The following is a 192,575-nucleotide window of genomic DNA, read 5'->3' on the forward strand; positions in this document are numbered from 1 at the left end:
ACAAAGCCATGCAACCAGGCTGGCTATTTCCTCGGTATCCCCCGCTCTCCCTAGAGGGATTTCCGGGATTTTGCTCCCCGCACCGTCACCTTCTTTCATGTCGTTCATCGGCGTGGCAACGGCTCCGGGCGCCACGGCATTGACCAGAATTTTATGGTGCACCAGCTCCATAGCCATTGATTTAGTTAACCCACCCAACGCATGTTTTGCCGCCGTGTACGCGCAGGCTTCAGGAAGCGGCGTGTGCTCATGAACAGAGGTGATATTCACGATTCGCCCGCCCTCACCTTGCGAAATCATCGCCCGTGCCACTTTTTGCGAGCAGAGAAATGCGCCGTCTACATCGACAGTAAAAAGCTTACGCCACTCTTCGAGAGTGACATCAAGGAAAGGATTTTTGCTCATCGCACCCGCATTATTAACCAGCGCGTCGACACGTCCGAAACGGCTAATCAGCTCGTCAATACCTGCTGCTCCGTCCGGGAGATTGGCTAAATCAAGCTGCACAGTTTCGGCTCGTCGTCCGAAACCTCTGACCAGGTCTGCTGTTTCTTGCGCACCCTGTTCATCGGAATGCCAGGTAATACCCACGTCATAGCCCTGCTGCGCGAGAAGCAGCGCGCATTTTTTGCCAATTCCTGAATCCGACGCCGTGACGATAACGACTTTATTAGCCCCAGACATCCCCACCTCCAGAGTACATTTTGACCTGTACGTAATTATAGGAGGTGGAGAAAAATCCGTGTTCGTTACGCTTTTCCTGCCCGGTAACCCCCACCTAATGCAGAGACTAACTGCACATCAGCGTTCAGCCACTGGCCGTGGAGCTGAATGGCTTTGGCCTGCTCGGAGAAATCTGGCAGTAGTGCGGCACTCATCTTCGCACCGGAAATAATCCCGGCTTTATAACGAGCTTGGGCAAGCGTCTTGAGTTTTTGCGTGTCTTGCAAAACGGTAACCTGGTGCTGGTTTTCAGCCGCAATAGCATTCAATTGGCTTGCTGCTTTCTCCACATCGTTTACCGCTCCAACAATTGCTTTGTTGTAGCTGGCAATCGACAAATTACTTTCCGCGCGCACGATATCGAGGTTGGCATTGAGTTGGCCGCTGTCGAAGATGGGCAGCGTAAAGCCCCCAATCACGCCCATTTGCTGAGCTGAACCGCGGAACAAATCACTCAAGTGCAGAGCATCATTTTGCAAGAAGGCACTCAGGTTTACATCCGGGTAGAAAGCGGCTTTTGCGGCATCAACACTACTCAGTGAGGATTCGATGTACCAGTGCGCCTCCTGAAGATCTGGGCGACGGGCCAACAGTTCATAACCCATATGATCAGGTACCTGGCTTTTCACGTTCGGCAGCGATACACGTTTAATATTTGATGCGGCATGGGCGTCACCGGTAATTGCGGCGAGCTGCGCTTTCGCCATGTTGATACGCCCATCTATTTCATCAATCTGCTGCTGAGTTTTCACGAAATCGATATTGGGTTCTACGCCGTCCACCGATGAATTAATCCCTTCGGCATAGAGGCTTGTCTCTACATCAACTATCTTCTTCTGCGCAGCAAGCGTTTGTTGTTTCACATCTTTTAATGCCAACAGGGTCTGAACATCCCAATACAAACGCACGACATTTGCCGAAATAACCTGTTTCGCCTGAGCCAGTTCCGCCTGTTTCGCCCTCATGACACCCACTTTAGCTTCCACTTCCGAGCGGTTTTTACCCCACAAATCCAGATCCCAACTGGCGGTCAACCCAAAGTTACCGTTGGTGTAGTACGGGCCTGTAGTACCCGCGGCTGGATCAGTCAGAGCAAATGGCCCCATCACCCCCTCCTGGGACATTTTCTGACGCTCAATATTGGCTGAGAAATCCATCTGCGGCCCGTCGCTTGCCTCCTGCATTTGCGTCTGAGCCTGGGCAAGCTTAATACGCTGTTGCACGACGGCGAGGTCTGGTGAGTCTTTGAGCGAGCGTTCTACCAACCTGTCAATTTGGCTATCGTGGTAACCACGCCACCAATCACTGCCCGGCCAACCGTGTGCCAACTCAGGTGGAAGTTTGGTATCAAGCTGTTGTGTAGGCGTTTTTTGAGCGAGAGGTGCATCGTCATCATGCATTGGCGCGCAGCCAGACAAAACGAGCATTAACGCGACGCCAGTCGCCGCGAGAGGGAAACGTGAGGAAGTCATAATTAGCCACAGAGTAATAGAAAGGGCTCAGGTTACGCATTCCGGGACTGAAAAGTTTAGGTATCAGTGGCAATACACACAAGGTTAATAAGGGATACAATTTGAAATTGATTTACAGTAATTATTATTACTATGCTAAATATAATTATAGTTACTACATCTTCTTTAGGCGCTGTCTTCGGTTTTGACCACCAGGCGTCTGTGGCAGTCTCCGGGCTCGAGTTTTTTCCCCCGAGCGGAACGCAATTCTAGTGGCAAAATGTTTTGTTCAAGCTCGTTATCCAGCAACACAGAGTGCGTCTCTCCTTTTTCGAACATGTAGCGCTCGCCCCACTGGCGCATAGCAACAATGATAGGAAAGACGGAACGTCCGCATTCTGTGAGCACATATTCTTTATAGGCACTACCGTCTGAAGCTGGACGTATCTCAAGCACCCCAAGTTCGACCAACTGCTTCAACCGCGCAGCCAGAATATTTTTTGCCAGACCCAGGTTTTTCTGAAACTCGCTGAACCGGCGAACATCGTCAAATGCCTCGCGAATTATCATCAAACACCATCGCTCGCCAATCGCCTCTAAAGTCCTTGCGACAGGGCATTCGCTGCCTGTGAGTGATTCCTGTTTAGCCATTTGAGCTTCCTTTTAATCGCGTACTTATATTTCGAGAGCATAATCGCATAATAAACTGGTTGCAAAATAAAACCACCACTGATAAAAACAAATAATCCGGTTGCTAAAAGCAACTACAATGTCACTGGAAACTAGTTATGAATGTGAAACCAGTCGTATCAGTCGTTAAAACAGAAATAACAGCCGGCAGTACTGTTTCTAAAACAGAAAATAATAGTCAAAACCACTCGCGGGCTGCACCTTTGTTAACACCAGCTCTAACACTTCTCTTTTCATTGACGTCTGCGCTTGCCGTCGCGAATGTTTACTTTGCGCAGCCTCTCCTCGAATCTATGGCAAAAAGCTTCAGCGTACAGTCTGCTGCGATAGGTATGGTTGTGACAATGACTCAGGTCGGATATGGGGCTGGCCTACTTTTTATCGTTCCCCTTGGCGATATCGTTAATCGTAAATATCTCGTCATTATCCAGATGGTGCTTTTAGCGACAGCATTGTTCATTGCTGGTTTCTCTCAAAACTGGGCAACATTTCTGGGGGCGATGGTTTTTGTCGGACTAATGGCAGTGGTCGTTCAGATTGTGGTGGTCTATACGGCTTCGCTAGCGGCAACACATCAGAGAGGAAAAGCCGTCGGTGCTGTGACAAGTGGCGTGGTACTGGGCATTCTCCTGGCTCGTTTTACATCAGGTGTCATTGCCGACGTTGCGGGGTGGCGTGCCGTGTATTTGAGCTCTGCCTGCCTCATGCTGATGATGGCTGGCGTACTTTACAAAGCAATCCCCTCCTTGCCACAGCCACGGGTTAAGAGTTCTTATTGGGTGCTGATAAAGTCAGTATTTATACTTTTTATAACTGAACCAACGCTAAGAGCCAGAGGGATATTTGCCCTGCTTATTTTTGCCGCTTTCAGCATATTTTGGACATCCATGGTATTACCGCTAAGCGCGCAATCGCTCTCACATACTCAAATAGGTATGTTTGGCCTGGCAGGTATTGCTGGGGCATTGGCTGCGTCAAAAGCCGGGAAGTGGGCCGATCGGGGCATGGGACAATGTACTACGGGGTTATCACTGACCTTATTGCTGCTTTCCTGGTTACCCATTGCATTCGCCGAAAGATCCCTCCTGTTACTAATTGTTGGTGTCATAGTGCTGGATTTCGCCGTACAAGCGGTACACGTGACAAACCAGAGTCTTATATTTTCCGCAATACCTAATGCACACAGCAGCCTGGTCGGGGCCTATATGTGCTTTTATTCTTTGGGCAGCGCACTGGGCGCCATCGCCTCAACCCAGTTTTACTCACTTTGGGGTTGGTACGCAGTGTGCGCGTTAGGTGCAGGAATCAGTGCGGCAGCTTTGCTATTCTGGTTATGGTCACAGAAAGAATGAAATTACAGCCAGAGGCATGGATTTTCTAAAGATATAATTTGAGCAGTTCAATGTCTCACTATCAGCTCAGCAACGCAGATTTCTACCTGCTGATAGCCTGCCAATCACGGCTTTGCGAACAGGAGTTGCAATGACACAAAATATCTACAACAACCCGGCTTTTTTTGAAGGATACGCCACGCTCGACCGCTCAATTAAAGGGTTGGATGGCGCACCTGAATGGGCAGCAATGCAAACACTGTTACCTGAATTGCAGGGCAAATCGGTGGTCGATTTAGGTTGCGGTTACGGCTGGTTTTGCCGTTACGCGCGTGAACAAGGGGCAGCAAATGTATTAGGGCTTGATGTCTCATTAAAGATGCTGGAAAAAGCGCAAGAAATGACGAGTGGCGTAGGGATCGTTTATCGCCGTGAAGATCTCGAACAGTTGCAGCTTGAGCCACAAAGTGTCGATCTGTTTTACAGCTCACTTGCCCTGCATTATCTGGAAAATATAGACGCGCTGTTTGCAACGCTTCATCAGGCGCTGGTGCCCGGTGGCATGCTGGTGTTTTCAGCAGAACATCCAATTTATACCGCACCAATGCAACAGGGTTGGCTGGCTGACCAGACCGGGCAAAAATCCTGGCCGGTGAACCATTATCAACAAGAGGGCGAGCGCATCAGTAACTGGTTTGCCGACGGCGTGAAGAAGCAACACCGCAAACTTTCAAGCTGGATAAACGCACTCATTGCCAGTGGGTTTGTCATCGAGAAACTTGATGAATGGGGCCCGAGCGCCGAGCAAATCGCGCAAAATCCAGCGCTTGATGAAGAAAAAGAACGCCCAATGATTTTCCTGCTGGCGGCGCGTAAACCACTTATCTAATTGCCTTCAACTATTCTCATTTTCCGCTCAAGGGGAGGTCACTCCCCCCGCGTTTTCCATCCTTGCCTATACTCTTTAAACACTAGTCATAAAATAGGAAGCATTGATGAAAATTATTCTATGGGCAGTTTTGATTATCTTTATTATTGGCTTACTGGTCGTGACTGGCGTGTTTAAAATGATTTTCTGATATCTGCGGGTGCCACCATGGTGGCACCCCTTTGCTTATCTCTTCCTTCGATTTAAATCCCCTACACTTGCGAACCCTGGTGGCGAAGCATTATTATCACTCCAATTGATTGGAGAAATAATGACTATCAAAGAAAGTGATTTTCGCAAAATTGACCTCAACCTGCTGATTGCCTTTGCGGTTTTATTTCGCGAACAAAGCGTCTCGCTGGCGGCTGATAAGCTGCACCTGGGGCAGCCTGCGGTGAGCGGCTCACTCGCTCGTCTACGGGAAATGTTTGACGACCCACTATTTATTCGTAGCGGGCATCGTATGCAGCCCACTGCACGGGCCACAGAACTGCACACCGAGCTAATGCCATTGCTGGAGCAATTGCAGAGCGCACTGTTCCAACAGGCAGAGTTCAACCCTGCGCATGCGAAAGCAACCGTTACCATTGGCATGACCGATTGGGTAGAGATGTGGCTGATGCCGCAACTGGTTCCTGCGTTGCGCGAGCATGCCCCGGGTGTGCGCCTTAACGTGGTGGCAAGCGATCCCTTCACTGATGCGCAGCGTCTGGAAGGTGGCGAAGTGGATATGATCATCAGCGTGGCGAATCAGTCAGCGCGCTGGATGGAGCGTGAACAGTTGAGTGCAATGGAGTTTGTCACTCTCTGGAATCCCACTCAGCTACAGCTTGAGGAACCGCTGAGCGCTGAGACATATGCCGCACAGCAACATGTTCTGGTGAGTTACCGTGAAGCCTCCAGTAGCCACATCGACACATTGTTAGCCAGGCAGGGTCTAAAACGTGAGATTAGCTACACCACGCCACATTTCTCCGCATTACCGGGTTTGTTAAGCATGATGCCTGTGCTAGCGACCGTGCCGCAGGGGCTTTGTGAGAGTTGGCAGAAAACATGGGGATTACGCAGCAGCCCAGTTCCGCTGGAGATGGCCCCGTTTGATGTGGCATTGCTATGGCATCAGCGCCATAACAGTGACGCGGCGCTGATGTGGGTTCGTGGGTTTATTAAGCGCCTGGTGGGTTAAGCTTATTTAAAATAAAATGCCATCCGCCAAATGTCGGATGGCGCAAGCTTATCCGACCTACTTCAGACTCGCCCCATTACTGGCAATCACTTCTTTATACCAGTTGAAGCTTTTCTTACGTCGGCGCTCAAGGGTACCGTTGCCCTGGTCGTCGCGATCGACATAGATAAAGCCGTAGCGCTTAGATAACTCAGCTTTCGATGCGCTCACCAGGTCAATTGGCCCCCAGCAGGTGTAGCCCAGCACTTCAACACCATCTTCAATCGCTTCGCGCACCTGCACCAGGTGGTCGTTGAGGTAGCTAATGCGGTAGTCGTCATGCACTGTGCCATCGGCTTCGAGCTTGTCTTTAGCACCAAGGCCGTTTTCAACAATAAACAGCGGCTTTTGATAACGATCCCACAGCTTGTTGAGCAAAATACGCAGGCCTACTGGGTCAATCTGCCAGCCCCACTCAGAACTCGGCAGGTGCGGGTTTGGCACCATATTGAGGATATTGCCACGCGCCTTCTCATTCAGAGCTTCATCAGAAGTGACGCAACCCGTCATGTAATAGCTGAACGAAATAAAGTCGATTGTGGTTTTCAGCGCTTCGCGGTCGCTATCTGAGATCTCAAGCTTAATGCCGTTGTCGCGGAAGTAACGCAGCATATAACCCGGGTACTCGCCCCGGCACTGCACATCACCAAAGAACAACCAGTTGCGGTTTTCCTGCATGGTTTCCAGCACGTCTTCTGGCTTACAGCTCAGCGGATAAACCAGGCCACCAAGCAGCATGTTACCGATACGCGCATCAGGAATGATTTCGTGGCAGGCTTTCACGGCCAACGCACTGGCAACAAGTTGATGGTGAATCGCCTGATAAATTTCTGCTTTGCTGCTGCTCTCACTTAGCCCAACACCCGTCATTGGCGCATGCAGCGACATGTTGATTTCGTTAAACGTCAGCCACAGTTTCACTTTGTTTTTATAACGCGTGAACACGGTGCGGGCGTAACGTTCAAAGAATGTGATGACTTCACGATTGCCCCAACCGCCATAATTTTTCACCAGTCCCCACGGCATTTCGTAGTGGGACAGGGTCACCATTGGCGTGATGTTATGTTTCGCCAATTCATCAAACAAACGGTCGTAATAGGCAAGGCCCGCTTCATTTGGCTGAGTTTCGTCCCCTTGCGGGAAAATACGCGTCCAGGCAATGGAAACGCGCAGGCAGCTAAAGCCCATTTCTGCAAATAGCGCGATATCCTCTGGGTAGCGGTGGTAGAAATCAATGGCGACATCTTTAATGCCAAAATCACCTGGTTTGCGTTCGGCGACATCACCAAATACGCCATGCGGCTGAACGTCGGACGTAGAAATCCCCTTTCCGTCTTCCTGCCACGCGCCTTCTACCTGATTTGCGGCAATCGCGCCGCCCCACAGAAACTTCTCAGGAAATGCTTTCATCTACTTCTCCTTAATGTTGAACCGTCAGGAACGGCATGCCCGAATCAATGGAATGGCTATTAGTCATACGTGTCACTGCTGTGTATTCATCGCTATTGCTGATAATCACCGGTGTTGCCAGGTCGTACCCAGCATCCAGGATGGCCTGTCTGTCGAATTCAATGAGCAGGTCACCTGGCTTAATTTTGTCCCCCACTTTCACATGGGTCGTGAAGTGCTGACCATTCAGTTTTACCGTATCAATACCAATGTGAATCAGTACTTCAATGCCGCTATTGCTAAGTAAACCAATGGCATGGCGTGTCTGGAATAACGACGCTACTTCGCCATTGAAAGGTGCGATAACCTTGCCTGTCAGCGGGATTATCGCCGCCCCTTCGCCAAGCAAACCGCTGGCGAATGTGGAATCTGGAACTTCATTCATAGCCAGAACCGTGCCACTCATTGGCGCAAGGATGTCGTTTTCTGTTGGCTGGACGATAGCGATTTCTGTTGCCACTTCACTACGCGGTAACCCGGCGATATAGGTCATGATACATGCCAGAGAAAACGCCAGCACGGTCCCAAGAATCGCGCCCCATACGGATATATCGACCCCAGTTGGCGGAATAATCTGCGAAAAAGTGAACACGCTAACCAAGCCAAATGAAAATACGCTGGTCTGGCAATACCCGATAATCACACCGCCGACAGCCCCTGCCACACAACCAAAGATAAACGAACGACGGTTTGGCAATGTCACCCCATACACGGCCGGTTCGGTGATACCAAAAATTCCTGCCGTGACCGCCGATCCTGCCAGCACTCTAAGCTTCTTATCGCGGGTGCGAAGTAACACGCCTAGCGTTGCCCCCACCTGCCCCATGACCGCGGGCAATAACAAAGGCACCATTGTGTCGTAGCCAAGTACGCTCAAGTTATTGATCATTAAAGGGACTAATCCCCAGTGCAGGCCAAAGATGACGCAAATCTGCCAGACCGCCCCCATAAATCCGCCCGCCAGCCATGGTGCAAAGGCATAAATCGCCTGATAACCATGGGCCAGAGTCTGGCTCAGCCAGGTCGCCGCCGGGCCAATCAATAAGAATGTCAGCGGCACAGTGATGGCCAGACAAAACAATGGCGTAAAGAAGTTACGCACCGCAGATGGCAGCAGTTTATTGAAGTGTTTTTCAAGCCAGCAACTCACCCATGCGGCAAAAATAATCGGGATCACCGATGAACTGTAGTTAATGAAGGTTATCGGTATGCCAAGAAAATACTCTTGAACACCAGCCGGTTGGCTGGTCACTTCAAACGCTTGAAGCATCAGCGGATGCGTCAGCGCACCGCCAATCGCCATGGTAAGAAACGGGTTGCCACCGAATTTCTTACCAGCGGTGTAACCCAGTGCCAGCGGGAAGAAATAAAACAGCGAGTCGCTTGCAGCAAACCAAAGCTTATAAGTTCCGCTATCGGTGGCAAGCCAGCCACAGACAACTGCCAGCGCCAGCAAACCTTTCAGAATCCCTGAGGCAGCCATCACACCAAGGAACGGCGTAAATATCCCTGAGACAATATCAATCAGCCGCCCTAGTAGATTGACCTTCTGCGCAGATGTTTGCAGCACTTGTTCCTGGTCGTCAGTTATCCCCGCCAGGTCGCGCACCGAGTTGTAGACATCGTGCACATGGTTGCCAATCACCACCTGGAATTGCCCGCCGCTTTCCACCACCATAATCACGCCAGGATTTTTTTTCAGGGCATCTGCATTGGCATTTTTATGGTCTTTAAGCTTAAATCGCAGGCGCGTAGCGCAGTGTACCAGGCTGACTATATTTTCTCGCCCACCGACATGGGTCAGAATATCTCTTGCAACGTCTTGATATCCCATCATTCTTTCCTTTCACCTTTCGGCATATGTGTCTGAGTAAAATTCAAAAAAAACCTGAGACCGACTTCCCGCAAGAAGAAGCCAGTGCTCAGGTTTTGCCTGCCGCAGCAGTAACAATCCGTTTTTGTTTTCGTCGGCCTTTCGGCACGCCGTTATGAAACTTTAAGACTCTCTTTACGCACCCGCTCAATGTGAATCGCGAGGAACATAATTTCTTCTGTGGTTAACTCCCGCTGATATTCCGTCATCAGATGGCGGCTGAGCTTTTCCGCACAACGCCACGCTTGCGGATAATTATCTTTCACCGCCGCATGTAGCGTGACATCGTCATCTGCCACCACTTTACGGCTAAGCATCCGTTGGGCAAAAAACTTCAGATGCGTTACAAAGCGCTGATAACTCAGGCTATCTTCGTCATATTCAAAACGTAACTGGTATTTTACTATCTGCAAGATTTCCTGCATCACGCGTGTAACGTGCATCACTTCAGGCATTTCGCTGTTCAATTGCGCCGTCACCAGATGCAGAGCAATAAACCCCGCTTCGTCTTCCGCTAACTGAACATTCAGACGCTTTTCTATGATGGTCAACGCTTCCTGGCCGAGCAAAAATTCTTTAGGGTAAAGACGCTTAATTTCCCACAGCAATACGTTGCGAATCACCACCCCTTTCTTTTGTCGCTCAATTGCAAAATGGCAATGATCGGTCAGCGTGATGTAGAGGCTTTCTTGCAATTTACCCAACCGCTGACGCGAAAGCTCAATAATGCGATCGCAGGTGGTCATCACTTCCAGCGGGATTTGGCTGAGTAATTCACCCAGGCGCGCAACCAGTTCGTCGCTTTTAAGGGCGAAAACCTTTTCGATTTTCTCCCTTTCCAGCGGCTCTCCAATATGTTTCTGGAAACCCAGACCACGTCCCATGACGACTTGCTCGCGCCCGTGCTCGTCCAGAATCACCACTACGTTGTTATTGAGTATTTTGGCGATTTTCATCCGTACTTTATCCATACTCCAGAAACAAAAAAACCTGACATCCGACCAGAGCCAGAACATCAGGTTTTGCCTGCATACGCAGTAACAATCCAGTCCGGTCACTCTACCAGTTTCGTTCCGCCTCTCAATGCCATAAACCGCAAAGCGTGACGGCTGTCGCGAGCTTACTTGCGTGGATTAACGAACAGCTGCTGCACAAATTCTGCATACGCTGGTCGCCAGACATCCATTTCGTGTCCCAATCCTGGGTAAAGTTTATAACTAAATTTCACTCCTTGCTGTTGAATCTGGCTTTTCAGACCGGCGATATCTTTACCCGTGACGCCATCTTTTTCCCCCACTACAAGGGTGAAGTTCCGCAACTGCTGGTTAATTGCCTTCGGTTGTGCGAACTGACGGGAAACGGCTTCATTTGGCACGGTAGTGGTCGTCACACCGCTAAATGTTGCCAACCAGCCAAAACTATCCAGATGGCTCATTCCAGAAACCAGCGCCTGATAACCGCCTTGTGATAAACCTGCTAACGCCCTGCCTGCCGCATCTTTCCGCGTGGTAAACCGATTGTCAATCAGTGGAATGATGTCCTGCATCAGCTCTTTATCTGCCGCACTCGCGTTAAGAGGATAGAAATCTTTGCGCCGCTCGACGGGCGGGAAGTTTTCTGCCACTGCCTGTTGGATATCAGTTTCGGTATCCGGCACAACAACCAGCATGGGCTTAATTTTGCCTTCTGCCAGTAAGTTATCCATGATTTGCGGAATGCGCCCCTGGGTGATGGCTGACAGACCAGTATCGCCAAAGCCATGATAAAAATAGAGCACCGGCAGTGGCTCACCGCCCGCTTTGTATCCCGGCGGCGTCCAGACATAAACCTGCCGCTCAGCCTGCAACGCACTGGAATGATAGGTTAACGTACGCAGGTCGCCGTGCGGCACGGCGCGCTCATCTAAAATGCTGCCGGGTACAAGGATTAGACTGGTGTTAACCTGGCGTTGAGGCTTGGTGAAGCGACTGCCGGTATCAATGCTCCGAAAGCCGTCTATATCAAAATAGTATTCGTAAAGATTTGGCTTAAGCGCGGTGCTGGTCCAGGACCAGACCCCAGTGTCATCAAGCTTCAGATCCTGAGTCACCTGGTTGTCTGGCGTACTGCCGACGACAACCGAAACTCGTTTTGCCGTGGGTGCAAACAAACGGTACGTCACGGAGTTATCGCTATTCAGACTCGTAATGTATTGGCTAACCGGCACTGTCGCGGCCGGTGTAGCGGGTAGCGCTAATGCCTGAAAGGGTGGCGTACCCAACAGACCCACGACAAATAATGATAAATAATGCAGCTTAATTTTCATCATATTTCCTTATTTCATCCATTATTTTCTACATGAATATCATCCATTTTTACCACCACACTTCAGCCTGAGCTCCGATGGCAATTTGGTCGTTTTTCTCATCCGCAAAACTAAAATTATCCAGTTCATTATTCAGTGAGTGAATATATGTGCCATAGAAACGTATTTCCGGACGTGAAGTTAACATACTGGTGTTAACCTTGAATGCGTGATAGAGCGTGGTTTTATAACCGGATTCAGTAAATTCATCGCCAGATTTATTGGTATTTTGCTGGTTGAAATAACCTAGTTCAATTCCCGTCTGGTTATATTTATCCCAGATATAGGCTGGGCGAATAACTGCACGAACGCTTTCAAAATCAGTATGTGATCCGGTTTCATAGCTATAAACATCTTCACCACGTGAATAAACTAGTGCATTAGCCAGAATAATATCGTCACGTAAATACGTTTCACCCTGTGAGACAAGTCTCAATGCAGTACCACCAGTATGCTTACCGTAATAACGCCCATTAAAGGAAATGTAAGGGCTCGAACCTGAGTAGCGGGCAAAACTACTGGCTAAAGAGTTATTTGCCACCAAGAAGCTAAATTCATTAAACCCGCCATTGTCAAAATGTTGTTTCAGCGCGGTACCGACCATCCAGGTATCTTTCCAGCGATAATAGCCATTCTTGTCTTCGTTATTATTTTGCGTGTCATTCTGATTCGCTATGGCATACCGGCCATTAACCATAAGCTCCGCTTTCTCCCACAATGGAATCGACTTATAACGCGCGTCAATGGTATTCACATTCAGTTTCTGTGATTTACTGAGATCCTGATTATAGCCATCAATATCTTCACGTATTAAGGCGATATCCAGCTTGCCACTTCCCAGCTTCATATCCTGAATACCTAAACCACCGCCACCATCGGTACGCTGAGTTTTCCAGTCCAGCATCTGGATTTCATACATCGGTAACTGGTGCTTACCGACCCAGAAATCGGCTTCTGGCGCGAAAGGTACGAAGCCTTTGGTGTTAACATAAAGATCTGAAAATTGAAGGTAATTTTGATTGTTCGTATTATCACCAAACCAACCCGCGGAATATTGCTGGCCGACATTGCCGTCCAGTTGCACTACCGCATGAACCGTTTTCCCTCCTTCGTTATAAACCCGTTGTGAAAGCTTTAAATCAAACCAGTTGCTATATTCGTTACCCAAACGCCCTAATGAGCCAATAGCCCAAGATTTTGGCGCACCTTCAGTGGTAGTACCCCAGCCCGAGCGAAAATAGCCGTTATAGCTAAAGCCAATATCTTCCTTAACAAACTTGCTCAGGTCGCTCATGGTCATGGCCGCTATTTGTGGCGTGGTTTTATCAGATACCTGTGAAGTTTTAGCCACTAATACCTCATCAGGCCGAGTAGTTTGCTTGGCCAATACATTCATTGAAGAAATATTTTTGCGATTAATTTCCTCCTGTGACTTATAATATTGCAGTTCTTTTTTGGTTTCCTTTAAATCGTTTTCCAACATTTCCAGACGCTGTTCTACGGAAAGTTTCGCACTACTATGCGTATAAAAAGGAAATAATAGTGGTGTCAGAAGCAACGTGGTGAGTGCATATTGTGATTTAATATCCATATAAATCCCCAGAAGCAAGAAAAATGGTAACTTAATTGCAGATCGCCTTCTGACAAAAACAAAAAAACCCGCCCCCCCTTAAATAAGGAGGTTCAGGTTTTGCCTGCTTAAGCAGTAACAATCCAATAATCTATTACGCTGTCGATAATAAACATCAGCAGATTTAAGGCAATGTTTATTTAAATAGTATGTGACCGTTATCTAGCTTTTTATCAATTAGTAGAACCTTTAATTATAAGCTATTAATCGCATTACTAATGGTAGTCGACGTTTTATAGGTTCGGATTTCAGTAAATAATTCTGTTGCTTCAACATATTCTTTACGCAAATACCCCAGCCACTGCTTGATGCGCGCAACGTGATACATACCGGTATCGCCCTGCTTTTCGAGCTGGCTATATTTTTGCAGAAGTTTTACTACATCCGGCCATGGCATACGCGGCTCGTTGTATTTAATTACGCGGCTTAAGTTGGGGATATTGAGCGCGCCACGGCCGATCATCACGGCATCACAGCCCGTTGCCGCCATGCAATCTTGCGCACTTTGCCAGTCCCAGATTTCACCGTTGGCAATCACCGGGATCGATAACCGTTTGCGGATTTCGCCAATCGCCGACCAGTTAATACGTTCGGCTTTGTAGCCATCTTCTTTGGTACGCCCGTGAACGACAAGTTCAGTGGCGCCTGCCTGCTGCACCGCATCGGCAATTTCAAACTGCCGCGCATCGCTGTCCCACCCGAGTCGAATTTTAACGGTTACGGGTAAGTGCGCAGGCACGGCCTCACGCATCGCTTTCGCACCACGGTAAATCAGATCGGGGTCTTTGAGCAGTGTGGCACCGCCGCCGCTACCATTCACAAGTTTGGACGGGCAGCCGCAGTTTAGATCAACACCCCAGGAACCTAGCTCCACCGCACGCGCAGCGTTTTCAGCCAGCCATTGTGGATGTTGCCCCAGGAGTTGAATACGGACTAACGTACCGGACGATGTACGGCTCGCCTGATGAAGTTCCGGGCAAAGTTTATGGAAGGATTTTGCCGGCAAAAGCTGGTCGACCACACGCAAGAACTCGGTGATACACAAGTCGTAGTCATTGACCTCTGTCAGCAGTTCACGAACCAACGAGTCGAGAACCCCTTCCATCGGCGCGAGCAGTACACGCATAGCGTTTTTCCGGTAAAAAAAGAGGCGCTATGTTAGCGCCTCTGTATGAGTTGGCAAAGCCTAATTAATTATGCGGATGCAGGCTTACGAGCTGGACGGCGACGGCCGTTTGCACCAGCAGGTTTAGCGGCACCATCACCCTGTGCGCGTGATGGGCGACGTGGTGCGCTGCTGCGATCTGATGATGCGCCGCCATTGCCGCCACGACGTTGACCCTGGCCTTGACCACCGCCATTGCCACGACCGCCGCCACGTTGCTGCTGGCGACCGTTAACGATAGGCTCAGCTGGAATGGACGGATCTACTTCATAGCCTGGCAGTGCCATACGAGGAACTTCACGCTTAAGGACACGTTCGATGTCGCGCAGCAATTTGTGTTCATCAACACACACCAGAGACAGCGCTTCACCGGTTGCTGCCGCACGGCCAGTACGGCCAATACGGTGCACGTAATCTTCCGGTACGTTTGGCAGTTCGTAGTTCACAACATGTGGCAGTTCTTCGATATCAAGACCACGCGCGGCGATGTCCGTTGCCACCAGCACACGAATGCCACCGTTTTTGAAGTCAGCCAATGCACGAGTACGCGCGCCCTGGCTCTTATTACCGTGAATAGCCGCAGCGGTAATACCGTCTTTGCCCAGCTGTTCTGCCAGGTGGTTTGCGCCATGTTTGGTACGGGTAAACACCAGCACTTGCTGCCAGTTACCTTCACCAATCATCTGAGACAGCAGTTCTCTTTTACGTTTCTTATCAACGAAATGAACGTGTTGAGTCACTTGCTCGGATGCGGTGTTACGACGCGCAACGGACACTTCTTCTGGATTATGCAGCAGCTTTTCAGCAAGGCCCTTAATCTCATCAGAGAAGGTTGCAGAGAACAGCAAGTTCTGGCGACGCGCAGGCAATTTAGCCAGCACACGACGGATATCGTGGATAAAGCCCATGTCCAGCATGCGGTCAGCTTCATCCAGCACCAGGATTTCTACCTGGTCGAGTTTCACAGCGTTCTGGTGTTCCAGATCTAACAGACGGCCAGGTGTTGCCACCAGTACATCTACACCGCTGCGCAGTTTCATCATCTGCGGGTTAATGCTCACGCCGCCGAAAACCACCAGCGAACGGATATCTAAATACTTGCTGTAGTCACTCACGTTTTCGCCAATCTGAGCGGCAAGCTCACGGGTTGGCGTCAGGATGAGCGCACGAACCGGACGACGACCTTTGGCATGCGGCTGATTGTCGACCAGGCGCTGCAACAGCGGCAAGGTAAAGCCAGCTGTTTTACCGGTGCCGGTTTGGGCACTGGCCATCAGGTCACGACCTGCTAAGACGACCGGGATCGCCTGGCGTTGAATAGGGGTAGGCTCACGATAGCCCTGCTCTTCCACTGCACGCAGAATATCGGCGTTCAGGCCGAGAGAATCAAAAGACATTTGGAACTCCAGAATCGCCCTGACCGCGAGGTGCGGTGTAGTTTCCAGGGGTTCATATGACGCCAGTCATTCTGGCGCGAGAGAGGGGCACAAACCACGGTGCCGTAAGCCGCGCAGTGTAACAGGTTTTGTGACTTTGCGCACAAATTCTATTTTTCGACACATTCACAAGATAATTGTTGGGAACTGGACACTTGGGTATCACGCGCCTACTCTTAATCAATCGATTGATTAACTTATTAAGAGGTCGGTATGAATGCAACACCGACGCCTGCAACTTCCCGCGGCGAGCACGCAAAAAATACGCTGATTGCTTCCGCTATCGCCCAGTTTGGTGAGTATGGTCTACACGCCACCACTCGCGATATTGCCGCGCTTGCCGGGCAAAACATTGCCGCCATCACCTACTATTTTGGTTCAAAAGAAGAGCTGTATATGGCATCCGCGCAATGGATAGCCGACTTTATCACGCAAAATTTCAAGCCTCATGTCGAACGCGCCGAGGCGATCCTTGGCCAGCCACAGCCCGATAAATCACAAATTCGCGAGCTCATTCATACCGCTTGTGAACATATGATTGTCCTGCTGACCGCCGATGAAACGCTAAACCTCAGCAAGTTTATTTCCCGCGAACAGCTCTCGCCGACTCCCGCTTATCAACTGATTCACGACCAAGTGATTGCACCAATGCATACGCATCTGACATGCCTGGTCGGGCGATATACCGGGCGCCACCCGGATGATACCGAAACAATTCTCCATACCCATGCGCTGCTCGGACAGATACTGGCTTTTCGACTTGGGCGAGAAACCATTCTGCTGCGCGCCGGGTGGCCGACGTTTGACAAAGAGAACGTGAAACAAATCAGCGATGTGGTACGCAGCCATATCGATTTCATTTTGCAGGGGTTATCAACGGAACGAGGAAATGCCAGCAATGAAAAGTAAAATGCCAATAATTATTGTGGCGCTGGTGGCGCTTATCGCGGCGGGACTTGGCGGTTGGTACTGGTACAAAAGCCAGCAAGACCAAGGCCTGACACTGTATGGAAACGTGGATATTCGCACCGTTAATTTGAGCTTCCGCGTTGGCGGGCGTCTTGCGGCGTTACAGGTTGACGAAGGTGATGCAATCAAAGCCGGGGAAACGCTGGGCGAGTTGGATCAAGGGCCGTATCAAAACTCATTGCTGCAAGCGCAGGCGAATGTCGCAGCAGCGCAGGCAAAATTTGATTTGATCATCGCCGGTTACCGTGACGAAGAAATAGCTCAGGCAGCAGCGCAGGTAAACCAGGCACAGGCCGCTTTTGATTACGCGCAAAACTTTTATCAGCGCCAGCAGGGTTTGTGGGCACGCCGGGTTATTTCTGCCAACGACCTGGAAAATGCCCGCTCATCGAGCGACCAGGCAAAAGCGACGCTGAAAGCCGCGCGCGATAAGTTAAGCCAGTATCGCACCGGTAACCGCCCGCAGGAAATTGCCCAGGCACAAGCCAGCCTGCAACAGGCAAAAGCGCAGCTTGCACAGGCGCAATTGGATCTACAAGACACCACGCTGATCGCACCATCTGACGGCACGCTGCTGACCCGCGCGGTTGAACCAGGCACCATGTTGAACGCCGGAAGCACCGTGTTAACCCTCTCCCTCACCCGCCCGGTTTGGGTGCGTGCTTATGTGAACGAAGTAAGCCTGAATCAAGCAAAACCAGGCACAGAACTGCTGGTTTATACCGATGGACGCCCGGATAAGCCGTATCACGGCAAGATTGGCTTTGTCTCCCCAACCGCTGAATTCACTCCGAAAACTGTCGAAACACCTGATTTACGCACCGACCTGGTTTATCGCCTGCGAATTATCGTCACCGATGCCGACGACGCGCTGCGCCAGGGAATGCCTGTCACCGTGAAATTCAATGACGAGAAAGCGCATGAGTAGCCAGGACGGTATCATTCGCCTGCAAGGGATAATGAAGCAGTTCCCCGGCCAGGAAAAACCTGCTGTGGCACGCCTTGAGTGCGAGATTCATACCGGTTCAGTGACAGGTCTGGTCGGCCCGGATGGCGCGGGGAAAACCACGCTGATGCGCATGCTGGCGGGGCTGTTAAAACCAAGCGAAGGGAGTGCCAGCGTAATCGGGCTCGATCCCATAGAAGATGACCGCGCGTTACATGCGGTTCTGGGATACATGCCGCAAAAGTTTGGCCTGTACGAAGATTTAACCGTGATGGAAAACCTGACGCTGTACGCCGACTTACGTGGCGTAACCGGGGAGGAACGCGAAAAAACATTTAAGCGGCTGCTGGAATTTACTGCCCTTGGCCCTTTTACCACGCGGCTTGCCGGGAAGCTCTCCGGCGGGATGAAGCAAAAGCTCGGCCTCGCCTGCACACTTGTCGGACAGCCAAAAGTGCTATTGCTTGATGAACCCGGCGTTGGCGTCGACCCGATTTCGCGTCGTGAATTATGGCAAATGGTGCATGAACTGGCAGGCGACGGCATGCTGATTCTTTGGAGTACCTCATACCTCGACGAAGCCGAACAGTGCCGCGACGTGCTACTGATGAACGAAGGCGAGCTGTTGTATCACGGTGCCCCTAAAGAACTGACGCAGCAAATGGCTGGACGCTCACTACTTGTAACTCATAGTGATGAGAACAACCGCAAGTTGCTGCAACGCGCGCTGAAATTGCCGCAGGTCAGCGATGGCGTGATTCAGGGCCGTTCGGTGCGTCTGATACTCGCCAAAGACACCTCCGTTGAAGAACTCACCCAGGCGCTGAATGTGCCGCCAGAAAATATCTCACAAACCGAACCACGCTTTGAAGATGCGTTTATCGACCTGCTAGGCGGCGCGGCAACCCAGGAATCTCCGCTGGGGAAAATTCTGCATACAGTGGAAGGAAAGCCTGGGGAAACCGTTATCAAAGCCGAATCGCTCACCAAAAAATTCGGTGATTTTGCTGCCACGGATAACGTTGATTTTACCGTTCAGCGAGGGGATATTTTTGGTCTGTTAGGGCCAAACGGTGCCGGGAAATCCACCACTTTTAAAATGATGTGCGGCCTGCTGGTGCCAACGTCTGGCAAAGCGCTGGTGCTGGATATGGACTTGAAAACCAGCTCTGGAAAAGCTCGCCAGCATCTTGGCTATATGGCACAGAAATTCTCGTTGTACGGCAACCTTACCGTGGAACAAAACCTGCGATTTTTCTCCGGCGTGTATGGCCTGCGCGGCAAAGCTCAGGAGGAGAAAATTAACCGTATGAGTGAAGCTTTCAGTCTAAAACCCATCATGAACAGCTCAACAGATGCGCTACCCCTGGGCTTTAAGCAGCGCCTGGCGCTGGCCTGTTCGCTGATGCACGAGCCAGATATTTTGTTTCTTGATGAACCAACATCGGGCGTTGACCCGATCACCCGCCGTGAGTTCTGGCTGCATATCAATAGCATGGTGGAGAAAGGCGTGACCGTTATGGTGACCACGCACTTTATGGATGAAGCCGAATACTGTGACCGAATCGGGCTGGTGTATCGCGGTAAGTTAATAGCCAGCGGCACACCGGATGACCTGAAAGAACAAGCCGCCGACGACGAGCAAACTGACCCAACTATGGAGCAAGCATTTATTACGCTTATCCATCAATGGGATAAGGAGCACGAAAATGAGCGAGCATAATCAAGCTGTTTCCTGGCGGCGCGTACGCGCTCTTTGCGTGAAAGAAACGCGCCAGATCGTGCGCGACCCAAGCAGTTGGTTGATTGCGGTGGTTATCCCACTGTTGTTACTGTTTATTTTTGGCTATGGCATCAACCTCGACTCCAGCCGTCTGCGAGTTGGCGTGCTGCTGGAGCAGCAAAGCGAAGAAGCGCTGGATTTCGCCCATACCATTACGGCCTCACCCTATATCGACCCGACCATCAGCGATAACCGCCAGCATCTGATTCAACTGATGCAGGCAGGGAAAATTCGCGGGCTGGTGGTTATCCCTACTGATTTTGCGCAGAACATGGCGCGCGCCGGGGCTACCGCACCAGTGCAGGTCATTACCGACGGCAGTGAACCCAATACCGCCAACTTCGTGCAGGGATACATGGAGGGGATTTGGCAAATCTGGCAACAACAGCGGGCGGAAGACCGGGGGGAGAAGTTTGAGCCGTTAATTGACGTGCAACTACGTTATTGGTTTAACCCGGCGGCCATTAGTCAGCATTTTATTATTCCTGGAGCCATTACCATCATCATGACGGTGATTGGTGCGATCCTGACCTCGCTGGTGGTGGCGCGCGAATGGGAACGCGGCACCATGGAAGCGCTTCTGTCCACACAAGTGACGCGCACAGAATTATTGCTGTGCAAACTACTGCCCTATTACGTGTTAGGCATGCTGGCGATGCTGCTGTGTATGTTGGTGTCGGTGTTTATTCTTGGCGTGCCTTATCGCGGTTCGTTACTGATTTTGTTCCTGATAACCAGCCTGTTTTTACTCAGCACACTCGGTATGGGGCTGCTGATTTCCACGATTACCCGCAACCAGTTTAATGCAGCCCAGGTGGCGTTAAACGCCGCGTTTCTACCGTCGATTATGCTGTCGGGCTTTATCTTCCAGATTGACAGTATGCCGGCGATTATCCGCGCGGTGACCTATATCATTCCGGCGCGCTATTTCGTCAGTACGCTGCAAAGCCTGTTTCTGGCGGGTAATATTTCGACCGTTTTGATTATCAACACACTGTTTTTGATTGCCTCGGCGGTGATGTTTATCGGCCTGACGGCACTGAAAACCAAGCGCCGTCTTGATTAGGTACAACTGACTAAAGGCGTAATTGTTGCAGCCAGTTTGGGCGCGGACAGCGCGGAGGAACCGGAGCGTACATGAAGTACGTGAGGATTCCGAGCACTGATCAAACCCAAAATGGCAAATAAAATAGCCTGTTAATGGGGAAAGTGATGCTATATCGACTCTGGACTCTGATTCGCAAAGAATTGCAATCCCTACTGCGCGAACCGCAAACGCGGGCGATCTTGATTTTGCCTGTGGTATTGCAGGTGGTGCTGTTTCCGTTCGCCGCAACGCTCGAAGTGACTAATGCGACCATCGCCATTTATAACGAAGACAACGGCAGCCACTCGGTTGAATTGACTCAGCGTTTTGCGCGCGCTAAAGCGTTTAGCCATGTGTTGTTGCTAAAAAGCCCGCAGGAGATCCAGTCGACTATCGACAACCAAAAAGCGTTGCTGCTGATTCGCTTCCCGGCAGAGTTTTCACGCGATATTGCCAGCCAGCAACCGGCAAAACTGCAAATTATTCTCGATGGGCGTAACTCCAATAGCGCACAGATTGCGGCAAATTATCTGCAACAGATCGTCAAGAATTACCAACAGGAACTGGTCTCCGGGCAGCCAAAACCGAATAACAGCGAACTGGTGGTTCGCAACTGGTACAACCCAAATCTGGATTACAAATGGTTCGTGGTGCCGTCGCTGATTGCGATGATCACTACCATCGGCGTGATGATTGTTACTTCGCTTTCCGTGGCTCGCGAACGTGAACAAGGCACGCTTGACCAACTGCTGGTTTCCCCACTGGCGACCTGGCAAATATTTGTCGGCAAAGCGGTACCTGCGCAAATTGTGGCGATTGGCCAGGCAACCATCGTTCTGGGGGTTGGGATATGGGGTTATCACATTCCGTTTTCCGGCTCGCTGCTTTTGTTTTACTTCACGATGCTGATTTATGGCTTGTCGTTGGTGGGGTTTGGGTTGCTGATCTCATCGCTATGCTCAACACAACAACAAGCGTTTATTGGAGTGTTTGTCTTTATGATGCCAGCGATTTTGCTGTCGGGTTATGTGTCGCCTGTCGAGAATATGCCAGTGTGGCTGCAAAACCTAACATGGGTAAATCCGATACGGCATTTCACCGATATTACTAAGCAGATTTATTTGAAGAACGCGAGTTTTGACATTGTGTGGGGAAGTGTGTGGCCACTATTGGTGATAGCAGCCACAACGGGTTCAGCGGCGTACTGGATGTTTCGGCGCAAAATCGCCTGAGGCCTTATCTTTAACCAGCAGTGAATAAATAATCGGCCCGGCAATCATTGCCAGGCCTGCGCCTGCCAGCAGGAATTTGTTTTCGACCACGCGTGACAACAGCCACAGCACGATCATCGCATTACCGAAATACCAGGTGGTAGTCAGCTCTTCAAGAAAATCACCAATGTCACGTAACCGCCCGGTGCGTACACGCTGGAGGGCGAACATTAAAATTACTGTTGCTGCATACAGCAAACATAAGCCAATCCCGACCGGTATGAGGGAGGCAGTTTTCCAGCCAACGAGCAGTAAACAAAGCACAGAAAGATGCAGCATTATCTGCCAGCAGCTTAGGCCTGTTGTCACTTGTACACGTTGTTGCCATTTCATTATTTCTCTCCTGGCCGCTATTTCCTGTCATTCAGAGTACCGCAGTATGCGGAAAATTCCGTAACCCGGCACCTATTTGTGACAGAGACTACACTTTATTTTCATCAGGATGTTAACAATGCCGGGAGAAGCATGAGTAATAAGGCTCAGCACCTATCCTTTAAAGTGCTCACAATTAATACACACAAAGGCTTCACCGCACTCAACCGGCGTTTTATTTTGCCTGAGTTGCGTGATGCAGTACGTGCAGCTTCTGCTGACATAGTCTGTTTGCAGGAGGTGATGGGTGCTCACGAAGCACACTCACTGCATGTTGATAACTGGCCGGATACCAGCCACTACGAATATCTCGCCGATACAATGTGGAGCGATTTTGCCTACGGCCGCAACGCGGTTTATCCCGAAGGGCATCACGGCAATGCGGTTTTATCTCGCTTCCCCATCAGCCAATATGAAAATCGCGATATTTCGGTAGAAGGCCACGAAAAACGCGGCATGCTGCACTGCCAGATAAACCTACCGGGTGCCAATATTCGTGCGCATGTCATTTGTGTGCATCTCGGTTTGCATGACGCTCACCGCCAGGCTCAGCTCAATATGCTCTGCCAACTGGTTAATGAACTGCCAGAAGGCGAGCCAGTAGTTGTGGCTGGCGATTTTAACGACTGGCAGCAACGCGCTAACCGGCAATTAAAGCAAACCGGATTGGATGAGGTATTTACCCGTGCAACCGGCCGTCCGGCACGCACCTTCCCTGCTCGCTTTCCGCTGCTTCGCCTCGATAGAATTTATGTGAAAAATGCGTCCGCGAGTGCACCAACGGCGCTGCCATTGCGGCAGTGGCGACATCTCTCCGACCATGCGCCATTAGCCGTGGAGATTCATATATGAAAAATAACTGGCGTGACGGGAACCGAATTACATTACTCGAAAACGGTGACCAGTTTTTCCCGGCTGTATTTAAAGCCATAGAACATGCCCGCAGCAAAGTGATTCTCGAGACATTCATCTGGTTTGAAGATGATGTTGGAAAGCAATTACATGAAGTTTTGCTTAATGCTGCCCGTCGCGGCGTGAGCGTCGAAGTCTTGCTTGATGGCTATGGTTCGCCAGATTTAAGCGATGATTTTGTCAGCCAACTGACTACCGCAGGAGTGATGTTCCGCTATTACGATCCGCGCCCGCTGGTATTTGGTATGCGTACTAATTTGTTCCGTCGTATGCACCGCAAAATCGTGGTGGTGGATGGCATCGTTGCATTTGTCGGCGGTATTAACTATTCCGCTGAACAGATGAGTGATTACGGCCCAGAGGCGAAACAAGATTACTCGGTCAAAGTTGAAGGGCCCGTGGTGGATGATATTTACCAGTACGTGATTTCTAACCTGCCCGGTCACGACGATAAACGCCACTGGTGGCGACGCCGCCGTAACCCAGCGCAAGAAAACCTGACGCCCGGTGAAGCACAAGCATTGTTTGTATGGCGAGATAACAACCAGCACCGCGATGATATCGAGCGTTATTACCTGAAAATGCTCAGCAAAGCGAAGCGTGAAGTGATTATTGCCAACGCCTATTTCTTCCCCGGCTACCGGCTGCTCCATGCAATGCGTACTGCATCTCGCCGTGGCGTATCGGTGAAATTGATTGTGCAAGGCGAGCCTGACATGCCGATTGTCAAAGTCGGTGCACGCCTGCTGTACAACTACTTAGTGCGTTCCGGAGTGAAAATCTATGAATATCACCGCCGCCCACTACACGGCAAAGTCGCCATCATGGATGACCATTGGGCAACGGTCGGCTCCAGTAATCTTGACCCGTTGAGTTTGTCGCTAAATCTTGAAGCGAATTTGATTATTCACGACCGCACATTCAATGACACGCTGCGTGGCAATCTAACCGGGTTGATTGCCAAAGATTGCCACCCGGTTGTCGAATCGATGCTGCCAAAACGCACCTGGTGGAATTTGGGTAAGAGCGTGCTGGCATTCCACTTCTTGCGCCACTTCCCGGCGATGGTCGGCTGGTTACCTGCGCATACGCCAAAACTTGCGCAAGTGATGCCACACGCGCAGCCACATATGGAAACGCAGGATCGGGTTGAGACAGATAATCCAGGGGTGAAATACTGATGTCGCACTCGCATCCAAAATGGCGCAAAGCGAAGAAGATACTCACCTGGCTGTTTTTCATCGCCGTTATCGTGCTGCTGACGGTGTATGCAACGAAGGTTGACTGGGAGGAGGTCTGGAAGGTTATTCGTAACTATAACCGTCTGGCACTGTTTAGCGCAGTCGGTCTGGTCATTTTGAGCTACCTGATTTACGGCTGTTACGATTTACTGGCGCGGTCGTATTGCGGACACAAACTGGCAAAGCGCCAGGTGATGTTAGTGTCGTTTATCTGTTATGCATTCAACCTCACGCTAAGTACCTGGGTTGGCGGCATCGGCATGCGTTACCGCCTTTATTCACGGCTTGGGCTGCCGAGTGCGACGATTACGCGCATCTTCTCATTGAGTATTTCCACCAACTGGCTGGGCTACATTTTGCTGGCGGGGGTGATTTTTACCGTCGGCGTAGTGCAATTGCCGGATCACTGGTACATCGACGAAACCACTTTACGGATTTTGGGTGGCGTATTGCTGGCAATCATCGCGGTTTATCTGTGGTTTTGTGCCTTCGCCAAACATCGCCATATGACGATCAAAGGCCAGCGCCTGGTGCTGCCATCGTTTAAATTCGCGCTGATGCAACTGGTGATCTCAAGCAGTAACTGGATGGTGATGGGGGCGATTATCTGGCTGTTGCTCGGCCAGCAGGTGAACTATTTCTTCGTGTTGGGCGTGTTATTAGTGAGCAGTATTGCCGGGGTGATTGTGCATATTCCCGCCGGAATCGGCGTGCTGGAAGCGGTGTTTATTGCTTTGCTGGCAGGCGAGCATGTCACGAACGGCAAGATTATTGCGGCATTGCTGGCGTACCGAATGCTCTATTACATCGCGCCGCTGATACTGGCGATTGTTTGCTATTTAGGGCTTGAGAGTCGGGCGAAGAAGATGCGCGTGAAGAACGAGAAGAATATTCAGGAGAGTTCGTAAGAATTAGGGTGGATGTCGCTTACGCTAATCCACCCTACATAATCATCGAAATTAACGGCGGTTGCCGAAAATACGCAACAACATCAAGAACAAGTTGATGAAGTCGAGATACAGGGTCAATGCGCCAAGAATTGAATATTTGCGCATAGTTTGCGTATCACGGGTATCAATTTGCTCACCGATGTTTTTCAGCTTCTGGGTGTCATAAGCCGTCAGACCCACAAACACAATCACGCCGATATATGTTACAGCCCACATCAGCGCCGTGCTTTTCAGCCACATGTTCACCAGTGAAGCCAACACAATACCGATCAGCGCCATAAACAGCATATTGCCAAAACCGCTGAGATCACGCTTGGTGGTGTAACCGTACAGGCTCATGGCCCCGAACATGCCGCCTGCAACGACGAAGGTGCTGGCGATAGACGAGTAGGTGTAGACGATAAAAATGCTGGAAAGCGTCAGACCCGTTAATGCCGAATAGAGCATAAACAAGCTGGTTGCCATACCTGCGCTGAGCTTATGCACCATGCCCGAGAGCACAAACACTAAACCCAACTGAACGATGATAAGCCCGAAGAAAGTGATTTTACTGGAAAAAACGAATTCCATTACTGCTGGCGTATTCGCAGCATACCAGGCGACAAATGCCGTCAGTAACAGGCCGCAGGTCATCCAGCCATAAACTTGTGCCATATATGCCTGCAAGCCGGTACGGGCCTGCTGCACGATGGTGTCATTGGAACGTGGGAATCGATCCATGATGCTTCCTTAAGTGAATTACGTTGACCGAATTTCAGGCTTGATAGCCTGTACCTTAAGATTAACACAACTGCGCGAAGGCGCCTGTTACCAGCGTTTGGCCGCCTGCTTATCACTTTCGCGTGATTCGACCCAACGGTCGCCTTCAGCAGTGGCTTCGCGCTTCCAGAACGGCGCACGCGTTTTCAGATAATCCATAATGAATTGTGCAGACTCGAATGCCGAACTACGGTGCGCGCCGGTGACCCCGACAAAAACGATTTCATCACCCGGCCATAGCTCACCAATACGGTGAATCACACTGACACGTTGGAGCGGCCAGCGATTACGCGCTTCTTCGATAATTTCCGCCAGCGCTTTTTCGGTCATGCCGGGATAGTGTTCGAGCGTTAAAGCGCTGACGCTATCGCCAAGATTATGGTTGCGCACTTTACCGGTAAAAGTCACCACAGCACCGTCTTCATCGCACTGCGCGAGCCACTGGTACTCATCACCCACGTTGAAGTTTTCATGGCTGACGCGGATTCGGGTGTTCTCCATTTCAGCCTCCGGTAACCGGTGGGAAGAAAGCAACTTCATCACCGTCGGTAAGTGGATGGTCGAAACTAACCAGCGTCTGGTTCACGGCAGCCAGTAATTTCCCGGACTCTAATGCCAGCGCCCAACGATCGCTTTTGGTTGCAAGGCTCTCACGCAACTGTTCAACATCGCTAAAAATGGCGTCTAGTTGCAGTTGGTCACAATCGACCAATTCACGCACCTGGGCAAAAAACAGAACTTTAATCATTGCTCTCAACCTTAAAGTCGCCAGACTTACCGCCACTTTTTTCCAGCAAACGCACCGGGCCAATCACCATGTCTTTTTGCACGGCTTTGCACATATCGTAGATGGTTAACGCGGCGACGGATGCTGCGGTCAACGCTTCCATTTCAACACCCGTTTTGCCCGTCAAACGGCATACAGATTCAATACGCACGCGGTTATGTTCAGGTTCAGCAGCTAAATTGACTTCGACTTTGCTAAGCATTAACGGGTGGCAGAGCGGGATCAAATCCCAGGTGCGCTTCGCAGCCTGAATCCCGGCAATACGCGCCGTGGCAAATACATCACCTTTGTGGTGGCTGCCTTCAATAATCATGGCGAGCGTTGCAGCTTCCATGGTGATAAACGCTTCCGCACGCGCCTCGCGCACGGTTTCTGCCTTGGCGGAAACATCAACCATGTGCGCTTCGCCTTGCGCATTAATATGAGTCAGTTGCGACATAGTTTATTTCTTGAGATGTGGGTGGAAATTACAAGGGCGCACGCGGGCATCCAACTGTGGCTGAATGATATTTTCCCACGCGGTATGACATGCTTTGGTTGAACCTGGCATAGCAAAAATCAGCGTATGGTTCGCGATACCTGCCAGCGCGCGCGATTGCAGCGTTGATGTACCGATTTCTTCAAAAGAGAGCATACGGAACACTTCACCAAAACCTTCGATTTCACGGTCAAACAGCGGCAGAAGCGCTTCCGGGGTCTGGTCGCCATCGGTAAAACCGGTGCCGCCGTTAATCAGCACGACCTGCACTTCTTCATCGGCAATCCATTGGGAAACCTGGGCACGAATTGCGTAGCGGTTTTCTTTCACAATCGCTTTGGCAACAATGTGGTGGCCCGCGTCAGTTGCTGCTTCACGCAGATAATGGCCGGAGGTGTCGTCGTCTTCGCCACGGCGGCTTGAGACGGTCAGAATGGCAATATTTACCGGGACAAATTCGCTACTTATCTGGCTCATTGTTATCTTCCTTTTTATACCCAAAATTATTGGGGTCCAGCGGGTTTTAGCCGCCGATATAAGACAGGTTTTGAGTGATGCCGGTATCACCGTCATGCAGGAAATGGGTCTGTTTTTTGTGCGTTAAGGCTTCAGCAATGCGCGCCTCAAGCTCGTCGATTTGCCCGTCATCAGCTAACAGGTCACGCAGGGAAATGCCCTGTTCACCAAACAAACACAGATGCAGGTTGCCGACTGACGACACGCGCAGGCGGTTGCAACTGGCACAGAAATCTTTTTCATACGGCATGATCAGGCCAATTTCGCCTTGATAATCCGGGTGGCAAAAGACCTGCGCCGGGCCGTCGCTGCGGCTGCGAAGCTGGTGAACCCAGCCGCGAGCCAGAAGTTGGTCGCGAATGGTTTTGCCAGAAATGTGGTGTTTGCGGAACAAATCGCCGCCGTCGCCGGTTTCCATCAGCTCGATAAAGCGTAGTTGGATTGGACGGGGTTTGATCCACGCAAGGAAGGTATCGAGTTCGTGGTGGTTTACGTCGCGCATCAGCACTGTGTTCACTTTTACACGTTCAAAACCTGCGGCAAAAGCGGCATCAATGCCATCCATCACCTGGCGGAATTTATCCTGCCCGGTAATAGCATGGAATTGGCGAGCATCGAGGCTATCGACACTGACATTCACTGCGGTGAGCCCTGCATCGCGCCACTGCTGAATATCACGTGCAAGGCGATAGCCGTTAGTTGTCACGGCAATCTGGCGAATACCAGGGTTTTCACGCACAGCAGCGATAATGTCAGTGAAGTCTTTACGCAAAGAGGGTTCACCACCTGTCAGGCGTACTTTTTCAGTACCCAGGGCGGCAAAAGCGCGCGTTACACGGCGAATTTCATCGACGTTGAGGAAACTTTTGTTTGCCACGCCATGAGGCTTGTAGCCATCCGGCAGGCAATAGTTGCAACGGAAATTGCAAACGTCGGTAATAGACAGACGCAGGTAAAAAAACTTACGAGCGAATGCATCGGTAAGTTGAGTAGCCATGTACACCTTCCAAATACGGGAGATGCAGTCATTTCTTTCTGCACCCTGGTGACTCAAGGTCACGGCCAAAGCACCGTATCTTTCGACTTAGGTCCAGAGGCTTAGTGTGTTTTAGAGCGATAAGCGATAGTAGCGCGTGACGGCGTTAACTGCCATAACAGCTTTCGATATATAAATATATATATAACGAACTAATCGTTCAATTTCGCCACAGACTACGCGAAAAGTGAACTTTTGCTTTGATATACATCATTAACCCTTGAGCCTGAATCGTATTCTGTACTCTTTTGCGCTACCTTATTTCGATAGTTCGTCATAAGGAATAGTTATGCGCAATCGTACGTTTGCGGATTTAGACCGGGTGGTCGCCCTTGGCGGTGGGCACGGTCTGGGCAGGGTTATGTCATCCCTATCCTCTCTTGGTTCACGCTTAACCGGCATTGTTACCACAACCGATAATGGTGGTTCGACAGGTCGTATCAGGCGCTCTGAGGGAGGCATTGCCTGGGGCGATATGCGCAACTGTTTAAATCAGTTAATTACTGAACAAAGCGTTGCTTCTGCTATGTTTGAGTACCGTTTTGGCGGTAATGGCGAACTTTCCGGGCATAACCTCGGAAACTTGATGTTAAAGGCATTGGATCACCTGAGCGTGAGGCCTTTAGAAGCCATCAATTTAATTCGTAACCTGCTAAAAGTGGATGCATTTCTAATCCCGATGTCTGAACACCCCGTGGATTTGATGGCAACAGACGCAGATGGCCATTTTATTTACGGTGAAGTAAATATTGACCAGCTTTCTTCACCGCCCCAGGAGCTATCGCTGTACCCAAAAGCGCATGCTACCCGCGAAGCTGTTCAGGCTATCTCCGAAGCAGATCTTATTCTGATTGGGCCCGGTAGTTTTTACACAAGCTTAATGCCGATACTTTTGCTGGAAGATATGGATCAAGCATTGCGCAGGACTCCTGCTCCAGTAGTGTTTATCGGCAATCTGGGTAAAGAATTAAGTACCGCCGCCGCCAGCCTGTCGCTTGGGCAGACACTGGACATCATGGAACAGCGCGTTGGGAAACGTATTGTTGATGCGGTGGTGGTTGGCCCGCAGACCGACGTTTCTGAAATTAACGACCGTGTAGTCATTCAGGAGCCACTGGAAGCAGTTGATATTCGTTATCGCCACGACCGGCATCTACTACGCCAGGCATTGGAAAAAGCTATTCAACAACTCGGATAAGACAACGCCTTCTTCACGAAGGCGTTATTATTACGACGTTGCGATAAACAACTGCCGAAGCTGATGAAGCTGGTCACGGATCTGCGCGGCCTCTTCAAATTCCAGGTTTTGCGCGTGCTCCAGCATCTTCCCTTCCAACTGGTGAATTTTCTGCTGCAAAGCTTTTGGCGTCAGGATGATTTCATCATCTTCAATCACGCTGCGGGCTTTACTCTTCATTCGGCCTTTGGTTTTCGCCATGCCTTCACCAAGCTGAAGGATATCCACGACTTTTTTGTTCAGCCCTTGCGGCGTAATACCGTTTTCTTCGTTGTAACGCTGCTGTTTTTCACGGCGACGTTCAGTTTCACCGATAGCCTTAGCCATTGATGCTGTAATTTTGTCGCCGTACAGAATCGCTTTACCGTTGATATTACGTGCCGCACGGCCAATGGTCTGAATCAACGAACGTTCAGAACGCAGGAAGCCCTCTTTATCGGCATCCAGAATCGCGACCAGCGACACTTCAGGCATATCCAACCCCTCACGCAGCAAGTTGATACCCACCAGCACGTCGAACTCGCCAAGGCGCAAATCACGGATGATTTCCATACGCTCGACGGTGTCGATATCTGAGTGCAGATAACGCACCTTTTCGCCATGCTCTTCGAGGTATTCGGTTAGATCTTCTGCCATACGCTTGGTCAGTGTGGTGACCAGCACGCGTTCGTTAACTTCCACGCGCTTGCGAATTTCAGAAAGCAGGTCGTCAACCTGAGTGCCAACCGGGCGAACTTCGATAATTGGGTCCAGCAAACCTGTTGGCCTGACAACCTGGTCGACAACATCGCCGCCAGACTTTTCTAGCTCATAGTTGCTAGGCGTTGCCGAAACATAAATGGTTTGCGGTGCCAGCGCTTCAAACTCTTCAAATCTCAGCGGGCGGTTATCAAGTGCTGATGGCAAACGGAAGCCATACTCCACGAGTGTTTCTTTGCGCGAACGGTCACCTTTGTACATGCCGCCGATTTGCGGAATTGTCACGTGGGACTCGTCAACAATTAACAAACCATCTGCTGGCAAGTAATCGAAAAGCGTAGGAGGTGGCTCGCCAGGACCTCGCCCAGAGAGGAATCGCGAGTAGTTTTCTACCCCTGAGCAGTAACCCAATTCATTCATCATCTCTAAGTCGAACTGAGTACGTTGCGTCAGGCGCTGCTCTTCAAGTAGCTTATTGTTTGCCAAGAGAACTTTGCGGCGGTCTGCCAGCTCAACTTTGATCTCTTCCATGGCTTGCAGAATACGTTCACGCGGTGTGACGTAGTGCGATTTTGGGTAGACAGTGAAACGCTGGATAGCCTGGTCAATTTGCCCGGTCAGCGGATCAAACAGCGACAGCCGTTCGACCTCTTCATCGAACAGCTCAACGCGTAATGCGAGATCGTCTGATTCGGCCGGGAAGATATCAACCACTTCGCCGCGCACGCGGAAAGTACCACGCTGGAATGCCTGGTCGTTGCGGGTATATTGCAACTCAGTAAGGCGACGTATTATAGAGCGCTGATCGATGATCATCCCTTTGGTCAGGTGAAGCATCATCTTCAGATATAAATCCGGGTCGCCCAGACCGTAAATTGCCGACACAGACGCCACCACAATCACATCACGTCTTTCAAGCAACGCTTTGGTCGCCGACAAACGCATCTGCTCGATGTGCTCGTTAACCGAAGAGTCTTTCTCGATAAATGTATCGGAACTTGGGACGTAGGCTTCTGGCTGGTAGTAGTCGTAATAAGAGACGAAGAACTCCACCGCGTTATCCGGAAAGAACTCTTTCATCTCACCATACAACTGCGCAGCCAGCGTTTTGTTAGGAGCCAGCACCATAGTGGGGCGTTGTAAATCAGCAATCACATTTGCCACGGTAAAGGTTTTACCAGAGCCCGTCACACCCAATAAAGTCTGATGGGCAAGCCCGTCCTCCAGACCTTCTTTAAGGCGACGAATGGCCTCTGGCTGATCGCCAGAAGGTTTAAAAGCTGAATTTAATTTGAACGCTTTACTCATGAAGAGGCTACCTGATGAAGAAACGAGCGGGCCGGAGGATAATTTTACTCGGCACAGAAAATTTTGCCAGAAAATAATACTGGATGAAAAACCAGTTCCTCACTACCGCGTTTATGATACTTACCCCCTTTACCGTCTGGTTTGCCGGTAAAATACTCTACTCGCAGATATTTCAGCTGACCAAAATGGTTATCCCCAGATTTTTTTACCTTTTAACATTTGTCAAGCAGTGTCATAAAAGCGTAAGGAACATCTGTAGCGCTTTTATTGCAACGATTGATTTTATTCAACTAATTGATTTAAAAAAGTTATTTAAGAAAGTCTGGTTTCGCGCCAATTCATGCGCAACCCGCGCCCGCTCTCGCTTACCGCAAGTTTTCTAACTCTAATGCACATGGTTATCCACAGGAATAGTGGATAACTGCTCTCAGCCCTTTTGCAGCGCACACCGCAAAAAACCATAAATTCTCTGTGCCGGGGCCCAAAAATATTTTTCATCATTATTTTTACCCTTTTTGGACTTACCTGAGGCCAGCCATTTCTTATGATCCTGCTCACGAATTGCACATTTGTATAGAGCAGTGGTCTGATGTTGCACCAAACACATCAAAGACCAGGCACCGACAAAGTGCATTCTGATTTTCGAGTCGTAGAAGACTAAGGTTTATTCAACCATTTTCATGAGGCTTTTCTCAAAGTTGCATTGTTCTGGTCTTTAAACGGGTTAATGGCAAGGTAATTGCAAAGTTTGTAACTCTTGCTTCGTGTTGCACAAGCAGCCTGGGTCGTTAACCCTGCCAGAAGGAAAATGTCGATGTTGAGCCTGCGTGCTGTTAATCAGTTTTATGGTGAAAGCCATATCCTGTGGAATCTGGATCTTGAGCTGGTGCCTGGAGAGTGCACCTGTGTTCTTGGCGCACCAGGGATGGGGAAAACAACGCTGGTAAACTGTATTACTGGTTACTTGCCAGTACAAAGTGGCAGTATGACCTGGCTTGAAGCAGGCCATCCACCACAGGATCTTCTCACCCAACCTCTAGAAGGCCGAGTCGCTCTGGGAATGAGTTATGTCGCGCAGGACCGGCGAATATTCTCCCAACTAAGCGTAGAGGAAAACCTGCAAATAGCGCTATTGGCTGCCCGCGTGCGTTCCCGTAGCGTTCCAGGCATGATCTATGAACTGTTCCCTGAACTGTACAGCTTAAGGCACATGCGCGGTGGTGAGCTATCAAACGATCTTCAGCAGCAACTGGCATTGGCAAGAGCGCTGGTGACAGAACCAAAACTGTTGATTCTTGATGAACCCACTTTTGGCAGCGGACAACGTTTTATCAATGAGCTGGGCAATATTATCCGCCGTCTGAGCCGTGATTTTGGCCTGACAATATTGCTGGTAGAGCAACGCTTATCGTTCATTCGCCGCGTGGCGGACCGTTTCTGCTTGCTACACCGGGGTCGGAATGTTGCTCAGGGAAATGTCGCGCTTCTGGATGATAAGCTGGTATCCAGTTGGATAGATCCATGATGGTGCGCCAAACGACGGCATGAACAGCCTCTCAGGTTCTGCCGTCACAACTTACCAAGTTGCTTCTGCATATTTCTATCGAGACTGGCGAGCTCCCGTTGTAAGTTGCATTGCCGGGTTACAGCAGATAATTCCACCAATGGTAAAGGTACTTTTGAAATACCAGCTTCGCGCATCCAACGCAGCACCGGTTCCAAATGCCAGATAGCGGTTTTACCGTCGTGTATTGGTTGCGGAAAAGCCTCGCGGCTTACCATTACTTTGCGAATATACTGCCGGGAAAACCCAAGCAGCTCAGCAATATCTGTTAGCCCGACCAGATCTGGCATCACTTCAACCAACGCAGTACCTGGAATAATGCGTTTTACATCCTGAATCGCTGAAACAACGGCTAGTTTTGCATCCGATGCTTCGCGGATGAAATTCAGTGCAATTCGCCCTGTGACACCCACACCCACCAGCGCGTCATCGCAACCTTGCGCACCCAAAGCTTCAACCCATTGCTCCGGATTCTGGCCATTTTCTGGCAGGGTGAAAATCAACGTGAAGCTAAATTCTGACATATTCTGCTCCTTGAAAATTAATGTCTGATGGCAGGTGGCGAGCCTTGCTGGCTACAGTTATCGACGACACGACGTATCTGCCTTGCATGGTTATAAGCACTGCGCGGTGTGCTCCAGATGCAGCTAATGCAAAACTCACCGCAGCGGCAGGCTTTGTCGTTCCACGGACAATACATTTTCCCCCAACAATGTGCCCCACCCGGCCGCACTTGCCAGCCCTGACATTCGGCATAACTTAATGCTGCTTCAATATCCTTATTGGGGTGTATACGCCGCTTCATAAAACCTCCTGTTCATACTCGCAAATAAGTTGTCACATGACAACTTGAAATTGAAAAACAATTTACCTGCGAGGTATTTTTCTTCAAGGAGAAGATTTGAAAATTAGCGGTATCTGGAAGAGCGCCCGCAAGATTTATCGGGCGTTACAAAAATGAGCTGTGGATTTGCGAATTACTGTGAAAGAAGGGAGATATCCAGGTGACGGCCGAGCAAAGTTTCATCGTCGATATGCGGATAGAACGGGATCTCACCTAACATGGGGGCTTTTAAAACATCACGTAACGTTGCGAGATACTCAGCATGGCGCTTCCCGGTAGGTTGAACGTCATTAGCAATCCAGCCCGCAAGGCGCAGACCCGCATGTTGCACTGCATGCGCAGTTAACATGGCATGGTTGATACAGCCGAGTTTTACCCCCACAACCAAAATTACAGGCAACTGCTCTTGTATTGCCCAATCTGCAAAAGTTGTTGTTGCTGAAAGTGGTGTAAACCAGCCCCCCGCCCCTTCAACCTGTAACCAGTCGACCTGAGAAGCAAGCGCTTCAAGGCCTGCTGACATCTGCGAAAATTCGATGGGCTGCAATGCTTCCGCACTAACGATATGCGGCGATGTTGGCTCCAAAAACGCAAACGGGTTGACCTGCGCATAGCTTAATTTGACGTTACTGTTGCGCTGTAGGGCAAGCGCATCACCGTTACGAATACCCTGAACAGTCATTTCACTACCAGAGGCCACCGGCTTATATCCTGCAGTACGGTAACCCGCATCTCCTGCGGCCTGAAGCAAAGCACAGCTGGCAATGGTTTTACCCACTTCCGTATCCGTTCCGGTTACAAACCATTTTTTAATCACGTTCAATCACTCCACAAACGAGTTGCCAGGTCAGAGGGAATTGCCCCTGTTTCTGTGGCCAGGCGAGACTTAATTTTTGTAATTGTTGGCGGGTCATCAGCGATGCTTTACGTCCATCATGAAGATGTGTCGCACCAATGCCCTTTAGCGATTGCATGGCACTCAATACGCTATCGTAAGACTGGCTGATTTCATGAATTTCTAAACTGTAGCGCCACCCTTCGCACGCATCCTGAATCTGCTCAAATGTCATAAATCGGTTGGCATGAGACCGTTCATCTACCACCTGCCAGGCGGTATGCAGTTCGCAAAGTGAATCTGCCGCAAGCGTAGTAAATGCCAGGCAACCGCCCGCGCGAGTGACACGGTAAAGCTCACTTAAACCACTGCGCAAATCATTGCACCACTGCACCGCGAGGTTACTCCATGCAAGATCCACCTGCTGGTCGGCAAGGTTGATGGCTTCAATATCGCCTTCGAGATAGTTATCAGCTGAACCTTGAAGTGCAGCATGGTTCAGCATCGCGGGGGAGAGATCCAGCGCCGTAACATGGCAGCCTTTTTCACGCCAGGCGCGGCTATACCAACCCGTACCGCATCCAGCATCCAACACGTTGCTGATTTGACGGCCTTCAAGCATTCCCAGCAGCAAGTCTCCGCTGGTGCGTTGCAATTCGGCGTGGCTGTCGTAGGTGCTTGCAGCACGGCCAAATGCTGCGGCAATAGCCGCTTTATCAACGAGTCGCGTCATACAGCGCCTCCAAAAGCTTGTTGATGTCTTCGCTGGTGTGGCTTGCAGTAAACGTCACACGCAACCGCGCCGTACCAGGTGGCACGGTTGGGGGACGAATCGCTGTTAGCCAGAATCCGCGTTCGCGTAAGGTAGCGGCAAGATTCACCGCAGGCTGATTTTCCCCCACAATCAATGGCTGGATGGCAGTTTGTGAGGCCATTAATTGCAGCGGTAACTGTGCTGCTCCAGCGCGGAAATGGGCAATATTGGCATGTAATTGAGCACGCCGGGAGTCCTCACGGCGGATAACATTCAACGCTGCCGATAACGCACACGCCTGTGCAGGTGGCATAGAGGTGCTGTAAATAAGATGCCGGGCGGATTGCAGCAGATAATCAGCCATCGATTCACTACACAGAACTGCGGCCCCACTCGCACCAAATGCCTTGCCGAACGTTACGACCAGCAAGTCTGGTTTGACGTGTTGCTGATAGCAGCTACCCCGTCCTTCTTCACCTATCAAGCCAATACCATGGGCATCGTCAACCATCAACAAACCCCGTGCTTCCCGGGTAGCTTGCGCAATTCCAGCCAACGGAGCGGCATCTCCGTCCATACTGAAAATACCTTCGGTAATAACCAGTTGTTGACCATCAGTTTGCGAGGCCAACAGCGTTTGCAACGATGCGATATCGTTATGGGCAAAACGCCGTAACTGCGCTGGACTGTGCATTGCGGCTTCCAGAAGTGAAGCATGGCTAAGTTTATCGGCAACAATCCGGTCTGATTTTTCAGTCAGTGCAGCGATAAGCGCCTGGTTAGCCGCGAAACCTGAAATAAACAGTAATGCGCGCGGATAACCCAGCCAGTCAGCTAACTGCTGTTCAAATCGCTGATGGGCTTCGTGATACCCGGTGACATGCCCGGAACCACCACTCCCAATACCGTAAATCTCAGCACCCTGCTGCCAGGCATTAACCACTTCAGCATGGTGACTGATTCCCAGATAATCGTTACTGGAAAAATTTAGATAACGGATATCGTTTTGAACAAGGTAGCGCCCGCTACCTTGTTGGTTGGCCTGCCTGGTGCGAAAACTGTCGCTTTCGCGCCGCCTGGCAAGCGCATTATCGATGCGTTGCTGCCAGGTCATACAGCCGCCGCGTTGTAGTAATTCTCCGTATCCGCGTTGAGCAATTGATCGGTTAGTTGTTGCTGCTGCTCGTTGTCGCCTGCATGAGTGGTTGTTTGCTGCGGATTAAGCCCCAGCTTGCGGAACAGTTGCAGGTCTTTGTCTTCTTCCGGGTTTGGCGTAGTCAGTAGTTTGCAGCCATAGAAAATCGAGTTTGCGCCAGCCATGAAGCACATGGCCTGAGTCTGCTCACTCATCTGTTCGCGCCCGGCAGAAAGCCGTACGAAAGAGGTCGGCATCATGATACGCGCAACAGCAATAGTGCGAATAAAATCAAACGCATCGACATCTTCGTTATCTGCCATCGGGGTGCCTTTTACCTTCACCAGCATATTGATTGGCACGCTTTCTGGTGGGGTTGGTAAATTGGCCAGTTGCAGCAATAATCCCGCTCGGTCAGTGACAGTTTCGCCTAAACCGACAATGCCGCCAGAGCAGACTTTAATCCCGGCATCACGCACTTTATCGAGCGTATCAAGACGTTCCTGATAAGTACGCGTAGTGATGATATTGCCGTAGAATTCTGGCGAGGTGTCGAGGTTATGGTTGTAGTAATCAAGCCCTGCTGCCGCCAGGCGATGTGCCTGCGTATCGGTTAAGGTGCCGAGCGTCATACAGGTTTCAAGTCCCATTTCGCGCACGCCTTGCACCATTTGTTCAAGGTACGGCATATCGCGATCGTTCGGGTTTTTCCAGGCAGCGCCCATGCAGAAACGAGTAGAACCCGCATTTAACGCTTTACGTGCGGAGTCCAACACTTGCTCAACTTCCATCAAGCGCTCGGAAGCCAGCCCGGTTTTGTAGCGCGCACTTTGCGGGCAATATTTGCAGTCTTCCGGGCACGCCCCAGTTTTAATCGACAGCAGCGTACTGACCTGAACGTGGCGGGGATCGAAGTGCTGACGATGCACCGTTTGTGCTTCAAACATCAGTTCGAGGAAAGGTTTTTCAAATAAAGCAGTGACCTGCGACATTGACCAGCGTACGTGGTGAGCCATGGGGCATCTCCAAAAAGGGTGTTGTTAGCCATTGATTGACGTTATACTTGTAAACCTAAATCTTTTTCAAATGGTTTACAAGTCACCCTATGACCCCTGCTGATTTAGCGTTCGACCAACAACATATCTGGCACCCTTACACTTCCATGACTAAACCGTTACCGGTTTATCCGGTTGTGGCGGCAACAGGCTGCGAACTAAAACTTGCTGATGGTAAAGCCCTTGTTGACGGGATGTCGTCCTGGTGGGCGGCAATTCATGGCTACAATCACCCGCGCTTAAATCAGGCAATGAAAGACCAGATTGACCAGATGTCGCACGTCATGTTTGGCGGGATCACGCACGCACCCGCAGTGGCGCTGTGTCGTAAACTGGTCGCCATGACGCCGGAAAATCTCGAATGCGTATTTCTTGCAGACTCCGGTTCTGTCGCCGTAGAAGTCGCAATGAAAATGGCATTGCAGTACTGGCACGCCAAAGGCGAACCTCGCCAGCGCTTCCTCACTTTCCGCAACGGTTATCACGGCGATACTTTTGGTGCTATGTCGGTGTGCGATCCGGATAATTCAATGCACAGCCTGTGGCAAGGTTACCTGCCTGAACACCTGTTTGCTCCCGCGCCAAATTGCCGTTTTGACGATGAATGGGATGAGATGGACATCGTGCCATTCGCACGATTAATGGCTGCTCATCGCCAGGAAATTGCAGCAGTGATCCTTGAGCCGATTGTTCAGGGGGCTGGCGGTATGCGGTTCTATCACCCTGAATGGCTAAAGCGCATTCGCCGCATGTGCGACCGCGAAGGGATTTTGCTGATTGCCGATGAGATTGCGACCGGCTTTGGTCGTACAGGCAAGCTGTTTGCCTGTGAACACGCTGGAATTTCACCGGATATTATGTGCCTCGGCAAAGCGCTGACGGGCGGCACAATGACACTTTCTGCAACTCTCACCACTCGTCTGGTCGCAGAAACTATCAGCGATGGTGAGGCCGGATGCTTTATGCATGGCCCAACGTTTATGGGCAACCCACTGGCGTGTGCTGTTGCGACCGAAAGCCTTGCGTTGCTCGAAGAAGGCCACTGGCAGCAGCAAGTGCAGGCGCTGGAGGAGCAGTTGTCTGCAGGACTGAAACCGTTATTGGAATGTGAGCTAGTGGCAGATGTACGCGTGCTTGGCGCAATTGGCGTTGTCGAAACGCACAAGCCGGTGGATATGGCAGCACTTCAGGCGTTCTTTGTCGGGCAAGGTGTCTGGATTCGCCCGTTTGGCCGGCTGATTTACCTGATGCCGCCGTACGTTATCAGCCCTGAGCAACTGGATAAATTGATTCAAGCCGTGGCGTATGCGGTACAAAATCCGGCATTTTTCAGAAGCTGAGAGCCAGCAAGCCTTACGGGTATGCACTACACTTCGAGGATCTTTTCACGTCCCACACAGGGAGATTCAGATGAAAATCCTCATGGTTTTAACCTCGCACAATCAGCTCGGCAACACCGGCAAACCCACAGGCTTTTGGCTTGAGGAGTTTGCCGCGCCGTATTATGTCTTTCACGATGTCGGGTTGAAAATCACGCTAGCGTCACCAAAAGGCGGGCAGCCGCCGCTCGATCCCGTAAGCGACGAGCCGGACGCGCAAACCGACGATACCCGTCGTTTCCGTGGCGATGCTACCGCGCAAAAGTTATTAGCCAATACCGAAAAACTCGAGGGCATCAAGGCCGATGATTTTGACGCGGTGTTTTACCCAGGCGGCCACGGGCCGTTGTGGGATCTCGCGGAAGACACATACTCCATCAAACTGATTGAGCAATTTTGGGCCGCTGGCAAACCAGTTGCTGCGGTGTGCCATGCCCCCGGTGTTTTGCGCAAAGTGACAAAACCCGACGGCTCACCGTTGGTCAAAGGCAAAAGGGTCACCGGCTTTACCAATAGTGAAGAAGAAGCTGTGGGTTTAACCTCAGTGGTGCCCTTCCTGGTAGAAGATGAGCTGAAAAAAGCAGGTGGCTTGTTTGAGCGCACCAATGACTGGGGCGAGTATGCTGTAGTCGACGGGCACTTAGTTACCGGGCAAAACCCGGCATCTTCAGCGATTGCGGCTGAAGAACTGCTGAAGTTACTGAATCTCTAAGCGCGAGGAGTTGAGATGAAACTGGTCAGTCAGGATTTCAAAGATGGGGATAAACTCCCCTGGCGTCAGGTACTTAATGGAATGGGTTACGATGGCGATAATATTTCGCCTCATCTAGCGTGGGATGATGTTCCTACGGGAACCAAAAGCTTTGTCGTCACCAGCTACGATCCTGACGCACCAACCGGTTCTGGTTGGTGGCATTGGGTGGTAATCAATCTGCCAGCCAATACACGCGTCCTGCCGCAAGGTGCAGGTTCAGGCCTGTCTGAACTGCCAGAACCTGCCGTGGAGACCCTCACCGACTTTGGTAAACCGGGTTATGGTGGTGCAGCACCACCGAAAGGTGAAGTACACCGCTATATTTTCACAGTTCACGCGCTTGATGTTGAAAAGCTAGATGTGACGGAAAATGCATCCGGGGCAATGGTGGGCTACAACGTCCATTTCCATTCTTTAGGCAGCGCTTCAATCACCGCGAAGTTTAATTAACCCTATCTTTTTATACCCAAATAATTCGAGTTGCAGGTGAGCGGCAAGAGAAAGAGTCCCGATGAGCTTACTTGAGTAAGTGATTCGGGCGATTGAGCGTAGCCAACAACCCTGCAACTCGAAGAATGACGGGTATATGAAGCCGATTTGCACAATCGGCTTCCAGTTTCCCCCAACTTAGTATAAAAAAGCAGGCTTTCAGATCCCCTTTTAAATTTGCACTGCAAGGAGCAACCCTTGAACACCTTCTCTGTTTCTCGTCGGGCAGCTGTGCTCGCTTTTGCTGTGGCGCTATCGGCTTGTAGCTCTACACCGCCAGAAGATAAACCGTCCACGCAAGTGGCACCAGGCACCCAATCTCGTCCAGTTTTATCGTCCGATGAAGCCCAGAACTTTGTTCAGGCACGTTACTTCTCATCTAAAAATAAAAATGAAGCCCCTTGGGCTCCGTCATCTATTCGTATTCCGCAGCAGCCTGACTTTGTTGTTGGTGCAGCCGGTGGCGAAGGTGTGACCCACACGTCTGTCCAGGCTGCCGTTGATGCAGCCATCATGAAACATAGCAACACCCGTCAATACATCGCTATTCAGCCAGGTGAGTATGTCGGCACAGTTTATATTCCGGCCGCTTCTGGCAGCGTAACGCTGTACGGCACCACTGATAATGCAAGTGATGTGAAAATCACTATGCCATTGGATTCTGAAATCGACGCGAATACCTGGCGTCGTGCAGTTAACCCAGGTGGTAAATATATGCCGGGTAAACCAGCCTGGTACATGTTTGATAGCTGCCAGAACAAGCGTAATGCCACCGTAGGTATTATGTGTTCTGCTGCTGTCTGGTCGCAGAACAGCGGCTTGCAGATGCAAAACCTGACTATCGCTAACACTCTGGGTGACAGCGTAGATGCCGGTAATCATCAGGCTGTAGCACTGCGCACTGATGGCGATAAAGTACAGTTGAACAATGTTCACCTGCTGGGCCGCCAGAATACCTTCTTCGTCACTAACAGCGATGTGCAAAACCGCCTGTTAAATGACCGCCAGACACGCACATTAGTGACTAACAGTTACATTGAAGGTGATGTGGATATGGTTGCAGGTCGTGGTGCGGTGGTGTTCGAAAATACCGACTTCCGTCTGGTTAACAGCCGCACAAAAGAAGGCACCGTGTTTGCGCCAGCTACACTGCCGAATATTTATTACGGTTTTCTGGCCATCAACAGCCGCTTTACTGCAGCAGGCGATAACGTCGCGCAACTGGGCCGCGCCTGGGATGTTGAAGCAAGTGAAAATGGTTATACCGCAGGCCAGACCTCTAACGGTCAGGTTGTTATCCGTGACAGCGTGATTAACGAAGGTTTTAACGGTGCAAAACCTTGGGGCGATGCCGCTGGTTCTAAGCGTCCATTCGCTGGCAATATCGGTACTAAAGGCGAGAAAGGCGAAATCCAACGCGATTTGAATGATGCGAATGCTAACCGTCTATGGGAGTTCAACAACCGTGGCGTGGGTAGCCCGGTAGTTGCTGAGTAAAATTAAGCATCCGCGTAAAACAAAAACCTCGCCACGGCGAGGTTTTTTTATGTGTGATACCCAAAATAATTCGAGTTGCAGGACAAAAGGCTTCAGCCTTTTGAACAGCGCTTGCGCTGGCCCCAACGGGGGGAGGCTTTGCCGAGTAACGCGGCAATTGAGTGAGTCCCGATGAGCTTACACTAGTAAGTGATTATTCAGCCCATCCATGGGCCTCCCCCCTTCGGGGCGCTGTAAACAGCGTTCAAATCTGCTCCTGCAGATTTGTCGGGTGAGCGAGAGCAGCCAACATACCTGCAACTTGATGTATGACGGGTATTAATGAGCGTTTATTACAACCCACATCGGCCCTTGCCCTACTGCATAACGGCCTTTCTCTTCCAGTAAACCTTGTTCACCGGTAATTTGATAAACCGCGATGTGATGCGATTTCTGGCCTGCTGCAATCAGATATTTACCACTGTGATCAACATTGAAGCCACGCGGTTGCGTTTCAGTCGGCTGATAGCCTTCCACTGCAAGAACGCTACCATCTTCCGACACGCTAAATACCGTGATGATGCTGGCAGTACGGTCGCAGGTGTAGAGATGGCGACCATCAGGAGTAATGTGGATATCGGCGCCCCAGCGAGTATCTGAGAAGCCCGGAGGCATCATGTCCAGCGTCTGCACGCATTCAATTTTGCCGTTAGCATTTTTCAGTTCCCAGACATCAACAGAACCATTGAGCTCGTTCACGCAGTAACCGTATTGTTGATTCGGGTGGAACGCCATGTGGCGCGGGCCTGCGCCCTCAACGGTGGTGACTTCTGCCGGGGTCTGCGCCACCAGATGGCCATCGTCAGACAGGGTAAACTGACAAATGCGATCTTGTTTCAGTGCCGGAACCCAAAGTGTGCGGTTATCCGGGGTGATATTGGCTGAGTGGCAACCTTCCAGCCCTTCCACCACATCAACAACCTCACCTGGCAGGCCATCGTTGGCAAGACTAACAACGCTTACGCTGCCTGAATTATAAGAAGCGCTGAACAGGTAGCGGCCCTGGTGGTCGGTAGAAATGTGCGTTGGGCTGCCAGGAATGGCAGTGACACCCGCCTCGGTGAGCGAGCCGTCATCAGGCGTAATACGATAGGCGATAACGCGAAACTCAGGGCGCACACCCACATACAGGTAACGTTTGTCAGGGCTGATAACCATTGGCTGAACCTGGCCTGGGACATCAACGACCTGCACAAGCGTAAGCTCACCACTTGGGTTAAGCTGCCAGACGTGAATTTGCTGGCTTTCCGGGCTGGCGGTATAGACTGTTTGTTTCATGGAATCTCTCTCCTCCCAACGTATTGAGTTATTGTCACAAGGGTAGTGCGTGTTGCCATTTTGAACAACGCGGCAAGCGGTGTAACATCGGCACAGGCCTTATGATTCTGAATTTGACTGGAACCCTAAATGACTTATCGCGTAATCGCCCTTGATCTTGACGGTACATTGCTGACACCGCAAAAAACCATTCTTCCTGAATCACTGACAGCTTTACAACGCGCACGTGACGCTGGCGTGAAAGTTGTCATCGTGACGGGCCGTCATCACGTTGCCATCCATCCTTTTTATCAGGCACTGACCCTGGATACACCTGCAATTTGCTGTAATGGCACTTATTTGTATGATTATCATGCGAAAAAGGTTCTTGAGTCCGATCCTTTACAACCGCAGCAGGCCAATCAGTTAATTGACTTACTGGATGCCCACAACGTTCATGGGCTGATGTATGTCGATGACGCCATGCTGTATCAAGAGCCTACCGGCCACGTTTTGCGTGCTGAAAACTGGGCAAAATCTTTGCCTGAATCGCAACGTCCTGTGTTCCGCCATGTGAATTCACTGCGTGAAGCGGCTTATGACGTTGATGCAATCTGGAAATTTGCTCTTACCGATGAAGACACGGTGAAACTGCAAAACTTTACCCAGGTCGTTGAGCAGCAGCTTGGACTGACGTGCGAATGGTCATGGCATGATCAAGTCGATGTGGCGCAAAACGGTAACAGTAAAGGTAATCGCCTGGCAAAATGGGTTGAATCACAAGGTTTATCAATGAGCCAGGTGATGGCATTTGGTGACAACTTTAACGACCTGAGCATGCTGGAAAGCGCAGGTCTGGGTGTGGCGATGGGTAATGCTGATGACGCGATTAAAGCACGCGCGGATTTGGTGATTGGTACTAACCTGGAAACAGGCATTGCCGAGACGATTTATAAGCATTTGATTTAGTTTTATGAAAATGGTGGATGACGCTTTCGCTTATCCACCCTACAAAAATCACGCGGTTATCGAAACGCTCTTAATTTGCGCGTACAACCACTGGCCCGGCTTAATCATTAACTCATCCCGCGCCCACGGGCTAATTCGCGCCCAAAGTGTTCTTGAACCCACTTCCAACTGCACTTCAACCTGCCCTTCATCGTCGTAGCACTGTGCAACCCTGGCACGTAACACGTTACGAATACTGCTGTTGACCGGCGGCTGGAGAATCAATGAAACATCTGACGCCTGAATGCGAATACGCAATGTTGACTGCAATGGGCTTTCCAGTTTATTCACCCATAAATGCTGGTCGCCCAGCGCCAACGCGGTCATCGCGTAATGCGGATGATGTTCTAACACAGTCACTTTCAGCACGCTGCTTTGCTGCTCTTTTGGCAACCATGGGTGCATAACGCTGCTACCCCATACCTCCTCCAGATTGCCAAACGCTTTCACTTCACCGCCATCGAGCACCAGCACTTTATCCGCCAGATGTAGGATCTCTTCCAGCGAATGGCTGACATATAGCATCGGAATGTTAATTTCACGCGCCAGACGTTGCAGATACGGTAGCAATTCCCGCTTACGGGGGATATCCAACGAGGCGAGCGGTTCATCGAGCAGCAGCAACTCTGGCGACGTCAGCAGAGCACGGCCAATCGCTACACGCTGTTTTTCCCCACCAGACAAACTCCAGGGAAAGCGCTCAAGTAAAGGTTCAATACCCAGTAAAGCGACTAACTTATCAAACTGCCCGGCAGCGGATCGCGGCATACCGTATTTTAGATTACCGCGCACACGGTAGTGCGGGAACAGGCGTGCATCCTGAAACACATAACCGATACGGCGTTTTTCAGGAGCCAGGAAATGCTTGTTTTCAGCATCGCTCAATACGCGATCGTTCAGTACAATTCGTCCTTGCTGCGGATGCGTCAGGCCACTTATCGCGTTAATCAGCGAGGTCTTTCCTGCACCTGAAACGCCAAATACTGCAGTAATCCCCTGCCCCGGCAAGGTTTCGTTGATCGCCAGGCGATGGTCGCCCAACGTCTGAACAAAATTTAGCTCCAGCATTAAAGTGCCCCTATCCGTTTACGGCTCTGGCGCGCTAACCATTCGGCCACCAGCAAAGACACTAGCGCCAGCACGATAGAAATCACGCACAATCGCGCGGCTGCATTTTCGCCACCAGGGGTTTGAATCAGGGTATACATTGCCGAAGGAATGGTACGGGTTTCACCTGGAATATTGGAAACGAAGGTAATAGTGGCACCGAATTCACCGAGCGAACGCGCAAAAGCCAGCACCGTTCCGGCAATAATGCCAGGTAAAGTCAGAGGGAGCGTAATGGTGCAGAACACTCGCCAGCGCCCGGCACCTAATGTGCGCGCAGCCTGCTCGAGTTTCATATCCACACCTTCGAGCGCAAGGCGAATCGCTCGCACCATCAACGGGAACGACATTACCGCCGCGGCAAGCACCGCACCACGCCAACTAAACGCGAAGGTGATACCGAAAATATCGTAAATCCAGGCGCCAATCACGCCGCGTCGACCCATCGCAATTAGCAATAAGTAACCAACGACTACGGGGGGGAGAACTAATGGGAGATGGATAATACTGTCGAGCAAAGCTTTACCCGGGAACCGGCATCGCACCAGCACCCAGGCAAAGAAGATCCCAAAAGGAAGGCTAAATAGCACCGCAAGGGTGGAGACTTTCAGGCTCAGCAGTACCGCCTGCCATTCGGGATCGGTCAATATCATTTGATAGTCGTAAATCCGTAACGTTGGAAGATAGCGCCCGCTTCCGGTCCTTTCAGATAGGTGTAAAACGCGCTAACTGTTGGGTTGTCGTGGCCTTTTACAATGGCAATTGGGTATTCCACTTTCTTGTGGGAATCTTCCGGGAAAGTGCCCACTACTTTCACGCCTTTGCTGGCAACCGCATCAGAACCATAGACGATACCAAGTGGTGCTTCATCACGTTCAACCAGAGCCAGTGCGCCACGAACATCTTCTGCCGGAGCTAATTTTGGCGATAGGGTATCCCACGCGCCTAACTTTTGCAGCGCTTCTTTAGCGTAAATGCCAGCAGGAACATGGTCAGGATCGCCAACAGCAAGACGGCCACCGTTGAGTAATGAAGCCCAATCGGTTTTTGCATTAATGGCCACATCACCAATTTTACTGGCTTTCGGTGCAACGACCACAAGGCTGTTGCCGAGCAGCGTTTCGCGGGTGTCAGTTTTGATAGCATCTTTGCTTACTGCGTAATCCATCCATTTCTGGTCAGCAGAAATGAATAAATCAGCAGGAGCACCCGCTTCAATCTGGCGCGCAAGCGTTGAAGATGATGCGAAAGAAGATGCGATTTCAACAGTCTTGCCTTTCTGGTATTGCGTAGCAATATCCTGCATCGCGTTAGTTAAGGATGCTGCGGCGAAAACGGTAATTTTGCTGTTATCGGCAAATGCCTGCCCTGCCATTGTGACGCTCAATGCGGCACCTAATGCCAGACGTACCCATTGCTTAGCCATTTGTTACTCCACTTGGTTTCGTTATGTATCGCATAATATAACGATACTGAGCAGGAATTTACAGAACTTATCGGCATGAAATTCGGAAACTTGATCATTGCAGCCAGGAAAGATGAGAAAGTGTTATTAATAAGCCTAAAAAAAATAAAAACACTTCATTAATCACCCCCACAAATACTTAGACGCAATATCCATACATTAAATAAATAAATGTATAAAAGATATTCAATAATAAATTAAAAATATAGAGATCAACTCTATAAAACACAAAAAACAGAATGTAACTTCATGTTTATATTGATATATTGCAAAACCATCAATTAACTCTTAATTGTAAAAAATGTCCGCACAAAAAATCCCACTTGAGCAAGATGTATTACAGGCATCTCTTGAACGTATTAACTGGTGTTTTGATAATTTCAGTCGTATTTGTCTATCATTTTCTGGCGGCAAAGATTCGACTGTAATGTTCCACTTAACCGCCATGATGGCCAGGCAATTGCAGCGAAAAATCAGCATATTATTTGTGGATTGGGAGGCGCAGTTCAGTCACACCATTACCCTCATCGAAAAAATGCGTGAGCAGTATAAAGATGTAGTGGAAAACTTTTATTGGGTCGCCCTTCCTCTGACTACACCGAACGCGGTATCACAGTTTCAGCCAGAATGGGTGTGCTGGGAAGAAGGCGCCAACTGGGTTCGCAAGCCTCCGGATGATGCGATAACCGATATCAACTTTTTCCCATTCTATCGCGCGGCAATGAGCTTTGAAGATTTTGTCATCGGATTTTCTGAGTGGTATTCCGAATCACGCCCGGCAGCAGTGATGATTGGAATTCGTGCTGATGAGTCTTTCAACCGTTTTCTTAGTATCGCCTCCACCAAGAAATTACGTTTTTCCGATGACACTCCCTGGACTACTGCGACGCCAAAAGGGCATGCCTACAATGTCTATCCCCTGTATGACTGGAAGACCGCAGATATCTGGACATGGTTTGCCCAGTCGGGCGAAACCTGCAACGAACTCTACTCTCTGATGTATCAGGCTGGGGTATCAATGCGCCATATGCGTGTTTGCGAACCGTTTGGCCAGGATCAGCGGCAAGGCTTGTGGCTTTACCACGTGCTGGAACCCGACAGATGGGCCTTAATGTGCGAGCGTGTCAGCGGAGCAAATAGTGGCTGTATTTATGCATCAGGAAGCGGTGATTTCTATGCTCGCCGCCAGATTAATAAGCCTATTCATCTCACCTGGCGTGAGTACGCGCTTGCATTACTCGAGAGCATGCCTGAGCCCACCTCCGAACATTATCGCAATAAAATTGCCGTTTATTTGCGCTGGTATCAGCAACGTGACTACCCCATAGATATTCCCGACTCACAAGATAGTGATACAGGAAGCAAAGACATTCCTTCCTGGCGCCGTATATGCAAGGTGTTGTTAAACAACGACTATTGGTGCCGAACCCTATCTTTTAGCCCAAATAAATCAGCTAATTACAAGCGTTACCACCAACGAATACAGGAGAAGCGTCAGCAATGGAAAGTAATCTGAATGTTGAAGAGATTAGTGCATCCATACGAAACCTTTTGAGCACATTAACTCAGGCACAGTGTATCGAAGCAATTAATCACGTGAGGTCTACTCTGCATGAATTCAGCCCTTTCAAAAATGAGCCTGTTGATTGTGTGCTGTGGATGAAAACCGGGCAGTTAATTTCCAATGACTATAACCCTAATAATGTGGCAACTGCGGAGAAATCACTGTTAAAAACCTCATTGATTCAGGATGGTTTTACTCATCCGATTGTTGCGACCCAAGAGCCCCGCACCAACAATTTCATGATTATTGATGGCTTTCATCGCTTTGAATTAAGCAGGAAAAAAGGTGAACTTAACGACAGGCTGCATGGCTATGTTCCTGTCGTTCTGATGCCGCAAGCCAGTAATGACAAAAGCCGCCGGATGGCAGCAACCATCCGTCATAACCGGGCGCGAGGCCGCCATCAAATAAATGCCATGGCGGAAATTGTTCGTGAACTTTCCAATTTGGGTTGGGATGATAAGAAAATCAGTCATGAACTGGGAATGGATGCCGACGAAGTGCTGCGGCTCAAACAAGTTTGCGGCTTGTTCGAATTGTTCGGCAACCGAAAGTTCTCTAAGGCCTGGACCGTTAAATAGCCAGTCTTAAAGTAAAAATATGGTCGCCAACCCCAGAAATATAAAGAAACCGCCGGTGTCGGTGATAGCGGTAATCAACACGCTTGAACCGACAGCCGGGTCTTTGCCCAGACGCATCATGATCATCGGGATCAGCACGCCCATCAGCGATGCCACCAGCAGATTGAGTACCATCGCAAGCGTCATCACGCCGCCCAACGCCATGTCGTCGTAGAGCAGCCATGTCACGCCCCCCATTACACCGCCCCAGATAATCCCGTTAAATAAGGCAACGCCCAGTTCACGCAACACTAAAAAGGAGAAGTTCCCCGGCTGGATATGTTGCAGCGCCAGCGCCCGCACAATCATGGTGATTGTTTGGTTGCCGGTGTTGCCGCCAATCCCGGCCACAATCGGCATTAACGACGCCAAAGCCACCAGTTGCGAGATGGTATGTTCAAACAGGCCAATCACGCGCGAGGCGACAAAGGCGGTGCATAAATTCAACGCCAGCCACGCCCAACGAGCTTTCACCGCTTTGCTGACCGGGGCGAACACATCTTCTTCGGCGCTCAAACCACCCATACGGCGCAAATCGTTGTCGGTTTCTTCGTAAACCACATCAACGATCTCATCAATCGTCAGGCGGCCAATCAGTTTGCCGCTGCTATCGATGACCGCCGCACTGACTAAGTCATCACGTTCAAAGGTACGTGCTGCAACTTCGTCGTTGTCTTCCGGAGCAAAGCAGGTTGGATTGTCGTCCATGACTTCCAGCACCCGCGTTTGCGGCGCGTGTAGCAAAATGGAAGTCAAACCGAGTTCGCCGATCAGCGTTTTATCGCGTGTGGTAACGAACACTTTATCGGTGTTTTGCGGCACTTTACCGCGCAAACGCAGGAAACGTTGCACCACCGCCAGCGTGACATCCGCCCGCACGGTGATGACCTCGAAATCCATAATCGCGCCGACGCTGTGCTTTTCGTAATGCAGCACTTGTCTTACGCGAGCGCGTTGTTCCTGCGGCATGCTCGCCAGCAAACGCCCCATCAAGTCGCGAGGCAGATATTGCGCAAGGTAAATTTGGTCGTCTATATCCAACGGGCGAATGATATTGAGCAGCGCTTTATCGCTCATCCCTTCAATCAGGTCATCCCAAACAGTTTCCGAGGCTTCAATTAATATCTTGCCGCGCTGATCGTCTTTGATCAGTCGCCATAACGCATGGCGCTCTTCCGTCGGTAGAGCTTCCAGGACGTCAGCAAGATCGGCTGCGGGCAGTCTTGCCACAAGCGTGGCTACCTCTGAAATATCCTGTTCGGAAGTATGGGCATCAGGTTGCGGCAACCTGCCCAGAATGCCTGTGGAAACGGCTTTATTGGTTAATAGAATTTGGAGGATGCGGGCTCGGTCTTGCGCACGTTGTTTAGTACTGTACTTTGGAGTGACAGACATCTGGCAGTTTTCCCTGAGAACGACGAGCTAAGTTATAGCCTGTCGGGCCGAAGATAACCAGATTTTGTAGGGTGGATAAGCGGCTAGCCTCATCCACCATTGTGGTCGGTAATGTCGGGGGCGCTGCGCTTGCCCGACCTACGAAGAAGATTAGCTTCCGGTTCTCGCAACGGCATCTCTTGAGGCATGCTCGCGCTCATGGCCGGTTAACTCACTGAGTTGCCCGTGGCGCATTTCCAGTAACCGGTCGGCATGAATAAAGTAGTGATCGTCATGACTGATGGCAAAAATGGTTTTGCCCATTTGCTGCATTAGCGGCAACAGGGTCTGGTAGAACTCGCGGCGGAAATGCGGGTCCTGGTCGGCGGCCCATTCATCTAACAAGATAATGTCGCGCTCTTCCGCTAACGCCAGTAGTAAGGCCACGCGTTTTTTCTGCCCTTTCGACAGTTTCAGATTGAGAATAGTGCCGTTTTCCAACTCCAGCTTGTCGCTCATTTTCAGGCGTTCAAGCCATTGAGCAACCAACTCTGGGTTAGCCTGTTCACCCTGCGGCCCGAGCAGGCGGTCAAACAACCAGACATCGGTAAACACCGCAGAAAACAGCTTGCGATAATCGTCCTGATTGCTGGCATCAATCTTTTTACCATCCAGATAAATTGCGCCAGATACCGGCTGGTAAAGCCCGGTCAGCAGCATCGCCATGGTGGATTTTCCGCTACCGTTGCCGCCAATAAGGAACAGCAATTCGCCACGTTCAATTTTGAGATTCAGCGGCCCAACGGAGAAGCTGTTATCACCGTACTGGAACACCACATCGCGCATTTCGAGGGTTTGCCAGTGGGCAGGTTCAAGGCTTCGTGGAAATTCGGCATCGTACGGTGCAAGATGGAATTTGTTCAGTTTGTTGAACGCCACCTGAGCGGTAAGCAACGTCGGTAATGCGCCAATCGCCGACAACATCGGCGTGCGTAAGAACAATAATGTCAGAGAAAACGTGGCGGCAACGTTGGTATCAGACCAACCGAGGCTATTCGCCATCCAGAACACCAGGCCAATCACGCCGAGCATCATAATATTCGACCAGTTCACCGCGCTCAGGTGGTAGGTATCCGCGCGAATAATATGGCTGCGATAATCGTTAGCATGAGGAATATAAGTGTCTTCATAGACGCGTTCAGCACGTTCGCGGTTTAACGCCAGCTCTTTGCGCCCTTCAATCACGGTCTGGTAATCGTTGTAAAGCTGGTCTTCAATTTCACGCAACTGTGCCAGGTGCTTGTAAACTCGCGCCACCAGCACGTAGCCGCCATAGATGGTTATCGCGACCCAAATCGCCGTCACACCCAGCATTTTTGGCGACAGCCACGCCAGATATGCCGCTGAACCAAAGGTCAGAATAATGCCCTGCACCAATTCCGGCAGGCGCACAAAGGCAATGGTAATGTTGCGCACGTCACTGGTTAAACCCGCCAGCAGTGCCGCATTTCCCAGTTGTTCAACCCGTTCAACGTGCGTATCCATCAGGCGTTTAATAAATTCACTGCGCAGACGGAATACAAAATGGTGGCCGAGTGTGGTCAACGCCAGCTGTGAACCTAATGTCACTGCCATTAATAGCAGCAACAGGCCAAGAAATTCGGGTAGCACCGATAAGGAGAGATCGGGCGTTTCAATCAACCGCAAATTAATAAAGGCAATTAAGCCGATACCTAACGCCGCGCTGAGCAGGCTTAATGCCATTACTGTCAAGAAAGGCCAGCGATACTGCCGGTAAACCACACGCAAAAGTTCCATCACTCACTACCCAAAATCGAAAACAGCGAGCAGTTTAAACGGCTATTACCGTACAGCAAGAATAATTCTTATTTATATTCGTGTTAACGGGTGTGGCGGAAAGTGAGATTGTAGCGAAACTCGTCAGTAGCAGGATGATGGCCAGATTTAAGCGGTAAAATACCATGATAAAACAGCCTTGACGGCCCGCCCCAAACCACGACATCACCATGTTCAAGCATCACTCTTTTCAGCGGGTCATTGCGCTTAAGCCCACCAAACTGAAACACGGCGGGTAACCCAAGTGACACCGAAACAATTGGCTGTTGTAGATTTAGCTCATCTTTGTCCTGATGGAGTGAAAGCTTAGCGCCCGGCGCGTAGCGGTTAATCAGACAGGCATCAGGATTAAAATCAGGATATCCCGCAGCCTTTGAGGCGGCATCGGATAACCGGCGAAAAACGTTCGGTATCGCGGGCCAGTGTTGTGAGGTCAGCGGGTCAATCGGGGAATAGAGGTAGCCGTGAGCGTTAGTGGTCCAGCCGACTTCGCCGCAGTTGGTCATCGCCACCGACATCGTGTAACCGCCTGGCGTGACCATCTGGCGAAATGGGGAAAGTGCGGCAACTTCCTCAATTTGCGCGATAAGCAGCCGTGCATCAGCACAGGCAAAGCGACGCAAAATAACTGCGCCATCAGCCAACGGCTCTAGCCACGGTGCTTCATCGGCAAATAAATCGAGCATCACTCCCCCTGCTGTTGGGCTTCAATCTTAAGAAGTAGGCGCTTACGCTCAACACCCCAACGGTAGCCAGAAAGCGCCCCGTCATTACGCACAACACGGTGGCATGGAATAATGACCGCCAGTTTATTTGCGGCGCATGCTCCGGCCACTGCACGTACTGCCTGCGGCTTGCCGATGCGTTCAGCAATGTCACGATAGCTTGCAGTCTGCCCGGTAGGAATCTCACGCAATGCCTGCCAGACTTGCTGCTGAAATGCGGTGCCCTGAATATCCAACGGCAAATCAAACTGCTGGCCCGGTCTCTCCAGTAAACTCACCACCTGCGCGACATTTTGCGCAAAGAGTTCGTCACCGGCCATTAATGCAGAGTGCGGGAACAGCGTTTCCAATTCGGTAATCAGCGTTTTGGCATCGTTACCTAACAGTATGGCGCAAATACCTCGCTCACTCTGCGCGACCAGAAACATCCCCAAACGGCAGGACCCCACAACAAATTGAATCACGGTGCGTTCCCCTCCCTGCCGGTATTGCTTCGCCGTCATCCCTAAGACTTTATCCGCCTGCTGGTAGTAGTTGCTTCCTGACTGAAAACCGGCGTCGAAAACAGCCCGTGTGACAGGCTCACCCTGAGCCAACTGCGCACGTAACCGTTTTGCCCGCAACGCCTTTTGCCAGGCGTGAGGCGTTAGCCCGGTGACTTGTTTAAACAGACGATGAAAATGGAACGGGCTCATTGCCACTTGCGAAGCCAGGTCGGCAAGAATAATTGATTCGTTGCTGGCTTCAAGAATCCGGCAGGCCAGCGTGATGCGGTCAATACGTTGTTGCTCAGGCGCTTGTTTGTCTGGCTGGCAACGTTTGCACGGGCGAAAACCAGCATCAACGGCGGCGTCAACGTTTTCAAAGAACAGCACATTTTTGCGTAACGGATGGCGCGCGCTGCAAGAAGGACGGCAGCAGATCCCGGTAGTTTTCACCGCAAAGACAAACTGCCCATCAGCGCGACTATCACGGGTTTCCACAGCCTGCCAGCGGCTTTCATCGTTGGCTTTATCAAAAAAATGATTCATGACTGGCTCCTGTATTTTGCTGTCATGATATGACTTTGACAGTTTTAGGACGCTGGGAAACCCGCAATCTTGCTTTCTAATTTTACTCGCTAAGTAAGAAGGTTTTAAACTGAGGCGACATCCAGGTGGTAAAACTATCGCCCTCTTTAGTGATTAAATAAACCGCCAGCCCCTCGTTTTCTGCCACCTGTTTGGCTTTTTCAGTTCCAAGCACCATCAAACCGGTATCCCAGCCATCGGCTTCCATTGCCGTTGGTGAAATCACTGTCGCGGAAACTAATTTATGCTGAATCGGTTGGCCTGTTTGTGGGTCAATCACATGGGACAAACGCTTGCCATCCAGTTCGTAATAATTGCGATAGCTGCCGGAGGTGCTTATCCCGTGCCCATTGAGATCAACCACCGCCTGTACAGCATTTTCACGATCGGTAGGTTTCTGAATCGCCACTCGCCAGGCTTTACCATCAGGATTAGTCCCTCGCGTTACCACTGCTCCACCCACTGAAACTAAATAGCGGCTGATGCCATTTTGTTCCATTAAACGCGCCAGATGATCGGCAGCATAACCCTCACCCATAGTGGAGAGATCAACATACAAACCCACAAGATCTTTCTGTAACCACTGTTTCCCGGCCTGGTTTATCACCGTGAGATGATGCAACCCGGTCAGCGCTTTCGCAGCATCAATTTGTGCCTGATCGGGCGTTTTTATCGGTTGTTTATCTGGGCCAAATCCCCACAGATTCACCAGCGGCCCGACAGTAATATCCATCGCGCCATCGGTCTTCGCGCCAATGCGCAAAGCCATAGTCACAATATCGCTCATTGCTTCAGCGACGGGATAAGGTTCCGTCGTAGAGGACTGATTAAAGCGCGATAAGGCAGAATCTTTTTTATAGGTCGACAACAGGCGGTCGTCACCATCTAGCTGCGCCTGAATTTTTTCCCGCAGTTCAGTCTGTCTTGCATTGTCCACACCCGCGAGACTTGCACGCCAGTATGTCCCCATGGTTTTACCTTCCAGCACCATGCCAGTATTACCTTTTGCTGCTGGGTTATCACAGCCTGCCAAAGCACCCAAAACTATGGCAAACAGGCCATAGCGTAATAATCGTAAGTCCATTGTTTCTCTCTCCTGTTTGAGCGCAAAAGGGTACACCAACTGGCAAAGAATTGGATTAAAAGTGAAGGATTGTTGAGAGTCCAGACGTAAAAAAGGCGCCCTAAGGCGCCTTTTACAACGAATACTGCGAAAGCAGGAATTAGAACTGGTAAACCAGACCAACACCTACGATGTCATCGGTACCGACGCCAGCGTTACGAGTGAATTCGTTTTCGTCCAGCAGGTTGATTTTGTAATCAACGTAGGTAGACATGTTTTTGTTGAAGTAGTAAGTCGCGCCAACATCAACATATTTAACCAGATCCTGGTCGCCGTAACCTTCGATGTCTTTACCTTTGGATTGCAGGTAAGCAACGGAAGGACGCAGACCGAAATCGAACTGGTACTGAGCAACAACTTCGAAGTTCTGTGCTTTGTTAGCAAAGCCCAGATCACCAGCGCGAGTTGCGTTGTAAGTTTGGGTGTACTGAGTTGCCAGGTAAACGTTGTTAGCGTCATATTTCAGACCGCCGGTATAAGTTTCAGCGCGATCGCCTTCACCCAAATATGCAGCGCTGTTCTGCTCAGTAGTACGCTTAGAGCTAGAGATTGCTGAACCCAGGCTGAAACCTTCGCCCAGATCGTAAGTCAGGGAGCCGCCGAAGCCGTCACCATTCTGTTTCAGAGCGCCACGACCGTTCTGAGTAGAACCTTCACCAGAAACGCTGCCGTTTTTGCCCTGGTATTGCAGAGCAAAGTTCAGGCCTTCAACCAGACCGAAGAAGTCGGTGTTACGGTAAGTTGCAACACCGTTTGCACGTGATTGCAGGAAGTTATCAGAACCGTAAGTGTCGCCGCCAAATTCTGGCAGAACGTCGGTCCATGAAGTTACGTCGTAGACAACGCCGTAGTTACGACCGTAGTCGAATGAACCGTAGTCAGCAAAACGCAAACCTGCGAATGCCAGACGAGTCCACGCCTGATCGCTGCTGCCTTCAACGTTGTTAGCTTGAACGTTGTATTCCCACTGGCCATAACCGGTCAGTTGGTCGTTAATCTGAGTTTCGCCTTTGATGCCAAGACGGAAGTAAGTCTGGTCACCGTCAACGCCTTTGTCGTCAGAAAAGTAATGTAAACCATCTACTTTACCGTACAGATCTAATTTATTGCCGTCTTTGTTATAAATTTCGGCCGCATGAGCGGTGCCTGCTACCAGCAATGCTGGAACCAGGAGGGACAGTACTTTAACTTTCATGTTATTAACCCTCTGTTATATGCCTTTTTATATGCCACTGCTTACTGATTAATTCTCTAATCAGTCGGCTAACCCATTGTCCAAAACAAATACAGATTAATCCAATCCGAATATGATACTAAAACCATAGAGATGTTTCATTTGTCCATATACGTGTTTCAAAATGTAAATATGACTGAACTTTTTTCAGCACAAAAAGATAATTATATAAGCACTAATCGTCAAAAAAATTAAAACATCATTTAAAATCATCACGTTACAATAAATGCAATTCAGTAGCACTGAATGATAAAACACGCTCATTATTTATATATAAAATAACTCCCGCTATCATCATTAACTTTATTTATTACCGTCATTCAGCTTTGAATGTCTGTTTACCCCAATTTGGACCGGATGCTTGCATCCGGTTTTTTTTACGTTTCTTTACGTAACTTTAATCATTTTGTGCTACCCCCTTCAAAAAATAACGTCTATTAACAAATTACCGCTTCGCTTACAGATAAATCTCACCTCTCATGCGGGAACTTTCTAAAAAAAGAAAACCTAAATAGACAATCATTTCATATTAAATAATTGTACAAGTGAAACTATTTTGTACAAAAATACCGCGGAAAGTTGATTAAAATACACTCCGTTCAATGGCGTTATTACGGCTAATTATCAACAGCCTGGAAATGTCACGATTTCGAATTATACTCGTTGAGTTTTAAGACACAGACGATGACGCCAACGCCTGTTGCAGGTATTCTTGATCTGGATATGTTGGTTTACTTACTAACAGCTATAACGCCTGCTGGCTTGCCTTGCAGAGCAGTGGATTTTTTTAAGTGGCGAATGCTCGCCGGGTTGCGCGCTAACAATGAGTCAGTCAGACCGTATGATCCCTAATAAATTTTCGCTTATTCCCGGTAATATCACGCGCTTCTTCCTGCTATTGATAGTCGTGCTACTGGTTGCCATGGGTGTCATGGTGCAAAGTGCCGTCAACACTTGGCTCAAGGATAAAAGCTATCAGATTGTCGACATCACCCATGCACTTCACAAAAGGGTTGAGACCTATCGTTACGCAACCTGGCAGATATATGACAACATCGCCGTCTCCACGGCGCCAGCAAGCGACGGTCTGCAAGAAACGCGTCTACGCCAGGATGTGTATTATTTAGAAAAGCCACGTCGTAAAACCGAAGCCCTGATTTTTGGCTCACACGACAGCTCAACACTGGATATGACACAACGTATCTCTACTTATCTTGATACGTTGTGGGGCGCTGAAAACAACCCATGGTCGATGTACTATTTAAATGGCCAGGATAACAGCATGATCCTGGTTTCCACCCTTCCACTTAAAGATCTTTCTTCCGGTCTTAAAGAAAGCGGCGTCAGTTCAATAGTCGATTCACGCCGAGCTGAAATGCTTCAGCAAGCAAACGCACTTGATGAGCGTGAAAGCTTCTCTCAACTACGCCATCTGGCATGGCAAAACGGTTATTACTTTACCCTGCGAACAACCTTTAACCAGCCAGGCCACCTGGCAACGGTCGTAGCGTTTGATTTACCCATCAACGATTTGATCCCACCGGGGATGTCACTTGACAGCTTCCGTCTGGAAAATAACGACGCTCCAATGGCGGCTAACGGCATAGAAAAAGAAGATCCGGATAGCATCTCCATTAATTTTAATGGCGCGAAAATTGAAATAGCGTCCCCGCTTGCTACAACTCATATGCGGCTGGTCTGGCAGGTTCCGCTCGGCACTCTGCTGATGGACACCTTGCAGAATATTATCTTACCTCTGCTACTCAATATTGGCCTGCTGGCACTGGCGCTCTTCGGCTTCACCACTTTCCGCCAACATGCAGCACGTCCTATAGAGGTACAAAACGGCAACGGCGAATTGCAAATTTTACGTGCACTTAACGAAGAGATTGTCTCGCAATTGCCGCTGGGCCTGTTGGTACATGACCTGGATTCAAATCGCACGGTGATCAGCAATAAAATCGCCGATCACCTCCTGCCGCACCTGAATCTACAAAATATTATTGCGATGGCCGATCAGCACCAGGGCGTAATACAAGCCACGATCAATAATGAACTGTATGAAATCCGGCAGTTCCGCAGCCAGATTGCACCACGCACGCAGATATTTGTGATTCGCGACCAGGACCGCGAAATTCTGGTTAACAAAAAGCTCAAGCAAGCTCAGCGTCTATACGAAAAAAACCAGCAGGGACGAATTACGTTCATGCAGCACATTGGGGAAGCGCTACAGCAACCGGTGAAAAATATCGCCGAACACGCCAGCGCACTAGATACTCCAGAGGCGCATGCAGTTGCCAATGAAGCCCAAAACATTGTACGCCTGGTGGATGAGATTCAGTTGCTGAACATGCTGGAAACCGATACATGGAAAACGAATGCAACGTTGTTCGCAATCCAGCCATTGATTGATGAAGTTGCACTTGAGATGTTGCCGATCATCAAACGTAAAGGCTTGCAACTGCTAATCAACAACCATTTGGCGGCAGATGAAGAGCGTCATGGCGACCGGGAAGCGCTTCGCAAAGTGCTCCAGTTATTGCTGCATTATTCAGTAACGACTACCCAAATTGGCAAAATCACCCTGGATATTACTGAAGAAGAGTCCGGGGCTGATCGCTTGTTGTTCCGTATTTTGGATACCGGTGAAGGCATCAGTAGTGGTGAAGTCGATAATCTCCACTTCCCTTTCCTCAACGAAACCAGTGAAGATCGTTACGGGCGTGCTAATGGATTAACATTCTATTTATGCGATCAGCTTTCACGCAAACTCGGCGGGCATCTGAATATCAAGACCCGTGAGGAAATTGGTACGCGCTACAATCTGCACATCAAAATGACAGCCGAACCGCAGCAGGAAGAGCAAGAAGAGAAACTGCTCGATGATGTGGTGGCGATGATTGATATCACCTCCAATGAAGTCCGAAATATTGTCACCCGCCTGCTGGAAAACTGGGGCGCGCAGTGCATCACTCCGGATGAAAGACTGGCAAGTCAAGAGTTTGATATCTTCCTGACAGATAATCCGTCTAATCTTACATCTTCGGGTTTGCTTTTAAGCGATGATGAGAACGGAATGCGGAAGCTAGGCCCAGGCCAGTTCCGAGTTAACTTTAATATCAGTAATGCCATGCAGGATGCGGTGCTGCAGCTGATAGAAGAGCAACTGGCGCAAGAAGGTATTTCGGAATCACCATTGGGTGGCGATGAAAATGCACAACTTCATGCCAGCGGCTATTACGCGCTGTTTGTCGACACAGTACCGGAAGATGTTAGGAGATTGTATACTGAATCAGCGGCGCACGATTTCGCAGCATTAGCGCAAACAGCTCACCGTTTGAAGGGAGTGTTTGCAATGCTCAATCTGGTACCCGGCAAGCAGTTATGTGAAACGTTAGAGCATCACATTCGTGAAAGTGATGCTACCAACATACAAAAATATACCAGCGATATTGACGCTTACGTCAAGAGTTTGCTGTAGCAAGGTAGCCTATTACATGAACACTATGAACGTAATTATTGCCGACGACCATCCGATTGTCCTGTTCGGCATTCGTAAATCACTCGAGCAGATCGAGTGGGTGAATGTTGTCGGTGAGTTTGAAGATTCCACAGCGCTTATCAATAACTTACCTAAATTAGACGCACACGTACTGATTACCGATCTCTCCATGCCTGGAGACAAATACGGCGATGGCATTACGCTTATTAAATACATTAAGCGCCATTTCCCGAATATCTCAATCATCGTTCTGACGATGAACAACAACCCGGCGATTCTGAGCGCGGTATTAGAACTGGATATCGAAGGGATTGTATTGAAGCAAGGCGCGCCAACTGATTTACCAAAAGCGCTGGCCGCATTGCAGAAAGGCAAAAAATTCACGCCAGAGAGCGTTTCTCGCCTGCTGGAAAAAATCAGTGCTGGCGGTTACGGCGACAAACGCTTATCTCCGAAAGAGAGCGAAGTCTTGCGCCTGTTCGCAGAAGGTTTCCTGGTGACTGAAATCGCCCGCAAACTGAACCGTAGTATCAAGACCATCAGCAGCCAGAAGAAATCAGCAATGATGAAACTGGGCGTGGAAAACGATATTGCTCTGCTGAACTATCTTTCGTCAGTGAGCCTGTCCCCGGCTGACAAAGACTAGATCAATGTCGGATGACGCTGCGCTTATCCGACCGACAAGAAAGCAATCGTAGGGTGGATTAGCGTAAGCGACATCCACCATTTTTTTATCTGCCGCTACGCACCCTTGCGGCATACAGATCGACCGTCGTTTTCAGAATATCCAGCGTGACCGGTTTCGACAGGCAGCTATCCATTCCCGACTCAATACACCGTTGTTTCTCTTCTGCCAGCGCATTTGCCGTCACCCCCACCACAGGTAAAGTCAAACCGAGCTGACGAATCCGTTGTGTCAGGCGATAACCATCCATGTTTGGCATGTTCACATCGCTGAGCACAATATCAATGTGATTTTTACTCAACACATTCAGTGCATCGACACCGTCGTTTGCCGTTTTACATTGATAGCCCAACGATCCCAGTTGATCTGCCAGCAAGCGTCGGTTGATAGGGTGATCATCGACAACAAGAATCATCATATCGTCATTTTTTTCATTGCTGTCAGCGGCTACCGGTTGGGTAGAATCAGCCCCCGGCACATTCACCGTAACGCTGTAAATACGGCCCAGCAGCAGCATGAGATCATGAGGTGCCGCAAGGCTATGTAACCAGCAACCCGGTGAGGCTTCAATTGGGATCCCGATATGGCGACGGCAGAAGATAATGGCGGCGCGCCCTTCCCATGCTTTTTCCAGTTCATCATCGGTTATCAAAATATCGTCGTTATCCGGCCTCTGGCCCTGATACTGCCGAACATCGATTTGGTTACGAGCAAGCACGGACTCGAGATATTTACTCAGCGAAGCATTACGCACCGCCAGCCAGCAACGTTTATTAACCAACCCTTCGACCTGTGACTGCTCGGCGTATTTTGCAGCGTATAAAGGAATACGGATCGTAAACTGGCTGCCCATCCCCACTTCGGTATCTACGGCAATATCGCCATCCATCATGCTAATTAGCTTCTCGCAAATGGCCAGCCCAAGCCCTGTACCCTGGAAGTTGTGCTGCACGCCTGTGCCCACCTGGAAGAATGGGTCAAATAAGCGCGTAACTTCTTTTGCCGGAATGCCAACGCCAGTATCACGCACACGCCAGGAGAGGTAATCCCCTTCCACACTAACGTGCAAAACAATGCAGCCAATATCGGTAAATTTGATGGCGTTACTGAGCAAGTTGGAAATGACCTGCTGCAAACGCATCGGGTCACCTTGCAGCGTCAGCGGCACATCCGGTTCGATAAAACAGTACAGTCCGAGTTGTTTACGCACCACCAGCGGCAGGTAGTTTGCGGTGATATGGCTCATCACTTCGCGTGGCGAGAACTCATGCGGCTCTATTTTTAACTGCTCGGATTCAATTTTTGAAAAGTCGAGAATATCGCTGATGATTTTCAGCAACAGGCTCGATGAGTTATTCATCGCCGTCACGAGGCGATCTACCCCTTTCGGCAGGTCTTTAGTCTGCAATAAATCCAGGTTACCGATGATGCCATATAGCGGCGTGCGCAGTTCGTGGCTCACGGTGGCTAAGAACATGGATTTTGACTGGCTCGCCTGCTCAGAGGCTTGTGCCATTTCTTGAAGCGACTCTTCCATCTTGACGCGCGCACTGACATCCACCAGCACACAAATTGCGACGTTTTCATTTCGATAACGCGAATGGACAAAGCTAATCTGCAAGTTGGTATGGCTACTGGTCAGCACATCGACAAAGTTAACCTGCTGACCACAGATAATTTGCGTTAACCGCTGTCGGTCTTCATGAGTCAGCATGTTGAGATAATTGTGCGCCAGTTCATTACTCAGAATGTTTGTCCCGTCCTGGGTGCGCAGAATACAGATACCGACCGGCGCTGAGGCGACAATTTTACGGTTGAACTGCTCGTGTTCTTCGAGGCGCAGGGCATCATTTTCTGCCGGAATAAAGATCCGTTTTTCATACATACGCGCCAGAGTAAACAGTACGACCCCAACCAGTATATTCAGCAGTACCGCATTGAGAATCAACATGCGAATGCGTTCCAGCACCATATCCACAGGTACGGAGTACACCACGCTCATCGATGACGGCGGCAGGTTTTTCTTGAGAATAAATTGCTTATATCCGGCGGTATAGCCAAACCAGGAACGTTCCTGAAGCCACTTTTCATCAGGCTGAATATTTGCTTCCGGGCCGGTAAGTGAAATCAGTGGATGGCTATTTTCATCGAGAATTGTCACGCCAATTGGCATTGAACCCGGTGAAAGGAAGTTCTCCATACGAATGGTTTGCTCAACACCCAACAGAGCCTGCAAGCGGTTAGCCAGATACACCGGCGTGAGGGTATAGAAATACCCGACTCCCGGGCGTGAACCCTGACCAATCCAGTAAATACTATTGCTGCGCTCATCCTGTGGTGCATTGCGATATTTCATGATGCGCTCATGCAACGTTTTCAATGCTTTTTCACGCTCAAGGGGCATTTCACGTAGGCCAAAATCCGCCATGCACAGATTGTCACCGCCAATCAAAAAAACGCGGTTGAGATCGTAGGCCGCCGAGAAATTGTCCCGCCAGTAGCGTAAGAACCATGCCAGGGATTGCAAAGAAGAACGCCAGGTTGAGCTGACAGCTGAACAGTCCGAGTCCGGAAATAAAGGCATGAAACTCGGAGGGTCGACTCTGTTGTCATCATTTTCCACGGACGGCAACACGCCATTCGCGGCGGTCAGACGATTTTCTGCAATGTACTTGAGCTCTTTCACCACATCAGACGTACGCTGGATGTAACGCTGCGCCTGGTCAAAGCTGATATTAAATTCCTGGCGAATTTCTGACTCTTTTTCGTGTAGGGCATTCATGATGTAGAACACCGAAAAGAGCGCAATCAGCAGCCAAAGCAATAAAGCCAGTGCCCGAAACAGGTAGCGGGAGACTTTTAGTGTGGTGCGAAAGGAGACAAGATATTTCAAATTGAGCCTGGTCGTGGAAATAACAAAACTTTAGATGCCGTTAAGGTAGCCGCAAAAATGGCAGCCCGCAACGGCAAAGGGAACGATCACTGTCTGATAGTTTGACCGCCGATCCGGACATACTCCGAACATCGCTTCATAATCCGTCAACAATCAGCCATAGGAAGGCCAATGTTAATGTTACGGTCCCTTTACCAACAATGCATCCCAAGACGACTGCGCAGTAAGCTCATTGTCATCGCGGCATTGATGGTAACAATCCCTATCCTGACGATTGGCTACTTTGTGGAAAGCGAAGGCAGAGCGGCATTACTTCAGGAAAAACAAAATAAGTTATTTGCAGTAACGCACCTGTTGGATAAGCAACTTGGCGATGACTTTGCCCTGTATGCAAACCTGCCCCGGGCAGCAAGAATTCAGGCCTTGAATCAGCACCTTTCATCACGAACCGAGCAGATAGCAACCTCCTTCCCAGGCGTGGGTGCGGGTTACTATCACCGCCAACTTGATGCCATTATTACCTACGCTCCCAAAAATGCTTATCAAAGTAATGTGGGTCTGAGCATTTCCGTAGATCACCCTGGTCGACATGTCATGACCAGCCGACAAAACCAAGTCGTATGGGGTAAGCAAGTACGTGGCAACATTATGAATGTGATGCTGCCAATCAGACGCAACGGGGAAATAATTGGCTATATCTGGGCTAATGAACTTTCTGAAGATATTAGCCAGCAAGCGCTGGCGATGGATTTGCGAGTCATTATCGTACTCGCTGTCGGTTTGCTTATCAGCATTTGCCTGATCATTGTGTTCTCACGCCGTCTGAGTTCAGATATTGAAGTCATTAAACATGGGCTTGCGGCATTGCCGCAAAACCTGGACACCCAACTGCCAACGTTAACAGGCGAAATGGGTGACATAACTTCCAGTGTCAATGCTCTGGCGCGAGCATTGCGTGAAACCAGAACACTTAATGACCTGATTATTGAAAACGCAGCAGATGGTGTGATTGCTGTCGATACTCAAGGGCTTGTTACCCTGATGAACCCTACTGCCGAAACGACGACGGGATACCGCCAGGACGAACTCCTCGGTAAACCCTACTCTACAATGTTTTCTACCTCGCTCTTCCATAGCCCCATTCTGGAAACTCTGGAAAAAGGCATCAGTTTTGTTGCCAGGGAAATCACCTTCCCAGCCCGACATCGCACTATTGAACTGAGTGTCACCACCAGCCAGATTTTCAATGCTAACAACGAACTGATTGGTGCACTGGTGATTCTGTCTGATCTCACCGCCCGCAAAGAAATACAACGCAGAATGGCTCAGGCAGAACGATTAGCCGCCCTTGGCGAACTCATGGCTGGAGTTGCACATGAAGTGCGAAACCCTCTCACCGCGATTAAAGGTTATGCCCAAATTCTCAGAGAGCTGGAAACCCATCCGCAACGCCAGGAATACCTGCGCATTATCCTTAAAGAGATCCAGTCTATTAATGCTGTCATTCAACAGTTACTTGATTTTGCCCGTCCTCAAACGGGGAAATGGCAGGCCGTGAATCTCAATCAAATCCTCAATGATTGCCTGGTGTTAATTAAAACCAAAGGTGTTGAGGCGCGAATTGATTTTCTTACCCGAGTCGATCAATCGCTCACCGATATTGAGGCCGATGGAGAAATGCTAAAACAGGTCATTCTTAATATTCTGATCAATGCCGTACAAGCGATTCCCGCCAGAGGAAAAATCTTCATCCGCACCCGACGACTGGGCGATACCCTTCAAATACTGCGTATTAAGGACACTGGTTGCGGTATTAGCGAACAGATAAAAAGCAAAATATTCGATCCTTTTTACACCACAAAATCCTCAGGTACAGGGCTTGGTCTGGCAATCAGTCAGCGCATTATCAATGCTCACCAGGGTGACATCCGCTTCACCAGCCATCCCAATAAGGGAACTACTTTCACCTTGTTATTACCTGTGAATCAAACTCAAGAGAGCGACCATGAAACAAAGCTGGCAAATACTGATTGTTGATGATGAAGCAAACGTCCGTCGGATGCTCACCACCGCTTTCACGCTAGATGGACATCGTCCACTTTGTGCAGCAAACGGCTATGAAGCACTCGAGCTGTTCCATTCACATCAACCCGATGTGGTGTTAATGGATATACGCATGCCTGTGCTTAATGGTATTGAAGCACTGGAAAAAATGCGTGCTGTTCGCCCGGCAACGCCAGTCATTCTGATGACAGCTTATGCCGCCGTAGAAACCGCTGTAGAAGCGCTCCGTTTTGGTGCCTTTGATTACGTTATTAAACCTTTCGATTTAAGTGAGGTTAAGCTCGTCATCCTGCGTGCTATGCAAATGCAGGACATGAAGCAACAAATTAACCAACTGCATCAGCAATTGTCGAAAAGCTATCAATGGGGCCATATCCTCACCCAAAGCCCAGCCATGATGGAAATATGTCGCGATACCGCCAAAATTGCGCTTAGCCACGCCAGCGTATTGATATCAGGAGAAAGTGGCACGGGTAAGGAGCTTATCGCGAGAGCTATTCATTACAATAGTGGTCGTAGCCAAGGGCCGTTTATCAAAATAAATTGTGCGGCATTACCAGAATCACTGCTGGAAAGTGAGCTTTTCGGTCACGAGAAAGGTGCTTTCACTGGCGCACAACTGCAACGACATGGTTTGTTTGAACGCGCTCACGGAGGCACATTGCTGCTGGATGAAGTCGGTGAAATGCCGCTGAACCTGCAAGTAAAACTTTTGCGCGTTCTCCAGGAAAGAGAATTCGAACGCATTGGCGGTAGCCAGACTGTACGTGTCGATATTCGAATTATCGCTGCAACTAACCGGAATATTCCCGCCATGGTTGAAGCTGGAACATTCCGTAATGACCTTTGGTATCGCCTGAACGTAATCCATTTAACACTTCCACCGCTACGAGAGCGTCTGGAGGATATTTCACTACTGGCAAACCACTTTTTGCAAAAATTTAACCTGGAAAATCAAAGAGAAATTATTGAAATCGACACCACCACGATGGCGTTATTGGAGTCTCACACCTGGCCGGGCAACATTCGAGAGCTTTCCAATATCATCGAGCGAGCCGTCATCATGAGCACTGGTATGGTGATTTTCCCGGAAGATTTACCTCCCCTCTTACAAGCATCTAAACCCATAAGCGAAAAAGAGCCAGATACGACGGGCTCTCTGAAAGAAAACGTTAAGCGCTATGAAAAAGCGCTGATCGTCTCTGCGCTTAACGATAGCTATGGCAATCGAACTCGGGCAGCAATGCTGTTAGGGATCAGCCGTCGGGCATTAATGTATAAATTACAAGAATACAATATCGAGCAAATCGCCGAAGGCTAATCTTTCCCTGACAAGAATTGCGCAACTGTGCAATTTTTGTCAGGTTCACTCCATCCACACCCTTCTACACATCTCATTCAAAAATGAAAATACCCCATTAAATTCAATTAATTAATCTCATTTCTTCGATTTACCGCGAACTGGCATTCCCCTTGCTATGTCATGGACATCTCCATAAGGAGAGTGACTAAGGGAAATAGCATGAAAAACAAAATAATCACTATTGGTAACGCCGCTGAGCACTTCCGAGATGGCATGACCATTATGGTCGGTGGCTTTATGGGCGTAGGAACCCCACCCCGCCTGATTGAAGCGTTACTGGCTTCGGGTGTTAAAAACCTGACGATAATTGCCAACGATACCGCCTTCGTTGATACCGGTATCGGCCCGTTAATTGGCAACCGACGAGTTAAGAAAGTCATTGCTTCGCACATTGGCACCAACCCAGAAACTGGGCGGCAAATGATTGATGGCGAACTTGAAGTAGAACTGGTTCCACAAGGAACACTAATTGAACAGATCCGCTGTGGCGGTGCTGGGCTTGGCGGCGTATTAACCGCTACAGGCGTTGGCACCGTAGTGGAAGAAGGTAAACAGAAGATTGTCCTTGAAGGAAAAACCTGGCTACTCGAACGCCCTCTGCGCGCCGATATCGCATTAATTCGCGCACATCAGGCGGATACCTCTGGAAATTTGACCTACCAACTTAGTGCCCGCAATTTCAACCCACTGATTGCGCTAGCCGCTGACATTACCTTTGCCGAGCCAGATGAACTCCTGCCCGTCGGTGATATCGCACCAGACAACGTCATCACCCCCGCCGCCGTTATTGATTTCATTGTGAATCCTCAGGAGTAATGCCATGAATGCTAAAGAAAAAATTGCCAGACGCGTGGCTTTGGAATTACGCGACGGCGCAATAGTCAACCTGGGGATTGGTTTGCCGACCAAAGTAGCCGATTACCTGCCTGAAGGTATTCACATCACTCTTCAGTCAGAAAATGGTTTTCTCGGTCTTGGTCCCATCAATGAACCCCACCCGGATCTGGTTAACGCCGGAGGGCAACTTTGCGGAATCTTGCCGGGGGCTGCAATGTTTGATAGCGCCATGTCGTTCGCATTGATCCGTGGCGGCCATGTCGATGCCTGCGTACTGGGTGGGCTGCAAGTTGATCAGCACGCTAATCTGGCTAACTGGGTGATCCCTGGGAAGATGGTCCCAGGCATGGGTGGCGCAATGGATCTGGTGACTGGAGCTCGTCATGTCATCATTGCTATGGAGCATTGTGCAAAAGATGGCTCGTCCAAAATCCTGCCTGACTGCACGCTCCCTCTGACCGCACTTAACGCCGTTCATATGCTGGTGACCGAGTTAGCCGTGTTCCGTTTCAAAGAGGGAAAAATGTGGCTAACCGAACATGCCGAAGGAGTCAGCATTGAGGAGATAGCGCAAAAAACTGCAGCCGAATTTACCGTGGATCCGGAGTTGCACCTTATGCCAATGGGCGCTGAGAGAGGTTTAGTATGATCGGTAAAATCTCCCGCCTGATGACGCGTTTTGTGAGTCGTTACCTCCCAGACCCACTCATCTTTGCCATGTTGCTGACGCTGCTAACATTTATCATTGCGTTGGGGTTAACACCTCATTCGCCAGTTAGCATCGTGAAAATGTGGGGTGACGGCTTCTGGAATCTGCTCGCGTTCGGCATGCAGATGGCACTCATCATTGTTACCGGGCATGCACTTGCCAGCTCCACTCCCGTTAAACGTATCCTGCAATTTACCGCTTCTGCGGCAAAAACGCCGACTCAGGGCGTCATGCTGGTGACCTTCTTTGGTTCAGTTGCCTGCGTGATTAACTGGGGTTTTGGGCTGGTGGTAGGCGCCATGTTTGCCCGTGAAGTGGCTCGCCGGGTGAAGGGTTCCGATTATCCGCTGCTGATCGCCTGTGCTTACATCGGTTTTCTGACATGGGGTGGTGGTTTTTCTGGCTCAATGCCGCTGCTTGCAGCAACGCCAGGCAACCCGGTTGAACATATTGCGGGGCTTATTCCGGTATCTGATACCTTGTTCCGTGGCTTCAATCTTTTCATCACCCTTGGGCTTATCGTGATGATGCCTTTCGTCACACGCATGATGATGCCAAAACCAGGTGATGTGATTACGATTGACCCTGTTTTATTGCAAGAAGAAGCCGATTTTCAGAAAACCCTGGCAAAGGATGCTCCACCTTCTGAACGCCTGGAAGAAAGCCGCATGTTGGCGCTGCTGGTCAGTGCGTTGGGCATTGCCTACCTGGGTTTCCAGTTTTATGAAAAAGGTTTCAACATCACCATCAATACCGTGAACATGATGTTTATGGTTGCCGGGCTTCTGCTTCACAAGACACCGATGGCATACATGCGTGCGATTAGCGCTGCTGCCCGCAGTACCGCAGGGATTTTGGTGCAATTTCCCTTTTACGCAGGCATTCAATTAATGATGGAACACTCAGGCCTCGGGGGCATGATTACCGAGTTTTTCATCAATGTTGCCAATAAAGAAACCTTTCCCCTTATGACATTCTTCAGCTCCGCACTGATCAACTTCGCAGTGCCATCAGGAGGTGGACATTGGGTAATTCAGGGGCCGTTCGTTATTCCTGCCGCACAAGCTCTGGGCGCCGATTTGGGTAAATCAGTGATGGCAATTGCGTATGGCGAACAGTGGATGAATATGGCGCAACCCTTCTGGGCACTGCCTGCACTGGCTATAGCAGGGTTGGGCGTACGCGACATCATGGGTTATTGCGTTACCGCTCTACTGTTCTCATGCGTGATATTCGTTATTGGCCTGACGCTATTTTGATATCCATCGACTAAGGAAGGAATGTGACTATGAATAACGTTGTTATTGTCAGTGCTGCCCGAACCGCTATCGGAAACTTCAATGGGGCATTATCCAGTATTCATGCCACCGATCTGGGTGCAATTGTCATCAAAGAAGTGCTGGAACGTGCCCGCTATACAGCAAACGAGATAGATGAAGTCATCATGGGTAATGTGTTGCAAGCCGGGCTCGGGCAAAACCCTGCCCGCCAGGCATTACTAAAAGCTGGCCTCGACCAAACCGTTTGCGGGTTTACCATTAATAAAGTCTGTGGCTCCGGATTGAAAAGCGTGGCCCTTGCTGCACAAGCAATTCAGGCAGGTAACGCAACGGCCATAGTGGCCGGTGGCATGGAAAACATGAGCCAGGCACCTTACTTGCTTGATACCAAAGCGCGCTGGGGCTATCGACTGGGCGACGGTACGCTAACCGATACCATTTTGCGCGATGGTTTACTATGTGCAACCTATGGCTACCATATGGGGATCACCGCTGAAAATGTCGCCCGCCAATACGGAATTAGCCGCGAAATGCAGGATGCTCTGGCGCTGGAATCACAGCGTAAAGCTGTCAACGCGATAGAGCAGAACGTCTTTAGCAAAGAAATGGTTCCTGTAACGGTAAAGCAACGCAAAGGCGAAACAGTGGTTTCTCAGGATGAGTTTCCTAAAATCGACTGCACTGCGGAAGGTTTAGCCCGTCTACGCCCGGCATTTGATCCATCAGGAAGCGTCACCGCGGGGAACTCCTCCGGTATAAATGACGGTGCTGCCGCGTTGCTGGTCATGAGTGAACAACGAGCTCATGAGCTAAACCTTGTGCCACTCGCACGTATTCGCGCTTATGCAAATGGGGGCGTCGACCCTTCAATTATGGGTATGGGCCCCGTACCCGCGACCAGAAATGTGCTTAAGCGAGCCGGGCTTTCACTGAGTGATATTGACCTAATCGAAGCCAATGAAGCCTTTGCAGCCCAGTATCTCGCTGTTGGTCAGGAGCTAGGGTTTGATCCGGGGAAAATCAACGTGAATGGTGGCGCTATCGCACTTGGACACCCTATTGGCGCCAGCGGTGCACGTATTTTGGTCACGCTTCTCCATGCACTGGCGGCCCGCGATAAAACGCTGGGGCTTGCAACATTGTGCATTGGGGGTGGGCAAGGTACCGCGATGATTGTTGAAAGGATGAACTAAACCAACAATGTAAAAATGGCCAAAATTAAACTGTCTTCATTAAATTTGGACAGTGAAAATCAGGCCACCAAAAGTGTCTGGGTTCGGTACTTAACCGGGCTCAGACCAATTTTCAGAACTTTTCGATAACCTTGAAGTGCATTAACACCAGTGTCATATCCGGAGAGAACAGATCGTACTCTTCAAAAAAGCGTTTATGCTCGTTACGCCAGTACGCCAGCGTGCGGTCACCTTCACCTTCAGCCAGAGCGTGGGCTTCGCCCACCTGTTCAAAAGTCGTCATTTCCGTGGTGGTCAGTTCAATCGCGCAAACCGGCTTATTCTTGCCATCTACCACCACAAAGATATCGCCTGGCTGGGCAATGCCCTCGCCATCCAGGTTAGCGCAGGTGGCTGTTTTCACACCATCGAGCACTAATTTAACCAGTTCGTCCGCCTGTTTTTCTGTGTCACCAAACGCCCAGCGCTCTACATCTTCATACTTCTCAGGAATAGCCATTGAGTTACCTTATGAGTTAAACCAAGCCTAACTTGATATTAAAATAAAAAACGCCCGATGCAATAAATGCATCGGGCGTTATGAGTCATATCAAACAACAAAATTCAGATTATTCGTCTGCTTCGTCGTCTGCTTCATCAGAAGCGTTGTCATCTACGTCTGCTTCAGGTGCGATTTCGTCATCACCTTCCGCAACGGTACCGTCGATAGCATCCAGTTCTTCTTCATCAACCGGTTCTGCAACACGTTGCAGGCCCACCACGTTTTCATCATCCGCAGTACGGATAAGAATAACGCCCTGGGTGTTACGGCCAACGACACTCACTTCAGAAACGCGAGTACGAACCAGAGTACCAGCATCGGTAATCATCATAATCTGGTCGGTATCTTCAACTTGAACCGCGCCAACGACGCTGCCGTTACGCTCGGTCACTTTGATGGAGATAACGCCCTGAGTTGCACGTGACTTAGTCGGATACTCATCAGCCGCGGTACGTTTACCATAACCATTCTGCGTCACGGTCAGGATCGAACCTTCGCCGCGTGGAATGATCAGGGAAACGACTTTGTCTTCACCTGCAAGCTTAATACCACGAACACCTGTTGCAGTACGGCCCATGGTACGAACGGCATCTTCTTTGAAGCGCACCACTTTACCTGCAGCCGAGAACAACATGGCTTCGTTGCTACCGTCGGTCAAATCAACGCCAATCAGTTCGTCACCTTCGTTCAGGTTAACGGCGATGATACCCGCAGAACGTGGGCGGCTGAAGTCGGTCAACGCAGTTTTCTTCACAGTACCGCTTGCGGTCGCCATGAATACGTTAACGCCTTCGGCATACTCACGTACCGGCAGAATAGCGGTAATACGTTCGTTCGCTTCCAGTGGCAGCAAGTTCACAATTGGACGGCCACGCGCACCACGGCTCGCTTCCGGCAACTGATAAACCTTCATCCAATACAGACGACCACGGCTGGAGAACAGCAGAATGGTATCGTGAGTATTGGCAACCAACAGACGGTCGATGAAATCTTCTTCTTTAATGCGTGCTGCGGACTTACCTTTACCACCACGACGTTGTGCTTCGTAGTCGGTCAGCGGTTGATATTTCACATAGCCCTGGTGGGACAGAGTCACAACCACATCTTCGCGGTTGATCAAATCTTCAATGTTGATATCAGAGGTATTTGCAGTGATCTCAGTACGACGTTTGTCGCCAAACTGATCGCGCATCGCAACCAGCTCTTCAGTGATCACTTCCATCAGACGTTCAGCGCTGCCCAGAATGTGCAGCAACTCAGCAATCTGCTCCAGCAGCTCTTTGTATTCGTCGAGCAGTTTTTCGTGCTCAAGGCCGGTCAGTTTCTGCAAACGCAGATCCAGAATTGCCTGTGCTTGTTGCTCGGTCAGGAAATATTGACCATCACGAATACCGAACTCTGGTTCCAGCCACTCCGGACGCGCAGCATCATCACCCGCACGTTCCAGCATGGCAGAAACGTTGCCCAGAGCCCATGAACGGGCAATCAGGCCAGCTTTCGCTTCTGCGGCATTTGGAGAATGACGAATCAGCTCGATAATCGGGTCGATGTTCGCAAGCGCAATCGCCAGACCTTCGAGAATGTGTGCACGGTCGCGTGCTTTACGCAGTTCAAAAATAGTACGACGAGTCACAACTTCACGACGGTGACGCACAAACGCAGAAAGAATGTCTTTCAGGTTCATGATCTTAGGTTGGCCCTGGTGCAGCGCAACCATGTTGATACCGAAGGAAGTTTGCAACTGAGTCTGAGAATAAAGATTATTCAGAACCACTTCGCCCACTGCATCGCGTTTGATTTCGATAACAATGCGCATGCCGTCTTTATCAGACTCGTCACGCAGAGCGCTAATGCCCTCAACGCGTTTGTCTTTCACCAGTTCAGCGATTTTCTCAATCAGGCGAGCTTTGTTCACCTGGTATGGAATTTCATGAACGATGATGGTCTCACGACCTGTTTTCGCATCTGCTTCAACTTCTGCACGGGCGCGAATGTAAATCTTGCCACGACCAGTGCGATACGCTTCTTCGATGCCACGACGGCCATTGATGATAGCGGCAGTTGGGAAGTCTGGGCCTGGGATGTGTTCCATTAACCCTTCAACGGTGATGTCTTCGTCTTCAATAAACGCCAGACAGCCGTTGATAACTTCAGTGATGTTATGAGGCGGGATGTTAGTTGCCATGCCTACTGCGATACCGGATGAACCGTTAACCAGCAAGTTAGGAATTTTGGTCGGCATAACATCAGGAATGCGCTCGGTTCCGTCGTAGTTATCGACGAAATCTACCGTATCTTTTTCGAGATCGGCCATCAGTTCGTGAGCGATTTTCGACATACGGATTTCCGTATAACGCATCGCAGCGGCGGAGTCACCGTCTACAGAACCGAAGTTACCCTGGCCATCTACCAACATGTAACGCAATGAGAATGGCTGCGCCATACGCACGATAGTGTCATAGACAGCGGTATCACCATGCGGGTGATATTTACCGATTACGTCACCAACAACACGGGCGGATTTTTTGTACGCTTTATTCCAGTCATTGCCCAATACGTTCATGGCGTAAAGTACGCGACGGTGTACCGGCTTGAGTCCATCGCGGACATCTGGCAGTGCGCGGCCGACAATAACCGACATCGCGTAATCCAGATATGAGCTCTTTAGCTCTTCCTCAATGTTGACCGGTGTAATTTCTCTGGCAAGGTCGCTCATGTATCCGCTATCCCTCTACTGTGTCCCGGATTCAAAGGTCGCAAATTATAACACAATCGCCCTACTTTGGGGAAACCACAACATGGTTGCCGAATGGTTTATTCACAGACATTGACTGATATACTCCCGCCACGAAACGAACAAGGAGTGAGTAGCCCCATGAATGCCGAAAACCAGCCGGTTATCCAGAACGTCGACCATGATGAAATCGCCAAATTCGAAGCCGTAGCCTCACGCTGGTGGGATCTTGAAGGTGAATTTAAGCCTCTGCACCGCATCAACCCGCTGCGTTTGGGTTATATCAGCCAACGCGCAGATGGGTTGTTTGGTAAAACGGTGCTTGATGTCGGCTGTGGCGGTGGGATTCTGGCAGAGAGCATGGCGCGTGAAGGCGCTCATGTGACCGGGCTGGATATGGGTTTCGAACCATTACAGGTTGCTAAGCTCCATGCGCTGGAAAGCGGTATTAAGGTGGACTACGTTCAGGAAACCGTTGAGCAGCACGCGGATAAGTTCGCCGGAAAGTATGACGTGGTGACCTGTATGGAAATGCTCGAGCATGTGCCGGATCCGAAATCAGTCGTTACTGCCTGCGCAAAACTGGTAAAACCGGGTGGCCACGTCTTTTTCTCCACTCTTAACCGTAATGGCAAATCCTGGTTGATGGCGGTGGTGGGTGCGGAATACATCCTGCGCATGGTGCCAAAAGGCACGCACGACATTAAGAAATTCATCAAGCCTGCGGAGTTACTGTCCTGGGTTGACGATACCCCACTGCGCGAACGCCACATCACCGGGTTACATTTCAACCCACTGACCAATACGTTCAAACTTGCACCAGGTGTTGATGTTAATTACATGCTGCACACAAAAGCTGAAAATTGATTGTTATCCATAAGCTAGTTTGATGAAAATTGCGCGGTATCAAACCGCGCACTTATCAATGAAGTTTAAGAAATCAGCACTCGATCAAAAATATCATTTTTTTTGCATCCCATTGACAATTGTCACAGGCCTTATGTGACGTGGACTTAGCGAAATTCCGCTTGTCACAACCTTAAATCCGTCTCGAAATCAATACTTGTTCTCAGCCGATTAGTTACTAGAATACTCACCATATAGTGATCAAGCAATCCATAACCCCCTACATATAGTATTTATCCACAAGGTTAGCCACTAGAGGCCAACTGTGGATAAACGGGGCATTTTTCATTTCACGGACAGGTACAAACGCACATGAATCAGAGTCTGCTGGTTACAAAACGTGACGGTCGCACTGAGCGTATCGATCTGGATAAAATCCATCGAGTTCTGGATTGGGCCGCCGAAGGCTTAAATAACGTATCCGTATCACAGGTTGAACTGCGCTCGCACATCCAGTTTTATGACGGCATCAAAACCTCTGACATTCATGAAACCATCATCAAAGCAGCAGCCGATTTAATCTCTCGCGAAGCGCCTGATTACCAGTATCTGGCTGCGCGTCTGGCTGTGTTCCATCTGCGCAAAAAAGCTTACGGTGAGTTCGAGCCGCCTAAACTCTATAACCATGTTGTGAAAATGGTTGAGATGGGCAAATACGATCAACATCTGCTGGAAGACTACACGGAAGAAGAGTTCAAGCAGATGGACGATTACATCGACCACGAGCGCGACATGAGCTTCTCCTACGCGGCTGTAAAACAGCTCGAAGGTAAGTATCTGGTTCAGAACCGTGTCACCGGCGAAATCTACGAAAGCGCACAGTTCCTTTATATTCTGGTTGCCGCGTGCCTGTTCTCCGGCTACCCGCGTGAAACCCGTCTGAGCTATGTGAAGCGTTTTTACGATGCGGTTTCTACCTTCAAAATTTCTCTGCCTACGCCGATTATGTCCGGCGTGCGTACCCCGACTCGCCAGTTCAGCTCTTGTGTACTGATCGAGTGTGGCGACAGCCTGGATTCCATCAACGCCACTTCCAGCGCAATTGTGAAGTATGTTTCCCAACGTGCAGGCATCGGCATCAACGCCGGTCGTATCCGTGCGCTGGGTAGCCCAATTCGCGGCGGTGAAGCGTTCCACACTGGCTGTATCCCGTTCTACAAACACTTCCAGACCGCAGTGAAATCCTGCTCTCAGGGCGGCGTGCGTGGCGGTGCTGCGACACTGTTCTACCCAATGTGGCACCTGGAAGTTGAAAGCTTGCTGGTACTGAAAAACAACCGTGGCGTTGAAGGCAACCGCGTACGCCACATGGATTACGGCGTGCAAATCAACAAACTGATGTACACCCGGTTGTTGAAAGGCGAAGACATTACGCTGTTCAGCCCGTCTGACGTTCCAGGTCTTTATGACGCATTCTTTGCCGACCAGGAAAAATTCGAGCAGCTGTATACCAAATACGAAAAAGACGACAGCATCCGCAAGCAACGTGTGAAAGCGGTTGAGCTGTTCTCACTGATGATGCAAGAACGTGCTTCAACTGGCCGTATCTATATTCAGAACGTTGACCATTGCAACACCCATAGCCCGTTTGACCCGGCTATCGCGCCAGTTCGCCAGTCTAACCTGTGCCTGGAAATCGCGCTGCCGACCAAACCACTGAATGACATCAACGACGAAGACGGTGAAATTGCACTGTGTACGCTGTCTGCATTCAACCTGGGTGCTATCGAAAGCCTGGATGAGCTGGAAGAATTAGCGATCCTGGCTGTGCGTGCGCTGGATGCGCTCCTGGATTACCAGGACTACCCAATCATTGCCGCGAAACGCGGTGCGATGGGCCGTCGTACTCTGGGTGTTGGTGTAATTAACTTCGCTTACTATCTGGCGAAGAATGGCGTTCGTTACTCCGACGGCAGCGCCAACAACCTGACGCACAAAACCTTCGAAGCGATTCAGTACTATTTGTTGAAAGCATCGAACGAATTGGCGAAAGAGCAAGGCCCTTGCCTGTGGTTCAACGAAACCACTTACGCAAAAGGCATTTTGCCAATCGACACCTACAAGAAAGATTTGGATGTGATCAGCAATGAGCCGCTGCATCTGGACTGGGAAGCGCTTCGTGAGTCGATTAAAACTCACGGCCTGCGTAACTCCACGCTTTCTGCTTTGATGCCGTCTGAAACCTCTTCGCAGATTTCTAACGCCACCAATGGTATCGAACCACCGCGCGGCCATATCAGCATTAAAGCGTCAAAAGACGGTATCCTGCGCCAGGTTGTGCCAGATTACGAAACGCTGAAAGACAAATATGAGCTGCTGTGGGACCTGCCGAATAATGATGGTTACCTGCAATTAGTCGGTCTGATGCAGAAGTTTATCGATCAGTCGATCTCTGCAAACACCAACTACGACCCAACGCGCTTTGCGTCTGGTAAAGTGCCGATGCAGCAGTTGCTCAAAGATTTGCTCACCGCCTATAAATTCGGTGTTAAAACGCTTTATTATCAGAACACCCGCGACGGCGCGGAAGATGCGCAAGACGACCTGGCGCCTTCAATCCAGGACGATGGCTGCGAAAGCGGCGCATGTAAAATCTAACTTAAAATCCCCTCACCTTGCTGAGGGGATTTTTTCGACGCATTACAGGATTTAACCTCATGGCTTACACCACTTTTTCACAGACGAAAAACGATCAGCTCGCAGAACCGATGTTCTTTGGCCAGTCGGTTAACGTGGCTCGCTACGATCAGCAAAAATATGACATCTTCGAAAAGCTGATTGAAAAGCAACTCTCCTTCTTCTGGCGTCCGGAAGAAGTGGACGTTTCCCGTGACCGTATCGACTATCAGGCGCTGCCCGATCACGAAAAACACATCTTCATCAGCAACCTGAAATACCAGACGCTGCTGGACTCTATTCAGGGCCGCAGCCCAAACGTTGCTCTGCTGCCGCTGATTTCCATCCCTGAGTTGGAAACCTGGGTTGAAACGTGGGCGTTTTCCGAAACCATCCACTCACGCTCTTACACCCATATCATCCGTAATATCGTTAACGATCCGGCGATTGTGTTTGACGATATCGTGACTAACCAGGAAATTTTAAAGCGCGCAAAAGATATCTCCGGTTACTACGACCGTCTGATTGAGATGACCAGCTACTGGCATCTGCTGGGTGAAGGTACGCACAACGTTAACGGCAAAACCGTGACCGTGAACCTGCGTGCGCTCAAGCGCCAACTCTATTTGTGCCTGATGAGCGTGAACGCGCTGGAAGCGATTCGCTTCTACGTCAGCTTCGCTTGTTCCTTCGCATTCGCCGAACGTGAACTGATGGAAGGCAACGCGAAAATCATCAAGCTGATTGCCCGTGACGAAGCCCTGCACCTGACCGGCACTCAACACATGCTGAACCTGATGCGCTCTGGTGAAGACGACCCTGAAATGGCGGAAATCGCTCAGGAATGCCGCCAGGAATGCTATGACCTGTTCGTACTGGCTGCCGAGCAAGAGAAAGAGTGGGCAAGCTACCTGTTCCGCGACGGCTCGATGATCGGTCTGAACAAAGATATTCTCTGCCAGTATGTTGATTACATTACCAACATCCGTATGCAGGCAGTCGGCCTGGATTTGCCATTCAAGACACGTTCAAACCCAATCCCATGGATTAATGCATGGTTAGTTTCTGACAACGTGCAGGTCGCACCGCAAGAAGTAGAAGTGAGTTCTTATCTGGTAGGTCAGATTGATTCGAACGTTAACACCGACGATTTAAGCGATTTCCAGCTGTAATTTATGAGCCGCATTACGCTACGAATCAGCGGAGCACAGCTCATTTCTGAAGAGAATCACCCTTCTTTGCTGGCGACACTGGAATCCCACCAGGTCGCCGTGGAATATCAGTGCCGGGAAGGTTATTGCGGCTCCTGCCGCATCCGGCTGACGGCAGGCGAAGTGAAGTGGCTTACCGAACCGCTGGCGTTTATCCAGCCCGGTGAAATACTGCCCTGCTGCTGCCAGGCGCAGGGCGATATTGAGATAGAGATGTAAAAAAACCTCCCGCGGAGGTTTTTTATTTTTTGGGGATTACTGACCTTCCCGCGCTTTCATTTCCTGATGATGTTTGTTTTCACCTACCATCACCACCAGCAGCAGAATCACGGCCATAATACTGCCGCCTATCATCACCATAAAACCGCCGTCCCAGCCGAAGAAATCAACGGTATATCCGACAATGGCGCTCGCGGCGACCGACCCACCGAGGTAGCCGAACAAGCCGGTGAAGCCTGCTGCGGTTCCCGCTGCCTTTTTCGGTGCTAGCTCAAGCGCATGTAACCCAATTAACATGACCGGCCCGTAGATCAGGAAGCCAATGACAATCATGCACGCCATATCCACACCCGGATTTCCCGGCGGGTTCAGCCAGTAAACAATGGTCGCAATCGTCACCAGAATCATAAAGAACACACCGGTTGCGCCACGGTTGCCTCTGAACACTTTGTCCGACATCCAGCCACACAGCAGCGTGCCAGGTATCCCCGCATACTCATAAAGGAAGTAGGCCCACGAGGATTTATCTAACGCGAAGTGCTTCACTTCTTTCAGATACGTTGGTGACCAGTCGAGAATGCCATAGCGCAGCAGGTAAACAAAAACGTTGGCGATGGCGATGTACCACAGCAGGCGGTTCGGGAACACGTACTGCATAAAAATCTGCTTAGCCGTCAGTTCCTCTTCCGTTTTGTCGTTGTAGTCGTCCGGGTAATCATTTTTGTACTCTTCGATTGGTGGCAGCCCGCAGGATTGCGGAGTATCGCGCATTAATGCAAAAGCAATCAGCGCCACCAGAATCGCCGCAAAGGCTGGCATATAAAGTGCCGCATGCCAGTCGTTAAACCACGCCATCCCGAGTAAGAACAGCAGTGGCGGCAAGCCACCGCCTACGTTATGCGCGCAATTCCAGACAGAAACAATTCCGCCACGCTCTTTCTTGGACCACCAGTGCACCATCGTGCGCCCACACGGCGGCCAGCCCATGCCCTGGAACCAGCCACATAAGAACAGCAGCACAAACATCACTGCGATGCTCGATGTCGCCCAGGGCACAAACCCCATAAATAGCATCACGGCTGCCGCCAGAATCAAACCGGCAGGTAAGAAAACGCGTGGATACGAGCGGTCAGAGACTGACCCCATGATGAATTTTGAAAAGCCGTAGGCGATAGAAATACCGGAAAGCGCGAATCCTAAATCCCCTCGCGAGAAACCTTACTCAATCAAGTACGGCATCGCCAGGGTGAAGTTTTTACGCACCAGATAGTAGGCCGCGTAACCGAAGAAGATCCCCATGAAGATTTGCCAGCGCAGGCGCCGATAAGTCGGATCGATATTCTCGCTTTTCAGCCGTGGCTGATGGGCGGTAGGTTTGAAAATGCTCAGCATAAATGCCTCCGTGGCAGGGTTTATAAGCCATGTTCATTTGCGAGCGCATGTTAAGGATTATCGGGGTTGGTTAGTGTGAAACACCCCACAACATATTACATTTTTATTACAAACTATCGAAATAGTGCATGACGTCACACTTTACTTTCGATTTATGCTCGAATTTGCTCGATATCAAACATTTGAAAATTGATTTGTGGCTCAATTGTGTTCAAGAGAACTTTTCAGGAGCAGAGCATGGCGACGGGATGCAAAGAGCGGGATGTCATTATTATCGGCGGTGGCGCAACCGGGGCGGGAATTGCCCGCGACTGCGCCCGTCGTGGGTTGCAAACGCTGCTGCTCGAAAGGCACGATATCGCCACCGGGGCGACGGGGAGAAACCACGGCTTACTCCACAGCGGCGCGCGCTACGCCATGACGGACAGCGAATCGGCCAGAGAATGCATTGAAGAGAACCGCATCCTTAAACGTATCGCTCGCCATTGCATCGAACGCACCGACGGCTTGTTTATCACCCTTCCCGAAGACGATTTATCGCAACAGAATATATTTATCGCCTCTTGCCAGGACGCAGGAATTGACGCTCAACGCATCGACCCCAAAGAAGCTTTGCGTCTGGAACCTGCGGCAAACCCTGAATTGATCGGCGCGGTGCGCGTGCCTGATGGCACCGTTGACCCTTTCCGCCTGACCGCCGCCAATATGCTCGATGCCCGCGAACACGGCGCTGAAATCCTCACCGGCCAGGAAGTCACCGGTCTGATTCGCCAGGCAGACCGGGTTTGCGGGGTTCGCGTATACAACCACCAGACACACCAGCATCACGATTTGTATGCGCATGTTGTTGTTAATGCTGCCGGAATCTGGGGGCAGCACATTGCAGAATATGCTGATTTGAGCGTGCGCATGTTGCCAGCAAAAGGTTCGCTGCTAATCCTGGGTCACCGCATCAACAACATGGTGATCAACCGCTGCCGCAAACCTGCTGATGCCGATATTCTGGTGCCCGGCGATACCATTTCGCTGATTGGTACCACGTCAACACCTGTTGAGTACGACCAAATCGACAATATGCGCGTCACGCCGCAAGAGGTCGATATTCTGATTCGTGAAGGGTCTAAACTTGCGCCTAAACTCGCAGCCACCCGCATTTTGCGTGCCTATGCTGGCGTTCGCCCGCTGGTTGCCAGCGATAACGATCCAACCGGGCGCAACGCCAGTCGGGGGATCGTATTGATGGATCACGCAAAGCGTGACGGAATGGACGGCTTCATCACCATCACCGGCGGCAAACTCATGACCTACCGCCTGATGGCTGAATGGGCCACCAATGCGGTGTGCGAAAAACTCGGTCATTCCAGCCCCTGCACCACCGCAACCGTCCCGCTTCCTGGTTCAGGAAGCTCGCAAGAAGAGACACTCAGTAAAGTCATTTCCCTACCGCCAACCATCCGCCGCTCTGCTGTCTGGCGCCACGGCGATCGTGCTGAACAACTTCTGGCTGGCGACCGCCTGAGCAATAGCCTGGTTTGCGAATGTGAAGCGGTAACGGCCGGTGAAGTTCGCTACGCGGTCAATAAACTGGCTGTCACCAATCTTGGCGATTTGCGCCGTCGAACCCGCGTAGGAATGGGCACCTGCCAGGGTGAGTTATGCGCCTGTCGCGCCGCCGGTTTATTACAACGTTTTGGCACGTCATCGCCTGCGCAATCGCTCGACCAGTTATCGCTTTTTCTCAATGAACGCTGGAAAGGCATTCGCCCCATCGCCTGGGACGATGCGCTCAGGGAAAGCGAATTTACCGCCTGGGTGTACCAGGGGTTGTGCGGGCTAAAAAAAGGAACACCACAATGAAATTCGACAGCCTGATTATTGGCGGTGGACTCGCTGGACTGGTGTGCGGTATCCGTCTGGCGGAAGCGGGACTGCGTTGCGCTATCGTCAGTCGCGGGCAAAGCGCACTGCATTTTTCGTCCGGGTCGCTGGATTTACTGGCCGAACTGCCCGATGGCAGCCCGGTAAACTCCCCTCTGGATGCACTGGCAGCATTAAAATTGCAGGCACCAGAACACCCTTATAGTCTGATGGGGGCGCAAAACGTACAGCGTTTCGCGATGGAGAGTGAAGCGTTGCTGGCCCGTTGCCATATCACGCTCACGGGCAGTTACAAGCAAAACCACCAGCGCATTACGCCACTGGGTATTGAACGTGCAACGTGGCTTAGCCCAATGGAAATCCCCGTAGCACCCCTTCCGTGGAAACACATCACGGTAGTCGGTATTGCCGGTTTTCTCGATTTTCAGCCAGAACTGGTCGCCGGTTCACTGGCAGAAAACCACATCAATGTGAAAACCGCGGAACTGACGCTTCCCGCACTGGACACGTTACGCAATAACCCCAGCGAGTTCCGCGCTGCCAATATCGCCCGCGTACTGGATATGCCAGAACAACAACGCCTGCTTATTGATGAGCTTAAAACGCTGGCGCATGACACTGATGCCCTGTTCCTTCCGGCATGCCTCGGGAGTGAAGATGATAAAGCCTGGCAGGCGATAAGCCGTGAATTACCCTGCCCGCTTCGCCTGTTACCTACACTTCCCCCTTCGGTGCTCGGTATGCGGTTGTATCACCAGTTGCGCCGCCGTTTTCAGCAACTCAACGGGATAATGATGCCCGGTGATGCCGTGGTGAGGACGGAAACACAGCAGGAAAATGTCAGCGCCATTTTCACCCGCAACCACGCAGAAGTCCCGCTGCGGGCAAACCATTATGTCCTCGCCAGCGGCAGCTTTTTCAGTAACGGGCTGGAGGCAAAATTCAGCGGCATACGAGAGCCCGTTTTCGGCCTCGATATCCGTGCCCCAGCCGAGCGTGAAGCGTGGTGCAAAGAGGACTTTTTCAGCCCGCAGCCATATTTGCAGGCAGGCGTTGCCATTGATAAACATTTCCACCCCACCCGCGCCGGGCAACGCATCAAAAACCTTTACGCCATCGGTTCGGTACTGGCCGGGTTCGACCCGCTGCAACAAGGTTGTGGCGCGGGTGTGTCAATGACTGGCGCACTGCACGTCGCACAACGCATTCTTGAATCGCAGGGGGCAGTGCATGAATCTGCTTGATGAAACCAGTTTTGAAAACTGCATTAAATGCACCGTCTGCACCACTGTCTGCCCGGTCAGCCGGGTTAACCCGGACTACCCTGGCCCTAAGCAGTCCGGGCCTGACGGAGAGCGCCTGCGCCTGAAAGATGCCGCACTCTATGATGACGCCCTTAAATTTTGCACCAACTGTAAACGCTGTGAAGTCGCCTGCCCGTCTGATGTGAAAATTGGCGATATCATCCAGCGTGCCAAAGCCCGCTATGGCAAAACACCGTTTAAATTAAGAGATGCCATTCTCAGCCATACCGATTTAATGGGCACACTGTCGACACCGTTCGCACCGCTGGTGAATGCAGCAACGTCATTGATACCGGTGAGAAATTTGCTCGATAAAACTCTCGGCATCGACAGCCACCGCGCATTACCGAAATACTCGTCAGGAACATTTCGGCAGTGGTATCGCAAACAGGCAACGACGCAAAAAACCTTTGCTGAGCAAGTGGCGTTTTTCCACGGTTGCTATGTGAATTACAACCATCCACAATTGGGCAAAGATCTGGTCAGCGTGCTGAATGCGATGGGATTTGGCGTGCAACTGTTGGAACGTGAAAAGTGCTGTGGCGTACCCTTGATTGCTAACGGTTTTATCGATAAAGCCAAAAAGCAGGCGGCGATTAACGCAGCATCATTAGAGAAAGCAGTGCTCGAACAAGGGTTGCCAGTGATTGCCACTTCTTCCACCTGCACCTTTACCCTGCGCGATGAATACCCGCAGGTGCTGGATATCGACACTCGCCCGATGCGTGACCATATTGAACTGGTGACTCGTTTTATCTGGAAGCAACTGGAAGAAGGCCGGGAGTTGAACCTCAAAGCGTTACCGCTGCGTATTGCCTACCACACGCCATGTCATATGGAAAAAATGGGCTGGTCGCTTTACACGCTGGATCTTTTGCAGCGTTTGCCTGGCGTGGAGCTGGTTATGCTGGAATCCCAGTGCTGCGGAATTGCGGGGACGTACGGGTTTAAAAAGGAAAACTATCAATTTTCACAAAGCATTGGCGCACCGTTATTCCAGCAGATTGAGGAGAGCGGCGTCGATTTGGTGGTCACAGATTGCGAAACCTGCAAATGGCAGATTGAGATGTCCACCAGTAAGAAATGCGAGCACCCGATTACGCTTTTGGCTCGGGCACTCGCATAGTTTTTAGATTTCTAGTGAGTCGACAACATTCACCCAGCCATGCTCAGCGGCGACATCCCAGCCGTTGAGCCAGCGGCGCAGCATGTTAAGTGCCATCATCGCGCAGACTTCCTGGCGTGTGCGCAGGGCGTAGCGGGTCACACTGAATTTTACTTGCAGGCCATAAGTCCCTTTTGGCGTGTGCAGTGCAAAATGAAGATGCTCGTCATCAAGGCTCCCAACCACCAGCGCCAGAGCACTTCCCGCTTGCAGCGAGAAATTTTTTGCACGCTCCGTTATCTGCACCAGTGTTTCAGGGCGTGCGGAAAGCACTTCGCTATTACCTAATGGCGCTTGCGCACTGGCAAGTTGCAGGCACAGCAGCCCGGCGGTGAATTGTTCGCTGACGGCAATATTGAGCGATTGCGCTCGCAGGCGTTCCGCCAGTTGCGCTGGCAAACCGTCGGTCCCTTCAAAAATGGCACTTTCACCGGCGACACGCTGCACTTGCGGCCATACGGCTTCCATCGCCTGACGCTGGCTTGCTGGGCCAGTCAATTTTAACTCGATAATCGGCATTGATGAGCGATACCCCATCACCGCGCCGTCCGGTAAAGGAATCGGCTCAAGACTTTGGGCTAACTCGCTTTCGGAACGCCCGAAAGTGGTAAGACGCAGGCAAACTGGCGGCTCAGGCAGCACAAAGCGCTCACGCAAACGCGGCATGATTTGTTGCTCGACCATAACCTTAAATTCGGAAGGAACACCGGGAGTGAAAAACATCAGACAGCGGTTGAGCTTTAGAGCAAAGCCACATGCAGTACCGACCGGGTTATCAACCATTTCACTGGTGGCAGGGATTAATGCCTGCTTGCGATTGCTCGGTGCCATTTCACGACCGCGTTCGGCAAAGAAACGTTCCATATGCGCAAGCCATTCCTGATGCATCACCAGCTCCACGCCTGCGGCAGTAGCGGCAGCCAGCGCACTGAGGTCATCACTGGTTGGCCCAAGGCCACCATTCACAATTAGAACATCGGCATGTTCGCTGCGCTCTTTAAGCACCGCGATTAAATCTTCAAGACTGTCGCCCACCGTATTACGGCGCGACATTGGTAAACCCTGGTTAAAGAAATAATCAGCAAGCCAGGCTGCGTTGGTATCAATAATTTGACCATGCAGCACTTCGTCGCCGGTAGACAGCATTTCCACTTTTATCATTGTTGTGCTCCGCGGGAAGAAAACGGTTCACAATATCGCAAATTAATTTGAGGATTACCAAAAAGATAATCCTCAAAGGATTTCGTGTTGCAGGAAGGCGGCAAAGCCGTAAGTCTCTGGAAGCATAGATAACTATGCGACCAGGGCGCGCGGCAGCAGCCAACGCCCCTGCAACGCGAAAGACGAAGAGGATTTAGAAACCTGCGGAAACGCCGACGTATGGACCGTCTGCAATAGCGTTATCACGGTTGCCATCTTTACCGTTAACACCGATATAGCGATAACCGGCTTCAACAGTGATTGGGCGAATAACAGTCCAACGAGCACCCGCACTGGCTTCCTGGTAATCTTTCACGCCGCTGGAAAGAGAGTCTGGAGAGTAGTAGTAATCACCGAATACGGAGAAGCTATCAAATACCTGCCAGCTCAAACCACCACCCACTGCCAACGCATAACCTTCATCACCATCTTTCGGATTCAGATAAACCGCACGGCCGCCAACTGTACCCATAAATGGACCCAATGGCACATTCAGACCGAGCCCCAGACCTGCGGTATCACCGTCGTCATCGTTATGGGCGTAGTTACCGTTCATGGTCAGACCGGCAGAGTCCTGGCCGAAGCCTACTGCGATGTTTGTATAATTTTCGCCCGCCTGGCCGCTAACGCTGATAGCGCTTGCAGATGCAGATACGAGTGCTAAACCGGCAACGCCAGCCAAAAGTAATTTGTTCATGCTTTCAATCCTGAGCAGTAAAAAGGGATGTCCCTGAAAAAACGCCGATTTTACAGCCAGGGGTGAGGTAATCAATGCATTAGAAATGCTTTTCTTCATTCGTTTGTAAGAAAATGAAAAAACACCCTGTTAAACAGCCGCCAGCTTCACTCTCACCAATCCCCCACAAATTGCAGCAGCGGGAAAACACGAGAGTTTAGGTGTAGGCGAAACAGCATTTATGGAAGTTAAGGCAACAAAAAACCGCCCGTAGGCGGTTTCGTTTCACTCTTCATCTTACCGGGTCCAAGGGTAAGTCAGGATCAAGCGGCTCAATGGGGTCTGGAACACCTGGTATTGTATCTCCGGGCAGCGGTTCATCGACAGGTACCGGGTCGACCAGGTTTGGATGGTTAGACATAAGAACCTCCAACGCAAGAGCAGTTAAAACCTACAAATGGAACAAAGCTTATTTTTGATTCTGCTTTGGCTTTTTCTCATCGTTCTTAGGGGCTTTATCTGGATTTTTAGGCTGCTCTTTGGAAACGTTCATGTTTAGTGTTTTCATAACTCATTCCTCAGTGATTGCAGAATTTTACTGCAACCCAAGTATAGTTTTAGGTTCATTAACTTGCTAGCGAAGCGGTTTGCAATATTTTTATCTGGTTTATATGGATTGCCAATAAAAAAGCCGCTCGAACAGAGCGGCATAAATCAGACTTAGAATCGGGTATGTAGGTCGGATTAGCGTTAGCGACATCCGACACTAAATCGAGCGGGTGGCATTAAATTTTAGCCACCCGCTTTACCCATAACTTTAACTGTAATCGCGAAATCTTAATCCCACCCTGCTTGAATTCATCAGGCAGGCGCAACCAACGCACCGGCTGCTGAAAACGGGCTACTTTTCCCGGCAACCACTCTGACAATAGCGACAGGTCAAAATCCTCGTCGGCTTCCACCACCGCAACCGGGCGTTGGCCAAATTCGGCATCATCTATTGGCACGACAAAAACCTGTTTCACCGCGGGATGAACTGCAATCACGCGTTCAACTTCTTCCGGCTGGATCCCTTCCCCACCACTGAAAAACAGATTATCGAGGCGGCCAATAAGCGTTAGACGCGGCCCATTCAGAACCCCTCGATCGCGTGTTGCAAACCAGCCCTGTGAATTAACCAGCGGCACGACAACGCCCGCTTTCCAGTAGCCTGATGCCAGGCTATCGGCACGAACCCACACTTCCTGATCAACGATTTTCACTTCCCGTCCTGGCAGAGCTTTGCCCACATCCGGCAACCCATCAGCACGTTTGGCGCACACCGTTGAGGCCAGTTCCGTTAATCCATAACCACACCAGCAATTGATGCCTTTTTCCTGCGCCGCTTGCGTGAGCTCAACGGGAATTGCCGCGCCACCCAATAACACTTCACGCAAGGTTTCCGGATGGGATTGCTCAAGCAGTCGCCAGAGCTGAGTCGGTACCAGTGACGCATGCGTACAACCTTGCAATGCATCGCTCAAAGGATGTAAATCGCGCACTACCATGCAACCACCCGCCAGCAGCCAGCGCCACAAAATGCCCTGGCCGGAGACATGAAACAGAGGCAGTGATAACAACCAACTGTCATTCGCTCCGTAATTCATCACCGCCAGCACACCTGCAGCACTGGCAAGATGAGCATCACTGGTATGAACCGCCGCTTTGGGTAAGCCCGTTGAGCCGGAGGTCAGCGTCATCGATGCAAACCTTGCAGGCTGCCACTCAACCTTGAAATGTTCGCCATCCAGCAGAGTTAACGGGTTGATATCGGCAACGGTAAGCGGCGCATCAAAGATCAATGCATGGTTGATAGTCAGCGTGGGGAATAACTGTTGGAGCAAAGATTCAGGCAACTGTGGATTAAGCGGCAATACACGCGCCCCACATTGCAATAACGCGAGCAGAGCGAAAACCATTTCCGGGCTGTTTTTCGCACGCAACACAACGCCTTGCCCTTCAAGCACACCCTGCTGCCGGAAGCCGCCTGCCAGCGCATCAACGCGCTGGCATAGCTCGCGCCAGTTCAGGCTTTCATGGCCTAAAGTAAGTGCCGGTTGGTCACCACGAATTTGTGCCCAATGCTGCCAGGGGAAATCCTGAAAACTCATAACACTCGCTCAAGAGATTCCAGTGACCAGCACGGAAGTGGGCTGCCTGGCCATTCGCGCACCAATTGTGCCTGCATCAACGACAGCGTATCGAGACCTGGGAATGTTTGCGGCGTCAGCCACGCGGCAATTCGCGCCAATTGTGTTAAGCCGAGGCTCGACTCAATCGAAGAACTGATAACCGCCATCAATCCCAGGGCATGGGCCTGCTCCACCTGTTGACGGACTTTCTCAAGACTCCCGGTTAAGGTCGGCTTGATAACCACCGCACTCAAACCCGGTTCGGCGGCAAACTCAAAATCAGGCTCACGCAGGCTTTCATCCCAGGCGATCGCAATCCCCGTTTCACGGGCAAACTCACGGGATTGCTCACGGGTTTTGCACGGCTCTTCGATAAACGCAATGCGCGGTCGGAAATCAGGATTGACGTATTTAGCGAACTGCTGCGCTTTGAGCGGTGTCCAGCCACGGTTGGCATCAAGACGCAGACGCAAATCAGGCATCGCTTCCAGCAAAAGATTGACCACCATGCCGTCGCGCACGGCTTCATACAAACCCACTTTCACCTTGGCGATTTTCTCACCGGGAATAGCAGCCAGCATGGCAAACAGTTCGTCCGGGTCACCGGTGCACAAGGGCGCCGCGCGGTAATCCGCCGCCTGAGGAAGCTCGCCGCTGATCTCCGCCAGCGCACAACTCAGACCAAAAGCCACCGATGGCATTTCGGGTAAGCCAGTGTCGTTACCCGTTTGCCAGGCTTGCAGCCAGATCAACGCTTCGCTTTGCGCTTCTTCGACCGTTTCAATGCTAAAACCCGGCAACGGCGAGATCTCACCGAAGCCCTGTTTTTCGCCGTCGGTCAGGCGCACTAAGAGTCCGTCGCGTGTTTTCAGGCGCCGCTCACGCAGCACTACACCCGCATCCATCGGCACCTGAAAGCGCCATAGTTCGACGCTACGCATTACGGGTTCCGTTTAAATTTGCTGAAGTCCGGCTGGCGTTTTTGGTTGAACGCGTTGCGACCTTCCTGACCCTCTTCAGTCATGTAGAACAGCATGGTGGCGTTGCCAGCCAGTTCTTGTAAACCGGCCTGACCATCACAGTCAGCATTCAGCGCAGCCTTCAGGCAACGCAGCGCCATTGGGCTGTTTTGCAGCATTTCACGGCACCAGCGCACAGTCTCTTTTTCGAGATCTGCATTTGGCACAACGGTGTTCACCAGGCCCATATCCAACGCTTCTTTTGCGTCGTACTGGCGGCACAGGAACCAGATTTCACGCGCTTTTTTCTGGCCGACGATACGCGCCATATAAGAAGCACCCCAGCCACCGTCAAATGAACCCACTTTCGGGCCAGTCTGGCCGAATACCGCGTTTTCAGCAGCAATTGTCAGGTCGCACATCATATGCAGTACATGACCACCGCCGATGGAATAACCCGCAACCATTGCCACAACTGGTTTTGGGCAGGTGCGAATCTGGCGCTGGAAATCCAGCACATTCAGGTGATGGGTGCCGCTTGCGTCCTGGTAACCGCCGTAATCGCCACGTACTTTTTGATCGCCGCCTGCGCAGAAGGCTTTTTCGCCTTCGCCGGTCAGGATGATGGTGCCAATGTTGTCGTCGTAACGGGCATCAGCCAGCGCATTAATCATCTCTTTTACGGTCAACGGACGGAACGCGTTACGCACTTCAGGGCGGTTAATCGTGATTTTAGCAATACCGTCAGCGGATTTGTGATAGCGAATATCGGTGTAACCTTCCGAGCAATCCTGCCATTCAACTGGCGCGTAAAGCATTTCTTCATCTGGATAAATCATGGTGTTTCCTCGATAGGTTTTCGCAATAAATTGAGCAGGCAGGCCGTGAAAGCAATCGGGTTTTCCCGATGTGCGTTATGGCCTGCGGCAGTAATAAGGTGCGGTGACAATTCCAGGTTGGTTGCCACGGCGCGGAATTTTTCATCCCGCTCACCGCAAAGATAGTAAAAAGGCAACGGCAATTGCTTGAGCGTAGCCTTTAAATCTGGTTGGTTGCCAAGAGAAGTCGCCTCAAGCATTGCGGCAAGGTTCTGGGCATTATTCTGGCTGCGTTGTGCGATAAGCGCAGCGCGTTGTTGATCATTGAGCGACTGGAAAACAGCTTGATGATACCAGTCGTTCAGCACCTCTTTTAGCGGTTGTGTGCGTAACCGCTGCGCCCATTGCTGGTCGCTGCTTTTTCTTTCTCGGCGGGCATTCTCATCCGTAAGTCCAGGATGGCTCCCCTCAACAATCAAGCCGCACAAAGCGGAATTCTCAAGCTGACAAGCATGATACATCGCCACGCGCCCACCAAGAGAGTAGCCAATTAGCCAGTACTTTAGAATGTTGTAACTAAGGAGCGTATTTCGCAGTAATTTATCGACTTGAGCAAAGTCTTCAGTCGTAATATCGGCTGATTTACCGTGACCGGGCAAGTCGATAAAGAGTTGCGGCCAATCGGTGAAATGTTCGCTGAAGGTTTCCCACTCCTTCCGGTTGCCTAAAAAGCCGTGTAGCCAAACCAGGCACGGCAAGTTGGCATCGCGGCCTTCATGAAAAACAGCGTGCAGAATCATGCCTGACTGACCTGTGCGAGCAAATGCTGCAAGGTTTGCGCACCGTCAGTTTCACCAACGGTGAGCTCAATGACGGTTGCATGAGGAGAATGCCAGGCATGGGTCACTGCTTCCTGCAACTCATCCCAGCTTGCCGGATTGTTATAGGAGAGGCTGAACATCGCTGCTGCGTGGGCAAAATTGACGTTTTGCGGCATGGTATAGAAGCGTTCACGTTCGTCTGCGGGCGTTGGCAACAGCGAGAATATTTGCCCGCCATTATTATTCACGATCAGCAAAACGAAGGGAGCGGAAACCTGGCGTAATAATGCCAGTGAGTTGATGTCGTAAAGTGCCGAGAGATCGCCAACAATCGCCAGCGTCGAGCGCGCGGTGGCTCGTTGCACGCCGGCGGCTGTTGAAAGTAAGCCGTCGATACCGCTCGCACCACGATTGCTAAATACCGGATAACCAGCAGGCAATTGCGCGAAAGCATCAACCAAACGAACTATCAGGCTATTGCCGACAAACAGCTGCCCGGCTTCCGGTAACAATTCAGCCAGGCGCGCCGCAACCTGGGCTTCGCCAAATTCGAGAGTGCCCTTTTTAACCGCCTGCTGGGCGATTTTTGCAAGCGTAGTTAATTTCTCATCCCACGCCACGCGCTTTTCAGCGGGGTGAAGTTCCAGCCATTGTGTAATATCGCAACACAAGCGACGGCCACGATGATTCGCAGGATCAAGCCGGCCTGGCAGATTATCCACCAGCCAGTACTCTTCAGGCTCGCAGGTTGCCTGCCATTGCAGAACGCGTTTTCCGGTCAGGCTACTGCCAAACTGAATAATAATTTGTGCTTCGGCAAGTTCGGTCACCGCCTGGCTGTTGCTCAGCCATAAATCTGCACACGGCAACGGCTGCCCAGTTTGCGATAGCACATCGCCAATTAACGGCCAACCGAGCATTTTTGCCCATGCAGCGACCTGTTTTCCTTCTTCAGGATTCAAACGCCCGGCAACCACCACGCCGCGTTTTTGACGCCAGAAGAACCAGTCACGCTGTTTAAGCACTTCCTGAGTCAGGCCGGTACGTAACCACGGTTTATCACCTTGCCACCAGTCGCCCAATGCCTGTTGCCAGCTCATGCCTGTTTCATCAGGCTCGCCATACAGCGGCTCGGCGAATGGACAATTGATGTGAATCGCACCAGCCATCTGCTGGCCTAGTGCGTTATCGATAGTCGAAACCAACCAGCGCGCAGGAATATCCTGTGTTGGACGAGGTAAATTAATCGATTGAGTAGGATGGGAGCTAAAAATCCCAGGCTGGCGAATCGCCTGATTGGCACCGCAATCAATAAGTTCCGGTGGACGATCGGCGGTAAGCACCACCAGTTTTTCACCGGTCAAACCCGCTTCGATAATCGCCGGATAGAGGTTTGCCACCGCCGTACCGGAAGTCACGATAATAGCGACCGGAGCCTGGCTTGCTTTTGCCAGACCTAATGCCAGGTGACCTAAACCACGCTCGTCAAAATGTGTATGACAAATAAAAGCCCGATTTTCAGCCACCCCAAGGGTCAGAGGTGTAGAACGCGAGCCAGGAGCAATGCAGACGTGGCGCACGCCGTGGCGAGTCAGCGCTTCAAGGATTACCGTAGCCCAACGGCGGTTAAACGAGCTTATCGACATGATTCAGTCCTGAGTCAATTTTGCTGACTCATTATAATTATTGCTGGAACGGTTATTTTGATATGGGTCGGTAATACCCTTCAAACTGCATTTTTGTTGGCAACAAGCACAATGAAGTTCGAATTGTCTCAGACATACCTATAATTTAGAACGTTGATTTTGTTAACAACGTTCGCAACCCGGCGGCTTTATTTTCTATTTCCTGCCATTCTTCCGCCGCATCAGAACCTGCGACAATTCCAGCTCCGGCATATAAACGCACCATATTATTGATTACTTTTGCAGAGCGTAAAGCAACGCAGAACTCACTTTGACGCTGCGAGATATAACCTGCCGACCCCGCATACCATTCACGCTCAAACGGTTCATTATGGGCGATAAATCCGCGCGCCACATCACGTGGCAACCCGGCAACAGCGGCAGTAGGTTGCAACATTGCAAGGCATACAGCATCGTCAGGCTGAGCCAAATCGGTCCAGATGCAACGGCGCAAGTGTTGTACCTTTCTCAGACGTACCACCTGCGGCGGCAATACATCAATAGCCCCCACCTTTTTTTGCAAACGCTGGCAAATATCTTCAACGACCAACATGTTTTCACGTTGGTTTTTATCGTCTTTGAGCAACCACTGCCCCAAAGACCAGGCTCGATGGTCGTCGGGATGGTTAGCAACCGTTCCGGCAAGGGCTTCGGTGCGTAAAGCGCTATCAATGCGCCGCCACAAGCGTTCCGGGCTCGAGCCAAGGAACGCATGGCTACCATCAAACACCATCAAGAAATGATAGCAATTCAGGTTCACCCGGCGACTGGCCGCCATAAACCCGGCTGCGGAAACTGCGGTAGTAAATTGCAGATCGGTGGCTCTCGCCAGGACGACTTTATCGAGCTCGTGCTGCTCAATTGCAGATATTGCACAGTCAACTAACTGATTCCATTCTGGTTGTGTTGGAATATGTTGCTCACCGACGCAATTTAAACGCTGTAATGGCAATTGCTTTGCAGGCAGCATTTGCTCAAGGAATTGAAGTGCTGCCCGCGCATCATCTTGCAGGGAAGTTTCGCTATAAATATTAAGGTAGAGAAAAGCATCGCCACCGATGCGCCGCCATTCGAGGCGTGGGAGAAATAAAAAACTGCTGGTGGGTGAAAATGCATTTACGCCAGTAATACGAACAGCTGGCTGGTCCGCATAGGCATCAATAAATGCCCTGGCGGCATCTAAGGTATCGAACTGGCAAACAGCACCGAGGGCGGCAATTTCGTCATCGCCATTGCGCTGTTGCCAGTAAAACTGAGGATAAAGACGTTGGCTAGTCAACCATGCGAGTGCATCTGAGGCATCACTGAGGGTAACAGCACAAGATAACTGCTGTGAGCCCGGTGCATCCGCAAATTCTGCGTTCAATGCAAGCTGTAACTGTTGCAGCGCGACGACAACTGAATTCACGTTTACCTCACCTTCCCTGAAAACCCCTGATTATACGTGGTCATGGCGGCAAAAAAAAATCCCACCCAATGGGTAAGATTTTTCTGCTGGCACTCGACGCAATTATTATACCCAAGTTACTTCGAGATGCAGGTAGGCGGCAATCGAGTAAATCCCGATGAGCTTACTGAAGTCAAGTGATTCGGGTGCACGAGAGCAGCCAACGCCCCTGCAACTTGAAGGGCGAAGGGTATCTAGCGCCTGGCTAATAAAAGCCCTAGTACCAGACCAGCGGCAGCCCCAACGCCAACTCCTTGCCATGGTTTTTCACGCACATAATCATCTGCGCGATAAACGGCTTTTTTTGCACGATAGTAATAATTGTCCGACGCACTACTGACCCGGGCTTTGACTTCGCTGAGCGCAGCTTCTGCACGTGCTTTCAGCTCAATGTATTTTTGGTCAGCAGGATCGCCTGAGGAACGCAGCACTTCTTCTAACGTTTCACTAAGCAGAGTTAAATCATCATCAAGACGAGATTCATACGGTTGCATCACTGTTCTCCGTGTTTAAAAAATACTCGTCCGCTAACTATAGACAACACTAGTGCTTTTTACCTGGCGATTAATCTGTCATTAACGATTTGCCATACCGATATGGGGAATACCGTCTTCGTCATACACGTCAGTAACTGGGGCAAATCCGAAGTGGGCATAGAACGATTGCAGATGAGCCTGAGCACCTAAATAGACTGTTTTTTCTGGCCAATACTGCTGGCACGACGCCATCGCCTGTTCCATCAACTGGTAACCCAGTTTTTCGCCACGCACGCTTTTATCAACAATGACACGGCCAATCACCACCGGTTCAAACTCGCTGTCGCTTTTCAGGATGCGGGCATAGGCCACAAGTTTGCCACCCTTCCAACCAAGAATATGGCGGTTCTCACCCACCAGATCATCACCATCAATATCCTGGTAGGGACAATTTTGCTCGACCACAAACACTTCATTGCGTAGCGCCAAAAGTGTGTAGAGATCGGTTACGCTCAATTCTGAATGGTGTAAATCTTGCCAAATCAACATGCTGTGCTCCAGTAGTTGTGATGAGGGGTTTATCCTCCCACATTTAGAGCAATAACTAAAAGGTTCAGTAGTTGATGTTCATCCTTCGACATACTGATTTATGTCAAAGAATCAATTCATCCAATGAATATATCTATTCTTAATTATGCCTTCCGGTATATTAATTCCCCGTTGATAGCACATTTTATAAGACCGTTTAAACGGTCACTCTTCGTGGACGTTATTTATATGTTAGGTAAAGTGCGCCAATTTACTCCTTTGGTTGTTTGTATATTAATTGTTGCAGTGGCGAATATTTTGTTCTCACCAGTGCATGTTATGTCTCAACGATTGATAATATTTGTATTATTAATGTTATCGTTTGGGTTAATTAAAAACAAACCTCTCCGCTTAGTCGTGGCACTGCTGCCGCTATTGTTGGTGGCATGGGATGTTACGCTAACTTTCTATGCCCACGGCACCTTTGGCACAGAGTTTAGTTATGGTTTTGCAATGAGTGTACTGGAGAGCGATAGTCACGAAATCAGCGCAATGTTGTGGCTCTACAAAAAATATTGCTTCGGTTTTTTCGCCCTGGTCATTTTGTTATTACGCAGCGTTGCGACTATTCCTACGCCTGGTGATAAATGGCTCGCAAAATCACCGTGTTATTTATTAGCAATATTACTATTCAGTAATATTGTGCAAGCGACGGTCCATAACATTAAGAAAAACAGCCAGGGAAGTATTACTGCACGTGTAATTAACTATTTACCTATAAGCAATGTTAAATATTTTCTTCAGGCATGGAGTGACCAGCGATTAATAAGGCAAATAGCAAGTCAGATCCCTGATTACCAGTTGCAAACACAGGAAACCGGTATTGATACTTATGTGTTGGTTATCGGGGAGTCAGCGCGTAGCGAAAACATGAGTATTTATGGCTACCCGCAGCCCACCACGCCACAACTGGAGGCCGAGCGCAGCCACCTTCTACTCTGGAATCATGCCATTAGCGGCGCACCGATCACTATTACCGCCGTACCGCTGGCGATCACAGCAGATACCGTGCAAAACCATAATATCCACCATTACTCGGATAACATTATTAACCTGGCGAATCAGGCCGGTTTTGATACATCATGGTTTAGTAAGCAGGGGATGCTTGGTGATTACAATAATGCGATTACCGGTATCGCGATGAATGCCGCCCATAAACACTGGGTTAACAATGGGTTTGATGATGCGTTGTTACCCGATTTGCGTAAGGCTTTAAATCATCAAGGTAAACAGCTCATTGTGCTGCATATCTATGGTAGCCATGAACCGGAATGCACACGTTTTCCGACCACTGACGCCCCCTTCAGCAGGCAAAGTGATGGTATAGATGCCTGTTATGACAACTCAATCCACTTCACTGACAAACTACTCGGCAATATTTTCTCTCTGCTGAAAGACAGGCGAGCTTCTGTCGCTTATTTTTCCGATCACGCGCTGGAACGCGAACCGACACAAAACGTGGTTTATCACCACGGAGGGGTAAAACCAAGCCAGCACGCTTTTGAAGTGCCAATGTTTATCTGGTACAGCCCGCAGGTTAATAACCCAGATACCGGAACGGTAGAGGATATTTATTCAACGGTGAATAACGACAAAATATTGCGCCGCTGGATGGGAATTTCGCTACCTGGAGACAGGCCTGAAGAAACAGTGCAACACATCGCAAACAGGCTGGCAGGAAAAGCACCCGTAATGGATACCACCAATCAGATTTATAACTGGAAAGAGCTGGCGCATTAACCCGCTACCATGAGCCGTAAAAAAGCCCCATCAGTTGTGAACTGATGGGGCTTTGATGTTTTGTATCCGTAGTAATGACTTCTCAGCAAACTCAGTAAAAATCAGCGGATGCGGCTTCAGCCTGAGCCATCCAAACTGGTTTTTCGCTGGTTTTAGACCAGACGCGGTGCAGGTAGCTGTAAAAACGGGCGCGATCTTTCCAGAACAGCATCACTGGCAAAGCCAGAACACCTGCTACAACAACAAAAGTGCGACGCAGGATGACCTGATGCAATGGGTAGTCTTTATATAGAGTCATAGGCTTCTCCCTTAAATTGTGACCGGTAGCAAAAACCGGGAAGTTGGAACTTGTTATCTGCCCAAAATAGTATCGCATTGTCTGAAAGTTTACTACTCATCCGACCACTAAAGGACACTTTTTGCCACTAATTTACATTTCCTCGCGTAATTAAGTTACAGAATAGTTAAATAAATACTAACCATTAGTTAATTAATGGCTTTACCCCAAAGTCACTTTGGGATGCAGGGCGACGGGTATATGGCATTTTTATACTTTTTTTACACCCCGCCCCCAGACTTTTACGACATCTTTGCACCGAAACTTTCACACTCATTCCAATTACTTATCAGCCCTAAATAATTCGAGTTGCAGGAAGGCTGCAAATCGAAGTATGACGGGCATGCGGAGGTGGATTGTGAGTGCAGGTCTGATAGCCGGTGTGGTGCTGGTCTTTATGCTGTTGGGATATTTAATTTATGCCCTGATTAATGCGGAGGCGTTCTAATGGCCGCTTCTGCATTCTTATTAATTGCCAGCTTCCTGCTGGTGCTTTTTGCACTGGCAAAACAGCTGGGTAGCATGCTTGCACGGTTAATTGAAGGAGAACCGCTGCCAAGCGTGGGCCGTGTTGAGTCGGTGATGTGGAAAGTGCTGGGAAGCGAAACGGCTGAAATGAGCTGGAAACGTTATCTTGCCGCGATCCTGGTCTTCAACGTTTTAGGTTTGCTACTGCTTTTCATCATCTTAATGACGCAAGGGAGTTTGCCGCTTAATCCACAGCAATTGCCTGGCCTTTCCTGGCATCTGGCGTTAAACACTGCTGTTAGTTTTGTCTCCAATACCAACTGGCAATCCTATAGCGGCGAAACCACGCTGAGTTATTTCAGCCAGATGGTTGGCTTGACAGTACAAAACTTCCTTTCCGCTGCAACGGGTATCGCCGTGGTGTTTGCGCTGATTCGCGCATTTTCCCGTCATAGCGCCACTACGCTTGGTAACGCGTGGGTCGATTTAACACGCATCACGCTTTACATCCTGCTGCCGATTTCACTGTTGATTGCATTATTCTTTGTTAGCCAGGGAACCTTGCAGAATATCGCCGCATATCAGCCGTTCACCTCGCTTGAAGGTGTGCAGCATGTCTTGCCGATGGGGCCGGTGGCTTCGCAAGAAGCGATCAAAATGCTCGGCACCAACGGCGGTGGTTTCTTTAATGCTAACTCCTCTCACCCTTTCGAGAACCCAACGGCTCTGACCAACTTTGTGCAGATGCTGGCGATCTTCCTGATCCCAACCGCTCTGTGTTTTGCGTTTGGTGAAGCAGTGGGCGACAAACGCCAGGGGCGCGCCATTTTGTGGGCGATGGGCATCATTTTTGTTATCTGCGTTGTGGTGGTGATGTGGGCTGAAACACAAGGTAACCCGCATTTCATGCAGCTTGGTGCTGATAGCAATATCAATATGGAAGGCAAAGAGAGTCGCTTTGGCATTCTGGTCAGTAGCCTATTTTCCGTGATTACCACCGCAGCATCTTGTGGCGCTGTTAATGCAATGCATGACTCCTTCACAGCATTAGGCGGCATGATTCCCATGTGGCTGATGCAGATCGGTGAAGTGGTGTTTGGCGGCGTCGGCTCCGGGCTGTACGGCATGTTGCTGTTCGTCTTGCTCACCGTGTTTATCGCTGGGTTGATGATTGGCCGCACACCGGAATATCTGGGTAAAAAAATCGACGTAGCAGAGATGAAAATGACTGCGATGGCAATCCTCGTCACCCCGACATTGGTACTGCTCGGTACCGCCCTTGCGATGATGACTGAGGCTGGTCGCGCCGGGATATTCAACTCTGGTATCCACGGCTTTAGCGAAGTGCTTTACGCCGTCTCATCTGCCGCTAATAACAACGGCAGCGCATTTGCAGGGCTTAGCGCCAACACGCCTTTCTGGAACGTGCTTCTGGCAGTATGCATGTGGCTCGGCCGCTTTGCGGTGATTGTCCCGGTGCTGGCGATTGCCGGAACGCTAGTCACTAAAAAGTCGCAAACCGCAGGCGTCGGTACGCTGCCGACTCACGGCCCTCTGTTTATTGGCCTGCTGATTGGCACCGTATTGTTAGTCGGTGCACTGACCTTTATCCCCGCCCTCGCATTAGGCCCGGTTGCGGAACACCTTTCCTTCGTGAATTTGTGATTAAGAGGCTTCCATGAGTCGCAAGCAACAGGCGCTATTTGAACCATCGCTGATTCGTCAGGCGCTAATAGATTCCTTTAAAAAACTTAACCCGCAGGTGCAGTGGCGTAACCCGGTGATGTTTATCGTCTGGGTGGGTAGCGTGATGACTACGGTCCTGGCGATTGCCATGTTCAGTGGAAAACTTCAGGGCGACGCATCGTTTACCTTAGCCATCAGCATCTGGCTGTGGTTTACCGTACTGTTCGCAAACTTTGCCGAAGCGCTGGCTGAAGGCCGTAGCAAGGCGCAAGCCAATAGCCTGAAAGGGGTGAAGAAAACCAGTTGGGCGCGCAAATTACGCGCCCCTCACCATGACGCGCAAATGGACCATGTTCCCGCCGCCGATCTGCGTAAAGGCGACATTGTGCTGGTTGAAGCGGGCGACATTATCCCTTGTGATGGCGAAGTGCTGGAAGGCGGCGCATCAGTCGATGAAAGCGCGATTACCGGCGAATCCGCACCAGTGATTCGTGAATCAGGTGGTGACTTTGCCTCCGTCACTGGCGGCACGCGCATTCTTTCCGACTGGCTGGTGATTCAGTGCAGCGTGAACCCTGGCGAAACCTTCCTCGACCGCATGATTGCGATGGTGGAAAGTGCGCAACGCCGCAAAACGCCGAATGAAATCGCGCTGACGATTTTGCTGGTGGCGCTGACTATCGTCTTTTTACTGGCAACCGCCACGCTGTGGCCCTTCTCGCAATACGGTGGTGTGGCAGTTAGCGTCACGGTGCTGATTGCCCTGCTGGTTTGTTTAATTCCCACCACCATCGGCGGGCTGCTTTCAGCGATTGGTGTTGCCGGGATGAGCCGCATGTTGGGTGCAAACGTGATTGCCACCAGCGGGCGTGCCGTTGAAGCCGCGGGCGATGTCGACGTATTGCTGCTGGATAAAACCGGCACCATTACGCTTGGTAACCGCCAGGCTTCTGATTTCCTGCCTGCACCCGGTATTGATGAAAAAACTCTGGCCGATGCGGCGCAGCTTTCATCTCTTGCTGATGAAACGCCAGAAGGCCGCAGCATTGTGGTGCTGGCAAAACAGCGCTTTAACCTGCGCGAACGCGACGTGCAAAACCTGCATGCCACCTTTGTGCCGTTTACCGCGCAAACCCGTATGAGCGGCATCAATATTCAGGACCGCATGATTCGCAAAGGTTCGGTGGATGCTATTCGTCGCCACGTTGAGGCGAACGGCGGACACTTCCCGCCGCAGGTCGACACTCTGGTAGAAGGTGTTGCCCGCACAGGCGGAACACCGCTGGTAGTGGCAGAGGGTGCCAATGTGCTCGGTGTTATCGCCCTGAAGGATATCGTGAAAGGCGGTATTAAGGAGCGCTTTGCGCAACTGCGCCAGATGGGGATTAAAACGGTGATGATCACCGGGGATAACCGCCTGACGGCGGCAGCGATTGCTGCCGAAGCGGGTGTTGATGATTTTCTCGCAGAAGCAACTCCGGAAGCCAAGTTGGCGTTGATTCGCCAGTATCAGGCGGAAGGCCGTTTAGTGGCGATGACCGGTGATGGTACCAACGATGCCCCGGCGCTGGCGCAGGCGGATGTGGCAGTGGCCATGAACTCCGGTACGCAAGCGGCAAAAGAAGCGGGCAACATGGTCGATTTGGATTCTAACCCCACCAAGTTGATTGAAGTGGTGCACATCGGTAAACAGATGCTGATGACCCGTGGCTCGCTGACCACCTTCAGTATTGCCAACGACGTGGCAAAGTATTTCGCGATTATTCCCGCCGCGTTTGCTGCAACTTATCCGCAGCTTAATGCGCTAAACGTGATGCACCTGCACTCCCCTGCCTCGGCGATTTTAAGCGCGGTGATTTTTAACGCGCTAATCATCATCTTTTTGATTCCACTGGCGTTACGGGGCGTGAGCTACAAACCGCTCAGTGCCGCAGCGATGCTTCGCCGCAACCTGTGGATTTACGGTCTGGGGGGTTTAGTTGTGCCGTTTATTGGCATCAAAGCTATCGACTTGCTGCTAACCGTTTGTAGCCTGGTTTAAGAGGAAAAACAAATGTCTACCATCCGTCCCGCTATACTGTTACTGATTTTGCTCACCCTGATTACAGGGGGTCTGTACCCACTAATGACAACGCTGCTAGCCCAGTGGTGGTTCCCGGCGCAAGCCAATGGTTCATTGATTATTGATACCACGGTGGTACGTGGCTCGAAGTTGATTGGGCAAAACTTCACCGAGGCGAAGTATTTACAAGGCCGCCCTTCTGCTACGGCTGAAACGCCCTATAATCCCATGGCTTCAGGCGGCAGCAACCTGGCGGGAAGTAACCCTGAGCTGGATAAGGTGGTCGCGACACGTATTGCGGCGTTACGCGCGGCAAATCCGCAGGCTAATCCAGCGGTTCCCGTTGAACTGGTGACCGCATCAGCCAGCGGTCTGGACGGGCAGATCTCCCCGCAAACAGCAGCCTGGCAAATCCCGCGTATCGCCAAAGCACGCAATCTTCCGGTTGAACAGATCCAACGGTTGATAGACGAAAATTCTACTCAGCCTTTGGTCGGTTTCCTCGGTAAACCGGTGGTGAATGTGTTGTTGGTTAACGTGGCGTTGGATGCTTTGCAGGCACCGTAAGCGACATCCACCCAAGTCAGGTTCAAAGGAGTTGTTATGACACAGGAACCGCAGCGCCCCGATCCGGATAAGCTGCTAGAGCAGGTTAGCCGCCCAACACGCGGGAAGCTGAAAGTATTTTTCGGTGCCTGTGCGGGCGTGGGGAAAACCTACGCCATGCTCCAGGAAGCGCAGCGCCTGCGCGCACAAGGGCTAGGTATTCTGATTGGCGTGGTGGAAACTCACGGGCGTAAAGAGACGGCTGCATTGCTTGACGGGCTGGATCTGCTGCCCGCCAGGCGCACGCACCATCGTGGACGCTGGGTTCATGAGTTCGACCTCGACGCTGCACTGGCGCGTAACCCGGCCCTGATTCTGATGGACGAACTGGCGCACAGCAATGCGCCAGGTTCTCGTCACCCTAAGCGTTGGCAGGATGTGGAAGAGTTGCTCGACGCCGGTATTGATGTGTTCACCACCGTCAACGTGCAGCATCTTGAAAGCCTCAACGATATTGTCGGCGGCGTGACCGGGATTCAGGTACGCGAAACGGTACCCGACCCTATTTTTGATGCAGCCGATGAGATTGTACTGGTCGACTTGCCGCCCGATGATTTACGCCAGCGCCTGCACGAAGGCAAAGTGTATATCGCAGGCCAGGCCGAACGCGCCATTGAGCACTTCTTCCGGAAAGGGAATTTGATTGCCCTGCGTGAACTGGCACTGCGCCGCACCGCCGATCGCGTTGACGACCAAATGCGGGCATGGCGTGATAATCAGGGTGAAGAGAAAGTCTGGCACACGCGCGATGCCATTTTGTTGTGTATCGGCCACAGTTCTGGCAATGAGAAACTGGTTCGTACCGCCGCACGCCTGGCAGCAAAACTAGGTAGCATCTGGCACGCCGTGTATGTCGAAACGCCACAGCTTCACCGTTTACCTGAACATCAACGTCGCGCTATTTTAGCTTCGCTTCGCCTCGCTCAAGAGTTGGGGGCAGAGACCACCACACTAGCCGACCCGGCAGAAGATAAAGCGATTTTGCGTTACGCACGCGAGCACAATCTCGGCAAGATTATTATCGGCAGGCGCACCACTCGTCGCTTCTGGAGCCGGGAATCCTTTGCCGATCGTTTAGCCCGCCGTGCCCCAGACCTCGATTTAGTGATCGTCGCCCTCGATGATAAACCCGCATCAGCATCACCATCAGCCCAGGACTCGCGCAGCTTTGCGGAAAAATGGCGTGTGCAGTTACGCGGCTGCGGGGTGGCGATTGCTTTATGTGCCATCACAACGTTTATTGCCAATCAGTGGCTAATGGACTTCGATGCCGCCAACCTGGTGATGCTCTATTTGCTGGGTGTCGTTATTGTCGCGCTATTCTACGGGCGCTGGCCTTCGGTGCTGGCAACTGTGATAAGCGTTCTTAGTTTTGATCTCTTTTTTATTGCCCCCCATGGCACGCTGGCGGTTTCTGATATTCAGTACCTGCTAACGTTCGCCGTGATGCTAACGGTCGGCCTCGTTATCGGTAATCTCACCGCGGGCGTGCGTTATCAGGCACGAATTGCCCGTTATCGCGAACAGCGCACACGTCATCTTTATGAGATGTCGAAAGCCCTCGCCGCAGAACGCACTCCGCAAGATATTGCGGCCACCAGCGAGCTATTTATCAATAACAGTTTCAATGCCCGTACACAGTTGTTGCTGCCCAACGAAAATGGCCAATTAGAGCGGGTAAATGCCTGGGGCGAACCTCAAAACTGGGACGAAGCTATAGCGCGTTGGAGCTTTGATAAAGGCCAACCAGCCGGTGCCGGCACGGATACACTGCCCGGTGTGCCGTATCAAATTCTGCCGCTAAAAACACCGGAAAAAACTCTCGGCCTGTTAATTGTCGAACCGAATAATTTGCGCCAGTTAATGATCCCCGAGCAGCAACGGTTACTGGAGACCTTCACGTTACTGGCGGCGACTGCACTGGAGCGATTGTTACTGACCGCCAGCGAAGAACAAGCCCGGCTTTCCAGTGAGCGAGAACAAGTGCGCAACTCGTTGCTTGCAGCACTTTCACACGACTTGCGCACTCCACTGACGGTGCTTTTTGGTCAGGCAGAAATTCTGACGTTAGATCTGGCCTCTGAAGGATCGAAACACGCTCCGCAAGCCAACGATATTCGCCAACACGTCCTCAACACCACGCGCCTGGTGAACAACTTACTGGATATGGCGCGGATTCAGTCCGGTGGATTTAATCTGCGCAAAGAGTGGCTGACGCTGGAAGAAGTGGTCGGCAGCGCGTTAAAAATGCTGGAGCCAGGACTCGGCGGGCGGCATATTGATTTGGCGTTGCCTGACCCGCTGTTATTGATTCATGTTGATGGCCCGCTGTTTGAGCGCGTGTTAATAAATCTGCTGGAAAACGCCGTGAAATACGCCGGGTATAAAGCGGAAATTGGCATTCGTGCGCAGGCATCGGCTGATAAACTGGATCTGGAAGTCTGGGACAGTGGCCCCGGTATTCCTGCGGGCCAGGAACAAAAGATTTTTGATAAATTTTCCCGTGGTAATAAAGAGTCGGCTATTCCTGGCGTAGGTTTAGGGCTGGCAATTTGCCAGGCGATTGTTGAAGTCCACGACGGTGAAATTATTGCGGCGAATCGAGCGGAGGGCGGTGCCAGTTTCCATGTTATTTTACCCCTTCCCCCACAGCCGGAGCTGGCTGAAATGAACGAGGTTATGTGATATCAGTTCTGATTGTTGAAGACGAAAAAGAGATCCGTCGTTTTCTGCGCACTGCGCTGGAAGCCGAATCGCTGCGCGTACATGAAGCAGAAACATTGCAACGTGGTTTGCTGGAAGCCGCAACGCGCAAGCCCGATTTAGTCATTCTCGATCTTGGTTTGCCAGATGGTGACGGCATTGATTTTATCCGCGATTTTCGCCAGTGGAGCCAGACGCCGATTGTGGTGCTTTCAGCTCGAAGCGACGAACAAGTGAAGATTGATGCCCTGGATGCCGGCGCCGATGACTATCTCAGCAAACCCTTTGGTATTGGTGAGCTGCAAGCGCGACTGCGCGTAGTCTTACGTCGCCATGCAAGTCTTGCGCAGCCCGCCCCGGTTTATCAGTTTTCAAATATCAGCGTTGATCTCGCGAACCGCCGCATTACCCGCGATGGTGCAGAAATCCACCTCACGCCGATTGAATTTCGCCTGCTCGCCACGCTTATCAATAACCATGGAAAAGTTCTGACGCAGCGCCAGTTGCTCAACCAGGTATGGGGGCCAAACGCGGTGGAACACAGCCATTATTTGCGGATTTATATGGGGCATTTGCGGCAGAAATTGGAAAACGATCCTGCGCGCCCGGCGCATTTGTTGACGGAAACGGGGATTGGTTATCGGTTTATGCTTTAGCGAAGCGTCATCCGAAACATACAAAAAAAGCGCCTTTCGGCGCCTTTTTCACTTTTGCGAATTACTTCGCGTTTTTCAGCACTTCGCTGACAATCTCTACCGCTTCTTTCTCAATTTGCAGGCGATGTTCCGCGCCTAAGAAACTTTCACAATAGATTTTGTACGCATCTTCCGTACCGGAAGGACGTGCAGCAAACCAGCCGTTTTCAGTCATCACTTTCAGGCCGCCGATGGATGCGCCGTTGCCCGGAGCCGCCGTTAAGCGTGCCGTGATCGGGTCACCCGCCAGGGTGCTTGCGCTCACCATTTCTGGGGAGAGTTTAGACAGCGCCGCTTTCTGAGCGGAAGTGGCGGAAGCCTGCAGGCGGTTGTAGCTTGGCGCGCCGAAGCGTTCAGCCAGTTCGTCGTAATGCTGCTGCGGGTTTTTGCCGGTTACAGCAGTAATTTCTGCCGCCAGCAGGCACATGATGATGCCGTCTTTATCGGTAGACCATGGCGTGCCGTCGAAACGCAGGAACGATGCCCCTGCGCTCTCTTCGCCACCAAAACCGAAGCTGCCATCGAACAGGCCGTCAACAAACCATTTGAAGCCAACCGGAACTTCTACCAGTTTGCGGCCCAAATCGTTAACCACGCGGTCAATCATCGCGGAAGACACCAGAGTTTTACCGACGGCAACATCTTTGCCCCACTGCGGGCGGTGCTGGAACAGATAGTTAATCGCAACAGCAAGATAGTGATTTGGATTCATCAAACCTGCAGGAGTGACGATACCGTGGCGGTCGTAATCCGGGTCATTGGCGAAAGCCAGGTCGAACTTGTCACGCAGCGCCAGCAGACCTTCCATTGCGCACTCGGATGAACAATCCATGCGGATCGCGCCATCTTTGTCTAGATGCATAAAGCGGAAGGTTTGATCAACATGATCATTAACAATCGTCAGATCCAGATTGTAGTGTTTGGCGATGCGCTGCCAGTATTCGATACCGGAACCACCGAGTGGATCAACACCCAGCTTCAGGCCCGCTTTCTGGATGGCGGCCATATCAACGATATCCACCAACCCTTCAATAAACGGTTGCACCAGATCTTGCTCTTGTACGTGACCACTTTTCCACGCCTGATCAAGAGAGATACGTTTCACGTCTTTCAGACCTGCGGCCAGCAATGCATTGGCACGATCTTCAACAACTTTGGTGACATTAGTATCAGCCGGGCCACCATTTGGTGGATTGTATTTGATACCACCATCATCAGGCGGGTTGTGTGAAGGGGTAATAACGATACCGTCTGCCAGTGCACCGCCATTTTTGTTATGCGTCAGAATGGCGTGAGAGATAGCCGGCGTTGGCGTGTAGCCATTCGCCTGCTGCACAATGACATCCACACCGTTCGCAGCCAGCACTTCCAGTACGGAGATAAACGCAGGTTCAGACAGCGCGTGGGTATCTTTACCCACGTAGCACGGCCCGGTAATGCCATTTTTTGCACGATCTTCTGCAATCGCCTGAGCAATCGCCAGAATGTGAGGCTCGTTGAAGTTTTGACGTGCCGCACTACCACGGTGACCGGATGTCCCGAACTTCACCGCATGTTCGCTATTCCCCACTTCAGGCTTCAGTACATAATACTGGGCCGTCAGTTGGGCTACGTTAATCAAATCGCTCTGTTGTGCCGGTTGTCCTGCACGAGGGTGGTTAGCCATTGGCCTTTCCTTCTGACGCGAGGTGTTAAATTGTGCCGCAAACCTTTTCAATCAATTCCGCCGGGAACTGCATTGATTGCATGATGTGTTCTATCATGCTGCATTTACGACCAGTATTGGTGTTAGTAATAACCCAGTATGGCGTTCCTGGAACATGCTTAGGTTTGGTCTGGTTTCCGTTTTGCAGCAACGTCTGTTCATTACCTGCAAAATAGACACGTGTACGACCATGCAGCGATTCAGTCGCTTCACCAAAAGCTTGAGCATCAAGTGTATACAGAGTTGAAAGCACCATCATGAAACGGTTAACCGCTTTCTTTTGCTCCGCATATTCATCGGACAGCAGTAATTCACGAACCGCACGAACGCGATCGCGTGCTTTATTTACGGGTTTGGCTTCCGGAGCAGTTGCGGCCGTCTGACCGGTAGTTGCTGGTGTAGCTGGAGTTTGGCCGGCGGTAAATTTCAACATGCGCCGTAAAATATCGGACGCGCTTTCACCAATGTGCTGCGTGTGGCTGGCAATATAGCGATAGAGCTCGTCATCAACTTCAATTGTTTTCATCTTAATCCAGTGCGATATCTTTTCTGAATGCAAGTAATTGGGATTATAAGGACAAATCCCAACCTCGGGTAGCGCCAAGCTTTTGTCGCACCACAAAGTCAGACTAAACTGGAAATTTGCGGCAGTGCGGCAGGATGCCGTTATGATACCCTAACCACACGAAGTAAAAAAAAAGAACTTTGCCATGAAATTGAATGCTCGCCTGCAAACTGCGCAACAATCGACTAGTAATTCCCCCATCGTCCTTATTCACGGTCTTTTTGGTAGCCTTGATAACCTGGGCGTGCTGGCCCGTGACCTTGGGCAGGATCATGATTTACTGCAAATCGATCTACGCAACCACGGGTTATCGCCACGAAGCGAAGAGATGAACTACGCCGCGATGGCGCAAGACGTCGTCGAAACGCTCGACGAGTATGGCATTGAGAAAGCCATTATTATTGGCCATTCAATGGGTGGCAAAGTGGCAATGGCACTGACTGCCATTGCCCCGGAACGTATTGATAAACTAGTGCTGATTGACATTGCCCCAGTGGATTATCAAGTTCGGCGCCACGATGAAATTTTCGCAGCGATTAATGCAGTTACCGAGGCAGATGTTAAAACTCGCCAGCAGGCCGCGACCGTGATGCGCGAGCATCTTAATGAAGAAGGCGTTATTCAGTTCTTGCTGAAGTCTTTTGCTGATGGTGAGTGGAAATTCAATGTGCCGGTACTGTGGGAGCAGTATGAGAATATTGTAGGCTGGCAAAACATTCCTGCATGGAATGAACCCGCGCTATTTATTCGCGGCGGGGCGTCTCCTTATGTTGATGAATCACATCGTAGCCAGTTGCTTTCGCAGTTCCCGCAGGCACGTGCGCACGTCGTGGCCGGGGCTGGTCACTGGGTTCATGCTGAAAAACCTGATGCTGTTTTGCGCGCAATCCATCGTTTTATCGACGAATCCGCAGCAAACTGATTAAAAACAAACCGACTGGCCGCAAGTTGCGGCTAACGCGTTGGCGCGCAAGCCATGCTGATGTATGATTGCGCGCTAAATTGCGCCAGAGCACCCCGCTCCGTGCCACCTGAATTCCCTGTCAGTAGTCTAATCATGGCAAAAGAACAAACGGACCGTACTACATTAGATCTGTTCGCGGACGAGCGTCGCCCGGGGCGACCAAAAACCAATCCGCTAACGCGTGATGAGCAATTGCGTATCAACAAACGCAACCAGCTCAAGCGCGATAAAGTACGCGGCCTGAAGCGAGTGGAGCTAAAGCTCAATAACGATGCGGTAGATGCTCTCAATCAGTTGGCTGAAGCGCGCAATATCAGTCGTAGTGAATTGATTGAAGAGATACTTCTCGAACAACTGAAGCAACATCTCAGTTAGTTTTAGTGCTATGCCCTGGTATGCAATTTTGCAGTCTGTGCACACCGGGGCGATAGCAGTTTCCGCACCACGAAGTGTTCTGCTATGATTGCCCTATCTGTGGCCAAATAGCAGCCACCATACCATTAAGTATCAAGAGGTTATTTTACTCATGGCAATCGTAGGCATTTTTTTCGGCAGCGACACTGGTAACACCGAAAATATCGCGAAGATGATTCAAAAACAGCTCGGTAAAGATGTTGCTGAGGTGCATGACATTGCTAAGAGCAGCAAAGAAGACCTGGAAGGCTTCGACATTCTGCTTCTCGGCATTCCAACATGGTATTACGGCGAAGCCCAGTGTGATTGGGACGATTTCTTCCCAACTCTGGAAGAAGTTGATTTCAATGGCAAACTGGTCGCGCTGTTCGGTTGCGGTGACCAGGAAGACTACGCAGAATACTTCTGTGACGCATTAGGCACTATCCGCGACATCATTGAACCGCGTGGTGCAGCAATCGTCGGTCACTGGCCAACTGCTGGTTACCATTTCGAAGCATCTAAAGGTCTTGCAGACGATGACCACTTTGTTGGTCTGGCGATTGACGAAGACCGTCAACCAGAACTGACTGCTGAACGTGTTCAGAAGTGGGTCAAACAAGTTTCTGAAGAACTGAACCTGGCTGATATCATCAACGCCTGATTCCAGATGTGGCGCAACTATTAGGTTGCGCCACATTGATAGTTATTTCCGATTAAAATAATTGCTACAAATTTTTAACTTTTCAGTTTGTCCCTGTACAATGAACTCCTGACAAAATAGCTAACAAGGCAATCAAATCGCGACTCAACCGCCATTTCTTAGCTTGATTATGCATAATACTTGCGGTTCCCATTTAGAAGTGGCAGTTCTATAATGAGACGCATTCATCTTAACGCTCACCCTGAGTCCGAGCGAATCGTTAAGCAACAGGACAATTTCCGCATGACTGACAACAATACCGCATTAAAGAAGGCCGGCCTGAAAGTCACGCTTCCGCGATTAAAAATCCTTGAAGTGTTGCAAGGGCCGGTGAACCATCACGTCAGTGCGGAAGACTTATATAAACGTCTGATTGATATGGGCGAAGAGATTGGTCTCGCCACAGTTTATCGTGTATTAAACCAGTTTGATGATGCAGGCATTGTGACTCGCCATAACTTCGAAGGCGGCAAATCCGTGTTCGAACTTACACAACAGCATCACCATGACCACCTGATTTGCCTGGATTGTGGCAAAGTTATTGAATTCAGCGATGATTCAATTGAAGCCCGCCAGCGTGAAATCGCATCTCGTCATGGTATTCGTCTGACTAACCACAGCCTGTACCTTTATGGTCACTGCGCTGAAGGTGATTGCCGTACCGACGAAAACGCACACGAAATCAGCGAAAAGTAATCTGCATATTCTGAACACATATACCCTAAATAATTCAAGTTGCAGGAAGGCGGCAACGCAGTGAATCCTCAGGAGCTTACTCAAGTAAGTGACTGGGGTGAGCGAGGAAAGCCAACGCACATGCAGCTTGAAGTATGACGGGTATAAAAAAACCGGTGAACAAACTCACCGGTTTTTTTATTGCCTGAATTCAGCGATTACTTATTGTTAGCGCGAATCTCTTGCCAGATTTTATCGCATTTTGCTTTCACAGCCTGGTCATTACCAGTACGTGTTGCCTGAATGCAGTTCTGGTAATCCAGGGTGCGAACCGTTTCTTTCTTCGCAAACTCCTGGTGTTCCTTCTCCTGAGCCAACACATTCAATACACTTTGGCAGGCCTGAATTTTATCCGGATTGCCTTCTGCGGTGTTAATACAGGCACTATACGCTTGCTTTAGTTTTGTATCTTCCGGAGCCGTTTTAGGTTGCTGCTGCGCACACGCACTCAAACCTAACGCCATCACCATAGTCAGTACGATTTTTTTCATGCTTGATATCCTTAAGAAAACCGGGCGTTTTCACGCCCGGATTCGAATCAGAAGATGGTAAACGGTGCGATGACGATGAATTTCACGTCACGCTCATCCTGGAAGATGTTGCCGTAACCACCGCCCCAGCTTGGGATGTCTGAATGGTTGTCGTACTGAGTGAAGTGCAGTTTGAACAGCGTGCCCTTCGCACGCCCATCCTGAACGGTGTACAACGCATCAAGGCTGTATGCAGATTCTTTCAGGCGATTATCCGCATCGTAGTAACCGTCAGTGGTTGGTTTAGAGCTTGGTTTAGCATCCCATGCATACACATAAGAAGCACCCACTGCCCAACCGGCCAGGTTCCAGTTGCTCAGGTCATACATAGCGCCTGCAAATACTGCTTTTTCACCGTTGGCGTTGAAGTCAGAGCGGTTATCCCACCACACATCAAGACGACCGTTTGAAGATGCATAAGTTGGGGTCATACGCTGCAGGAAGTAACCTTGCTGGCCATCGGCCTTCACAATAGTTCCTTCAAGACGCAAATCAACCTGGCCTACTCTGTATCCAAGAGTCAATGCCTGCAACCATGCAGTGCCATCGTACAGATCGTTAACGCTGCCATCAGAAACTTTGTCACGCGTACCGTAGAACTGGTAGCTGGTTGTTAACGGGCTACCCGCGATATCAAATTTGTAGCTTGCTTTGGTGAAGTACTGATCAACGTAGCCTTCAGCCTGCCCAAATGCCGCTTCGAGAATGAAATCATTTTTGAAGTCATATTTCGCACCAAGAGAGTGTAAATATTCAACTTTGGTGTTTTTGTCATTCTGATAGAACTTGTCCATTTCCAGGTGCCATGGAGCTTTATACTCGTTGGTCCACATGTAGGAGAAGCTCAGCGCACCAGAATCGCCGTAATCAAAGTTTGCACCGGCTTCAGCGCCCTGGTAAGTACCAGGCATGAAGCTCCAGTGTGGTGCGAGCAAGGTTTGCCCGGTTGGCTGAATGTAACCGCCACGCGCCCAAACCGGGCCGTATTTGAATTTAGCTGCGGCTTTATAAAGGCTAATGCCACTTTTATCACCGGAGAAATCTTCATCGTAAGCTTTGTTTACAGAGGAGAATGCGATTTCGTTCGGGTGACCGCTGTCACCGTTTTCTGCCATTTCGATAGCAGTAAAGGCCGCAATATCCAGACCGAACATGTCAGCGGCGAAACCAGACTGGAAGTCCAGATTGGCGTTCCAGGTGGAATGCGCAAGGTTAGTTTCATATTTATCAGTCGTAACATCTTTACGGTCACGCTCACGCTGCCAGTAATAAACACCACCGGTCAGAGTCGAGTCATCCACAAAGCCTGCTGCGCTTGCCTGAGGGATGACTACCAGTCCTGAAAGAGCCGTGACACCTGCAATTGCAAGCGCCAGTGCACTACGTTTGCCACTAAACGTACGCATATATTATTCCTCTTTGACGTATCAATAATCGCCGGACGTTAAAAGACGCCTTATGGCGAAAAAAAGTAAAAATGCCTAACGGCTAAAGCGGTTATGAATATTTGCCCGCATTACTGCTGTGCTTAAGACTATTTTTCGCGACGCGAATTATCAACGACTTTGTAAGAGTTCATTCCGATATTATGACAGAGAGCACATAATTTATGAGTATTTGTAACAAATCATGCCTTGAGAGTTTTATCTTGATAATTACAAATTATAAAATATAAAACTCCACATGAGAGCGCTCACATAATTAAAATAAGAATTTTTAATGTTCCGAGGTTGACCATTAAAAGTAGATAGGAAGAAGTGTAAATAACATTAATTCGCAACGCGAATGTGAAGATATATTTAAGCAAATGATTATAAAGCAAAAAAAAACGCCGCGATTTGCGGCGTTTTTGTCAGCTATTGACTTAGTAAAAAGGGGCTATTCGCCCATTTTCGCCCAGGTATCACGCAAGCCAACGGTACGGTTAAATACCAGTTTTTCGGCAGTTGCATAACGGCTATCCAGGCAGAAATAACCTTCGCGCTCGAACTGATACGCTTTGCCTTTTTCGGCATTTTGCAGACTTGGTTCGACGAAGCCTTGTTTGATAACCAGTGATTCCGGGTTAATCGTTGCAAGGAAATCTTCTGCAGCCCCTGGGTTTGCAACGCTGAAGAGGCGGTCATAAAGGCGAATCTCAACAGGCAATGCATGTTCCGCACTCACCCAATGAATCACACCTTTAACTTTACGGCCATCAGCTGGGTCTTTGCTTAATGTGTCCGGATCGTAGGAGCAATGCAGCATGGTGATATTCCCAGCTTCATCTTTCTCAACGCGATCGGCTTTAATCACATATGCATTACGCAGGCGTACTTCTTTGCCCAACACCAGACGCTTATATTGCTTGTTAGCTTCTTCACGGAAGTCAGCTCGATCGATATAGATCTCGCGGCTAAACGGTACCTGACGGCTACCCATCTCTGGTTTGTTAGGATGGTTAGGCATCGTTACCATTTCAACTTCACCCTGTGGGAAGTTTTCGATGATAACTTTAACCGGGTCGAGAACAGCCATAGCGCGCGGTGCGTTCTCGTTCAGGTCATCACGGATACAAGATTCCAGAGATGCCATTTCAACCGTGTTGTCTTGCTTAGTCACACCAATGCGCTTACAGAACTCACGAATAGAAGCGGCAGTATAACCACGACGACGCAGACCCGAGATGGTTGGCATACGTGGGTCATCCCAGCCCTCTACAACCTTCTCAGTCACCAGCTGGTTCAGCTTACGCTTAGACATGATGGCGTACTCGAGATTCAGGCGAGAGAACTCGTACTGACGCGGATGCGCAGGAATTGTGATGTTATCCAACACCCAGTCATACAGACGACGGTTGTCCTGGAATTCCAGCGTACACAGGGAGTGCGTAATGCCTTCCAGCGCATCGGAAATGCAGTGGGTGAAGTCGTACATCGGGTAGATGCACCACTTGTTGCCGGTCTGGTGGTGTTCGGCAAATTTAATACGATAAATTACCGGGTCACGCATCACGATGAACTGCGATGCCATGTCGATTTTCGCACGCAGGCACGCAGTCCCTTCAGCAAATTCACCGTTACGCATCTTCTCAAACAGCGCGAGGTTTTCTTCCACGCTGCGGTCACGGTAAGGGCTGTTTTTACCCGGAGATGTCAATGAGCCGCGATATTCACGGATCTGCTCAGGCGATAGTTCATCCACGTACGCCAGCCCTTTATTGATCAGCTCAACAGCATAGTTGAACAGTTGATCGAAATAATTGGAGGAGTAGCGCACGTCACCAGACCAATGGAAACCTAACCATTCGACGTCGTGCTTGATGGAATCTACGAATTCGATGTCTTCTTTTGCCGGGTTGGTGTCATCGAAACGCAGGTTGCACTGGCCTTGATAATCTTGGGCGATACCAAAGTTCAGGCAGATGGATTTTGCATGGCCGATATGCAGATAACCATTTGGCTCTGGCGGGAAACGGGTGCAAATGCTGTTGTGCTTACCATTAGCCAAATCTTCATCGATAATCTGGCGAATAAAGTTAGTTGGGCGGGCTTCAGCCTCACTCATCGCGGGTTCCTCTGTGCAAAAACTTTAGTTATCGGCACATGATCTTATAAGCAAGCGTCGGAAACAACCTTTAGTTGCATAAATAAGGGTATAGGCGGGTGGCGTGCTAGAGGAACAAAAAAGCGGCTGGAGAAAATCTCCAGCCGCTAAAGGCACAATCTATGACTCAGGAGCGATTATTTGCCTTTAATTTCGTACAGAGGTGTTTGCCCCGCAACAACAGAACCTTGTGCCTGGAGTACCAGACCACTGTAGTCGTCGATGTTGCTACAAACTACTGGGCTAATCATGGAGCGGGCATTCGCATTCAGGAAATCAAGATCCATTTCCAGAATCGGCTGGCCTGCAACCACTTCAGCACCCTCTTCTACCAGACGAGTAAAGCCCTGGCCGTTCAGTGCAACGGTATCAATGCCCATATGGACAACGATCTCAGCACCTTTCTCGGTTTCCAGGCAGAACGCATGGTTGGTATTAAAGATTTTTACGATAGTACCGGCAGCTGGAGCGACAACTGTTTTTCCAGTTGGCTTTACAGCAACACCATCACCAACTGCTTTGCTGGCGAAGGCTTCATCAGGAACCTGGTCCAGCGCAACCACATCACCTGTCACTGGTGAAACCAGAGCAGCAATGGTTACAGCATTTGGAACTGCTTGTGGTTTAGCAGCAGCCACTGGCGCCGCGGTAGCAGCACTAACAGGAGCAGCCGCAACTTCACCTACAGTCTTCATGGAGTTGGCAATCTTCTCAGCCACGAAGCCGACGATGATTTGCACGCTGGTTTTGTTCAGACGGATAACACCGGTTGCACCCAGACGTTTCGCCAAAGCTTCATTAACCAATGAAGAGTCTTTCACGTTCAGACGCAGACGAGTGATACATGCATCAATACCTGTCAGGTTAGCTGAACCACCTACCGCTGCGATGTACTGACGAGCCAACTCAGTTACATCTTGAGAGGCGTTGGCGCTAACATTCACGTCCTGACCATCAGCTTCATCACCTGCAACAGCCAGTTCACGACCTGGAGTCAACAGATTGAATTTGTTGATAGTGAAACGGAAGACCACGTAGTAAATCACGAAGAACACGATGCCTTGTGGGATCAGCATGTACCAGTGAGTCGCCAGTGGGTTACGGGTAGAAAGCACCAAGTCCACCAGACCCGCACTGAAGCCGAAACCAGCAATCCAATGCATGCTTGCTGCGATAAATACAGAGATACCGGTAAGCACTGCGTGAATCAGATACAGAACTGGAGCAACGAACATGAAGGAGAATTCTAACGGTTCGGTGATACCAGTAAAGAAGGCAGCAAACGCACCCGCCATCATGATACCCAATACTTTGGCTTTATTTTCAGGACGCGCGCAGTGGTAAATTGCCAATGCAGCACCTGGAAGGCCAAACATCATGATTGGGAAGAAGCCAGCCTGATAGCGACCAGTAATACCAACGATACCAGTACCTTCAGCGATAGATTTAGCACCGCCAAGGAATTTAGGAATATCGTTAATACCTGCAACATCAAACCAGAACACGGAGTTCAGAGCGTGATGCAGGCCAACTGGAATCAGAAGACGGTTGAAGAACGCATAAACACCAGCGCCAATTGAACCCATTTTCTGGATGTGCTCACCAAAGTTCACCAGGCCGCTGAAAACGATTGGCCAGATGAACATCATGATGAAGGCAACAGCAATCATCACAAAGGAGGTAAGAATTGGAACCAGGCGACGACCGCTGAAGAAGGACAACGCTTTCGGCAACTCGACGCTGCTGAAACGGTTGTACAACTCTGCGGAGATAATCCCCACCATGATGCCCACAAATTGGTTTTCAATTTTAGTGAACGCCAATGGAACCTGATCCAATGGAATGTGTTTGATCATGGAAACAGCGGCTGGCGAACATAGAGTCGTCAAAACCAGGAAACCGACAAAACCGGTTAGTGCAGCAGCACCATCTTTATCTTTGGACATCCCGTAAGCCACACCAATGGCAAACAGCACTCCCATGTGGTCAATGATTGCAGCACCAGATTTGATGAACAACGCAGCTAATGCGCTATCACCACCCCAGCTAACCGGGTCAATCCAGTAACCAACACCCATTAAAATGGCTGCGGCTGGTAGCGTGGCTACCGGCACCATCAGCGCACGGCCAACCTTTTGCATATAACCTAGAATACTCACGTTAATTCCCCCTATGAGACCCCGTTAAGGCTCGTTCAAAGCAGTTTTATTATTGTGTAACAAACCTTGAAAGCATGACGAAGATTCGCCAACTTTCAGAGTGTGTGAAAAATTAATTCGTATCGCAAATTAAACACCCTTTTTTTGTGATTAAAATCACCAAATATTGTTATTCCACTCCCCTTTGGCTAGCTATCGACTAAAACTTATTTTATCATCCGAAAAATCAAGACGGATTGATCCCGTAATAACTGGTTCGAAACTGGTTTACCCTTAGAGGGTTCGGATAACAATCTGGCTAAAGCTACTTTCTATTAACTTATGAGGTGAATGATGAGACTGATTCCCCTGGCTACCCCAGCTCAAGTTGGCAAATGGGCAGCACGCCATATCGTTAAGCGTATCAATGCGTTTAATCCGACAGCAGATCGTCCTTTCGTGCTGGGCCTGCCAACCGGTGGTACTCCACTTGAAGCGTATAAAGCGCTGGTAGAGATGCACAAAGCGGGCCAGGTTAGCTTTAAAAACGTCGTCACCTTTAATATGGATGAGTACGTTGGTCTGCCAAAAGAGCATCCAGAAAGCTATCATACGTTCATGCACCGCAATTTCTTTGATCATGTTGATATCCCAGCGGAAAATATCAACCTGCTGAATGGCAATGCTGACGATGTTGACGCAGAGTGCCGTCGTTATGAAGAAAAAATTCGTTCATACGGTAAAATTCACCTGTTTATGGGTGGCGTGGGCAACGATGGTCACATCGCGTTCAACGAACCAGCTTCTTCTCTGGCTTCCCGTACTCGTATCAAAACCCTGACTCATGACACCCGTGTTGCAAACTCCCGTTTCTTTGATGGCGATGTTACTCAGGTTCCAAAATTTGCACTGACTGTGGGCGTGGGCACTCTGCTTGATGCAGAAGAAGTGATGATTTTGGTAATTGGTCATCTGAAAGCGCAAGCTCTGCAAGCAGCAGTGGAAGGCAACGTGAATCACATGTGGACCATTAGCTGTCTGCAACTGCACCCGAAAGCAGTGGTTGTTTGTGATGAGCCGTCCACCATGGAACTCAAAGTGAAGACGCTGAAGTACTTCAATGAGCTCGAAGCGGAAAACATCAAAGATCTTTAAATACTAACTTATACCCAAAATAATTCGAGTTGCAGCCAACACCTCTGCAACTTGAAGTATGGCGGGTATAACCGGGGGTAATTATGTTTGCATTAACTCACGGTCGGATTTATACCGGCCATGAAATTCTTGATGATCACGCGATTGTTATCGCGAACGGCCTAATTGAACGCGTTTGCCCGCGCTCAGATCTCCCTGCGGGTATTGAGACTCGCGATGTGGGTGGTGCAATCATTGCCCCCGGTTTTATTGATGTGCAGCTTAATGGTTGTGGTGGCGTTCAGTTCAACGATTCCGCAGATGCGGTTACCGTTGAAACGCTGGAAATCATGCAGAAAGCCAACGAGCGTTCTGGCTGTACCAGCTACTTACCGACACTGATCACCAGCAGCGATGAGCTGATGAAGCAAGGCGTGAAAGTGATGCGCGAATACCTGGCGAAATATCAGCACCAGGCTCTCGGTCTGCATCTTGAAGGCCCGTGGTTAAACATGGTGAAAAAAGGAACGCACAATCCAAGCTTCGTGCGTAAACCTGATGCAGAACTGGTTGATTTCCTGTGCCAAAACGCAGATGTGATCACTAAAGTCACTTTGGCACCAGAAATGGTTGGGCCTGAAGTGATTAGTAAACTGGTTGCTTCCGGCATTATCGTTTCAGCCGGGCATTCCAACGCTACTGTGAAAGAAGCCAAGGTTGGTTTCCGCGCCGGTATCACCTTTGCAACCCACCTATTCAACGCAATGCCATACATTACTGGCCGCGAACCGGGTCTTGCTGGGGCAATTTTTGATGAGCCAGATGTTTACTGCGGTATCATTGCCGATGGTTTACATGTGGACTATGCCAATATTCGTACTGCGAAAAAGGTCAAAGGCGATAAGCTGTGCCTGGTGACTGATGCAACTGCTCCGGCAGGCGCAAATATCGATGAGTTCATTTTCGCAGGAAAAACAATATACTACCGTGATGGTTTATGCGTAGATGAGAACGGTACGCTGAGCGGTTCAGCCCTGACGATGATTGAAGGGGTGTGTAACCTGGTCGAGCATGCAGGCATCGCATTAGACGAAGTCTTACGTATGGCCACCCTCTACCCTGCTCGTGCAATGGGTGTAGAGCAGCAATTAGGTACTATTGAAGCAGGGAAAGTCGCCAACCTGACGACCTTTACCCGCGATTTTAAAATCACCAAGACCTTTGTTAATGGTAACGAGGTCGTAACTGAGTAATTAAGGCATGACGACTGGCGGACAGGCTCAAATTGGTAATGTCGATCTGGTAAAACAACTGAATAGCGCGGCGGTATATCGCCTGATTGACCAACATGGGCCAATTTCTCGCATTCAGATTGCCGAACAGAGCCAGCTAGCACCTGCCAGTGTCACGAAAATTACTCGCCAGTTAATTGAGCGCGGGCTGATCAAAGAAGTTGATCAACAGGCTTCCACCGGGGGCCGCCGCGCTATCTCAATTATCACTGAAACCCGCAATTTCCATGCTATTGGCGTACGTCTTGGCCGCCACGATGCAACCATCACGTTATTTGACCTCAGCGCTAAACCGGTTGCCGAAGAGCATTATTCTCTTCCTGAACGAACTCAGGAAACGCTCGAGCATGCACTGCTAAACGCTATTGCCCAATTTATCGAACAAAACACACGTAAAATGCGCGAGCTGATTGCGATTTCCGTAATCCTGCCAGGCCTGGTCGATCCTGAAAGCGGTGTGATTCGTTATATGCCTCATATCCTGGTCAATAACTGGTCGTTAGTCGATAGCCTGGAAAAACAGTTCAAAGTGACTTGCTATGTGGGTCACGATATCCGTAGCCTGGCGCTTGCTGAGCACTATTTTGGTGCAACACACGATTGCGATGACTCCATTTTGGTGCGTGTCCACCGGGGTACAGGTGCGGGGATTTTGTCTAACGGGCGTATTTTTATTGGCCGTAACGGCAACGTTGGTGAGATTGGCCATATTCAGGTTGACCCATTAGGCGAGCGCTGCCACTGCGGAAACTTTGGCTGCCTGGAAACTATTGCCGCCAATGCTGCTATTGAACACCGTGTGCGCCATTTGCTCGAGCAAGGCTATAACAGCCGCCTGACACTTGAAGATTGCGATATTACTGCGATTTGTAAAGCTGCGAACAAAGGCGATGCCTTGGCCTGCGAAGTGATTGAACACGTTGGTCGCCACTTAGGCAAAGCCATTTCCATCGCGATTAACCTGTTTAATCCGCAAAAAGTGGTCATTGCCGGGGAAATCATCGAAGCCGAAAAAGTGCTTCTTCCCGCTATCGAAGCCTGCATCAATACTCAAGTATTGAAAGCATTCCGTAAGAACCTACCCGTCGTGCGCTCAAAACTCGATGACCGTTCAGCAATTGGTGCCTTTGCTTTGGTAAAACGCTCGATGCTGAATGGCGTTCTGCTTCAACGTTTGCTGGAAAGTTAACTCAGCCGTGAGCCTTTTTACGATATAGTTACGCCTTCCTGAAATGTGAGCCAAGGTAATCAATGACCATTCAGAATGTAATTTGTGATATTGACGGTGTGCTGATGCACGATAACGTCGCCGTACCGGGTGCTAATGAATTCTTAGCCCGCATCATGGAAAAGGGTATGCCGCTGGTTCTGCTGACTAACTACCCGTCGCAGACAGGTCAGGATCTGGCGAACCGTTTTGCGTCCGCGGGTATTGAAGTACCGGACAGCGTCTTTTATACCTCCGCAATGGCAACCGCGGATTTCCTGCGCCGTCAGGAAGGAAAAAAAGCGTACGTTGTCGGTGAAGGTGCGTTGATTCATGAACTGTATAAAGCTGGCTTTACCATCACCGATATCAATCCTGACTTTGTCATCGTCGGTGAAACCCGCTCTTATAACTGGGAAATGATGCACAAGGCCGCCTACTTCGTAGCAAACGGTGCGCGCTTTATTGCGACTAACCCTGATACACATGGCCGTGGTTACTATCCAGCCTGTGGTGCGCTTTGCGCGGGTATAGAGAAAATTTCTGGCCGCAAACCATTCTGTGTTGGAAAACCAAGCCCGTGGATTATCCGTGCCGCGCTTAATAAAATGCAGGCACATTCTGAGCAAACGGTAATTGTCGGCGATAACCTTCGTACCGATATTCTTGCCGGATTCCAGGCCGGTTTAGAAACCATTCTGGTGCTGTCAGGTGTTTCGACACTCAACGATATCGATGCCATGCCGTTCCGCCCTTCGTGGATTTATCCATCTGTGGCTGAAGTCGATATTATCTAACCGTTTAAGTGGTGGATGATGCATTCGCTAATCCACCCTATAAATTCGCATCCATCATTTAACGACTCCCTCCTGAAATTGCCGATCCGCTAATTATTCCGTCTATTCCCTCATCATTTTTCAATAATCGACAATCGCTATTGAACTATTTACCCCTGAAAGACTAAAGGGCTTGCATTCCCGTCAATGATTGCGCATTTTCATAGTCATGCAATGCAACTATTACCCAAAATAATTCGAGTTGCAGGACAAAAGGCTTTAGCCTTTTGAGCAGCGCTTGCGCTGACCTCGACAGAGGCGAGGCTTTGCCGAGTAACGCGGCAAGTGAAGGAATCCCGATGAGCTTACTGGAGTAAGTGATTCGGGTGACTGAATGCAGACAACGCATCTGCAACTTGAAGTATGAAGGGTAAAAACAATTTAATGGCTCACAGAAGCATTACGGAGAGAGTTCTATGTGTTCAATTTTTGGTGTTCTGGATATCAAGACCGATGCGGTCGAATTGCGTAAGAAAGCGCTCGAATTATCTCGCCTGATGCGCCACCGTGGCCCAGACTGGTCTGGTGTTTACGCTAACGATAAAGCCATTCTTTCCCATGAACGTCTCTCCATTGTTGACGTTAACGCTGGCGCCCAGCCGCTATACAACAAAGAAAAAACTCACGCTCTGGCTGTGAACGGTGAAATCTACAACCATCAGGCTCTGCGTGCAGAATACGGCGACCGTTACGAATTCCAAACCGGTTCTGACTGTGAAGTTATCCTAGCGCTCTATCAGGAAAAAGGCCCGGAGTTCCTTGACGATCTGCAAGGTATGTTCGCCTTTATTCTGTATGACGAAACTCAAGATGCTTACCTGATTGGTCGTGACCATATCGGCATCATCCCGCTGTATATGGGTCATGATGAACACGGCAACATGTACGTTGCTTCTGAAATGAAAGCGCTGGTTCCGGTTTGCCGCACTATTAAAGAGTTCCCGGCAGGCAGCTATCTGTGGAGCAAAGACGGTGAGATCCGCAGCTACTACCAGCGTGACTGGTTCGAATATGATGCAGTAAAAGATAACATTACTGATAAAAACGAATTGCGCCAGGCGCTGGAAGATTCCGTAAAAAGCCACCTGATGTCTGACGTGCCATACGGCGTGCTGCTGTCCGGTGGTCTGGATTCATCTGTTATTTCAGCAATTACCAAGAAATTTGCTGCGCGCCGTGTAGAAGATGAAGAACGTTCAGAAGCCTGGTGGCCACAGTTGCACTCTTTTGCAGTTGGCCTGGTCGGCTCTCCTGACCTGATAGCAGCGCAAGAAGTGGCAAACCACTTAGGCACTGTGCACCACGAAATTCATTTCACCGTGCAAGAAGGCCTGGATGCGATTCGCGATGTTATCTATCACATTGAAACTTACGATGTGACCACCATCCGCGCCTCTACCCCAATGTATTTGATGTCACGCAAAATCAAAGCAATGGGCATCAAGATGGTGCTGTCTGGTGAAGGTTCTGACGAAGTCTTTGGCGGCTACCTGTACTTCCATAAAGCGCCAAACGATAAAGAGCTGCACGAAGAGACCGTTCGTAAGCTGCAAGCGCTCCATATGTTTGACTGTGCGCGTGCTAACAAAGCGATGTCTGCCTGGGGCGTTGAAGCTCGCGTACCGTTCCTGGACAAGAAATTCCTCGATGTGGCTATGCGCATCAACCCGAAAGACAAAATGTGCGGCAACGGCAAGATGGAAAAACATATCCTGCGTGAATGTTTTGAATCTTATCTGCCAGCAAGCGTTGCATGGCGTCAGAAAGAGCAATTCTCTGATGGTGTAGGTTACAGCTGGATTGATACGCTGAAAGAAGTTGCTGCAGGCCAGGTCACCGACCAACAGTTGGAAACCGCAAGCTATCGTTTCCCGTACAACACACCAGGCTCTAAAGAAGCTTATTTGTATCGTGAAATCTTTGAAGAGTTATTCCCACTGCCAAGCGCTGCGCATTGCGTTCCAGGCGGCCCATCCGTTGCCTGTTCTTCAGCTAAGGCCATCGAATGGGATGAAGCATTCAAAACAATGAATGATCCATCAGGCCGTGCAGTAGGCGTTCACCAGTCCGCTTACAAATAATTGAGCAAAATGAATCACACGGGCCTACGGGCCCGTTTTTGTTTCTGCAATATTCCTCACCTCTTATCTGGGCTTTTCCCTAACATAAAACCACGAAATAACCGATTTTTGACGAATATTGCATCAAGCTGTTCGTAAGCTAATCAAACAGACAATTTACGCCAATTTTCGGGAAAAAATTGTTGACGCTAGAAGGCCAACTACGCATAATGCGCCCCGCAACGCCGATAAGGTGACGCAGAAAAAAGAAGGCTACTTAGCTCAGCTGGTTAGAGCACATCACTCATAATGATGGGGTCACAGGTTCGATTCCCGTAGTAGCCACCATTATTCTTTTTTTAGCGCGGGAGTGGCGAAATTGGTAGACGCACCAGATTTAGGTTCTGGCGCCGCAAGGTGTGCGAGTTCAAGTCTCGCCTCCCGCACCATTTTAAAGCGTTGCACAGTTGGGGTATCGCCAAGCGGTAAGGCACCGGTTTTTGATACCGGCATTCCCTGGTTCGAATCCAGGTACCCCAGCCAATTTTTCGACATAGCACGTTAGTTTTGTGCGCCCATAGTTGGGGTATCGCCAAGCGGTAAGGCACCGGTTTTTGATACCGGCATTCCCTGGTTCGAATCCAGGTACCCCAGCCAGTCGAAGAATAAAGTTTTAAAATTAGGCTACTTAGCTCAGCTGGTTAGAGCACATCACTCATAATGATGGGGTCACAGGTTCGATTCCCGTAGTAGCCACCATATTTTTGGGGTATCGCCAAGCGGTAAGGCTCTGGTTTCTGATACCAGCATTCCGAGGTTCGAATCCTCGTACCCCAGCCAAAAATGAAAAGCTCGCTTCGGCGAGCTTTTTGCTTTTCTGCATTTGGATATTCTCGTCAGAATTAAAGTCGGATGTCGCTAACGCTAATCCGACCTACGAAAGACTATCGACTCATAACCCTAACGCATACTTCAGCGCCTGGCGTTTAAGCACCCCACCACGTTCAGCCGCCATCAACCCTAAGTTTCGAATCACACGCAACGGCCCTAAAGTATTGCTAAAACCTGCGTAGAACAGATCCATACCGCTTTGCATCAGGAAATTATCCGCCTGTCTGCGCATCTGGTAGCGCTTCAAAATACGCGCATCTGCCCAGTTTTCACCGTAGCTACGCGCTTTAATCATCACATCAAGTAAAGCGTCCACATCACGATAACCTAGATTCACACCCTGCCCCGCTAATGGGTGAATGGTATGCGCGGCATCGCCAATTAATGCAAGCCCTTGCTGGGTGTATTGCAATGCATGGCGACGAGTCAGCGGAAATGCACCACTGGCAATCGGTGTTACTTTACCTAAGCGCTCCGGGAAACTCGCCTCAATCGCTTTATGCAGTTGCGGTATCGTCATATTTTGCAACTGGCGAATACGTGCCGGCGAATCGTACCAAACAAGCGAAGCCCAGTTATCAAAGAGGGGCAAAAACGCGTGCGGGCCGTTCGGCGTAAAATGCTGCCAGGTGCTATCGCCGGGTTCTTGTTCGCATTTTACCGTAATGAGCATACACGACTGACGATACTGCCAGGCATGAATACCAATTCCCGCCCAACGACGCACCTGTGAATTTGCGCCATCAGCTCCAATAACCATCGGAACCGTTAGGGTCCGCTCATCCGCAAAGTGTAACGTCCACTTCCCTGCCTGCCCGTGCATACGGTCAATGTGTGCAGGGCAAACCAACGTGACGTTCGGATGGGCCTCCAGCGCCTGCCACAACGCGAGCTGTAAAACCTGGTTTTCCACCATGTAACCCAGTTCCGGCAGCCCCAGTTCTTGCGCCTTAAAGCTAACGTGCGCACTTTCCCACTCCCAGGTTTCGAGCTGGCGATACGCATGGCTACGCATTGCCCGAACGGTATCCCACACACCAAGGGATTTCAGTAACGCGACTGAGGCGCTGCTGATGGCCGAGATGCGTACATCAGGTGGGCTTGCGGCATCAAAAGCTGCCGGAGCCTGATGCTCAATCACCGCGACCTGAAAACCATTTTGCGCAAGGCCAAGGGCTGCAGCCGCACCGACCATCCCCCCGCCAACTACCGCGACATCAATTGACTGATTCAACATGATGAGTTTGTCCTTAAATTGTCTATATTCAAGCTACTTTAAGATGCAGGCAGGCGGCAATTGAATGAATCCCGATGAGCTTACTCCAGTAAGTGATTCGGGTGAATGAGAGCAGCCAACAACCCTGCATCTTAAAGGGCGATGGATATATGCTGATTCTACCGGATTTTTACGCAGGTTTCGTAGGCTGGTCACATCAAGGCCAAAGCATTACAATACGCCGCCTGAATTCCTGGCTTTAACTGAGCAATGGCAAGTCGATGACAAAAAAACTCCATATCAAAACCTGGGGCTGTCAGATGAACGAATACGATTCATCGAAGATGGCCGATCTGCTGAATAGCACGCATGGCTATACGCTTACGGACAACCCAAAAGAAGCGGACGTATTGCTACTCAATACCTGCTCTATCCGTGAAAAAGCCCAGGAAAAAGTGTTCCATCTGCTTGGCCGCTGGAAACTCTTAAAGCGTAAAAATCCCAATATCATTATTGGCGTTGGCGGCTGCGTTGCTTCCCAGGAAGGTAAGCTGATTCGTAGCCGCGCACACTATGTTGATATTGTTTTCGGGCCGCAGACACTGCACCGCCTCCCGGAAATGATCAACAAAGTGAGTGGCAACCGTAGCCCAATCGTTGATGTCAGCTTCCCTGAAATCGAAAAATTCGACCGTCTGCCAGAGCCAAAAGCCGATGGCCCGACTGCATTCGTTTCTATTATGGAAGGCTGTAACAAGTATTGTACTTACTGCGTGGTGCCTTATACGCGTGGTGAGGAAGTGAACCGTCCGTGTGATGATGTGCTGTTTGAAATCGCACAGCTCGCAGCGCAAGGCGTGCGTGAAGTGAATCTGCTCGGCCAGAACGTGAATGCTTACCGTGGGCCGACTTTCGATGGTGGCATCTGTTCATTCGCTGAACTGCTACGCCTGGTGGCTGCCATTGACGGCATTGACCGCATTCGCTTCACCACCAGCCATCCGATTGAATTCACTGACGATATCATCGAAGTTTACCGCGATACTCCAGAACTGGTGAGTTTCCTGCATCTGCCGATTCAATGCGGTTCTGACCGCGTCCTGAATTTAATGGGTCGTACGCATACCGCGCTGGAATACAAATCGATTATTCGCAAACTGCGCGCCGTGCGTCCTGACATTCAAATTAGTTCTGATTTCATTGTTGGTTTCCCTGGCGAAACCCAGCAGGACTTCGAGCAAACCATGAAAGTCATTGGCGATGTTAATTTTGACGTGAGCTACAGCTTCGTCTTTTCTTCACGCCCGGGCACGCCAGCCGCCGATATGGTTGATGACGTACCAGAAAAAGAGAAATTGCAGCGCCTCTATATTCTGCAAGAGCGTATCAACCAACAGGCCATGGAATTTAGCCGTAAGATGGTTGGCACCACGCAGCGTGTCCTTGTCGAAGGCACCTCACGCAGAAACATTATGGAGTTGACCGGACGTTCCGAACACAACCGTGGCGTCAACTTTGCGGGCACCCCGGATATGGTCGGTAAATTTGTCGATGTTGAAATCACCGAAGTCGCGACCAACAACTCTCTGCGCGGAAAAGTGGTTCGCACCGAAAATGAGATGGGACTGCGTATTGCCGAGTCTCCGGAGTCAGTAATTGCTCGCACACGTAAAGAGAATGAGATCGGTGTAGGGTTCTATCAGCCTTAACCCCCCCTTCAATGCCCGAGCTACTTCAATATGCAGGTAGGCGGCAATCGAACGACAAATTCGTCGGGAACGAATTTGACCAGCCAGAGGCTGGCCTCCGGTGAGAGACAGGATGTCTCTCATTAATCCCGATGAGCTTACTCAAGTAAATGATTCGGGTGAATGAGAGCAGCCAACAACCCTGCATTATGAAGGGCGATGGGCATTTTCATTTGTTGCACTTGCATTCGGAAGCATCTACCCAAATATCAAAAACCAGGCTTGCGCCATCTGCCCACGCCGTAAATAATCTTTTTATGGCCTGCAATTATGCAGCAATACATTCTACTGGCCCTGTGCGACCCCGAGGATAAGTTTGAATATCGAAACACGTGAAATTACGCTAGAACCCGCAGACAATGCGCGTCTGCTAAGCCTGTGTGGCCCATTTGATGACAACATCAAGCAGCTTGAACGTCGGCTGGGGATCGAAATCAACCGTCGTGACTATCACTTCAAGCTGACGGGCCGCCCGATTCTGGTCAATGCTGCCGCAGATATTTTGCGTAACCTGTATGTCGATACCGCTCCGATGCGTGGCGAAATTCAGGATATAACTCCTGAGCATATCCACCTCGCCATTAAAGAAATTCGCGTGCTGGAACAGTCTGCTGAAAGCGTTCCAGAGTACGGCAAAGCAGTGAACATCAAGACTAAACGCGGCGTCATCAAACCGCGTACACCGAACCAAGCGCAGTACATCGCCAATATTCTCGACCACGACATCACCTTTGGCGTCGGCCCTGCGGGTACAGGTAAAACTTACCTCGCGGTTGCGGCAGCCGTTGATGCACTGGAACGCCAGGATATCCGTCGCATTCTGCTGACCCGTCCGGCCGTTGAAGCGGGCGAAAAGCTCGGCTTCTTGCCTGGCGATTTAAGCCAGAAAGTTGACCCTTATCTGCGCCCGTTGTACGACGCCCTGTTTGAAATGCTCGGCTTTGAGCGTGTTGAGAAACTGATCGAGCGTAACGTCATCGAAGTGGCACCACTCGCCTATATGCGTGGCCGCACGTTAAACGATGCATTCATCATTCTGGATGAAAGCCAGAACACCACTATCGAACAGATGAAAATGTTCCTGACGCGCATTGGTTTTAACTCCAAAGCAGTGATTACAGGCGACGTCACCCAAATAGATTTACCAAAAAATCTGAAATCGGGCTTACGTCATGCAATCGACGTACTGGCCGAAGTCGATGAAATCAGCTTTAACTTCCTTAATAGTGAAGACGTTGTCCGCCACCCGGTTGTGGCACGTATTGTGAATGCCTATGAAGCGTGGGAAAACGCGGAACAGGTTCGTAAAGATGAACTCGCAGCAGAGCGCAAGCGAGAAGCGATGGCAATTAATGCTGCCGCTCAGGAGAGTAAATGAGTCAGGTTATACTGGATTTACAGGTCGCGTGTGAAGACGCAAACGGCCTGCCTACGGAAGAACAATTTCAGGCATGGCTTGATGCGGTCATTCCACAATTTCAGGAAGAGTCAGAAGTCACCATTCGCCTGGTGGATGACGCAGAAAGCCACGATCTGAACCTCACTTATCGTGGGAAAGATAAATCCACCAATGTGCTCTCGTTCCCGTTTGAAGCGCCTCCGGGCATTGAACTGCCTCTATTGGGCGACCTGATTATTTGCCGTCAGGTTGTGGAGCAAGAAGCAAAAGAGCAGCAAAAACCGCTGGATGCGCATTGGGCACATATGGTCATCCACGGCAGTTTGCATCTGCTTGGTTATGATCATATTGAAGATGAAGAAGCCGAAGAGATGGAATCCCTGGAAACAGAGATAATGCTTGCTCTTGGGTATGCTGATCCGTACATTGCCGAGAAAGAATAGTCGCTACGGTAAATGATTACCGTAACGCATCAGGTGCAGGCAGCGAGCCATTAACTGCCTGCTATCTATTAATTAACCGAGGGGCCACAAACCTAACGCCATGAGCGACGACAATTCCCAAAACAGTGACACACCTGCCAGTAAGAAGGGATTCTTTTCCCTGATTCTCAACCAGCTATTCCACGGTGAGCCTAAAAACCGTGACGATCTGCTGACACTCATCCGTGATTCTGAGCAAAATGATCTGATCGATCAAGATACCCGCGACATGCTTGAAGGCGTGATGGATATCGCCGACCAACGCGTCCGCGACATCATGATCCCTCGCTCGCAAATGGTAACGCTCAAACACAACCAGACGCTGGACGAATGCCTCGATGTGATCATCGAATCCGCACACTCCCGCTTCCCGGTGATCAGTGAAGACAAAGATCATATCGAAGGGATTCTGATGGCTAAAGATTTGCTGCCGTTTATGCGCAGCGATACTGAGCCATTTAGCATGGAAAAAGTGTTACGTCAGGCAGTTGTTGTGCCGGAAAGTAAGCGTGTTGACCGCATGCTCAAAGAGTTTCGTCAGCAGCGCTACCACATGGCGATAGTGATTGATGAGTTTGGCGGCGTCTCCGGACTTGTCACCATCGAAGATATTCTCGAACTGATTGTTGGGGAAATTGAAGATGAGTATGACGATGAAGAAGACGGTGATTTCCGCCAGTTAAGCCGTCACACCTGGACGGTTCGCGCTCTGGCCTCAATCGAAGATTTTAACGACACCTTTGCCACCCATTTCAACGATGACGAAGTTGATACCATTGGTGGATTGGTGATGCAGGCCTTTGGCCACTTACCTGCCCGTGGCGAAACCATCGAAATCGATGGTTATCAGTTCAAAGTCGCGATGGCAGATAGCCGCCGTGTTATTCAGGTTCATGTCAGAATTCCGGACGACTCGCCGCAACCGAAACTGGAAGATTAATTCAAAGATGGCTATAGCCCTACTCCTTCAACGCCAGCGCGTGCGTCTGCTTCTGGCGCTGCTTTTTGGTGCCTGCGGAACGCTGGCTTTCTCCCCTTACGATTTTTGGCCTGCCGCGATTGTTTCTCTGGCTGGGCTTCAGGGGCTGACACTTAATCGACGCGCTATTCAAAGTGCGTGGATTGGTTTCTTCTGGGGGCTGGGGCTATTTGGCTCAGGCATTAACTGGGTGTATGTCAGCATCGCGCAATTTGGCGGGATGCCCGGCCCGGTTAACGTCTTCCTGGTGGTGCTGCTGGCGGCTTATTTATCGTTATATACCGGCTTATTTGGTGGATTCCTCAGCAAACTTTGTCCGAAAACGACGTGGTGGCGCGTAGCGATTGCTGCTCCGATGCTATGGCAACTCACCGAGTTCCTGCGCGGCTGGGTATTAACCGGCTTCCCGTGGCTACAATTTGGTTACAGCCAGATTGATGGCCCGCTGAAAGGTATCGCGCCGATTCTCGGCGTGGAAAGTGTAACGTTCCTGCTGATGATTATCAGTGGCTTGCTGGTGTTTGCGCTGCACGAGCGTAACTGGCGCCCGGCCGTGATTGCCGCAGCACTGTTAGTTCTGCCTTGGCCGTTGCGTTCGATTCAGTGGTATCAACCGCAACCTGAGCGCACCATTGATGTGGCGATGGTTCAGGGGGATATCCCGCAATCCCTGAAATGGGATGAAAACCAGCTGCTCAATACGCTAAAAATCTATCTCGATAAAACTCAGCCGCAGATGGGCAAATCCCAGCTGATTATCTGGCCTGAATCGGCAATCCCCGATCTGGAGATTAACCAGCAGCAATTCCTGACCATGATGGACGACCTGCTGCGCTCAAAGCACAGCTCGCTCATTACCGGTATTGTTGATGCGCGTTTGAATAAGCAGAACCGCTACGACACATACAACACCATCATCACATTGGGTGAAGGTAACCAGTACAGCTATAACAGCCCCGATCGTTACAACAAAAACCATCTGGTGCCGTTCGGTGAGTTTGTGCCGCTGGAGTCGATTTTGCGCCCACTGGCTCCGTTCTTTGATTTGCCAATGTCATCATTCAGTCGCGGACCGTATTTACAGCCGCAGTTGGAGTCCAATGGTATTAAGCTGACACCTGCGATTTGTTACGAAATTATCCTGGGAGAGCAGGTGCGCGATAACTTCCGCCCTGATACAGATTTCCTGCTGACTATTTCGAATGATGCATGGTTCGGCAAATCGATTGGCCCATGGCAGCATTTCCAGATGGCGCGTATGCGTTCACTGGAGTTGGGTCGTCCGCTTCTACGCAGCACGAACAATGGTATTACCGCCGTGATTAATGCTAACGGTGATATCGATGCAATGATCCCGCAGTTTACTCGCGAAGTTCTGGAAGCGAAGGTCACGCCAACGCGGGGTATTACACCATATGCACGCTTTGGCGACTGGCCACTGTGGGGCGCAACACTCATCTTTGGCTTCGCCTCTGTTCTGTTGGCACTGCGCACACGCCGCAAATCCTGATTCTGCATTACCAAAAAATGGCCAGCTCATGCTGGCCATTTTCATTTCTGGCACAACCTTTGCAAAATATTACTCACTAGAAAGACACAAAATGCTGAATCACTACCCTGTGAGCAGCATGAAGCATTGAGTTGCACCAAACGATGACAAACCCAGCACCAAAGTAGTGCAACGGAAGATTTTTGCCTCTAAACGGTGCGGCACGCTTCGCAAAAATAAACATCTGGATAGCAAAATCTTTACATTAAGCTAGGTTAAGTGTTAACAAAAAGACAAAGAATTAAGCTTATTCAATAACACACAACAACAAAAATATACTTGGCAGCATTCAGCCCTTGCGGCTCGAAGGATGACAGGTAAAACACTCACAACGGGTATCAATGCCTCATGGCATTAAGATAAAGGAGTTGGTAATGCAATTACGTAAACTAGCCTCAGCTTTGCTGGTAATGGGTTTAGGCGCAGGAATCGCACACGCCGAAGATGCTAAACCTGCTGCTCAACAAAGTACTCTTGATAAGATCGCCGCAAACGGCGTCATTGTGGTCGGTCACCGTGAGTCTTCTGTTCCCTTCTCTTACTACGATAACCAACAAAAAGTCGTCGGCTATTCACAGGATTACTCCAACGCTATCGTTGAAGCCGTGAAGAAAAAGCTCAACAAGCCTGACCTGCACGTTAAGTTGATCCCGATTACTTCACAAAACCGTATTCCATTGCTGCAAAACGGCACTTTCGATTTTGAGTGCGGTTCTACCACCAACAACCTGGAACGCCAGAAACAAGCATCGTTCTCCGACACTATCTTCGTCGTCGGTACCCGTCTGCTGGTTAAGAAAGGTGGCCCGATTAAGGACTTCGCTGACCTGAAAGGCAAAGCAGTTGTTGTGACTTCTGGTACCACTTCTGAAGTTCTGCTCAACAAGCTGAACGAAGAGAAGAAAATGGACATGCGTATTATCAGCGCCAAAGACCACGGTGACTCGTTCCGTACCCTGGAAAGCGGTCGTGCCGTTGCCTTTATGATGGATGACGCCCTGCTGGCGGGTGAACGTGCTAAAGCGAAGAAACAGGATAACTGGGAAATTCTTGGCACTCCGCAATCCCGCGAAGCCTACGGCTGTATGCTGCGTAAAGACGACCCAGAGTTTAAGAAGCTGATGGATGACACCATCGCTCAGGCACAGACATCTGGTGAAGCGGCGAAATGGTTTGATAAGTGGTTTATGAATCCAATTCCACCGAAAAATATCAATATGAACTTCGCTCTGTCTGACGACATGAAAGCCCTGTTCAAAGAACCAAACGATAAAGCACTGAACTAATCAGAACCAGGGGCCGGGATGACCCAGCCCTCTCGATTGACGAACTGAAGCTCGGACAGACTATGCGTCGGATGGCCGTTCCCCAGCCGGCGTGAAAGTACCCCCAAAATCTCAGGCATAGATCTGAAATCGGGGTACAAGCTTCTCATCAATCTTCGAGGGTAGCGCAGCTCGCTACCCTCAATTTTTTCTCGGAGTATGTTATGTCTATAGACTGGAACTGGGGAATATTTCTACAGCCCGCCCCGTTCGGCAACACCACCTATTTGGGCTGGATTTGGAATGGCTTCCAGGTCACCGTCGCCCTATCCATCTGTGCATGGATAATCGCTTTTCTCGTCGGCTCTCTGTTCGGCATTTTACGCACCGTTCCAAATAAATGGCTGTCGAGCCTTGGCACGCTGTATGTCGAGTTATTCCGTAACGTACCGCTTATCGTGCAGTTCTTTACCTGGTACTTAGTGGTGCCGGAATTACTGCCCGAAAATCTTGGCATGTGGTTTAAATCTGAGCTTGACCCGAATGTACAATTCTTCTTGTCATCGATGATTTGCCTTGGCCTGTTTACCGCAGCTCGTGTATGTGAGCAAGTTCGTGCCGCCATTCAGTCTCTGCCTCGCGGGCAAAAAAATGCCGCGCTGGCGATGGGTTTAACGCTCCCACAAGCTTACCGCTATGTGCTGCTACCAAACGCCTATCGCGTGATCGTGCCGCCAATGACATCTGAAATGATGAACCTGGTGAAAAACTCAGCTATTGCATCAACCATCGGCCTGGTCGATATGGCGGCTCAGGCGGGTAAATTGCTGGATTACTCCGCGCACGCTTACGAATCCTTTACCGCAATCACCCTCGCGTATGTGCTGATTAACGCTGTGATTATGCTGGTGATGTATGTCGTTGAACGTAAAATTCGCCTGCCTGGCAATATGGGAGGCAAATAATGTACGAGTTTGACTGGAGTTCTATTCTCCCCGCTATGCCTTACCTGATGCAGGGGTTGATCATCACCCTGAAAATCACCGTTACGGCGATTATCTTCGGTATCGTTTGGGGTACGCTGCTGGCTGTGATGCGCCTGTCGCCGATTAAGCCCATAGCCTGGTTTGCCAGCGCCTACGTCAACGTTTTCCGCTCTATCCCGCTGGTGATGGTGCTGCTGTGGTTCTACCTGGTTGTGCCAGGTATTCTGCAAAAAGTGCTAGGGCTTTCCCCTCAAACCGACATTCGTTTAATTTCCGCAATGGTGGCGTTCTCGATGTTTGAAGCTGCCTACTATTCCGAGATTATCCGTGCCGGTATCCAGAGTATCTCCCGTGGGCAGTCCAATGCCGCTCTTGCGCTGGGGATGACGCACTGGCAGTCAATGAAACTGATTATCCTGCCACAGGCGTTCCGCGCCATGGTGCCATTGCTGTTAACGCAAGGCATCGTCTTGTTCCAGGATACGTCACTGGTATATGTATTAAGTCTGGCTGACTTCTTCCGTACCGCTTCCACCATTGGTGAGCGCGACGGAACCCAGGTCGAAATGATCCTGTTTGCCGGTGTGGTGTATTTCGCAATCAGCCTGAGTGCTTCGCTGTTGGTCAGCTACTTGAAGAAAAGGACAGTGTAATGATTTCCCTGAAAAATGTTTCTAAATGGTATGGTCACTTTCAGGTGCTAACCGACTGCTCGACAGAAGTCAAAAAAGGTGAAGTGGTGGTCGTTTGTGGGCCATCGGGTTCCGGTAAATCAACGCTTATCAAAACGGTAAATGGACTTGAGCCGGTGCAAAAAGGCAAAATTGTTGTTAACGGCACGCAAGTCAACAACAAAAAAACTAACCTTGCCGAATTGCGCTCGCATGTAGGAATGGTGTTCCAACACTTTGAGCTTTTCCCACATCTGTCGATTATCGAAAACCTGACCCTTGCTCAAGTAAAAGTGCTGAAACGCAACAAAGAAGAGTCGCGTAAAAAGGGGCTGAAACTGCTCGAGCGCGTTGGGTTGACCGCACATGCGGATAAATTCCCGGCACAGCTTTCTGGCGGCCAGCAGCAACGTGTAGCGATTGCCCGTGCGCTATGTATGGACCCTGTGGCAATGCTGTTTGATGAACCGACTTCAGCCCTTGACCCTGAGATGATCAACGAAGTGCTGGACGTTATGGTTGAGCTGGCACACGAAGGGATGACTATGATGGTGGTGACCCACGAGATGGGCTTTGCCCGTAAAGTGGCAAATCGCGTGATCTTTATGGATGAAGGGAAGATTGTCGAAGACTCGAATAAAGAGGATTTCTTCAACAACCCGCAGTCCGAACGTGCGAAAGACTTCCTGGCGAAAATCCTGCACTGATTCGGTATTAAGTCGCGCAATCACCCTCTCGAGCGGTGGTTGCGCGGCAAAATTACTTCATAGTCTCGTTCATTAACACTGTGACTTTATTCATCACAGGACCTGCGTCCTTCACGCCTTTACTCTCTTGCTCCTTCACCCATTTGCTTTGCACATCCTGGTAATGGGTCGCCGTTTCCCAATGCTTTACTTCATCAGGTTTCAGCTCGCGAATAGCCACGCCGTTATCACGCAACTCACTCACCATGCCATCGAAACTGCTGTCCATCACCGAGCCTAAAGTTTGATACGCTTTTTGAGCGGCGCGTTGAATAGCTTGCTTGTCTTGATCGGCAAGTTTGTTCCAGGTGTCTTTATTCATCACCAACGGATAAACATGGCCCAACCACAGATCTTTGGAGATCAAAACATTAGGAGCCGTTTTATGCACGTTGAGCTCAAAACCGCTGTCGACGTTAACCATTAATCCGTCCAGACTTCCTGCTTTCAGCGCGTCATAAATTCCCTCGCCCCACGGCATAGAAACGGGAATTGCACCGCTGTTTTTCAGGAAGTCCTGATGCCAGAAACTGGCTGAACGCCACTTGGTTCCTTTGATATCGCCTAATGCGCTCAGGGGTTTGGTACTGAAAAAAGCCACGGGATAGCCGGTCGCGAGGAAGATGTTAACCACATTTTGCTTTGCTAACTCAGCCTGGAATTCAGGGATAGTGGCGTAAGCCTTGCGGAAAAACTCAACCTGTTTATCACCCGTTGGCCCGACAGGGAAACTTTTGAAGATCTGCTGCAGGGGAAATTCCTTCGCCGTGTATTCAGGCACCACGATTGCCATATCAGCAACCTTCCCTTCTTTAACGACACCCAGAGCATCATAGCTACGAGCCACTTCACTGTTCCAGTGATCGTCAACCTTCAGGCGGCCGTGCGATTCCTTCTCAATTTCGGCAAAGAAAACGTTCTTGATAAAGCTGGTGCGCATTCCGCCCAGTGGTTCATGGTCGGAATATTTCAGGATTTGAACTGCCGATACCGTGGTGGGCATCAGCATCATGGTGAGGAAGACGGCCAGAATTTTTCTGGCCAGGGGTTTTCGTTGCATTGCGGTTCCTTCGCGTTGTGAAAATTAAGGTTCAAATGGGCGACGGCTAAACTGGTTATGCCCACATTTCGGGCAAACGGGCAGCACATCAGGGGTATAAATCGCCAGGTGGAAATGGCAGTTCTCGCAAACCAAATTGCCAAGGCCTACCACTTCACCGCTATGATAAACACCGTGATGGTTGAGATCCTGGAAAACTTCGCGCCACTCGAGCTGCGTTTTGTCGGTGATATCAGCCAGTTCCTGCCAAAGACTCTCTTTAATCACGCGCATGAAGACGCTGTCAGTAAATTCATCCTGGCTTTCGTTATAACTGCGAGCAAACTCTTCTAAGTCACGGCGGACTGCACGCGTCACTTCATCTACTTCGGTACGAGTCAGCTCCCCGGTTTCGTTCATGCGTTTACGCGCGCTGTCGACCAGTTCGTCAATATCGCGCTCTCCATTGCGTAACCGTTCGGTGAGTGAGGCCACCAGTTCACGGTAAAATTGAGCAACCTTGTTCATTGTCTACCTGCCTCCTTGAAGAGTTTCATGCGTTCAGTGTCATGTAACTGACTATAATAGTAGACCTTAATCGGGCATCTCTTTGTTAGATTGACCACAAGCAAGGTAAATATCTGCAAATGAGAAATGGTGATCACGGCCCTTGAAAGGCTGTTTTGCCGCACTCTTATCGGCTATGCTATGCGGATCAAATCACACGTTAGGAATGAAACCTAACCTGTAGCTGTTTTTCATCACAGGACCATTGGCTGCCATGCAAGAGCAATATCGCCCGGAAGAGATAGAATCCAACGTACAGCTTCACTGGCAAGAGAAGCGTACTTTTGAAGTAACCGAAGACGAAGGCAAAGAGAAGTATTACTGCCTCTCGATGCTACCCTATCCTTCTGGCCGACTACACATGGGCCACGTTCGTAACTACACCATCGGTGACGTTATCGCACGTTACCAGCGCATGCTTGGCAAAAACGTTCTACAGCCAATCGGCTGGGATGCGTTCGGCCTGCCAGCAGAAGGGGCAGCGGTAAAAAATAACACCGCTCCAGCACCGTGGACTTACGACAACATCAACTATATGAAGAACCAGCTCAAAACGCTGGGCTTTGGTTATGACTGGAGCCGCGAGCTGGCGACCTGTACCCCGGAATATTACCGTTGGGAACAGCAGTTCTTTACACAGCTGTATAACAAAGGGTTGGTTTATAAAAAAACCTCCGCGGTTAACTGGTGCCCGAATGACCAGACCGTTCTTGCGAACGAACAGGTTATCGACGGTTGCTGCTGGCGTTGTGACTCCAAAGTTGAGCGTAAAGAGATCCCACAGTGGTTTATCAAAATCACCGCTTACGCTGACGAGTTGTTAAACGACCTGGATACGCTGGACCATTGGCCTGAGCAGGTCAAAACCATGCAGCGTAACTGGATTGGCCGCTCTGAGGGTGTTGAAATCACTTTCGATGTGGAAAACAGCGCTGAGAAACTGACTGTTTACACCACGCGCCCGGACACCTTTATGGGTGTGACCTATCTGGCCGTTGCCGCAGGTCACCCAATCGCACAGCAAGCCGCACTGAACAACCCAGCGCTGGCTGAGTTCGTTGAAGAGTGCCGTAATACCAAAGTTGCTGAAGCAGAAATGGCAACCATGGAGAAGAAAGGTGTTGCGACTGGAGTTAACGCTATTCACCCACTGACTGGCGAATCTGTTCCAGTTTGGGTAGCAAACTTCGTCCTGATGGAATATGGCACCGGTGCGGTGATGGCTGTTCCTGGCCACGACCAGCGCGACTGGGAATTTGCGACTAAATACGGTCTGCAAATCAAACCGGTTATTCTGAATGCTGACGGCAGCGAACCAGACCTGACGGCTTCAGCAATGACCGAAAAAGGCGTTCTGTTCAATTCAGGTGAGTTCGACGGTCTGGACTTCCAGAACGGCTTTAACGCTATTGCCGACAAACTGGCAGCTAAAGGTGTTGGCGAGCGTAAAGTTAACTATCGTCTGCGCGACTGGGGTGTTTCCCGTCAGCGTTACTGGGGCGCGCCAATTCCAATGGTGACTCTGGAAGACGGCACCGTTATGCCAACGCCTGCAGATCAGCTGCCTGTTATCCTGCCTGAAGATGTCGTAATGGACGGTATCACCAGCCCAATTAAAGCCGATCCTGAGTGGGCAAAAACCACTATTGATGGCAAACCTGCGCTGCGTGAAACCGATACCTTCGATACCTTTATGGAATCTTCCTGGTACTACGCGCGTTACACCTGCCCGCAGTACGACAAAGGTATGCTGGATTCCAAAGCAGCTAACTACTGGCTGCCGGTTGATATCTACATTGGTGGCATTGAACACGCCATCATGCACCTGCTCTACTTCCGCTTCTTCCACAAACTGATGCGTGATGCAGGCATGGTGACCTCTAACGAGCCCGCCAAACAACTGCTGTGTCAGGGTATGGTTCTGGCTGATGCGTTCTATTACACCGGCGTTAACGGTGAGCGTAACTGGGTTTCCCCGGTTGATGCGATTGTAGAGCGTGACGAGAAAGGCCGTATTATCAAAGCCTCTGACGCACAGGGCAATGAACTGGTCTATGCTGGCATGAGTAAAATGTCGAAGTCGAAAAACAACGGCATCGACCCACAAGTAATGGTTGAACGCTACGGCGCAGATACTGTTCGCCTGTTTATGATGTTTGCATCTCCTGCGGATATGACGCTGGAATGGCAGGAATCTGGCGTTGAAGGGGCTAACCGCTTCCTGAAACGTGTCTGGAGACTGGCTTACGAGCACACCAGCCGTGGCGCAGCACCAGCATTAGACGTTGCTGCATTGAGTGAAGATCAAAAAGCATTGCGCCGTGATGTTCATAAAACTATCGCGAAAGTGACCGATGATATTGGTCGTCGTCAGACCTTTAACACCGCAATCGCTGCCATCATGGAATTGATGAACAAACTGGCGAAAGCTCCACAGGACGGCGATCAAGACCGCGCGCTGCTGAATGAAGCGCTGATTGCTGTGGTTCGTATGCTTTATCCATTCACCCCGCACGTCTGCTTCGATATGTGGCAATCTCTGGGTGGTGAAGGCGATATCGACAACGCACCATGGCCGCAGGCTGATGAAAAAGCGATGGTCGAAGACTCGCTGCTGGTGGTTGTGCAGGTGAACGGTAAAGTTCGCGGCAAAATCACTGTTCCAGCGGATGCAACGCAAGAACAAGTGCAGGAACGCGCAGGTCAGGAACATCTGGTTGCGAAATATCTTGAGGGTGTGACCGTACGTAAAGTGATTTACGTTCCGGGCAAACTGCTCAATTTGGTTGTGGGCTAAGCGCAGGAGGAACCGTGCGACATCCCTTTATCAGCTTGTTAGTTACTTTGGCGGTGCTTGTCACTGCCGGGTGCGGTTTTCACCTGCGTGGCAGCACGCAGGTTCCAGATCAAATGAAAACCTTGATCTTCAACTCTGGCGATCCGAACGGCCCACTAGCGCGTGAAGTACGCTCTCAGTTGCGCCTTAATGGCGTTACGATAGTCAGCGATACCGGAACGGGTGTTCGCAAGGATATTCCGTCGCTGCGCTTACTAGGCAGCTCGCTCGGAAAAGATACTGCATCTGTCTTCCAGGATGGTCGCACAGCCGAGTATCAAATGGTTATGACAGTTTCAGCGCAGGTGCTGATTCCGGGCCATGACATTTATCCGATTAACGCCAGAGTGTATAAGTCATTCTTTGATAACCCACTCGCTGCACTGCAAAAAGATGCCGAGCAAGATTTATTGATCAAAGAGATGTACACCACGGCAGCTCAACAGCTTATTCGTAAGCTGATGACCGTGCATGTTGCTGATGTCGCTGAAACCGAAGCAGCTGAGACGCCTGTTACAGGCGCTACCTCAACTTCTACGCCAGCAACGCCAGCAGGCCGCACGTCGACCACGCTTTCGGCCACATCTGGTAGCCAATGATAAGGTTGTACCCTGAACAACTTCGTGCGCAGCTCAATGAAGGGCTGCGCGCGGCGTATCTGCTACTCGGTAACGATCCGCTATTACTCCAGGAAAGCCAGGATGCCATTCGCCAGACGGCTGGCACCCAGGGTTTCGAAGAACACCATACCGTTCAGATTGATGTCAGTACCGACTGGCAAGATCTGTTCTCGATTTGCCAGGCTTTAAGCCTGTTCGCCAGTCGCCAGACACTTCTGTTGCTGTTACCAGAAAATGGTCCAAACGCTGCGATCAATGCCCAATTAGAAACTCTTGTGTCCCTGCTGCATGACGACATTCTTCTACTGGTGCGCGGGAACAAATTCACCAAAGCTCAAGAAAATGCCGCGTGGCTGAGTCAACTGGCCGAACGCTGCGTTATTGTGACCTGTCAAACCCCGGAACAGGCTCAATTGCCTCGCTGGGTAGCCCAACGCGCTAAACAGATGAATCTCACACTCGATGATGCGGCCAACCAACTGCTGTGTTATTGCTATGAAGGAAATCTGCTGGCACTGTCACAAGCCCTAGAACGTCTTTCACTGATTTGGCCTGATGGTACGTTGACCTTGCCTCGGGTTGAGCAAGCGGTAAACGATGCAGCTCACTTCACTCCATTCCATTGGGTGGATGCGATTCTGGCAGGGAAAAGTAAGCGCGCATTGCATATTCTGCAACAGCTCCGGTTGGAAGCCAGCGAACCAGTGATTTTGCTGCGTACAATCCAACGCGAACTGCTACAACTGGTTAATCTCAAACGTCAGTCAGCTAACACCCCACTGCGCACGTTATTTGATCAACAACGCGTATGGCAAAATCGTCGCGCGCTGGTGACTGAAGCACTCAATCGCTTATCCGCCGAACAGCTTTATCAGGCGGTGCGTTTGCTTAGTCAAATCGAAATGACGCTGAAAAAAGATTACGGCCAGTCGGTCTGGGCCGAGCTGGAAGGGCTTTCTCTGTTGCTGTGCCATAAAGCACTGCCGGAAATTTTCATCGATGACTAAGAGTGCGCTGAGGTTAACTGCTCTGTATGGCGGGACATTCGATCCCATCCATCATGGGCATTTAAAACCGGTCGAAGCACTGGCAAAACAGGTGGCGCTGCAACAAGTCACTATCATGCCGAATAACGTCCCTCCACATCGTGCGCAGCCGCTGGCGAACAGCGAGCAGCGCAAAACCATGGTCGAACTTGCGATTGCCGGGAACCCGCTGTTTAAGCTGGATGACCGCGAATTACAGCGCGAAACACCGTCGTACACTGTTGAAACTCTCGAACAGTTACGCTCGGAGATTGGAGCTGAACAACCGTTGGCGTTTATCGTGGGACAGGACTCCTTGCTTAGCCTGCAACGCTGGCATCGTTGGGAAACACTGCTAACGTTATGCCACCTGCTGGTTTGCCAACGTCCCGGATATTCTCTGTCGATGAACACACCAGAGGAACAGCAATGGCTTGAAGCGCATCAAACCGGTTCGGTTGAAGAGCTCCATAACCAGCCTGCCGGTAAGATTTACCTCGCGCAAACGCCAATGTATGACATTTCGGCAACGGCTATCCGCCAACGATTAGAGCAGCATCAAACCTGTGATGATCTACTCCCCCCAGCAGTCGCTGAGTTTATTCGCCAACACCATTTGTATTGCTAAGAATGCGCTGCATGGCAGCCAGTAGTTTGTCGTTATCGACAGGGCTTTTAATCGCCACACGGTAATAGCGCGAATCTAGTCCCGGATAATTCGCACAGTGACGAATTAAAATATTCTCTTCCAGCAACCGCCGTTGCAGATCTAAACCTTCAATTTCGCAGCGTAGAAAAATATAGTTCGCCCGTGGAGGCCATACTTTAATTCCCGATAGCTCACCAAGACCTTTAAACAAGCGAGGTTGTTCGGTGCTTAGCCAACGATAACTCGCCTCAATATAATCCCTGTCATTGAGAATCACCTCTCCTGCCAATGCCGCAAACGCATTAATGGTCCAGGGTTCTCTTTGTGATCGAATACGTCCAACCACTTCCGTATTGGCACTCACCATATAGCCAAGTCGTAGACCAGCAATAGCAAAGAATTTGGTGAGCGAGCGCAGAACATAAAGTCGGGAGAACTTTGCTAAGTACGGAATCAGGCCTGGTTCATCGGGTAAAAAATCGAGGAAGGCCTCATCAATAATTAAATCGATATGGTTTTCCTGGCAACGCTGCGTAATAGCCATCAGCAAAGATTTATCAGGCATCAAACCGGTCGGGTTATTCGGTGTGCATAAAAACAAGCAATCCAAATCGGGCGTTAATGCCTGCAATAATGATTCATCAGGTTGCCAGTTTTGTTCTTCACTAAGATGGAAATCAATTATTTCACAATTAATTCGCGCTAGCGCACGACGATATTCAGCAAAACCCGGCGTCAATAACAGCGCCTTACGTGGCAAGAGTTGCTGCACCAGATTAAATATCAGCTCCGTTTCGCCATTACCTGCCAATACCCAATCTTGGGGGACTTGATGATGTTCGGCCAAAGCCTGGTGAAGCGCGCGATATTCAACGTCAGGGTAACGTTGGGCAAGAGCCAGGTTTTCGGTAATGGCGCGCTTCAATGAATCGGGCATACCCAATGGGTTAATATTGGCACTAAAATCGACAAGTGAATTCGCATCTACACCCATAACAGTTGCAGCCTCAATGATATTGCCGCCGTGCTGACTACTGAACGCCATACATCCCCCAATAAAACAGACTTCGAACTTGAGGTGCAATGATACACTTATGCCAATGCCAGCCAATGTTTGCGCGAGGATGAGATGAAATTATGGTTAGTGCGCCATGGACAAACCCAGGCAAATTTAGACGGTCTTTACAGTGGCATTTCTGAAACTCCACTGACTGCGGAAGGCATCAACCAGGCCAAAGCGGTAGGCGATATGCTAAGCCATGTTGCTTTTGAGAAGGTGCTTTGCAGTGAGTTGGGCCGGGCACAACACACCACTCAATTGATTCTCCAGCAACGTAAAATCCCTGTAGTTACCGAGCCACGCCTAAATGAGATGAATTTTGGTGACTGGGAGATGCGCCATCACCGTGATTTACAACGTTTGGATAGCGAAAACTACGCCGCATGGTGCAATGACTGGCAGAACGTTATTCCCCGCAATGGTGAAGGCTTCCAGCTTTTTTCCCGCCGTGTCAGCGAGTTCTGCGCATCGTTATCCGCGCTGCCAAAAGATGAAAATGTTTTGATTGTGAGCCATCAGGGAGTACTGAGTCTGCTTATCGCCACCCTGCTCAACATGCCACCCGCGTCATTGTGGCACTTTGTAATTGAACAAGGAGCATGGAGCTCAATTGAGATTCGAGAGGGGTTTACCACGCTCAGAACTCTCAATAACCGCGCTATTTGTCCACCGGTGCAATAAGTTGCCAGCGTCTCTGGTGTCGTCAACCATTGACACTACACCTCAGACTGTTATGCTCCGCTGCCATAATTTCCTGCCCGCAAGCATGACTTTCCAAAATAGTTTTACAAAAATGGCGATGCAAACCAGGCCACTCGGTGGGATGATACCCCGCTTTGAGCGCCGCATTGCCGAATTGTCAGTAAAGCTGCCCCATTATGGGTATCATGCGGGCTAAATCGAACACACTCTACTTTTCCCAGGGGGAACACTTGCAGGGTAAAGAATTTCAAGATTTCATCGTTGATAAAATCGACGATCTCAAAGGCCAGGACATCATTGCTCTGGATGTTAAGGGTAAATCAAGCATCACTGATTGCATGATTATCTGTACCGGCACCTCTAACCGTCACGTTATGTCCATCGCTGAACACGTCGTAGAATCATCTCGCAAAGCCGGTTTTGAAGCTTTGGGCGTGAAAGGCGTGAATGCGACTGACTGGGTGGTTGTTGACCTTGGCGAAATTATCGTCCATGTGATGCAAGAAGAAAGCCGCCAGCTATACGAATTGGAAAAGCTCTGGGGTTAATGAGTGAAGCTGCAATTAGTAGCAGTTGGCACCAAAATGCCTGACTGGGTGCAAACCGGCTTTACCGAGTACCTGCGTCGTTTTCCCAAGGATATGCCATTCGAACTGGTAGAAATTCCTGCGGGAAAACGCAGCAAAAATGCCGATATCAAACGCATTCTCGAAAAAGAAGGCGAAATGATGTTGGCAGCAGCCGGCAAGGGCAACCGAATTGTCACGCTGGATATCCCGGGGCAACCTTGGGATACGCCGCACCTTGCCGTGCAGCTTGAACGCTGGAAACAGGATGGTAGAGATGTAAGCTTGCTGATTGGCGGCCCAGAAGGACTCGCTCCAGCATGCAAAGCTGCTGCAGAGCAAAGCTGGTCACTGTCCACTCTGACAATGCCACATCCTTTAGTTCGGGTGCTGGTAGCGGAAAGCCTCTACCGAGCGTGGAGCATTACGACCAACCATCCTTATCACCGTGAGTAGATATCGTCAGGTAGAACAAAGCTGCGGATGAAATTACAGAATTCTTTTCGTGACTATACAGCTGAGTCTGCGCTTTTTGTGCGCCGGGCGCTGGTCGCGTTTCTCGGTATTTTGGTGCTAAGCGGTGTGCTTGTCGCCAACCTTTATAATTTGCAAATCGTCCGTTTCACTGACTACCAAACTCGCTCCAACGAAAACCGCATAAAACTGGTCCCCATTCCGCCTAGCCGCGGCATTATCTACGATCGCAATGGCACACCACTCGCCCTCAACCGCACCATTTACCAGGTGGAAATGATGCCGGAGAAAGTGGACGACGTGCAGGCGACGCTTGAAGCATTACGCTCAGTGGTGGATTTAACTGACGACGATATTGCCAACTTTAAGAAAGAGCGAGCACGTTCTCATCGCTTCACCTCTATTCCTGTCAAAACCAACCTCACCGAAGTGCAGGTTGCCCGTTTTGCCGTGAATCAGTACCGTTTCCCGGGTGTTGAGGTTAAGGGCTATAAACGCCGTTTCTACCCGTATGGCTCAGCACTGACACATGTCATTGGCTACGTTTCCAAAATTAACGATAAAGACGTTGAACGCCTTGATAAAGACGGCAAGCTGGCAAACTACGCCTCAACACATGATATCGGTAAGCTCGGTATTGAACGTTATTACGAAGATGTCTTACATGGTCAGACCGGTTATGAAGAAGTTGAAGTAAACAACCGTGGCCGTGTCATTCGCCAGCTCAAGGAAGTGCCGCCACAAGCCGGGCACGATATCTATCTGACTATCGACCTTAAGCTACAGAATTACATTGAAACCTTATTAGCAGGAAGCCGTGCAGCCGTGGTGGTCACAGACCCACGCACCGGCGGCATTCTGGCGCTTGTTTCGATGCCAAGTTACAACCCGAACTTGTTCGTTGATGGCATCTCAAGCAAAGACTATTCCGGTTTGCTCAATGACCCGAACACGCCACTTATCAACCGTGCAACGCAAGGGGTTTACCCTCCCGCTTCTACGGTGAAACCTTATATGGCGGTGTCCGCGTTAAGTGCCGGGGTGATCACCCGCAATACATCCCTCTTTGACCCAGGCTGGTGGCAGTTGCCTGGTTCTGAAAAGCGCTATCGTGACTGGAAAAAGTGGGGCCACGGCCGCCTGAACGTCACCAAAGCGCTTGAAGAGTCCGCTGATACCTATTTCTATCAGGTCGCTTACGACATGGGTATCGACCGTATGGGCGAGTGGATGCGTAAGTTTGGCTACGGGCACTATACCGGTATCGATCTCTCTGAAGAGAGGTCCGGTAACATGCCAACGCGCGAATGGAAGCAGAAACGCTTTAAAAAACCGTGGTATCAGGGTGACACCATTCCTGTTGGTATCGGCCAGGGCTACTGGACCGCAACCCCGATTCAGATGAGCAAAGCGATGATGATCCTGATTAACGATGGCATCGTTCGCGTTCCTCATTTCTTAATGAGCACAGTCGAGAACGGCAAAAAAGTGCCATGGCAGCAGCCGGTTCAACCGCCAGTTGGCGATATTCATTCCGGTTACTGGGAAATAGCCAAAGACGGAATGTATGGCGTTGCTAACCGTCCGAACGGTACAGCACATAAATATTTCGCCAATGCACCGTATAAAGTGGCGGCGAAATCAGGGACCGCACAGGTCTTTGGTCTGAAAGCCAATGAAACCTATAACGCCCATAAAATTGCTGAACGTTTGCGCGACCACAAACTGATGACCGCGTTCGCCCCTTACGATAATCCACAGGTTTCCGTCACCATGATTCTGGAAAACGGCGGCGCAGGCCCCGCTGTAGGCACCATCATGCGCCAGATCCTCGACCATATTATGCTCGGGGATGACAATACGGTTCTGCCTACTGAAGCACCAGCAGCAGCAGGTGCAGAGGATCAATAACCATGACTGATAATCCAAATAAAAAGTCGTTCTGGGATAAAATCCACATCGACCCGCTCTTCCTGGTGACCATTCTGGCGCTGCTTATCTTTAGTGCGCTGGTAATCTGGAGCGCCAGTGGCCAGGACATGGACATGATGGAGCGTAAGATTGGCCAGATCCTCATGGGTCTGGTTGTGATGATCGTAATGGCGCAGATCCCTCCTCGCGTGTATGAAGGTTGGGCGCCCTATCTGTATATCGTCTGTATCATATTGCTGGTTGCGGTGGATGCTTTCGGCGCGATTTCTAAAGGGGCACAGCGCTGGCTTGACCTAGGAGTTGTGCGTTTCCAGCCGTCTGAAATTGCAAAAATTGCCGTGCCATTGATGGTTGCACGCTTTATCAACCGTGATGTCTGCCCACCAACGCTGAAAAACACCGGTATCGCGCTAATATTAATTTTCATGCCGACACTGCTGGTTGCCGCTCAACCCGATCTAGGTACCTCAATTCTTATCGCCGCATCGGGCCTGTTTGTCCTGTTCCTGTCAGGAATGAGCTGGAAACTGATTGGCGTTGCCGTCTTGCTGGTCGCCGCCTTCATTCCGATTCTGTGGTTCTTCCTGATGCACGATTATCAACGTGCACGCGTAATGATGCTGCTTGATCCGGAAAGTGACCCTCTCGGTGCGGGCTATCATATTATTCAGTCTAAAATTGCTATTGGTTCTGGCGGATTACGTGGCAAAGGTTGGTTACACGGAACACAGTCGCAACTTGAATTCTTACCCGAACGCCACACTGACTTTATCTTTGCAGTGCTTGCCGAAGAGCTAGGCTTGGTGGGTGTTCTGGTATTACTGGCGCTCTATCTATTGCTTATTATGCGCGGCCTTATCATTGCCGCTCGCGCCCAGACCACATTTGGTCGAGTAATGGCTGGTGGTCTAATGTTGATTTTATTCGTATATGTGTTTGTTAACATTGGTATGGTTAGTGGTATCTTACCGGTGGTCGGCGTACCTTTGCCGCTGGTGAGCTACGGGGGCTCGGCCCTGATCGTTCTGATGGCCGGGTTTGGTATCGTGATGTCGATACATACCCACAGAAAAATGTTATCAAAAAGCGTGTAAGTGGATGAGGTGCGTAATGGTTAAGCGTTGGCTTGGGATCTGTGTCGTTGCTGCAATACTGGCTGGCTGCTCGTCTGATGATGGTGATCAACAACAGGTAAACCAGCAACCGCAACCAGCGGTGTGTAATGGCCCGACGGTTGAGATAAGCGGCGCGGAACCGCGCTTTGAACCGTTGAGTCCTTCAGCTAATCAGGATTACGAAAATAACGGTAAACGCTACAAAATCGTGCAGAATCCGGCAAACTTTAGCCAGGCAGGTTTTGCCGCTATTTATGATGCGGAACCAGGTAGTAACCTGACAGCATCGGGTGAGCCATTTGATGCGACTGCACTGACGGCTGCCCATCCAACACTTCCTATTCCAAGCTATGCGCGTATCACAAACCTCGCAAATGGGCGCATGATTGTCGTGCGTATTAACGATCGTGGTCCTTATGGCAATGATCGTGTCATTTCATTATCACGCGCCGCAGCAGACCGTTTGAACAACTCAAACAACACAAAAGTACGCATCGACCCAATTATTGTTGCCCAGGATGGTTCCATGTCCGGACCTGGGACTGTGTGTACAACTGTTGCCAAACAGACCTACATCCTCCCCGCTCGCCCTGATTTAAGTGGTGGAATGGGCAGTGCTTCTTCAGGAATGCCAACAGAAGCTCCGCAAGGTGAAGTGCGCGCTATTAGTAACTCCTCACTGAAAAGTGAAGACACAACCGGAGCCCCAGTAAATAGCAGTGGTTTCTTAGGTGCTGCAACTCCACTGGCCCCCGGTGTGATTGAAAATGACCAGCCTGTAGTTGCCCCGGCTCCTGCAGTAGCAGCAACACCAGTTCAAACGGCAGCACCTGTACAACAAAATGCACCGGTTACTGCGCCAGGCTCAGTTCAGGGTAACGTACAGACAGCAGCTCCAGTTGCCACAGCTTCCGGGCGTTACGTCGTTCAGGTCGGTGCAGTCAGCGATCAGACTCGTGCAACTCAGTGGCAGCAAAAACTTAGCCAGCAATTTGGCGTGCCGGGCAAGGTTTCCACTAATGGTGCTATGTTCCGTGTACAGCTTGGGCCATTTGGCAGTCGGAACGAAGCAGCCGCTCTGCAACAACGTTTAATGAGCGAAGCCCAGCAGCAATCTTTCATCACTAACGCACCCGCTATGTAAGTGGTTGTGTCTGGCATCCGTCGTGCGTCAATTAATGTAAATTCCATTAACAAATGATGCGCAAAGACGGATGCCAGCAAAAATCGCTTTTGCTATAGTAAGGCACTTTTTTTATTCCCATCATGGATGTCGTTGTTCTAATCATGAAAACAGCCCCTTCTTTTCGTTTTGTTAAACGCCTGGCGCTCACTACGGCCCTCACTCTTTCGGGGATGGCTGTCGCACACGCTGACGACCTGAACATTAAAACCATGATCCCAGGCGTCCCGCAGATTGATGCGGAAGCGTACATCCTGATCGATTACAACTCCGGTAAAGTACTGGCCGAGTCTAATGCTGATACTCGTCGTGATCCTGCAAGTCTGACCAAAATGATGACCAGCTACGTCATCGGTCAAGCGATGAAAGCCGGTAAATTTAACGAAAGCTCGATTGTGACTGTTGGACAGGATGCATGGGCGACCGGCAACCCGGTATTTAAAGGTTCATCATTGATGTTCCTGAAACCTGGCATGCAAGTGCCAGTATCACAGCTGATTCGCGGTATTAACCTGCAATCAGGTAACGATGCATGTGTTGCAATGGCCGATTTCGTGGCCGGTAGCCAGGATGCATTTGTTGGCCTGATGAATAGCTATGTTTCCGCATTGGGTCTGAAGAACACCCATTTCGGGACCGTACACGGTCTCGATGCCGAAGGCCAATTCAGCTCAGCGCGTGATATGGCGTTGATTGGCCAGGCGCTGATTCGCGATGTGCCGAACGAATACGCTATCTACAAAGAAAAAGAGTTCACCTTCAACAATATCCGCCAGACAAACCGTAACGGCTTGCTGTGGGATACCAGCCTGCAAGTTGATGGCATCAAAACAGGTCATACCGATGCTGCAGGTTACAACCTGGTAGCCTCTGCAACTGAAGGCCAGATGCGCCTGATTTCTGCAGTACTTGGTGGACGTACGTACAAAGGTCGTGAAACAGAAAGCAAAAAACTGCTGACCTGGGGTTTCCGTTTCTTTGAAACTGTCTCGCCACTGAAAGCCGGTAAAGAGTTTGCTTCTGAGCCAGCCTGGTTTGGTGATAACGACCGTGCATCGCTCGGGGTTGATAAAGACGTTTATCTGACAATCCCTCGTGGCCGCATGAAAGATCTGAAAGCGAGCTATGTACTAAACACCACTGAACTGCATGCACCACTGCAGAAAAACCAGGTTGTTGGTACCATCAATTTCCAACTCGATGGAAAAACCATCGAGCAACGCCCACTGGTTGTCCTTCAGGAAATGCCAGAAGGTAATTTCTTCAGCCGTATCATTGATTACATCAAACTGACATTCCATCATTGGTTTGGTTAATAATTGAACACTTGAAAGAATAGAAGTCGTCCCCATATACTATGAATCAAAGCAACTCCCGCCCTTCCAGGCGGGAGTTATCATTTTTAATGCCGTAACGCTGGAGCTACCATGAAAACCAATCTGAAAGAATTGCTCGAATTCCCGACTCCCTTTACTTACAAAGTGATGGGTTTGGCGAAACCCGAGCTGGTTGATTTGGTCATTGAGGTGGTGCAGCGCCACGCACCTGGTGACTACACCCCGCAGGTTAAACCGAGCAGCAAAGGTAATTACCATTCTGTATCGGTTACCATTAAAGCGACTCACATTGAGCAAGTTGAGACCCTGTACGAAGAACTCGGTAAGATCGAAATCGTTCGTATGGTGTTGTAATTCATACCCGGCCAATAGGCCGGGTACTGCTTTTTGCCCCGGTGATATATACTCCCTCATCTTTCTAACCTGCCGGAGACGATGTTTTGTCTCAAGATACTATTCAAATCCGCCAACTTGGCCTGCAACCCTACGAACCCATTTCTCAGGCGATGCATGATTTTACCGATACCCGTGATGAAACGACCGCCGATGAAATTTGGCTGGTAGAACACGAGCGTGTCTTTACACAAGGCCAGGCAGGTAAAGCGGAGCACGTGCTCGTTCCTGGTGATATACCCGTGATTCAAAGCGACCGGGGCGGCCAGGTCACTTACCATGGACCAGGTCAGCAAGTGATGTATGTGTTGCTTAATCTTAAGCGTCGTAAGCTCGGCGTTCGGGAACTGGTCACCATTCTTGAGCAAACCGTGGTCAATACCCTTGCAGAAATACAGATAGAAGCTTATCCACGCGCGGATGCTCCTGGTGTCTATGTTGTTGGACGTAAGATTTGCTCTCTGGGTTTACGTATTCGTAAGGGCTGTTCATTCCACGGGCTGGCATTGAATATTGATATGGATCTGAGCCCTTTTCTGCGAATCAACCCTTGTGGATATGCAGGTCTTGAGATGACACAGGTCAGTTCACTACGCGCTGGAACGTCACTTGAAGATGTACAACCATTGCTCATCAATAAATTCATCGAGTTATTGAATAATCCGCCGGTTAAATACTTACCTGCTTAAGATTTATTATTCTGACAACTGCATCCTCCGCGAATTACAGGCTGCGTAGTCACATCGACCTCCCGGCGGTTGCTATGGGGTCGATTTGCTAATTGTTAACCTCGAAAAGCGCACAATCCAACAACTCATTTACAATTCTTTCCCCATTTACTGCTCTGTCAGGCTGATTTATTCCCTTCAGTGATGATATACTTCGGGCGCTATTAAAAAATAGTTGATAAATAAAACATTCGATTAGCCTGATTTTTTTCAGCAACTGGAACACGTACGATATGAGTAAACCTATTGTAATGGAACGCGGCGTCAAGTATCGCGATGCCGATAAAATGGCTCTGATCCCGGTGAAAAACGTGGTGACTGAGCGCCAGGAGCTGTTAAGAAAACCAGAATGGATGAAGATCAAACTTCCATCTGATTCGACCCGAATTCAGGGTATCAAAGCGGCAATGCGTAAAAATGGTCTGCACTCTGTGTGTGAAGAAGCTTCCTGCCCTAATCTGGCGGAATGTTTCAACCACGGAACAGCAACCTTTATGATTCTTGGTGCAATCTGCACTCGTCGCTGCCCATTCTGCGATGTGGCTCATGGTCGCCCTGTTGCACCAGATGCCAATGAACCAGCCAAATTGGCTCAAACTATCGCTGACATGGCATTACGCTATGTCGTTATCACCTCTGTTGACCGTGATGACCTGCGCGACGGTGGAGCTCAACATTTTGCCGATTGCATAAGCGCAATTCGCGAAAAAAATACGACCATCAAAATTGAAACATTAGTGCCAGATTTCCGTGGCCGAATGGACAAAGCGCTAGAAATTCTTACTGCCACGCCGCCTGATGTGTTTAACCACAACTTGGAAAACGTACCGCGTATTTATCGCAAAGTACGCCCTGGCGCTGATTACAACTGGTCGTTGAAATTGCTGGAGCGTTTTAAAGAAGCGCATCCGGATATCCCAACCAAGTCAGGTTTGATGGTAGGTTTAGGCGAAACGAACGCAGAAATTGTGGAAGTGATGCGCGACCTACGTCGCCACGGCGTCACTATGTTGACTCTGGGCCAATATTTACAGCCAAGCCGTCATCACTTGCCAGTGCAGCGTTATGTTAGCCCTGACGAGTTCGAAGAGATGAAAGCAGAAGCTCTGGCTATGGGCTTTACCCATGCAGCTTGCGGCCCGTTTGTTCGCTCTTCATACCACGCAGATCTACAAGCTAAAGGTATGGAAGTTAAATAACGATGTAACAAATCGTTACCTTTAATTTGCGCCAAGCACAAAAAAACCGGCATAAATGATGCCGGTTTTTTTATATCTGGTCGAAAGCTGCGTCGTGATCAGTCTTTATGCGTAATACGGTCAGTTGTTGCATCCGTATCGTTGGCAGACTTAGCGGTAGTCTCGTCTTCATTCATGGCTTTCTTGAAGCCCTTGATTGCCGAGCCGAGATCACCACCCAGGGTGCGCAACTTCTTGGTGCCAAATAACAAAACAATCAGCGCACCGACCACCAACAACTTTGTAATACTAATCTCACCCATAACAACCTTCTTTAATCATGCGTGCCGTGGATACGGCGAATAATACACTGAGACAATTAACGGTCATTTTCTCGTGCGATACAATAGCAACCTGTAACAAGTTGAATCAAGATCGAGTTAAAAACCATCATAGCAATTTGGGTAAACCAAACCGTCGGTTTTTCAAGACAGGTAGCATAGCTCTTACTTCAGTTAAATATTCGCCATCCAACTCAGCATAGATCAAAGCCGCTCGCTGATTTGCCGATGCAATGACAACGCCGAGCGGATCCACAACTCGACTGTGACCAATATTTTTATTACCGCATTCACCTGATGCCACAACATAACATGTGGTATCAAGCGCACGAGCCGCCAATAACGTTGACCAATGCATCTCTTTATTTGGGCCACGTAACCATGCCGCAGGCAAGACTAAAACATCAGCGCCCGCTAAAGCCAGACTCAAAGCCATCTCTGGAAAACGCAGATCGTAGCAGGTCATTAAACCCACTTTAAAACCTTCGACTTCAATTAATGGCGGCAATACCTCACCTGCATCAACCAGGCGCGATTCTTGTACATTAAACGCATCATAGAGATGAAGTTTCTGATACCGAGCTATCACCTCACCACCACGAATTACCAGCAAAGTATTTGCCGCACGACCTACCGTGGTTTTGATATGCAACGTCAGTATGGTTGTCAGATTATCATTACGGCTCTGCTCGCACAGCTTATCGATAAATTCATCGTCCATGGTTTGCGCTGATTTTACTGATAAATCGGGGTCGCTATCATCACGAGCCAGAACAGCCTCGGGTAATACCAGCAATTGTGCCCCTGCAGCTCGCGCTTGCGCCATCAACCCCTGGCAGGTTTGTACGTTTTCTTGCCAAACCTTACTCACCGCAAATTGCCCTACTGCCACTTTCATTGTCATCTCTCAACAGGCTGCGAATAATTTCAGTATACCGGGTGTGAAACTTCCCGTGCTGAAGTTACACTCAAGCACTTTAAAATAAGAACGAACAGGAAACTATCGTGTTGCAGATGCTTTTAGCCGTGTTTATTGGCGGTGGGACAGGAAGTGTTGTGCGTTGGTTATTAAGTATGAAACTCAACCCAGTACATGCTGCGATTCCCGTCGGGACGTTGACTGCAAACCTGGTCGGCGCGCTTATTATTGGGCTGGGGCTGGCGCTGTTTACCAGAATGACTCACCTTGACCCTGTCTGGAAACTGCTAATCACCACAGGTTTTTGTGGAGGCCTGACGACATTTTCAACTTTCTCGGCAGAAGTTGTTTTTTTACTACAAGACGGGCGTCTGGCTTGGGCTGGATTGAATATGCTGTTTAATCTCGCAGGTTCACTCACCATGACCGCCATCGCATTTTGGTTAGTTTCTTTAGCCTACGGTCATTGATTCAAGCCACGTTAAGGTTAGCTTAATTTTTGTCTGCCACTCTGGATCAAAATGAGTGTGAGGCAAACTTATGAAAGAACGTGTTGCGGGATGGACAGCGGTGCTGATGAGCACGCTGATTGTGATGTGCTTTGTGAAAGTTTATCTTTTCCCCTGAATTTAAAGCAAAAAAAACCCGCCTTAGCGGGTTTTTATATTCTACTGGTAAAGCCTTAGATAGGCATTACGTTTGCAGCAGATGGGCCTTTGGCACCGTTAGTGATTTCAAACTCAACGCGCTGACCTTCAGCCAGGGTTTTGAAACCATTGCTCTGGATTGCAGAGAAGTGTACGAACACGTCTTTGCTACCATCTTCCGGAGTAATGAAGCCAAAGCCTTTTGACTCGTTAAACCACTTAACGTTACCTTTAATCTTAGACATCTAAATTACCTTTACATGAAAAACGACACAAATGCTGTGTCGGGCATCAGTACACCAATTGTGATGGATTTTGTCCAGCCCAGAATTGCTAAAAAGTGATAAAAATTACTACCTCTTTTAAAAACTGTGCAGCAGTCCGTATTTTTGAATACCAGACAGCGAAAATACGCGATTTGTATGATTCCAGACTACCAATACCCATCAGAACTGGAAGCGTAACCAGGCAAAGTAAACGTTACCGTTGTTGTACGTGCCGGGTATATAAGTCATCTGGAACGTTGCAGGGCCATACCCTACCGATGCCAAAGGTAGAATCACGGGAATCGGAATGTATTTCCAGTTATCACGTGCTGTTGCCCCTAGCGTATAGCCCAGACCAAGACGGAAGTTATCATCAGTCAAAGGACGCCAGATCTTCTCCCAACCATAGCCACCGATAGGTTCCCATTTGTTATAGGAATCTTTGAACGCCATCAGATATAAACCATGCCAGTTACCGCTGTCATCCCAACGCGTTTGCCCGAACCCAATACCCCAAGGGCGTTCGTTATAGCGGTCTGTTTTTTCTTTATCGTAGGCAAAGCGAGCATGCCAGGTTATTGCAGGCACATACAAATCATAATGTTGCGGCTCGTTCCACGTTTGTGAAACGTTATCAGATAAAGTATTCCAGGTATCACCTAATACACTATTTTGGTTCGCCATCGCAGCAGGCAGTACCATTAATGGTGATACAAAAATAATAAAAGAAAAGATGATTTTATTTGTTAGAGTCACATTGATTTCCACATCAAAATTCAATATACAGCCTAACAAATTATATATTAACAAAGACTAAATAAGTCCGTGGCCAATTCCTAAAATTAGTCTTCCAGGTTTATTGAAACATCAAAAAATCACCCCTTGTTGTTTTTTTAAGCTAAAAACAACAAGGGTAACCGACTATTATTTATGCTTTTTTAGTAACACATACATTGCGGGGATGACTAGCATCGATAGTAATGGGGCTGTAATCATGCCGCCAATCATCGGGGCCGCAATACGGCGCATCACTTCTGATCCCGTACCGTCGCCCCACATAATCGGCAATAAACCCGCCATTATCGTCGCAACAGTCATCACTTTAGGCCTGACGCGTAGCACTGCTCCCTCATGTAGGGCGCGCATTAGCATGGGTTTTCCTCCCTGTGGATCTAACGCTTTATGCCTCGCAATAGCTTGATTTAAATAAAGTACCATTATTACGCCAAATTCAGCTGCTACCCCAGCCAATGCAATAAATCCTACCGCACCCGCAACGGATAAATTATACCCCAGCAAATATAGCAACCAAACACCACCAATAAGTGAGAACGGTAAAGTCCCCATTATTAACAACGCATCACTTACACGTGAGAATGTTACATAAAGCAAGACGAAAATAATGACCAGTGTGAATGGTAAGACTATTCTTAATTTAGCACTTGCTCGCTCTAAATATTCAAATTGACCAGACCAGGATAATGAGACGCCATCAGGTAATTTCACCTGCTGGGAAACAGCACGCTGCATATCTTCCACTGCTGATTTTAAATCGCGCCCACGTAAATCCACATAAACCCAATTAGATAAACGGGCATTTTCACTTTTCAACATTGGTGGACCATCAGTGATAGTGATGTCTGCCAATTCAGAAAGCGCAATCTGGCTACCATTTGCAGTAATTACCGGCAAGTTTTGCAATTTTTGGACGTTGTCACGTATTTCGCGCGGGTAGCGAATATTGATCGGATAGCGTTCACGTCCCTCAATCGTTTCACCGATATTTTGGCCGCCAATCACAGTTGCGACTAATGACTGTAACTCTTTGACTGAGACGCCATAGCGCGCCGCTTTAAGCCTGTCGATATTGATATCAACATAGCGCCCACCACCGAGTCGTTCCGCAAGAGCGGATGTGACACCAGGAACTTGCTTCACCACTCGCTCGATTTGCTCAGCCACCTGCTCAATGGTGGCAATATTATTGCCATTTACTTTAATGCCTACCGGGCTTTTGATACCCGTCGCCAACATGTCCAAGCGGTTACGGATAGGTGGTACCCAAACGTTAGCAATTCCCGGTACTTTCACCACGCTATCGAGTTCACTAACCAGCTTATCCATCGTCATTCCTGGCCGCCATTGATCGCGCGGCTTAAAACGAATAGTGGTTTCGATCATGGTCAGCGGTGCTGGATCGGTTGCAGTATCTGCGCGTCCAGCTTTACCAAATACCGTCGCCACTTCAGGCACGGTTTTGATTAAGCGGTCTGTCTGTTGCAGTAAACGTCCGGCTTCACGTGCGGAAATACCCGGCAGCGTTGATGGCATGTACAGCAAGTCGCCTTCATCAAGCGGTGGCATAAACTCACTTCCAAGTCGGCTCAGCGGCCATAACGTCGCCAATAATACTAACCCTGCAACCAGCAGCGTAGTTTTCGGGCGCGCCAACACTTTATCCAGCAGTGGTTCATAGGCAGCAATTAACCAACGGTTGATGGGATTTGCCTTTTCATCAGGGATTTTCCCGCGAATAAAATAGCCCATCAGCACTGGCACCAGCGTGATTCCCAACCCTGCCGCCACCGCCATGGCGTAGGTTTTGGTGAATGCCAACGGCGAAAACATGCGCCCTTCCTGCGCTTCGAGGGAAAACACCGGGATAAACGACAGCGTGATAATCAGCAAACTACAGAACAGCGCAGGCCCCACTTCCACGGCAGCTTGTTCTGATATCCGCCAGTAATCAGCTCCTGCTGGCTGTTTGCCAGGGTTGTCATGCCGCCACTGCTCCAGGACTTTATGCATGTTTTCGATCATCACGATCGCCGCATCAACCATCGCCCCTATCGCAATGGCGATCCCACCCAGCGACATAATATTGGCGTTCACCCCCTGGTAGTGCATGACGATAAATGCACCCAAAATCCCCAGCGGCAGGGTGATCATCGCCACCATTGCCGAGCGGAAATGGAACAGGAACAGCGCGCAAATAATGGCGACGACGATAAACTCTTCCAGCAACTTGTGTGAGAGTGTTTCAATCGCGTTTTCAATCAGATGCGAGCGATCGTAAACCGGAACGATTTCGACTCCCGCTGGCAAACTTTTCTGGATTTGCTGGAGTTTTGCCTTCACTGCATTAATGGTATCCAGCGCATTCTTGCCATAGCGCATTACAATGATGCCGCCCGCAACCTCACCTTCACCATTAAATTCCGCCACGCCCCGGCGAATTTCAGGCCCCATGCGCAGCGTTGCTACATCGCTCAATAATACCGGCACACCTTCGCGCGTGGTGATCACTACCTGTTTAAAATCATTCAGGTTTTTCAGGTAACCTGCTGTGCGCACCATATATTCGGCTTCGCCCATTTCGATGACCGAACCGCCACCTTCCTGGTTAGCGCTTTGCACCGCACTAATAACTTGTTCATGTGTGATGTTCAGCGCCCGCATGCGCTGCGGATCGAGAACGATTTGGTACTGTCGAACCATGCCGCCTACGCTGGCAACTTCCGAAACATTCGGCACAGTTTTGAGCTCAAATTTAAGCGTCCAATCTTGAAGGGCGCGTAAATCTGCCAGGCTGTGTTTGCCGGTTCTGTCCACCAGCGCATATTCATAAACCCAACCTACTCCCGTCGCATCCGGCCCTAACGAAGCTTTAGCTTCAGGCGGTAACTGCGACTGAACCTGGCTTAAATATTCCAGAACCCGCGAGCGTGCCCAGTACGGATCGGTGCCATCTTCAAATAGAATGTAGACATACGAGTCACCAAACATCGAAAACCCGCGCACAGTTTTCGCACCGGGTACCGAAAGCATGGTAGTGGTAAGCGGATAAGTAACCTGATCCTCAACGACCTGTGGCGCTTTACCTGGGTAATTGATACGAATGATCACCTGTACGTCGGAGAGATCTGGCAGCGCATCCAGCGGTGCGCGTTGTAGAGACCAAATTCCCCAGACCGCCATCATGATCGCCGCAAGCAACACCAGCAGTCGATTTTTAAGTGACCAGCGAATAACGGCGGCAATCATTTCATTGCCCCCGCCATCGGCATCAGATGAGTGATTACTGCGCCATGTTCATCATCCATTGTGAAACTGAACATCACGCGGTCCCCAACCTTCACACCCTGCGCGTCAGCGGCTGATTTCAGAGCAAAGTCCATGGTCATCGCCCCCCACTTCAACGCCGTAATAGGCTTGTGCGAAAGGGTGACAGCATCATCAGTAATCTCTTTCACCACCGCCTCGCCTTGGTATTCCTGGATGGCAGTAGTTGTAGCTTTCTCCTGTGGCAATGCACTTCGAAGGCTTGCTTCGGAATCAATCAGGAACTGCCCGGAGGTCACCACTTTATCGCCTTCGTTCAATCCTTGTTTAATCTCAACCCAGCCATTTTGCGCCGCCCCAACTACTACGTTCACCGGGTTGAAATGACCATCGTCCTGAGCGACTAACACCCGGCTATTACTGCCCGTTTCAATCATCGCCTCTTCCGGAATAGCCAGCACTGGCGGGAGATTAAGCTGCCTGGCTAGTTTCACATTGAGATACATCCCAGGCTTGAGCTTCATTAGTGGATTGTCCAGCACGATGCGCGCTTTCAGCGTTCGGGTGGACGTATCCATATTGGGCAGTAATTCACTCACGCGACCATGGAAAGTCTCGCCAGGCCAACTATTGCTCGATGCCTGAATCTCACTTCCCACTTGCAGCACCTGCGCCTGAATTTGCGGGTAATCAATCACAATCCACACAGCTTCGAGGCTGGCAACCTCAAACAGCGGTGCGGTTGGTGTAACCTGCGCCCCTTCGCGCGTTTCCAGCTTGTTGATGTAACCTGCTTGTTTAGCGCGTATCGTCACACGCGTTTGCGGTTTCCCGGTTTTCTCTACCTGGCGAATAATATCCGCAGGCATAAACTGGAGTTGCAGACGTTCTCGAGCGGCGGCACTTAATACGCCATCTCCCAAAAGACGCACCGCGAGATACTCTTGCTGTGCGGCCGTCCATTCAGGTATCCACAGCTGCGCAAGTGGTTCACCTGCTTTGACGAATTGCTGCGGCGCATTAACAAACAACTTCTCAACGACGCCATTAGCACTGGCCGGAATAATCTGCACGCTGCGCTCATCGGTAGAAACAGTGGCAAAAGCATCAAACTGATAATCCAGCACTTTCTTCTCAACCAACGCTGTTCTTATTCCCAGATTTTGTTGTTGGCGAGCGCTTACCGTCACTCCACCATCTTCAGTGGTTTCATCGGCGTAACGCGGCACCAGGTCCATATCCATAAACGGTGATTTACCCGGCTTATCGAAACGCTGTCCGGGCGTCATCGGGTCGTACCAATAAAGAACTTTTCGTTCTGTATGAACAGATTGTGTAGTAGTGGTGGAGTGGCTTTGTTTACCCGCGTAATACCCAGCGCCAAGTGCCGCCGCGATAGTGAGCGCTAACAATGAGAGTTTCGTTATGGTTTTCATTATTGGTTGTCATCCTGTGGCGTCAGGTAGCGGATGGCGGCCCAGGTTTCAGCCACGCTTTTTTCAGCGCTATTCGCGGTCAGTTCGGTATCGAGTAAGGTGCGGCGCGCAGTGAGCAAATCGGAAAGCGTGGATTGCCCGGCACGGTATTGGGCTTCAATCAGTGAAAGACGCTGGCGTTGCAACGGCAAAATCTCTTCTTGCTGGCGCAGCCAGAGTGTTTGAGCTGCCTGATACTGCGCGACAAGCGTGCGCACCAATGCTATACGGTCGCGGTTCGCCAATGCCAATTGGTCGTTGGCTTCCATTGAACGCGACATATCCGCCGCGAGATCTTTGTCCTGCCGCTGAGATTTAAACATCGGTAAATCGACGGTAAACATCACGCCTGCCATATCGTCGTAATCATCGGCGCGATGGGCGTAATAAACCTCAACCCCCACGTTCGGCTTCGCGGCGACTGCAGACTGCGCCGAACGAGCTTTGGCAACATCCGCCTCACGCGCCGCTTCTATCACTTCCGGGTGCTGCCCGACATTTTGTTCCAGTATTTCCGGGTCCGCAGGCAAGCGCTGATAGCGCGGTAATGTGCCGCGTGTGTCCTCAATGTTCTCACCGGTTAATTGCAGTAAACGAGTTTGCGCCAGCGTCACATCGCGCTGGGCGAGCGTGACTTTGTCTTGCATCCCCAATAGCGTCATGCGGATATCCACTACGCTGGATGCCGGGGAACTACCACTGGCGACGGTGGTTTTTTGCACGCTGATTTGGCGTTCGGTTTCTGCCACCAGCTTTTGAGCGCCCACCAGCACCTTTTGCGATAACGCTAAATCGAGCCAGGCCTGCGCCGTAACTCTTTGTAACGTCGCTCGAATCACTTCCGCTTTCGCAGCGCTGCTGGCCGATTGCGCCAGAATCGTTTCTGCTTTACGGTCGCGTTTTTCCTCGCTGACGTAATCCTGCATGATGCCAATGCGCTGCATGGTCATGCCTTCGCGAGTAAAACGGTGGCTGTTGCTGCCCTGTACCGGCACGTTTTCAATGCCGAATTTCAATTTCGGATCGGGTAATTCGCGGGCAGAATCAGCCATCGCATTCAGCGCGTTGCTCTGATTACGGTTGGCAGAAAGTTCTGCGGAATAATGAACGGCCGCGGCCAGGGTCTGTTGCAGGCTGAACTCTGCCGCATTTGCGACAGAGACAGACACAGCAAACAGCACCCCGCCGAGCCACAAGCTCAGGGAATGTTGTTTCATGATGACCTCAGTTACTTAGTCGGGGTAACCGAAGTGATTTTGTAGCCTTCGGACTGCTGGCTGAAGGCGAAGTCAACCGTTTCACCCGCTTTAACTACTGGCAATGCTCCCGCTTCAGGCAAGCTGAATGTCATGGTCATTGCTGGCCAGTTAAGGGCCGCGATAGGTTTATGGGCGATTGAAATGGAATCGTTGGTGACTTTCTTTACCACACCATGGCCGTGGTAAACCTCAGCCGCCATTGGCTGAGCCATCGACATTTCATGAGTCATATCGTGAGAAGCGGCGTGAGCCACGGTAAAGAAAGCTGACACTGACAGCGCAACGGCTGTGAAGAAACGTGCAGAAATAGCAGACATAAAAATCTCCAGAACTAAAGTCAAAGGATGAAATCCGTAAGGGATGAACCAAGACAGTGCTGGAGTTATTCTCTAAAACGACAAAACCGTATTGTGGCCGGAGGGCCAGTTGCAGGCGGGGTTAATAAGGCAACCGAGGTAACCATTTCAGTACATTCGGGGATCACTAAGGCCAGAGTGTCAGTGACCGGTAATGCAGCCAAAGAACTGTAGCCGTTATCTTTTTGCATCACGTCCGGAATGCAGTGTTTATCACACAGCGTTCCCTTCGCTTTCACCATATCCCAATGGTTTTTCATCAGCATATGCTCGCTATGCTGAACGGAAAGGGATGGTGCGCTAATTTCTACCGGGCAGTCATGCGATGCCACTGCGACCTGGCTGTTGACAAACAGCCAGCCAAACGCCAACAGCAGCATCAAAAGATGCTTTCTGAGGAAGCGTAAACGGCTTGTCGACCAGAAAGTGGATTGCAACTTGATTACCCCAAAATATACGAGGCGGCAGTATAGGCATTAGACCTTTTTATTTTAAAGCGATTTTTGGTTGCTTTACATTCAGATAAATAATTAACAATTATGTAATATAATTTTAATTAAATAATCCTCATATGATTATTAACAGAGCAATAAGCGATATAAATATATACCGCTAATCAATAAGTAAATGTCATAATTGCAAAGCTGCCGACAAAAGTGTCATGGCAGCAGAACGAAGCTTGCTAAATTTGATGCTCATCAGAATTCTGCGCCAATGATTCAGGCAGATTGGCACCGTTTTCGCCGACGACTGCAAAGCGTCTTATTTTTTTATTTTCTGGCATGGCGTTGCGCTCAGGTACTGCTCACCCCTTCAATGGGTAAAGATGCCGAACGCGACAGGGGACTCAAATGCTAACTACTCTTGAATTACTTATTGGGGTTGTGGTTATTGTCGGTGTAGCTCGCTACATCATCAAGGGCTACTCCGCGACCGGCGTATTATTCGTCGGTGGTTTAACGTTACTGATTATAAGTGCCCTGATGGGCCATAAGGTTTTACCTGGCAATGCCGAAAGCACCGGGTATACCGCAACCGATATCGTTGAATACGTCAAAATCCTGCTGATGAGCCGCGGTGGCGATCTCGGTATGATGATCATGATGCTGTGTGGTTTTGCAGCTTACATGACACATATCGGCGCCAATGACATGGTGGTTAAGCTGGCGTCTAAGCCGCTGAAATTAATCAACTCACCCTATATTCTGATGATCGCCGCTTATTTCGTGGCTTGTTTGATGTCGCTGGCGGTTTCATCTGCAACCGGCTTGGGTGTGTTGCTGATGGCAACATTGTTCCCGGTCATGGTGAACGTGGGGATTAGTCGTGGCGCGGCGGCAGCAATTTGTGCCTCTCCTGCTGCAATCATCCTGTCTCCAACTTCTGGCGACGTAGTGCTGGCGGCAAAAGCTGCCGAAATGTCATTGGTTGATTTTGCCTTTAAAACCACCGTGCCAATATCTATCGCTGCCATTATTGCCATGGCGATTGCCCACTTCTTCTGGCAACGCTACCTGGATAAAAAAGAAAACGTCAGCCACGAAATGCTCGATGTCAGCGAAATCCAGACTACTGCGCCTTCTTTCTATGCCATCCTGCCATTTACGCCAATTATCGGCGTGCTGATTTTCGACGGCAAATGGGGTCCACAACTGCATATCATCTCAATTTTGGTGATCTGTATTCTGATTGCCGCGGTGATTGAATTCTTCCGCAGCTTCAAAGCGCAAACCGTCTTCTCTGGTCTTGAAGTCTGCTATCGCGGTATGGCTGATGCCTTCGCAAACGTAGTTATGCTGTTGGTTGCTGCTGGTGTGTTTGCACAAGGCCTTAGCACCATCGGCTTTATCCAGAGCCTAATCTCAATTGCCACCTCGTTTGGTTCAGCAAGTATCATTCTGATGCTGGTGTTGGTCGTACTCACCATGCTGGCAGCAATGACTACCGGCTCCGGTAACGCACCGTTCTATGCCTTTGTTGAGATGATCCCGAAACTGGCCCACTCATCTGGTATCAACCCTGCGTACCTGGCGATTCCGATGCTGCAAGCCTCCAACCTTGGACGCACCATTTCTCCGGTTTCCGGTGTGGTTGTTGCGGTTGCGGGTATGGCAAAAATTTCTCCATTCGAAGTGGTAAAACGCACGTCAGTACCCGTTGCTGTTGGTCTGATTGTCGTGATTATCGCCACCGAAATTCTGGTGCCGTCTGCTGCTATTCTGCCTTAATCTTCTGCTTTGTAATAAGCGCCTCATTGAGGCGCTTTTTTTATGTTTAAATAAAGCGACTTCTGGAAGCCTGAGCGAGAAAACGATGAAATTAATGTGGCGAAACACGCTAATCCTGACTTCCCTACTAGCCACCAGCCATCTGTTACACGCGGAAGAGCTCACCGCCAAACAGTATGCCGATTTCGACCGTTACGTGTTGGCTCTGTCCTGGCAAACCGGTTTTTGCCAGAGCATACATGAGCGTAACCGCAACGAACCTGCCGAATGTAAAACTCAGCAAGAGCAAAATGACAAGCGCACTTTCTTAACCGTGCACGGCCTGTGGCCAGGTTTGCCAAAATCGGTTGCGGCGCGAGGCGTGGACGAAAAACGGTGGATGCGTTACGGCTGTTCAACCCGCCCGGTGCCGAACATGGCCGAAGCTCGCGGTTCACAAAAATGCCAGGCGCCAGCACCTGTGTTATCAACAGATATCGCCAGCAAACTTGCGGGCGTCATGCCAGGTGCTGGAGGTCAGTCGTGCCTTGAACGCTATGAGTTCGCAAAACATGGCGCGTGTTTTGGTTTTAACCCCAACGCCTATTTCGGCACCATGGTTCGCCTGAACAATGAATTCAAACAAAGCGCTTTCGGTGAATTTTTGGCAACAAACTACGGCAAAGTCGTCACGCGAAAAGCGTTCAATAAAGCGTTGGAAAAGAGCTGGGGAAATGATGCGGTGAAGGCGGTAAAACTGACCTGTAACGGTAACCCGGCATACCTGACGGAAATGCAAATCTCCCTGGATGCTGCAAAAATTAATGGCCCACTTAATGAAAGCTCGTTTGTCACACAAAGAAATCCAGGCAACTGCGCGAAGCAGTTCCGCCTGGATGCTGTAGGTTATTGATCGTTAAGCAACGTGTGGTTGTTTAGCCGACTCGTCTGCGACTGGCTTTCCATTATCGGGAGTCAGATCGCAGTTCTTTGGCAGCGTCAGAGTTATCAATGCTGCAATCACCAACGAACCAGCCAGGGCGCAGACGGCCATGTTCTGCCCGTAGAGATAAATCATCATCCCCACCAACCACGGGCCGCAGAAGCCCCCCAGATTGCCTAATCCGTTAATCACACCACGTGCCCCGCCGGCAACTTCTGGAGATGCAATTCGCCCCGGAATCGACCAGAACGGACTGGTTGCAGCCTTCAGGAAGAACCCGCACACCACTAAAGCAATATAGGCCGCGATAATGTTATGACGTAAAACTACCGATGCCAGCAATGCCGCGGCAAAACACAATAGTGAAATCATCACCCACAGTCGACGTTTACCGGTTTTATCGCTGAGCATTGAAATGACATAGATACCGATAATAGTCGCGACAAAAGGCACTATTGCCAGCAGCCCGACACCCGCCATATTCGCGCCGGTAAGGTTTTTGAGGATTGTCGGCAACCACAGCGTGTAGCCGTAATCACCGGTTTGGTAGAAAAAGTTAAGTGCCACCAGCTTCATAAGACTGCTGTTACGAAATACATCGCGCAACGGGGCATTACTTACAGGCTGTTTCAGGCTTCGCGCCTGACGATCGCGTTCAAATTCCGCCAGCAGGTATTCACGTTCTGCAGCAGGTAACCAGCGAGCGTCTTGCGGACGGTCGCTAATCAGCCACCACCACACCGCCAACACCACAATCGACAGCAAACCTTCGATGATAAACAGCCAGCGCCAGTCCAGACTCTGAATAATCGCACCCGAGATTGGCGCGGTTACCATACCGCCGATAGGAGCGAACATCATGACGAAAGCATTCGCTCGCCCAATTTCGCGGTCCGGGAACCAGTTGCTGATCATCGTTAACACGACAGGCAGCATTCCGCCCTCGGCGACACCAAGCACAAACCGCAGAACTAAGACCTGATAGTGGTTGGTGACAAAACCTGTGGCGACAGAAACGATAGCCCACGCCACCAGCGACCAGGCGATAAAGCGTTTACCACTACCATTCACCGCCGCACGCCCACCGGGGATCTGCAAGAAAAGGTAACCTATAAAAAATATCCCGCTGGTGAGACCTGCCATTTGGCTGGTTATACCTAAATCAGCCTCCATGCCACCGGGAAGTGCGAAACTAATATTCACCCGATCCATAAAAGAAATAATACAGGCGATTAAAATAGGCGCGACCACGCGCCACCAGCGAGTGCCGGGGATTTTCTTTTCCATGGTATTTATCCGTGACAATAAAAGTCATTGCCCTTTTTAATAAAGGGCTCCGGGGAATTAATTAATACGGTGCGGCAGAGCTTTATGGTTGAAATAAGCCTCAACGTTTTCAAATACGATATTACTCATGCGCTGACGTGTTTCATGTGTGGCGCTGGCAACATGGGGTTGCAATACCACATTCTCCATACAGATTAATTCACCAGGTACATTAGGTTCATTCACAAAAACGTCCAGACCAGCACCGGAAATATCACCATTTTGTAAGGCGGTAATTAAATCCTGCTCATTAATAATACTACCCCTAGCGATATTAATGACCAACGCATGTTTAGGTAATGCCTCGAATACTTGCCGATTCACAATGCCGTGACTTGCCTTGCCACCCGATACCGCAACAATAAAAAAGTCACTATTGCGAGCAAGACTTAATACATCCTCACACCAGTGATACGGCAGTGAGCTATCCATTTCGCGATCGGTGTAATAAATTTCCATATCAAAGCCGATGGCACGACGGGCAATGGCTCGGCCAATATTCCCCATCCCAAAGATGCCGATACGTTTACGGCTCACCTGGGTTGCCAATGCAGGGCTTTCCTGAAGCCAGCGCCCTTCTCGTACGAAGCGGTCACCCTGGCAGAGCTGGCGAGCACTACTCAACAGCAAACCGAAAGCCAGGTCAGCGACATCGTCGGTGAGTGCCCCGGCAGTAATGGTCACCGCAATATCGCGACGGCGAGCATATTCCAGATCCACCGCATCAGTGCCGACACCAAAAACAGCAATCACACCGACCTGTGGCAGATTTTCCAGCACGGCGGTAGTCACGCCGATATCTCCCCGCGTCACAACAGCACCAATTTGTGCGCCGTTATCAGCAAGCCAGGCCGCAGCGTCAGACTGCTGGTAAAGACGATGAACGGTGTAATGAGTCTCCAGTTGCTGCTGAAGTGCATCCATCACTGGAGCAATAAGTAATACGTGTTGGGTAGGTTGCGACATGGTTCCCCCGGTTAAGTCAGCTAAGTCAATATTTCTGCTTAACATCAAAGCCTTTTTAAGCGCAGGGTTTTGCGACGTAGGTCACGCCAATCCATGTTAGAAAACCGTGTTACCGTTAGCGTGATCGCTTCAGCATTTAAGCGACTAAAGCGTGCCGCCAAGAGATAAGCGATAGTGCAAATCGACTTGTTCAATTGTTGGTTGTTTATTGATTTTCTTCAATAAAATCTCCGTAGCGACTTTCCCGATTTCAAAGCGTGGCGTGACAACACTAGCAAGTTTTGGAACCGTAACCTGGCCGATTTCAAGGCCGTGAAAACCAGCAATTCCCATCTGTTCCGGCACACGAATGTTGGCAGCCAGGCATTCTTGTAACACGCCTGCGGCGAGATCGTCATTAGTACACAAAATACCGTCCATATCCGGGTACATCTGGCGCGCCATAGCCATCATTCCTGTTCCTACGCTTACAGAGGAAACTTTATTTGGCATTAGCCGTCCGTCAGTCAAACCCGCGTCAGCCATGGCTTTGCAATACCCTTCATACCGTTTGATATCACGCACATCGGCCATCGAACCTAAATAGATAATCCGCTTCTTGCCACTGGCAATCAGCATATTGGTCATATCAAATCCGGCACGGAAGTTATCAAAGCCGACGTTAATGCGCCCGCTACCAGATACCAGGTCCATCACTTCAGCCACAGGGATTCCGGCAGCACTTAAATACTTCTCGGTCCGCAGTGTATGCACGGTTTCCGTCAGGATAAGTCCCGCGACGTTAAAACCCAGCACAGTGGCAATTTGCTCTTCTTCGCGCTCGCGGTCGTAAGCGTAATTAACCACCAGAGTCTGGTATCCCATTGGCTTTGTTACGGATTCGATACCTGCCAGTAAATCGGCAAAAATCTGGTTATTAAAGGAGGGAATAATGACGCCGATTCGCGGCTGCATATTGCTCGCCAAAGCCCTGTTTTCAGGGTCAGGCATATAATTCACTTCCGCCATAACTTCAGCAATTCGGGCGGCAGTTTCCGGGGCGACTTTATCCGGTGTGCGCAAATAACGGCTGACGGTCATTTTTGTCACCCCCGCAAGGGCGGCAATGTCCTGCAATGTAATGCGCTGGTACTTCATCTGGTTTTCCTGATAACCCGCGGAAAAAGGATTATGCCTCGCATCCTTAACAAAAGAAAAGCTACCACACTTCACACTCCAGGTATCATGCGGGCGTAACACCATTCGCAGTGATCTACTTCACAGTTTTACCCGCTCTGAACCGCTTTGATAAGGGATATTAAATACGATGCAAAAATAACAGGAATTCACCATGACGAATTTGTTTACGCTCGACAACAAACGCGTATTAATTACCGGCTCTGCACAAGGAATAGGCTTTTTATTAGCACAAGGCCTGGCTGAGCATGGTGCTGAAATTATCATCAATGATATTACTGCTGAACGCGCCGAACATGCGGCAATGAAATTACGTGACAGTGGTTATACCGCCTGGACTGCTGCATTTAATGTTACCGACCCGGAAGCGGTGGAAACTGCGATTGAAAATATCGAGCAAGAGATCGGGCCGATTGATGTATTAATTAATAATGCTGGCATCCAGCGTCGCCACCCATTTACTGAATTTCCTGTTAATGAATGGAACGATATTATTGCAGTAAATCAAACTGCCGTATTTTTAGTTTCACAATCTGTTTCACGACGCATGGTTAAACGCCAGGCCGGCAAAATAATCAATATTTGCTCAATGCAAAGCGAGTTGGGCCGCGACACAATTACGCCATATGCCGCAGCAAAAGGCGCGGTGAAAATGTTGACCCGCGGTATGTGCGTGGAGCTGGCGCGCTACAACATCCAGGTTAACGGTATTGCGCCGGGTTACTTCAAAACAGATATGACCAAAACGCTGGTCGACGATGAAGCTTTCACCCAGTGGCTATGCAAACGCACACCAGCGGCTCGCTGGGGCGATCCTGAGGAATTGATTGGTGCTGCGGTGTTCCTGTCATCAAAAGCATCCAACTTCGTGAATGGCCACCTGCTGTTTGTTGATGGCGGCATGCTGGTTGCGGTGTAAGGGGGAAATATGATTATTGATAAACTTGAGAATGCCGCTCAAAACCCGGTGTACCCAACTGTGATTCGCCATGCGTTACAAGCCATTATCGCAAACTGTCCACAGCAATTAGCCAACGGCAAATACCCGATTGAAGGCGAACTTATCTATTTCTCGGTGTTTGATGGCAAAACCATACTCCTGAAAGAGCAACGTCCTGAAATGCATGCCCGTTATATCGACGTGCATATCGTGCTTGAAGGCGAAGAGATAATCGGTGCCGCACCGGTGGATCAGCAGCAGCAACAAGACGGTGGGTTCGATGAGCAAAATGATATCGGGTTCTATAAAAACATGGGCTGTGAAACATTGATAAAACTACGACCGGGGGACCTGACGATTCTTTTCCCCGGCGAGCTTCATCGCCCTATGGCAACGCTAAATGAACCGGCTGCGCTGAGGAAAATTGTGGCGAAGATAGATGTGAGTTTGATTAGCAGATAACAGCTGTTGAATTAAATGCGGAAGACAAAAAACAATCAGTTCACTATTAGTTCCGGGTTTGTAGACATATGCTTTGTTTATCAAATGCGGAGGTAATAATGAACACAACGAAACGTTTTTTAATGCAGTTAAAAGCCCAATTCGAACGTGAAGAAAAAGCGCATAAGCTGTTGGGTTTGATTTGGCTTTCACCCCAACAGCGCTATGAAATTTTAAAAGAGATTATGTTGCCGATCGCGGTTAAATGAGTGGCTGAATGGCGGGTAATAGCCACTTACCCGCCTACAACAGCTAACCTTTCAAAAATGCCAACAAATCAGCATTAACCCGGTCTTTCTCCGTGGTGCAAATGCCGTGTGAGCCACCTTCATAAACTATGAACGTCGCATCTGGCAGTGTTGCCGCTGTCACCTTACCGCAGGTTTCAAAGGGCACAATCTGATCGTCGTCGCCATGAATAACCAGCGTCGGAATGGTCATTTTCTTCAGGTCTTCGCGCAAATCGGTTTCCGAGAACGCTTTGATACAGTCATACAACGCTTTGATGCCACCTTGCATGCCTTGCTCAACAAAACTCTCTCTGACACCTTCTGAGATTTCAGCCCCTGAGCGGTTATAGCCGTAGAACGGTAGCGTCAGCTCTTTGAAGAAGTCCGCACGGTTCGCACGCACGCCTTCGCGGATACCATCGAACACATCAATGGGTACACCATTTGGGTTGAAGTCCGTTTTGACCATGATGGGCGGAACGGCACTTATCAGCACCGCTTTTGCCACACGGCTGATGCCATGGCGGCCAATATAACGCGCCACTTCCCCGCCGCCGGTTGAATGCCCAACGTGAACGGCATCTTTGAGATTCAAATGCGCGGTCAGTTCGGAAAGATCATCGGCGTACTGATCCATGTTATTTCCTTCCCAGCTTTGCGATGAGCGCCCATGCCCTCGCCTGTCATGAGCAATAACCCGAAATCCCTTCTGCCCTAGGAAAAACATCTGGTCTTCAAACGCATCCGCCGTTAATGGCCAGCCGTGGCTGAATACTACCGGTTGCCCTTCTCCCCAATCCTTAAAGTAAAGAGAACTGCCGTCCTTTAACGTGAGTTTGTCGTAATGGCTCATGATATCTCCGGTTCAGGTGATGACCGCACAAGGCCTGAGTGAAACGTGCCTATAAAGAGTAATGCAAGTTTTGCCCATGGCAGGTTTATTTACGGTCAGCAATTAATCAATGCGGCTTATGGACGGTTTCTTTCGATAGTTTGAAGTTGCTCTCAAAATGTTAATAAACATGGAGCACTCCATTCCCGAAGGCGTCATGTTACCGATATCATGTTACCGGTATCAGAGAGATGGTGAATTATGTTTAGTATTCGAAGCCCTAAATAATTCGAGTTGCATGAAGGCGGCGACGCAGTGAATCCCCAGGAGCTTACACAGGTAAGTGACTGAGGTGAACGAGGAAGCCAACGCACTTGCAGCTTGAAGTATGACGGGCGTATTCACCTATTAATTCGGCGCAGAGGACAAATATATGACCGAAATAACAGCACATTACGGCGCAGGGACCCTACTTGGGATCGCAGCTTGTGCAGTCGTACTCCTACTTATTCTCATCATGCGCTTCAAAGTGCATGCATTCTTAGCATTAACTCTTGTGAGTGTTGTTGTTGCGCTGGTCACCGGTGTGCCGTTCGATAAAATTGTCCCAACAATTTTGGGCGGTTTTGGTAGTACCCTGGCGGGTGTTGCCCTGCTGGTTGGCCTGGGTGCCATGATTGGTCGTTTACTTGAAATCTCTGGCGGTGCCAAAGTATTGGCTGACACACTGGTCGGGAAATTTGGTTCACACCGCGCGCCACTAGCGCTTGGCGTTGCATCTTTGCTGTTTGGCTTCCCAATCTTCTTCGATGCGGGCCTGGTGGTGATGCTGCCAATTATTTTCAGCGTAGCAAAACAATTCGGTGGTTCTACGCTGAAATATGCACTGCCTGCTGCGGGTGCGTTCGCTGTAATGCACGCACTTTTGCCACCGCATCCGGGTCCGGTTGCTGCAAGTGAATTGCTGGGCGCGAACATTGGGCTTCTGGTCATTGTTGGCCTGGTTATCGCGATTCCAACCTGGTATCTCGGTGCGTATCTGTTTGGCCTGTATGCTGGCAAGAAATTCGAAGTACCATTGCCTTCTTCTTTCCTCGGCAATGTAGAAGCTGATCCAAACCACCAGCCACCATCTTTTGGCACTGTATTGTCAATTCTGCTGCTGCCACTGGTGCTTATTTTCCTTGATACTGGCCTGAACACAGCAACTGTGCTCGGTTGGGTAACGGCTGACAATATCGTAGTTCAGTTCCTGCGCATGTTGGGTAAAACCCCGATTGCATTGCTGATAACTGTATTCTTTGCTCTTGCTGTGTTTAGTGGTCGTCATAGCCGCCAGCATCTGGAAAAAGTGTGCGATGGCGCGCTTGGCCCAATCTGCGGCATCATTTTGGTGACCGGTGCGGGTGGTATGTTCGGTGGTGTTCTGCGTGCCAGCGGCATTGGTGATGCGCTTGCTGGTGTGCTGTCTGATACAGGTATGCCGGTGATTGTTGCCGCGTTTGTTATCTCTACCGCTCTGCGTGTGGCACAAGGTTCTGCGACCGTTGCTCTGACTACCACTGCGGCACTTATCTCGCCAATGGTTGCGGCAACGCCAGGCCTGAGCCAGTTCGATCTGTGCTTCATCGTGGTGGCAATTGCAGGTGGTGCGACTGTTCTGTCTCACGTTAACGACTCCGGTTTCTGGCTGGTTGGCCGTTTCCTGGAAATGGACGAGAAAACCACACTGAAAACCTGGACCGTGATGGAAACGCTGATTGGTACTATCGCTTTCCTGTTCGCATTAGTCGGTAGCATTATTCTGTAACTGCAGTTTGTGACTCAGGTCACTTTAAACTATACGTTAAGCTCAGTATTATCACTGTAGACCAAACCCTCACTCTTACCGGTGAGGGTTTTCTTTTGTAAGGTCCCCATCAGGCACATGAGTGCCTGTTTTTTTACACGGAGAGAAATATGTCCAGACCAGCCATTATCATTAATGAACTCGATGCCGAGCGTATTGACCGTTTGCTGGAGCAACCACAATTTGCTAACCAGCCGGTAGCTACAGTGCTGAACGCAGAACTGGACAGAGCAGAAATGTGTAAGCCTGAAGATATTCCGGCCGACGTCGTTACGATGAACAGCCGCGTAAAATTCCGCGATCTATCCTCAAAAGAAGAGCATGTTCGCACGCTGGTTTACCCAGTAAACCTAACAGACAGCGACAATCAACTCTCAGTCATGGCGCCGGTTGGCGCAGCACTGCTGGGTTTGCGTGTTGGTGCGACAATTAATTGGACGTTACCGAACGGTAACCAGACGCATCTGGAAGTGCTGGAGTTGCAATACCAGCCGGAAGCCGCTGGCGAGTACCACCGTTAAATGATGTGTCCCCCTTTCTTGAAGGGGGACAATAATTGTCAGGCCGATTCCCTTAGCACCAACTCCCCTGAAATAATTATCTTCTGAGCAGGCAGCGCCGGCTCTTTAATCTTATTCACAATCAATGTTGCCGCCTGTCGGCCTGCTTCTTCGCTGGATGAAGAAACGTAAGTGAAGCGTGGCGAGGTGAGATTAATGTGCATCATGTCTTCGAAGCCAATCAACGAAACCTGTTGAGTCAAAAACACGTCTTTACCGACCGTTCGCCCAACTTGCTGGATACCATTGAGGCAGCCAATAATTGCTGATGGTGAATGGCAGAGCATTGCGGTGATTTTGCTGTTTTTCTCAAGCAATTGACGTGTTAAACGTGCAGCATTCTCGGTGTCGTTTTCACAAACTGGAGCCCACTCTTCGCGAAACGGCAAATTGTATTGCGCCAGTGCATTGCGATAACCCAGCAAACGCTCTTCGCGCATCAAGTTCGATGCAGTTCCACCCAAATAGGCGATATTTCGGTGACCACGGTCAATCAAATAACGCGTTGCCTGGTTTCCGGCCTGGCGATTATCTCGACCAATGACATCCCGATGGCTGCTTACAGTCGATTCAGCAATGATGACTGTTGGCAACGGGCATTGTGCAATCAGCGCCGGAATAGAGGCTAAGCGGTGGTTAGCATCGAGATAAATAACACCCGCCACGCCTTGCTGCGAAAAAGATGTTAAACACTGTTGAAGCTGTTGGTCATCGTCCTGCGGGTGGCCCAGAAAAACCATATAGCCTTGTTTTTCCAGATAATGGACGACGCTTGCCATAACGTTTACACAAAAGGAGTCATTGAAATCACGGATAACCAGGCCGATAAGATTTGAGGTACTGGAACGTAGGTTCGCCGCCGCAACGTTATGGACGTAGCCAAGCTGTTTGATCGCAGCGTTAACCTTTTCAATAGTTGCCTCAGAGATCTTACCTTTTTGGCGTAGCACCAATGACACGGTGGAGACAGAAACTCCCGCCAGTTGGGCTACATCAATAATATTGACCTTTTTCATCCCGTTCCTATGCACTAAATATCCTTGTTATCAATACCATAAAGCCCCCAGTAAACATACCGGGGGCTAACTATTTTCCATCTCTTTCCCCTATAGCATTCAAGTTGCAGGAAGACGGCAAAAGAACTTAGCCCCAGGAACTTACTTGAGTAAGTGACTGGGGTAAGTGAATGCAGCCAACGCATCTGCAGCTTGAAGGATGACGGGGGAAGTTATTTACCAATCATTGTGGACATCGTCTGTGCGATAAATTGAGCTCGTGCGCCAAATATCACCTGAATGCCCGAGTCGCCAACAAACACTACGCCGCGCGCGCCGAGACTATTGAGACCGTCTTTGTCTACACGGTCGCTTTTTTCCACTTCCAGACGCAGACGCGTAATACATGAACCAACAGAGTTAATGTTCTCTGCCCCACCCAACAAGCCGATAATATCGCCAGCAAGTTCAGTATCGGTTTTATCGTTAGCGTTGGCAGTAATATCAGCGCGGCCCGGTGTTTTCACATCGAAACGGCGAATAACAAAACGGAAAGTGAAGTAATAAATCAGCGCCATCGGTATACCGACAATCACAGCCGACAAGAAGTTAGTCTGATAACCGTTGAACGACGGCAGGATCCCGAAGGAGATGTAGTCAATCATGCCTGCCGAGAACGACTTGGCGATATGCGCATGCAGCAGGTACATACACATGTAAGACAGGCCAGCCATAATTGCGTTGAATACATACAGGATTGGCGCAACAAAGATAAAGGTAAATTCAACCGGTTCAGTAATGCCTGTCAGGAAACAGGTCAATGCCGCAGAGAACAGAATACCGGAGGCAATTTTCTTATTTTTGGTGTTCGCTTCGTGGTACATCGCCAGACATGCTGCAGGCAGTGCAAACAGCATCAGTGGGAATTCACCCTGCATGAATTTGCCTGCGTTATGGTAGCTGTCGCTGCTAAAGGATTTCACACCTTCTTCGAGCATCTTGAACCAGATTGTCTGGTCACCGTGGATAACCTGGCCTGCTGTGGTCGTGTACTCACCAAATGAATACCAGAATGACGGATACCAGATGTGGTGCAGCCCCAACGGAATTAACGCACGTTCAACCAGGCCGAAGATAAACGTTGAAAGCGCCTGATTATCACCATTCACAATAACCGACAGCGAATCAATTCCCGACTGGATATATGACCAAATCCATGGCAATGCCATCCCGAGCAGGAACGATAAAAACGCGGTAGCAATGGCAACAAAGCGTTTACCCGAGAAGAAACCGAGGAACTCAGGGAGCTGCATGGTGTGGAATTTGTTATAGCACCATGCGGCCAGAATGCCGGAAATCAGGCCACCAAACACACCCATCTGCAACGTTGGGATGCCAACAACCATGGCATATTTCCCGCCTGCTGCCGCCATTTCTGGCGTGATATGCATCACCGTGCCAATTGTGACGTTAATAATAAAGACTGATACCGCCGCCGACAGTGCAGCAATCCCCGATTCAGCAGCCAAACCCACAGCCGAGCCAATCGCAAACAGCATCGGCAGGTTGTCGAAAATCACCCCACCCGCATTCATCATTAACGGCAAATGGAATTTATCGCCGAAGGCCAGTAACAAGCCTGCCGCCGGCAACAAAGAGATAGGCAGCATTAATGCGCGGCCTATCATCGACAATTTAGATAACGATTTTGTAATACTGGATAGCAAACTCATAAACAATCCCCCGGTGTTGACGCCGCCTACGCGTTTTTGGTTTTACGCGTTTTTATGCTTGGTAGAACGTTCTACTAGAACGTTCTACCTATACTGACGAAACGTTTTTTGCCCGGCAACTAAAATATGCGTTGTAGCCATACTGTTATCGAATATTTGAAGTTGAGCAGGTTTTGACCTGCAATTTATGAGGGCTTATTGGAAGTGAAATAGATGTTATAAGGCGGATAAGCTCGCGTCATCCGCCAAAAAACATGACGCCGTTAGCGCAAATTCTTACGTATAACAAACAGTAAGAACGCCATCAGCAAACCTGGCAACCAAACCCATTGTAGCTCAGACCAAATTACCGCCTGACCACGGGGTTCGAGGTAGCGAGAGAGCTGAAAAGGTGCGACACGAATCACCTGCCATGGCGCAAAAAATCGTTCATCTGACCACGGCCATAGCCAGCCAACACCCTTGCCGCCGGTCGTAACCGAGTCCAACAGGCTATGCGAAAGCAGTGACACCGTCAGGAATAACCAGACGCGAACAAAACCTGCGCGGAACCAACGATAGCCAAATAGACACAGTAGCGGCACCACAAATGCAAACAGCAAAGAGTGCGTGAACCCACGGTGACCAAAAGCATTGCCATACGCCACGCCAAATTTAAACGCCAGTACATCGGCATCCGGCAACATCGCCAGAATGATCCCGCCCAATAGCAGACGTGGAGGAATAATTTTTTTGCCAAGCCCTAATCCTAAACAAATGGGTACCGCAGCGTGAGTGATGATAGTTGGCATAGAAGGCATTGTCTGATGAGTGGAAAAAGCAGAATAGCTCAGGATAAACAAAAAGAAACCAGGCTTAACATCCGAAACTGGTCACTACTTCCTCTCTAACAGCCTGGGCTAAGAGGAACGTTTCACCGTGATAATTTATGGCCTGACGAACAAGGTTTTCACACCAAAATCTGCCCATCTACATCTCATAACTGCCGCTATAAAATCTGTAAACGTAGACATTAGTCGACTTTTCATCTAAAAGTTCTGCGGTTGGCATTAGACAAATCCCGCTAACTAATAATAATGGCTGAATGTTAAAGAGCGGCAACTCAGCTAGCCGCCAGGCATTTCGCCACTGATCAACACAACCACACACCCTCTTGGAGAATTTATGCAATCCTCGGTTAACAACAACGAGAGCCGAACCTTCTTCGGTCATCCTTACCCGTTAGGCTCACTGTTCTTTACTGAGATGTGGGAGCGATTCTCATTTTACGGGATCCGTCCGTTACTCATTTTGTTTATGGCAGCAACGGTTTACGACGGCGGTATGGGGCTTGCGCGTGAAAACGCATCGGCAATCGTCGGTATCTTTGCTGGCTGTATGTATCTGGCAGCGCTGCCTGGCGGATGGCTTGCTGATAACTGGTTAGGGCAGCAGAGAGCTGTCTGGTATGGCTCGATTCTCATTGCCCTCGGCCACCTGTCGATTGCGCTTTCCGCGTTCATGGGCGACAACCTGTTCTTCATCGGCCTGATGTTTATCGTTCTTGGCTCTGGCCTGTTCAAAACGTGCATCTCAGTCATGGTCGGGACGCTGTATAAAAAAGGCGATGCGCGTCGTGACGGCGGTTTCTCGTTGTTCTATATGGGCATCAACATGGGTTCGTTTATTGCCCCCCTGATCTCCGGGTGGCTGATAAAAACCCACGGCTGGCACTGGGGCTTCGGTATCGGTGGTATCGGAATGCTGGTTGCGCTGGTTATCTTCCGTGTGTTCGCCGTTCCGGCCATGCAACGCTACGACAGTGAAGTGGGCCTGGATTCAACCTGGAACAGTCCGGTAGCTAAGAAAAACGGTGTCGGTGGCTGGTTGCTGGCACTGGCGGTCGGCGTGGCTGTTATCGTGACGCTGATTGCAAAAGGTGTAATTGTCATTAACCCCGTTGCGGTTGCCAGTGTGCTGGTATACGTGATTGCGGCGTCGGTAGCGCTCTATTTTATCTATCTGTTCATGTTCGCGGGTCTTAACCGCAAAGAGCGCGCCAGGCTGCTGGTTTGCTTTATTCTGCTAGTTTCTGCGGCCTTCTTCTGGTCTGCGTTTGAGCAGAAACCCACTTCGTTCAACCTATTTGCGAATGACTACACCGACCGCATGATCGGCGATTTTGAAATCCCTGCTGTGTGGTTCCAGTCAATCAATGCGCTGTTTATCATTTTACTGGCACCGGTGTTTAGCTGGGCATGGCCGCGCCTTGCACGTAATAACATCCGCCCAAGTAGTATCACCAAGTTTATCATCGGTATTTTATGCGCCGCTGCGGGCTTTGGTTTGATGATGCTGGCAGCACAAAATGTTCTGAACAGCGGCGGTGCTGGTGTGTCGCCACTGTGGCTGGTGGGAAGCATCCTGATGCTGACACTCGGCGAGCTGTGCCTGAGTCCAATTGGACTTGCGACCATGACACTGCTGGCTCCAGAAAGAATGCGTGGCCAGATGATGGGGCTTTGGTTCTGCGCCAGCGCGCTGGGTAACCTTGCGGCAGGCCTGATTGGCGGTCACGTGAAAGCCGATCAGTTGGATATGCTGCCTAACCTGTTCGCGCGTTGTTCCATTGCGTTACTGATCTGTGCGGCTGTACTGTTCGTGCTGATTATTCCGGTACGCAAAATGCTGGAAAATGCTCAGGTGAAGACAGAACAAAAACCGGTGAGCAATGCCTGATTAGTCATATCGTCACCCGTAATGAGGCCAGTCTGACGACAGGCCTCATTCTTTGAGCAGGCCCGGAAATATACATAGAATTGCAGAAAATTAATTCAGAAGGGAAACCCTCGCCGGAAAGCGAGGGTTAAACGGGAAGTTTAAGCTTCGACCGTAATGCTCAGTGTTTCAAAAACCACTGTCTGACCCGCAACGATTTTGCAGCGTTTGCGGGTTTCTACTTCGCCGTCTACTTTCACCAGCCCTTCTGCAATCACCGCTTTCGCCTGTGCGCCGCTTTCACACCAGCCTTCCAGCTTCAGCAGATCGCATAATTCAACGTGTGGGTGTTTACCTAATGAGAAGGTCGCCATTTTATTCTCCATGGACATCATGATATTCCTCGCAAGCCTGCAAGGTATTCTGGATAAGAGTGGCGACGGTCATTGGGCCAACGCCACCCGGAACCGGCGTAATATACGAGGCTTTGGCAGCGGCTTCATCATAATTTACGTCGCCGACCACTTTACCGCTCTCCAGACGGTTAATACCCACGTCCACCACAATCGCCCCTTCTTTGATCCACTCACCTGGAATAAAGCCAGGTTTACCAACAGCAACGATCACCAAATCAGCATTTTCAACGTGATGACGAAGGTTTTTGGTAAAGCGGTGAGTCACGGTAGTGGTGCAACCCGCCAACAGCAGTTCCATGCTCATCGGGCGGCCAACAATGTTGGATGCGCCAATCACCACGGCGTTCAGGCCGTAGGTATCAATACCGTAACGCTCAAGCAGCGTCACGATGCCACGTGGCGTACAAGGACGCAGACGCGGCGAACGTTGGCACAGGCGACCTATGTTGTAGGGATGGAAACCATCAACATCTTTATCCGGGTCGATACGCTCCAGAACTTTCACGTTATCGATACCTGCGGGCAGGGGTAACTGCACCAGGATACCGTCAATTTCTTTATCTGCGTTGAGCGTATCAATCAGCTCCAGCAGCTCTGCTTCAGAAGTTGTGTCAGGCAAATCGTACGAGCGGGAAATAAAGCCCACTTCTTCACATGCCTTACGTTTACTTCCAACATAAATTTGCGAAGCAGGATTCTCGCCAACCAGAACAACCGCAAGTCCTGGAGCACGTTTTCCAGCGGCAATTCGGGCTTTCACTTTTTCAGCAACTTCAAGCCGTACCTGCTGCGCAATCGTTTTACCGTCAATAATCTTTGCTGCCATCAGTCAGATGATTCCGTCTGTAATCGAAAAGGGAGGGGATTGTTTCTATTTTGTCAGAAGCGCGGCTCGCTGTCAGGCATTGTTAAGCCTTTATGCTCAATTGTCGCGCAGGCAGTTCAAAAGCCATTGACTAGTAAGGTACTGACCGTATAATCCGAACCCGCAATGCTTCCGAAAGGAATACAGTGCGCCCTTAGCTCAGTTGGATAGAGCAACGGCCTTCTAAGCCGTAGGTCACAGGTTCGAGCCCTGTAGGGCGTACCATTTTCAAGTCAACATACCTCTACTGAATTCGCTTTTCCTCCTTTATACTCCCTGAAATCACTGGATTTTTCTGTCCCGAGCTCTACTGTGGTCAACTCAGTTATACCCAAATCAAGTGGTATCTGGGGGCCTTTGAGGGGGCTCATCTCGTTCAATGGAAATTAGAGGCCCCTATGCCACTAAATGCGCGACAGATAGAAACTGCAAAACCCAAAGAAAAAGAATACAAGCTCACCGATGGCGGTGGCTTGTATCTGTTAGTAAAGCCTAATGGTGCAAAGTACTGGCGCTTTAAGTATCGTGTTTTGGGGAAAGAGAAAAAACTTTCCATTGGTGTTTACCCTGATATCTCTCTGGCCGATGCCCGGCTCAAGCGCGAAGAAGCTCGCAAGATGGTTGCTTTAGGTGGCGATCCGAGCGAGGAGAAAAAAGCTGAAAAATTGGCTCAGAAGGCAAATGTAGAAAATACCTTCAAAGCTATCGCGCTTGAATGGCATGAGTACAAACGACCGAACTGGTCAAAAGGCTACGCCGAAGATCTGATGGAAGCATTTGAAAACGATATCTTCCCGGATATCGGTAAGCGCCCAATCGCTGAAATTGAACCATTGGAAGGGTTAACAACGCTGCGTAAGTTAGAAAAACGTGGTGTGCTCGATAAATTGCGAAAAATTCGTCAGGCCTGCAAACAAGTATGCAACTACGCCATTGTTACAGGCAGAGCTAAAACCAACCCATTTTCTGAACTTGCAAGTGCGCTTAAAGCCCCTAAATCAACAAACTACCCTCACCTACTAGCGGATGAACTTCCTGCTTTCTTGCAAGCACTCGCTTCATATTCAGGAAGTCCTATAACTAGGTTAGCAACAAAGATTCTGATGCTAACTGGCGTTCGTACCGTAGAGTTGCGTATGGCTGAATGGAAAGAGTTTGATTTTGATAAGCGAGTTTGGGAAGTGCCGGTTGAAAGAATGAAGATGCGCCGCCCTCACATTGTGCCACTATCTGATCAAGTTATGGCGGCGCTGCGAGAGATACAAGCTGTTACTGGACGTTTTAACTTGGTATTTCCTGGGCGTAATGACATCACCAAGCCAATGAGCGAAGCGAGTATCAATCAGGTACTAAAAAGGATTGGTTATCACGGGAAGGCGACAGGACATGGCTTCAGACACACAATGAGTACCATCCTGCACGAGCAAGGCTATAACACGGCGTGGATCGAGTTACAGTTGGCTCATGTGGATAAGAACACCATTCGCGGCACGTACAACCATGCTCAGTATCTTGAGCAACGTAGGGAGATGTTACAGTGGTATGGGGATTATGTTGGTGAATAGGATGGCCAGGGAACAGGGGCGTGGTTGGGTTTCGTACAAAGTAATGGTTTAAAGATAAGTTAATTACGAGCTTAAAATTAACGTCTACAAGTGTAATGATGACGGTGTGTACAATGCACCGTTAATCAAACTCATTTGCCACAAGGTAATTTTTCCAAATCGTCTTGAGACCAACAAGTATGTAAAAAATTGCAAGCTTGGCAGCAAATTCGTTCGTCAATTTCTAATAAATAGCATTTTGTTTTTTTCTATCAAATATAGCTTGATGAGCACAATGATGATTCTCAGAGTCTATAAATATTATTCGAGGGCTAGTTGAGCGAGTATTAATAGCAGATACTCCATTAGCCTGATTTTCCGTTCGACACTCTGCCCATGCGTGAAAACGGCATAATTCAATTAATGGTTTATCGGAAAGATAATGCTTTTCTTTCCCTGTAACAACAAACCATTCATTATAAGAGTTTTTTATTTGCTTAATAATCGCTGTGGAACTTAGAGGGCCAGATGATTTCGTTGGAAAACCTGGGAATTTATTTAGAGGAGATATTTCCAAGGTAAGATTTAATTCACCCCCACACTTTTCATAAAGTTCATCCAAACAAGAAGATACAGATTCTAAATGTTCACTGAGATCGCTTGTATTTTTGTTGCTATTTTTTACATAGTCCATTGGGAAGTTTTCGCCCGAGTTGCTTACTATCGCAAATACACCATCACTCCGTTGAAAAATTAAAACTGGATAAATTAGAATTTTTGGTTTTGGCCCATGGAATCGACTCCCCGTCTCTTCATAATAAACATGAACGCCATAATAAACTGAGTCAATTGAATCAGCTCTAATATATTCATTTATTTGAGTTGCACGTAAAGGATATGGGATTTCTTTTGTAAGCAGAGAGCGATGTAGTAAATTAAATAATGAATCAGCATCACTTTGATATGTGTTTAGATTGAAAGTGTGAATATCTCTAGAGCTTACTTTACCCGTGATAAATGTTAGGGTTGGGTTTGTAAACACTACTGTCCATTCGCCATTGGATAGAACTGCGCATGGGGTATCATGCGTGTTATTATCCTTCATAGTACGGACGTAGCCAATAATTTGCTTTATATAGTCGTGCCACAGATTTATAACAGGAGAGCTATTCCCCGTATTTCCGTCGAGCACATGGCAGATTGCTGCAGCGATTAGTTCCTCATTTATTCTTCTGTCGTCTGGTTTCCGTGCGGTCACAAAGGGTTTACCCCAAGCCTTTGCTTCAAAAATCATTAACGGTGCATTAGTATCTTCATTTAGACCAACATAATCCATGAAGCGTGTGGTTTCAGCTTTTATTCTGGCTTCTTCTGTAACATTCCCTTTAGGGCCAAGACACCAACCTAAGATTGTTAATAGCCGATCGAGAAAGAACACACGTGTATTGTGTTCATGCAGTACATCTGCGCATACTTGTGCATAAGGATTAGGATGTCCCTGAGTAATAACATATTTGATATCTGTTAATAGCTCAGAAAGGTCCTCTTTAAATTTATTCCGTAGCTGGTTTTCGTTCACTGAATAAACTCCGGTAAACGATAGAGCAAGCGCCTAGCTGCGGGCCAACCTGCGGCCATAAATATATCCAGACTGTCAATTAAGCGTTCACGTCTGCATTCATCTTCAAAAATTGTTTTATAATCAGCAAGGAAAATACCCATCATTTTGACCAGTTGATCCATTCCCATTGATTCGTTTTGGAAACCGATCTTCGTTCCATGACGCAATGCATGAGCCATAAGGTCAAAACATTTTTCAGGATTTACTGGAACAAGTGTTTCAAGTAATTCTAAAAGATAGTAGATGGTGTGTGGTGTTCCGCAATCACCTATACGTCTCAGGTGTCTTTCTGTTTCATCTAGGAATATTTTTAATCCGCTCTGATCTAAGGGCGATTTACTCGCATTGAGTTTACCTTCGCATGCAAAACGAAGCTGAGAGCAGGCCGTGTCAACAATTTTAGCGCATAATTTCGTATTTTCTTGATCCGTATCTGACATTTGACTAAGAGAATAATATTTTTCTAGATTGATTCCGGCTGAATCAATAATGTCAAAAGCCATATCAAATATACGTTGTCTAATAGCCGAGTCCTTGGATGTGGCTTGGTCAGTGAGCCCAAGAACAAATCCTTCTCTTGAAGCTAGCAATATGCTATTTAGCTCATTTTTATATACTGTTGGGTTGATAATCCATTGTTGCAATATTTCATATGCTTCATTGATATTATGTACATACCAGAGTATGGCTAGATCACTGCTGACTATATTTCGAACACGTTTCTGATGTTCAGAATTATCATCAAAACGATTCAGTAAATTACAGATGATCTCGAAAACACGTTGAGGGTTGGTATGCAGTAATCTTCCGATACCGTCTCTAACCATGTGTTCAATAATACCTGTGTTACTTTCTTGCTCTAGGCGTTTGCTCAGGTACTCCCAAGCTATTTCCTGATCAATCCCCCAAAAATGTAATAGGCGAGCTGATATCTGAAAACGCACTGCGGGGTGAGGATCATTTAGCAACTTTTGAATATCAGGCTTAAGTCGCGTATAAAGATCAGGGCGCAGAGGTATTACATCGATAAGGATTTGTGCTGCATCAATTCTTGGTGCTGGAGAGCCCCAACCAATACTTTGAGCAAAAGTTTCCTCAGTATCCTCATCCACTGTAGGGTCTGTAGAATTATAGATGATCTGTAATAATTCTAAAAAATGCCAAGTTCGTTCCTCAGCCCTATCACTATGTTCAAGGGGCAGCATTTTTTTGGAAATAACCGCGGAACACCCTTTGACAATCACATCTTCTGCTAATGTTCTGACATATGGATGAATATTTTCTAAGCAAAGTTTTCCCCGCACGGTTTCGAGAATACTAAAGATTTCATCTATTGATAATTTAGACGAAAGTTCCCTGTTAGAGTCTAAGCTGAGCGCTGATTTAGCTGTTTCGATAGTTTTGATAAGGTCTTCATTATCTGGCTCATCTATGTTCAAGCCATCAATATAATGATACGGCGTATCATTACTAATAGTCGTATGTAATCTAAAAATCCTGTCATTTTGTAAATATTTTTCATCGGTAATGGTGTTTTTTAGTAAAACCCTAGCTGCATCAGTATATAATTTTTCTGAACCAATTGTATTGAATAGGCGACATAGTAGCCTATTCTTTGCATCTTCTTGATAAGGATGTTCGGAAAAGTCATACCTAAAAGCTGTATTTTCCAAATTATATCGTTCAGATTTCGAACGACGTTCAATTCCTTTGCCTATTAGATCGATAGCATCTTTACGAGTATCACTATTGCGGATGAAAATTTCTTGAGAAGCAATAGGCCAAAGAATATCAATAAGACTATCATCTCTTTCATTTGCTGCAAGGAATAGTCTTGCCCAGAATATAGCCAGCGATGCTTTCTCACAGATAAGTTTAGCAAGAATAATAGCATCTGATTCAGGGGCCTCTCTCAGACACTGAAGTAGTTTTTTAATCAGTACTTCACCATCATGGCCGTAGTCACTGTCCGGATCGTGTGCCCATATATGGCTACGATCAGTTTGAAGCTTAATATCATAATCAGGAACTGATAAATGTTCTTCAATTGTATCTAAAGGATGCTTTCTTGCCACGAAGCCATGTATTGCCCTAACTACAGCTTCAATTCCTTGCGCTGGATGTAGTTTGAGAAAATTGGGAAAATACTCACCGAGTGAATAACGAGCTGATTCATAATCCTGTCGTGCATTCGACCTGAGCGGTAGAATTCTGCTACTCCCCAGATTAGTCTCTCTTTCCTCTATGACATCATGGGCATAGACAAAATCAAAAACCTTAACAACAAAATCTGGAGCTTTCTTCCCGATTTTCTCGATGTTGTAACAAAGAGCAGGAATCTCCTCTGAGCCAAAATGCTGTAGCCTTTCAGTGTCGAGGATACTTTCGAGTAAACGAGAAGAATTAGGAATGTCAGTATCGATAGTATCTGCAACGAAGGGAATTGAGCTTCTGACCAAGTACCCTGGTTCATTCAGTGTGATGCTGTATGAAAGCAATACACGGCTCGATACACCGAGCATTTCACGTAGGGAATTGTTATCGGTAACTCGCTTAATCAGCTGGTACAATAAAAAACGTAAAGTCTCGGTTATACACTTTACTTCAGGCGTTAGGGCTGCTACCAAATTTACCCATGGCAGAAGAGGAATTTCTCTCTCATCTTCAAAACGTATTGCTAATGCACCACAAATATGGGCTAGGCTATCTATGGCAATCTTGTCACCAATTGCCACTCGTTTTGCGAGCCAAAGTAGGTCATTTTTTTCGGTTGGATATTCTGCCGCGATACGACCAGCGTAGCTACGCATGATTGGATCACATTCTTTATTATTCAGAAGATGGCCTATAGCACTCCAAAAGTGATGGTGATCATCACTGTACTCCCAGATTTCCTTAAGAATAAAGCCCAAGGCAGGAGACAAGATTAACCCTTGGGCTTGTTGTTTAGGAAACTGTTGCGTTCCCCTAATTAGGGAGGCTGGATCAAATGCAGTTTGTGCTGCGGCGTAGTCAAATAAAAGATGATGCCGAAACTGAACCCAACGATCATTCCCTTCTCGTGTTAATACCCCTTCTCGACAGAGTATGTCGATCATTTCTGCATTAGCTTGGGGAAGAAGTGACGGTGCCTTGAGAGATCTAGAAGTGATCATTGCACCTACAAGCGCTTTAAGACACTGAATTGCGTTAAGGCCATGTGCTTCAACACGGTATTGCCAATATATCTTTAACAATTCAGTCTGGGATGAAACGTTAAGCAGACTAATGTGTGAGTTCTGAGAGATTAACTCTGCAAGAAGCCTCGTATTGAAAGGCACTTTAGCTAGATCGAACAGCCTTTCAGAGGCTCCGTTCAGTGATATATCTAACGCCGGAGACTGTTTTAATAGCTGCTTGAATTCGTTATCTGACCAACGAGGGATGACTATATGACGAACAGCTGAAAACATAGAGTCAGATAGTTCAGCAATGGGGGGATGCCCTTTAAACAGCTCACGGAGTTTTACACCCATCCTTAGATCAAAACTTCGGATTGATGCAATCACACGCCATCGACCAGCACGTTCCATTATCTTTTCAATCAGAGGGCGAAAAACTGCTTCACCTTTTCCTCCTCTGGTTGCATCTAGTGCATCAATAATCAGCCAACCATTTAATGGGCCATCCCATGCTTCGATAACATCAGTGAGACTATGTTCAAGTCTGAGTTCGCGGCTAAGTCCCTCTAATGATTCCACTGAGTAGCGATCAACTGCCAGCTCCAACACATCATCGCCTCTTTGACGAAGATTGCGGGCTAAAGTATTGAGCACACCACTTTTACCCGCTCCAGGTTCACCGATAATCAGCAGAGAACCAGTTTGCACTGCCTCTTCAACGGCATTTTGACACTCTCTGGTTAGGCTTACTGGATGTCCAGACTCGCTTTCGATGATCTCATATCGCTTAAGTGAGTTACCAATTTCCAAGGAGTGCTGACGAAGCCGGGCAATATCATTGCGATATAGTGGGGATGCTGCCAGTTTTATACCTTTCCCCATAAGTTCATTACGCAAGAGTGTGCTATCTCCGCCACCACGGCGAGACATCATTTTGCCACAGATTTCTGCAAGCACACTTAGAGCTGTCGTTGGATCTGTATCCTGATCAAGGCTCTGCGTAAGCTTGGAGGTGATCACTGAGTCCATGCTTTCAAAATCGACAACCAACACAACAATGAGTCGAGAAAGTTGGGTTAGTAAATGTGGTGGTTGAGGGGCCGATGTTGAGCGTTTCCATGCATTAAAAACGCAGCGTTCAAAAATATCGAATGCCTGTTGCTGACTCTTATTCATGGCACCGCTACCATGATGAGAAAAAAGTTGCAGGGTAGTTGCAAGAGTTGTGCGGACAGTTACGGGGGCTTTAGCGCTAACAGCTAAAACGAGGCGATCTTTATCTGGGTCTAGAGGCCTATTCCATTCCAAAGAACCATTACCACTCTCGGATGTCAGCCAGTATCGAACAAATTGCTCCACCGTTCGGTAAAATGGGCTGTTTTCATCATCTGAAAGAGAAACTGTGGTTTTGGCTTGAATAGCCACAAAACCCTCAGCGGAAGTTGCAACCAGTATATCGTCTACAGGCGCTTCAGTTTCAAAACGTAACCAGATAGGAACGGCATTCCCTAAACCAAGATGTGCATCCAGTCTGTCTCCATTGAGAATTTGTGCCGCAAAATAAGCGCCTAGCTTTTGCTCGAATAAAATACCGCTGCTGGTTGCCGCACCACCACCGTTTGCTGGGCCATTCAGATTCGTATCAGACAAATTCCACCTTCACATTTCTTTTGGAGTGCTGGATGCACATTTGACCTTATTGTAAGCAGTATCATGTTAATAAAAGTCTTTTATAACAATGGATAATGTAGGCTCATTTATTGATTTCATACAAGGCAATTTCTCATCACTAGATCGGCTTTGAGTCAAAGGTCACATAAGCCTGTTTTTCATAATTGGTAGTGAACACCATGTAGTTCTTGATGTGATAATTACCATTTGTAGTAGTTTGGCATTGTCCATCGTTAGTCATATTGTACTTAATTCTGCCGTAAGATCGGGCCATATCTATGTCTCTTTCAAGGACAATCACTAGCTTTTCTCAACAAGCGCAATAAGCCGTAAGTACCGCGAATCCTTGATTAGGCTTGGTTCTTTCTCTTCAATTAGGCCGAGTATCTTCTGTAACTCGTATGGCGGTCGTGTGAACCTCTGTGGTGTTATCCTATCCATTAGATCAAGAGTCGCTGCAGGAAAAAGCATTGCAATTGGCTTTTCACCACCGAACTCTCGAGTGAAACGGTACAACTGGTGATCAAATGTCTCGATTGGCACCAAGAGTGTTTTTACTGCATCGTAGACCACCGGAAAATTGTCGCCAGTATCGTCAAGTAGACCAATCCACGCCTTCACCGAGCCCGTTGTCCTATACTGGCGTTCTTTGGGCCAGTCCTCTCTAATTAATGGAATCACGTAGTTAGCCCAACCGCTCTCGTTTTTCTGCCCAACCAAACCCAACCAGGAAATAAAACGATTTCTCACCTCGTCAGTTGTTGATCGCAAAATGGAACGCATTTCATTTCCAGAAGGGCTACATAGCTCTTCTGGATGGAACATTCTCATTAAACCAAGCCATTGCGAGGCTCGAACTGAAAAATCTTTCCCCCAAGAAAGATTTTTGATCCACGGTATAAGGTTAAGAAAACCAGGCTTGATAAGCTCCGCTACTGCAATACGAGGTATGTCATCACTGTGAAGATAACCATTCCATGCTGGTTCTGCAGCTGGATGCTTAAAATCCAAAATTGGTATAAGCCTTTCTTTTGTCCAATCAGGATCAATAAACATTAGCCAATTTAGATTGCGAGCCGTTATAGCTATAGCGTGATCCGCACCTTCTCCGGGCGCTGTAAAGAGACTCTCAATGCGAGACTTAATGGAGCCCGGAATAAGCGAACCAGCTTTCGCTTCTTCTCCGGGTATTGCTTGAAAAAGGGCTTGGGCAAACTTACCTACAGGACCATTGATTGCATGTTCGTACGTGCGCCTCGACTGTATAATAACCTCTCCATTCCGGAAAATTTCTCCGAAACCACTTTCCGTTGCATTAAACCCACCACCCAGTATGCCTTCGACAACATGATCATAGACAGCCCAAGCGAGACCATCATCAAACTCAATCGTCATAACTAAGTTTTGTGCAAGCCAACTACTTAATACATGTCGTAGTTCGATTAAAGTTGTCGCTGGTAACCGCATTATGCAGTTAAGGAATACTCGTCTCAGCCTTGGTTTAATCCCTGCAGGTAATTCAATTATCATTGGAGACCAGAATTCCTTAGGGTAATCGCCATTTTTCGCCGCAATCGTAAGTGCAGCCAATGCTTTACGTGGATTTTCTTTGATCAAACCAACAAAGGGACGTCTCCTCGTAAATTGGTAATCCTCCCGCTGTAGCTCCTCTTTTGCTTTTGGGATTATCTTATTTAGAGGAAGGTCTAAAACTAAATCAGTTTTTTCGTCCGTACCGACCCACCCCGAGCGGGTACCCCAACTGACGACCACAGAGGTAGCCCAGCCGTCATGCCAATCAGGAATTCTTTGGATCATCGCAGTGAGGCGCTCACTATAAATTGCTTTTAGTTCGCAGCCTTGTAGTTCGAGATAACGAGCGTATCTAGGAGCTAACACCTCCCTTTCTTTTAGGAGTTCTTCCTCAGACAGGTAAGGCAATTGATAAGGATCTGTCAGAATGAGCTCGATAATTAGGCTCTGCTCCTCTTCTGAGAACTCTTTCCATCGGTCTGTCAGCAGAAAAAGAAGTTCTCGGGTAACATTTTTATCCCAAAATCCATTTGGCTCTAAAGACAAAACTTCTTCGGCAACACGATCAGCCCTAAAGACGGCTGTTTTACTAAATGCATACAGTCTAAGTTTTCGGAAGAAAAACGGCTCTGTTACTGGCCAAGTTGTGACATGTGCTTTAGCTAATTCTGGCCACTTCACCGCTAAACGTTCAAAAAGCGAGACAAACCATGTCAATACATCAGCACCTTTCGCGAAATGTTCTTCCCCTTCCACAGCTCGCCCCGGATAACAGCTTGGCGTTGGGAAGTAAAAAGTCTCAATATCCTCCAGCAATCCTGAAGCAATAAGTAATTGCTCTTCCAGGATATTGAATACATGTCGTAACACATTATCAGGCACGTCCAAGTCGTCGTCATGTCTTTCAGCGAACACAACTTCGAAATGACCTAATTCGCTGAATTGAATCTCTTCCCAAGATCCGCTTGGCGGTCTGACTTCTCCCAAGCCATATGGCGATTTCATATCTAACCGTGGTGTCACCACTCTACGAAACTCACGTAGAACACCAGCTGTCCAACCCTGAGTATTAATTCGAGCTTTCAAGTCATGCTGTAAGTATCCCACCAAAATGGCCCATTCACTTTTAGAGATCTTCCGACATACTGATTATGTCCCCGAGGAGATCGCCATGCGTAAAATCCGGTTCACCGAGCACCAAATCATCGCCGTACTGAAATCCGTCGAAGCGGGCAGAACCGTCAAAGATGTGTGCCGCGAGGCCGCTATTTCCGAAGCCAGCTACTACAACTGGAAGGCGAAATATGGCGGGATGGAAGCCGCTGA

General features: G+C 49.6%; 166 protein-coding genes, 7 tRNA genes, 1 pseudogene and 1 riboswitch (1 of these 175 only partly in view). Of the genes and pseudogenes, 93 read left to right on the forward strand and 81 right to left on the reverse strand.

Annotated elements, in window-relative coordinates; genetic code table 11:
* The 3 genes from GC128_RS01425 to GC128_RS01435 form a co-directional block, all read right to left on the reverse strand.
* Positions 1-684: the 5' portion of an SDR family oxidoreductase gene (locus GC128_RS01425; protein WP_151992785.1), read on the reverse strand. The gene continues 90 nt to the left of window position 1, outside the view; 684 of the gene's 774 nt are visible here — the first part of the coding sequence; the start codon lies at positions 682-684; its stop codon lies beyond the left edge, outside the window.
* Positions 685-749: 65 nt separating this feature from the next.
* The gene (mdtQ, locus tag GC128_RS01430; protein ID WP_151992786.1) at positions 750-2,195 is read right to left on the reverse strand and encodes a multidrug resistance outer membrane protein MdtQ; all 1,446 of its coding nucleotides are present in this window, start codon (positions 2,193-2,195) and stop codon (positions 750-752) included.
* A gap of 165 nt (positions 2,196-2,360) precedes the next feature.
* Positions 2,361-2,825 (reverse strand): winged helix-turn-helix transcriptional regulator, encoded by a 465-nt coding sequence (locus tag GC128_RS01435; protein ID WP_151992787.1) that lies wholly within the window; start codon positions 2,823-2,825, stop codon positions 2,361-2,363.
* A gap of 242 nt (positions 2,826-3,067) precedes the next feature.
* On the opposite strand from GC128_RS01435, the gene GC128_RS01440 reads away from it, so the two are divergent.
* The 4 genes from GC128_RS01440 to GC128_RS01455 all read left to right on the forward strand — a co-directional run bounded on the left by GC128_RS01440 (position 3,068) and on the right by GC128_RS01455 (position 6,309).
* Positions 3,068-4,216 (forward strand): MFS transporter, encoded by a 1,149-nt coding sequence (locus tag GC128_RS01440; protein ID WP_226811971.1) that lies wholly within the window; start codon positions 3,068-3,070, stop codon positions 4,214-4,216.
* A gap of 130 nt (positions 4,217-4,346) precedes the next feature.
* Positions 4,347-5,084, forward strand: a complete 738-nt coding sequence (locus tag GC128_RS01445; RefSeq protein ID WP_151992789.1) for a class I SAM-dependent methyltransferase — start codon at positions 4,347-4,349, stop codon at positions 5,082-5,084.
* Between the two features lie 106 nt (positions 5,085-5,190).
* A complete protein-coding gene (yohP, locus tag GC128_RS01450; protein WP_072009412.1) occupies positions 5,191-5,274 on the forward strand; it encodes a small membrane protein YohP in 84 nt (27 codons plus the stop codon).
* Positions 5,275-5,394: 120 nt separating this feature from the next.
* Positions 5,395-6,309 carry a LysR family transcriptional regulator gene (locus tag GC128_RS01455; protein WP_151992790.1) on the forward strand — a complete coding sequence of 305 codons (915 nt, stop codon included), beginning with the start codon at positions 5,395-5,397 and terminating at the stop codon, positions 6,307-6,309.
* A 57-nt stretch (positions 6,310-6,366) separates the two neighbouring features.
* Here the strand turns inward: GC128_RS01455 and GC128_RS01460 are convergent, their stop codons facing one another.
* From GC128_RS01460 to rhlE, 7 genes are all read right to left on the reverse strand, one after another.
* Positions 6,367-7,758 (reverse strand): glycoside hydrolase family 1 protein, encoded by a 1,392-nt coding sequence (locus GC128_RS01460; protein WP_064517269.1) that lies wholly within the window; start codon positions 7,756-7,758, stop codon positions 6,367-6,369.
* A gap of 10 nt (positions 7,759-7,768) precedes the next feature.
* On the reverse strand, positions 7,769-9,631 hold the full coding sequence (bglF, locus tag GC128_RS01465) for a PTS beta-glucoside transporter subunit IIABC (protein ID WP_151992791.1): 1,863 nt from the start codon (positions 9,629-9,631) through the stop codon (positions 7,769-7,771).
* Between the two features lie 152 nt (positions 9,632-9,783).
* Positions 9,784-10,626: a transcriptional antiterminator BglG gene (gene bglG / locus GC128_RS01470; protein WP_151992937.1), complete on the reverse strand. Its 843-nt coding sequence runs from the start codon at positions 10,624-10,626 to the stop codon at positions 9,784-9,786.
* A gap of 164 nt (positions 10,627-10,790) precedes the next feature.
* Positions 10,791-11,975 (reverse strand): esterase, encoded by a 1,185-nt coding sequence (locus GC128_RS01475; protein WP_151992792.1) that lies wholly within the window; start codon positions 11,973-11,975, stop codon positions 10,791-10,793.
* A 49-nt stretch (positions 11,976-12,024) separates the two neighbouring features.
* Positions 12,025-13,605: a carbohydrate porin gene (locus GC128_RS01480; protein ID WP_151992793.1), complete on the reverse strand. Its 1,581-nt coding sequence runs from the start codon at positions 13,603-13,605 to the stop codon at positions 12,025-12,027.
* 232 nt (positions 13,606-13,837) lie between these two features.
* Positions 13,838-14,770, reverse strand: coding sequence for a tRNA dihydrouridine(16) synthase DusC (dusC, locus tag GC128_RS01485; RefSeq protein ID WP_151992794.1), 933 nt, complete (start codon positions 14,768-14,770; stop codon positions 13,838-13,840).
* 68 nt (positions 14,771-14,838) lie between these two features.
* Entirely contained in the window at positions 14,839-16,206 is a 1,368-nt protein-coding gene (gene rhlE / locus GC128_RS01490; protein WP_151992795.1) for an ATP-dependent RNA helicase RhlE, read from the reverse strand.
* Between the two features lie 252 nt (positions 16,207-16,458).
* On the opposite strand from rhlE, the gene cecR reads away from it, so the two are divergent.
* The 5 genes from cecR to GC128_RS01515 all read left to right on the forward strand — a co-directional run bounded on the left by cecR (position 16,459) and on the right by GC128_RS01515 (position 22,262).
* Positions 16,459-17,154, forward strand: coding sequence for a transcriptional regulator CecR (gene cecR / locus GC128_RS01495; RefSeq protein ID WP_151992796.1), 696 nt, complete (start codon positions 16,459-16,461; stop codon positions 17,152-17,154).
* Position 17,155: 1 nt separating this feature from the next.
* Positions 17,156-18,142: a secretion protein HlyD gene (hlyD, locus tag GC128_RS01500; protein ID WP_407643432.1), complete on the forward strand. Its 987-nt coding sequence runs from the start codon at positions 17,156-17,158 to the stop codon at positions 18,140-18,142.
* Entirely contained in the window at positions 18,135-19,883 is a 1,749-nt protein-coding gene (locus GC128_RS01505) for an ATP-binding cassette domain-containing protein (protein ID WP_151992798.1), read from the forward strand. Before hlyD ends, GC128_RS01505 begins: the two co-directional genes overlap by 8 nt.
* Entirely contained in the window at positions 19,870-21,009 is a 1,140-nt protein-coding gene (locus GC128_RS01510; protein ID WP_151992799.1) for an ABC transporter permease, read from the forward strand. The genes GC128_RS01505 and GC128_RS01510 overlap by 14 nt, the downstream gene beginning before the upstream one ends.
* Positions 21,010-21,155: 146 nt before the next feature.
* Complete coding sequence (locus GC128_RS01515) at positions 21,156-22,262, forward strand: ABC transporter permease (protein WP_151992800.1); 1,107 nt, start codon at positions 21,156-21,158, stop codon at positions 22,260-22,262.
* Here GC128_RS01515 and GC128_RS01520 read toward each other — a convergent pair.
* A complete protein-coding gene (locus tag GC128_RS01520) occupies positions 22,224-22,634 on the reverse strand; it encodes a YbhQ family protein (RefSeq protein WP_151992801.1) in 411 nt (136 codons plus the stop codon). The genes GC128_RS01515 and GC128_RS01520 overlap by 39 nt on opposite strands.
* A 132-nt stretch (positions 22,635-22,766) precedes the next feature.
* On the opposite strand from GC128_RS01520, the gene GC128_RS01525 reads away from it, so the two are divergent.
* The 3 genes from GC128_RS01525 to GC128_RS01535 are packed head-to-tail and all read left to right on the forward strand — an operon-like array spanning position 22,767 to position 25,734.
* Positions 22,767-23,525 (forward strand): endonuclease/exonuclease/phosphatase family protein, encoded by a 759-nt coding sequence (locus GC128_RS01525; protein WP_151992802.1) that lies wholly within the window; start codon positions 22,767-22,769, stop codon positions 23,523-23,525.
* The gene (gene clsB / locus GC128_RS01530) at positions 23,522-24,766 is read left to right on the forward strand and encodes a cardiolipin synthase ClsB (RefSeq protein ID WP_151992803.1); all 1,245 of its coding nucleotides are present in this window, start codon (positions 23,522-23,524) and stop codon (positions 24,764-24,766) included. Before GC128_RS01525 ends, clsB begins: the two co-directional genes overlap by 4 nt.
* Positions 24,766-25,734: a lysylphosphatidylglycerol synthase domain-containing protein gene (locus GC128_RS01535; protein ID WP_151992804.1), complete on the forward strand. Its 969-nt coding sequence runs from the start codon at positions 24,766-24,768 to the stop codon at positions 25,732-25,734. The genes clsB and GC128_RS01535 overlap by 1 nt, the downstream gene beginning before the upstream one ends.
* Positions 25,735-25,785: 51 nt before the next feature.
* Here the strand turns inward: GC128_RS01535 and GC128_RS01540 are convergent, their stop codons facing one another.
* The 6 genes from GC128_RS01540 to moaA form a co-directional block, all read right to left on the reverse strand.
* Positions 25,786-26,496 carry a Bax inhibitor-1/YccA family protein gene (locus GC128_RS01540; protein ID WP_034456535.1) on the reverse strand — a complete coding sequence of 237 codons (711 nt, stop codon included), beginning with the start codon at positions 26,494-26,496 and terminating at the stop codon, positions 25,786-25,788.
* A gap of 87 nt (positions 26,497-26,583) precedes the next feature.
* Positions 26,584-27,036, reverse strand: a complete 453-nt coding sequence (gene moaE / locus GC128_RS01545) for a molybdopterin synthase catalytic subunit MoaE (RefSeq protein WP_151992805.1) — start codon at positions 27,034-27,036, stop codon at positions 26,584-26,586.
* A 1-nt stretch (position 27,037) separates the two neighbouring features.
* A complete protein-coding gene (gene moaD, locus GC128_RS01550; RefSeq protein ID WP_151992806.1) occupies positions 27,038-27,283 on the reverse strand; it encodes a molybdopterin synthase sulfur carrier subunit in 246 nt (81 codons plus the stop codon).
* Positions 27,276-27,761: a cyclic pyranopterin monophosphate synthase MoaC gene (gene moaC / locus GC128_RS01555; RefSeq protein WP_151992807.1), complete on the reverse strand. Its 486-nt coding sequence runs from the start codon at positions 27,759-27,761 to the stop codon at positions 27,276-27,278. The genes moaD and moaC overlap by 8 nt, the downstream gene beginning before the upstream one ends.
* Positions 27,762-27,764: 3 nt before the next feature.
* Positions 27,765-28,277, reverse strand: a complete 513-nt coding sequence (moaB, locus tag GC128_RS01560; protein WP_151992808.1) for a molybdenum cofactor biosynthesis protein B — start codon at positions 28,275-28,277, stop codon at positions 27,765-27,767.
* Positions 28,278-28,323: 46 nt separating this feature from the next.
* Complete coding sequence (moaA, locus tag GC128_RS01565) at positions 28,324-29,313, reverse strand: GTP 3',8-cyclase MoaA (protein WP_151992809.1); 990 nt, start codon at positions 29,311-29,313, stop codon at positions 28,324-28,326.
* Positions 29,301-29,432: riboswitch (molybdenum cofactor riboswitch) on the reverse strand. Its footprint overlaps the gene before it by 13 nt.
* A 209-nt stretch (positions 29,433-29,641) precedes the next feature.
* On the opposite strand from moaA, the gene yvcK reads away from it, so the two are divergent.
* Positions 29,642-30,550, forward strand: coding sequence for a uridine diphosphate-N-acetylglucosamine-binding protein YvcK (gene yvcK, locus GC128_RS01570; RefSeq protein WP_151992810.1), 909 nt, complete (start codon positions 29,642-29,644; stop codon positions 30,548-30,550).
* Positions 30,551-30,580: 30 nt separating this feature from the next.
* On the opposite strand, the gene uvrB is transcribed toward yvcK, so the two are convergent.
* Positions 30,581-32,596: an excinuclease ABC subunit UvrB gene (uvrB, locus tag GC128_RS01575; RefSeq protein ID WP_151992811.1), complete on the reverse strand. Its 2,016-nt coding sequence runs from the start codon at positions 32,594-32,596 to the stop codon at positions 30,581-30,583.
* A gap of 814 nt (positions 32,597-33,410) precedes the next feature.
* Here uvrB and GC128_RS01580 point away from each other — a divergent pair.
* On the forward strand, positions 33,411-34,121 hold the full coding sequence (locus GC128_RS01580) for an ABC transporter ATP-binding protein (protein WP_151992812.1): 711 nt from the start codon (positions 33,411-33,413) through the stop codon (positions 34,119-34,121).
* Positions 34,122-34,165: 44 nt separating this feature from the next.
* Here GC128_RS01580 and GC128_RS01585 read toward each other — a convergent pair whose 3' ends face one another.
* The 6 genes from GC128_RS01585 to bioB form a co-directional block, all read right to left on the reverse strand.
* Positions 34,166-34,684: a helix-turn-helix transcriptional regulator gene (locus GC128_RS01585; RefSeq protein WP_151992813.1), complete on the reverse strand. Its 519-nt coding sequence runs from the start codon at positions 34,682-34,684 to the stop codon at positions 34,166-34,168.
* A gap of 17 nt (positions 34,685-34,701) precedes the next feature.
* On the reverse strand, positions 34,702-34,965 hold the full coding sequence (locus GC128_RS01590) for a hypothetical protein (RefSeq protein WP_151992814.1): 264 nt from the start codon (positions 34,963-34,965) through the stop codon (positions 34,702-34,704).
* Positions 34,966-35,137: 172 nt separating this feature from the next.
* Positions 35,138-35,821, reverse strand: coding sequence for a dethiobiotin synthase (gene bioD / locus GC128_RS01595; protein WP_151992815.1), 684 nt, complete (start codon positions 35,819-35,821; stop codon positions 35,138-35,140).
* Entirely contained in the window at positions 35,814-36,572 is a 759-nt protein-coding gene (gene bioC / locus GC128_RS01600; protein WP_151992816.1) for a malonyl-ACP O-methyltransferase BioC, read from the reverse strand. Before bioC ends, bioD begins: the two co-directional genes overlap by 8 nt.
* Positions 36,556-37,707: an 8-amino-7-oxononanoate synthase gene (gene bioF / locus GC128_RS01605; protein WP_151992817.1), complete on the reverse strand. Its 1,152-nt coding sequence runs from the start codon at positions 37,705-37,707 to the stop codon at positions 36,556-36,558. Before bioF ends, bioC begins: the two co-directional genes overlap by 17 nt.
* Positions 37,704-38,744: a biotin synthase BioB gene (gene bioB / locus GC128_RS01610; RefSeq protein ID WP_151992818.1), complete on the reverse strand. Its 1,041-nt coding sequence runs from the start codon at positions 38,742-38,744 to the stop codon at positions 37,704-37,706. The genes bioF and bioB overlap by 4 nt, the downstream gene beginning before the upstream one ends.
* An 89-nt stretch (positions 38,745-38,833) precedes the next feature.
* On the opposite strand from bioB, the gene bioA reads away from it, so the two are divergent.
* The 4 genes from bioA (at position 38,834) to GC128_RS01630 (ending at position 42,902) form a co-directional block, all read left to right on the forward strand.
* Complete coding sequence (bioA, locus tag GC128_RS01615) at positions 38,834-40,123, forward strand: adenosylmethionine--8-amino-7-oxononanoate transaminase (RefSeq protein WP_151992819.1); 1,290 nt, start codon at positions 38,834-38,836, stop codon at positions 40,121-40,123.
* Positions 40,124-40,193: 70 nt separating this feature from the next.
* Complete coding sequence (locus GC128_RS01620; RefSeq protein WP_151992820.1) at positions 40,194-40,874, forward strand: type 1 glutamine amidotransferase domain-containing protein; 681 nt, start codon at positions 40,194-40,196, stop codon at positions 40,872-40,874.
* A 15-nt stretch (positions 40,875-40,889) separates the two neighbouring features.
* Positions 40,890-41,366, forward strand: a complete 477-nt coding sequence (locus GC128_RS01625) for a kinase inhibitor (RefSeq protein ID WP_151992821.1) — start codon at positions 40,890-40,892, stop codon at positions 41,364-41,366.
* A 237-nt stretch (positions 41,367-41,603) separates the two neighbouring features.
* Positions 41,604-42,902: a putative acyl-CoA thioester hydrolase gene (locus GC128_RS01630; RefSeq protein WP_151992822.1), complete on the forward strand. Its 1,299-nt coding sequence runs from the start codon at positions 41,604-41,606 to the stop codon at positions 42,900-42,902.
* Positions 42,903-43,220: 318 nt separating this feature from the next.
* Here GC128_RS01630 and pgl read toward each other — a convergent pair whose 3' ends face one another.
* Positions 43,221-44,219 carry a 6-phosphogluconolactonase gene (pgl, locus tag GC128_RS01635; protein WP_193216205.1) on the reverse strand — a complete coding sequence of 333 codons (999 nt, stop codon included), beginning with the start codon at positions 44,217-44,219 and terminating at the stop codon, positions 43,221-43,223.
* Between the two features lie 129 nt (positions 44,220-44,348).
* On the opposite strand from pgl, the gene GC128_RS01640 reads away from it, so the two are divergent.
* Positions 44,349-45,167, forward strand: a complete 819-nt coding sequence (locus tag GC128_RS01640; RefSeq protein WP_151992824.1) for a pyridoxal phosphatase — start codon at positions 44,349-44,351, stop codon at positions 45,165-45,167.
* Positions 45,168-45,215: 48 nt separating this feature from the next.
* Here GC128_RS01640 and modC read toward each other — a convergent pair whose 3' ends face one another.
* From modC to modA, 3 genes are read right to left on the reverse strand one after another with little or no spacing between them, the layout of a single operon-like run.
* Positions 45,216-46,274 carry a molybdenum ABC transporter ATP-binding protein ModC gene (gene modC / locus GC128_RS01645; RefSeq protein ID WP_151992825.1) on the reverse strand — a complete coding sequence of 353 codons (1,059 nt, stop codon included), beginning with the start codon at positions 46,272-46,274 and terminating at the stop codon, positions 45,216-45,218.
* Positions 46,274-46,966, reverse strand: a complete 693-nt coding sequence (gene modB / locus GC128_RS01650) for a molybdate ABC transporter permease subunit (protein WP_151992826.1) — start codon at positions 46,964-46,966, stop codon at positions 46,274-46,276. The genes modC and modB overlap by 1 nt, the downstream gene beginning before the upstream one ends.
* On the reverse strand, positions 46,963-47,739 hold the full coding sequence (modA, locus tag GC128_RS01655) for a molybdate ABC transporter substrate-binding protein (protein ID WP_151992827.1): 777 nt from the start codon (positions 47,737-47,739) through the stop codon (positions 46,963-46,965). The genes modB and modA overlap by 4 nt, the downstream gene beginning before the upstream one ends.
* A gap of 340 nt (positions 47,740-48,079) precedes the next feature.
* Between modA and GC128_RS01660 the strand changes: the two genes are divergently transcribed.
* Positions 48,080-49,294 carry a phosphoadenosine phosphosulfate reductase gene (locus GC128_RS01660; RefSeq protein ID WP_151992828.1) on the forward strand — a complete coding sequence of 405 codons (1,215 nt, stop codon included), beginning with the start codon at positions 48,080-48,082 and terminating at the stop codon, positions 49,292-49,294.
* Positions 49,279-49,923, forward strand: coding sequence for an IbrB-like domain-containing protein (locus GC128_RS01665; RefSeq protein WP_151992829.1), 645 nt, complete (start codon positions 49,279-49,281; stop codon positions 49,921-49,923). The genes GC128_RS01660 and GC128_RS01665 overlap by 16 nt, the downstream gene beginning before the upstream one ends.
* 6 nt (positions 49,924-49,929) lie before the next feature.
* On the opposite strand, the gene mgtE is transcribed toward GC128_RS01665, so the two are convergent.
* From mgtE to GC128_RS01695, 6 genes are all read right to left on the reverse strand, one after another.
* Positions 49,930-51,357, reverse strand: coding sequence for a magnesium transporter (gene mgtE, locus GC128_RS01670; RefSeq protein ID WP_151992830.1), 1,428 nt, complete (start codon positions 51,355-51,357; stop codon positions 49,930-49,932).
* Positions 51,358-51,507: 150 nt separating this feature from the next.
* Entirely contained in the window at positions 51,508-53,154 is a 1,647-nt protein-coding gene (locus GC128_RS01675; RefSeq protein ID WP_151992831.1) for a multidrug ABC transporter permease/ATP-binding protein, read from the reverse strand.
* Positions 53,155-53,237: 83 nt separating this feature from the next.
* Positions 53,238-53,879, reverse strand: a complete 642-nt coding sequence (gene alkB / locus GC128_RS01680; RefSeq protein ID WP_151992832.1) for a DNA oxidative demethylase AlkB — start codon at positions 53,877-53,879, stop codon at positions 53,238-53,240.
* Entirely contained in the window at positions 53,879-54,949 is a 1,071-nt protein-coding gene (gene ada / locus GC128_RS01685; RefSeq protein WP_151992833.1) for a bifunctional DNA-binding transcriptional regulator/O6-methylguanine-DNA methyltransferase Ada, read from the reverse strand. The genes alkB and ada overlap by 1 nt, the downstream gene beginning before the upstream one ends.
* A gap of 82 nt (positions 54,950-55,031) precedes the next feature.
* Positions 55,032-56,072 (reverse strand): FAD:protein FMN transferase ApbE, encoded by a 1,041-nt coding sequence (gene apbE / locus GC128_RS01690; protein WP_151992834.1) that lies wholly within the window; start codon positions 56,070-56,072, stop codon positions 55,032-55,034.
* Positions 56,073-56,211: 139 nt separating this feature from the next.
* Complete coding sequence (locus tag GC128_RS01695; protein WP_151992835.1) at positions 56,212-57,306, reverse strand: porin OmpC; 1,095 nt, start codon at positions 57,304-57,306, stop codon at positions 56,212-56,214.
* An 880-nt stretch (positions 57,307-58,186) separates the two neighbouring features.
* Here GC128_RS01695 and rcsD point away from each other — a divergent pair.
* Both rcsD and rcsB read left to right on the forward strand, forming a co-directional pair.
* The gene (gene rcsD / locus GC128_RS01700; protein WP_151992938.1) at positions 58,187-60,826 is read left to right on the forward strand and encodes a phosphotransferase RcsD; all 2,640 of its coding nucleotides are present in this window, start codon (positions 58,187-58,189) and stop codon (positions 60,824-60,826) included.
* 16 nt (positions 60,827-60,842) lie between these two features.
* Positions 60,843-61,493, forward strand: coding sequence for a response regulator transcription factor RcsB (gene rcsB / locus GC128_RS01705; RefSeq protein ID WP_151992836.1), 651 nt, complete (start codon positions 60,843-60,845; stop codon positions 61,491-61,493).
* An 85-nt stretch (positions 61,494-61,578) separates the two neighbouring features.
* Here the strand turns inward: rcsB and rcsC are convergent, their stop codons facing one another.
* The gene (gene rcsC, locus GC128_RS01710; protein ID WP_151992837.1) at positions 61,579-64,425 is read right to left on the reverse strand and encodes a two-component system sensor histidine kinase RcsC; all 2,847 of its coding nucleotides are present in this window, start codon (positions 64,423-64,425) and stop codon (positions 61,579-61,581) included.
* Between the two features lie 177 nt (positions 64,426-64,602).
* Between rcsC and atoS the strand changes: the two genes are divergently transcribed.
* The 6 genes from atoS (at position 64,603) to GC128_RS01740 (ending at position 71,871) form a co-directional block, all read left to right on the forward strand.
* Complete coding sequence (gene atoS / locus GC128_RS01715) at positions 64,603-66,462, forward strand: two-component system sensor histidine kinase AtoS (protein ID WP_407643433.1); 1,860 nt, start codon at positions 64,603-64,605, stop codon at positions 66,460-66,462.
* On the forward strand, positions 66,431-67,810 hold the full coding sequence (atoC, locus tag GC128_RS01720) for an acetoacetate metabolism transcriptional regulator AtoC (protein WP_151992839.1): 1,380 nt from the start codon (positions 66,431-66,433) through the stop codon (positions 67,808-67,810). The genes atoS and atoC overlap by 32 nt, the downstream gene beginning before the upstream one ends.
* Before the next feature lie 201 nt (positions 67,811-68,011).
* Positions 68,012-68,668 (forward strand): acetate CoA-transferase subunit alpha, encoded by a 657-nt coding sequence (gene atoD / locus GC128_RS01725; RefSeq protein WP_151992840.1) that lies wholly within the window; start codon positions 68,012-68,014, stop codon positions 68,666-68,668.
* Positions 68,669-68,672: 4 nt separating this feature from the next.
* Positions 68,673-69,338 (forward strand): 3-oxoacid CoA-transferase subunit B, encoded by a 666-nt coding sequence (locus GC128_RS01730; RefSeq protein WP_151992841.1) that lies wholly within the window; start codon positions 68,673-68,675, stop codon positions 69,336-69,338.
* Positions 69,335-70,657: a TIGR00366 family protein gene (locus GC128_RS01735; RefSeq protein WP_151992842.1), complete on the forward strand. Its 1,323-nt coding sequence runs from the start codon at positions 69,335-69,337 to the stop codon at positions 70,655-70,657. Before GC128_RS01730 ends, GC128_RS01735 begins: the two co-directional genes overlap by 4 nt.
* A gap of 29 nt (positions 70,658-70,686) precedes the next feature.
* Entirely contained in the window at positions 70,687-71,871 is a 1,185-nt protein-coding gene (locus GC128_RS01740) for an acetyl-CoA C-acetyltransferase (RefSeq protein WP_151992843.1), read from the forward strand.
* 112 nt (positions 71,872-71,983) lie between these two features.
* On the opposite strand, the gene GC128_RS01745 is transcribed toward GC128_RS01740, so the two are convergent.
* Positions 71,984-72,370 (reverse strand): ASCH domain-containing protein, encoded by a 387-nt coding sequence (locus tag GC128_RS01745; RefSeq protein WP_064517149.1) that lies wholly within the window; start codon positions 72,368-72,370, stop codon positions 71,984-71,986.
* 109 nt (positions 72,371-72,479) lie between these two features.
* Positions 72,480-75,128: a DNA topoisomerase (ATP-hydrolyzing) subunit A gene (gene gyrA, locus GC128_RS01750; protein ID WP_151992844.1), complete on the reverse strand. Its 2,649-nt coding sequence runs from the start codon at positions 75,126-75,128 to the stop codon at positions 72,480-72,482.
* Between the two features lie 159 nt (positions 75,129-75,287).
* Between gyrA and ubiG the strand changes: the two genes are divergently transcribed.
* The 4 genes from ubiG (at position 75,288) to yfaE (ending at position 80,098) form a co-directional block, all read left to right on the forward strand.
* Positions 75,288-76,013, forward strand: coding sequence for a bifunctional 2-polyprenyl-6-hydroxyphenol methylase/3-demethylubiquinol 3-O-methyltransferase UbiG (ubiG, locus tag GC128_RS01755; protein WP_151992845.1), 726 nt, complete (start codon positions 75,288-75,290; stop codon positions 76,011-76,013).
* A 351-nt stretch (positions 76,014-76,364) separates the two neighbouring features.
* Positions 76,365-78,650: a class 1a ribonucleoside-diphosphate reductase subunit alpha gene (gene nrdA / locus GC128_RS01760; RefSeq protein WP_151992846.1), complete on the forward strand. Its 2,286-nt coding sequence runs from the start codon at positions 76,365-76,367 to the stop codon at positions 78,648-78,650.
* Between the two features lie 59 nt (positions 78,651-78,709).
* Positions 78,710-79,840 carry a class Ia ribonucleoside-diphosphate reductase subunit beta gene (gene nrdB, locus GC128_RS01765; RefSeq protein WP_064517141.1) on the forward strand — a complete coding sequence of 377 codons (1,131 nt, stop codon included), beginning with the start codon at positions 78,710-78,712 and terminating at the stop codon, positions 79,838-79,840.
* A 3-nt stretch (positions 79,841-79,843) separates the two neighbouring features.
* Positions 79,844-80,098, forward strand: coding sequence for a class I ribonucleotide reductase maintenance protein YfaE (yfaE, locus tag GC128_RS01770; RefSeq protein ID WP_151992847.1), 255 nt, complete (start codon positions 79,844-79,846; stop codon positions 80,096-80,098).
* A gap of 36 nt (positions 80,099-80,134) precedes the next feature.
* On the opposite strand, the pseudogene glpT reads toward yfaE, so the two are convergent.
* Positions 80,135-81,490: pseudogene (glpT, locus tag GC128_RS01775) on the reverse strand (glycerol-3-phosphate transporter).
* A 237-nt stretch (positions 81,491-81,727) separates the two neighbouring features.
* On the opposite strand from glpT, the gene glpA reads away from it, so the two are divergent.
* Genes glpA through glpC form a run of 3 tightly spaced genes read left to right on the forward strand, consistent with a single transcriptional unit; the run spans position 81,728 to position 85,798 of the window.
* Complete coding sequence (gene glpA, locus GC128_RS01780) at positions 81,728-83,347, forward strand: anaerobic glycerol-3-phosphate dehydrogenase subunit A (protein ID WP_151992848.1); 1,620 nt, start codon at positions 81,728-81,730, stop codon at positions 83,345-83,347.
* A complete protein-coding gene (gene glpB / locus GC128_RS01785) occupies positions 83,344-84,612 on the forward strand; it encodes a glycerol-3-phosphate dehydrogenase subunit GlpB (RefSeq protein ID WP_151992849.1) in 1,269 nt (422 codons plus the stop codon). The genes glpA and glpB overlap by 4 nt, the downstream gene beginning before the upstream one ends.
* Positions 84,599-85,798 (forward strand): anaerobic glycerol-3-phosphate dehydrogenase subunit GlpC, encoded by a 1,200-nt coding sequence (glpC, locus tag GC128_RS01790; RefSeq protein ID WP_193216206.1) that lies wholly within the window; start codon positions 84,599-84,601, stop codon positions 85,796-85,798. Before glpB ends, glpC begins: the two co-directional genes overlap by 14 nt.
* A gap of 3 nt (positions 85,799-85,801) precedes the next feature.
* Here the strand turns inward: glpC and GC128_RS01795 are convergent, their stop codons facing one another.
* From GC128_RS01795 to GC128_RS01840, 11 genes are all read right to left on the reverse strand, one after another.
* Entirely contained in the window at positions 85,802-86,998 is a 1,197-nt protein-coding gene (locus GC128_RS01795; protein ID WP_151992850.1) for a nicotinamide mononucleotide deamidase-related protein YfaY, read from the reverse strand.
* A 193-nt stretch (positions 86,999-87,191) separates the two neighbouring features.
* Complete coding sequence (locus GC128_RS01800; protein WP_151992851.1) at positions 87,192-87,734, reverse strand: YfaZ family outer membrane protein; 543 nt, start codon at positions 87,732-87,734, stop codon at positions 87,192-87,194.
* 271 nt (positions 87,735-88,005) lie between these two features.
* Positions 88,006-88,134: a hypothetical protein gene (locus tag GC128_RS23035; protein ID WP_226811968.1), complete on the reverse strand. Its 129-nt coding sequence runs from the start codon at positions 88,132-88,134 to the stop codon at positions 88,006-88,008.
* Positions 88,135-88,498: 364 nt separating this feature from the next.
* On the reverse strand, positions 88,499-89,863 hold the full coding sequence (menE, locus tag GC128_RS01805; protein ID WP_151992852.1) for an o-succinylbenzoate--CoA ligase: 1,365 nt from the start codon (positions 89,861-89,863) through the stop codon (positions 88,499-88,501).
* Entirely contained in the window at positions 89,860-90,825 is a 966-nt protein-coding gene (gene menC / locus GC128_RS01810) for an o-succinylbenzoate synthase (RefSeq protein ID WP_151992853.1), read from the reverse strand. Before menC ends, menE begins: the two co-directional genes overlap by 4 nt.
* The gene (gene menB, locus GC128_RS01815) at positions 90,825-91,682 is read right to left on the reverse strand and encodes a 1,4-dihydroxy-2-naphthoyl-CoA synthase (RefSeq protein WP_034456650.1); all 858 of its coding nucleotides are present in this window, start codon (positions 91,680-91,682) and stop codon (positions 90,825-90,827) included. The genes menC and menB overlap by 1 nt, the downstream gene beginning before the upstream one ends.
* Positions 91,679-92,461, reverse strand: a complete 783-nt coding sequence (gene menH / locus GC128_RS01820; protein ID WP_151992854.1) for a 2-succinyl-6-hydroxy-2,4-cyclohexadiene-1-carboxylate synthase — start codon at positions 92,459-92,461, stop codon at positions 91,679-91,681. Before menH ends, menB begins: the two co-directional genes overlap by 4 nt.
* Positions 92,458-94,128, reverse strand: a complete 1,671-nt coding sequence (menD, locus tag GC128_RS01825; protein ID WP_151992855.1) for a 2-succinyl-5-enolpyruvyl-6-hydroxy-3-cyclohexene-1-carboxylic-acid synthase — start codon at positions 94,126-94,128, stop codon at positions 92,458-92,460. The genes menH and menD overlap by 4 nt, the downstream gene beginning before the upstream one ends.
* A gap of 145 nt (positions 94,129-94,273) precedes the next feature.
* The gene (gene menF, locus GC128_RS01830; RefSeq protein ID WP_151992856.1) at positions 94,274-95,575 is read right to left on the reverse strand and encodes an isochorismate synthase MenF; all 1,302 of its coding nucleotides are present in this window, start codon (positions 95,573-95,575) and stop codon (positions 94,274-94,276) included.
* 233 nt (positions 95,576-95,808) lie between these two features.
* Positions 95,809-96,108, reverse strand: coding sequence for a stress response protein ElaB (elaB, locus tag GC128_RS01835; protein WP_064517114.1), 300 nt, complete (start codon positions 96,106-96,108; stop codon positions 95,809-95,811).
* 81 nt (positions 96,109-96,189) lie between these two features.
* Positions 96,190-96,639 carry a GNAT family N-acetyltransferase gene (locus tag GC128_RS01840; protein WP_151992857.1) on the reverse strand — a complete coding sequence of 150 codons (450 nt, stop codon included), beginning with the start codon at positions 96,637-96,639 and terminating at the stop codon, positions 96,190-96,192.
* A gap of 318 nt (positions 96,640-96,957) precedes the next feature.
* Here GC128_RS01840 and GC128_RS01845 point away from each other — a divergent pair, with 318 nt between their 5' ends.
* Positions 96,958-98,418: a phosphoethanolamine transferase gene (locus GC128_RS01845; protein ID WP_193216207.1), complete on the forward strand. Its 1,461-nt coding sequence runs from the start codon at positions 96,958-96,960 to the stop codon at positions 98,416-98,418.
* Between the two features lie 91 nt (positions 98,419-98,509).
* On the opposite strand, the gene GC128_RS01850 is transcribed toward GC128_RS01845, so the two are convergent.
* Positions 98,510-98,716, reverse strand: a complete 207-nt coding sequence (locus GC128_RS01850) for a YbfA family protein (protein ID WP_034456665.1) — start codon at positions 98,714-98,716, stop codon at positions 98,510-98,512.
* 397 nt (positions 98,717-99,113) lie between these two features.
* On the opposite strand from GC128_RS01850, the gene kdpF reads away from it, so the two are divergent.
* From kdpF to kdpE, 6 genes are read left to right on the forward strand one after another with little or no spacing between them, the layout of a single operon-like run.
* A complete protein-coding gene (kdpF, locus tag GC128_RS01855; protein ID WP_081908377.1) occupies positions 99,114-99,203 on the forward strand; it encodes a K(+)-transporting ATPase subunit F in 90 nt (29 codons plus the stop codon).
* Entirely contained in the window at positions 99,203-100,888 is a 1,686-nt protein-coding gene (gene kdpA, locus GC128_RS01860; protein ID WP_151992859.1) for a potassium-transporting ATPase subunit KdpA, read from the forward strand. The genes kdpF and kdpA overlap by 1 nt, the downstream gene beginning before the upstream one ends.
* 13 nt (positions 100,889-100,901) lie before the next feature.
* Positions 100,902-102,950 (forward strand): potassium-transporting ATPase subunit KdpB, encoded by a 2,049-nt coding sequence (gene kdpB, locus GC128_RS01865; protein ID WP_151992860.1) that lies wholly within the window; start codon positions 100,902-100,904, stop codon positions 102,948-102,950.
* A gap of 12 nt (positions 102,951-102,962) precedes the next feature.
* Positions 102,963-103,538, forward strand: a complete 576-nt coding sequence (gene kdpC / locus GC128_RS01870) for a potassium-transporting ATPase subunit KdpC (protein WP_151992861.1) — start codon at positions 102,963-102,965, stop codon at positions 103,536-103,538.
* Positions 103,539-103,574: 36 nt separating this feature from the next.
* Positions 103,575-106,262: a two-component system sensor histidine kinase KdpD gene (gene kdpD / locus GC128_RS01875; protein ID WP_151992862.1), complete on the forward strand. Its 2,688-nt coding sequence runs from the start codon at positions 103,575-103,577 to the stop codon at positions 106,260-106,262.
* Positions 106,259-106,936 (forward strand): two-component system response regulator KdpE, encoded by a 678-nt coding sequence (gene kdpE / locus GC128_RS01880; RefSeq protein WP_151992863.1) that lies wholly within the window; start codon positions 106,259-106,261, stop codon positions 106,934-106,936. The genes kdpD and kdpE overlap by 4 nt, the downstream gene beginning before the upstream one ends.
* A 61-nt stretch (positions 106,937-106,997) precedes the next feature.
* Here the strand turns inward: kdpE and pgm are convergent, their stop codons facing one another.
* Positions 106,998-108,641 carry a phosphoglucomutase (alpha-D-glucose-1,6-bisphosphate-dependent) gene (gene pgm / locus GC128_RS01885; protein WP_151992864.1) on the reverse strand — a complete coding sequence of 548 codons (1,644 nt, stop codon included), beginning with the start codon at positions 108,639-108,641 and terminating at the stop codon, positions 106,998-107,000.
* A gap of 25 nt (positions 108,642-108,666) precedes the next feature.
* Positions 108,667-109,206, reverse strand: a complete 540-nt coding sequence (gene seqA / locus GC128_RS01890; protein ID WP_151992865.1) for a replication initiation negative regulator SeqA — start codon at positions 109,204-109,206, stop codon at positions 108,667-108,669.
* 184 nt (positions 109,207-109,390) lie between these two features.
* Between seqA and ybfF the strand changes: the two genes are divergently transcribed.
* From ybfF to fur, 4 genes are all read left to right on the forward strand, one after another.
* Complete coding sequence (gene ybfF / locus GC128_RS01895) at positions 109,391-110,167, forward strand: esterase (protein ID WP_151992866.1); 777 nt, start codon at positions 109,391-109,393, stop codon at positions 110,165-110,167.
* A 135-nt stretch (positions 110,168-110,302) separates the two neighbouring features.
* Complete coding sequence (gene ybfE, locus GC128_RS01900) at positions 110,303-110,584, forward strand: LexA regulated protein (RefSeq protein WP_064517087.1); 282 nt, start codon at positions 110,303-110,305, stop codon at positions 110,582-110,584.
* Between the two features lie 151 nt (positions 110,585-110,735).
* Complete coding sequence (gene fldA, locus GC128_RS01905) at positions 110,736-111,266, forward strand: flavodoxin FldA (RefSeq protein ID WP_034456675.1); 531 nt, start codon at positions 110,736-110,738, stop codon at positions 111,264-111,266.
* Between the two features lie 282 nt (positions 111,267-111,548).
* On the forward strand, positions 111,549-112,001 hold the full coding sequence (gene fur, locus GC128_RS01910; RefSeq protein WP_034456677.1) for a ferric iron uptake transcriptional regulator: 453 nt from the start codon (positions 111,549-111,551) through the stop codon (positions 111,999-112,001).
* 197 nt (positions 112,002-112,198) lie between these two features.
* On the opposite strand, the gene chiQ is transcribed toward fur, so the two are convergent.
* From chiQ to nagE, 4 genes are all read right to left on the reverse strand, one after another.
* Positions 112,199-112,531, reverse strand: coding sequence for a ChiQ/YbfN family lipoprotein (gene chiQ, locus GC128_RS01915; protein ID WP_151992867.1), 333 nt, complete (start codon positions 112,529-112,531; stop codon positions 112,199-112,201).
* A gap of 47 nt (positions 112,532-112,578) precedes the next feature.
* Positions 112,579-113,976: a chitoporin ChiP gene (chiP, locus tag GC128_RS01920; protein ID WP_151992868.1), complete on the reverse strand. Its 1,398-nt coding sequence runs from the start codon at positions 113,974-113,976 to the stop codon at positions 112,579-112,581.
* Positions 113,977-114,448: 472 nt separating this feature from the next.
* A complete protein-coding gene (gene glnS / locus GC128_RS01925; RefSeq protein WP_151992869.1) occupies positions 114,449-116,116 on the reverse strand; it encodes a glutamine--tRNA ligase in 1,668 nt (555 codons plus the stop codon).
* Positions 116,117-116,292: 176 nt separating this feature from the next.
* A complete protein-coding gene (nagE, locus tag GC128_RS01930) occupies positions 116,293-118,314 on the reverse strand; it encodes an N-acetylglucosamine-specific PTS transporter subunit IIBC (protein WP_151992870.1) in 2,022 nt (673 codons plus the stop codon).
* 333 nt (positions 118,315-118,647) lie between these two features.
* On the opposite strand from nagE, the gene nagB reads away from it, so the two are divergent.
* The 11 genes from nagB to GC128_RS01985 all read left to right on the forward strand — a co-directional run bounded on the left by nagB (position 118,648) and on the right by GC128_RS01985 (position 125,662).
* Positions 118,648-119,448 (forward strand): glucosamine-6-phosphate deaminase, encoded by an 801-nt coding sequence (gene nagB / locus GC128_RS01935; protein WP_064517071.1) that lies wholly within the window; start codon positions 118,648-118,650, stop codon positions 119,446-119,448.
* A gap of 83 nt (positions 119,449-119,531) precedes the next feature.
* Positions 119,532-120,680, forward strand: coding sequence for an N-acetylglucosamine-6-phosphate deacetylase (gene nagA, locus GC128_RS01940; RefSeq protein WP_151992871.1), 1,149 nt, complete (start codon positions 119,532-119,534; stop codon positions 120,678-120,680).
* A 7-nt stretch (positions 120,681-120,687) separates the two neighbouring features.
* On the forward strand, positions 120,688-121,908 hold the full coding sequence (gene nagC, locus GC128_RS01945) for a DNA-binding transcriptional regulator NagC (RefSeq protein WP_151992872.1): 1,221 nt from the start codon (positions 120,688-120,690) through the stop codon (positions 121,906-121,908).
* Between the two features lie 62 nt (positions 121,909-121,970).
* Positions 121,971-122,723, forward strand: a complete 753-nt coding sequence (locus GC128_RS01950) for an HAD-IIA family hydrolase (RefSeq protein ID WP_151992873.1) — start codon at positions 121,971-121,973, stop codon at positions 122,721-122,723.
* 455 nt (positions 122,724-123,178) lie between these two features.
* Positions 123,179-124,843: an asparagine synthase B gene (gene asnB / locus GC128_RS01955; RefSeq protein ID WP_151992874.1), complete on the forward strand. Its 1,665-nt coding sequence runs from the start codon at positions 123,179-123,181 to the stop codon at positions 124,841-124,843.
* 250 nt (positions 124,844-125,093) lie between these two features.
* Positions 125,094-125,170, forward strand: a tRNA-Met gene (locus tag GC128_RS01960).
* 16 nt (positions 125,171-125,186) lie between these two features.
* A tRNA-Leu gene (locus GC128_RS01965) sits at positions 125,187-125,271 on the forward strand.
* 19 nt (positions 125,272-125,290) lie between these two features.
* Positions 125,291-125,365 (forward strand) — tRNA-Gln (locus tag GC128_RS01970).
* A gap of 39 nt (positions 125,366-125,404) precedes the next feature.
* Positions 125,405-125,479 (forward strand) — tRNA-Gln (locus tag GC128_RS01975).
* A 25-nt stretch (positions 125,480-125,504) separates the two neighbouring features.
* Positions 125,505-125,581, forward strand: a tRNA-Met gene (locus tag GC128_RS01980).
* Between the two features lie 6 nt (positions 125,582-125,587).
* Positions 125,588-125,662: transfer RNA gene (locus GC128_RS01985), tRNA-Gln, on the forward strand.
* Between the two features lie 112 nt (positions 125,663-125,774).
* Here the strand turns inward: GC128_RS01985 and ubiF are convergent.
* Complete coding sequence (gene ubiF / locus GC128_RS01990) at positions 125,775-126,950, reverse strand: 3-demethoxyubiquinol 3-hydroxylase (RefSeq protein WP_151992875.1); 1,176 nt, start codon at positions 126,948-126,950, stop codon at positions 125,775-125,777.
* Between the two features lie 260 nt (positions 126,951-127,210).
* On the opposite strand from ubiF, the gene miaB reads away from it, so the two are divergent.
* From miaB to GC128_RS02040, 9 genes are all read left to right on the forward strand, one after another.
* Positions 127,211-128,638: a tRNA (N6-isopentenyl adenosine(37)-C2)-methylthiotransferase MiaB gene (gene miaB, locus GC128_RS01995; RefSeq protein WP_151992876.1), complete on the forward strand. Its 1,428-nt coding sequence runs from the start codon at positions 127,211-127,213 to the stop codon at positions 128,636-128,638.
* Positions 128,639-128,993: 355 nt separating this feature from the next.
* Entirely contained in the window at positions 128,994-130,055 is a 1,062-nt protein-coding gene (locus GC128_RS02005) for a PhoH family protein (RefSeq protein WP_151992878.1), read from the forward strand.
* The gene (gene ybeY, locus GC128_RS02010; RefSeq protein WP_034456694.1) at positions 130,052-130,519 is read left to right on the forward strand and encodes an rRNA maturation RNase YbeY; all 468 of its coding nucleotides are present in this window, start codon (positions 130,052-130,054) and stop codon (positions 130,517-130,519) included. Before GC128_RS02005 ends, ybeY begins: the two co-directional genes overlap by 4 nt.
* 100 nt (positions 130,520-130,619) lie before the next feature.
* Positions 130,620-131,498 carry a CNNM family magnesium/cobalt transport protein CorC gene (gene corC, locus GC128_RS02015; protein WP_034494022.1) on the forward strand — a complete coding sequence of 293 codons (879 nt, stop codon included), beginning with the start codon at positions 130,620-130,622 and terminating at the stop codon, positions 131,496-131,498.
* A gap of 7 nt (positions 131,499-131,505) precedes the next feature.
* Positions 131,506-133,047 carry an apolipoprotein N-acyltransferase gene (gene lnt, locus GC128_RS02020; protein WP_151992879.1) on the forward strand — a complete coding sequence of 514 codons (1,542 nt, stop codon included), beginning with the start codon at positions 131,506-131,508 and terminating at the stop codon, positions 133,045-133,047.
* A 413-nt stretch (positions 133,048-133,460) separates the two neighbouring features.
* Positions 133,461-134,372 (forward strand): amino acid ABC transporter substrate-binding protein, encoded by a 912-nt coding sequence (locus tag GC128_RS02025; RefSeq protein WP_151992880.1) that lies wholly within the window; start codon positions 133,461-133,463, stop codon positions 134,370-134,372.
* A gap of 203 nt (positions 134,373-134,575) precedes the next feature.
* Positions 134,576-135,316, forward strand: coding sequence for an amino acid ABC transporter permease (locus GC128_RS02030; RefSeq protein ID WP_034456698.1), 741 nt, complete (start codon positions 134,576-134,578; stop codon positions 135,314-135,316).
* Positions 135,316-135,990: a glutamate/aspartate ABC transporter permease GltK gene (gene gltK / locus GC128_RS02035; RefSeq protein ID WP_151992881.1), complete on the forward strand. Its 675-nt coding sequence runs from the start codon at positions 135,316-135,318 to the stop codon at positions 135,988-135,990. Before GC128_RS02030 ends, gltK begins: the two co-directional genes overlap by 1 nt.
* On the forward strand, positions 135,990-136,715 hold the full coding sequence (locus tag GC128_RS02040) for an amino acid ABC transporter ATP-binding protein (protein ID WP_151992882.1): 726 nt from the start codon (positions 135,990-135,992) through the stop codon (positions 136,713-136,715). Before gltK ends, GC128_RS02040 begins: the two co-directional genes overlap by 1 nt.
* A gap of 52 nt (positions 136,716-136,767) precedes the next feature.
* Here GC128_RS02040 and dctP read toward each other — a convergent pair whose 3' ends face one another.
* Together dctP and GC128_RS02050 are read right to left on the reverse strand one after the other, a co-directional pair.
* A complete protein-coding gene (gene dctP / locus GC128_RS02045; RefSeq protein ID WP_151992883.1) occupies positions 136,768-137,814 on the reverse strand; it encodes a TRAP transporter substrate-binding protein DctP in 1,047 nt (348 codons plus the stop codon).
* 24 nt (positions 137,815-137,838) lie between these two features.
* Positions 137,839-138,321 (reverse strand): zinc ribbon-containing protein, encoded by a 483-nt coding sequence (locus GC128_RS02050; RefSeq protein ID WP_064517046.1) that lies wholly within the window; start codon positions 138,319-138,321, stop codon positions 137,839-137,841.
* Positions 138,322-138,574: 253 nt separating this feature from the next.
* Between GC128_RS02050 and leuS the strand changes: the two genes are divergently transcribed.
* The 4 genes from leuS to nadD are packed head-to-tail and all read left to right on the forward strand — an operon-like array spanning position 138,575 to position 143,469.
* A complete protein-coding gene (gene leuS / locus GC128_RS02055; protein WP_151992884.1) occupies positions 138,575-141,157 on the forward strand; it encodes a leucine--tRNA ligase in 2,583 nt (860 codons plus the stop codon).
* A gap of 14 nt (positions 141,158-141,171) precedes the next feature.
* Positions 141,172-141,795 (forward strand): LPS assembly lipoprotein LptE, encoded by a 624-nt coding sequence (gene lptE, locus GC128_RS02060; RefSeq protein ID WP_151992885.1) that lies wholly within the window; start codon positions 141,172-141,174, stop codon positions 141,793-141,795.
* Entirely contained in the window at positions 141,792-142,823 is a 1,032-nt protein-coding gene (gene holA / locus GC128_RS02065; RefSeq protein ID WP_151992886.1) for a DNA polymerase III subunit delta, read from the forward strand. The genes lptE and holA overlap by 4 nt, the downstream gene beginning before the upstream one ends.
* Positions 142,816-143,469 carry a nicotinate-nucleotide adenylyltransferase gene (nadD, locus tag GC128_RS02070; protein WP_151992887.1) on the forward strand — a complete coding sequence of 218 codons (654 nt, stop codon included), beginning with the start codon at positions 142,816-142,818 and terminating at the stop codon, positions 143,467-143,469. Before holA ends, nadD begins: the two co-directional genes overlap by 8 nt.
* Here the strand turns inward: nadD and cobD are convergent.
* Positions 143,441-144,535, reverse strand: coding sequence for a threonine-phosphate decarboxylase CobD (gene cobD, locus GC128_RS02075; protein ID WP_151992888.1), 1,095 nt, complete (start codon positions 144,533-144,535; stop codon positions 143,441-143,443). The genes nadD and cobD overlap by 29 nt on opposite strands.
* 84 nt (positions 144,536-144,619) lie before the next feature.
* Between cobD and GC128_RS02080 the strand changes: the two genes are divergently transcribed.
* From GC128_RS02080 to lipA, 10 genes are all read left to right on the forward strand, one after another.
* Positions 144,620-145,231, forward strand: a complete 612-nt coding sequence (locus tag GC128_RS02080) for an adenosylcobalamin/alpha-ribazole phosphatase (protein ID WP_151992889.1) — start codon at positions 144,620-144,622, stop codon at positions 145,229-145,231.
* Positions 145,232-145,482: 251 nt separating this feature from the next.
* Positions 145,483-145,800: a ribosome silencing factor gene (gene rsfS / locus GC128_RS02085; RefSeq protein ID WP_151992890.1), complete on the forward strand. Its 318-nt coding sequence runs from the start codon at positions 145,483-145,485 to the stop codon at positions 145,798-145,800.
* A gap of 3 nt (positions 145,801-145,803) precedes the next feature.
* On the forward strand, positions 145,804-146,274 hold the full coding sequence (gene rlmH, locus GC128_RS02090) for a 23S rRNA (pseudouridine(1915)-N(3))-methyltransferase RlmH (RefSeq protein WP_151992891.1): 471 nt from the start codon (positions 145,804-145,806) through the stop codon (positions 146,272-146,274).
* Between the two features lie 27 nt (positions 146,275-146,301).
* Positions 146,302-148,203 (forward strand): peptidoglycan DD-transpeptidase MrdA, encoded by a 1,902-nt coding sequence (gene mrdA, locus GC128_RS02095; RefSeq protein ID WP_151992892.1) that lies wholly within the window; start codon positions 146,302-146,304, stop codon positions 148,201-148,203.
* Positions 148,204-148,205: 2 nt separating this feature from the next.
* Entirely contained in the window at positions 148,206-149,318 is a 1,113-nt protein-coding gene (gene mrdB / locus GC128_RS02100) for a peptidoglycan glycosyltransferase MrdB (RefSeq protein WP_151992893.1), read from the forward strand.
* Positions 149,319-149,334: 16 nt separating this feature from the next.
* Complete coding sequence (gene rlpA / locus GC128_RS02105; RefSeq protein ID WP_151992894.1) at positions 149,335-150,483, forward strand: endolytic peptidoglycan transglycosylase RlpA; 1,149 nt, start codon at positions 149,335-149,337, stop codon at positions 150,481-150,483.
* Positions 150,484-150,626: 143 nt separating this feature from the next.
* A complete protein-coding gene (gene dacA / locus GC128_RS02110) occupies positions 150,627-151,838 on the forward strand; it encodes a D-alanyl-D-alanine carboxypeptidase DacA (RefSeq protein WP_151992895.1) in 1,212 nt (403 codons plus the stop codon).
* 111 nt (positions 151,839-151,949) lie between these two features.
* Entirely contained in the window at positions 151,950-152,213 is a 264-nt protein-coding gene (ybeD, locus tag GC128_RS02115) for a DUF493 family protein YbeD (protein WP_034456720.1), read from the forward strand.
* Between the two features lie 86 nt (positions 152,214-152,299).
* Entirely contained in the window at positions 152,300-152,941 is a 642-nt protein-coding gene (lipB, locus tag GC128_RS02120) for a lipoyl(octanoyl) transferase LipB (RefSeq protein WP_151992896.1), read from the forward strand.
* A 272-nt stretch (positions 152,942-153,213) separates the two neighbouring features.
* Positions 153,214-154,179 (forward strand): lipoyl synthase, encoded by a 966-nt coding sequence (gene lipA, locus GC128_RS02125; protein WP_151992897.1) that lies wholly within the window; start codon positions 153,214-153,216, stop codon positions 154,177-154,179.
* A gap of 98 nt (positions 154,180-154,277) precedes the next feature.
* Here the strand turns inward: lipA and tatE are convergent, their stop codons facing one another.
* Both tatE and GC128_RS02135 read right to left on the reverse strand, forming a co-directional pair.
* Entirely contained in the window at positions 154,278-154,481 is a 204-nt protein-coding gene (gene tatE, locus GC128_RS02130; protein ID WP_064517012.1) for a twin-arginine translocase subunit TatE, read from the reverse strand.
* Between the two features lie 127 nt (positions 154,482-154,608).
* Positions 154,609-155,397 (reverse strand): deaminated glutathione amidase, encoded by a 789-nt coding sequence (locus tag GC128_RS02135; RefSeq protein ID WP_151992898.1) that lies wholly within the window; start codon positions 155,395-155,397, stop codon positions 154,609-154,611.
* Between the two features lie 107 nt (positions 155,398-155,504).
* On the opposite strand from GC128_RS02135, the gene crcB reads away from it, so the two are divergent.
* On the forward strand, positions 155,505-155,888 hold the full coding sequence (gene crcB / locus GC128_RS02140; RefSeq protein WP_151992899.1) for a fluoride efflux transporter CrcB: 384 nt from the start codon (positions 155,505-155,507) through the stop codon (positions 155,886-155,888).
* A gap of 212 nt (positions 155,889-156,100) precedes the next feature.
* On the opposite strand, the gene cspE is transcribed toward crcB, so the two are convergent.
* From cspE to GC128_RS02175, 7 genes are all read right to left on the reverse strand, one after another.
* A complete protein-coding gene (gene cspE, locus GC128_RS02145) occupies positions 156,101-156,310 on the reverse strand; it encodes a transcription antiterminator/RNA stability regulator CspE (protein WP_004100146.1) in 210 nt (69 codons plus the stop codon).
* Between the two features lie 201 nt (positions 156,311-156,511).
* The gene (gene pagP, locus GC128_RS02150; RefSeq protein ID WP_407643434.1) at positions 156,512-157,054 is read right to left on the reverse strand and encodes a lipid IV(A) palmitoyltransferase PagP; all 543 of its coding nucleotides are present in this window, start codon (positions 157,052-157,054) and stop codon (positions 156,512-156,514) included.
* Positions 157,055-157,255: 201 nt separating this feature from the next.
* Positions 157,256-160,375 (reverse strand): efflux RND transporter permease subunit, encoded by a 3,120-nt coding sequence (locus tag GC128_RS02155; protein WP_151992901.1) that lies wholly within the window; start codon positions 160,373-160,375, stop codon positions 157,256-157,258.
* Positions 160,372-161,829, reverse strand: coding sequence for an efflux RND transporter periplasmic adaptor subunit (locus tag GC128_RS02160; protein WP_151992902.1), 1,458 nt, complete (start codon positions 161,827-161,829; stop codon positions 160,372-160,374). Before GC128_RS02160 ends, GC128_RS02155 begins: the two co-directional genes overlap by 4 nt.
* Positions 161,829-163,085: a TolC family protein gene (locus tag GC128_RS02165; protein ID WP_151992903.1), complete on the reverse strand. Its 1,257-nt coding sequence runs from the start codon at positions 163,083-163,085 to the stop codon at positions 161,829-161,831. The genes GC128_RS02160 and GC128_RS02165 overlap by 1 nt, the downstream gene beginning before the upstream one ends.
* Positions 163,086-163,096: 11 nt before the next feature.
* On the reverse strand, positions 163,097-163,444 hold the full coding sequence (locus tag GC128_RS02170) for a copper-binding protein (RefSeq protein WP_151992904.1): 348 nt from the start codon (positions 163,442-163,444) through the stop codon (positions 163,097-163,099).
* A gap of 65 nt (positions 163,445-163,509) precedes the next feature.
* Positions 163,510-163,863: a hypothetical protein gene (locus GC128_RS02175; protein ID WP_151992905.1), complete on the reverse strand. Its 354-nt coding sequence runs from the start codon at positions 163,861-163,863 to the stop codon at positions 163,510-163,512.
* Positions 163,864-164,334: 471 nt separating this feature from the next.
* On the opposite strand from GC128_RS02175, the gene dcuC reads away from it, so the two are divergent.
* Both dcuC and rna read left to right on the forward strand, forming a co-directional pair.
* On the forward strand, positions 164,335-165,711 hold the full coding sequence (gene dcuC / locus GC128_RS02180; RefSeq protein ID WP_034456731.1) for an anaerobic C4-dicarboxylate transporter DcuC: 1,377 nt from the start codon (positions 164,335-164,337) through the stop codon (positions 165,709-165,711).
* Positions 165,712-165,796: 85 nt separating this feature from the next.
* Complete coding sequence (gene rna / locus GC128_RS02185; protein ID WP_151992906.1) at positions 165,797-166,603, forward strand: ribonuclease I; 807 nt, start codon at positions 165,797-165,799, stop codon at positions 166,601-166,603.
* A gap of 3 nt (positions 166,604-166,606) precedes the next feature.
* On the opposite strand, the gene GC128_RS02190 is transcribed toward rna, so the two are convergent.
* From GC128_RS02190 to GC128_RS02200, 3 genes are all read right to left on the reverse strand, one after another.
* Complete coding sequence (locus GC128_RS02190; RefSeq protein ID WP_151992907.1) at positions 166,607-167,920, reverse strand: MFS transporter; 1,314 nt, start codon at positions 167,918-167,920, stop codon at positions 166,607-166,609.
* A gap of 57 nt (positions 167,921-167,977) precedes the next feature.
* Positions 167,978-168,925 (reverse strand): 2-hydroxyacid dehydrogenase, encoded by a 948-nt coding sequence (locus tag GC128_RS02195; RefSeq protein WP_151992908.1) that lies wholly within the window; start codon positions 168,923-168,925, stop codon positions 167,978-167,980.
* A 144-nt stretch (positions 168,926-169,069) separates the two neighbouring features.
* Entirely contained in the window at positions 169,070-170,062 is a 993-nt protein-coding gene (locus GC128_RS02200) for a LacI family DNA-binding transcriptional regulator (RefSeq protein WP_151992909.1), read from the reverse strand.
* A gap of 193 nt (positions 170,063-170,255) precedes the next feature.
* Here GC128_RS02200 and idnO point away from each other — a divergent pair, with 193 nt between their 5' ends.
* From idnO to GC128_RS22945, 3 genes are all read left to right on the forward strand, one after another.
* On the forward strand, positions 170,256-171,020 hold the full coding sequence (gene idnO, locus GC128_RS02205; protein WP_151992910.1) for a gluconate 5-dehydrogenase: 765 nt from the start codon (positions 170,256-170,258) through the stop codon (positions 171,018-171,020).
* Positions 171,021-171,029: 9 nt separating this feature from the next.
* Positions 171,030-171,503, forward strand: coding sequence for a YhcH/YjgK/YiaL family protein (locus GC128_RS02210; protein WP_151992911.1), 474 nt, complete (start codon positions 171,030-171,032; stop codon positions 171,501-171,503).
* Between the two features lie 98 nt (positions 171,504-171,601).
* Positions 171,602-171,751 carry a hypothetical protein gene (locus tag GC128_RS22945; RefSeq protein WP_193216208.1) on the forward strand — a complete coding sequence of 50 codons (150 nt, stop codon included), beginning with the start codon at positions 171,602-171,604 and terminating at the stop codon, positions 171,749-171,751.
* A 43-nt stretch (positions 171,752-171,794) separates the two neighbouring features.
* On the opposite strand, the gene GC128_RS02215 is transcribed toward GC128_RS22945, so the two are convergent.
* Positions 171,795-172,625: an alpha/beta fold hydrolase gene (locus GC128_RS02215; RefSeq protein ID WP_151992912.1), complete on the reverse strand. Its 831-nt coding sequence runs from the start codon at positions 172,623-172,625 to the stop codon at positions 171,795-171,797.
* 412 nt (positions 172,626-173,037) lie between these two features.
* Here GC128_RS02215 and GC128_RS02220 point away from each other — a divergent pair, with 412 nt between their 5' ends.
* Positions 173,038-174,414: a GntP family permease gene (locus GC128_RS02220; RefSeq protein ID WP_151992913.1), complete on the forward strand. Its 1,377-nt coding sequence runs from the start codon at positions 173,038-173,040 to the stop codon at positions 174,412-174,414.
* Between the two features lie 149 nt (positions 174,415-174,563).
* Positions 174,564-174,974, forward strand: coding sequence for a nucleoside diphosphate kinase regulator (rnk, locus tag GC128_RS02225; RefSeq protein WP_064516981.1), 411 nt, complete (start codon positions 174,564-174,566; stop codon positions 174,972-174,974).
* Between the two features lie 38 nt (positions 174,975-175,012).
* Here the strand turns inward: rnk and malI are convergent, their stop codons facing one another.
* From malI to GC128_RS02240, 3 genes are all read right to left on the reverse strand, one after another.
* Complete coding sequence (malI, locus tag GC128_RS02230) at positions 175,013-176,029, reverse strand: Mal regulon transcriptional regulator MalI (protein WP_151992914.1); 1,017 nt, start codon at positions 176,027-176,029, stop codon at positions 175,013-175,015.
* A gap of 212 nt (positions 176,030-176,241) precedes the next feature.
* A complete protein-coding gene (locus GC128_RS02235) occupies positions 176,242-177,741 on the reverse strand; it encodes a PTS transporter subunit EIIC (protein WP_151992915.1) in 1,500 nt (499 codons plus the stop codon).
* Positions 177,742-178,004: 263 nt separating this feature from the next.
* On the reverse strand, positions 178,005-178,532 hold the full coding sequence (locus GC128_RS02240) for a metal-dependent hydrolase (RefSeq protein ID WP_151992916.1): 528 nt from the start codon (positions 178,530-178,532) through the stop codon (positions 178,005-178,007).
* 373 nt (positions 178,533-178,905) lie between these two features.
* Here GC128_RS02240 and GC128_RS02245 point away from each other — a divergent pair, with 373 nt between their 5' ends.
* The gene (locus tag GC128_RS02245; protein ID WP_151992917.1) at positions 178,906-180,459 is read left to right on the forward strand and encodes a peptide MFS transporter; all 1,554 of its coding nucleotides are present in this window, start codon (positions 178,906-178,908) and stop codon (positions 180,457-180,459) included.
* Between the two features lie 140 nt (positions 180,460-180,599).
* Here the strand turns inward: GC128_RS02245 and ybcJ are convergent, their stop codons facing one another.
* Entirely contained in the window at positions 180,600-180,812 is a 213-nt protein-coding gene (gene ybcJ / locus GC128_RS02250; protein WP_064516971.1) for a ribosome-associated protein YbcJ, read from the reverse strand.
* 1 nt (position 180,813) lies between these two features.
* Complete coding sequence (folD, locus tag GC128_RS02255) at positions 180,814-181,680, reverse strand: bifunctional methylenetetrahydrofolate dehydrogenase/methenyltetrahydrofolate cyclohydrolase FolD (protein ID WP_151992918.1); 867 nt, start codon at positions 181,678-181,680, stop codon at positions 180,814-180,816.
* A gap of 187 nt (positions 181,681-181,867) precedes the next feature.
* Here folD and GC128_RS02260 point away from each other — a divergent pair.
* Positions 181,868-181,944, forward strand: a tRNA-Arg gene (locus GC128_RS02260).
* A 173-nt stretch (positions 181,945-182,117) separates the two neighbouring features.
* Positions 182,118-183,284 (forward strand): tyrosine-type recombinase/integrase, encoded by a 1,167-nt coding sequence (locus GC128_RS02265; protein ID WP_151992919.1) that lies wholly within the window; start codon positions 182,118-182,120, stop codon positions 183,282-183,284.
* Positions 183,285-183,507: 223 nt separating this feature from the next.
* Here GC128_RS02265 and GC128_RS02270 read toward each other — a convergent pair whose 3' ends face one another.
* From GC128_RS02270 to GC128_RS02280, 3 genes are all read right to left on the reverse strand, one after another.
* Positions 183,508-184,842, reverse strand: coding sequence for a hypothetical protein (locus GC128_RS02270; protein ID WP_226811970.1), 1,335 nt, complete (start codon positions 184,840-184,842; stop codon positions 183,508-183,510).
* The gene (locus GC128_RS02275) at positions 184,839-189,695 is read right to left on the reverse strand and encodes an NACHT domain-containing protein (RefSeq protein WP_151992920.1); all 4,857 of its coding nucleotides are present in this window, start codon (positions 189,693-189,695) and stop codon (positions 184,839-184,841) included. Before GC128_RS02275 ends, GC128_RS02270 begins: the two co-directional genes overlap by 4 nt.
* A 321-nt stretch (positions 189,696-190,016) precedes the next feature.
* The gene (locus GC128_RS02280; RefSeq protein WP_151992921.1) at positions 190,017-192,254 is read right to left on the reverse strand and encodes a hypothetical protein; all 2,238 of its coding nucleotides are present in this window, start codon (positions 192,252-192,254) and stop codon (positions 190,017-190,019) included.
* A gap of 166 nt (positions 192,255-192,420) precedes the next feature.
* Between GC128_RS02280 and GC128_RS02285 the strand changes: the two genes are divergently transcribed.
* Positions 192,421-192,575: transposase (locus GC128_RS02285; protein WP_151992922.1), on the forward strand; the 155-nt coding region annotated here is incomplete at its 3' end.

This window comes from Buttiauxella massiliensis, assembly GCF_902500225.1.
GTDB lineage: Bacteria > Pseudomonadota > Gammaproteobacteria > Enterobacterales > Enterobacteriaceae > Buttiauxella > Buttiauxella massiliensis.

What these genes read in the sequence shown, in the direction of transcription:
- mdtQ (WP_151992786.1), bottom strand. Translation starts at nt 2,195, where the DNA reads ATGACTTCCTCACGTTTCCCTCTCGCGGCGACTGGCGTCGCGTTAATG.
- GC128_RS01435 (WP_151992787.1), bottom strand. Translation starts at nt 2,825, where the DNA reads ATGGCTAAACAGGAATCACTCACAGGCAGCGAATGCCCTGTCGCAAGG.
- GC128_RS01445 (WP_151992789.1), top strand. Translation starts at nt 4,347, where the DNA reads ATGACACAAAATATCTACAACAACCCGGCTTTTTTTGAAGGATACGCC.
- yohP (WP_072009412.1), top strand. Translation starts at nt 5,191, where the DNA reads ATGAAAATTATTCTATGGGCAGTTTTGATTATCTTTATTATTGGCTTA.
- GC128_RS01455 (WP_151992790.1), top strand. Translation starts at nt 5,395, where the DNA reads ATGACTATCAAAGAAAGTGATTTTCGCAAAATTGACCTCAACCTGCTG.
- GC128_RS01460 (WP_064517269.1), bottom strand. Translation starts at nt 7,758, where the DNA reads ATGAAAGCATTTCCTGAGAAGTTTCTGTGGGGCGGCGCGATTGCCGCA.
- bglF (WP_151992791.1), bottom strand. Translation starts at nt 9,631, where the DNA reads ATGGGATATCAAGACGTTGCAAGAGATATTCTGACCCATGTCGGTGGG.
- bglG (WP_151992937.1), bottom strand. Translation starts at nt 10,626, where the DNA reads ATGAAAATCGCCAAAATACTCAATAACAACGTAGTGGTGATTCTGGAC.
- GC128_RS01475 (WP_151992792.1), bottom strand. Translation starts at nt 11,975, where the DNA reads ATGAAAATTAAGCTGCATTATTTATCATTATTTGTCGTGGGTCTGTTG.
- GC128_RS01480 (WP_151992793.1), bottom strand. Translation starts at nt 13,605, where the DNA reads ATGGATATTAAATCACAATATGCACTCACCACGTTGCTTCTGACACCA.
- dusC (WP_151992794.1), bottom strand. Translation starts at nt 14,770, where the DNA reads ATGCGTGTACTGCTCGCGCCGATGGAAGGGGTTCTCGACTCGTTGGTT.
- rhlE (WP_151992795.1), bottom strand. Translation starts at nt 16,206, where the DNA reads ATGTCTTTTGATTCTCTCGGCCTGAACGCCGATATTCTGCGTGCAGTG.
- cecR (WP_151992796.1), top strand. Translation starts at nt 16,459, where the DNA reads ATGAATGCAACACCGACGCCTGCAACTTCCCGCGGCGAGCACGCAAAA.
- hlyD (WP_407643432.1), top strand. Translation starts at nt 17,156, where the DNA reads ATGCCAATAATTATTGTGGCGCTGGTGGCGCTTATCGCGGCGGGACTT.
- GC128_RS01505 (WP_151992798.1), top strand. Translation starts at nt 18,135, where the DNA reads ATGAGTAGCCAGGACGGTATCATTCGCCTGCAAGGGATAATGAAGCAG.
- GC128_RS01510 (WP_151992799.1), top strand. Translation starts at nt 19,870, where the DNA reads ATGAGCGAGCATAATCAAGCTGTTTCCTGGCGGCGCGTACGCGCTCTT.
- GC128_RS01515 (WP_151992800.1), top strand. Translation starts at nt 21,156, where the DNA reads ATGCTATATCGACTCTGGACTCTGATTCGCAAAGAATTGCAATCCCTA.
- GC128_RS01520 (WP_151992801.1), bottom strand. Translation starts at nt 22,634, where the DNA reads ATGAAATGGCAACAACGTGTACAAGTGACAACAGGCCTAAGCTGCTGG.
- GC128_RS01525 (WP_151992802.1), top strand. Translation starts at nt 22,767, where the DNA reads ATGAGTAATAAGGCTCAGCACCTATCCTTTAAAGTGCTCACAATTAAT.
- clsB (WP_151992803.1), top strand. Translation starts at nt 23,522, where the DNA reads ATGAAAAATAACTGGCGTGACGGGAACCGAATTACATTACTCGAAAAC.
- GC128_RS01535 (WP_151992804.1), top strand. Translation starts at nt 24,766, where the DNA reads ATGTCGCACTCGCATCCAAAATGGCGCAAAGCGAAGAAGATACTCACC.
- GC128_RS01540 (WP_034456535.1), bottom strand. Translation starts at nt 26,496, where the DNA reads ATGGATCGATTCCCACGTTCCAATGACACCATCGTGCAGCAGGCCCGT.
- moaE (WP_151992805.1), bottom strand. Translation starts at nt 27,036, where the DNA reads ATGGAGAACACCCGAATCCGCGTCAGCCATGAAAACTTCAACGTGGGT.
- moaD (WP_151992806.1), bottom strand. Translation starts at nt 27,283, where the DNA reads ATGATTAAAGTTCTGTTTTTTGCCCAGGTGCGTGAATTGGTCGATTGT.
- moaC (WP_151992807.1), bottom strand. Translation starts at nt 27,761, where the DNA reads ATGTCGCAACTGACTCATATTAATGCGCAAGGCGAAGCGCACATGGTT.
- moaB (WP_151992808.1), bottom strand. Translation starts at nt 28,277, where the DNA reads ATGAGCCAGATAAGTAGCGAATTTGTCCCGGTAAATATTGCCATTCTG.
- moaA (WP_151992809.1), bottom strand. Translation starts at nt 29,313, where the DNA reads ATGGCTACTCAACTTACCGATGCATTCGCTCGTAAGTTTTTTTACCTG.
- yvcK (WP_151992810.1), top strand. Translation starts at nt 29,642, where the DNA reads ATGCGCAATCGTACGTTTGCGGATTTAGACCGGGTGGTCGCCCTTGGC.
- uvrB (WP_151992811.1), bottom strand. Translation starts at nt 32,596, where the DNA reads ATGAGTAAAGCGTTCAAATTAAATTCAGCTTTTAAACCTTCTGGCGAT.
- GC128_RS01580 (WP_151992812.1), top strand. Translation starts at nt 33,411, where the DNA reads ATGTTGAGCCTGCGTGCTGTTAATCAGTTTTATGGTGAAAGCCATATC.
- GC128_RS01585 (WP_151992813.1), bottom strand. Translation starts at nt 34,684, where the DNA reads ATGTCAGAATTTAGCTTCACGTTGATTTTCACCCTGCCAGAAAATGGC.
- GC128_RS01590 (WP_151992814.1), bottom strand. Translation starts at nt 34,965, where the DNA reads ATGAAGCGGCGTATACACCCCAATAAGGATATTGAAGCAGCATTAAGT.
- bioC (WP_151992816.1), bottom strand. Translation starts at nt 36,572, where the DNA reads ATGACGCGACTCGTTGATAAAGCGGCTATTGCCGCAGCATTTGGCCGT.
- bioF (WP_151992817.1), bottom strand. Translation starts at nt 37,707, where the DNA reads ATGACCTGGCAGCAACGCATCGATAATGCGCTTGCCAGGCGGCGCGAA.
- bioB (WP_151992818.1), bottom strand. Translation starts at nt 38,744, where the DNA reads ATGGCTCACCACGTACGCTGGTCAATGTCGCAGGTCACTGCTTTATTT.
- bioA (WP_151992819.1), top strand. Translation starts at nt 38,834, where the DNA reads ATGACCCCTGCTGATTTAGCGTTCGACCAACAACATATCTGGCACCCT.
- GC128_RS01620 (WP_151992820.1), top strand. Translation starts at nt 40,194, where the DNA reads ATGAAAATCCTCATGGTTTTAACCTCGCACAATCAGCTCGGCAACACC.
- GC128_RS01625 (WP_151992821.1), top strand. Translation starts at nt 40,890, where the DNA reads ATGAAACTGGTCAGTCAGGATTTCAAAGATGGGGATAAACTCCCCTGG.
- pgl (WP_193216205.1), bottom strand. Translation starts at nt 44,219, where the DNA reads ATGAAACAAACAGTCTATACCGCCAGCCCGGAAAGCCAGCAAATTCAC.
- GC128_RS01640 (WP_151992824.1), top strand. Translation starts at nt 44,349, where the DNA reads ATGACTTATCGCGTAATCGCCCTTGATCTTGACGGTACATTGCTGACA.
- modC (WP_151992825.1), bottom strand. Translation starts at nt 46,274, where the DNA reads ATGCTGGAGCTAAATTTTGTTCAGACGTTGGGCGACCATCGCCTGGCG.
- modB (WP_151992826.1), bottom strand. Translation starts at nt 46,966, where the DNA reads ATGATATTGACCGATCCCGAATGGCAGGCGGTACTGCTGAGCCTGAAA.
- modA (WP_151992827.1), bottom strand. Translation starts at nt 47,739, where the DNA reads ATGGCTAAGCAATGGGTACGTCTGGCATTAGGTGCCGCATTGAGCGTC.
- GC128_RS01660 (WP_151992828.1), top strand. Translation starts at nt 48,080, where the DNA reads ATGTCCGCACAAAAAATCCCACTTGAGCAAGATGTATTACAGGCATCT.
- GC128_RS01665 (WP_151992829.1), top strand. Translation starts at nt 49,279, where the DNA reads ATGGAAAGTAATCTGAATGTTGAAGAGATTAGTGCATCCATACGAAAC.
- mgtE (WP_151992830.1), bottom strand. Translation starts at nt 51,357, where the DNA reads ATGTCTGTCACTCCAAAGTACAGTACTAAACAACGTGCGCAAGACCGA.
- GC128_RS01675 (WP_151992831.1), bottom strand. Translation starts at nt 53,154, where the DNA reads ATGGAACTTTTGCGTGTGGTTTACCGGCAGTATCGCTGGCCTTTCTTG.
- alkB (WP_151992832.1), bottom strand. Translation starts at nt 53,879, where the DNA reads ATGCTCGATTTATTTGCCGATGAAGCACCGTGGCTAGAGCCGTTGGCT.
- ada (WP_151992833.1), bottom strand. Translation starts at nt 54,949, where the DNA reads ATGAATCATTTTTTTGATAAAGCCAACGATGAAAGCCGCTGGCAGGCT.
- apbE (WP_151992834.1), bottom strand. Translation starts at nt 56,072, where the DNA reads ATGGACTTACGATTATTACGCTATGGCCTGTTTGCCATAGTTTTGGGT.
- GC128_RS01695 (WP_151992835.1), bottom strand. Translation starts at nt 57,306, where the DNA reads ATGAAAGTTAAAGTACTGTCCCTCCTGGTTCCAGCATTGCTGGTAGCA.
- rcsD (WP_151992938.1), top strand. Translation starts at nt 58,187, where the DNA reads ATGATCCCTAATAAATTTTCGCTTATTCCCGGTAATATCACGCGCTTC.
- rcsB (WP_151992836.1), top strand. Translation starts at nt 60,843, where the DNA reads ATGAACACTATGAACGTAATTATTGCCGACGACCATCCGATTGTCCTG.
- atoS (WP_407643433.1), top strand. Translation starts at nt 64,603, where the DNA reads ATGTTACGGTCCCTTTACCAACAATGCATCCCAAGACGACTGCGCAGT.
- atoC (WP_151992839.1), top strand. Translation starts at nt 66,431, where the DNA reads ATGAAACAAAGCTGGCAAATACTGATTGTTGATGATGAAGCAAACGTC.
- atoD (WP_151992840.1), top strand. Translation starts at nt 68,012, where the DNA reads ATGAAAAACAAAATAATCACTATTGGTAACGCCGCTGAGCACTTCCGA.
- GC128_RS01730 (WP_151992841.1), top strand. Translation starts at nt 68,673, where the DNA reads ATGAATGCTAAAGAAAAAATTGCCAGACGCGTGGCTTTGGAATTACGC.
- GC128_RS01735 (WP_151992842.1), top strand. Translation starts at nt 69,335, where the DNA reads ATGATCGGTAAAATCTCCCGCCTGATGACGCGTTTTGTGAGTCGTTAC.
- GC128_RS01740 (WP_151992843.1), top strand. Translation starts at nt 70,687, where the DNA reads ATGAATAACGTTGTTATTGTCAGTGCTGCCCGAACCGCTATCGGAAAC.
- GC128_RS01745 (WP_064517149.1), bottom strand. Translation starts at nt 72,370, where the DNA reads ATGGCTATTCCTGAGAAGTATGAAGATGTAGAGCGCTGGGCGTTTGGT.
- gyrA (WP_151992844.1), bottom strand. Translation starts at nt 75,128, where the DNA reads ATGAGCGACCTTGCCAGAGAAATTACACCGGTCAACATTGAGGAAGAG.
- ubiG (WP_151992845.1), top strand. Translation starts at nt 75,288, where the DNA reads ATGAATGCCGAAAACCAGCCGGTTATCCAGAACGTCGACCATGATGAA.
- nrdA (WP_151992846.1), top strand. Translation starts at nt 76,365, where the DNA reads ATGAATCAGAGTCTGCTGGTTACAAAACGTGACGGTCGCACTGAGCGT.
- nrdB (WP_064517141.1), top strand. Translation starts at nt 78,710, where the DNA reads ATGGCTTACACCACTTTTTCACAGACGAAAAACGATCAGCTCGCAGAA.
- yfaE (WP_151992847.1), top strand. Translation starts at nt 79,844, where the DNA reads ATGAGCCGCATTACGCTACGAATCAGCGGAGCACAGCTCATTTCTGAA.
- glpA (WP_151992848.1), top strand. Translation starts at nt 81,728, where the DNA reads ATGGCGACGGGATGCAAAGAGCGGGATGTCATTATTATCGGCGGTGGC.
- glpB (WP_151992849.1), top strand. Translation starts at nt 83,344, where the DNA reads ATGAAATTCGACAGCCTGATTATTGGCGGTGGACTCGCTGGACTGGTG.
- glpC (WP_193216206.1), top strand. Translation starts at nt 84,599, where the DNA reads ATGAATCTGCTTGATGAAACCAGTTTTGAAAACTGCATTAAATGCACC.
- GC128_RS01795 (WP_151992850.1), bottom strand. Translation starts at nt 86,998, where the DNA reads ATGATAAAAGTGGAAATGCTGTCTACCGGCGACGAAGTGCTGCATGGT.
- GC128_RS01800 (WP_151992851.1), bottom strand. Translation starts at nt 87,734, where the DNA reads ATGAACAAATTACTTTTGGCTGGCGTTGCCGGTTTAGCACTCGTATCT.
- GC128_RS23035 (WP_226811968.1), bottom strand. Translation starts at nt 88,134, where the DNA reads ATGTCTAACCATCCAAACCTGGTCGACCCGGTACCTGTCGATGAACCG.
- menE (WP_151992852.1), bottom strand. Translation starts at nt 89,863, where the DNA reads ATGAGTTTTCAGGATTTCCCCTGGCAGCATTGGGCACAAATTCGTGGT.
- menC (WP_151992853.1), bottom strand. Translation starts at nt 90,825, where the DNA reads ATGCGTAGCGTCGAACTATGGCGCTTTCAGGTGCCGATGGATGCGGGT.
- menB (WP_034456650.1), bottom strand. Translation starts at nt 91,682, where the DNA reads ATGATTTATCCAGATGAAGAAATGCTTTACGCGCCAGTTGAATGGCAG.
- menH (WP_151992854.1), bottom strand. Translation starts at nt 92,461, where the DNA reads ATGATTCTGCACGCTGTTTTTCATGAAGGCCGCGATGCCAACTTGCCG.
- menD (WP_151992855.1), bottom strand. Translation starts at nt 94,128, where the DNA reads ATGTCGATAAGCTCGTTTAACCGCCGTTGGGCTACGGTAATCCTTGAA.
- elaB (WP_064517114.1), bottom strand. Translation starts at nt 96,108, where the DNA reads ATGCAACCGTATGAATCTCGTCTTGATGATGATTTAACTCTGCTTAGT.
- GC128_RS01840 (WP_151992857.1), bottom strand. Translation starts at nt 96,639, where the DNA reads ATGTTGATTTGGCAAGATTTACACCATTCAGAATTGAGCGTAACCGAT.
- GC128_RS01845 (WP_193216207.1), top strand. Translation starts at nt 96,958, where the DNA reads ATGTCTCAACGATTGATAATATTTGTATTATTAATGTTATCGTTTGGG.
- GC128_RS01850 (WP_034456665.1), bottom strand. Translation starts at nt 98,716, where the DNA reads ATGACTCTATATAAAGACTACCCATTGCATCAGGTCATCCTGCGTCGC.
- kdpA (WP_151992859.1), top strand. Translation starts at nt 99,203, where the DNA reads ATGGCCGCTTCTGCATTCTTATTAATTGCCAGCTTCCTGCTGGTGCTT.
- kdpB (WP_151992860.1), top strand. Translation starts at nt 100,902, where the DNA reads ATGAGTCGCAAGCAACAGGCGCTATTTGAACCATCGCTGATTCGTCAG.
- kdpC (WP_151992861.1), top strand. Translation starts at nt 102,963, where the DNA reads ATGTCTACCATCCGTCCCGCTATACTGTTACTGATTTTGCTCACCCTG.
- kdpD (WP_151992862.1), top strand. Translation starts at nt 103,575, where the DNA reads ATGACACAGGAACCGCAGCGCCCCGATCCGGATAAGCTGCTAGAGCAG.
- pgm (WP_151992864.1), bottom strand. Translation starts at nt 108,641, where the DNA reads ATGGCTAACCACCCTCGTGCAGGACAACCGGCACAACAGAGCGATTTG.
- seqA (WP_151992865.1), bottom strand. Translation starts at nt 109,206, where the DNA reads ATGAAAACAATTGAAGTTGATGACGAGCTCTATCGCTATATTGCCAGC.
- ybfF (WP_151992866.1), top strand. Translation starts at nt 109,391, where the DNA reads ATGAAATTGAATGCTCGCCTGCAAACTGCGCAACAATCGACTAGTAAT.
- ybfE (WP_064517087.1), top strand. Translation starts at nt 110,303, where the DNA reads ATGGCAAAAGAACAAACGGACCGTACTACATTAGATCTGTTCGCGGAC.
- fldA (WP_034456675.1), top strand. Translation starts at nt 110,736, where the DNA reads ATGGCAATCGTAGGCATTTTTTTCGGCAGCGACACTGGTAACACCGAA.
- fur (WP_034456677.1), top strand. Translation starts at nt 111,549, where the DNA reads ATGACTGACAACAATACCGCATTAAAGAAGGCCGGCCTGAAAGTCACG.
- chiQ (WP_151992867.1), bottom strand. Translation starts at nt 112,531, where the DNA reads ATGAAAAAAATCGTACTGACTATGGTGATGGCGTTAGGTTTGAGTGCG.
- chiP (WP_151992868.1), bottom strand. Translation starts at nt 113,976, where the DNA reads ATGCGTACGTTTAGTGGCAAACGTAGTGCACTGGCGCTTGCAATTGCA.
- glnS (WP_151992869.1), bottom strand. Translation starts at nt 116,116, where the DNA reads ATGAGTGAGGCTGAAGCCCGCCCAACTAACTTTATTCGCCAGATTATC.
- nagB (WP_064517071.1), top strand. Translation starts at nt 118,648, where the DNA reads ATGAGACTGATTCCCCTGGCTACCCCAGCTCAAGTTGGCAAATGGGCA.
- nagA (WP_151992871.1), top strand. Translation starts at nt 119,532, where the DNA reads ATGTTTGCATTAACTCACGGTCGGATTTATACCGGCCATGAAATTCTT.
- nagC (WP_151992872.1), top strand. Translation starts at nt 120,688, where the DNA reads ATGACGACTGGCGGACAGGCTCAAATTGGTAATGTCGATCTGGTAAAA.
- GC128_RS01950 (WP_151992873.1), top strand. Translation starts at nt 121,971, where the DNA reads ATGACCATTCAGAATGTAATTTGTGATATTGACGGTGTGCTGATGCAC.
- asnB (WP_151992874.1), top strand. Translation starts at nt 123,179, where the DNA reads ATGTGTTCAATTTTTGGTGTTCTGGATATCAAGACCGATGCGGTCGAA.
- ubiF (WP_151992875.1), bottom strand. Translation starts at nt 126,950, where the DNA reads ATGTTGAATCAGTCAATTGATGTCGCGGTAGTTGGCGGGGGGATGGTC.
- miaB (WP_151992876.1), top strand. Translation starts at nt 127,211, where the DNA reads ATGACAAAAAAACTCCATATCAAAACCTGGGGCTGTCAGATGAACGAA.
- ybeY (WP_034456694.1), top strand. Translation starts at nt 130,052, where the DNA reads ATGAGTCAGGTTATACTGGATTTACAGGTCGCGTGTGAAGACGCAAAC.
- corC (WP_034494022.1), top strand. Translation starts at nt 130,620, where the DNA reads ATGAGCGACGACAATTCCCAAAACAGTGACACACCTGCCAGTAAGAAG.
- lnt (WP_151992879.1), top strand. Translation starts at nt 131,506, where the DNA reads ATGGCTATAGCCCTACTCCTTCAACGCCAGCGCGTGCGTCTGCTTCTG.
- GC128_RS02025 (WP_151992880.1), top strand. Translation starts at nt 133,461, where the DNA reads ATGCAATTACGTAAACTAGCCTCAGCTTTGCTGGTAATGGGTTTAGGC.
- GC128_RS02030 (WP_034456698.1), top strand. Translation starts at nt 134,576, where the DNA reads ATGTCTATAGACTGGAACTGGGGAATATTTCTACAGCCCGCCCCGTTC.
- gltK (WP_151992881.1), top strand. Translation starts at nt 135,316, where the DNA reads ATGTACGAGTTTGACTGGAGTTCTATTCTCCCCGCTATGCCTTACCTG.
- GC128_RS02040 (WP_151992882.1), top strand. Translation starts at nt 135,990, where the DNA reads ATGATTTCCCTGAAAAATGTTTCTAAATGGTATGGTCACTTTCAGGTG.
- dctP (WP_151992883.1), bottom strand. Translation starts at nt 137,814, where the DNA reads ATGCAACGAAAACCCCTGGCCAGAAAAATTCTGGCCGTCTTCCTCACC.
- GC128_RS02050 (WP_064517046.1), bottom strand. Translation starts at nt 138,321, where the DNA reads ATGAACAAGGTTGCTCAATTTTACCGTGAACTGGTGGCCTCACTCACC.
- leuS (WP_151992884.1), top strand. Translation starts at nt 138,575, where the DNA reads ATGCAAGAGCAATATCGCCCGGAAGAGATAGAATCCAACGTACAGCTT.
- holA (WP_151992886.1), top strand. Translation starts at nt 141,792, where the DNA reads ATGATAAGGTTGTACCCTGAACAACTTCGTGCGCAGCTCAATGAAGGG.
- nadD (WP_151992887.1), top strand. Translation starts at nt 142,816, where the DNA reads ATGACTAAGAGTGCGCTGAGGTTAACTGCTCTGTATGGCGGGACATTC.
- cobD (WP_151992888.1), bottom strand. Translation starts at nt 144,535, where the DNA reads ATGGCGTTCAGTAGTCAGCACGGCGGCAATATCATTGAGGCTGCAACT.
- GC128_RS02080 (WP_151992889.1), top strand. Translation starts at nt 144,620, where the DNA reads ATGAAATTATGGTTAGTGCGCCATGGACAAACCCAGGCAAATTTAGAC.
- mrdA (WP_151992892.1), top strand. Translation starts at nt 146,302, where the DNA reads ATGAAATTACAGAATTCTTTTCGTGACTATACAGCTGAGTCTGCGCTT.
- mrdB (WP_151992893.1), top strand. Translation starts at nt 148,206, where the DNA reads ATGACTGATAATCCAAATAAAAAGTCGTTCTGGGATAAAATCCACATC.
- rlpA (WP_151992894.1), top strand. Translation starts at nt 149,335, where the DNA reads ATGGTTAAGCGTTGGCTTGGGATCTGTGTCGTTGCTGCAATACTGGCT.
- dacA (WP_151992895.1), top strand. Translation starts at nt 150,627, where the DNA reads ATGAAAACAGCCCCTTCTTTTCGTTTTGTTAAACGCCTGGCGCTCACT.
- ybeD (WP_034456720.1), top strand. Translation starts at nt 151,950, where the DNA reads ATGAAAACCAATCTGAAAGAATTGCTCGAATTCCCGACTCCCTTTACT.
- lipA (WP_151992897.1), top strand. Translation starts at nt 153,214, where the DNA reads ATGAGTAAACCTATTGTAATGGAACGCGGCGTCAAGTATCGCGATGCC.
- tatE (WP_064517012.1), bottom strand. Translation starts at nt 154,481, where the DNA reads ATGGGTGAGATTAGTATTACAAAGTTGTTGGTGGTCGGTGCGCTGATT.
- GC128_RS02135 (WP_151992898.1), bottom strand. Translation starts at nt 155,397, where the DNA reads ATGAAAGTGGCAGTAGGGCAATTTGCGGTGAGTAAGGTTTGGCAAGAA.
- cspE (WP_004100146.1), bottom strand. Translation starts at nt 156,310, where the DNA reads ATGTCTAAGATTAAAGGTAACGTTAAGTGGTTTAACGAGTCAAAAGGC.
- GC128_RS02155 (WP_151992901.1), bottom strand. Translation starts at nt 160,375, where the DNA reads ATGATTGCCGCCGTTATTCGCTGGTCACTTAAAAATCGACTGCTGGTG.
- GC128_RS02160 (WP_151992902.1), bottom strand. Translation starts at nt 161,829, where the DNA reads ATGAAAACCATAACGAAACTCTCATTGTTAGCGCTCACTATCGCGGCG.
- GC128_RS02165 (WP_151992903.1), bottom strand. Translation starts at nt 163,085, where the DNA reads ATGAAACAACATTCCCTGAGCTTGTGGCTCGGCGGGGTGCTGTTTGCT.
- GC128_RS02170 (WP_151992904.1), bottom strand. Translation starts at nt 163,444, where the DNA reads ATGTCTGCTATTTCTGCACGTTTCTTCACAGCCGTTGCGCTGTCAGTG.
- GC128_RS02175 (WP_151992905.1), bottom strand. Translation starts at nt 163,863, where the DNA reads ATGCTGCTGTTGGCGTTTGGCTGGCTGTTTGTCAACAGCCAGGTCGCA.
- dcuC (WP_034456731.1), top strand. Translation starts at nt 164,335, where the DNA reads ATGCTAACTACTCTTGAATTACTTATTGGGGTTGTGGTTATTGTCGGT.
- rna (WP_151992906.1), top strand. Translation starts at nt 165,797, where the DNA reads ATGAAATTAATGTGGCGAAACACGCTAATCCTGACTTCCCTACTAGCC.
- GC128_RS02190 (WP_151992907.1), bottom strand. Translation starts at nt 167,920, where the DNA reads ATGGAAAAGAAAATCCCCGGCACTCGCTGGTGGCGCGTGGTCGCGCCT.
- GC128_RS02195 (WP_151992908.1), bottom strand. Translation starts at nt 168,925, where the DNA reads ATGTCGCAACCTACCCAACACGTATTACTTATTGCTCCAGTGATGGAT.
- GC128_RS02200 (WP_151992909.1), bottom strand. Translation starts at nt 170,062, where the DNA reads ATGAAGTACCAGCGCATTACATTGCAGGACATTGCCGCCCTTGCGGGG.
- idnO (WP_151992910.1), top strand. Translation starts at nt 170,256, where the DNA reads ATGACGAATTTGTTTACGCTCGACAACAAACGCGTATTAATTACCGGC.
- GC128_RS02210 (WP_151992911.1), top strand. Translation starts at nt 171,030, where the DNA reads ATGATTATTGATAAACTTGAGAATGCCGCTCAAAACCCGGTGTACCCA.
- GC128_RS22945 (WP_193216208.1), top strand. Translation starts at nt 171,602, where the DNA reads ATGAACACAACGAAACGTTTTTTAATGCAGTTAAAAGCCCAATTCGAA.
- GC128_RS02215 (WP_151992912.1), bottom strand. Translation starts at nt 172,625, where the DNA reads ATGAGCCATTACGACAAACTCACGTTAAAGGACGGCAGTTCTCTTTAC.
- GC128_RS02220 (WP_151992913.1), top strand. Translation starts at nt 173,038, where the DNA reads ATGACCGAAATAACAGCACATTACGGCGCAGGGACCCTACTTGGGATC.
- rnk (WP_064516981.1), top strand. Translation starts at nt 174,564, where the DNA reads ATGTCCAGACCAGCCATTATCATTAATGAACTCGATGCCGAGCGTATT.
- malI (WP_151992914.1), bottom strand. Translation starts at nt 176,029, where the DNA reads ATGAAAAAGGTCAATATTATTGATGTAGCCCAACTGGCGGGAGTTTCT.
- GC128_RS02235 (WP_151992915.1), bottom strand. Translation starts at nt 177,741, where the DNA reads ATGAGTTTGCTATCCAGTATTACAAAATCGTTATCTAAATTGTCGATG.
- GC128_RS02240 (WP_151992916.1), bottom strand. Translation starts at nt 178,532, where the DNA reads ATGCCAACTATCATCACTCACGCTGCGGTACCCATTTGTTTAGGATTA.
- GC128_RS02245 (WP_151992917.1), top strand. Translation starts at nt 178,906, where the DNA reads ATGCAATCCTCGGTTAACAACAACGAGAGCCGAACCTTCTTCGGTCAT.
- ybcJ (WP_064516971.1), bottom strand. Translation starts at nt 180,812, where the DNA reads ATGGCGACCTTCTCATTAGGTAAACACCCACACGTTGAATTATGCGAT.
- folD (WP_151992918.1), bottom strand. Translation starts at nt 181,680, where the DNA reads ATGGCAGCAAAGATTATTGACGGTAAAACGATTGCGCAGCAGGTACGG.
- GC128_RS02265 (WP_151992919.1), top strand. Translation starts at nt 182,118, where the DNA reads ATGCCACTAAATGCGCGACAGATAGAAACTGCAAAACCCAAAGAAAAA.
- GC128_RS02280 (WP_151992921.1), bottom strand. Translation starts at nt 192,254, where the DNA reads ATGAAATCGCCATATGGCTTGGGAGAAGTCAGACCGCCAAGCGGATCT.